This is a genomic window from Nonomuraea sp. NPDC026600, from assembly GCF_040638335.1.
Classification (GTDB): domain Bacteria; phylum Actinomycetota; class Actinomycetes; order Streptosporangiales; family Streptosporangiaceae; genus Nonomuraea.
Genome location: NZ_JBEZYD010000004.1, coordinates 280,835 through 502,195, shown reverse-complemented (window position 1 = coordinate 502,195; position 221,361 = coordinate 280,835). Strand labels below are relative to the sequence as shown.

Annotated in this window: 224 protein-coding genes, 2 pseudogenes and 1 riboswitch (2 of these 227 only partly in view); of the genes and pseudogenes, 115 read left to right on the top strand and 111 right to left on the bottom strand. The window is 69.8% G+C overall.

Translation table 11 applies throughout. From position 1 onward, the window contains the following. A protein-coding gene (locus tag AB0F17_RS12605) for an L-aspartate oxidase (protein ID WP_358020655.1) crosses the window boundary here: on the top strand, positions 1 to 1,685 show its 3' portion. It extends 916 nt beyond the left edge of the window; 1,685 of the gene's 2,601 nt are visible here — the last part of the coding sequence; its start codon lies off the left edge, out of view; its stop codon occupies positions 1,683 to 1,685. Between the two features lie 3 nt (positions 1,686 to 1,688). Beyond that, positions 1,689 to 2,471, top strand: a complete 783-nt coding sequence (locus tag AB0F17_RS12600) for a type III pantothenate kinase (protein WP_358020652.1) — start codon at positions 1,689 to 1,691, stop codon at positions 2,469 to 2,471. Between the two features lie 51 nt (positions 2,472 to 2,522). On the opposite strand, the gene AB0F17_RS12595 is transcribed toward AB0F17_RS12600, so the two are convergent. Then, entirely contained in the window at positions 2,523 to 2,996 is a 474-nt protein-coding gene (locus AB0F17_RS12595) for a hypothetical protein (protein ID WP_358020649.1), read from the bottom strand. A gap of 146 nt (positions 2,997 to 3,142) precedes the next feature. Between AB0F17_RS12595 and lysX the strand changes: the two genes are divergently transcribed. Continuing rightward, positions 3,143 to 4,624 carry a bifunctional lysylphosphatidylglycerol synthetase/lysine--tRNA ligase LysX gene (lysX, locus tag AB0F17_RS12590; RefSeq protein ID WP_358020646.1) on the top strand — a complete coding sequence of 494 codons (1,482 nt, stop codon included), beginning with the start codon at positions 3,143 to 3,145 and terminating at the stop codon, positions 4,622 to 4,624. A 70-nt stretch (positions 4,625 to 4,694) separates the two neighbouring features. On the opposite strand, the gene AB0F17_RS12585 is transcribed toward lysX, so the two are convergent. Next, positions 4,695 to 5,303, bottom strand: a complete 609-nt coding sequence (locus tag AB0F17_RS12585) for a zinc-binding dehydrogenase (protein WP_358020643.1) — start codon at positions 5,301 to 5,303, stop codon at positions 4,695 to 4,697. A 79-nt stretch (positions 5,304 to 5,382) separates the two neighbouring features. Between AB0F17_RS12585 and AB0F17_RS12580 the strand changes: the two genes are divergently transcribed. Both AB0F17_RS12580 and AB0F17_RS12575 read left to right on the top strand, forming a co-directional pair. After that, positions 5,383 to 5,781, top strand: coding sequence for a helix-turn-helix domain-containing protein (locus AB0F17_RS12580; protein WP_358020640.1), 399 nt, complete (start codon positions 5,383 to 5,385; stop codon positions 5,779 to 5,781). 669 nt (positions 5,782 to 6,450) lie between these two features. Next, positions 6,451 to 6,663: a LuxR C-terminal-related transcriptional regulator gene (locus AB0F17_RS12575; RefSeq protein WP_214641953.1), complete on the top strand. Its 213-nt coding sequence runs from the start codon at positions 6,451 to 6,453 to the stop codon at positions 6,661 to 6,663. A 138-nt stretch (positions 6,664 to 6,801) separates the two neighbouring features. On the opposite strand, the gene AB0F17_RS12570 is transcribed toward AB0F17_RS12575, so the two are convergent. Continuing rightward, positions 6,802 to 7,764: an NlpC/P60 family protein gene (locus tag AB0F17_RS12570; protein WP_358020636.1), complete on the bottom strand. Its 963-nt coding sequence runs from the start codon at positions 7,762 to 7,764 to the stop codon at positions 6,802 to 6,804. Positions 7,765 to 7,850: 86 nt separating this feature from the next. After that, positions 7,851 to 8,007: riboswitch (cyclic di-AMP (ydaO/yuaA leader) on the bottom strand. A gap of 289 nt (positions 8,008 to 8,296) precedes the next feature. Between AB0F17_RS12570 and AB0F17_RS12565 the strand changes: the two genes are divergently transcribed. Next, positions 8,297 to 8,854 (top strand): amino-acid N-acetyltransferase, encoded by a 558-nt coding sequence (locus AB0F17_RS12565; RefSeq protein WP_358020633.1) that lies wholly within the window; start codon positions 8,297 to 8,299, stop codon positions 8,852 to 8,854. 22 nt (positions 8,855 to 8,876) lie between these two features. On the opposite strand, the gene AB0F17_RS12560 is transcribed toward AB0F17_RS12565, so the two are convergent. Further along, entirely contained in the window at positions 8,877 to 9,755 is an 879-nt protein-coding gene (locus AB0F17_RS12560) for a hypothetical protein (RefSeq protein ID WP_358020630.1), read from the bottom strand. 3 nt (positions 9,756 to 9,758) lie between these two features. Between AB0F17_RS12560 and AB0F17_RS12555 the strand changes: the two genes are divergently transcribed. The 5 genes from AB0F17_RS12555 to AB0F17_RS12535 all read left to right on the top strand — a co-directional run bounded on the left by AB0F17_RS12555 (position 9,759) and on the right by AB0F17_RS12535 (position 16,152). Then, complete coding sequence (locus AB0F17_RS12555; protein ID WP_358020628.1) at positions 9,759 to 10,280, top strand: RDD family protein; 522 nt, start codon at positions 9,759 to 9,761, stop codon at positions 10,278 to 10,280. 136 nt (positions 10,281 to 10,416) lie between these two features. Further along, a complete protein-coding gene (locus AB0F17_RS12550; protein WP_358020625.1) occupies positions 10,417 to 10,878 on the top strand; it encodes an RDD family protein in 462 nt (153 codons plus the stop codon). A gap of 511 nt (positions 10,879 to 11,389) precedes the next feature. Then, positions 11,390 to 11,722 carry an Lsr2 family protein gene (locus AB0F17_RS12545; protein WP_214641947.1) on the top strand — a complete coding sequence of 111 codons (333 nt, stop codon included), beginning with the start codon at positions 11,390 to 11,392 and terminating at the stop codon, positions 11,720 to 11,722. Between the two features lie 665 nt (positions 11,723 to 12,387). Next, positions 12,388 to 14,895, top strand: coding sequence for an ATP-dependent Clp protease ATP-binding subunit (locus tag AB0F17_RS12540; RefSeq protein ID WP_358020622.1), 2,508 nt, complete (start codon positions 12,388 to 12,390; stop codon positions 14,893 to 14,895). Between the two features lie 318 nt (positions 14,896 to 15,213). Continuing rightward, positions 15,214 to 16,152 carry a TIM barrel protein gene (locus AB0F17_RS12535; RefSeq protein ID WP_358020619.1) on the top strand — a complete coding sequence of 313 codons (939 nt, stop codon included), beginning with the start codon at positions 15,214 to 15,216 and terminating at the stop codon, positions 16,150 to 16,152. Positions 16,153 to 16,161: 9 nt separating this feature from the next. Here AB0F17_RS12535 and AB0F17_RS12530 read toward each other — a convergent pair whose 3' ends face one another. Then, positions 16,162 to 16,632, bottom strand: a complete 471-nt coding sequence (locus AB0F17_RS12530; protein ID WP_358020616.1) for a MarR family winged helix-turn-helix transcriptional regulator — start codon at positions 16,630 to 16,632, stop codon at positions 16,162 to 16,164. Positions 16,633 to 16,745: 113 nt separating this feature from the next. Here AB0F17_RS12530 and AB0F17_RS12525 point away from each other — a divergent pair, with 113 nt between their 5' ends. Beyond that, entirely contained in the window at positions 16,746 to 17,072 is a 327-nt protein-coding gene (locus AB0F17_RS12525; protein WP_358020613.1) for a cupin domain-containing protein, read from the top strand. A 125-nt stretch (positions 17,073 to 17,197) separates the two neighbouring features. Further along, on the top strand, positions 17,198 to 17,614 hold the full coding sequence (locus AB0F17_RS12520; RefSeq protein WP_358020610.1) for a cupin: 417 nt from the start codon (positions 17,198 to 17,200) through the stop codon (positions 17,612 to 17,614). Positions 17,615 to 17,620: 6 nt separating this feature from the next. On the opposite strand, the gene AB0F17_RS12515 is transcribed toward AB0F17_RS12520, so the two are convergent. Continuing rightward, complete coding sequence (locus tag AB0F17_RS12515) at positions 17,621 to 18,496, bottom strand: A/G-specific adenine glycosylase (RefSeq protein ID WP_358020607.1); 876 nt, start codon at positions 18,494 to 18,496, stop codon at positions 17,621 to 17,623. Positions 18,497 to 18,574: 78 nt separating this feature from the next. On the opposite strand from AB0F17_RS12515, the gene AB0F17_RS12510 reads away from it, so the two are divergent. Then, positions 18,575 to 19,255 (top strand): hypothetical protein, encoded by a 681-nt coding sequence (locus tag AB0F17_RS12510; RefSeq protein ID WP_358020604.1) that lies wholly within the window; start codon positions 18,575 to 18,577, stop codon positions 19,253 to 19,255. 17 nt (positions 19,256 to 19,272) lie between these two features. Here AB0F17_RS12510 and disA read toward each other — a convergent pair whose 3' ends face one another. Genes disA through AB0F17_RS12485 form a run of 5 tightly spaced genes read right to left on the bottom strand, consistent with a single transcriptional unit; the run spans position 19,273 to position 23,270 of the window. Beyond that, complete coding sequence (gene disA / locus AB0F17_RS12505; protein WP_358020601.1) at positions 19,273 to 20,355, bottom strand: DNA integrity scanning diadenylate cyclase DisA; 1,083 nt, start codon at positions 20,353 to 20,355, stop codon at positions 19,273 to 19,275. Positions 20,356 to 20,396: 41 nt separating this feature from the next. Then, positions 20,397 to 21,803, bottom strand: a complete 1,407-nt coding sequence (gene radA, locus AB0F17_RS12500; protein ID WP_358020598.1) for a DNA repair protein RadA — start codon at positions 21,801 to 21,803, stop codon at positions 20,397 to 20,399. A gap of 48 nt (positions 21,804 to 21,851) precedes the next feature. Beyond that, positions 21,852 to 22,157 carry a thioredoxin gene (gene trxA / locus AB0F17_RS12495; RefSeq protein ID WP_358020595.1) on the bottom strand — a complete coding sequence of 102 codons (306 nt, stop codon included), beginning with the start codon at positions 22,155 to 22,157 and terminating at the stop codon, positions 21,852 to 21,854. Further along, positions 22,150 to 22,527, bottom strand: coding sequence for a MerR family transcriptional regulator (locus AB0F17_RS12490; protein WP_358020592.1), 378 nt, complete (start codon positions 22,525 to 22,527; stop codon positions 22,150 to 22,152). The genes trxA and AB0F17_RS12490 overlap by 8 nt, the downstream gene beginning before the upstream one ends. 44 nt (positions 22,528 to 22,571) lie before the next feature. Beyond that, positions 22,572 to 23,270 (bottom strand): class I SAM-dependent methyltransferase, encoded by a 699-nt coding sequence (locus tag AB0F17_RS12485; RefSeq protein WP_358020589.1) that lies wholly within the window; start codon positions 23,268 to 23,270, stop codon positions 22,572 to 22,574. Positions 23,271 to 23,325: 55 nt separating this feature from the next. Between AB0F17_RS12485 and AB0F17_RS12480 the strand changes: the two genes are divergently transcribed. From AB0F17_RS12480 to AB0F17_RS12450, 7 genes are all read left to right on the top strand, one after another. After that, on the top strand, positions 23,326 to 24,135 hold the full coding sequence (locus AB0F17_RS12480; RefSeq protein ID WP_358020585.1) for a sugar phosphate isomerase/epimerase: 810 nt from the start codon (positions 23,326 to 23,328) through the stop codon (positions 24,133 to 24,135). Between the two features lie 11 nt (positions 24,136 to 24,146). Continuing rightward, entirely contained in the window at positions 24,147 to 24,896 is a 750-nt protein-coding gene (locus AB0F17_RS12475; protein WP_358020580.1) for a class I SAM-dependent methyltransferase, read from the top strand. Next, positions 24,893 to 25,474: a TetR family transcriptional regulator gene (locus AB0F17_RS12470; protein ID WP_358020577.1), complete on the top strand. Its 582-nt coding sequence runs from the start codon at positions 24,893 to 24,895 to the stop codon at positions 25,472 to 25,474. Before AB0F17_RS12475 ends, AB0F17_RS12470 begins: the two co-directional genes overlap by 4 nt. A gap of 115 nt (positions 25,475 to 25,589) precedes the next feature. Beyond that, entirely contained in the window at positions 25,590 to 27,689 is a 2,100-nt protein-coding gene (locus AB0F17_RS12465) for a (Fe-S)-binding protein (protein WP_358020574.1), read from the top strand. 148 nt (positions 27,690 to 27,837) lie between these two features. Continuing rightward, positions 27,838 to 28,635 carry a hypothetical protein gene (locus AB0F17_RS12460; protein WP_358020571.1) on the top strand — a complete coding sequence of 266 codons (798 nt, stop codon included), beginning with the start codon at positions 27,838 to 27,840 and terminating at the stop codon, positions 28,633 to 28,635. Continuing rightward, positions 28,632 to 29,699: a glycosyltransferase gene (locus AB0F17_RS12455; protein WP_358020568.1), complete on the top strand. Its 1,068-nt coding sequence runs from the start codon at positions 28,632 to 28,634 to the stop codon at positions 29,697 to 29,699. The genes AB0F17_RS12460 and AB0F17_RS12455 overlap by 4 nt, the downstream gene beginning before the upstream one ends. Positions 29,700 to 29,728: 29 nt before the next feature. Further along, the gene (locus AB0F17_RS12450; RefSeq protein WP_080044376.1) at positions 29,729 to 30,010 is read left to right on the top strand and encodes a metal-sensitive transcriptional regulator; all 282 of its coding nucleotides are present in this window, start codon (positions 29,729 to 29,731) and stop codon (positions 30,008 to 30,010) included. Between the two features lie 131 nt (positions 30,011 to 30,141). Here the strand turns inward: AB0F17_RS12450 and AB0F17_RS12445 are convergent, their stop codons facing one another. Further along, positions 30,142 to 30,303 carry a hypothetical protein gene (locus tag AB0F17_RS12445; RefSeq protein WP_175589978.1) on the bottom strand — a complete coding sequence of 54 codons (162 nt, stop codon included), beginning with the start codon at positions 30,301 to 30,303 and terminating at the stop codon, positions 30,142 to 30,144. Positions 30,304 to 30,517: 214 nt separating this feature from the next. Beyond that, positions 30,518 to 32,146 carry a hypothetical protein gene (locus tag AB0F17_RS12440; protein ID WP_358020565.1) on the bottom strand — a complete coding sequence of 543 codons (1,629 nt, stop codon included), beginning with the start codon at positions 32,144 to 32,146 and terminating at the stop codon, positions 30,518 to 30,520. 62 nt (positions 32,147 to 32,208) lie between these two features. On the opposite strand from AB0F17_RS12440, the gene AB0F17_RS12435 reads away from it, so the two are divergent. Next, positions 32,209 to 33,111, top strand: a complete 903-nt coding sequence (locus AB0F17_RS12435; RefSeq protein ID WP_358020562.1) for a hypothetical protein — start codon at positions 32,209 to 32,211, stop codon at positions 33,109 to 33,111. On the opposite strand, the gene AB0F17_RS12430 is transcribed toward AB0F17_RS12435, so the two are convergent. Next, a complete protein-coding gene (locus tag AB0F17_RS12430) occupies positions 33,083 to 33,604 on the bottom strand; it encodes a gamma carbonic anhydrase family protein (protein WP_358020559.1) in 522 nt (173 codons plus the stop codon). The two genes, AB0F17_RS12435 and AB0F17_RS12430, sit on opposite strands and share 29 nt — an antisense overlap. Positions 33,605 to 33,751: 147 nt before the next feature. Between AB0F17_RS12430 and AB0F17_RS12425 the strand changes: the two genes are divergently transcribed. Continuing rightward, positions 33,752 to 34,831, top strand: a complete 1,080-nt coding sequence (locus AB0F17_RS12425) for a hypothetical protein (protein WP_358020556.1) — start codon at positions 33,752 to 33,754, stop codon at positions 34,829 to 34,831. A gap of 259 nt (positions 34,832 to 35,090) precedes the next feature. Here the strand turns inward: AB0F17_RS12425 and AB0F17_RS12420 are convergent, their stop codons facing one another. The 4 genes from AB0F17_RS12420 to AB0F17_RS12405 all read right to left on the bottom strand — a co-directional run bounded on the left by AB0F17_RS12420 (position 35,091) and on the right by AB0F17_RS12405 (position 37,805). Further along, positions 35,091 to 35,330 carry a hypothetical protein gene (locus tag AB0F17_RS12420; RefSeq protein WP_358020553.1) on the bottom strand — a complete coding sequence of 80 codons (240 nt, stop codon included), beginning with the start codon at positions 35,328 to 35,330 and terminating at the stop codon, positions 35,091 to 35,093. A gap of 119 nt (positions 35,331 to 35,449) precedes the next feature. Continuing rightward, entirely contained in the window at positions 35,450 to 36,202 is a 753-nt protein-coding gene (locus tag AB0F17_RS12415; protein WP_358020550.1) for a GntR family transcriptional regulator, read from the bottom strand. Positions 36,203 to 36,353: 151 nt separating this feature from the next. Continuing rightward, positions 36,354 to 36,830 (bottom strand): VanZ family protein, encoded by a 477-nt coding sequence (locus AB0F17_RS12410; RefSeq protein ID WP_358020547.1) that lies wholly within the window; start codon positions 36,828 to 36,830, stop codon positions 36,354 to 36,356. Between the two features lie 174 nt (positions 36,831 to 37,004). Beyond that, positions 37,005 to 37,805, bottom strand: coding sequence for a dienelactone hydrolase family protein (locus AB0F17_RS12405; RefSeq protein WP_358020544.1), 801 nt, complete (start codon positions 37,803 to 37,805; stop codon positions 37,005 to 37,007). Positions 37,806 to 37,879: 74 nt separating this feature from the next. On the opposite strand from AB0F17_RS12405, the gene AB0F17_RS12400 reads away from it, so the two are divergent. From AB0F17_RS12400 to AB0F17_RS12385, 4 genes are all read left to right on the top strand, one after another. After that, the gene (locus AB0F17_RS12400) at positions 37,880 to 38,677 is read left to right on the top strand and encodes a fumarylacetoacetate hydrolase family protein (protein ID WP_358020541.1); all 798 of its coding nucleotides are present in this window, start codon (positions 37,880 to 37,882) and stop codon (positions 38,675 to 38,677) included. Between the two features lie 13 nt (positions 38,678 to 38,690). Continuing rightward, positions 38,691 to 39,845, top strand: coding sequence for an ABC transporter substrate-binding protein (locus AB0F17_RS12395; RefSeq protein WP_358020538.1), 1,155 nt, complete (start codon positions 38,691 to 38,693; stop codon positions 39,843 to 39,845). A gap of 4 nt (positions 39,846 to 39,849) precedes the next feature. Further along, positions 39,850 to 41,046 (top strand): kynureninase, encoded by a 1,197-nt coding sequence (kynU, locus tag AB0F17_RS12390; RefSeq protein ID WP_358020535.1) that lies wholly within the window; start codon positions 39,850 to 39,852, stop codon positions 41,044 to 41,046. A 116-nt stretch (positions 41,047 to 41,162) separates the two neighbouring features. Beyond that, positions 41,163 to 42,362 carry a serine hydrolase domain-containing protein gene (locus AB0F17_RS12385; protein ID WP_358020533.1) on the top strand — a complete coding sequence of 400 codons (1,200 nt, stop codon included), beginning with the start codon at positions 41,163 to 41,165 and terminating at the stop codon, positions 42,360 to 42,362. 6 nt (positions 42,363 to 42,368) lie between these two features. Here AB0F17_RS12385 and AB0F17_RS12380 read toward each other — a convergent pair whose 3' ends face one another. From AB0F17_RS12380 to AB0F17_RS12365, 4 genes are all read right to left on the bottom strand, one after another. Beyond that, a complete protein-coding gene (locus tag AB0F17_RS12380) occupies positions 42,369 to 42,743 on the bottom strand; it encodes an MmcQ/YjbR family DNA-binding protein (protein ID WP_358020531.1) in 375 nt (124 codons plus the stop codon). Positions 42,744 to 42,754: 11 nt separating this feature from the next. Beyond that, positions 42,755 to 43,798: a DUF2293 domain-containing protein gene (locus AB0F17_RS12375; protein ID WP_358020528.1), complete on the bottom strand. Its 1,044-nt coding sequence runs from the start codon at positions 43,796 to 43,798 to the stop codon at positions 42,755 to 42,757. A gap of 182 nt (positions 43,799 to 43,980) precedes the next feature. Further along, positions 43,981 to 45,384 carry an N-acetylmuramoyl-L-alanine amidase gene (locus AB0F17_RS12370; protein WP_358020525.1) on the bottom strand — a complete coding sequence of 468 codons (1,404 nt, stop codon included), beginning with the start codon at positions 45,382 to 45,384 and terminating at the stop codon, positions 43,981 to 43,983. A gap of 2 nt (positions 45,385 to 45,386) precedes the next feature. Further along, entirely contained in the window at positions 45,387 to 45,788 is a 402-nt protein-coding gene (locus AB0F17_RS12365; protein WP_358020522.1) for a M23 family metallopeptidase, read from the bottom strand. A 144-nt stretch (positions 45,789 to 45,932) separates the two neighbouring features. Here AB0F17_RS12365 and AB0F17_RS12360 point away from each other — a divergent pair, with 144 nt between their 5' ends. Beyond that, positions 45,933 to 48,572: a BTAD domain-containing putative transcriptional regulator gene (locus AB0F17_RS12360; protein WP_358020519.1), complete on the top strand. Its 2,640-nt coding sequence runs from the start codon at positions 45,933 to 45,935 to the stop codon at positions 48,570 to 48,572. A 10-nt stretch (positions 48,573 to 48,582) separates the two neighbouring features. Here AB0F17_RS12360 and AB0F17_RS12355 read toward each other — a convergent pair whose 3' ends face one another. Together AB0F17_RS12355 and AB0F17_RS12350 are read right to left on the bottom strand one after the other, a co-directional pair. Next, positions 48,583 to 49,101, bottom strand: a complete 519-nt coding sequence (locus tag AB0F17_RS12355) for a GNAT family protein (protein ID WP_358020516.1) — start codon at positions 49,099 to 49,101, stop codon at positions 48,583 to 48,585. Beyond that, positions 49,098 to 50,438, bottom strand: coding sequence for an NERD domain-containing protein kinase family protein (locus AB0F17_RS12350; RefSeq protein WP_358020513.1), 1,341 nt, complete (start codon positions 50,436 to 50,438; stop codon positions 49,098 to 49,100). Before AB0F17_RS12350 ends, AB0F17_RS12355 begins: the two co-directional genes overlap by 4 nt. 556 nt (positions 50,439 to 50,994) lie before the next feature. On the opposite strand from AB0F17_RS12350, the gene AB0F17_RS12345 reads away from it, so the two are divergent. Next, on the top strand, positions 50,995 to 51,246 hold the full coding sequence (locus tag AB0F17_RS12345; protein ID WP_358020511.1) for a hypothetical protein: 252 nt from the start codon (positions 50,995 to 50,997) through the stop codon (positions 51,244 to 51,246). A gap of 392 nt (positions 51,247 to 51,638) precedes the next feature. Here the strand turns inward: AB0F17_RS12345 and AB0F17_RS12340 are convergent, their stop codons facing one another. Further along, entirely contained in the window at positions 51,639 to 51,941 is a 303-nt protein-coding gene (locus AB0F17_RS12340) for a helix-turn-helix domain-containing protein (RefSeq protein WP_358020508.1), read from the bottom strand. Between the two features lie 136 nt (positions 51,942 to 52,077). Here AB0F17_RS12340 and AB0F17_RS12335 point away from each other — a divergent pair, with 136 nt between their 5' ends. Then, entirely contained in the window at positions 52,078 to 52,413 is a 336-nt protein-coding gene (locus tag AB0F17_RS12335) for an STAS domain-containing protein (RefSeq protein ID WP_358020505.1), read from the top strand. A 7-nt stretch (positions 52,414 to 52,420) separates the two neighbouring features. Here AB0F17_RS12335 and AB0F17_RS12330 read toward each other — a convergent pair whose 3' ends face one another. From AB0F17_RS12330 to AB0F17_RS12310, 5 genes are read right to left on the bottom strand one after another with little or no spacing between them, the layout of a single operon-like run. Continuing rightward, complete coding sequence (locus AB0F17_RS12330; RefSeq protein WP_358020502.1) at positions 52,421 to 54,583, bottom strand: terpene synthase family protein; 2,163 nt, start codon at positions 54,581 to 54,583, stop codon at positions 52,421 to 52,423. A gap of 53 nt (positions 54,584 to 54,636) precedes the next feature. Further along, positions 54,637 to 56,019 (bottom strand): family 2B encapsulin nanocompartment shell protein, encoded by a 1,383-nt coding sequence (locus tag AB0F17_RS12325; RefSeq protein WP_358020499.1) that lies wholly within the window; start codon positions 56,017 to 56,019, stop codon positions 54,637 to 54,639. Between the two features lie 43 nt (positions 56,020 to 56,062). Beyond that, entirely contained in the window at positions 56,063 to 57,460 is a 1,398-nt protein-coding gene (locus AB0F17_RS12320; protein WP_358020496.1) for a family 2B encapsulin nanocompartment shell protein, read from the bottom strand. Between the two features lie 28 nt (positions 57,461 to 57,488). Continuing rightward, a complete protein-coding gene (locus tag AB0F17_RS12315) occupies positions 57,489 to 58,430 on the bottom strand; it encodes a 4-hydroxy-3-methylbut-2-enyl diphosphate reductase (RefSeq protein ID WP_358020493.1) in 942 nt (313 codons plus the stop codon). Between the two features lie 11 nt (positions 58,431 to 58,441). Next, positions 58,442 to 59,491 carry a polyprenyl synthetase family protein gene (locus AB0F17_RS12310; protein ID WP_358020490.1) on the bottom strand — a complete coding sequence of 350 codons (1,050 nt, stop codon included), beginning with the start codon at positions 59,489 to 59,491 and terminating at the stop codon, positions 58,442 to 58,444. A gap of 202 nt (positions 59,492 to 59,693) precedes the next feature. On the opposite strand from AB0F17_RS12310, the gene AB0F17_RS12305 reads away from it, so the two are divergent. Continuing rightward, positions 59,694 to 60,173, top strand: coding sequence for an ATP-binding protein (locus AB0F17_RS12305; RefSeq protein ID WP_358020487.1), 480 nt, complete (start codon positions 59,694 to 59,696; stop codon positions 60,171 to 60,173). A 144-nt stretch (positions 60,174 to 60,317) separates the two neighbouring features. After that, positions 60,318 to 61,142 carry a hypothetical protein gene (locus AB0F17_RS12300; protein ID WP_358020483.1) on the top strand — a complete coding sequence of 275 codons (825 nt, stop codon included), beginning with the start codon at positions 60,318 to 60,320 and terminating at the stop codon, positions 61,140 to 61,142. 14 nt (positions 61,143 to 61,156) lie between these two features. Here the strand turns inward: AB0F17_RS12300 and AB0F17_RS12295 are convergent, their stop codons facing one another. Next, positions 61,157 to 61,561: an STAS domain-containing protein gene (locus AB0F17_RS12295; RefSeq protein WP_358020480.1), complete on the bottom strand. Its 405-nt coding sequence runs from the start codon at positions 61,559 to 61,561 to the stop codon at positions 61,157 to 61,159. A 304-nt stretch (positions 61,562 to 61,865) separates the two neighbouring features. Here AB0F17_RS12295 and AB0F17_RS12290 point away from each other — a divergent pair, with 304 nt between their 5' ends. Beyond that, positions 61,866 to 62,483: a PRC-barrel domain-containing protein gene (locus AB0F17_RS12290; protein WP_358020868.1), complete on the top strand. Its 618-nt coding sequence runs from the start codon at positions 61,866 to 61,868 to the stop codon at positions 62,481 to 62,483. A 103-nt stretch (positions 62,484 to 62,586) separates the two neighbouring features. Here the strand turns inward: AB0F17_RS12290 and AB0F17_RS12285 are convergent, their stop codons facing one another. After that, positions 62,587 to 64,935, bottom strand: a complete 2,349-nt coding sequence (locus AB0F17_RS12285; protein WP_358020477.1) for a glycoside hydrolase family 6 protein — start codon at positions 64,933 to 64,935, stop codon at positions 62,587 to 62,589. Positions 64,936 to 65,211: 276 nt separating this feature from the next. Here AB0F17_RS12285 and AB0F17_RS12280 point away from each other — a divergent pair, with 276 nt between their 5' ends. Together AB0F17_RS12280 and AB0F17_RS12275 are read left to right on the top strand one after the other, a co-directional pair. Continuing rightward, the gene (locus AB0F17_RS12280; RefSeq protein WP_358020474.1) at positions 65,212 to 68,133 is read left to right on the top strand and encodes a glycoside hydrolase family 48 protein; all 2,922 of its coding nucleotides are present in this window, start codon (positions 65,212 to 65,214) and stop codon (positions 68,131 to 68,133) included. A gap of 75 nt (positions 68,134 to 68,208) precedes the next feature. Then, on the top strand, positions 68,209 to 69,807 hold the full coding sequence (locus AB0F17_RS12275; RefSeq protein ID WP_358020471.1) for a cellulase family glycosylhydrolase: 1,599 nt from the start codon (positions 68,209 to 68,211) through the stop codon (positions 69,805 to 69,807). A 240-nt stretch (positions 69,808 to 70,047) separates the two neighbouring features. Here the strand turns inward: AB0F17_RS12275 and AB0F17_RS12270 are convergent, their stop codons facing one another. Both AB0F17_RS12270 and AB0F17_RS12265 read right to left on the bottom strand, forming a co-directional pair. Then, complete coding sequence (locus AB0F17_RS12270) at positions 70,048 to 70,584, bottom strand: hypothetical protein (protein ID WP_358020468.1); 537 nt, start codon at positions 70,582 to 70,584, stop codon at positions 70,048 to 70,050. Positions 70,585 to 70,593: 9 nt separating this feature from the next. After that, the gene (locus AB0F17_RS12265; RefSeq protein ID WP_358020465.1) at positions 70,594 to 71,655 is read right to left on the bottom strand and encodes a lytic polysaccharide monooxygenase; all 1,062 of its coding nucleotides are present in this window, start codon (positions 71,653 to 71,655) and stop codon (positions 70,594 to 70,596) included. A 260-nt stretch (positions 71,656 to 71,915) separates the two neighbouring features. On the opposite strand from AB0F17_RS12265, the gene AB0F17_RS12260 reads away from it, so the two are divergent. Further along, entirely contained in the window at positions 71,916 to 73,298 is a 1,383-nt protein-coding gene (locus AB0F17_RS12260) for a cellulose binding domain-containing protein (RefSeq protein ID WP_358020462.1), read from the top strand. Positions 73,299 to 73,367: 69 nt separating this feature from the next. On the opposite strand, the gene AB0F17_RS12255 is transcribed toward AB0F17_RS12260, so the two are convergent. The 3 genes from AB0F17_RS12255 to AB0F17_RS12245 form a co-directional block, all read right to left on the bottom strand. Continuing rightward, complete coding sequence (locus tag AB0F17_RS12255; protein WP_358020459.1) at positions 73,368 to 74,693, bottom strand: serine/threonine-protein kinase; 1,326 nt, start codon at positions 74,691 to 74,693, stop codon at positions 73,368 to 73,370. Further along, a complete protein-coding gene (locus AB0F17_RS12250; RefSeq protein WP_358020456.1) occupies positions 74,680 to 75,651 on the bottom strand; it encodes a LacI family DNA-binding transcriptional regulator in 972 nt (323 codons plus the stop codon). Before AB0F17_RS12250 ends, AB0F17_RS12255 begins: the two co-directional genes overlap by 14 nt. Positions 75,652 to 75,789: 138 nt before the next feature. Beyond that, a complete protein-coding gene (locus AB0F17_RS12245; protein ID WP_358020453.1) occupies positions 75,790 to 77,928 on the bottom strand; it encodes a transglycosylase domain-containing protein in 2,139 nt (712 codons plus the stop codon). Between the two features lie 59 nt (positions 77,929 to 77,987). Between AB0F17_RS12245 and AB0F17_RS12240 the strand changes: the two genes are divergently transcribed. The 3 genes from AB0F17_RS12240 to AB0F17_RS12230 all read left to right on the top strand — a co-directional run bounded on the left by AB0F17_RS12240 (position 77,988) and on the right by AB0F17_RS12230 (position 80,165). Beyond that, positions 77,988 to 78,605 carry a WHG domain-containing protein gene (locus AB0F17_RS12240; protein WP_358020450.1) on the top strand — a complete coding sequence of 206 codons (618 nt, stop codon included), beginning with the start codon at positions 77,988 to 77,990 and terminating at the stop codon, positions 78,603 to 78,605. 260 nt (positions 78,606 to 78,865) lie between these two features. After that, positions 78,866 to 79,744: a dihydropteroate synthase gene (gene folP, locus AB0F17_RS12235; RefSeq protein WP_358020447.1), complete on the top strand. Its 879-nt coding sequence runs from the start codon at positions 78,866 to 78,868 to the stop codon at positions 79,742 to 79,744. A gap of 16 nt (positions 79,745 to 79,760) precedes the next feature. Continuing rightward, positions 79,761 to 80,165: a DUF1992 domain-containing protein gene (locus tag AB0F17_RS12230; RefSeq protein ID WP_358020444.1), complete on the top strand. Its 405-nt coding sequence runs from the start codon at positions 79,761 to 79,763 to the stop codon at positions 80,163 to 80,165. Here the strand turns inward: AB0F17_RS12230 and AB0F17_RS12225 are convergent. Beyond that, on the bottom strand, positions 80,162 to 81,334 hold the full coding sequence (locus AB0F17_RS12225) for a glycosyltransferase family 4 protein (RefSeq protein ID WP_358020441.1): 1,173 nt from the start codon (positions 81,332 to 81,334) through the stop codon (positions 80,162 to 80,164). The two genes, AB0F17_RS12230 and AB0F17_RS12225, sit on opposite strands and share 4 nt — an antisense overlap. Further along, on the bottom strand, positions 81,331 to 82,161 hold the full coding sequence (locus AB0F17_RS12220) for a sulfotransferase (protein WP_358020438.1): 831 nt from the start codon (positions 82,159 to 82,161) through the stop codon (positions 81,331 to 81,333). Before AB0F17_RS12220 ends, AB0F17_RS12225 begins: the two co-directional genes overlap by 4 nt. Positions 82,162 to 82,555: 394 nt before the next feature. On the opposite strand from AB0F17_RS12220, the gene AB0F17_RS12215 reads away from it, so the two are divergent. After that, entirely contained in the window at positions 82,556 to 83,659 is a 1,104-nt protein-coding gene (locus AB0F17_RS12215; RefSeq protein ID WP_358020435.1) for a sialidase family protein, read from the top strand. Here the strand turns inward: AB0F17_RS12215 and AB0F17_RS12210 are convergent. Next, entirely contained in the window at positions 83,646 to 84,494 is an 849-nt protein-coding gene (locus AB0F17_RS12210; RefSeq protein ID WP_358020432.1) for an alpha/beta hydrolase, read from the bottom strand. The two genes, AB0F17_RS12215 and AB0F17_RS12210, sit on opposite strands and share 14 nt — an antisense overlap. Before the next feature lie 151 nt (positions 84,495 to 84,645). On the opposite strand from AB0F17_RS12210, the gene AB0F17_RS12205 reads away from it, so the two are divergent. Further along, on the top strand, positions 84,646 to 85,404 hold the full coding sequence (locus AB0F17_RS12205) for an IclR family transcriptional regulator (protein ID WP_358020429.1): 759 nt from the start codon (positions 84,646 to 84,648) through the stop codon (positions 85,402 to 85,404). Between the two features lie 79 nt (positions 85,405 to 85,483). Beyond that, on the top strand, positions 85,484 to 86,311 hold the full coding sequence (locus AB0F17_RS12200) for an SMP-30/gluconolactonase/LRE family protein (protein WP_358020426.1): 828 nt from the start codon (positions 85,484 to 85,486) through the stop codon (positions 86,309 to 86,311). Here the strand turns inward: AB0F17_RS12200 and AB0F17_RS12195 are convergent. The 3 genes from AB0F17_RS12195 to AB0F17_RS12185 are packed head-to-tail and all read right to left on the bottom strand — an operon-like array spanning position 86,301 to position 89,370. After that, positions 86,301 to 87,119 carry a carbohydrate ABC transporter permease gene (locus tag AB0F17_RS12195; RefSeq protein WP_358020423.1) on the bottom strand — a complete coding sequence of 273 codons (819 nt, stop codon included), beginning with the start codon at positions 87,117 to 87,119 and terminating at the stop codon, positions 86,301 to 86,303. The genes AB0F17_RS12200 and AB0F17_RS12195 overlap by 11 nt on opposite strands. Then, positions 87,116 to 88,048, bottom strand: a complete 933-nt coding sequence (locus AB0F17_RS12190; RefSeq protein WP_358020420.1) for a sugar ABC transporter permease — start codon at positions 88,046 to 88,048, stop codon at positions 87,116 to 87,118. The genes AB0F17_RS12195 and AB0F17_RS12190 overlap by 4 nt, the downstream gene beginning before the upstream one ends. Then, a complete protein-coding gene (locus tag AB0F17_RS12185) occupies positions 88,045 to 89,370 on the bottom strand; it encodes an ABC transporter substrate-binding protein (protein WP_358020417.1) in 1,326 nt (441 codons plus the stop codon). Before AB0F17_RS12185 ends, AB0F17_RS12190 begins: the two co-directional genes overlap by 4 nt. 245 nt (positions 89,371 to 89,615) lie before the next feature. Between AB0F17_RS12185 and AB0F17_RS12180 the strand changes: the two genes are divergently transcribed. Beyond that, positions 89,616 to 90,593, top strand: coding sequence for an endo alpha-1,4 polygalactosaminidase (locus tag AB0F17_RS12180; RefSeq protein ID WP_358020414.1), 978 nt, complete (start codon positions 89,616 to 89,618; stop codon positions 90,591 to 90,593). Positions 90,594 to 90,631: 38 nt separating this feature from the next. Here AB0F17_RS12180 and AB0F17_RS12175 read toward each other — a convergent pair whose 3' ends face one another. Further along, positions 90,632 to 91,456, bottom strand: coding sequence for a fumarylacetoacetate hydrolase family protein (locus AB0F17_RS12175; protein WP_358020411.1), 825 nt, complete (start codon positions 91,454 to 91,456; stop codon positions 90,632 to 90,634). A 200-nt stretch (positions 91,457 to 91,656) separates the two neighbouring features. Between AB0F17_RS12175 and AB0F17_RS12170 the strand changes: the two genes are divergently transcribed. The 3 genes from AB0F17_RS12170 to AB0F17_RS12160 all read left to right on the top strand — a co-directional run bounded on the left by AB0F17_RS12170 (position 91,657) and on the right by AB0F17_RS12160 (position 94,388). After that, positions 91,657 to 92,421, top strand: coding sequence for an SDR family oxidoreductase (locus AB0F17_RS12170; protein ID WP_358020408.1), 765 nt, complete (start codon positions 91,657 to 91,659; stop codon positions 92,419 to 92,421). A 100-nt stretch (positions 92,422 to 92,521) separates the two neighbouring features. Further along, positions 92,522 to 93,667, top strand: a complete 1,146-nt coding sequence (locus AB0F17_RS12165) for an esterase-like activity of phytase family protein (RefSeq protein ID WP_358020405.1) — start codon at positions 92,522 to 92,524, stop codon at positions 93,665 to 93,667. Positions 93,668 to 93,731: 64 nt separating this feature from the next. Further along, a complete protein-coding gene (locus AB0F17_RS12160) occupies positions 93,732 to 94,388 on the top strand; it encodes a hypothetical protein (RefSeq protein WP_358020403.1) in 657 nt (218 codons plus the stop codon). Here the strand turns inward: AB0F17_RS12160 and AB0F17_RS12155 are convergent. The 7 genes from AB0F17_RS12155 to AB0F17_RS12125 form a co-directional block, all read right to left on the bottom strand. Next, on the bottom strand, positions 94,385 to 95,203 hold the full coding sequence (locus tag AB0F17_RS12155; RefSeq protein WP_358020401.1) for an ABC transporter permease: 819 nt from the start codon (positions 95,201 to 95,203) through the stop codon (positions 94,385 to 94,387). The two genes, AB0F17_RS12160 and AB0F17_RS12155, sit on opposite strands and share 4 nt — an antisense overlap. Continuing rightward, positions 95,200 to 96,147, bottom strand: coding sequence for an ABC transporter ATP-binding protein (locus tag AB0F17_RS12150; protein ID WP_358020398.1), 948 nt, complete (start codon positions 96,145 to 96,147; stop codon positions 95,200 to 95,202). The genes AB0F17_RS12155 and AB0F17_RS12150 overlap by 4 nt, the downstream gene beginning before the upstream one ends. After that, positions 96,144 to 96,569 (bottom strand): lasso peptide biosynthesis B2 protein, encoded by a 426-nt coding sequence (locus AB0F17_RS12145; RefSeq protein ID WP_358020395.1) that lies wholly within the window; start codon positions 96,567 to 96,569, stop codon positions 96,144 to 96,146. Before AB0F17_RS12145 ends, AB0F17_RS12150 begins: the two co-directional genes overlap by 4 nt. Continuing rightward, the gene (locus AB0F17_RS12140; protein ID WP_358020392.1) at positions 96,566 to 96,826 is read right to left on the bottom strand and encodes a lasso peptide biosynthesis PqqD family chaperone; all 261 of its coding nucleotides are present in this window, start codon (positions 96,824 to 96,826) and stop codon (positions 96,566 to 96,568) included. Before AB0F17_RS12140 ends, AB0F17_RS12145 begins: the two co-directional genes overlap by 4 nt. Continuing rightward, a complete protein-coding gene (locus AB0F17_RS12135; RefSeq protein WP_358020389.1) occupies positions 96,826 to 98,658 on the bottom strand; it encodes an asparagine synthase-related protein in 1,833 nt (610 codons plus the stop codon). The genes AB0F17_RS12140 and AB0F17_RS12135 overlap by 1 nt, the downstream gene beginning before the upstream one ends. Before the next feature lie 15 nt (positions 98,659 to 98,673). Next, positions 98,674 to 98,805 carry a lasso RiPP family leader peptide-containing protein gene (locus tag AB0F17_RS12130; RefSeq protein WP_358020386.1) on the bottom strand — a complete coding sequence of 44 codons (132 nt, stop codon included), beginning with the start codon at positions 98,803 to 98,805 and terminating at the stop codon, positions 98,674 to 98,676. Between the two features lie 82 nt (positions 98,806 to 98,887). Then, complete coding sequence (locus tag AB0F17_RS12125; RefSeq protein ID WP_358020383.1) at positions 98,888 to 100,558, bottom strand: IucA/IucC family protein; 1,671 nt, start codon at positions 100,556 to 100,558, stop codon at positions 98,888 to 98,890. A 54-nt stretch (positions 100,559 to 100,612) separates the two neighbouring features. Between AB0F17_RS12125 and AB0F17_RS12120 the strand changes: the two genes are divergently transcribed. Next, positions 100,613 to 102,247, top strand: coding sequence for an IucA/IucC family protein (locus AB0F17_RS12120; RefSeq protein WP_358020380.1), 1,635 nt, complete (start codon positions 100,613 to 100,615; stop codon positions 102,245 to 102,247). Between the two features lie 15 nt (positions 102,248 to 102,262). Here the strand turns inward: AB0F17_RS12120 and AB0F17_RS12115 are convergent, their stop codons facing one another. From AB0F17_RS12115 to AB0F17_RS12105, 3 genes are all read right to left on the bottom strand, one after another. Then, on the bottom strand, positions 102,263 to 103,303 hold the full coding sequence (locus AB0F17_RS12115; protein WP_358020377.1) for a Gfo/Idh/MocA family oxidoreductase: 1,041 nt from the start codon (positions 103,301 to 103,303) through the stop codon (positions 102,263 to 102,265). A gap of 7 nt (positions 103,304 to 103,310) precedes the next feature. After that, entirely contained in the window at positions 103,311 to 104,036 is a 726-nt protein-coding gene (locus tag AB0F17_RS12110; RefSeq protein ID WP_358020374.1) for a ThuA domain-containing protein, read from the bottom strand. A gap of 96 nt (positions 104,037 to 104,132) precedes the next feature. After that, on the bottom strand, positions 104,133 to 104,402 hold the full coding sequence (locus tag AB0F17_RS12105) for a hypothetical protein (RefSeq protein ID WP_358020371.1): 270 nt from the start codon (positions 104,400 to 104,402) through the stop codon (positions 104,133 to 104,135). Positions 104,403 to 104,614: 212 nt separating this feature from the next. On the opposite strand from AB0F17_RS12105, the gene AB0F17_RS12100 reads away from it, so the two are divergent. The 3 genes from AB0F17_RS12100 (at position 104,615) to AB0F17_RS12090 (ending at position 106,242) form a co-directional block, all read left to right on the top strand. Further along, positions 104,615 to 105,268: a hypothetical protein gene (locus tag AB0F17_RS12100; protein ID WP_358020368.1), complete on the top strand. Its 654-nt coding sequence runs from the start codon at positions 104,615 to 104,617 to the stop codon at positions 105,266 to 105,268. Positions 105,269 to 105,376: 108 nt separating this feature from the next. Beyond that, positions 105,377 to 105,769, top strand: a complete 393-nt coding sequence (locus AB0F17_RS12095; RefSeq protein WP_358020365.1) for a hypothetical protein — start codon at positions 105,377 to 105,379, stop codon at positions 105,767 to 105,769. 41 nt (positions 105,770 to 105,810) lie between these two features. Next, positions 105,811 to 106,242 (top strand): nuclear transport factor 2 family protein, encoded by a 432-nt coding sequence (locus AB0F17_RS12090; protein ID WP_358020362.1) that lies wholly within the window; start codon positions 105,811 to 105,813, stop codon positions 106,240 to 106,242. Positions 106,243 to 106,259: 17 nt separating this feature from the next. On the opposite strand, the gene AB0F17_RS12085 is transcribed toward AB0F17_RS12090, so the two are convergent. Then, on the bottom strand, positions 106,260 to 107,279 hold the full coding sequence (locus AB0F17_RS12085) for a LacI family DNA-binding transcriptional regulator (RefSeq protein ID WP_358020359.1): 1,020 nt from the start codon (positions 107,277 to 107,279) through the stop codon (positions 106,260 to 106,262). Positions 107,280 to 107,472: 193 nt separating this feature from the next. On the opposite strand from AB0F17_RS12085, the gene AB0F17_RS12080 reads away from it, so the two are divergent. Both AB0F17_RS12080 and AB0F17_RS12075 read left to right on the top strand, forming a co-directional pair. Next, on the top strand, positions 107,473 to 107,982 hold the full coding sequence (locus AB0F17_RS12080) for a SigE family RNA polymerase sigma factor (RefSeq protein ID WP_358020356.1): 510 nt from the start codon (positions 107,473 to 107,475) through the stop codon (positions 107,980 to 107,982). Beyond that, complete coding sequence (locus tag AB0F17_RS12075) at positions 107,979 to 109,163, top strand: hypothetical protein (protein ID WP_358020353.1); 1,185 nt, start codon at positions 107,979 to 107,981, stop codon at positions 109,161 to 109,163. Before AB0F17_RS12080 ends, AB0F17_RS12075 begins: the two co-directional genes overlap by 4 nt. Positions 109,164 to 109,177: 14 nt before the next feature. On the opposite strand, the pseudogene AB0F17_RS12070 reads toward AB0F17_RS12075, so the two are convergent. The 5 genes and pseudogenes from AB0F17_RS12070 to AB0F17_RS12050 form a co-directional block, all read right to left on the bottom strand. Continuing rightward, positions 109,178 to 111,096 (bottom strand): annotated as a pseudogene (locus tag AB0F17_RS12070) (substrate-binding domain-containing protein). Beyond that, a complete protein-coding gene (locus AB0F17_RS12065; protein ID WP_358020350.1) occupies positions 111,086 to 112,582 on the bottom strand; it encodes a sugar ABC transporter ATP-binding protein in 1,497 nt (498 codons plus the stop codon). Before AB0F17_RS12065 ends, AB0F17_RS12070 begins: the two are co-directional and overlap by 11 nt. Before the next feature lie 113 nt (positions 112,583 to 112,695). Further along, on the bottom strand, positions 112,696 to 113,748 hold the full coding sequence (locus AB0F17_RS12060) for an amidohydrolase family protein (protein WP_358020347.1): 1,053 nt from the start codon (positions 113,746 to 113,748) through the stop codon (positions 112,696 to 112,698). Positions 113,749 to 113,761: 13 nt separating this feature from the next. Next, positions 113,762 to 115,054, bottom strand: a complete 1,293-nt coding sequence (locus AB0F17_RS12055) for an alpha-glucosidase/alpha-galactosidase (RefSeq protein WP_358020344.1) — start codon at positions 115,052 to 115,054, stop codon at positions 113,762 to 113,764. A gap of 6 nt (positions 115,055 to 115,060) precedes the next feature. After that, the gene (locus tag AB0F17_RS12050; RefSeq protein WP_358020341.1) at positions 115,061 to 116,035 is read right to left on the bottom strand and encodes an alcohol dehydrogenase catalytic domain-containing protein; all 975 of its coding nucleotides are present in this window, start codon (positions 116,033 to 116,035) and stop codon (positions 115,061 to 115,063) included. 334 nt (positions 116,036 to 116,369) lie between these two features. Between AB0F17_RS12050 and AB0F17_RS12045 the strand changes: the two genes are divergently transcribed. Continuing rightward, positions 116,370 to 118,028, top strand: a complete 1,659-nt coding sequence (locus tag AB0F17_RS12045) for an endo-1,4-beta-xylanase (protein ID WP_358020338.1) — start codon at positions 116,370 to 116,372, stop codon at positions 118,026 to 118,028. Between the two features lie 130 nt (positions 118,029 to 118,158). Then, the gene (locus tag AB0F17_RS12040; RefSeq protein WP_358020335.1) at positions 118,159 to 119,190 is read left to right on the top strand and encodes a LacI family DNA-binding transcriptional regulator; all 1,032 of its coding nucleotides are present in this window, start codon (positions 118,159 to 118,161) and stop codon (positions 119,188 to 119,190) included. Here the strand turns inward: AB0F17_RS12040 and AB0F17_RS12035 are convergent, their stop codons facing one another. After that, the gene (locus AB0F17_RS12035) at positions 119,191 to 120,681 is read right to left on the bottom strand and encodes an alpha-N-arabinofuranosidase (protein WP_358020332.1); all 1,491 of its coding nucleotides are present in this window, start codon (positions 120,679 to 120,681) and stop codon (positions 119,191 to 119,193) included. A 118-nt stretch (positions 120,682 to 120,799) separates the two neighbouring features. Here AB0F17_RS12035 and AB0F17_RS12030 point away from each other — a divergent pair, with 118 nt between their 5' ends. The 4 genes from AB0F17_RS12030 to AB0F17_RS12015 are packed head-to-tail and all read left to right on the top strand — an operon-like array spanning position 120,800 to position 124,597. Continuing rightward, positions 120,800 to 122,131 carry an extracellular solute-binding protein gene (locus tag AB0F17_RS12030; protein WP_358020329.1) on the top strand — a complete coding sequence of 444 codons (1,332 nt, stop codon included), beginning with the start codon at positions 120,800 to 120,802 and terminating at the stop codon, positions 122,129 to 122,131. Continuing rightward, complete coding sequence (locus tag AB0F17_RS12025) at positions 122,131 to 123,051, top strand: sugar ABC transporter permease (RefSeq protein WP_358020326.1); 921 nt, start codon at positions 122,131 to 122,133, stop codon at positions 123,049 to 123,051. The genes AB0F17_RS12030 and AB0F17_RS12025 overlap by 1 nt, the downstream gene beginning before the upstream one ends. Beyond that, positions 123,048 to 123,881, top strand: a complete 834-nt coding sequence (locus tag AB0F17_RS12020; RefSeq protein ID WP_358020323.1) for a carbohydrate ABC transporter permease — start codon at positions 123,048 to 123,050, stop codon at positions 123,879 to 123,881. Before AB0F17_RS12025 ends, AB0F17_RS12020 begins: the two co-directional genes overlap by 4 nt. A gap of 14 nt (positions 123,882 to 123,895) precedes the next feature. Next, positions 123,896 to 124,597: a phenylalanine--tRNA ligase beta subunit-related protein gene (locus AB0F17_RS12015; RefSeq protein WP_358020320.1), complete on the top strand. Its 702-nt coding sequence runs from the start codon at positions 123,896 to 123,898 to the stop codon at positions 124,595 to 124,597. A 4-nt stretch (positions 124,598 to 124,601) separates the two neighbouring features. On the opposite strand, the gene AB0F17_RS12010 is transcribed toward AB0F17_RS12015, so the two are convergent. From AB0F17_RS12010 to AB0F17_RS12000, 3 genes are read right to left on the bottom strand one after another with little or no spacing between them, the layout of a single operon-like run. Further along, entirely contained in the window at positions 124,602 to 126,902 is a 2,301-nt protein-coding gene (locus AB0F17_RS12010) for a xanthine dehydrogenase family protein molybdopterin-binding subunit (protein ID WP_358020317.1), read from the bottom strand. Next, a complete protein-coding gene (locus AB0F17_RS12005) occupies positions 126,899 to 127,885 on the bottom strand; it encodes a xanthine dehydrogenase family protein subunit M (protein WP_358020314.1) in 987 nt (328 codons plus the stop codon). Before AB0F17_RS12005 ends, AB0F17_RS12010 begins: the two co-directional genes overlap by 4 nt. Beyond that, complete coding sequence (locus tag AB0F17_RS12000) at positions 127,882 to 128,388, bottom strand: 2Fe-2S iron-sulfur cluster-binding protein (RefSeq protein ID WP_250907429.1); 507 nt, start codon at positions 128,386 to 128,388, stop codon at positions 127,882 to 127,884. Before AB0F17_RS12000 ends, AB0F17_RS12005 begins: the two co-directional genes overlap by 4 nt. A gap of 80 nt (positions 128,389 to 128,468) precedes the next feature. Here AB0F17_RS12000 and AB0F17_RS11995 point away from each other — a divergent pair, with 80 nt between their 5' ends. Continuing rightward, complete coding sequence (locus AB0F17_RS11995) at positions 128,469 to 129,122, top strand: TetR family transcriptional regulator (RefSeq protein WP_358020311.1); 654 nt, start codon at positions 128,469 to 128,471, stop codon at positions 129,120 to 129,122. Positions 129,123 to 129,157: 35 nt separating this feature from the next. Here the strand turns inward: AB0F17_RS11995 and AB0F17_RS11990 are convergent, their stop codons facing one another. From AB0F17_RS11990 to AB0F17_RS11975, 4 genes are read right to left on the bottom strand one after another with little or no spacing between them, the layout of a single operon-like run. Continuing rightward, complete coding sequence (locus tag AB0F17_RS11990; RefSeq protein WP_358020308.1) at positions 129,158 to 130,384, bottom strand: ABC transporter permease; 1,227 nt, start codon at positions 130,382 to 130,384, stop codon at positions 129,158 to 129,160. Beyond that, entirely contained in the window at positions 130,384 to 131,064 is a 681-nt protein-coding gene (locus AB0F17_RS11985) for an ABC transporter ATP-binding protein (RefSeq protein WP_358020305.1), read from the bottom strand. Before AB0F17_RS11985 ends, AB0F17_RS11990 begins: the two co-directional genes overlap by 1 nt. Then, positions 131,061 to 132,188 carry a peptidoglycan-binding domain-containing protein gene (locus AB0F17_RS11980; RefSeq protein ID WP_358020303.1) on the bottom strand — a complete coding sequence of 376 codons (1,128 nt, stop codon included), beginning with the start codon at positions 132,186 to 132,188 and terminating at the stop codon, positions 131,061 to 131,063. The genes AB0F17_RS11985 and AB0F17_RS11980 overlap by 4 nt, the downstream gene beginning before the upstream one ends. Further along, entirely contained in the window at positions 132,188 to 132,712 is a 525-nt protein-coding gene (locus tag AB0F17_RS11975; protein WP_358020301.1) for a hypothetical protein, read from the bottom strand. The genes AB0F17_RS11980 and AB0F17_RS11975 overlap by 1 nt, the downstream gene beginning before the upstream one ends. Before the next feature lie 160 nt (positions 132,713 to 132,872). On the opposite strand from AB0F17_RS11975, the gene AB0F17_RS11970 reads away from it, so the two are divergent. From AB0F17_RS11970 to AB0F17_RS11955, 4 genes are all read left to right on the top strand, one after another. Continuing rightward, positions 132,873 to 133,529 (top strand): response regulator transcription factor, encoded by a 657-nt coding sequence (locus AB0F17_RS11970; protein WP_358020298.1) that lies wholly within the window; start codon positions 132,873 to 132,875, stop codon positions 133,527 to 133,529. Beyond that, positions 133,526 to 134,692 carry a HAMP domain-containing sensor histidine kinase gene (locus AB0F17_RS11965; RefSeq protein ID WP_358020295.1) on the top strand — a complete coding sequence of 389 codons (1,167 nt, stop codon included), beginning with the start codon at positions 133,526 to 133,528 and terminating at the stop codon, positions 134,690 to 134,692. The genes AB0F17_RS11970 and AB0F17_RS11965 overlap by 4 nt, the downstream gene beginning before the upstream one ends. A gap of 139 nt (positions 134,693 to 134,831) precedes the next feature. Further along, on the top strand, positions 134,832 to 136,034 hold the full coding sequence (locus AB0F17_RS11960) for a hypothetical protein (RefSeq protein WP_358020292.1): 1,203 nt from the start codon (positions 134,832 to 134,834) through the stop codon (positions 136,032 to 136,034). A 126-nt stretch (positions 136,035 to 136,160) separates the two neighbouring features. After that, positions 136,161 to 137,594 carry an ATP-binding protein gene (locus AB0F17_RS11955; protein WP_358020289.1) on the top strand — a complete coding sequence of 478 codons (1,434 nt, stop codon included), beginning with the start codon at positions 136,161 to 136,163 and terminating at the stop codon, positions 137,592 to 137,594. On the opposite strand, the gene AB0F17_RS11950 is transcribed toward AB0F17_RS11955, so the two are convergent. Further along, a complete protein-coding gene (locus AB0F17_RS11950) occupies positions 137,585 to 138,364 on the bottom strand; it encodes an alpha/beta hydrolase (protein ID WP_358020286.1) in 780 nt (259 codons plus the stop codon). The two genes, AB0F17_RS11955 and AB0F17_RS11950, sit on opposite strands and share 10 nt — an antisense overlap. A gap of 86 nt (positions 138,365 to 138,450) precedes the next feature. Between AB0F17_RS11950 and AB0F17_RS11945 the strand changes: the two genes are divergently transcribed. The 8 genes from AB0F17_RS11945 to AB0F17_RS11910 all read left to right on the top strand — a co-directional run bounded on the left by AB0F17_RS11945 (position 138,451) and on the right by AB0F17_RS11910 (position 147,506). Further along, positions 138,451 to 139,602, top strand: a complete 1,152-nt coding sequence (locus AB0F17_RS11945) for an alginate lyase family protein (RefSeq protein WP_358020283.1) — start codon at positions 138,451 to 138,453, stop codon at positions 139,600 to 139,602. Between the two features lie 79 nt (positions 139,603 to 139,681). Further along, complete coding sequence (locus AB0F17_RS11940; RefSeq protein WP_358020280.1) at positions 139,682 to 140,557, top strand: xanthine dehydrogenase family protein subunit M; 876 nt, start codon at positions 139,682 to 139,684, stop codon at positions 140,555 to 140,557. A gap of 1 nt (position 140,558) precedes the next feature. Further along, positions 140,559 to 141,035 (top strand): (2Fe-2S)-binding protein, encoded by a 477-nt coding sequence (locus tag AB0F17_RS11935; RefSeq protein WP_358020277.1) that lies wholly within the window; start codon positions 140,559 to 140,561, stop codon positions 141,033 to 141,035. After that, positions 141,032 to 143,422: an aerobic carbon-monoxide dehydrogenase large subunit gene (locus AB0F17_RS11930; RefSeq protein ID WP_358020274.1), complete on the top strand. Its 2,391-nt coding sequence runs from the start codon at positions 141,032 to 141,034 to the stop codon at positions 143,420 to 143,422. The genes AB0F17_RS11935 and AB0F17_RS11930 overlap by 4 nt, the downstream gene beginning before the upstream one ends. A gap of 16 nt (positions 143,423 to 143,438) precedes the next feature. Continuing rightward, on the top strand, positions 143,439 to 144,389 hold the full coding sequence (locus tag AB0F17_RS11925) for an XdhC family protein (protein WP_358020271.1): 951 nt from the start codon (positions 143,439 to 143,441) through the stop codon (positions 144,387 to 144,389). 4 nt (positions 144,390 to 144,393) lie between these two features. Continuing rightward, a complete protein-coding gene (locus tag AB0F17_RS11920; RefSeq protein WP_358020268.1) occupies positions 144,394 to 145,377 on the top strand; it encodes a MoxR family ATPase in 984 nt (327 codons plus the stop codon). A 22-nt stretch (positions 145,378 to 145,399) separates the two neighbouring features. Beyond that, a complete protein-coding gene (locus AB0F17_RS11915) occupies positions 145,400 to 146,239 on the top strand; it encodes an SRPBCC family protein (protein ID WP_358020265.1) in 840 nt (279 codons plus the stop codon). Positions 146,240 to 146,282: 43 nt separating this feature from the next. Then, entirely contained in the window at positions 146,283 to 147,506 is a 1,224-nt protein-coding gene (locus AB0F17_RS11910) for a VWA domain-containing protein (protein ID WP_358020262.1), read from the top strand. A 113-nt stretch (positions 147,507 to 147,619) separates the two neighbouring features. On the opposite strand, the gene AB0F17_RS11905 is transcribed toward AB0F17_RS11910, so the two are convergent. After that, positions 147,620 to 147,799 (bottom strand): hypothetical protein, encoded by a 180-nt coding sequence (locus tag AB0F17_RS11905; protein WP_358020259.1) that lies wholly within the window; start codon positions 147,797 to 147,799, stop codon positions 147,620 to 147,622. 23 nt (positions 147,800 to 147,822) lie between these two features. Further along, entirely contained in the window at positions 147,823 to 148,188 is a 366-nt protein-coding gene (locus tag AB0F17_RS11900) for a helix-turn-helix domain-containing protein (RefSeq protein ID WP_358020256.1), read from the bottom strand. Positions 148,189 to 148,266: 78 nt separating this feature from the next. On the opposite strand from AB0F17_RS11900, the gene AB0F17_RS11895 reads away from it, so the two are divergent. Further along, on the top strand, positions 148,267 to 149,148 hold the full coding sequence (locus tag AB0F17_RS11895; protein WP_358020253.1) for an NAD(P)H-binding protein: 882 nt from the start codon (positions 148,267 to 148,269) through the stop codon (positions 149,146 to 149,148). A 56-nt stretch (positions 149,149 to 149,204) separates the two neighbouring features. Here the strand turns inward: AB0F17_RS11895 and AB0F17_RS11890 are convergent, their stop codons facing one another. After that, positions 149,205 to 150,041, bottom strand: coding sequence for a hypothetical protein (locus tag AB0F17_RS11890; RefSeq protein WP_358020251.1), 837 nt, complete (start codon positions 150,039 to 150,041; stop codon positions 149,205 to 149,207). Positions 150,042 to 150,085: 44 nt separating this feature from the next. Next, positions 150,086 to 151,045, bottom strand: a complete 960-nt coding sequence (locus AB0F17_RS11885; protein ID WP_358020248.1) for a LysR family transcriptional regulator — start codon at positions 151,043 to 151,045, stop codon at positions 150,086 to 150,088. A 116-nt stretch (positions 151,046 to 151,161) separates the two neighbouring features. Between AB0F17_RS11885 and AB0F17_RS11880 the strand changes: the two genes are divergently transcribed. Both AB0F17_RS11880 and AB0F17_RS11875 read left to right on the top strand, forming a co-directional pair. Continuing rightward, a complete protein-coding gene (locus AB0F17_RS11880) occupies positions 151,162 to 151,539 on the top strand; it encodes a type II toxin-antitoxin system RelE/ParE family toxin (protein ID WP_358020245.1) in 378 nt (125 codons plus the stop codon). Further along, entirely contained in the window at positions 151,536 to 151,868 is a 333-nt protein-coding gene (locus AB0F17_RS11875) for a helix-turn-helix domain-containing protein (protein WP_358020242.1), read from the top strand. Before AB0F17_RS11880 ends, AB0F17_RS11875 begins: the two co-directional genes overlap by 4 nt. A gap of 47 nt (positions 151,869 to 151,915) precedes the next feature. Here the strand turns inward: AB0F17_RS11875 and AB0F17_RS11870 are convergent, their stop codons facing one another. From AB0F17_RS11870 to AB0F17_RS11850, 5 genes are all read right to left on the bottom strand, one after another. Continuing rightward, positions 151,916 to 152,932, bottom strand: a complete 1,017-nt coding sequence (locus AB0F17_RS11870) for a hypothetical protein (RefSeq protein ID WP_358020239.1) — start codon at positions 152,930 to 152,932, stop codon at positions 151,916 to 151,918. Positions 152,933 to 153,031: 99 nt separating this feature from the next. Continuing rightward, positions 153,032 to 153,697 carry a sensor domain-containing protein gene (locus tag AB0F17_RS11865; protein ID WP_358020236.1) on the bottom strand — a complete coding sequence of 222 codons (666 nt, stop codon included), beginning with the start codon at positions 153,695 to 153,697 and terminating at the stop codon, positions 153,032 to 153,034. A gap of 140 nt (positions 153,698 to 153,837) precedes the next feature. Next, positions 153,838 to 154,659 (bottom strand): SAM-dependent methyltransferase, encoded by an 822-nt coding sequence (locus AB0F17_RS11860; protein WP_358020233.1) that lies wholly within the window; start codon positions 154,657 to 154,659, stop codon positions 153,838 to 153,840. A 63-nt stretch (positions 154,660 to 154,722) separates the two neighbouring features. After that, entirely contained in the window at positions 154,723 to 155,145 is a 423-nt protein-coding gene (locus AB0F17_RS11855) for a hypothetical protein (protein ID WP_358020230.1), read from the bottom strand. 39 nt (positions 155,146 to 155,184) lie between these two features. After that, on the bottom strand, positions 155,185 to 156,003 hold the full coding sequence (locus AB0F17_RS11850) for an SDR family NAD(P)-dependent oxidoreductase (RefSeq protein ID WP_358020227.1): 819 nt from the start codon (positions 156,001 to 156,003) through the stop codon (positions 155,185 to 155,187). A gap of 93 nt (positions 156,004 to 156,096) precedes the next feature. Between AB0F17_RS11850 and AB0F17_RS11845 the strand changes: the two genes are divergently transcribed. The 3 genes from AB0F17_RS11845 (at position 156,097) to AB0F17_RS11835 (ending at position 158,209) form a co-directional block, all read left to right on the top strand. Beyond that, on the top strand, positions 156,097 to 156,675 hold the full coding sequence (locus AB0F17_RS11845) for a TetR family transcriptional regulator (RefSeq protein WP_358020224.1): 579 nt from the start codon (positions 156,097 to 156,099) through the stop codon (positions 156,673 to 156,675). A gap of 116 nt (positions 156,676 to 156,791) precedes the next feature. Further along, positions 156,792 to 157,091: a hypothetical protein gene (locus AB0F17_RS11840; protein ID WP_358020221.1), complete on the top strand. Its 300-nt coding sequence runs from the start codon at positions 156,792 to 156,794 to the stop codon at positions 157,089 to 157,091. After that, complete coding sequence (locus AB0F17_RS11835; RefSeq protein ID WP_358020218.1) at positions 157,088 to 158,209, top strand: NlpC/P60 family protein; 1,122 nt, start codon at positions 157,088 to 157,090, stop codon at positions 158,207 to 158,209. Before AB0F17_RS11840 ends, AB0F17_RS11835 begins: the two co-directional genes overlap by 4 nt. A gap of 100 nt (positions 158,210 to 158,309) precedes the next feature. On the opposite strand, the gene AB0F17_RS11830 is transcribed toward AB0F17_RS11835, so the two are convergent. Further along, entirely contained in the window at positions 158,310 to 158,513 is a 204-nt protein-coding gene (locus tag AB0F17_RS11830) for a cold-shock protein (protein WP_214640926.1), read from the bottom strand. 500 nt (positions 158,514 to 159,013) lie between these two features. Here AB0F17_RS11830 and AB0F17_RS11825 point away from each other — a divergent pair, with 500 nt between their 5' ends. Beyond that, a complete protein-coding gene (locus tag AB0F17_RS11825; RefSeq protein WP_358020215.1) occupies positions 159,014 to 159,613 on the top strand; it encodes a hypothetical protein in 600 nt (199 codons plus the stop codon). A gap of 538 nt (positions 159,614 to 160,151) precedes the next feature. Here the strand turns inward: AB0F17_RS11825 and AB0F17_RS11820 are convergent. Genes AB0F17_RS11820 through AB0F17_RS11790 form a run of 7 tightly spaced genes read right to left on the bottom strand, consistent with a single transcriptional unit; the run spans position 160,152 to position 167,274 of the window. Continuing rightward, complete coding sequence (locus AB0F17_RS11820; RefSeq protein WP_358020212.1) at positions 160,152 to 160,910, bottom strand: FadR/GntR family transcriptional regulator; 759 nt, start codon at positions 160,908 to 160,910, stop codon at positions 160,152 to 160,154. Positions 160,911 to 160,943: 33 nt separating this feature from the next. Continuing rightward, a complete protein-coding gene (locus AB0F17_RS11815) occupies positions 160,944 to 162,194 on the bottom strand; it encodes a four-carbon acid sugar kinase family protein (RefSeq protein ID WP_358020209.1) in 1,251 nt (416 codons plus the stop codon). A 49-nt stretch (positions 162,195 to 162,243) separates the two neighbouring features. Then, positions 162,244 to 162,642: a VOC family protein gene (locus AB0F17_RS11810; protein ID WP_358020206.1), complete on the bottom strand. Its 399-nt coding sequence runs from the start codon at positions 162,640 to 162,642 to the stop codon at positions 162,244 to 162,246. Then, the gene (locus AB0F17_RS11805) at positions 162,635 to 163,405 is read right to left on the bottom strand and encodes an aldolase/citrate lyase family protein (RefSeq protein WP_358020203.1); all 771 of its coding nucleotides are present in this window, start codon (positions 163,403 to 163,405) and stop codon (positions 162,635 to 162,637) included. The genes AB0F17_RS11810 and AB0F17_RS11805 overlap by 8 nt, the downstream gene beginning before the upstream one ends. Beyond that, entirely contained in the window at positions 163,402 to 164,421 is a 1,020-nt protein-coding gene (locus tag AB0F17_RS11800; protein WP_358020200.1) for a hydroxyacid dehydrogenase, read from the bottom strand. The genes AB0F17_RS11805 and AB0F17_RS11800 overlap by 4 nt, the downstream gene beginning before the upstream one ends. Next, the gene (locus AB0F17_RS11795; RefSeq protein ID WP_358020197.1) at positions 164,421 to 166,253 is read right to left on the bottom strand and encodes a hypothetical protein; all 1,833 of its coding nucleotides are present in this window, start codon (positions 166,251 to 166,253) and stop codon (positions 164,421 to 164,423) included. Before AB0F17_RS11795 ends, AB0F17_RS11800 begins: the two co-directional genes overlap by 1 nt. Positions 166,254 to 166,269: 16 nt before the next feature. Beyond that, positions 166,270 to 167,274 carry an aldo/keto reductase gene (locus tag AB0F17_RS11790; protein WP_358020194.1) on the bottom strand — a complete coding sequence of 335 codons (1,005 nt, stop codon included), beginning with the start codon at positions 167,272 to 167,274 and terminating at the stop codon, positions 166,270 to 166,272. A gap of 140 nt (positions 167,275 to 167,414) precedes the next feature. On the opposite strand from AB0F17_RS11790, the gene AB0F17_RS11785 reads away from it, so the two are divergent. From AB0F17_RS11785 to AB0F17_RS11745, 9 genes are read left to right on the top strand one after another with little or no spacing between them, the layout of a single operon-like run. Continuing rightward, positions 167,415 to 170,057: a family 78 glycoside hydrolase catalytic domain gene (locus AB0F17_RS11785; RefSeq protein ID WP_358020191.1), complete on the top strand. Its 2,643-nt coding sequence runs from the start codon at positions 167,415 to 167,417 to the stop codon at positions 170,055 to 170,057. Further along, complete coding sequence (locus AB0F17_RS11780) at positions 170,054 to 171,367, top strand: substrate-binding domain-containing protein (RefSeq protein ID WP_358020188.1); 1,314 nt, start codon at positions 170,054 to 170,056, stop codon at positions 171,365 to 171,367. Before AB0F17_RS11785 ends, AB0F17_RS11780 begins: the two co-directional genes overlap by 4 nt. After that, positions 171,364 to 172,281 (top strand): sugar ABC transporter permease, encoded by a 918-nt coding sequence (locus tag AB0F17_RS11775; RefSeq protein ID WP_358020185.1) that lies wholly within the window; start codon positions 171,364 to 171,366, stop codon positions 172,279 to 172,281. Before AB0F17_RS11780 ends, AB0F17_RS11775 begins: the two co-directional genes overlap by 4 nt. Continuing rightward, entirely contained in the window at positions 172,278 to 173,096 is an 819-nt protein-coding gene (locus AB0F17_RS11770) for a carbohydrate ABC transporter permease (protein ID WP_358020182.1), read from the top strand. The genes AB0F17_RS11775 and AB0F17_RS11770 overlap by 4 nt, the downstream gene beginning before the upstream one ends. Before the next feature lie 11 nt (positions 173,097 to 173,107). Beyond that, a complete protein-coding gene (locus AB0F17_RS11765) occupies positions 173,108 to 173,857 on the top strand; it encodes an SDR family NAD(P)-dependent oxidoreductase (protein WP_358020179.1) in 750 nt (249 codons plus the stop codon). Then, on the top strand, positions 173,857 to 174,231 hold the full coding sequence (locus tag AB0F17_RS11760) for a carboxymuconolactone decarboxylase family protein (RefSeq protein WP_358020176.1): 375 nt from the start codon (positions 173,857 to 173,859) through the stop codon (positions 174,229 to 174,231). The genes AB0F17_RS11765 and AB0F17_RS11760 overlap by 1 nt, the downstream gene beginning before the upstream one ends. 1 nt (position 174,232) lies before the next feature. Further along, a complete protein-coding gene (locus tag AB0F17_RS11755; RefSeq protein WP_358020173.1) occupies positions 174,233 to 175,462 on the top strand; it encodes a Tm-1-like ATP-binding domain-containing protein in 1,230 nt (409 codons plus the stop codon). Beyond that, positions 175,459 to 176,280 carry a phosphoenolpyruvate hydrolase family protein gene (locus tag AB0F17_RS11750; protein WP_358020170.1) on the top strand — a complete coding sequence of 274 codons (822 nt, stop codon included), beginning with the start codon at positions 175,459 to 175,461 and terminating at the stop codon, positions 176,278 to 176,280. Before AB0F17_RS11755 ends, AB0F17_RS11750 begins: the two co-directional genes overlap by 4 nt. Before the next feature lie 9 nt (positions 176,281 to 176,289). Further along, positions 176,290 to 176,697 carry a cupin domain-containing protein gene (locus tag AB0F17_RS11745; protein ID WP_358020167.1) on the top strand — a complete coding sequence of 136 codons (408 nt, stop codon included), beginning with the start codon at positions 176,290 to 176,292 and terminating at the stop codon, positions 176,695 to 176,697. Positions 176,698 to 176,754: 57 nt separating this feature from the next. On the opposite strand, the gene AB0F17_RS11740 is transcribed toward AB0F17_RS11745, so the two are convergent. Continuing rightward, positions 176,755 to 177,630 (bottom strand): CAP domain-containing protein, encoded by an 876-nt coding sequence (locus AB0F17_RS11740; RefSeq protein WP_358020164.1) that lies wholly within the window; start codon positions 177,628 to 177,630, stop codon positions 176,755 to 176,757. A 507-nt stretch (positions 177,631 to 178,137) separates the two neighbouring features. Here AB0F17_RS11740 and AB0F17_RS11735 point away from each other — a divergent pair. Then, a complete protein-coding gene (locus tag AB0F17_RS11735; protein ID WP_214640918.1) occupies positions 178,138 to 178,503 on the top strand; it encodes an ArsC/Spx/MgsR family protein in 366 nt (121 codons plus the stop codon). 4 nt (positions 178,504 to 178,507) lie between these two features. Here AB0F17_RS11735 and AB0F17_RS11730 read toward each other — a convergent pair whose 3' ends face one another. The 5 genes from AB0F17_RS11730 to AB0F17_RS11710 all read right to left on the bottom strand — a co-directional run bounded on the left by AB0F17_RS11730 (position 178,508) and on the right by AB0F17_RS11710 (position 181,983). Then, a complete protein-coding gene (locus AB0F17_RS11730) occupies positions 178,508 to 179,059 on the bottom strand; it encodes a hypothetical protein (RefSeq protein WP_358020161.1) in 552 nt (183 codons plus the stop codon). Positions 179,060 to 179,062: 3 nt separating this feature from the next. Next, entirely contained in the window at positions 179,063 to 179,965 is a 903-nt protein-coding gene (locus AB0F17_RS11725; RefSeq protein WP_358020158.1) for a hypothetical protein, read from the bottom strand. Between the two features lie 6 nt (positions 179,966 to 179,971). Continuing rightward, positions 179,972 to 180,346, bottom strand: coding sequence for a YbaB/EbfC family nucleoid-associated protein (locus tag AB0F17_RS11720; RefSeq protein ID WP_358020155.1), 375 nt, complete (start codon positions 180,344 to 180,346; stop codon positions 179,972 to 179,974). 105 nt (positions 180,347 to 180,451) lie between these two features. Beyond that, entirely contained in the window at positions 180,452 to 181,117 is a 666-nt protein-coding gene (locus AB0F17_RS11715; protein ID WP_358020152.1) for a CAP domain-containing protein, read from the bottom strand. 83 nt (positions 181,118 to 181,200) lie between these two features. Then, the gene (locus AB0F17_RS11710) at positions 181,201 to 181,983 is read right to left on the bottom strand and encodes a CPBP family intramembrane glutamic endopeptidase (RefSeq protein ID WP_358020149.1); all 783 of its coding nucleotides are present in this window, start codon (positions 181,981 to 181,983) and stop codon (positions 181,201 to 181,203) included. Between the two features lie 277 nt (positions 181,984 to 182,260). Here AB0F17_RS11710 and chvE point away from each other — a divergent pair, with 277 nt between their 5' ends. The 3 genes from chvE to mmsB are packed head-to-tail and all read left to right on the top strand — an operon-like array spanning position 182,261 to position 186,196. Then, positions 182,261 to 183,397: a multiple monosaccharide ABC transporter substrate-binding protein gene (gene chvE / locus AB0F17_RS11705; RefSeq protein ID WP_358020146.1), complete on the top strand. Its 1,137-nt coding sequence runs from the start codon at positions 182,261 to 182,263 to the stop codon at positions 183,395 to 183,397. A 4-nt stretch (positions 183,398 to 183,401) separates the two neighbouring features. Further along, positions 183,402 to 184,940, top strand: a complete 1,539-nt coding sequence (gene mmsA, locus AB0F17_RS11700) for a multiple monosaccharide ABC transporter ATP-binding protein (protein ID WP_358020143.1) — start codon at positions 183,402 to 183,404, stop codon at positions 184,938 to 184,940. Next, positions 184,937 to 186,196, top strand: a complete 1,260-nt coding sequence (gene mmsB, locus AB0F17_RS11695) for a multiple monosaccharide ABC transporter permease (protein WP_358020140.1) — start codon at positions 184,937 to 184,939, stop codon at positions 186,194 to 186,196. The genes mmsA and mmsB overlap by 4 nt, the downstream gene beginning before the upstream one ends. Positions 186,197 to 186,230: 34 nt before the next feature. On the opposite strand, the gene AB0F17_RS11690 is transcribed toward mmsB, so the two are convergent. Further along, the gene (locus AB0F17_RS11690) at positions 186,231 to 187,067 is read right to left on the bottom strand and encodes a PaaX family transcriptional regulator C-terminal domain-containing protein (protein ID WP_358020865.1); all 837 of its coding nucleotides are present in this window, start codon (positions 187,065 to 187,067) and stop codon (positions 186,231 to 186,233) included. Positions 187,068 to 187,196: 129 nt separating this feature from the next. Between AB0F17_RS11690 and AB0F17_RS11685 the strand changes: the two genes are divergently transcribed. From AB0F17_RS11685 to AB0F17_RS11670, 4 genes are all read left to right on the top strand, one after another. Further along, positions 187,197 to 188,687, top strand: coding sequence for a long-chain fatty acid--CoA ligase (locus AB0F17_RS11685; protein ID WP_358020137.1), 1,491 nt, complete (start codon positions 187,197 to 187,199; stop codon positions 188,685 to 188,687). A 124-nt stretch (positions 188,688 to 188,811) separates the two neighbouring features. After that, positions 188,812 to 189,666, top strand: a complete 855-nt coding sequence (locus AB0F17_RS11680) for an NAD(P)H-binding protein (protein WP_358020135.1) — start codon at positions 188,812 to 188,814, stop codon at positions 189,664 to 189,666. Positions 189,667 to 189,690: 24 nt separating this feature from the next. Then, entirely contained in the window at positions 189,691 to 190,107 is a 417-nt protein-coding gene (locus AB0F17_RS11675; RefSeq protein ID WP_358020132.1) for a hypothetical protein, read from the top strand. Between the two features lie 49 nt (positions 190,108 to 190,156). After that, the gene (locus AB0F17_RS11670; protein ID WP_225293086.1) at positions 190,157 to 190,459 is read left to right on the top strand and encodes a winged helix-turn-helix domain-containing protein; all 303 of its coding nucleotides are present in this window, start codon (positions 190,157 to 190,159) and stop codon (positions 190,457 to 190,459) included. Here AB0F17_RS11670 and AB0F17_RS11665 read toward each other — a convergent pair. Then, positions 190,399 to 191,424, bottom strand: coding sequence for a helix-turn-helix domain-containing protein (locus tag AB0F17_RS11665; protein ID WP_358020128.1), 1,026 nt, complete (start codon positions 191,422 to 191,424; stop codon positions 190,399 to 190,401). The genes AB0F17_RS11670 and AB0F17_RS11665 overlap by 61 nt on opposite strands. A gap of 72 nt (positions 191,425 to 191,496) precedes the next feature. Here AB0F17_RS11665 and AB0F17_RS11660 point away from each other — a divergent pair, with 72 nt between their 5' ends. The 3 genes from AB0F17_RS11660 to AB0F17_RS11650 all read left to right on the top strand — a co-directional run bounded on the left by AB0F17_RS11660 (position 191,497) and on the right by AB0F17_RS11650 (position 192,943). Continuing rightward, a complete protein-coding gene (locus tag AB0F17_RS11660) occupies positions 191,497 to 191,811 on the top strand; it encodes a cupin domain-containing protein (protein ID WP_358020125.1) in 315 nt (104 codons plus the stop codon). Between the two features lie 16 nt (positions 191,812 to 191,827). Beyond that, positions 191,828 to 192,271, top strand: coding sequence for a protein-tyrosine phosphatase family protein (locus tag AB0F17_RS11655; protein ID WP_358020122.1), 444 nt, complete (start codon positions 191,828 to 191,830; stop codon positions 192,269 to 192,271). A 69-nt stretch (positions 192,272 to 192,340) separates the two neighbouring features. Beyond that, positions 192,341 to 192,943, top strand: coding sequence for a TetR family transcriptional regulator (locus AB0F17_RS11650; protein ID WP_358020119.1), 603 nt, complete (start codon positions 192,341 to 192,343; stop codon positions 192,941 to 192,943). A gap of 18 nt (positions 192,944 to 192,961) precedes the next feature. On the opposite strand, the gene AB0F17_RS11645 is transcribed toward AB0F17_RS11650, so the two are convergent. From AB0F17_RS11645 to AB0F17_RS11635, 3 genes are all read right to left on the bottom strand, one after another. Then, positions 192,962 to 193,582: a DUF305 domain-containing protein gene (locus AB0F17_RS11645; RefSeq protein WP_358020116.1), complete on the bottom strand. Its 621-nt coding sequence runs from the start codon at positions 193,580 to 193,582 to the stop codon at positions 192,962 to 192,964. Positions 193,583 to 193,695: 113 nt separating this feature from the next. After that, positions 193,696 to 194,859 (bottom strand): histidinol-phosphate transaminase, encoded by a 1,164-nt coding sequence (locus AB0F17_RS11640; protein ID WP_358020113.1) that lies wholly within the window; start codon positions 194,857 to 194,859, stop codon positions 193,696 to 193,698. Positions 194,860 to 194,974: 115 nt separating this feature from the next. Further along, the gene (locus AB0F17_RS11635) at positions 194,975 to 196,387 is read right to left on the bottom strand and encodes an FG-GAP-like repeat-containing protein (RefSeq protein WP_358020111.1); all 1,413 of its coding nucleotides are present in this window, start codon (positions 196,385 to 196,387) and stop codon (positions 194,975 to 194,977) included. 109 nt (positions 196,388 to 196,496) lie between these two features. Between AB0F17_RS11635 and AB0F17_RS11630 the strand changes: the two genes are divergently transcribed. The 10 genes from AB0F17_RS11630 to AB0F17_RS11585 all read left to right on the top strand — a co-directional run bounded on the left by AB0F17_RS11630 (position 196,497) and on the right by AB0F17_RS11585 (position 206,837). After that, entirely contained in the window at positions 196,497 to 197,264 is a 768-nt protein-coding gene (locus AB0F17_RS11630) for a GntR family transcriptional regulator (protein WP_358020108.1), read from the top strand. Between the two features lie 77 nt (positions 197,265 to 197,341). Beyond that, on the top strand, positions 197,342 to 198,628 hold the full coding sequence (locus AB0F17_RS11625; protein WP_358020105.1) for an ABC transporter substrate-binding protein: 1,287 nt from the start codon (positions 197,342 to 197,344) through the stop codon (positions 198,626 to 198,628). Next, the gene (locus AB0F17_RS11620; RefSeq protein WP_358020102.1) at positions 198,625 to 199,542 is read left to right on the top strand and encodes a sugar ABC transporter permease; all 918 of its coding nucleotides are present in this window, start codon (positions 198,625 to 198,627) and stop codon (positions 199,540 to 199,542) included. The genes AB0F17_RS11625 and AB0F17_RS11620 overlap by 4 nt, the downstream gene beginning before the upstream one ends. After that, positions 199,539 to 200,339 (top strand): carbohydrate ABC transporter permease, encoded by an 801-nt coding sequence (locus AB0F17_RS11615; protein WP_358020099.1) that lies wholly within the window; start codon positions 199,539 to 199,541, stop codon positions 200,337 to 200,339. The genes AB0F17_RS11620 and AB0F17_RS11615 overlap by 4 nt, the downstream gene beginning before the upstream one ends. Then, positions 200,336 to 202,381 (top strand): hypothetical protein, encoded by a 2,046-nt coding sequence (locus AB0F17_RS11610; protein ID WP_358020096.1) that lies wholly within the window; start codon positions 200,336 to 200,338, stop codon positions 202,379 to 202,381. The genes AB0F17_RS11615 and AB0F17_RS11610 overlap by 4 nt, the downstream gene beginning before the upstream one ends. After that, a complete protein-coding gene (locus AB0F17_RS11605) occupies positions 202,378 to 203,232 on the top strand; it encodes an ROK family protein (protein WP_358020093.1) in 855 nt (284 codons plus the stop codon). The genes AB0F17_RS11610 and AB0F17_RS11605 overlap by 4 nt, the downstream gene beginning before the upstream one ends. Further along, positions 203,229 to 203,993 carry a sugar isomerase domain-containing protein gene (locus tag AB0F17_RS11600; protein WP_358020090.1) on the top strand — a complete coding sequence of 255 codons (765 nt, stop codon included), beginning with the start codon at positions 203,229 to 203,231 and terminating at the stop codon, positions 203,991 to 203,993. Before AB0F17_RS11605 ends, AB0F17_RS11600 begins: the two co-directional genes overlap by 4 nt. Further along, a complete protein-coding gene (locus tag AB0F17_RS11595) occupies positions 203,990 to 204,682 on the top strand; it encodes an SDR family oxidoreductase (RefSeq protein ID WP_358020087.1) in 693 nt (230 codons plus the stop codon). Before AB0F17_RS11600 ends, AB0F17_RS11595 begins: the two co-directional genes overlap by 4 nt. Continuing rightward, a complete protein-coding gene (locus AB0F17_RS11590) occupies positions 204,679 to 205,896 on the top strand; it encodes an FAD-dependent oxidoreductase (RefSeq protein WP_358020084.1) in 1,218 nt (405 codons plus the stop codon). Before AB0F17_RS11595 ends, AB0F17_RS11590 begins: the two co-directional genes overlap by 4 nt. Next, positions 205,893 to 206,837, top strand: coding sequence for a hypothetical protein (locus AB0F17_RS11585; RefSeq protein ID WP_358020081.1), 945 nt, complete (start codon positions 205,893 to 205,895; stop codon positions 206,835 to 206,837). The genes AB0F17_RS11590 and AB0F17_RS11585 overlap by 4 nt, the downstream gene beginning before the upstream one ends. On the opposite strand, the gene AB0F17_RS11580 is transcribed toward AB0F17_RS11585, so the two are convergent. Next, positions 206,834 to 207,661: an alpha/beta hydrolase gene (locus AB0F17_RS11580; protein ID WP_358020078.1), complete on the bottom strand. Its 828-nt coding sequence runs from the start codon at positions 207,659 to 207,661 to the stop codon at positions 206,834 to 206,836. The two genes, AB0F17_RS11585 and AB0F17_RS11580, sit on opposite strands and share 4 nt — an antisense overlap. Before the next feature lie 76 nt (positions 207,662 to 207,737). On the opposite strand from AB0F17_RS11580, the gene AB0F17_RS11575 reads away from it, so the two are divergent. After that, positions 207,738 to 209,033: a M28 family peptidase gene (locus tag AB0F17_RS11575; RefSeq protein WP_358020075.1), complete on the top strand. Its 1,296-nt coding sequence runs from the start codon at positions 207,738 to 207,740 to the stop codon at positions 209,031 to 209,033. Here the strand turns inward: AB0F17_RS11575 and AB0F17_RS11570 are convergent. Beyond that, positions 209,024 to 209,650, bottom strand: a complete 627-nt coding sequence (locus tag AB0F17_RS11570) for a helix-turn-helix domain-containing protein (protein WP_358020072.1) — start codon at positions 209,648 to 209,650, stop codon at positions 209,024 to 209,026. The genes AB0F17_RS11575 and AB0F17_RS11570 overlap by 10 nt on opposite strands. A gap of 273 nt (positions 209,651 to 209,923) precedes the next feature. Between AB0F17_RS11570 and AB0F17_RS11565 the strand changes: the two genes are divergently transcribed. Next, complete coding sequence (locus tag AB0F17_RS11565) at positions 209,924 to 210,421, top strand: SRPBCC family protein (RefSeq protein ID WP_358020069.1); 498 nt, start codon at positions 209,924 to 209,926, stop codon at positions 210,419 to 210,421. Then, on the top strand, positions 210,418 to 210,927 hold the full coding sequence (locus tag AB0F17_RS11560) for a DinB family protein (protein WP_358020067.1): 510 nt from the start codon (positions 210,418 to 210,420) through the stop codon (positions 210,925 to 210,927). The genes AB0F17_RS11565 and AB0F17_RS11560 overlap by 4 nt, the downstream gene beginning before the upstream one ends. On the opposite strand, the gene AB0F17_RS11555 is transcribed toward AB0F17_RS11560, so the two are convergent. The 3 genes and pseudogenes from AB0F17_RS11555 to AB0F17_RS11545 form a co-directional block, all read right to left on the bottom strand. Further along, complete coding sequence (locus tag AB0F17_RS11555) at positions 210,924 to 211,097, bottom strand: hypothetical protein (protein ID WP_358020064.1); 174 nt, start codon at positions 211,095 to 211,097, stop codon at positions 210,924 to 210,926. The two genes, AB0F17_RS11560 and AB0F17_RS11555, sit on opposite strands and share 4 nt — an antisense overlap. A 17-nt stretch (positions 211,098 to 211,114) precedes the next feature. Next, on the bottom strand, positions 211,115 to 211,870 hold the full coding sequence (locus AB0F17_RS11550; protein ID WP_358020061.1) for a metallophosphoesterase: 756 nt from the start codon (positions 211,868 to 211,870) through the stop codon (positions 211,115 to 211,117). A gap of 112 nt (positions 211,871 to 211,982) precedes the next feature. Continuing rightward, positions 211,983 to 212,570, bottom strand: a pseudogene (locus tag AB0F17_RS11545) (NAD(P)-dependent oxidoreductase); the annotation flags it as partial. Positions 212,571 to 212,626: 56 nt separating this feature from the next. Here AB0F17_RS11545 and AB0F17_RS11540 point away from each other — a divergent pair. Next, positions 212,627 to 214,066 (top strand): PLP-dependent aminotransferase family protein, encoded by a 1,440-nt coding sequence (locus AB0F17_RS11540; protein WP_358020058.1) that lies wholly within the window; start codon positions 212,627 to 212,629, stop codon positions 214,064 to 214,066. Between the two features lie 128 nt (positions 214,067 to 214,194). Here AB0F17_RS11540 and AB0F17_RS11535 read toward each other — a convergent pair whose 3' ends face one another. Beyond that, complete coding sequence (locus AB0F17_RS11535) at positions 214,195 to 214,431, bottom strand: hypothetical protein (protein WP_358020055.1); 237 nt, start codon at positions 214,429 to 214,431, stop codon at positions 214,195 to 214,197. Continuing rightward, positions 214,428 to 214,655: a hypothetical protein gene (locus tag AB0F17_RS11530; protein ID WP_358020052.1), complete on the bottom strand. Its 228-nt coding sequence runs from the start codon at positions 214,653 to 214,655 to the stop codon at positions 214,428 to 214,430. Before AB0F17_RS11530 ends, AB0F17_RS11535 begins: the two co-directional genes overlap by 4 nt. A 124-nt stretch (positions 214,656 to 214,779) precedes the next feature. On the opposite strand from AB0F17_RS11530, the gene AB0F17_RS11525 reads away from it, so the two are divergent. Both AB0F17_RS11525 and AB0F17_RS11520 read left to right on the top strand, forming a co-directional pair. After that, positions 214,780 to 215,034, top strand: a complete 255-nt coding sequence (locus AB0F17_RS11525; protein WP_358020049.1) for a winged helix-turn-helix domain-containing protein — start codon at positions 214,780 to 214,782, stop codon at positions 215,032 to 215,034. 486 nt (positions 215,035 to 215,520) lie between these two features. After that, positions 215,521 to 215,844, top strand: a complete 324-nt coding sequence (locus tag AB0F17_RS11520; protein ID WP_358020046.1) for a hypothetical protein — start codon at positions 215,521 to 215,523, stop codon at positions 215,842 to 215,844. Here AB0F17_RS11520 and AB0F17_RS11515 read toward each other — a convergent pair. Then, positions 215,837 to 216,301, bottom strand: a complete 465-nt coding sequence (locus tag AB0F17_RS11515) for a hypothetical protein (RefSeq protein ID WP_214640872.1) — start codon at positions 216,299 to 216,301, stop codon at positions 215,837 to 215,839. The two genes, AB0F17_RS11520 and AB0F17_RS11515, sit on opposite strands and share 8 nt — an antisense overlap. 248 nt (positions 216,302 to 216,549) lie before the next feature. Between AB0F17_RS11515 and AB0F17_RS11510 the strand changes: the two genes are divergently transcribed. Then, a complete protein-coding gene (locus tag AB0F17_RS11510) occupies positions 216,550 to 216,708 on the top strand; it encodes a hypothetical protein (protein WP_358020043.1) in 159 nt (52 codons plus the stop codon). Here the strand turns inward: AB0F17_RS11510 and AB0F17_RS11505 are convergent, their stop codons facing one another. From AB0F17_RS11505 to AB0F17_RS11480, 6 genes are all read right to left on the bottom strand, one after another. After that, positions 216,709 to 217,656: an NBR1-Ig-like domain-containing protein gene (locus tag AB0F17_RS11505; protein WP_358020040.1), complete on the bottom strand. Its 948-nt coding sequence runs from the start codon at positions 217,654 to 217,656 to the stop codon at positions 216,709 to 216,711. It abuts the gene before it with no gap. 144 nt (positions 217,657 to 217,800) lie between these two features. Next, positions 217,801 to 218,316, bottom strand: coding sequence for a hypothetical protein (locus AB0F17_RS11500; RefSeq protein ID WP_358020037.1), 516 nt, complete (start codon positions 218,314 to 218,316; stop codon positions 217,801 to 217,803). Positions 218,317 to 218,423: 107 nt separating this feature from the next. Beyond that, positions 218,424 to 218,954 (bottom strand): hypothetical protein, encoded by a 531-nt coding sequence (locus AB0F17_RS11495; protein WP_358020035.1) that lies wholly within the window; start codon positions 218,952 to 218,954, stop codon positions 218,424 to 218,426. A 494-nt stretch (positions 218,955 to 219,448) separates the two neighbouring features. Beyond that, the gene (locus AB0F17_RS11490; protein ID WP_358020032.1) at positions 219,449 to 220,612 is read right to left on the bottom strand and encodes a CU044_5270 family protein; all 1,164 of its coding nucleotides are present in this window, start codon (positions 220,610 to 220,612) and stop codon (positions 219,449 to 219,451) included. Continuing rightward, positions 220,609 to 221,151, bottom strand: a complete 543-nt coding sequence (locus AB0F17_RS11485; protein WP_358020029.1) for a sigma-70 family RNA polymerase sigma factor — start codon at positions 221,149 to 221,151, stop codon at positions 220,609 to 220,611. The genes AB0F17_RS11490 and AB0F17_RS11485 overlap by 4 nt, the downstream gene beginning before the upstream one ends. Positions 221,152 to 221,240: 89 nt before the next feature. Continuing rightward, positions 221,241 to 221,361: the 3' end of a DUF1963 domain-containing protein gene (locus AB0F17_RS11480; RefSeq protein WP_358020024.1), read on the bottom strand. 806 nt of this gene lie beyond the right edge of the window; only the last 121 of its 927 coding nucleotides appear in the window; its start codon lies off the right edge, out of view; it ends in the stop codon at positions 221,241 to 221,243.

The following is a 221,361-nucleotide window of genomic DNA, read 5'->3' as shown; positions in this document are numbered from 1 at the left end:
AGGCCATCATGCGGACCATCCGCGAAAGCGGACAAAGTCACGTCTTCCTCGACGGCCGCCACTTCGGCGAGGACCGGTGGAAGACCCGCTTCCCCACGATCTACGCGGTCTGCCGCGAGCACGGCATCGACCCGGCCACCGAGCCCATCCCCGTCGCCCCCGCCGCCCACTACGCGAGCGGCGGGGTCAGGACCGATCTGCACGGCCGTACCTCCATCGAGGGCCTGTACGCGTGCGGCGAGGTCGCGTGCACGGGCGTGCACGGCGCGAACAGGCTCGCCTCCAACTCGCTGCTGGAGGGCCTGGTCTTCGCCGAGCGCATCGCCGCGGACATCCACACGGAACGCGGCGCCGAGGAGCCCGCGACGGTACGGGCGGGATCGGGCGCGGTGGCCGTGAGCCCGGCGGCGCCGGGCGTGGCGGCCGCGGGGCGGTTGGGATCGGGCGAGGTGGTCGCGGGCCGGGCGGTGACGGGTCTGGCCGACCCGCGGATCCGGGCCAGGGTCCAGGCCCGGATGAGCGGGGGCGCGAGCGTGCTGCGTAGCCGCGAGTCGCTCGCGGAGACGGCGCGGGCGCTCCGCGACGCCCGCTGGACCCCGGTCCAGGTGCCCCCGTGCACCGAGTCGTGGGAGGCCACGAACCTGCTGACCGTCGCCACCGTGCTGGTGGGCGCGGCCCGGGCCCGGCTGGAGACCCGCGGCTCGCACTGGCGCGAGGACTTCCCCGAGCGGGACGACAATGAATGGCTGGGCCACCTGGACGTGACCCTGACCGAAGAGGGGCCGCAGATGACGTACACGCCGCACGGCGACACCACGCCGCCGCGACTGGCGCAGGAGCTCGCCGCCGCCGGGCTGGACCCGGCGGAGATCGACGCGCTGATCGACCGGGCCCTCGACGAGGACCTCCAGGAGGCGGGCGACGTGACGAGCCTGGCCACCATCCCGGCGGAGCAGCGCGCGATCGCGGACGTGGTGGCGCGCAAGGACGGCATCGTCGCCGGGCTGGCCGTCGCCGAGGCCGTGTTCGTCCGGCTGGGCGCCGCCCGTACCGAGCGAAAGGCCAAGGACGGCGAGCACGTCCGGGCGGGCGACGTGCTGATGACCGTGGAGGGGCCGATCAGGGGCCTGCTGACGGCGGAACGCACCGCGCTCAACCTGCTCACGCATCTGTCGGGCATCGCCACGCTGACCGGCAGATGGGTCGAGGCGGTCAGCGGCACCCGGGCCAGGGTGCGCGACAGCCGCAAGACGCTGCCGGGGCTGCGGGCGCTGGAGAAGTACGCGGTGCGCTGCGGCGGCGGCGTCAACCACCGGATGTCCCTGTCGGACGCCGCATTGATCAAGGACAACCACGTGGTGGCCGCCGGAGGCGTGGCCGAGGCGTTCCGCGCGGTGAGAGAGCGCTATCCGGAGCTGCCGATCGAGGTGGAGGTGGACCGGATCGACCAGCTCGGTCCGGTGCTCGAAGAAGGCGCCGAGGAGATCCTGCTCGACAACTTCACGGTCGAGGAGACCGCCCAGGCCGTCCACATGGTGAGAAATCGGGCGAAGCTTGAGGCGAGTGGGGGGTTGACCTTGGAATCGGCCCGTGATGTAGCCGAAACTGGCGTGGACTACCTTGCGGTGGGAGCGCTCACGCACTCGGCGCCGGCCCTCGACATCGCACTGGATCTACGGGGGTAATCGATGCTGCTAACGATCGACGTCGGCAACACGCACACGGTGCTCGGCCTGTTCGAGGGCGAGGAGGTCATCGAGCACTGGCGGCTGGCCACGGACGCCCGCCGCACAGCCGACGAGATCGCGGTCGTGCTCCAGGGACTGCTCGGCCAGTCGCCGTTGCTCAAGGGAGCCGATGTCAGCGGCATCGCGATCTGCTCGACCGTGCCGAGCGTGCTCAACGAGATGCGCGAGATGTGCCGCCGCTACTACGGCGACGTGACCGCGGTGATCGTGGAGCCGGGCATCCGCACGGGCGTGCCCGTCCGCATGGACAACCCGAAGGAGGTCGGCAGCGACCGCATCGTCAACGCGCTGGCGGCCATCGACCAGTACGGCGGCCCCTGCATCATCGTCGACTTCGGCACCGCGACCTCGTTCGACGCGGTGTCGGCCAAGGGCGAGTACATCGGCGCGGTCACCGCGCCCGGCATCGAGATCTCCGTCGACGCCCTGGCGGCGGCGGGCGCCCAGCTGCACAAGGTGGAGCTGGTCAGGCCGCGCTCGGTCATCGCCAAGAACACGGTCGAAGCGCTCCAGGCCGGCATCATCTACGGCTTCGCGGGCCAGGTCGACGGCATCGTCGAGCGGATGACGGCCGAGCTGGCCGACGACCCCGACGAGGTGACCGTGGTGGCCACCGGCGGTCACGCGGCGCTGGTGGTGGGCGAGTCGCGCTCGATCGACGTGCACGAGCCGTGGCTGACGCTGATCGGCCTGCGCCTGATCTACAACCGGAACACGACATGAACAAGCGGCCCCCCGCTCGGGTGAGGGGGCCGCTTGCGTTCGTGGACCGTCTTACTCGGATTCGTTGGTGTACAGGTACTCCCAGCTGCCGCAGTTCTTCGGGTAGCTGCCGTGGAGGTCGATCTGGCAGACCTTCACCCGGATGCTGGAGGCGTCGTCGGTGTTGAAGGAGAAGCGCTTGTAGGCGGGGTAGCCGCAGTACTTCTTGGTGTAGACCGTCGACCAGTCCTCGTCGAAGTCGCTGGCCTGGAACTTCACGTACGCGCACTTGCCGCCCTCGTCGTAGCTGCGGTTGTCCAGGTCCCAGAGCTTGCCCTTGACGCTGACCGTGTTCGACTCCTGGTCGTCATCCCACTCCACGCCGATCCAACCGGAGGCCTTGGCCTGGTAGTGCTGCGAGTAGACCGGGCCCCAGGACTCGGAGTAGTCGTCGGTGGTGCTGGCGCTGGCGGCCGTGGGCAGCGCTAAGGCCAGCGCGCTCGTGGCGGCGACGGCGGCGAGGCCGGTGGCGAGCTTCTTCATCATGATTTCTCCTTGAGCTCCCCTGGGCCGGCACCCTGCCGGTCCCCCCCTGAGCTCGATGTGTCATTAGTAAGGGGGAGCTCTTGCAAGCACCCTGCAGAGAGGTGACGAGCCCTTGCAGTTCGCCATATCCCCTACTCTTTGATGCTGTGAGCGACGAACTTCCCGAGCAGATGCGCATCCGGAGGGAGAAGCTCGACCGCCTTCGCAGTGAAGGCGTCGATCCTTACCCGGTGACCTTTCCCCGCACGGCGACCAACGCCGAGGTCAGGGAGAAATACCAGGGCCTCGACCCGGACACCGCGACCGGCGACAAGGTCGGCGTGGCGGGCCGCGTCATGCTCAACCGCGTGGGCGGCAAGCTCTGCTTCGCCACGCTCCGCGACGGCGGCGGCGACCTACAGGTGATGATCTCGCTCGACAAGGTCGGCGAGGAGTCGCTGGCGGCCTGGAAGCGCGACGTCGACCTGGGCGACCACGTGGGCGTGGAGGGCGAGGTGATCACCTCCCGCCGCGGCGAGCTGTCGATCCTGGCCGATCGCTGGCAGATCACCGCCAAGTGCCTGCGCCCGCTGCCGGAGAAGCACGTCGGCCTCACCGACCCCGAGGCCCGGGTCCGCCAGCGCTACGTCGACCTCATCGTCAACGACGAGGCGAGGGAGATGGCCCGGATCCGCAGCGCCACCGTGCGCGCGGTGCGTGACTTCTGGCACGAGGAGGGCTACCTCGAGGTCGAGACGCCCATGCTGCAGCCGATTCACGGCGGCGCGACGGCCCGGCCGTTCAAGACCCACATCAACGCCTACGACATGGAGCTCTACCTTCGCATCGCGATCGAGCTCTACCTGAAGCGGCTCGTGGTCGGCGGCATCGAGAAGGTCTTCGAGATCAGCCGCAACTTCCGCAACGAGGGCGCGGACTCCACGCACAACCCCGAGTTCACCATGATCGAGGCGTACGGCACCTACCTCGACTACAACGACATGGCCGACCTGACCCAGCGGATGTACCAGAAGGCCGTCGTGGCCGCGCTGGGCACCTCGGTGGTCGTCCACGACGGCGTCGAGGTGGACCTGGGCATCCCGGAGTGGCCGCGCGTCACGCTGTACGGGACGGTGTCCGAGGCGCTCGGCGAAGAGGTCACTACCGACACCCCGATCGAGCAGGTCCGGAAATTTGCTGACAAGCGGGATGTCCACTGGGACCCGAAGTGGGGCCAGGGCAAGCTCGTCCAGGAGATCTTCGAGGCCCTCGTCGAGCACACGCTCATCCAGCCGACGTTCGTCATGGACTACCCGCTGGAGACCTCGCCGCTGACCCGCCAGCACCGCGACAACCCGCTGCTGACCGAGAAGTGGGACCTCATCGGGTTCGGCACCGAGCTGGGCACCGCCTATTCCGAGCTCGTCGACCCGATCGAGCAGCGCCGCCGCCTGGTCGAGCAGTCCCTGCTGGCCGCCGGGGGCGACCCGGAGGCCATGCAGCTCGACGAGGACTTCCTCCAGGCCCTGGAGTACGCCATGCCGCCCACGGGTGGCATGGGCGCCGGCATCGACCGGATGGTCATGGCCTTCACCGGCAAGAACATCCGGGAGACGATCCTGTTCCCGCTGGTCAAGCCGACCAACTGACCCGCACGGCCACGTCGTACGGCGCTCGGCCGGTGAGCATAGCGATTCACCGGCCGATGTGTCGCGCGGCTCACGGCACCAGCACGAGCCGGCCACGCACGCCGCCTGCCGCGAGGCGGGCGTGCGCGTCGGCGGCCTTCTCCAGCGGGTACGTGCCCGCGACGCGCAGCGTGACCCGGCCCGCCTCGACCAGGCGCACCACCTCGGCGAGCTGGGCCGCGTCCGCCCTGAAGAACACCGACGCGACGTCCGTGCCGCGCAGCGGGATGACCACCACACCGGTCAACGCGTTGAGCGGGATCGTCGCCGCCGCCACGGCCGACGCGCCCCGGGGCGCCTTCGCCACCGCCGAGGCGTCGACCACCACGTACTCGGCCTGCGCCTTGACCGGCAGCTCCAGCCTGCCCACCAGCGCGATCACCTCGTCTCCGACCAGGTAGGCGACCCCTTCGCCCACCTGGTCGACCGTCCCGGCCACATCGAAGCCGAGCCCGTAGGAATCCAGCTTCCTGGCCACGCCGTGGTCGGCCAGTGTCCCCGCGGCCACCGCCAGGTCGAAGGGGTTCACCCCGGCCGCCGCCATTCTGATCCGCACCTGGCCCGGTCCCGCCTCCGGCACCGGCACCTCCACGAGCCGTGGGGAGCCGGTACCACCGATGAGCGCGCGCATGTTCGTCATGCCTACGACCCTAGGAAGAGTTACTCTCTTCTGGTAAGTAGACACCTGTGAGTGCGTAACTCACCTGGAGGGACGAGGGATGGCGACGACCACGGCGGCCGACCGGCGCGAGGAGGCCAAGCAGGCGTTCGACGCCTACTTCGCGGAGTGCCCGTCGAGGAAGCTGCTCGACCGGCTCAGCGACAAATGGGTGACGCTGGTGCTCACCGGCCTGGCGAGCGGGCCTCGCCGCTACAGCGACCTGTCCAGGCGCATCGCGGGCGTCAGCCAGAAGATGCTCACCCAGACGCTGCGCGGGCTGGAGCGCGACGGCCTGGTGCGGCGCACGGTCACGCCCTCGGTGCCGGTCCGGGTCGACTACGAGCTCACATCGCTCGGCGAGAGCCTGATGCCGCTGGTGGCCGCGATCAAGGGCTGGGCCGAGGCCAACATCCAGATCGTCGAAGCGGCCAGGAAGACGTACGACGCCACCGCCTGACCGTCTGCGGGCAGGATCTCCGGGCCGCAGCGGCCACGTGCCGCGTAACGTTCAGGCCGCCGACGGCGGTTAGGTTGACAGCGGTCCCGCGTCCGGCGGCGAGTAGGAGAACAGTGATCAGTTCGGCCTCGTTCGGCAGCGTCCGGATCAGCTCGGTCGCGATCGCCTCGGCACCCGCCCGCGGGCGCTCTCTTTTGACCAGCCCGCGCGGGCGGCTGTGGTCGGTCCGTGGAGTTCATGAGCAGGAACGATTCCACCGGCTCTGTCGGATCGCCTTTGCCGAGCGGGTCGGAGCCGTGTCCGAAACGGGGATCGCGCGGCAGGGCTCGTACGTACAGCCCGGCCAGGTACGAAAGAGTGGCCCACACCGCTGTATTTCCCGATATTTCGTATATGGAGCGCGGCGGAAAATCGGCGTCCCAGGGATCGAAGCCCAGCATGTCCGTGGTGCTCGGCGGTGGTGGGTCGGAGCCCTTGTAAGGACGGCTGTGCTCGCTCATCAGGCCCCGAAGTGTGCCGACATATGGCGAGTACTTCACATATAGAGGATCATGTCAATGTCGATCGTCAAATGTGAGGATTGGCTTGCTTGACGACCTTTCCAGAATGCGTTTACCTTCTGCTCGGACAGAGACGTCTCGAGTTCTGCTGTTGGGGGGAGGGCTCCCGATGTATGTGCTCACTGAAGGCGTTGAGCTCAGCCATGCGGATCTGGCGTTGCTGGCGGAGCTTGCCAAGGGAGTCACGGTTGACCGGGTGGGCAGACGATTGGATATCAGCGGGCGCACGGTACGCCGGAGATTGCGGGGTATCTGCGACCGCATCGGAGTCGCCACCGCGATCGAGGCCGTGGCTTGGGCCGCCCGCCGTCAGCTCATCTGACCGCGCCGGCGGGCCCGCCGCCGGAGCCCCTGCCGCCAGACCCCGGCTGTCAGAGCGTTCGCCGCCGGCGCTTGCTGCTCGGGCGCCTGTCGCCAGGGCGCCTGCTGCCGGGACGCCTGCTGTCAGAGCGCCGGAAGTTCAGTCGGCGATGCGTACGGCACCCGCGAACGGACGGCGAGCGATGGACGCGATGCGCACGACGTCGCCGGTCTGCGGTGCGTGGACCATCATGCCGCCACCAATGTAGATGCCGACGTGGTGCAGGTCGCCGTAGAAGAAGACCAGGTCGCCGGCGCGCAGCTCCTCCTTGGAGATGTGCCGGCCGGCCGTCCACTGATCGCCGGTGTAGTGCGGCAGTGAGATGCCCACCCGCTGGTAGGCCGCCATCACCAGGCCGGAGCAGTCGTACGAGCTCGGGCCCTCGGCGCCCCAGACGTAGGGCTTGAGCTGCTGCGTGAGCGCCCACCTGGCGGCTATGGCGGCCTTGCCGGCGCCGATGACCGGCAGGTTCACCTTCACGGCGCGCGAGCCGGGGCGGCCCGCCTCGCCGATCGCGCGCTTGAAGAGGCTGCTCTCGACCTTGGCGACCAGCTTGGTGATCTTGTCGCGCTTGGTGCCGAGGCCGTCGACGATCTCCTGGACCTCGTCGATGCGCGTCTTGGCGCTGGTCCTGGCCCGCTCGGCGGCCTCCCTGGCCGCGGTCACCAGGTTGACCTCGGCGCCCTGCTGCTGCTCCAGCGCGTAGGTGGTGGCCGCCCGGTCGAGGAAGCTCTCGGGGTCGTCGGAGGTGGTGAACGCCAGGGACTGGCCGAGGCCGCCGTTGATGTAGGCGTTCTGGGCCAGCAGCGAGGCCTTGGCGCGCTTGACGGCCAGATCGGACTCGCTGGTGGCCAGCGTCTTCTGGGCCGCCTCGACCGCCTTCTTGGCGGTCTTGAGCTTCTCCCGCTGGCCGTTGTACTGCTCGCTGAGCGTCTCGATCTGGGTGTGGAGCTCCTCGGCCTGCTTGGACAGGGCCTTCAGCGAGGGCTTGGGATCGGCGACGGCGGAGCCGACGGGGATGGCGAACAGGAGGGTGGCGACGGTAGCCGCGATGACACCCAAGCGGGTGGAGGCTCTCCGGGATCCCGGAGGGCGGGCGTGAGCGCCCGCCGGCTTCCCCTCGCGATTGCGGGTGTACTTCACCAACCAGCTCCTCTCATCGGCGCCTACCGGGTTAGCTGACGGGTTCGGGCCGGAGCAGCCCTACCGAACGAACCGCTCGGATTCACCCCAGGGTGGCGTCAGGATGAGCTCGCCACCGGCGGGTCCCCGGTTCTCCTCGCGGAGATTGGGCGCGTCTCCACGCTTGGCTCGCGCGGGTGACATCGTCGCTGGACACTAGTGCACTCGGCGTTCGTGCTCAACCAGAACTGCCAAGTCAGTAGAGGTTTCGCAACCGAAGGGTCACGAGAGGGTCTCGTGCTTGGCCGTACAGAACAGACTTTATGTCCTTTTTCCACCAAGTTCGCCAAGACATGGAAGCCTAGGAGTCAAGGGATCCCCCATCGTGTTCGATCAACCACCAGATGTCATGAGATGGGGGAGAGGTCGCAGTTAGGGGTGAGCCGTAATCGGATCTGTACTCTGGAGACCCATGGAGCAGGTCGCCGAAGTGACAGTCCCGGACACGGAAATCGTCGTCCGGCGTGCCCGCACGCCGGATGTCAGGACGATTAGGCGCCTGGTCGACACCTACGCGGGCGCCGGACCGCGGCTTCTGGAGAAGGCCACGGTCACCCTGTACGAGGACGTGCAGGAGTTCTGGATCGCCGAGCGCGGTGGCCTGGTGGTCGGCTGCGGCGCGCTGCATGTGCTTTGGGAGGATCTCGCGGAGATTCGTACGGTGGCCGTCAACCCGGAGTTCCGCGGCCTCGGAATCGGGCACCGGATCGTCTCTTCCTTGATCATTACCGCTCGAGAGCTCGGCCTGCGCCGGGTATTCTGTCTGACTTTTGAGGTCGATTTCTTCGCGAGGCATGGATTCCGCCCGGTTCAGGGCACTCCGGTCTCGCCAGAGGTCTACGCGGAGCTGCTGGCCTCGTACGACGAGGGTGTCGCCGAGTTCCTCGACTTGGAACACGTCAAGCCCAACACTCTGGGGAACACCCGCATGCTGCTCCACCTGACATCGGGTGACGCGGACCTTGACTAATGCGAAAGGTGATTGTTGATACCTATGTCGATACGTTGGGCAGCACAGGCATGTGTCCTGACACGTGCCACATGCGCACTCGAAGCGAGGTGACACGGTGAGCACCGGACAGCCGCCGTATCCACAGGATGATTCCGGCGAGCACTCTGCGCCTGGCGGGACTCCCGAATACGGACATCACAACGCGGGCCGTCCCTATGGCGAGCCCGACCCGGATGTAACGGTCGTTGGCTACCGGGCGGACGACGCCTATGGTCAGCAACCCAACTATGGCCAGCAGCAACCGCCGCAGTACGGCCAGCAGCCCCAGTACGGGCAGCAGCAGCAGCCGGGCTACGGCCAGCAGCCGCAATATGGCCAGCAGCAGCCGTCGCAGTACGGTCAGCAGCCGCAGTACGGGCAGCAGCCCGGCTATGGCCAGCAACCCGAGTACGGCCAGCAGCCCGGCTACGGGCAGCAGCAGGCTTCGGGCCAGCAGCCCGAGTACGGCCAGCCTGGTTATGGCCAGCAGCAGCCGCAACCGCAGCCCGGTTACGGCCAGCAGCCCGGCTATGGTCAGCAGCAGCCGTCCCAGCCGGGATATGGCCAGCAGCCTGGGTACGGTCAGCAGCCTGGTTATGGCCAGCAGCCCGCGTCGGGCCAGCAGCCCGGCTATGGTCAGCAGCCTGATTACGGTCAGCAGCCGCAATCGCAGCCCGGTTACGGTCAGCAGCCTGGTTATGGCCAGCAGCCCGCGTCGGGCCAGCAGCCCGGCTATGGTCAGCAACCCCAGTACGGGCAGCAGCAGCAGTCCCAGCCGGGTTACGGTCAGCAGCAGCCGCAGTACGGCGGCCAGCCCGGATACGGGCAGCCGCAGCAACCCCAGTACGGCCAGCAGCCCGGTTACGGCGCCCAGCCGCACGGGATGCAGCCGCCCGGAGCCCCGGCCCCGCTCGCCGAGTGGTGGCAGCGGCTCGTGGCGAGGATCATCGACGGTGTCATCTTCGGCATCGTGTCCGGGGTGCTGGGCCTCATTCTCGCGGCCATCCTGCTCAGCAGCTACAACTCCGTGACCGGTACGTCGAGCGGCCTGCTGGGCCCGCTCGCCTACGGGATCGTGCAGACCATCCTGATGACGGCGATTTATGTCGCCTACGAGTACTTCATGACCAAGATGAGCGGCCAGACGGTCGGCAAGCTGGTCATGGGTATCAAGATCGTGCCCATGGGCAACATGCTGCCGCCCGGCGGCCTGCCCAACGAGGTGGCGCTCAAGCGGGCGGCCATCACCTGGGGCGGATACCTCCTCGGCATCATCCCGTTCGTCGGGACGCTGCTCGGCGGGATCGCCGTCGCGCTGAACGGTGCCTCCCAGCTCTGGGACAAGCCGCTGCAGCAGACGTTCGCCGACAAGTTCAGCAACACCGTGGTCGTGAAGATCAAGTAGTCCTCGCGAGCGCGAAACAGAGGTCGGCCGGTTGGCCGGCCTCTGTTTTGTGTGTGCGGGCCGTACCAAAATGGGTAGCGGTCGGTTCGCCGAAGGGTCGAGGTGGGTTATGGCCGGGTCGCCGCCGTGGAGTGACGTGGTCCCAGCGGAATGGTGGGAACGGCTGGCCGCCCGCCTCATTGAAGCCCTCGTCTTCGGTGTCTTCTATTACATTCTGTTCGTCGCGCTCTGGGCGGCCTTTCGAACTGTCGGGTTGCTGGAGGCGTTCGACGGCCGGCTGCCCGGCGTGTTCGCGTGGCTGCTCGCCGGGCTGGGATATACGGTCTATGACTGGACCGCGCTTTCCATGGGCGGCCGCACCTTCGGCAAAGCGATCATGAAGATTCGCCTGGCACCTGGTGGCCTTCGGCGAGGTGCGCTGCTGAAACGGTCCCTGATCTATCCCGGAGCCGTCATGGTGATGGGCATTCCGGTGGTCAATGTGCTGGCCGGAATCTTCGTCTTCGGGGTCGGGATCCTCATCTTGATCGACAAGCCGCTGCAGCGCGGTCCGCACGACAGGCTCGCCGGAACACTGGTGTCCAAAGATCTTCGCTGAGCCTTCGGTACCTGGGCTGATGCCTTTCCGTAAAATTTTCACTTGATCCGGTAAGGAGTCTGGAGAGACTGGCATTAGGCTGTGAGACGTCCGGGTTGCCGGATGTTGACGCCCTTGGCACACGGACGGCATCCGTGTACCACTATGGTCAGGTGCGGGCGGTTGTCCACCTCATGTGGCATGAGGGGCGCTCATGCCGGGGCCGCTTGTGGATAAAGCGCCCATCGAAACCCCCGGTCCGCTGTGGAGACGAGGACGAATGCAGGCCCTTACCGACGTATTGTCAGCCCTCATCCCACCCGTGGTCGTGGGCGGCGCCTTCATCTTTGGCGTAGTGAAGTTGGTCCGATCCGAGGCCGCCGGACGCCGGCCAAACCGCCAGGATCAGGCCGAGAACTCCAACTGATCGGTGACTCAGCGGAATCCCTGTAGCGCTGAATTGTCTCCACGCCTTTCCGGGTATATGTTTGCCCTGGCGAATGAAACAATGCTCCGCGAAAGGATTGCGTAGATGGCCAAGCAGATCCAGGAGATTCTCATCGATGACCTCGATGGGGGCGAGGCCAATGAGACGGTCAGCTTCGCTATTGACGGCTCCTCCTATGAGATTGACCTGAGCGACCTTAACGCCAAGAAGCTGAGGGACGCGCTCACGCCTTTCGTACAGCACGCTCGTCGGTCCGGTGCCGTGACCACGCGTCGGCGCGGTCGCGGCGGACAGCGTGCGATGAGCCGCGAGAAGAGCTCGGAGATCCGGCAGTGGGCCAAGGCTCACGGTCTGCCGGTGAGCGAGCGCGGCCGAATCGCCTCCACCGTGGTGGAGAAGTACGAAGCAGCTCACTGAGAGAGTCATCTCCCGACCATGCGCTTATGCCGCTCGCCTAAGGACCCCGGCGAACGCCATAAGCGCATGATCATTTTATCGGCTCTTCTCAAATGCTGGACAGTTCGCGTGGCGATCTTCTAATCGCCCATATGTGATCATTTTGGGCTGGCCGCTCGGTGGATTCCGGGCGGTTTTCTGTTCTGGTGCGTTCCAGCGCCGGGCGTGGACTCCCCGGTGGCGCGACGGTCCGGGTCGGTAGCCCGGCTGACCAGACAGGCGATTTCGCGGCCTCCGGGCGCCGTAGCACGATCGATTGGCGTGAGGTGCGCTTCCTTACATAGGATGTTTGCGTATGGCTCACTGATGTGGGCGTGGACGATGCGCGGGCGAGCCGTCTCACCGGCGGCGGCCGGAAGCCGCTCCATGTTGATCTGCCGGCGCCGTGGCGACCAATTCCAGGTGCTTCACCGAAGCCTCCCAAACATCGTTCGCTTGCGGCGTATCGGGAACACGTGACCCCCGATCGGTAGTTGGATAGAGGGTGAACGCCCTGCTCCCGGGGAACGTCTCTGCTATAGAGCGTGTCAGTGGCAGTGGGCATGGTTCGCCGAGCCAGGGCTAGCATGCGGGATGACGGGACCGGATTTACCGGCCTGACTGACCGCTCTGTGAGGAGCGACGAGATGTTCGAGAGGTTCACCGACCGAGCAAGGCGGGTTGTCGTCCTGGCCCAAGAAGAGGCCAGGATGCTCAACCACAACTACATCGGCACTGAGCACATTCTTCTTGGTTTGATCCATGAAGGTGAGGGCGTAGCCGCCAAGGCTCTGGAGAGCCTCGGCATCAGCCTTGAAGGAGTGCGTCAGCAGGTCGAGGAGATCATCGGCCAAGGCCAGTCGGCTCCGTCGGGGCACATTCCGTTCACCCCGCGGGCCAAGAAGGTTCTTGAGCTGTCGCTCCGTGAGGCTTTGCAGCTGGGTCACAACTACATCGGCACCGAGCACATCCTGCTCGGGCTCATCCGTGAGGGTGAGGGTGTGGCCGCCCAGGTGCTGGTCAAGCTTGGAGCCGATCTCAACCGTGTCAGGCAGCAGGTCATCCAGTTGCTCCACGGCTACCAGGGCAAGGAGCCGGCCGCCGCGGGCGGTCCGCAGGAGTCGGCCCCGTCGACCTCCCTGGTGCTCGATCAGTTCGGCCGCAACCTGACCCAGGCCGCCCGCGAGGGCAAGCTGGATCCGGTCATCGGCCGTGAGAAGGAGATCGAGCGGGTCATGCAGGTCCTCTCCCGGAGGACCAAGAACAACCCGGTGCTGATCGGCGAGCCCGGCGTCGGCAAGACCGCCGTCGTCGAGGGCCTGTCGCAGAAGATCGTCAGGGGCGAGGTGCCCGAGACGCTGAAGGACAAGCAGCTCTACACGCTTGACCTCGGCGCTCTGGTGGCGGGCTCCCGCTACCGCGGTGACTTCGAAGAGCGCCTGAAGAAGGTGCTCAAGGAGATTCGCACGCGCGGCGACATCATCCTGTTCATCGACGAGCTGCACACGCTCGTCGGCGCGGGCGCGGCCGAGGGCGCGATCGACGCGGCCAGCATCCTCAAGCCGATGCTGGCTCGTGGCGAGCTGCAGACCATCGGCGCCACGACGCTCGACGAATACCGCAAATACCTGGAGAAGGACGCCGCTCTGGAGCGGCGCTTCCAGCCGATCCAGGTGGCCGAGCCCTCGCTCAGCCACACGATCGAGATCCTCAAGGGTCTGCGCGACCGCTATGAGGCGCACCACCGGGTGTCCATCACCGATGGCGCGCTGGTCGCCGCCGCGCAGCTGGCCGATCGCTACATCAGCGACCGTTACCTTCCCGACAAGGCGATCGACCTCATCGACGAGGCCGGTTCGCGGATGCGCATCCGCCGGATGACCGCTCCGCCGGACCTGCGCGAGTACGACGAGAAGATCGCCAACGTCCGCCGGGACAAGGAGTCCGCGATCGACGCGCAGGACTTCGAGAAGGCGGCCGCCCTCCGCGATCAGGAGAAGCAGCTCCAGCTCAAGCGCGAGCGGCGCGAGAAGGAGTGGAAGGCCGGCGACATGGACGTCGTGGCCGAGGTCACCGAGGAGCTCATCGCCGAGGTCCTGGCGACGGCCACCGGCATCCCGGTCTTCAAGCTGACCGAGGAGGAGTCGCAGCGCCTGCTCCGCATGGAGGACGAGCTGCACAAGCGGATCATCGGCCAGGACGACGCCATCAAGGGCCTGTCCAGGTCGATCCGGCGCACCCGCGCCGGGCTGAAGGACCCGCGCCGTCCCGGTGGCTCGTTCATCTTCGCCGGCCCGTCCGGCGTCGGTAAGACCGAGCTGTCCAAGGCGCTGGCGGAGTTCCTCTTCGGTGACGAAGACGCTCTGATCAGCCTGGACATGTCGGAGTTCATGGAGAAGCACACCGTCTCCAGGCTGTTCGGTTCGCCTCCCGGCTACGTCGGCTACGAGGAGGGCGGCCAGCTCACCGAGAAGGTGCGGCGCAAGCCGTTCTCCGTGGTCCTGTTCGACGAGATCGAGAAGGCCCACCCCGACATCTTCAACTCACTGCTGCAGATCCTGGAAGACGGTCGCCTGACCGACGCCCAGGGCCGGGTGGTGGACTTCAAGAACACGGTCATCATCATGACCACCAACCTCGGCACCCGCGACATCTCCAAGGGCATCGGGGTCGGGTTCGCCAAGTCCAACGACGCCGACTCCAACTACGAGCGGATGAAGTCCAAGGTCCAGGAGGAGCTCAAGCAGCACTTCCGGCCCGAGTTCCTCAACCGTGTCGATGACATCGTGGTCTTCCACCAGCTGACGCCGGCGGAGATCATCCTGATCGTGGACCTGATGCTCGCTCAGGTCGACTCCCGGATGAAGGACCGCGACATGGGGCTCGACGTCTCGCAACCCGCCAAGCAGCTGCTCGCCGACCGCGGTTACGACCCGGTCATGGGTGCCCGGCCGCTGCGCCGGACCATCCAGCGCGAGCTCGAGGACTCGCTGTCGGAGAAGATCCTGTACGGCGAGCTCCGTCCGGGGCAGGTCGTCAAGGTCACGATCGAGGGCGAAGGCGACGAGGCGAAGTTCATCTTCACCGGTGAGGACGTGGCGTCCAGCAAGGTTCCCGACTCGGCCGCCGCGATCGCGGCGCCGATCAAGAACTGACGGCGCCCAGGTTCGACCCAGGGACCCCCGTGTGAGAGATCACACGGGGGTTTCGCCGTTTCACAGGTCCGTTGCCTAATTTGTTGGAAACCTGGGTGTACCGCCACCGGTAGTAGTACTACACTGCGTAGAGCATCGCCGGCCTCTCCATGCCGTCCGCGGACGGCGTTTCCAGGGTGAGGGCTGCTCCCTGGGGAGTACACGGGAATCAACTCAGGGCGGACGCGTGCGCCACCCGGCAGCAGGCATGCTCGACAAAGTCCGCATCATCCCCAGAGCGGGCGACGGGAACGACCAGTGCAAGCCGTGGAGGATTCAATGCGTCTGCGTCACGATGACGGAACGCTGGTTCACCTCGCCTACAACGCAGGCGTACACCCCGCGGAAGACCTGGAGAACCTGATCGCCCACCTGACCCGCTACACGGTGCCGGTGCGCAAGCGGCTCGGGGTCGAGCGGATGGGCGTCGGCCTGTGGCTCTCGCCCGCCGTGGCCGACCACCTCACGGCCGACCGCATCGAGCTCGTACGGCTGCGCAGGTCGCTGGAGGAGCGCGGCCTGGAGGTGGTGAGCCTCAACGGCACCGGCGGGCGCAACCTGGAGGTGCCCGGTCCCGACTGGGCCAAGCCGGAGCGCTACCGCTACACGATGGCGCTGGCCAAGATCCTGGCGTTCCTGCTGCCCGACGACGTACGGTTCGGCAGCATCTCCACCATCCCGATCGGCTGGCGCCACGACTGGCCCGCCGACCTGCACGCCATCGCCACCCGGCGGCTCGAACGGCTGGCCAGAGAGCTGCGTGGCATCTACAGCGTCACCGGCAAGACCATCCGTGTCGGCTTCGAGCCGTGGCCCGGCTGCGTGCTGGAGACGACCGAGCAGGCGCTGGAGCGGGTGTGCGGGATCGACTCCGAGCACCTGGGCGTCTGCCTCGACGCCTGCCACCTGGCCTGCGGCAACGAGGAGCCCGGTGCGGCACTGCGCGGGCTGGCCGCCGCGGGCGCTCCGGTGGTCAAGCTGGGGCACGTGCACAACCACACGGGCGACACGCCCAGCACCGGCGCGGTGCTGTACGACACGATGGCGGCGATGCTGTCGGGCGCGGTCAGTGGCAGCGCGCACATCGAGGTCGAGACGCACAACCTGGTGGTGCCGGGGCGCGCCAAGGGGCCTGGAGCGCTGGTGTCCCTGCTGGCCGAGCAGCTCGACTGGGCCCGCAACAGCCTGACCGGGCTGGGCCTGCAACTGGCCGCGTAACTCCGACCCCTACAGGGTGCCGAACCAGCCTGGCGTGTCCAGGCGGAAGAGGTCGGGCGGGGTGACCTTGCGAAGATCGGCCACCAGGGCCTGTACGCGCTCTTCGCCCAGCTCCGCGGCCCAGCGGTCGCGGAGGGTTTCGAAGATCCGGCCCGAGCGCACGAGGGCGTCGACGCCGTAGGGCGTCAGGCCGACGATCTTACGTCTCGTGTCGTGGGGGTCCACGGTGCGCTCCACATAGCCGATGCGTTCCAGCGCGTCGATCGTCTTGCCGGCCGCCTGCTTGGAGACGCCCAGCATACGGCCGAGGTCCACGGCGGTCGTGCCGCCCCGGCCGATGGCCTGCATGACGAAGCCGTGCATCGGCCGCATGTCGGGATGGCCCTGGCGGCCCAGCTCCGCGTGGAGTTCGTCGATGAGCACGCGGAAGCCGAGAAGGAGGCGGAGCGGAAGCTCGAAGCCGGGGATGTCGCTTGACACGATAGACAACCTGGTTCACTATATAGACAACTTTGTTGTCCATCTTAGGGGTTGCCGGGATGACTGTCATCCGTGATGCCGATGCGCGTCGATCAGAGACCGCCGGCGGGGTCATGACCACGTTCGCCTCGCCGAGCCAGGGGGGTGCGTCGCGGTCCCTGTGGCGGGTCGACGCCAAGCCCGGTGTGGCGGGGCCGTCGCACGACTTCGACAGCGAACAGGTGTGGACGTGGCTGGCTGGGACGGCCACCGTCGAGCTGGGCGAGGAGACGTTCGGCGTCGGGCCGGGCGACACCGTCGTCATGCCCGCCCGCACTGTCCGGCGCGTGACGGCCGGCGCCGAGACCGGCTACACGGCCGTGGTGACGGCACCGGCCGGAGCCAGGGCGCTCGCGGCGGACGGCACCGACGCCTTCGGCACGCCACCGTGGATCGCTTGACCCACCGCCCATGCACCCGGCCACGGGCCGGTCGCAAACCGCAGGGCGTCCGGCGCCCGCACTGCCGGGGAGCCGCGCCGTTCGCGAACCCGCAAGCCGATCACCCACCGACTGAGGAGAAATTGATGCCTGTTGTCCTTTCCGCCGGCTCCCGCCGGACCGAGACGCCGAACGCCGTCATGACCACCCTCGCCTCACCGACCCAGGGCGAGGCGGGGGCGGCGGTGTGGCGGGTGGATGCCGTGCCCGGGATGGTGGGACCGGTTCACGCCTTCGACGCCGAGTCGGTGTGGACGTGGCTGGCCGGGACGGCCACCGTCGAGCTGGGCGGCGAGCTGTTCACCGTGGGGCCCGGCGACACCATGGTGCTGCCCGCCGACGTGACCCGGCAGATGACGGCCGATCCACGCGACGGCTTCGCGGCGATCGTGGTCGCGTCGCCGGGAGTCGAGGCCTACAACCCGGACGGCGTGTCGGCCCCGGACGCCTGCGATGTGGCGCCCAAGGGCTCGGAACGGATTGTCCCGCTCTGGGTCCGGTGAACCAGGTCAGGAGTGGGGCAGGCGGTAGGTGCCGTCGTCGAGGTGTTCGGCCAGGCCGTCCGTGATCAGGCCGTCCAGGGCGCGCTCTCGTTGCACCGGATCGTCCCAGACCACGTCGAGCGCGGCCTTGGGCACCGGCCCGTGGGCCGCCCGCAGCACCGCCAGCAGGCGGCCCCGGCACTGGCGGTCGGTCCCCGCGTACGTCTGGCCCTTGCGTGCGGGCCCGGCATGCGGCGGTTTGCCGGCCAGGCGCCACGCGCACATCTGGGCGATCGGGCAGTCGGCGCAGCGTGGCGTGCGAGCCGTGCAGACCAGGGCGCCCAGCTCCATGACGGCCACGCCCCAGCGGGCGGCGCCGAGCTCGGGCAGGAGCGTCTCGGCCAGGCGGCGTTCGGCGGCGGAGGTGGCCGTCGGCGGATACTCCTCGGCCCGTATCGCCCTGGCGAACACCCGCCGGACGTTGGTGTCGAGGATCGCGTGCCGCCCGCCGTACGCGAAGCTGGCGACCGCGGCGGCGGTGTACTCGCCGATGCCGGGCAGGGCCAGCAGGGTCGCGTGGTCCGACGGCACCTCGCCGCCGTGCTCCTCGCTGATGGCCTTCGCGCACGCGTGCAGCCGCAACGCTCGGCGCGGGTAGCCGAGCCTGCCCCAGTGGCGTACGGCCTCGCCGGGGAGCTCGGCCGCCAGGGCCTTGGGGGTGGGCCAGCGGCCCATCCACTCGTGCCAGATGGGCAGGACGCGGACGACCGGGGTCTGCTGCAGCATGATCTCGCTGACCAGCACGCCCCACGGCGTCGCGTCGACGGTACGCCACGGGAGGTCTCGGGCGTTGTCCTCGTACCACTCCAGAACGGGGACGTGTAGGAGGTTCGGCTCAACCACGCGCCCTAGGCTATGCCGAGATTGCTACCAGCGGCGTGTCGTCACACTCCGTGGCCAATGGATTACCATGCTGTGTGTATGGATCCGGATACGATGGGTGACGGCAGCGGAGACATCTACTGGCGACGGCGTATGAGCGTCCTGGTGGCTGTTCTCGTTGTGGTGGCGGTTGTCGCTTGGGCGTGTTCCAGCGGGGGGAGCGGGCCGCAGCGGCCCTCCAGCACGCAGAGCTCCGCGAGTGTCTCCCCGACGGCGGCGGATCCGCTGCTCGCCGGCCTGCACACCCTGACCATGGACACGGCCACCCCCTCGCCCTCGCCCACGCCGAGCCCCGGCAAGGTCACTCCGGCGGCCCTGCCCAAGCGGCCCGGCGATCCCTGCAGCGAGGGCGACCTGGTGCTCAGCATGCAGGGCAAGCAGGACGTCTACACGCCGGGCGTCCAGCCCAACTTCCTCATCAGCCTGGTCAACACCGGCCCCGTCATGTGCGCCGCCGACGTGGGCCCGCGGTCGATGGAGGTCCGCATCACCTCCGGGGAAGATCGGATCTGGTCGACCTCCGACTGCGTCAGCGGTGAGGCCGCCGAGGTCAAGCAGTTGCAGCGCGGGGTGCCCTTCGTGCGCTCGCTCGACTGGGACCGGCGCCGCTCCAGCAGCGACTGCCGCACCGACCCGCCGGCCGCCCTGCCCGGCACTTACGTGGCCGTGGCGCGCATGGGCAAGCTCAGAAGCCCGATGGGCGTCTTCCAGCTTCGCTGACGATGGCCGCGGTGGGCTCAGACGTACCGCTCCAGGATGGAGGACTCCGCGAGCCGGGAGAGCCCCTCGCGGACGCTGCGCGCGCGGCCTTCGCCGACGCCCCCCACGGCCTGGAGGTCGTCGATGCTGGCCGCCAGCAGCTTCTGCAGCCCGCCGAAGTGGTTGACCAGCCGATCGACCACGGTCGCGGGCAGGCGGGGCACCTTGGCCAGCAGGCGGAACCCGCGCGGGCTGACCGGGCCGTCGAGCGTCTCGTCCTCGGTGTGTCCCAGCACGTGGGCGACCGTCGCGAGGTTGAGCAGCTCCTCGCCCGAGAGCACGTCGAGATCGTGCATGGCCTCCGTGAGGCGCCGGTGACGGCGGCCGGCGGGGGTCGGGAGGTAGTCGCGCACGACCAGCTCACGCTCCGACTCGACGCCCGCCACCAGCTCGTCGAGCTGCAGCGACAGGAGCCTGCCGTCGGTGCCGAGCTCGACCACGTAGCCCTTGATCTCGTCGGAGATGCGCCTGACCATCTCCAGCCGCTGGGCGACCGCGGCCACGTCACGGACCGTCACCAGGTCTTCGATCTCCAGGGCCGACAGCGTGCCGGAGACCTCGTCGAGGCGGTGTTTGTAGCGTTCGAGCGTGGCCAGGGCCTGGTTGGCCTTGGACAGGATGGCCGCCGACTCCTCCAGCACGTAGCGGATGCCGTCGAGGTAGAGGGCGATGATCCGCATCGACTTGCTGATCGCGATGATCGGCAGGCCGGTCTGGCGGGCGACCCGCTGCGCGGTGCGGTGACGGGTGCCCGACTCGTCGGTGGGGATGCCCGGGTCCGGCACCAGGTGCACAGCGGCGCGGATGATCCGCTGGTCGTCGCCGACCACGATCGCGCCGTCCATCTTGGCCAGCTCGCGCAGGCGCGTGGCCGAGAACTCGACATCGAGCTCGAACCCGCCGCTGGACACCTCTTCGACCACGTTGTTGTGGCCGAGCACGATCAGGCCGCCGGTCTGACCGCGCAGGATCCGCTCCAAGCCGTCGCGTAGCGGTGTGCCCGGGGCCACGGAGGCCAGGGCTTCGCGACGGCGGTCGTCGAGACTCCTGTCGTTTGGCACCTGACCCCCGAGTCGAAATAGTCAGGTCAAGCTTAGCCGCGCTATGTGACGTGTGTGAGTGCGTCCCAGACGTTCTCCACCTCGACCACTTCGAAGCCCGCCGCGAAGGCCACCGGTCCCACGGGCACCAGGGAACGCTGTCCGTCACGTCGGCTGCCGCCTTGGTCGAGGGATCCGGTGGGCACCAGCCCGCGCTTGAAGCCCAGCCTCGCGGCCTCGCTCAGCCGCCGCCGCACGTCCTTCACCGGGCGCAACTCGCCTGCCAGCCCCACCTCGCCCATGGCCACCAGACCGGCCGGCAGCGGCTTGTCGCCCGCCGCGCTGGCCACCGCCAGCATCACCGACAGGTCGATGGCCGGGTCGGACAGCTTGATGCCGCCCACGGTCGCGGTGAACACGTCGCAGCCGCCCAGCTTGGCGTTGAGCCGGCGTTCGAGGACGGCGAGGATCATCTGCACCCGGAAGGTGTCGAGGCCCGAGGAGGTGCGCCGGGGCTGCTGCGCCTCGGTGCGGGCGACCAGGGCCTGCACCTCGGCGGGCAGCGGCCGGGTGCCCTCGACCGTGACGGTCACGCAGGTGCCCGGCACCGGCTCGCTGCGCCGCGAGACGAACAGCCCGCTCGGGTCGGTGATGCCCTCGATGCCGCGCTCGTGCAGGTCGAAGCAGCCGACCTCTTCCGTGGGGCCGTACCTGTTCTTGATCGCGCGGACCATCCGCAGCCGGGAGTGGCGGTCGCCCTCGAAGCTGAGCACGACGTCCACCAGGTGCTCCAGGGTGCGCGGCCCGGCGATCGAACCTTCCTTGGTGACGTGGCCGACGAGCACGGTGGCCATGTTGCGCTCCTTGGCCAGCCGTACGAGATTGGCGGCCACCTCCCGCACCTGCGTCACGCCGCCCGGCACGCCGGTGGTCTGCGCGGAGCCGACCGTCTGCACCGAGTCGACGACGAGCATCCTGGGCTGGACCTTGTCGACATGCGCGACCAGCGCCGACAGCTCGGTCTCCGCCGCGAGGTAGAGGTTGTCGCGGATGGCGCCGATGCGGTCGGCCCGCAACCGCACCTGGGCCGCCGACTCCTCGCCTGTGATGTAGAGCACGGTGTCGCGCTCGGACATGCGGGCGGCCGCTTCGAGCAGCAGCGTCGACTTGCCGATGCCGGGCTCGCCGGCCAGCAGCACCACCGCACCGGGCACCAGCCCGCCGCCGAGAACCCGGTCGAGCTCGCTCACCCCGGTCGTGCGCGCGGCCGCCGTCTCGGCCTTGACCTGGCCGATCGGCATCGCGGGCGCGGTCGTCGCGCCGGCCTGGACGACGTGCACCCCGGCGCGCGCGCCCTCCTCGTCGACCGTGCCCCAGGCCTGGCACTCGCCGCACCGGCCCACCCACTTCGTGGTGCGCCACCCGCACTCGGCGCAGCGGTAACCGGGCTTCTGCGCAGACTTGACCATGCGGAGCAGGCTAGCGGCCCGCGCCGACATTCTTCACGAGGTACGGGCCTACTTCAGGCCCAGTTCGGCCTCGATCAGGCGCTTGGGCTTGGCGCCGACGACCTGCTTGACCGGCTCCCCGTTCTCGAACAGCAGCATCGTGGGCAGCCCCATGACGCCGTAGCGGGCCGAGATCTCCGGGTGTTCGTCGCTGTTGAGCTTGCCGATGGTCAGGCCGTGCTCGGCCTCGATCTCCGCGAGCACGGGGGCGACCATGCGGCACGGCCCGCACCATTCGGCCCAGAAGTCGACCAGCACCGGCTTGGTGCTCTTGAGTACCTGCTCCTCGAAGTTCGAGGCGGTCAGCTCAATCATTTCTCTCCTTCAGCACGCAACCAGGGCACGCCGCGCCGAGCTGGGCGGCGACTTCGGCGCGCCGGGTGAGCAGGACGCGGATCTCGTCGTCGATCTCGGCCAGCTTGCGCTGGTAGACGGCGACCGACTCGCGGCAGGAGCCGCCCGTACTGTGGCCGGAGCGCAGGCAGTCGACGAACGGCCGCGTGTCCTCCAGCGTGAACCCCACGGACAGCAGCGCCCGGATCTCGGACACCAGCTTGATGTCCTCCTCCGCGTAGTCGCGATAGCCGTTGGACCCGCGCCTGGCCGAGAGCAGCCCATGCTGCTCGTAGTAGCGGAGTGATCGGGTGCTCACCCCGGTCCGTTCGGCCAGCTCTCCGATGCGCATGCCTCCACGGTAAACGTTGACACTGACGTCAATGTCAACCCCCCCTAGAACGAGCGCCAGCGCAGCACGTTCGGGTAGGGCAGCTCCAGGCCGGGCGTCTCGGCGATCGCCTGCGCGGCCACCTCGGGCGTGAACTCGATGCGCAGCACCGCCTCCAGCTCGGCCCGGCGGGAGAAGGCCATCCGCAGGTCGAGCCGCTGCCGCTGCCACCCATGGAGGTCCCAGAAGGCCTCCACCGCCTTGGCCGAGTAGGTGGGCACCGTGCGCTGGAACCAGCCGCCGAAGGCCCCGCGGGTGGCGTCCAGATCGATGACGAAGGCCGCGCCACCCCGCCGTACGACCCGGGAGAGCTCGCGTAAGCCGGGCTCGCAGCCGGGGCCGAAGAAGTAGGCCCAGCGCGCCACCGCGACGTCCACGGACGCGTCGGGCAGCGGCAGGTCCTGCGCGGTGGCGGCGTGGATCTCGACGGAGGGCAGCCCGGCGCAACGGCGGCGGGCGAGCGTGACCAGATCGCCGTGGGGCTCGACGCCGATCACCTTCGCCGCGTCGGCCGCGAAGATCGGCAGGTGGTATCCGGTGCCGCAGCCGATGTCGAGCACGGTGGCGCCGTTCCAGGAGCGCAGAGCGCGCATCGCCGCGTTGGCGGCGCCGTCAGGGTCGACGGCGCGATTCTCCAGCTCGTAGACCTGGGGGGTGTTCCAGATGTTGGGGCTGGGGATGGCGCCTTTGGCGATCCGTGGCATGGGCCAACCGTATGGGGCGCGCGCCAGAACGTCGTCACCGGCTTAGGCTGGCAGCGTGGCTGATGTCATCCGCGTGCCCAATGCGAAGATCGCATTGTCCACCGCCTCGGTATATCCGGAACGCACTCCTGACGCGTTCGAGCTGGCCGCGCGCCTGGGCTACGACGGGGTCGAGATCATGGTCGGCGCCGATCCCGTGAGCCAGGACATCGACGTGATCGAGCGGCTCTCCGAGCACTACGAGATCCCCGTGCTGGCCATCCACGCGCCGTGCCTGCTCGTCACGCAGCGCGTCTGGGGCCGCGACCCCTGGGCCAAGCTGGTCAAGGCACAGAAGGCGGCCGAACGGCTGGGCGCCTCGACGGTCGTGGTGCATCCACCGTTCCGCTGGCAGCGCGAATACGCGCGCGACTTCGAGACCGGCCTGGCCAGGATGCGTGAGGAGACCGGCGTCACGTTCGCGGTGGAGAACATGTTCCCGCTCAAGGCCAGGAGCAACGACGTGGTCCCCTACTCGCCCAGCTGGGACCCGACCGACTACGACTTCCCGCACGTCACGCTCGACCTGTCGCACACGGCCGTCTCGGGCACCGACGCCATGGAGATGGCCGCCAAGCTCGGCGACCGGCTCGCGCACCTGCACCTGGCCGACGGCCTCGGCGTGACGAACAAGGACGAGCACCTCGTACCCGGCAGGGGCAACCAACCGTGCGCGCCCATGCTGGAGCGACTGGCCAACTCCGGCTACGGCGGGCTGGTCGTGCTGGAGATCAACACCCGCAAGGCGGCCAGCCGTACGGAGCGGATCGACGACCTGGCGGAGGCCCTCGCCTTCGCCCGCCTCTACCTGGCGGCCGCCAGATGAGCGTGGGACCGATGAGGGAGCTCGGCAGGGTGTTCGACAGCGTCGCCGACGCCTACGACGCGGGCCGGCCGACGTACCCCGACGAGATGTACCACGCGCTGTCGGAAGCGTCCGGCATCCAGCTCGCCGGCGCGACGGCGGTCGACGTGGGCGCCGGCACCGGCATCCTGACGCGTGCCCTGCGCGCCCGCGGCTCGCGGGTGATCGCGGTGGACGCGGGCTCGGAGATGCTCGCCCGCCTGCTCTCGAAGGCCACGGACGACGGCATCGCCGCGCTGCTCGCGGACGGCAACGCCCTGCCGCTGACCGACGGGGTGGCCGACCTGGTGACGTACGCCCAGTCCTGGCACTGGCTCGACCCGGTGGTCTCGATCACCGAGGCCAGGCGGGTGCTGCGGCCCGACGGGGCCATCGTGGGCTGCTGGAACCTGGCCCACGCCGCCCAGGCCGACTGGCTGGCCGCCCACGAGGCCCGGCTGGCGGCGGAGTGCCCGACCTACTGGGGCCCGGCGCTGGAGGAGTGGTCCGTGCCGCCCATCGCCGCCGCCATGGAGGTGGTCGAGGAGCGCTGGATCGCCTGGACCAGGCTGGTCGGCATCGAGGACTTCCTGCTCAACCTACGGTCGCATTCCTACATGGCGGCGCTGTCTCCTGAGGTCGCCGACGATCTCGTCGCCCGGCAGCGGGTGGAGCTCAGGCAGGTCTTCCCCGAGGGAGTCCTGTACGTGCCCATGCGTGTCTATCTGGCGGTGGGCAGATGACCATTAGTCGTCGTCCGGGGCGTCGGCCGGGGTCGGCGGACACACGGGGTGAGATTCTCTCCGCGGCTCGTCGTGTCTTCGCCGAGAAGGGCTTCGACAAGGCGACGGTACGCGGCATCGCCAGGGAGGCGAACGTCGATCCCGCCCTGGTGCACCACTACTTCGACACCAAGGAGGGCATGTTCGCGGCGGCGATGCGGCTGCCGGTCAGCCCTGACCAGATCGTGCCGCTGCTGCTCGAAGGGCCGCGCGAGGAGATCGGGGAGCGGCTCGTCCGGCTGATCCTGACGGTGACGGGCGAGCCCGAGACGCGTGAGCCGATGGTCGCGCTGATCCGGTCGGCCATGACGAACGAGCAGGCCGAGACGATGTTCCGGGAGTTCGTCACGAACGCCTTGCTCTTCAGGGTCGCCGACCGGCTCGAGGTGCCGCCCCTGCGGATCGAGGCCGCCTTCGCGCAGATGTTCGGCATCGTCATGGGCCGTTACGTGCTCCGGCTGGAGCCGCTGGCGAGCGCCGATCCCGAAGATCTGGTCCAACTGCTGGCCCCGACGGTACAGCGCTACTTGACGGGGTAGAGCATTATTCTGGATGCGCCGCCGACCGTTAGGTTACTACTCGGTAGGATTCCGGGAGTGTCTGGCCGGTGACGTGACCGTACGCTGGCAGCCAACATCGTCAGTGGGAGGACCCGTGCTCTGGGTGGCCATCATCGGGCTAATCATGACCGTCCTGGCGGTCGCCGTGGCGGGCCGCAGGACGCTGTTCCTGTTCAGGCTCGCGACAGTGGGCCCGCCCGCGCCCGAACGCATCGAATACGCGAAGACGCACGCGGGCAGCGAGCTCAAGGCGCAGCTCGTCGAGGTGTTCGGGCAGAAGAAACTGCTCAAGTGGACACCGTCGGGCATCGCGCACTTCTTTGTGATGTGGGCGTTCTTCATCTTGCTGACCGTCTACATCGAGGCGTACGGCGCCATCGTCCAGGGCGCGATCACCGGTGAGCCCGACTTCCACATCCCGCTCATCGGCACCTGGGCGGCGCTCGGCTTCCTGCAGGACTTCATCGCGGTCGCCTGTCTGCTCGGCCTGCTCGCCTTCGCCGTCATCCGGATCAAGAACTCCCCCAAGACGCTCGGCCGCAAGTCCCGCTTCTCCGGCTCCCACCTCGGCGGCGCCTGGCTCGTCCTGTTCATGATCTTCAACATCATCTGGACGCTCTTCCTGGCCCGTGGCGCGGCGGCGGCGAACGGCAACTTCCCCTACTCGTCGGGCGCCTTCGTGTCGCTGGCCCTGGGCAAGATCCTTCCGGCCAGCTCGGTGCTGGAGGAGATCGCGCTGCTGCTGCACATCGGCTTCATGCTGGTGTTCCTGGTCATCGTGGTGCACAGCAAGCACCTGCACATCTTCACCGCGCCGCTGAACGTGCTCTTCTCCCGCCGCCCCGACGGTCTGGGCGGCGCGTCCGAGCTGCGCGTCGACGGCAAGCTCGTCGACTTCGAGGACGAGGACCTGGACCCCGAGCGGCTCGGCCGGGGCAAGATCGGCGACACCACCTGGAAGGGCTTCCTCGACTTCTACAGCTGCACCGAGTGCGGCCGCTGCCAGTCGCAGTGCCCCGCGTGGAACACCGACAAGCCGCTGTCGCCGAAGATGCTCATCCTCGACCAGCGTGACCACGCCTTCAAGGTGGCCCCCTACCTGATGGCCGCCTCCACCGAGCACGCGGACACCGACGTGCTCGCGCTGCTCAACAAGCCGCTGGTCGGCGAGGAGGGCGTGATCCACCCGGACGTCCTGTGGTCCTGTACGAACTGCGGCGCCTGCGTCGAGCAGTGCCCGGTCGACATCGAGCACATCGACCACATCCTCGACATGCGCCGCTACCAGGTGATGGTGGAGTCGTCGTTCCCGTCGGAGGCGGGAGTGATGGTCAAGAACCTGGAGAACAAGGGCAACCCGTGGGGCATGTCCGAGATGAAGCGCGCGGACTGGATCTCCGAGCTCGATTTCGAGGTCGAGCTGGTCGAGGACAAGATGCCCGAGGACGCCGAATACCTCTTCTGGGTCGGCTGCGCGGGCGCCCTCGAGGACCGGGCCAAGAAGACCACCAAGGCCGTCGCCGAGCTGCTGCACATCGCGGGCGTCAAGTTCGCCGTGCTCGGCCCGATGGAGGCGTGCACCGGTGACCCGGCCCGCCGCCTGGGCATGGAATACCTGTTCAACATGCTCGCCCAGCAGAACATCGAGACGCTGAACGAGGCGGGCGTCAAGAAGATCGTCGCCACCTGCCCTCACTGCTTCAACACACTGGCCAACGAGTACCCGCAGCTCGGCGGCACCTACGAGGTCGTACACCACACGCAGTTGCTGGCCAAGCTGGTCGACGAGGGACTGCTCACCCCGATCACGCCGATCGAGGAGAAGATCACCTACCACGACCCGTGCTTCCTCGGCCGCCACAACAAGGTCTACTCCCAGCCCCGCGACATCATGTCGAAGGTGCCCGGCGTGCAGACGCAGGAGATGCACCGGCACAAGGACCGCGGTTTCTGCTGCGGCGCCGGCGGCGCCCGGATGTGGATGGAAGAGCGCATCGGTAAGCGCATCAACACCGAGCGCGTCGACGAGGCCCTGACCACCAATCCTGACACTGTTTCCACGGCCTGTCCGTTCTGCATGGTGATGCTCGGCGACGCCATCAACGAGAAGAAGAACAGCGGCGAGGCGAAGGAGTCACTGGAGGTCGTGGACGTGGCCCAGCTCCTGATCAAATCGGTCAAAAGCGCTTCCTGACCGGGCAAAGTCGGACTCCTCTACAGGGCTTGTAGAGGAGTTCCGCACGTCAGGAGGGCCGAGGGCAGGAAAACTGCCATCCACATAACGGGAAAATCACGGTAACCTCAACGTCGCATGGCTTCATTCGACGGGGAGGGGGCTCGTGATGCGCGTCGTCGTCACAGACGCGGAAGTCACGCTCGCCGACGTGCTCTCCCTGCGACTCGCGATCGAGGAACCGCTGCGGGAAGGTACCGAGCTCGTGCTCAGGCACCGGACGACGGGGGTCGAGCGTGACGTGCTGCTCGGCACGCCGGGCGCCAGGACGCGAGAGGCCAGCCTGGCGGTGTCGCTGGCGCCGCTGATGCTCAGCCCCGGCCGCTGGGACGCCTATCTGCGCCGCGAGGGCAAACGTTCGCGGCTGCGCAGCATCGACCCGGGCTTCTCACTCGACCACCTCGACGCCTACGCCCTGTGCAAGCGGACCCTCGCCTATCGCTCCTATCGCACGCGCAACGGTTTCCTGGCGCTGAAGATAGCCGACGCCGAGCCGGCGGCGGAGGTGCGCTCGATCTGGTTCAGGGAGGGCCGGTTCGAGGTGATGGGTCTGCTCGCCTACACCGGCCTCGAGGACGACGACTCGCGTCACGAGGCCAGGCTGGCGCTCCAGCGCGAGCAGCCCACCGGGACGACCATCCGCACGGTGGCCACCGTGCAGGGGGTGCGCTTCCACGCCGCGTTCTCCTTGGTCGACGTGGTCGAGGCCGATCCGGAGTCCTCGGGCGTCTGGGAGCCGTCGTTGGAGGTCGAGGGCGTGCCGACGCCCATGATCCTGGGCGCCCGGCTCGACGACATAGACGGCAAGCGCCGCCGGCTGCACTACCCGTCGGCCCGGGTCGACGGGGTGGCCGTCCGTCCCGCCTACACCGCCGACGACGAGCTGCGGATCGAGGTGGGCAGGTGAAGGTCAGCATCCTCGTCTCGTCCGCGTACGCCATGCGGGGCGACGTGCGCTCCACCCTGAACTTCGCCACCGCCCTTTCCGAGCGCCACGACGTCGAGGTGATCAGCCTCCGGCGGCAGAAGGACAAGCCCTTCTTCCCCGTGGGCCCGAAAGTGACCATGCGCTCCGTTGTCGACCTCCGGCCCGGGGTCAGGCACCTGTTGCCCAGGGGACAGGTACGCACCGAGGTGGCGCTGTGGCGGGTGCTGCGCAACCTCAAGACCGACGTCCTCATCACCACCAGGCCGGGGTTGAGCGTCCAGGCGGCCAGGCACGCGCCACGGGAGACGCTCAAGCTCGCCAGGGAGTGGGCGCGTCCGGCGATACTCGGGCCCGTCCAGCGCTTCTATCCGCGTCTCGACGCCGTCGTCACGGCCACCGACAGCGCGCAGGAGGAGTGGCGCGGGCTGCTGGGCGAGGGGTCGCCCGTACACGTCGTGCCGGACGCGCTGCCCGGCGGGCCGTGGCCGCGCTCGCGGATGGACAACCGCATCGTCGCGGCGGGCGGCAGGTGGGAGCCCATCAAGGCGTACGACAGGCTGATCAGGGCGTTCGCCACCGTCGCCGACAAGCGGCCGGACTGGCGGCTGAGACTGTACGGCGGGGGCCCCGAGGAACGGCGGCTGCGTGCGCTCGTCCGGGAGCTCGACCTGCACAACCACGTCTACTTCATGGGCGTCACCCCGGACCTGGCGGGGGAGTTCGCCAAGGCGTCGATCGTGGCCAACACCTCGAGCACCGCCGATCTGGGCATGTCCGTGCTGGAGGCCATGGGCTGCGGGGTGCCGGTGGTGGCCTTCGACGGGGCCAGGGGGCCGAACGAGTTCGTGGCCACCGGCTACAACGGGGTGCTGGTGCCGGAGGGCGACGGCGGGCTGGAGCTGTTCGCGGGCGCGCTGCTCGCGCTGATCGACGACGAGCGCCGGCGCCGCTCGCTGGCCGCGGGCGCGCTGGAGACGGCCATCCGGCACGAGGCGGCTGAAGTGGGCGAGCAGTGGGAGAAGCTGCTCAGCGACCTCCGCTGACTGATACGGGTTACGGGTACCGTAGGAGCATGCATGGGTACAGCGGAGACAAGCAGGCATATCTGACGCGGCTCAGGCGGATCGAGGGGCAGATCAGAGGTCTGCAGCGGATGGTCGACGACGACGCCTACTGCATCGACGTGCTGACCCAGGTGTCCGCGGCGACGCGGGCGCTGCAGGCGGTGGCTCTCGGGCTGCTCGAGGAGCACATCTCACACTGCGTGGCCGACGCCATCAACACCGGCGGACCCGAGGCGGAGGCGAAAGTAAAAGAAGCGTCGGCGGCGATCGCGCGTCTCGTCCGTTCGTAGGAGCGTCTCGTCCGCTCGTAGGAGATGGCGCGCGCAGCTAACTAGTTATGTTGTGCGGCAGTGAACCATCCCCGGAAACCACCGTCCCGGACCCCTTGGGGATCCGGGACTAGGTCATTTAGTGATGGTCTTCAGCGGCTCGCCGAAGTCCGCAATCCGAGCGCGTCGTCGAGCTCGTCCAAGGTCAGCCGCCGCTCACTGATAGCGACGGCGGTGAGCACCTCAGCGTAGAGCGCAATCTCGTCCAACGCGACACGGTCGTGGACCCGAGAGTCCAGGTCATCGTGCCCCACCGCGTCGTCCTTCCTTCCGCAGCCCACACCCTCTACGAGGTTACGGCGGGGGCCCTTCGGGCGACATGGCCCATCGGAGTCATTCCTTTGAACGCCACCTGGGCCCCACGGGGATCATTTCCCGAATCCGAGATCACAATTCAGCTAATGGTGTGTTGTCTCAAGTGTTAGAAGGCTATAGGCGGGGTTAGGGTGAAATAGCGATATTAGTGGTTTAGGAGTGCAAGTCATCGCGTTCGGGGATCAAGCGGTGGACGAGCGCCGCCGCTCCCGCGAACCCGCGCTCCGGCACCCGCGCCCCCGTGAGCCGCCCCCACGCCAGCCCCACGGCGTACGCGGCGCCCAGCACGGCCGCCGCTGCCGCCCGATCGGGCGGCTCGACACCGGATCCTGACGCCCGCGGCTCCTCCCGCACGGACGCCGCCGCCCTCCCCGCCCCCGGCACGCCAGAGCCCCGCGCCCCCGGCCCGTCGTGAACGCCCGTCCCCGGCACCAAGTGAGCGCCTGTCTCCGGTACGGCGTGCGCGCCCGTTTCCGGCGCGCCAGAGGCGCCCGGCTGCCGTGCACTGTGGGAGCCCGTTCCTGGCATGGCGTAAGCGCCTGTTCCTGGTACGGCGTGGGCGCCCGTTTCCGGCATGGCGTGAGCGCTTCCCCGGTCGCCGGTCCCGGTCCACGAAGAGGGCACCGCGTAGGCTCCCGTTTCCGGTGCGCGCCACGGGTAGGGCGGTGGCGTCTGCGTGGAGAAGCCCTCCGGCTGCGTGGTCTCCGCCGCCGAGGTGCTGGTCAGCCCCGCCTTGGCGAGCTCGTCGTACGCCCGCCGCAACCGGTGGTCCAGGTACCGGGGAAGCAGCCCCCGCGAGTCGGAGAGGTCCGCCAGGAAGGCGGCCGCCGCCCGGGACGGCTCGGTGGTGAAGTCCAGTGCCTCGACCAGGTCGTACACGGTGTGGCGGAAGTGCGCCTCGGGATCGGTCTCCACCAGCACCGCCCTGCCCAGCCGCTCCGGCAGCCGGTCGAGCCACGCCTGCCGTGCCGTGTGGTCGTCGCGCAGGGCCGCGCGGTCGTCCAGGTGGGGCTGTCTGAGCGTGGGCTCCACCATGGTGAGCAGCGCCAGCGCGCGCGGCCTGAACCGGGGGTCCGACAGCAGGACCTGGGCCGTGTCGGCCATCATCGCGGCCAGCCGGAGGGCGGCGCGGGACTGGCCGGCGCGCAGCCGCTCGGAGACGAGCGTGACGAGGTCGAGCAGCGGCGGCGCGGGCAGCCAGCGCACCCACTCGTCACCGGGAAGCGGCCGCCGCAGATATTCGCCGAAGGCCGTGATGAGCAGCTCGTTGCCGTCGAAGGCGGGCGCGTACGCGCACCACATGATCGTCCCCCAGATCGCGGCGACCGTGCTCGGCACGTCTCTGGCGAAGATCTCACCGAAGGCGGTCATCGGGTAGTCGAGCTCGGAGCGGCGTTCCTCGCCCCGCAGCAGCAGCCGGATGCGGTCGGTGAGCGCGTGGGGCACGTCGGGGCCGACGAACGCCTGGGTGGAGCCGGGCTCGGCGGCGAAGTCGGGCCCGCGCGGTATCACCCGGACGGGCAGCACCGCGGCGGGATGTCCCGCGTTGCGGGTAAGAGCGGCTCTGGGCGGCGGTGAGAGGTGCCAGCGGCCGTCGGCGGGGTCGTGCAGATACCAGCGCGCGTGCGTCCCGAACAGCCATCTGTCGCCCTCGGGCGTCACCAGGGCCTTGGCCGCGATCACCTGGGCGCGCACGGGCACGGGAAGCCCCTGCCAGCCCGGGTCCGCGACCATCGCGCGGACGTCCGCCTCGACGGCGGTGAACGCATTCCAGGAGCGCACGGCGGCCATCGTACTGGTCCGATCGGAATCGACAATGGGCTTTACACGGCAGAATGTCCAGCATGAGGGCAACAATGGCTGGAGTTGTGGCGGTCGCAGGCGTGCTCGCCGGGTGCGGGACCGCGACCTCGGCGCAGCCGACCCCCACCGGCCCCGGCGTCCTGACCCTGAAGGACGCGGCACCGCCCGCGCCCGGTGGAGAGGTGGGTTCGGCGTCGGACGAGTTCGCCGCCGCCACCGGTCTGTCGGTGTGGAGCAAGCTGAGCGACACCGAAAAGGATCTCGATCGGATCGCCAAACTCGACGTGAACACGACCGCGAAGGGCTCGTTATACCTGGAGCCCAAGGTTTCCGCCTGGTTCGACGGCTTCCGCGGCCCGTTCGTCTACCAGGAACTCGCCGGGAACATCGTCATGCACGCGCGGCTCAAGGTCGAGGGCAAGAAGGGCGGCAAACCCACGCGGAAGTTCTCGCTCGGCGGCCTGATGGCCAGGGTGCCCAATTCGTCGGCGAAGGCGAACTGGATGTCGGTCACCACCGGCACGGCCGACGAGAGCGGCCGGCTGGAGATGACGTACACCAAGGACGGCAGTTCCGGGCCGCACGAAGTCAAGATCAAGAGTGGCTGGGTGGAGTTCGTCCTGGCCAGGGTCGGGCGCCTCGCGGTGGCCCTGTACAAGGAGGACGGCGGCACCTGGAAGGTCGGCGGGCGCTGGCCGTCGGAGCTGCCCGAGGTGCTGCAGTGGGGCATGGCCGCCTACACCGACTGGGACAGTTACGGCGCGCTCAAGAAAGACCCCTCCAAGGGCAACGCCAAACAGGTCAAGGGCACGCCCGACGTCAAGATGACCGTCGACTTCGTCCGGTTTCTCCGGCCCGAGCTGCCCGACTACGCGGACCCGCTCAACACCGCGTCGGTGCCGGACGACGTCCTGATCAAAGTGGTGACGCCGTCCGGTGCCTGAGCGCCTTGGCCATGTAGTTGTCCGGCGTGCTCGCGAAGCCCGCCCGGTCGTCGTCGGTGAGCTCGCGCACGATCTTCCCGGGCACTCCGGCGACCAGCACCCCGGCCGGGATCTTCTTGCCCGGCCCGACCAGGGCGCCCGCCGCGACCAGAGTGCCCGCGCCGATGCGGGCGCCACCGAGCACGATCGCGCCGATGCCGATCAGCGCTCCGGACTCCACATGGGCGCCGTGCACCATGGCCTTGTGGCCGAGACTGACCCGGTGCTCCAAGATCGCCGGCTCGCCCGGGTCGGAATGGAGGCAGCACAGATCCTGTACGTTGCACTCCTCGCCGATCTCTATTCGTTCGTCGTCACCCCGGAGAACGGAGCCGTACCAGATGCTGGACGCCCGGCCCACACGCACCCTGCCCACCACGACGGCGCCTGGCGCGATGTACGCCTCGGGATGAATGTCCGGGACTGCCCCGTTGTCCAATGCAGCGATGTACACCCGTCACATCGTAATTCCCAGCCCAGGTCTGGTGTTCCGGTTGCGGACGTGGGCAGATGGCAGGAAAGTCGATTCCTGACGTCTCGACGCCAGACCCTTACAAGCTGCCGGTTTCCCCCGCCTCACGCAAACCCTTAGGTAACCCCCATGACAAACCAGCACGAGAGCATTCCCGATCTGATGCAAGAGGACACCTTCGAGGTCGTGATGCGCGGCTACAACCGCCGTCAGGTACACGACTACATGATCCGTACCCGTAACCAGGTCCGAGATCTGGAAGAGCGGCTGGCGCGGGCGATCGACCAGGCCGAGCAGGGCCGGGTCGAGCTGGCGGAGGCCAGGCGGCGCATGGTGGAGGCGCCGCAGAGCTACGAGGACCTCAGCCCCAGGCTGGCGCAGATTCTCCGGCTGGGGGAAGAGGAAGCCGCCGCCAAGAAGGAAGACGCCGAGGCCGAGGCCGTCAGTGTGCGTGACGCCGCCAAGTCGGAGGCCGACCGGCTGGTCACCTCCGCGCGTGAGACGGCGGACAACATGCTGACCTCCGCTCAGTCGGAGGCCGAGCGGCGCGTGGGCGAGGCGACGGGGGCTGCCGAGCGCATGCTGGCCCAGGCGGGCGCCGATGCCGAGGAGAAGCTGACCAGCTCGCGCACGGAGGCGGAGGACACCCTGCGCGAGGCGCGGGCCGAGGCCGACAGCGTGCTCACCTCCGCCAAGCAGGAGGCCGAGCAGCTCCTGGAGTCCACCGGCTCGGAGGCCGAGCGGACCCTCACGAGCGCTCGCGCCGAGGCCGAGTCGACGCTGGAGTCGGCGCGGCAGCGGGTCGAGTCGCTCGACGAGCACGCGGGCCGGCGCGTCGAATACCTGAGCAACACGCACACGGAGGTCGTGCGCAGGCTGACCGAGATCAGCTCCGTGCTCGGCGACCTCATGCAGACCGAGAGCAAGGCGGGCCCGCTCGTCATCGAACCGGCTCCCACGCCCGCCTCCCTGGAGCCCGCTTCCCAGGACACCGTCGTTCAGGAAGCCGTCGTCCGGGAGCCCGCTCCCCAGGACACCGTTGTCCAGGAGGCTGTTGTCGAGGAGCCGGAGCACCTGCCGACTCCGCAGGACGACGTGCGGGTCATCGTCGAGGACAGCCCGGCCGAGCGGACGGCGGAGGTCGCGCGCCCCGTCTCCGACGACACGGACATCGACATCATCGGCCGCCTGTCGGACGTCCGACGCTGACCGTCGAACGCCGCCGATAGACGCCGATAGACAGGCCGCCGAGAGGCAGGCCCCGACAAGCAGGTAGGGCCCCGCCCGATGTGGCGGGGCCCTTTTCACGTCCCACGGGCGGAAGCCCCCGCCCCCGATCGGGTCGGGGGCTTCCGCGATCGCGGCCCCTATGGGGGCCCGGTACCGGAGCCGCCGAGACGCTGGACCCGGCACCGGGCTGCTCGCGAGCGTCCACGGCGTCCCGCTGGAACGGTCCGCCGCGACGCGATCACGGAGGCGCCGGACCGGCTCGCGGCTCGTGCTCGCCGGCCCTGCTCTCCTGGTCCCGGAGTTGCTCGCGCAGGCCCTCCGGGTCGTCGGCGTCGATGGTCATCGCACACCCGGCATCGCGCTGCGCCGCGCTGAGCGGGTGATGTCGCGTGGCCCACCAACGGCCGGCGTCGCTCCGCCAGATGGTCCACTGCGCGAACTCCCGGGCGATGTCGGCTAGATGCCGGTCAAAGGACATCTGATCATCCCTCCGGGACCCACGCGAGGTTCCATCTCCTTGAAGGGTCCGTCACATCTCTAGAGAAGACAATGATCGCAAGGGACAGGTCAACCTATCGCTTGACATTTCTGCTTGACCTAAGCGTCGAAGTCGTACTGAAGTACGTACGCCGCCGAGTCCAGGACCATCTCGTTGAGCTCGACGGGCACGCCCGCCGAGGTGTAGGCGGTCCGGGTGATCACGATCACCGGAGTGCCGCCGGGCAGGTCGAGCAGCCCGGTCTCGCGCGGTCCCGGCATCCTGGCCCGTACCTCCTCGGTGAAGTGGGTGGGCGGCAGGCCGAGGTCGCGCAGCCTCGCGTACACGCCGCCCGGCCCCGTGTCGAGGGAGGTGATGGCGCTGCCCTCGACCAGGAGGGCGGGGAAGTAGGACGTGGCGAGCTGCACGGGCCGGGAGTCGACCGAGTAGCGGCGCCGCCGTATCCATACCTCGCCGCTGTCGAGGACGCCCGCGACCTCCTCGGCCGCCCGTTCGTGCGCCACCTCAACCTCGTCCACGGTGAAAGGGCGACCGCGGGTGTCGGCGTCCCAGATGGTGCGCCCCTGACCCCACTGCTCGCGTGAGAGCCGGCGTGAGCCGTGCCGCCGGATTGGTTTGAACAGTCGCACGTAGACCCCCGAGCCTCGCTTCGGTACCGCCAGCCCCTCGTTGATCACTACGGCGAGTGCCTGCCTGGCGGTGGCGCGGGCGATCCCGTAGTCGGCCATGAGCGTGTTCTCGCCCGGTAGCCGATCCCCGTCGCGCAGTTCGCCGGACAGAATCCGGGAGCGGAGACCGTCGGCGATGCGTCGATAGATCGGGGGCTCGTGGGGAACCGGGACTTCAGACACGTTCGACCACCCTCTGTCACCAACCGGGTTTGGCGTCTCCAGAGAACTTGCCCCGTCTTGTCCACGATCGCACAGATACGGGGGATGGTTGCGAGCTTCTTTTGAGCGCATCATGCCTGTGTGATGAAGTCGGCCGAGTTTCAGCGGACCGTTATCGTGGAACGGTCCCGGCCACTACTCGGCTCGCCCACCAGCGGCGAGTAATCAGCGCGGCGAGCACGGCGCCCGATGTGTTGACGATCACGTCGTCGATCGACGAGAGGCGGCCCAGCCGCAGGCCGTACTGAAGCGCCTCCACGGTGATCGAGGCGGCCGCCGCGACGGCGGCGACGCGGGCCGTCGAGGCCATCCGCGCGGTGCGTACGGGCAGCAGCGCGCCGAGCGCCGCGAAGACCAGCAGATTGCCCCCCACCTGCACCAACACGGTCTCCCAAGGGGCGTTGACCACGTCGATGAGGTCGCTGAACGGCACGAGGCTGACCCCGGCCGGACCCCCGGCCGGAGTGAGGATCATCCACACCCACGGCGCGGTGCCGACGGCGATTCCGACGTCGGCCAGGGCGGTGCGGGTGGGCGCCGGATGGCGGGCTCGGGCGCGGTGACGGGCGAGGAGCAAGATTGCCAGCACGGCCAGCGGCAGCGCAAAGGTACCAGCAATAATGACGTTTCCCCACAAATCCCACGTCCGAGCCATCGGACCATGATGGCGGCCGTCCAGTGGTACGGGAAGCTGTCCCTCCGGACAGGTGCCTACGGGCCGGCGCGCGGGCGGGGCGATCGGCTACGCGGGCGCGTGGGTCGGCTATGGGCGCGCGGGCAGGTGTTCGGCGAGGAAGTCGCGCGCGACCCGCCAGGCCCGCGCGGCGGGCTCCGGCTGGTGGAACATCGGCGACTCGCTGTTGTGGAAGGCGTGCCCGGCCTCCTCCTCGACGTGCATGAGCACGTTGTCCCGGCCCGCCGCGGCCTGCTCGACCGTGGCCACCTGGTCACGCGGGATGTACGGATCGCTGCCGCCGAACACCAGCAGCAGGGGCGAGCCGATGCGCTCCATCAGCCCGGCCGCCTCGGGCACGGCCGAGCCGTAGAAGGACAGCACGGCGCCGAGCTCGGTCTGGGTGGCCAGCAGGTACGCCAGCGAGCCGCCCAGGCAGAACCCGAGCGCCCCGACGCCACCGGTCACCTCGGGCAGCTCGCCCAGGTGGGCCAGGGTGAGCGCGCAGTCGGCCACGGCCTGCGGGACGTCGAAACGGCCGGCCAGCTCGATCGAGGCGGCCGTGCCCTCGGGAGTGTGCTCGCCGATCCAGTTGGGCTGGAGCCGCCAGAACAGGTCGGGCGAGGCCACGACGTAGCCGAGTGCGGCCAGCTCTTCCGCCACCTTCGCGATGTACGGCCCGACGCCGTAGATCTCCTGGATGAGCAGGATGCCGGGGCCGGTGCCGGGGCCGGGGAGCCAGACATGGACGTCGAAGGAGCCGTCGTGGGCCGCGATGCGGTCGATGCGCTTCTGCATGTAGTCAAGGATGGCGATCGGCGGCCGTCGGCGCATCGATGGCGTGGCCGGGAGGCACAGATCGGGTACGTACGGCATGGCGCGTGAAGCCATCGGAAGGGACGATGTCAAGGACGTTCCCGGTCCACTCCCACCCACGACGATCACGATGAAGCTGGAGCAGCCTGATGCATGACGAATGGTCAGAGGCGGTAGACGCCCGCGTCCACGCCGCGGACCGGTTGGCCGAGGCCGTGCGCCTGGGCAAGCCGTGCGCTCCCGTCAGGGACATGATCAGCACCGCCGCCGAGGGCTACGCCGTACAGGAGATCCACACGCGGCGGGCGCTGGACGAGAGGCGACGGCTGGTCGGCAGGAAGATCGGCGTCACCAACCCGCTGATGCAGAAGCAGTTCGGGATCGACGAACCCGACTACGGCATGCTTTTCGCGGATATGTCGTACCTCGATGGGCTTCCTGTGCCGGTGGAGCGGTTCCTGCAGCCGCGGGCCGAGGCGGAGGTCGCGCTGGTACTCGGCCGCGACCTGATCGGCGGCCCTTTCACCGTGGCGGACGTGATCAGGGCGGTGGAGTTCGCGCTGCCCGCCATCGAGATCGCGGACTCGCGCATCGCCGACTGGGACATCACGCTGGCCGACACGATCGCCGACAACGCCTCCGCGGGCGCGTTCGTGCTGGGCAGCACGCCTGCCTCGCTGATGGATCTGGACCTGCGGCGGGCCGCCATGACGATGACGCGGCGCGACCAGGAGGTCTCGACCGGCTCGGGCGCCGCCTGCCTGGGCCAGCCGCTCAACGCGGCCGTGTGGCTGGCGGGCCGGCTCGGCCGTACCGACTACCCGCTGCGGGCGGGAGACGTGGTCCTGACCGGCTCGCTCGGGCCCGTGGTGCCGGTCGAGCCGGGTGACGACTTCGAGGCGCACATCGACGGGCTGGGGTCGGTGCGGGCGGTGTTCTCGCCGTGAAGCCGCGCGGGGCGTGCCGGCCGAGACCCACCCCTCGATCATCGCGATGATCCCCATGCGCGGGCCGGTGCTCGGACTGGTGGTGGCGCTGATGGCCGCGGGCTGTGGTGTCTCGCCCGCGCTGGAGACGGAGCCGGACCCCACGCTCAGGGTCGGCGCGATCATCTCGCAGACCGGAGTCTACGCCACGCTCGGCGACGACATGGAGGCGGCCATGCACCTCTACCTGGAGGAGCACGGCGGCAGGCTGGGCGGCAGACCGGCCGAGCTCATCGTCGCCGACGACGCGGGCAACCCGGAGAAGGGGCAGCAGCAGGCCAGGTGGCTCATCGCGCGCGAGGGGGCGAACGTGATCACCGGCCTGATCTCCTCGCCGGTCGCCGTGTCGGTGGTCAAGGAGGCGGCCGGCACGCCGGTGGTGATCGCGAACGCCGGCGCCGACGAGCTGGGCGGGCCCGGCGTCTTCCGGGTGTCGTTCACCAACCATGAGCACGGTTACGCGGCGGGCAGGTACGCCGCCAAGCGGTACGGCAAGGCGGGGGTCGTGCTGATGGCCTCCGACTACTCGGGGGGCACCGAGACGCTCGACGGCTTCACCGAGGGGTACGGGGTCAAGCCGCTCAAGCGCATCCTGACCCCGTACGGCAAGTCCGAGGACCTGGAGCCCTACCTCAGGCGCATCCCGCCGGACGCCAAGCTCCTGTACGCCTTCTACGCGGGCGGCGAGGCGGTCACGTTCGCCAAGGCCTTCAAGCAGCTCGGCTACGACACCAAGGTCAACCTGCTGACCTGCCAGAACCTCACCGACGAAGACGTGCTCGAAGCCATCGGGACCGACGCCGAGGGGATCACCAGCGTCGGCCTCTACTCACCGGCGCTCACCACCCCCGAGAACGCCGCGTTCGTGGCCAGGTGGAAGGCCAAGACGGGCCGGAACCCGTCGGCCGTGGCGCTGCAGAGCTGGGACGCCATGCAGCTCATCGACCGGGCGGCCGGGCTGGGCGGCGATCTGTCCACGGCGCTCGGCCGGGTGGGCGACCTGGCCAGCCCGCGCGGCACGTTCCGGCTCGACGCCACGACGCACAACCCGGTGCAGAACTGGTACGCCCGTCAGTATCAGAATGGCGTGAACCGGGTAATCGCCACGATGCCCCCAGAAAGGAAGTAGCCGCATGCTCGATCGCGACCACTGCCTCGCCCTGGACGCCGAGGATCCGCTGAGGGACTTCCGGGACGAGTTCGTGCTGCCCGAGGGCGTCGTCTACCTGGTGGGCAACTCGCTCGGCGCGCTGCCCCGCCGTACCTCCGAACGGGTGCGGCAGGCGGTCGAGGACGAGTGGGGCGGGCAGCTCGTCGGCGGGTGGAACCACGCGGGGTGGTACGCCCAGCCGCTGACCACGGGTGACCGGCTGGCTCCGCTCATCGGCGCGGGCCCCGGCCAGGTCGTGGTGGGCAACACCACGTCGATCGCCGTCTACCAGACGGTCGCGGCCGCGGCGCGGCTGCGACCCGACCGGCGGGTGATCGTCTCCGACGTGCGGAACTTCCCCACCGACCACTACATGATCCAGGGGCTGGCCGGGACGCTGGGCGGCTATGAGGTCCGCGACTTCGCCGAGGGGCGGTTCGACGACGCGGCCGTGGTGCTGCTGTCCGAGGTCGACTACCGCACCGGCGCCCGCCATGACGTGCCGGCGGTGACCGCGCGGGTGCAGGCGGCGGGGGCGCTGATGGTCTGGGACGTGTGCCACAGCGTCGGCGCCATGGAGGTGGACGTCTCGATGGCCGACTTCGCGGTCGGCTGCACCTACAAGTACCTCAACGCGGGTCCCGGCGCGCCCGCGTTCCTCTACGTCAACCCGCGCCACCTGGCCGCCGCCGAGAACGTCCTGCCCGGCTGGCACGGCCACGCGGAGCCGTTCGCGTTCGAGCCCGGATTCCGGCCGGCCGAGGGGATCCGGCGGTTCGCGGTCGGCACCCCGCACGTGCTGTCGTTCGCGGCGCTGGAGGCGGCGCTCGACGTGTGGGAGCGGGTGCCGATGCGCCAGGTTCGGGCCAAGAGCGTCGCGCTGACCTCGCTCTTCGTCGATCTGGTCGGTGACGCCCTGGAGCTCGCCTCACCGCGCGACGCCGCCCGGCGGGGCAGCCAGGTGAGCCTCTACCACCCCGACGGCTACCCGGTGATGCGCGCGCTCATCGACCGCGGCGTGCACGGCGACTTCCGCGCGCCGGACATCCTCCGCTTCGGCTTCGCGCCGCTGTACACGCGGTTCGTGGACGTGTACGACGCCGCCGCCGTCCTGACCGAGGTGCTGGAGAAGGAGCTCTGGCGGGAGGAGAGGTACGCCCAGCGGCTCGCGGTCACCTGAGCGACCGAGTGACTCCCTCTTGGGAGGGAGACGGAAGATCGCCTGCGTCGGCGATCCGGGCGGAACGCGTGATCGACAGGATTGAGGCAGTTGACCGCCTCTCACCTGGAGTTTCCATGAAGCGCAGCCATGTCGCCGGTCTCGTTCTCGCCCTCTCGGCCGCCGCCACGACACAGGCCGCGACCGCACAGGCCGCCACCGCGCACACCTTGACGGCAACGCATCGCGTCGCTCAGGTCGAGGTGCCGCCGATCAATCCGGCGGCACTGGCGAAGAGCATCGAGGGCCTGCCCGTCGCCGACGCCACCGCGGCGGACGTGCGGGTGAGCGGCTCGGCGGGCTCGTGGCAGGGCGTGTCCGGCGTGACCGACCTGCGGACGAAGAAGGCCGCCAAGGCCGGAGCCCGGTTCCGGGCGGGCAGCGTCACCAAGGTCTTCACCGTGTCGGTGGTGCTCCAACTCGTCGCCGAGGGCGAGCTGTCGCTCGACGGCACGGTCCAGGAGTACCTGCCCGGCCTGCTGCCGGCCGACTACCCGGCCGTCAAGGTCGGCCAGCTGCTCAACCACACCAGCGGGCTGCCCGCGCCCCAGGTGAGCGATGACTTCGCCGACATCTACGCCACCCGGTTCCAGAAGTGGACGCCCGAGGAGTACGTCGCCAAGGCCGTGGAGAACCCGATCGAGTTCACCCCCGGCACGCGGCAGCACTACCTCAACACCAACACGTTCGTCGCCGGCCTGCTCATCGAGAAGGTCACCGGGCGTTCCTACGAGCACGAGGTGACGACCAGGATCCTGCGGCCCGTCGGCATGACCGGCAGTTACCTGCCGGAGACCTCGGTCCGCATCCGCGGCCGGCACAACCAGGGCTACCAGAGCGTGCCCCAGGGCTTCCCCGACGCGGTCAAGTACGGCGAGGGCTACGTGGTGAACATGACCGAGACGAGCGTCACCTCGACCTGGGCCTCGGGCGACCTCATCTCGACCACCGCCGATCTGGAGAAGTTCGTCAAGGCGCTGTTCGGCGGCAAGATCGTGCCTCCCGCGCAGTTGGAGCCGATGTTCACGGTGCCGCCGGTGCCGATGTTCGGCGGTAAGGGGGACGCCGTCTACACCTCGGGCCTGGCCAGGATGGTGCTGCCCGGCGGCCTCGTGGCGTACGGCAAGACCGGCGCCAGGTGGGGCAGCGCGGCCGGCATCGGGGCCACCCGCGACCTGAGCCGCACGCTCGCCTACTCGGTCAACTCCACCGACGCCAAGAGCTCCGGCCAGAACCAGCGGACCCTCGCCATCGCCCTGGCCGCCTTCGCGAAGTGAGCCCGGCTACGGCTCGCCGTCCAGCAGCTTGATCGCCCGTTTCGGCGCGATCGTCCGGTAGCTCTCCTCCACCCAGTCGATCAGCACCTCGGTCTCGGGCAACTCGGCCAGGAACGGCACCGTCACCCACCCGGCCTTGCCCAGCCCGTGGCTGGTGGGGGCGGCGCCTTCGACGGTCAGCGCATGGCCGCGGGCCTCGGACAGCAGCTTCATGGAGAAGGACGGGGCCCACTTCTCGGTCTGCTCGTCGATGCCGAGGAAGACGAACACCTTCTTGTTCACCTTGACGACCGTCTCGCCCCACGGGTGGTCCTCGTGAGACTCCGGCAGCCCGAGGGCGAAGACCCGCAGTCGCTCTCGTACGTCGTGCCAGTCATCCATGCCTTCGGACGCTATCGAACGCGCCGGAACTCGGCCAGTTTGGCGTCGATCCGGTCCCTGATCAGGTCGCGGGCCTCCATGCGCGGCACCCCCGACATGAGCAGCCGGTCGTAGTCGGTGTCGAGGTGGCGGATCGAGGCCACCACGGCCAGCGTGATCGCGTTCTCGTCGAGCGCCCTGGCCGCCGCCGAGCGCCCGACCCGGCCGCTGCCGCGCTGGCCGGCGTGCGCGGCCACCTCCTGGGCCCGCTCGGCCGGGCAGCCGGGGAAGAGTCTGGCGATCTCGGCCGCCATCCGCGCCTGGTAGTCGACGTCCTGGTCGGCCCGGCGCTCCCGGTCGCGCTCGCGGCGGCGCAGCCGCACCTCCTCGTCGGCCAGGCACCGCTCCTCCGCCGCCGCCATCGCGTGCTCCTCGACCAGCAGTCCCTGGCGCTGGTAGACCTTGCGCCGCCGGTTGAACTGGACGACCACCGCCGACAGGCCGCTCTCCTGCTTCGCCCGGCGGCTGAGCGCCGCGTTGCCCGCCGGCAGGAAGACCAGGTGGTCCATGTCGGCGCAGGTCAGGCAGTGGGGCACATCCTCTTCCATGATCAGGTAAGGGCCCGTGTCGCCGCAGGTCGCGCATGTCCAGGCGTTGAGCGGGGCCACTGCCACCAGGTCGGGTGCCTTGCTCTGCCGCTCGGTGAGCTGCCGCACCCGGGCCTCGCTGAGGTCGGGGGACAGCCAGTGGACGCGGAACGCCTCCTGCGCATGGTCGGCGGTGAAGCGCAGCTCGCGGCGGTCGCGGCTGCCGGCGACATAGGGGGTCTCCACCGGCCGCAGCCCCTTGGCGGTCGCCCAGTCCTTCAGCAGCGCAGCGGCCGTGAGCAACCGGTCCTCGTCGACGGGCGCCAGCTCGGCCAGCGTGGCGGCGCGGCCCTGCCGCCAGGTGTCGACGTGCCGCGAGTGCACCCAGCGCAGGCCGGTCACCACGTCGATGAACGTCACGTACTTGCGGTGGGCCAGCGCGATCTCGGCGGCGTCCGCGACCCTGCGGGCCAGATTCGGCTTGCTCATCGCCCCAGTCTCTCGTGCCTTTGCCGGGAGATGACGCGGTCGGACGTATTCGTTGCGCCGGTCGCGGTTAGTAATCCGGCTGATCAGGATATTGGGGGAATCGTGGACCTGCTCTGACCCACGAAAAACGGCCCTGACACCGGGAGGGTGGTGTCAGGGCCGCGCACTTCAGCTGAGGGGGATCAGCCGCAGTGCTCGGGGGGGCTCGTGTAGGTCGACGTGCCGACCGAGCCGCCCCACGTCACGCACTTGTTGTCCGCGGCCGCCCTGACGGGACCCGCGTAGTAGGTGAAGCTGCCCGAGTCGGTGACCTTCGTCTTGCCGGCCACCTGGAGGAACGCGCTGGTCGCGCTGGCCTTGCCGAGCGACGTCTTCTTGATCGTGGCGACGCAGTTGTTGGCGTTGTCGCTGTTGTAGAGCAGGTAGACCGTGCCCGCGGTGCCGAGGGCCTGCGAGTCGATCACCTTGTAGCCGTCGCCGCAGACCTTCTCGGCCGTGTACGGGTTGGTGCCGCCGCCGGAGCCGCCGCCGACGTAGCTCATGTACTTGGTCCAGTCCCAGTGCGACCCGGGGTCGGTGTGGTCGGAGCCGGGCACCTCGACGTGGCCGATGATGTGGCTGCGGTCCTTCGGAATGCCGTACCGGTCGGCGATGTTCTTGGTCAGCGCCGCCGACGAGCGGTACATCTGGTCGGTGAACCACGAGGCGTCGTTGATGAAGCCCTCGTGCTCGATGCCGACCGAGCGGTGGTTGTAGGAGCTGACGCCCGCGTGGAAGGCGCGGTTCTTCTCACGCACCATCTGCGTGATCTGCCCGTCGGACGAGCGCACCACGTAGTGGGCCGACACCTTGGCCGCGGGGTTCTGGAACCACGAGATCGAGCCCGCGTACGAGCCCTGGGTCACGTGGATGATGATCCGGTCGATCTTCTCGTCGGTCGGCCGGTTGGACACGGCGTAGTTCGACGAGCTGGCCGCCGCCCACAGGGCGCCGGGGTAGTCGGTGGTCGCCGCGAGCGTGCGCGGGTCCGAGTCGTACTTGCCGCGGTCCGGCTCCACGACCTTCGCGGCGGCCTTGACGCCCGCGGTGTTGACGCCGTCGGCCAGCACCTCGTAGACGGCGTCGGCGTAGACCCGCGCGGTGGTCTCGTTGGCCGCGCCGCCGTACGCGGCGACCGCCTCGTACCACTTGGCGGGGTCCTTGCGCTCGGCCGCGGTCAGGCCGAGCTTGTCGGCCTTGGCGCGCAGCACGGCGGCGCCGCCGAGCACGTTGGACGCGTCGTCGGTCTTGAGCTTCGCCGCGGTCAGGGAGGTGATCTTGGCCGCTTCCTCCAGGGTGTGCGAGGAGGGGTTGCTGACCAGGTGCATCACGCCGAAGCCGTTCATGGCGCTGGGCTGGCCGTCGTGGTCGTCGAGGTGCGTCTCCGCGTAGCCGAGCGCGACCAGCAGGTCACGCGGCACCTCGTAGGTGGTGGCGGCCTTGTCGAAGGCGGCCGGAAGGGGGGCGGCGGTCGCCTGCGCGGCGCCCGCCAGGGCGGCCTGCTGGGCGCCCACGATGAGCACCCCGGCCAACAGAAGCTTCTTCATCATCATGACCCGCAATGTTCGGAGGGAGAGAGGCTGTTCAAGTGGGCATAGTCGGTGGCGTGGCCGCCACCATGGTCGATCTGCACAAGGTTGCCGAAGCCGTTGGCCGAACCCTGATTCGCCGGGGCGGCCACGGTGCCTGATGCCGCGGCGACGACGCTGTCGCCGAGATCGGCATCGGCGGCGCTCCCGCGGTTGAAATCGATCTCATTCGACTGGTGCGCGGCGCTGTTAGTGGAACTGCTGTTCCAGGTCTGACCACAAGGAAAGGGCGGCTGGAAGCCGGGCGAGGCCGGCACCTGCGCCTGCTCTGCCTCGGGAGTCGGGTCGGCCACTGCCGCCGACGCCGTCCCGAGGCTGAATAACAGTGTGTTGCCCGCGACCGCGAGCCCACTGAGCTTCATGAGGTGAACCTTTCAGATGTGATCTGTGGGACCAGGGTGTGCATTCGGCGCACAAGAATCGTCCAGAACCGATACAAAAGGTGGTCAGGCCTCCAAAGAGGAGCTGATGCGGTCATGTCGGTCACCTTTCATGTTCTTGGGCCGTTGGAAGTCCGATCGTCGGGACGGTCCGTCCGGATCTCCGGCAAGAAGCCGAGGATCCTGCTCGCCACGTTGTTGCTGGACACAGGCCGGATCGTCGGCGCGGACCAGCTGGTCGAGGTGCTCTGGCCCGACCGGCCACCACGCTCCGCACAGGCGAACTTACGCACCTATGTCAGCTCGCTGCGGACGGACCTCGGCGCCGAGCATCTGCGTGGCGACGGTTCCGGCTACGCCATCGACGTGCCCGACGGCGCGCTGGACCTGCTGACGTTCGAGGAACTGGTCGCGCAGGCCCGCTTCGCCGACGCGCTGGCGCTCTGGCGCGGCGCCCCGCTGGCCGACCTGCCGGGCAGCCCGTTCTGGGATCGCCGCCTCGAACCGCTCAACGAGGTACGCCTGCGCGCCGCCGAAGAGCTGATCGGCCAGCGGATCGAGTGCGGTGACCACGCCGGGGCGATCACCCAGCTACGCGGGCTGCTGGTGGAGCATCCCTACCGGGAGGACCTGTGGAGCCGTCTCGTCCTGGCGCTGAACCGGGCCGGTAGGAAGGCCGAGGCGCTGCGGGCCTACGCCACGATCCGGGCCCAGCTCGTCGACGAGCTGGGCGTGGAGCCGGGGGCCGACCTGCGCCGCGCCCACGAGTCGATCCTGGCCGACGAGGCCCCGCCGGCCGCGCCCCGGCAGCTCCCGCCGCACCTGCCCGACTTCACCGGCCGGGCCGACGAGCTGGCCCTGCTGGCCAAGCCGTTCTCCATCGCGGTCATCTCCGGTTCGCCGGGGGCGGGGAAGTCGGCGCTGGCCGTACACGCCGCCCATGCCCTGCGGAACGACTTCCCCGGCGGGCAGCTCTACCTCGATCTCGACGGCAGGGAGCCGGCCGACCTGCTGGCGGAGGCGCTGCGGGCGCTCGGCGTCGAGACGGCGCCGCCGACGATCCACGAGCGGTCCGCGTTGTTCCGGTCGATGCTCGCCGAGCAGCCGATGCTCGTGCTGCTCGACGACGCGCTCGACGCGGCCCAGATACGGCCGCTGCTACCCGGCAATGACAGCGCCGTCATCGTGACCAGCCGGCGCCGGATCACGCAGTTACCCGGCGCGGTCCAGGTCGACCTCGGCGAGCTGTCCGCGTGCGACGCGCTGACGCTGCTCGGCAGGATCATCGGCACGGACCGTGTGTCCCGCGAGTATGACGCGGCCCTGGCGATCGTGGAGGCGTGCGGGCGCCTGCCGGTGGCCGTGCGGAGCGCCGGATCGCGGCTGGCCGGCCGGCCGGGCTGGTCGCTCTCGGTGCTCAGGGAGCGGCTGGAGGACGACCGGCTGAGCGAGCTGAAAGAGGTGCGGGTCTGCCTCGACCGCAGTTACCGCCACCTGCCCGACGAAGCCGCCCGTACGCTGGGCACGCTCGGCCTCCTGGGCGCCCTGGCCCAGCCCGGCTGGGTGGTCGACGCAGCGCTCGGCAGGCACCGCGCCGACGACGTCACCGACCTGCTGGTGGACGTCAACCTGCTGGAGCTGGTCGGCACCGACCCGGTGGGTCAGCCGCGCTACCGGGTGCCGGATCTGATCCGCCGCCACGCGCTCGAACGCGGCTCCGACCGTACGGGCCTGACCAGGGTGCTGGCCGCCTGGACCGCGACCACCGAGCACGCCATGGCCCGGCTGCCCACCACCGTCTTCAGCCTCACCGCCGCCAGGGCCCCGCGCTGGCGGCTGCCCGAGCAGACGCTCGACCGCCTGACCTCGGACCCGCTGGGGTGGTTCGAGGCCGAGCACGAGACGCTGGTCGGCGCTGTGAGCGTGGCGGCGCAGGCGGGGCTGGCCGAGTCCGCCTGGGGACTGGCCGCCGCGATGGTCCCCTATCTGGACCTGCACTGCCATCTCGACACATGGGAGCGTACCCACACCGTCGCTCTCGGTGCCGCCCGCGCGTCGGGCGACACCTACGGCGAGGCCGCCATGCTGCGCGGCCTGGCCCAGGTCTCCCTGTACCAGGACCGCTACGAGGAGTCCATCGACGGCTTCACCCGATCCCGCCGGCTCTTCCACGACCTGGGCGATCTGCGGGCGGAGGCGACCTCGATCTGCGGGCTCGGCGCGGTGAGCCAGTTCCGGGGCAGGCACGCCCAGTCGCTCGGGCACTTCAAGCGCGCCCTGGCCATGTTCCTGGCGGCGGACGACCCGCACGGCGAGGCGTTCGCCAGGCAGGCCATCGGCCGGGTCTGCCTCAAGTCGGGCGACCTGGCCCTGGCGTCGGAGTCGCTGGGCCAGGCCATGCGGCTGGCGCAGGAGCTCGGCGACTCCCACCGCGAGGGCTGCGTCTGCCTGCAGATGGGCAACCTGCACAAGGCCATGTCCTTCCACCGGCACGCGCTCGAAATCTTCGAGTCGCTCGGGGACCGGCACTGCGGCGCCTACGCCCTCCAGAGCCTGGCCGGGCTGCAGGCCGCCCGCGGGGAGTGGGCGCCGGCCTCCGCCGGGCTGGAGCGGTCGCTGGAGATCTTCCAGGCCCTCGGAGACCGGAGCGGGGCGGCGTCGAGCACGCAGATGCTGGGCGAGGTGCACCACTCGGCCGGGCGCACCGGGCTGGCCCTGGACTATCTCAACCACGCCAACGTGCTGCGGCGCAGCCTGTCGGCCTAGACTCGTAGGGTCAGATCCGGGTGTCCAGGTCCGCGCGGGTCACGCCGTACATCACGCCGTCATGCCACTCGCCTGCGCGGAAGCCGACTCCGCGCAGGACGCCCTCCCGGGTGAACCCGGCCTTCTCCAGCGCCCGCTGCTCGCCCAGGTTGCTGATCTCGGTCGTCGCCTGGACCCGGTTGACCGGCGAATGGTCGAACAGGTAGCGCACCAGGAGCCGCTGGGCCCGCGTGCCGTGGCCCTTGCCGCGGAACTCCGGCGCCACGATGATCCCCATCTCCCAGCAGAAGGCGACCCTGGAGCTCACCTGCTTGCGCCAGGACATGAAGCCCACACGGTCGTCGCCATCAGCGACCAGCAGCAGGCCGTCGTCGTCGCTGAGCATCCCGTTCTCCTCCCACCACTTGCGGGTGCGGTGGGGGTCCTGCCAGCCGTACCACTGATGGAGGCCCGTGCTCTCCGGATCGTTGATCAGCCGGTTGAGGAAGGGCAGATCGTCCTCGGCGGCGGGACGAAGCTTGATCGTCATGATCCCGACACTATGCGACGGACGAATCGCTTGAGGCGTGACCGCTGCGGCGTTCCAGACAGTGCCTCGAGCGACTCCGCCGCGGTCGGGCGCTTGGCGGGAGAGTGGTCGAGCATCCGGCGCACCACGTCGGGAACGGCGGGACCGTGGGTGTCGGGGCTGGTCGGCAGCTCACCGGTGAGCAACTGGTAGGCGATCACCCCGGCCGCGTAGACGTCGGAGGCGGCCGTCATCATGTCGGGCCGCTCATTGCACTCCGGGGCCACGTAGTGGGCGTCGAGCACGTTGCCCAGCTCGTGGGCGACCGTGTAGTTGCGCGGTCCGGGCTTGGCGTAGTCGAACCCGGTCAGCACCGCGTGCCCGTCGGTCACCAGCACGCACGCCGGGCTCAGCGCCCGGTGGATGACGCCGTTGGCGTGCGCGTGGGCCAGTCCGCGCAGCAGGTCCTGGATCACGCCGAGCCGCACGCCGGTGCCCAGGCGCCGGTGCAGCGCCTCGCCGTGCACGTCGTCGAGCACCAGCACGAACCGGCTCTCGTCGTCGATGGCGAAGAAGTCGCGCGAGCGCACCACGCACGGGTGCGGCGGGATGCGGGCCAGCGACTGGTAGGCGTTGGCGATCCGCTGCCGCTCGGCCACCCGCGACGCCTGGTCGGCCAGCGGGTCGGCCTGGTAGACCCGGAGCAGCACGGTCTCGCTGCCCGGCAGCGTGACGTTGAAGGCCCGGTATTCGGTCACCTTCGCGTCGCCGCCGAGCTGCTCCTCGACCTCCCAGTTACCGAACCTGGGCGGCGCGGTGCTCCGGCGTACCGTCTGGTTGAGGGCGTCGAGTATCGAGGCGAGATACGGCTTGATGCGGGGACTGCACCCGCGCCTGACCCGCGAGACGTCGCTCAGCGTGGCGAGCAGCCCGTCCAGGGTGGTGACGTTGACCGCGTCGCGCCCGGCCGGGTCGACCAGCTCCGCGTCGGGCGAGGTGAGGACCACGAGGCTGTCGACGTAGACGCGCTCGAGCTGCGTGTTCTTGGAGACCAGCAGTCCCTTCAGCGCCTTCGCGATGCCCCGCAGCTTCGTCGCGGGAGAGCCGAACGCCTCCCTGCGCGGCGGGAACCAGCGCGTGCCCGACACCTCGATCCGGCCGCGGGTGCCCTTGACGTCGACGACGATCAGCGAGTGGCCGGTCAGGACGAGCAGATCCACCTCGAAGACGTCGTCGCCGCGCGGCAGCTCGACGTTGTGCAGCAGCAGCCAGTCGGCGGGCGCGTGGTCGCGCAGGTAGGAGATCACCCGACGCTCGGCGTCGTTGACCGGGTGCCCGCCGCCGACGATCTCTGCCATGGGCCAATCCTCCCACGTTGACGCGTTGACAACATGCTGCCGCGAAGGGCTGCTCGACGACCGTGATCACACCAGCGCCGTCCGGCCGCCCTCCGGCACGCGCGCGGTCAGTACAGCGAGTAGCCGGCCGACCTCCGGGTCACCGGAGTAGTCGAACCCGGTCACCCGCGCCCTCTCATGGGCCGACCGGACGAGCTCCGGCAGATCAGCATTTACGGTCGTCTTTCTACCGGATCCACCCACGCGATTCGCGGACGGACCCCAAGCCCGGGGTGATCCTTGCTCAACCGGCTCGTTCGATCTGCCAATCATTCTCGATGCCCGGATAAATGAAACTCAGTTGACCGTGTACGGCGCACGCATATATGCCCTTCACCGTCAGGTGGCAGTGGAAAGTCGAATGCCAAGAAAATCAGATGCCCCCTTGACCCCGGCCAGGCGTTCTTGGGTTGCGATATCGACGGCCTGCCACGATGGTTATTGGCGGCACCTCACAGCCCTGCACAAACGACTAAGGCGCCGAGAATTCCGCGCCCATCCAATGGAGGAAACAAACATGATCCGTCGCATTCTCGCCGGTGCAGCCATCGCGGGCGTCGCTTTCGGCTTCTGCGTCTCCGCGGCTTCGGCCGACGTCGACCCCAGCCCCGGCAACAGCGGCCAGTCCGTCATGGGCCAGGCCACCCTCCTCGACGACGTCACCGCGCTGAACGACTCGGCCAAGTACACGAACATCCCGGCCACCGCGAACATCCCCGCCACCGCGAACGTGGGGGACGTCAACCTCAACCTGCTGAACAACCACTGACGCCGGTCGTCGCCTAGGCGGGAAGGTCCGCGCCCAGCTCAGCGGGCACATGCCGGAGAGCTGTCGGCCATACCTCCCGCCGGATCGACGCCTGTGCGATCCGCATGAACCATCTCCGTGGATACTCGCGAGGCCACGGAATCCGCTCGGGTGGCGCACCGAGCAGGAACGCCGGGCGGCCCGGGTCGCGATCACGACCCGGGCCGCGAGGTGATCACTTCACACCACCCGCGCTCTTCTCACAAGGCGTGCGAGGCGCACATATGGCCATAAGCTGAAAATTTTCAGAGCGGGCCATGTGCAAAGAGTTCGACCATGCGCTTGCTCTCATCGGCGCCGGAAATTCGCGACGCGATTATTGCGCGCCCACTTGGCGGCGCCATTCTCGCCGATTATCGCGTGAACAAGTCGATCAAACTCCCGATGCGTACCCCCGCTTCGGCGGGATGCCGGAACCACTCGTCGGCTCCGATGCTGTAATGATTACGCCGGCCCACCCGGACGCGGGTGAGATAGCCGGCCGCTTCCAGGTCGGCCACGATGCCCTGGGCGGTCCGCTCGGTGATCCCAGCGGTGACGGCCACGTCCCGCAGTCGCTGGCGCGGGTCTCTGGCCAGTTCCAGCAGCACCCTCGCGTGGTTGGTGAGGAACGTCCAGCGGACGGCGGGGGAAGACGCGGCGTCGGGGCGGTTCATGACTTCACTGTAATACGCCTATTTTTTCGTGAATATCAGATGATGAAACATATTTCGTGTAATGTGAGACCGGGTTACAGCCACATGCGGTGATGGTCATGACAACCCCCAAGCGTGCGGTCTGATTGGGGGTGCGATGACAGCGAACGGCGAGACGGCCGACACGACGGAGCGCCTGCTGTATGAGGACGGCCAGCTGCGGGTCTTCCTGCGAGCCAGGTGCGAGGTTCCGGCGCTGGCGCTCCGCGGCGAGATCGACATCACCAACAGCTGGGCCCTCGCCCAGACCCTGGCCGCCGCCCGCGAGAGCGGCACGCATATCGTCGTCGACACGAGCGAGCTCACCTTCATCGATCTGTCGGGCCTGCGCGTGCTGGCCATGCCCATGCTCGACCCCGCCGAACGCTGGATCCGCCTGCGCAACCTCACACCCTTCCAGCGGCGGCTCCTGAGCCTGCTGGGCTGGTGCTGACGCCGGGTCAGACGATCATCGCCGCCGAGGTGCCCAGACCCCTCGGCCCGCCCAGCCGCCACTCGGGCGGCGGGTGGTGGCGGCGCACCGACGCCTCGTCGTAGCGGCGGCAGCCGCGATGCCAGGCGAGGATGCCCGACATCCAGTCGCGCAGCTCCCTCACGTAGTCGTTCAGGGCCGCGCGCGCCTCGTCGTCCAGGTCGTAGTCGTCGTACATGACCGGGAACTCGTGCGCGAAGACGTGCTCGAACTCCTTCATCCGGGACGTCATCAGGTCGGCGACGATGTCGAGCGCCGCCGGGTAGTCGCAGCCGAAGAAGTTCTGGACGACCAGCACGCAGTTGTGCACCTCGCCCTCGAACTCGATCTCCTTCTGGTACGAGAAGACGTCGTTGATCAGAGTGGCGTAGTCGGAGGCCGCGTGCTCCAGCGAGATCATCGGCCCGGCCCGGTAGACCTCCTCCGGGATCGCCTTCTCGCGGGCCAGGCGGCACAGGCTCATGGTCAGGTCGGAGCCGAAGGTCAGCCGCCGCATCTCGATGTAGTCGACGGGGTCGGGCACGTGGTTCAGCAGGTGGTTGTCCAGCTCCCAGAGCCAGGACGCGCACATGTCCTCGATGGCCAGGCGGAACTTGCGGCGCGTGGTCATGCTCATCGGCCCCGCCGTACGGGCCCACAGCTCGGACAGGCCGCGCTCCAGGGCGGTCGTCGGCGGCGGAGAGGCCGAGTCGTCGAGCGGCATGAAGGCGTTGAACCGGTCGACGGTGGCCCGGGCGGCGGCCAGGTTGCGGGTCCTGCCGAAGACGACAGGGAAGTAGTCGTCACCGTAGGTCCCCCAAGCCAGCCAGGCCGAGGCCAGATCCAGCTCCTCCAGCGTGCCGTCGGGATGGAGCCCGGAGGCGCACAGCGGGAGGTCGTAGTCGACCAACTTCTCCTCATCCCAGACGGCCGAGCCGGTGACGCCCGGCTGCGCGTCGAGTATCCCCATCTGGTGCGCCCAGACGACCAGGTTCCGGCGGGCGTCCTCCAGGTGGGGCGAGCTCCTGGCCTCGAAGGGCATGTAGAAATCGGGGATCCGCGACGGGCCGACCGGCGTATGAGGCACGTGCGTGTAGCCGCGGATCCGCTTCGCGCCCAGCAGGTCGATGATCGACGTCGTGCCCAGCGGCCTGCTGGTCGCGCGGTCGTTCATGTAGCGGCTGGAGCGCAGGTGCCAGGCGTGGCCGCCCGACTGCCAGTCCTGCAGCCCCTTGACGTAGGCCAGCACGTCCGCGCAGGACAGCGGGTCCAGGCCACGCTCGACGAAGAGCGGGCCGAGCTCGGTGAACACGGTGTGCTCGAACTGCTGCAGCCGCGAGGTGAGCAGGTCGTTGACGGTGTCGGCGGCCTCCTGCGTGGAGCAGCCGAGGAACTTCTCCAGCACGAGCACGCAGTTGCTGAGCTCGCCCTCGTTCTGGATCTCCCGCTGGTAGGAGAACAGGTCGTTACGCAGGTGCACCGCGTCGGCGAAGGTGTCGCGCAGCACCCGCATCGGCCGGGAGCCGGCGACGCGGGCCGGGACCTCGGCTCCCACGGCGTGCTCGACCAGCCCGGCCGACCACGGCGCCCCGCCGACCTTGCGCCGCATCTCGATGTACTCGATGGGATTGGGCACCCGGCCCGCGTTGATGTTGGACAGCTCCCAGAGCGACTCGTTCAGCAGGTTCCTGGTGCTCTCGGCGAAGCGCGCCCGCCAGTCGAGTGACCTGGCGGGGACCGTACGGGCCCACAGGTCGGCCAGTCCCGCCTCCACCGGGTTGGTCGGCTCCGGCGTCGCGCACGACAGGTCCATCGGCATGAAGGCGGGCAGCCGGTCCAGGTACTGCTTGCCGCCCGCGCGGTCGTGCCCGCGCTTGAAGATCTCCAGGAAGTGGTCGTCGAAGAAGAAGACCCAGACGTACCAGTCGGTGATCAGCGAGAGCTCGGGGCCGTCGCAGTCGGGATGGGTGTAGCCGCACAGCAGCGCGTAGTCGTGGGCGTCGAGGTCGGCCTGCTCCCAGACGCCCGAGCCCTCCAGCATGCCCATGTCACGCGCCCACCGCCCGGAGTGCGTGCGCGCCTCCTCGACGTGCGGGTTGAGCCGGGCCGGATAAGGCACATAGAAGTCCGGCAACTCGAACGGCTGCGCCATGGATCAGCTCGTCCCTTCTCCATCGACGGAACGCCGGTTCTTGTCAAACAGCATCAGCTCATCACCTCGGCGTTCTCGAGCATGCCGAGCGCGTCGGGCACCAGGACCGCGGCCGAGTAATAGGTGCTGACCAGGTAGGACATGATCCCCTTCCCGTCGATGCCGGACAGCCGGACGCCGAGCCCCGGTTGGTACTCGTCCGGGATGCCGGTCTGATGCAGGCCGATGACGCCCGAGTCCTCCTCGCCGGTCCTGAACGCGAAGATCGAGCTGGTGCCCTGCCGGCTGATCGGGATCTTGTCGCAGGGCAGGATCGGCACGCCGCGCCAGGCCGTCAGCCTGCTGCCGTCGAGCTGGACGATGTCCGGGTAGACGCCTCTCGCGGTGCACTGCCGGCCGAAGGCGGCGATGGCGCGGGGATGGGCCAGGTAATAACGGGTCTTCTTCCTGCGGCTGAGCAGTTCGTCGAGATCGTCGGGGGTAGGCGGGCCGCCGCGCGTGGAGACCCGCTGCCGGGGATCGACGTTGTGCAGCAGCCCGAAGTCCCGGCTGTTGATCAGCTCGTGTTCCTGGCGTTCGCGTAGTGCCTCGACGGTCAGCCGGAGCTGCTGGTCGAGCTGGTTCATCGGCTGGTTGTACAGGTCGGAGACCCTGCTGTGCATCCGCAGGATCGTCTGGGCCACGCTCAGCTCGTACTCGCGCGGGCTGAGCTCGTAGTCGACGAACGTGCCAGGGAGCACAGGCTCCCCGCGGTGCCCGGCGGCCATATGGATCGCGGCCTCGCCGTACTTGTTCCGCGGCCGCGCCCGCCGGTGCAGATGGGAATCGACCTGCGCCCGGAAGGCCGGCGAGAACTCCATGACCGCGCGGAAAGCCGCCCTGGGCAGGACCAGCACCGTGCAGGCAGTGCCGGCCCTGAGCGTGTACGCCCACCGGTTCTCCAGCCCGGGGAGGTCGTTGCCCGTGTGGTCGCCGTCGGCCAGCGTCTCCCGCACGACGCTGGTGCCGTACGGGCCGGTCTGGAGCTTGTCGGCCTTGCCGTGCGCGATGAGAAGGAGGTCGGCCACCGGGTGGCCCTCCTCCACGATCGTCTCGCCCCGCGAGTACTCCCGCTGCTCGAACAGGCCCGCCAGCCTGGCGAGCAGCGGGTCGTCGTCGAAACCCTGCAGAAACGGCAGCTCGGTCAGGCTTGGCGGAAACACCTGAAACGCCGCACCCGCGCTGATGAAGCCGACCTGGCCGCCGCCGAGCTGGTAGGTGAGCCGGCGGTTCACCCGGTAGGTGCCGGCGGCGGTTCGTACCCACGGAAGCGCCCGCAGCAGCCAGCGTGAAGAGATCTCCTGCATCTGCGGAGCAGTCTTGGCCGTGGTGGCGAGCCGGCGTGCCGCCTCCGTGCCCAGGCTCTGCTTTGAGTCCCGCTGGTCCAATTCCGTCAACCGAAACACCGCCAATCATGGGGCCGGGCGAACCGATCCGCTCTCAGCTACCGAGCGCGACGTCTTCGAGGATGCCGAGCGCGTCGGGCACCAGCACGGCCGCGGAATAGTAGGCGCTGACCAGATAGGAAATGACGGCTTGTTCATTGATGCTCATGAAACGCACCGACAGGCTGGGCTGGTACTCGTCCGGGATACCGGTCTGGTGCAGGCCGACGACGCCCTGGTTCGCCTGCCCGGTGCGCATGAGCAGGATGGAGGTCGTCCGGGCGCCGGTGATCGGGATCTTGTTGCACGGGAAGATCGGCACGCCGCGCCAGGCCGGGATGCGGTGCCCGTTCACCTCGCTGGCCTGCGGGTAGATGCCACGCTTGCTGCACTCCCTGCCGATGGCCGCGATGGCCTGCGGATGCGCGAGGAAGAAGGCCGGCTCCTTCCAGACGGTGGCCAGCAGTTCGTCGAGATCGTCGGGCGTGGGCGCGCCGTCGCGGGTGCGGATGCGCTGGCCGAGGTCGGCGTTGTGCAGCAGCCCGAACTCGCGGCTGTTGATCAGCTCGTGTTCCTGGCGTTCGCGTAGTGCCTCGACGGTCAGCCGGAGCTGCTGGTCGAGCTGGTTCATCGGCTGGTTGTACAGGTCGGAGACCCTGCTGTGCACGCGCAGGATCGTCTGGGCCACGCTCAGCTCGTACTCGCGCGGGCTGAGCTCGTAGTCGACGAACGTGCCGGGGAGCACGGGCTCACCGTTGTGGCCGGCGGCCAGCTCGATCTCGGCCTCGCCGTAGGCGTTCTGGGCGTGCCCCTCTGCGGCCCGCGTGCTCTGCAGGTGGGCGCGTAGCGCGGGGGACCGGTCGAGAACCGTCTGCAGGTCCTGCTGTGACAGCGTGAGCACGGTGCAGGCGGTCTTGGCCTTCGCGGTGAACTTCCACTGGCCCGGCTCGCCCAGCAGCTCCTCGCCGAAATGGTCGCCGTCGGCCAGCACACCGAGGGTCTGGTCGTCGTCGTACGCGCCATGGCCGATCTTGACCACCCGGCCATGGGCGATCAGGATCAGCTGGTCGAGGGGGGTGCCTTCGTGGACGATCTCCTCGCCGGCCTCGCACTCGCGCTGGCTGAACCGGTCGGCCAGAGCCTGGAGGACTTCGCTGTCGTCGAAGCCGTGCAACTGCCGCAGCTCGGTGAGCTCCGCGGCGATGACGTTGACGTCCGCGCCGCTGGTGGTGAACGTGATGCGACCGTCGCCCAGCGTGTAGGTCAGCCGGCGGTTGACACGGAAGACGCCACCGGAGGTCTGCACCCAGGGCAACAGCTTGAGCAGCCAGCGGGAGGTGATCTCCTGCATCTGCGGGGCGGTCTTCGTGGTCGTCGCCAGGTTCTTGGCGGCATCGGTGCTGAGGCTGAGCTGATGGCCGTTGGCCTCGGTCGACTCGGTTGTTTCGGTCATGGTGCACCACCAATCTTCAGGGGGTTTGCTAGCCGGGGTGTCGAGCGGCTCGGAGTTCGTGCGGAAGGGAGAACGTGAGGGTCTCTTCGGTCAGCGTCACCGGCTCCACGTCGGCGTAGCCGCGGGTGGCGAGCCAGCCCAGCAGCTCGGTGACCAGCACCTCCGGGACTGACGCGCCCGAGGTGACGCCGACGGTCTCGACGCCGTCGAGCCACCGCTCGTCGGCGTCGCCGGACCGGTCGACCAGGTGGGCCGCCCGCGCGCCCGCGCTCAGGGCCACCTCGACGAGGCGCCGCGAGTTGGAGGAGTTGGCGGAGCCGACGACGATGACCAGGTCACACGTGGCGGCGATCCTGGTGATCGCCTCCTGGCGGTTCTGGCTGGCGTAGCAGATGTCGTCGCTCGGCGGGTCGATGAGCTGGGGGAAGCGCTCGCGCAGCCGGGCGACGGCGTCCATGGTCTCCTCGACCGCCAGCGTGGTCTGCGACAGCCAGCTCATCCTGGCCGAGCCGCCGGTCGTCAGCTCGTCGAGCCGGGCCGGGTCGACCACGTGGATGTGGTCGGGCGCCTCGCCGACGGTGCCCTCCACCTCCTCGTGCTCGGCGTGGCCGATGAGCACGATCTCGTAGCCCGCGCCGGCCAGCCGTGCGGCCTCCCTGTGCACCTTGGTGACCAGCGGGCAGGTCGCGTCGATCGTGCGCAGACCGCGATGGTCGGCCTCCCCTTTGACCGCGGGCGAGACGCCGTGCGCCGAGAAGACGACCAGCGCGCCGTCCGGGACCTCGTCGAGCTCGTCGACGAAGATCGCGCCGCGGCTGGTGAGGTCGTCGACCACGTGGGTGTTGTGCACGATCTGTTTGCGCACGTAGACGGGCCGGCCATAACGTCTGAGGGCCTCCTCGACGGTGATGATGGCACGTTCCACACCCGCGCAATAGCCGCGCGGAGCCGCCAGAAGTACTCGTCCCATGATCTTCGCCCCTACCGGTCGCGGTGCGCGAGCTGGTCGGCCAGCACGGTCAGCGCGTCGCGCGCCTCGGAAGTGATCGGTGCCGCGTCGAGCGCCTTGGCGGCTTCGCGCACCCGTTGGTCGATCATGTCCTCGACCTCGGCCAGCGCGCCGGTGCCGAGCAGGATGCCGCGTAGCTCGTCGGCCTGCTCCTCGGTCAGCTCCTGGTTGCCGTGCCAGCTGCGCAGGTACGCGAGCTGCGCGGGCGTCGCCCGTTGGATGGCATGCGCGAACAGAACCGTGTGCTTGCCCTCGCGCATGTCGTCCAGGGCCGACTTGCCGGTGTCGGACGAGGAACCGAACGTGCCGAGCACGTCGTCGCGGAGCTGGAACGCCTCGCCGAGCGGCAGGCCGAAGCTCGAGTACGCGTCGAGCAGCGCGGGACCCGCCCCGGCCAGGGCGCCGCCGATCTGCAAGGGGCGCTCGACGGTGTACTTGGCCGTCTTGTAGCGGATCACCGTCAGCGCCGCCGAGACCGTGGCCCCCGCTCGGATCTGGCCGAGGATGTCCAGGTATTGGCCGCTGATGACCTCGGTCCGCATGGCGTCGAACACGTGGTGGGCGCCGTGCAGCCGGGCCGGCTCCACGCCGCACGACGACAGCAGCGCGTCGGACCAGGCCAGGCTGAGCGCGCCGAGCAGGATCCCGCCAGCCTGGCCGAACGCCTCGGCACCTGGCCCCTCGTGCAGGTCGGCCAGGCTGCGGTGGATCGTGGAGCGGCCCCGGCGCAGGTCGCTTCCGTCCATGATGTCGTCGTGGATGAGCAGCCCGGCGTGGCAGAGCTCGAGCGCCGCCGCCGCGCTGATGATCTCGTCACAGTCGTCGCCGCCGGCTCCCCGCCAGCCCCAGTAGCACAACTGCGGGCGGATCCGTTTGCCGCCGCTGAGGATGAAGCTCGTCAGCAACTCATAGGCCGCCACCACATCGGGATCGGAGATGGGCGCGCGCCAGTCGTCCAGGAATCCATTGAGCCGTCTGTCGATGCGAGGTCCCACGGGGTCTTGCCATCCCTCGACCGCCATGCTGCTGGGCTCCTTCTGTAGAGCGTTCGCTACCAACAGTTAGTCATCGAATACGTAGGGTGTAAAGGGTCTTTTTGCTGGCTCCTGCCATCGCCTAACGGTGTAATGCGGGGCAGAGCGGGCAGGGCGAAGAGTTGTCATGGGTCCAGAAGCGCGGCCCGCGTGTCGACGTGGTCAAACCCGGCGAATGCGAGGAGTTGTGATGCGCACCCTGCTGGCCCAGTCCTTCACCCTCGATGAAGTGACCGCGCTACGAGGTTCCGTGGCGGAGCGGGCGGCTGACTGTGGACTGAGCGGCGCGCGGCTGGAGGACTACGTCCTCGCCGTACACGAGAGCGTCATCAACGCCGTGGAGCACGGCGGCGGGCGCGGCTACTTCACGTTGTGGACGAGCGACCAGATGCTCCGCTCGGAGACCAGCGACCAGGGCCCCGGCATCCCCGACGAGTACGTCGACGAGTGGCGGCGCCCCTCCGACGTCGCCTGCGCCGGCCGGGGCATCTACCTCATCCGCACCCTGTGCGACGGCGCCAGCTTCCACACCGGCCCTACGGGCACCACGGTCCAGCTCACCATGTGGCTGCCGCGACTGATCCACCGGGCGCCGCAGCGTGCGCCGCTGAGACGCATCAGGGTGACGGCCGCGAGCACGAGGAGCTGGCGCAACGGATTTCGGTCGTAACTATTTATCAAGCGTCAACCAAAATTCAACCGTGACCCTGCATGGTCATGCATCGTGACTACGCAACAACTCCCTCAAGAGTCAACCGATGTCCCGGCTCTCCCTCCAGAGGAGGAACCGGAGCCGTCCGGCAGTGTCGTGAGCATGCTGGAGCGCATCGGCTCCGTGGTCGTCCCCGTGGGCGTCGGGCTCTACGCGATGCTGTACCTGGGCATCCAGCAGATGTACTGGGTCTTCGACATCAATCCCGAACAGGCGGGCATCGACCAGTCTGTCCTGCTCGGGCGGCTCATGGGCACGCTGATCATGCTGCTGCTCATCCTGCTGCCCGTGCTGGGCATCCTGGTGGCGGTGGGCTGGCTGCTCGACAAGGTGACGCGCGGCACGGTGAACCGGGTCGTCCAGGGCGTCAGGCGGCGGCCGTGGATCGCGGCGGTCATCGCCGCCGCCTGGTCCGGGGTGACTTATCTGGGCGTCATCTACCTGTTCACGCTGGAGATCTCGCCGCAGTACGTGCTGGGCGCCCTGGTGTTCGGGATCCTGGCGTTCATGGTGCCGTTCCGGCTGCTGCGCCGCAAGCCGGTCGGGCGGGCCGGGATGAAGGTGCTCGTGGGCGCGTTCACCGGCATCGGGCTGGGCATGGCGCTCGTCGTCGGGCTCGTGCTGGGCGCGGGGGACGTGCGTAACACCGGCCAGGCCAACGACCTGCTGGGCTTGGTGGGGTTCCAGGACCAGTGGGTGGTGGTGAAGGACGGTGACGACAAGCCGCTGTACGACGGGCGCGACCTCATGCTGCTCGGCGAGAGCGACGGCGTGTACGTCTTCTACGACTGTGACTACATGACGACGTTCCGGCGGCCGGCGGAGTCGACGAACCTCGGGGACATCCGTCTCGATCCCGAGCGGGAGCCGGGCTACACCTGCGGGAGCCTGGTCAAGGACGAGGAGGCCAAGCCGAAGAAGGGCTGATCGGCGGGCTCGTTTCAGGCCGCGCCGGGGCCGCTGTTGCCCGTGAGGGGGCGGCGGTGGGGAGGTTCGGGCGGGGTCAGCGCGGCGGTGAGCGCGTCCTGGAGCGTGCGGTGCACCGGCAGGTGCTCACCGATCCGGGTGATCTCGACGAGCCTGGCCGGCATGGACTGCAGTGCCGCCAGGCGGACACTGCCGCTGTGCTGGCGGGAGTAGGTGTAGGTGTTGAGCAGCAGCCGGAGCCCCGAGCTGTCCATGAACTGCACTTCCGCGAGGTCGAACACGAGGTGGTCGCCGGGCCGCTGGCGGCACTCCCGGACGAATTCGTCGAGCCTGCTCACGTTGGTGGCGTCCAGCTCGCCGCCGACGGCGATCACCGTCACGCCGGGCAGGTGCTGGCAGGCGTACGTCAGCCAGGACATAAGGCGTTCCACCGGCGAGGTACGGCTGCGATCAGACGCGGCTGCAAGGAAGGATAGCTCGCCATGCCTGCACGATAGTCGTTTCGTCGCGGGATATCGCCGTGCAACGGATCGAACCCTGTCCTTTTTCCGAACAGTGATTCGCCGCTTGTTTAGCGATTTATCCGTTCAAAGCAGTGTCCAAGGCGGCCCCAAACCTCGCGCAGAAAGCGTGCTTTGGGGAGATGTGGGGTATTTGTCCACTTTGAGCCCGGTCGGCATGCCGACCGGGCGACGGACGAGACTCGGGGGGATCGCCGTGGCAATGCAAACAGAGATCCGCAGCCTGCTCGGCAGCCGCGTCATGGGCGCGGACGGTGAGGAGATCGGGAAGGTGGGGCAGGTCTATCTCAGCGACAGTACGGGCGAGCCCGAGTGGGTGACCGTACGCACGGGGCTCTTCGGGCTGAAGCAGACGTTCGTGCCGCTGATGAACGCCCGCCGGTCGGGGGCGGAGATCCGCGTTCCCTTCGACAAGGAGACGATCAAAGAAGCGCCGAACATCGACGTCGACGGCCGCCTCTCGCTGGAGGAGGAGGCCAGGCTCTACCGCCACTACGGCATCCGGGCGTCGGGCGTACCGTCCCAGCGCATGGCCGAGACGAGCGTCAGGACGGAGACGCGTCACGTACATCTGTACAAGTACGTGGAGCCCGAGACCGTCCAGGAGGCCATGCCGCTCGAAAGGGCCGGAACCGAGCCGACACCCGTCGACTACCTGCGCAGCCTCAAGGGGAAGAGACGGCCCGGCAAGGACCGCCGGGAGCGGGCCGACATGGAACGGGTCGAGGTGGAGAAGGAGCGCATGCCGCTCGACAGCGGCGCCGACATCAACGACCTCGACGACCTCGACGGCTTCGATGACCGGCCACCGCTACGGTGACGACACGAAGGCCCAGGCCGGAAGATCGGCCTGGGCCTTCGTCATGTCCGCCGGGGAGACGGACAGGCAGGCGTTCGTCAGGAGACCGGCGGAGGTTCGGCCGTCAGGAGACGGGCGGGTAGGCGTTCCGGACCAGCTCCTGGAACTGGGCGGAGAACCACTGGCCGGACAGCGGCGCGTTGGGCAGCGCGCCCGTCAGGTTGTTGCCGTTGAGGCTGTTGCCCGTGTAGGTGGGGTCGCACATCCGGTCGAACTTCTTGCCCTCGTCGTTCGGGATGTCCGTGCTGGCGCCGTCCGACTCGCCGGGCGGCTTGATCCACACGTAGGCGTCCAGACCGGCTTCGGGGCTGGCGGTCGGGCGCGCGCCGAGGCCCGCGCCGCTCTGGTTGCACCAGTTGCCGGCGTGGATGCGCCGGTCGATGCGTGACTGGTTGACGAAGGTGTCGAGGACCGTCGAGGTGCTCGGGCCGGTCGGGCGGGCGCTGCCGCCCCAGCCGTTGCGCGAGGTGTCGATCAGCATGCCGAGCCCCGACCTGAAGCCCTTGGCGATCAGCGCGGTGCGCAGGGCCTGGGCGAAGGACGACTCGTCCACGTACCAGTTCCAGTCGACCCACTTGGACTGCCGGACCGAGGTGCCGTTCACCGTGCTGTTGATGGTGAAGTACAGCTCCTTGGTCACGGAGGTGTTCGCGGTGTTGGTGATGAAACCGTCGACGCTGTCCACCCCGGCGCTGGCACCGGCGACGGTGGAGTAGAAGAGGTTGACCGACGGGTTGAAGTTCGAGTCCCAGCCGAGCCAGGCGTGGTGGGCGGCGTCGATGTAGGTGTAGACGTTCGACATCGCGTGCAGCTTGTTCAGCGCGTACTGGACGCCCTGGACGTAGGCGCCGGTGGAGTTGGCCTCCGCGCACTTGGCGAAGCTCAGGTTGGTGATCAGGTTGGGCAGCGAGTCGGGCTCGATGATCGTGACGATCCGCAGGTTCGCGTACTTCGAGTCGCTCATGATGGCGGCGATCGGGTCGATGTACTCGGTCTTGTAGCGGTTGAGCCCGTTCTCCGCGATGAGCAGCTCGCCGTTGGAGGCCAGCGCCGAGCAGTCGCGGTTGGGCAGGTCGTAGATGACGAACTGGATGGTCAGCGGCGCGGAGCCGTTGGCGGCGTCCTGGGTGACGGCCGCGTCCAGGTGCGCGCGCAGGCCCATGACGGACGAGCTGCCGGCGATGGCGGCGATGCGGTCCAGCCACACGGCGGTGGAGGTGTTGGACACTGCGGCACCGCCCGGCTCGGCGGCGGCCTTGGCCTTCCAGTTGGCGTTGACGTAGCCGGTGGCGCTCGCGTACGGGTTGTCCACGTGTCCGGCGGGCGGTGGGCCGTCGTCGTCGGCCTCGGTGGCGGTGACCGTCTTACTGGTCAGGCCGGTGGAGGCGACGGTGAAGGTACGCGTGCCGTTGGTGGTGTCGGAGTCCTGGGCCGCGGCGAGGGTCACGGTCTGGGCGGTGTTCCAGTTGGCGGAGGTGAAGGTGAGCGAGCCGCCCGAGGTCACCGTGAGGTCGGCGTCGCCGCTACCGGCCGTGGAGGTTACGGTCAGGTTCGCGGACGGCTGGATGGCCGGCTTGACCGTGTAGGTGGCGGTGCCGCCTTCCGGTACGGTCACCGCGGCCGGGGTCACGACCAGCGACTGCGTCTGCGTGGTGTCGTCGTCGACCTCGGTGGCGTTGACGGTGGCGGAGGTGACGCCGGTCCCGCCGACGGTGAAGGCGGCCGTGCCGGCCGTGGTGTCCGCGTCCTGGGCCGCGGCCAGGGTCACCGTCTGGGCGGTGTTCCAGTTGCTCGGGGTGAAGGTGAGCGAGCCGCCGGAGCTCACGGTCAGGTCGGTGTCGCCGCTGGACCGCGTGGTCGCGACGGTCACGTTGGCGGTGGGGGCGGACGACAGCCTGGCGGTGAAGGTCGCCGTGCCGCCCTCGTTGACGGACACCGAGGTGGCGGAGGTGACCACCGAGGGCGTCTGCCCGTTACCGCCGCCACAGGTGACGTTGTTGACGGTGAAGGCGGCCGGGTTCGGGTTGGTGCCGCTCCACGTGCCGTTGAAGCCGATGTTGGCCGAGGCGCCGGTGGCGAGGTTGCCGTTGTACGACAGGTTCTGGCCGGTGACGCGGGTGCCGGTCTGGCTCCAGTTGGCGCCCCAGCCGGTCGGGGTGTACTTCTGGGTGGTCGTGGGGAAGTCGAAGGCCAGCGTCCACGCGGTGAGCGGGTCGCCGAGGTTCTTGAGTGTGATGTTCGCGGTGAAGCCGCCCTGCCCCGGACTCGTCGTCCACGTGTTGGGCGTGTAGGCGACGTCGCAGGCGACCGCGGCTTGCGCGGCCGTGGTCTGGCCGGCGGCGAGCCCTAAGGCCGCCAGGCAGGCGGCGGTCGCGGTCACGGCCCATCTGCGCAGGCCGCGGTGGAGTTTCACGAGCAATCATCTCCAGGGAGCTAGGGCTGACATATGGGAGCGCTCCCATATTGAGCCGTGCTCACGGGTGTGTACAGGGTGTGGTGCGGCGCGGCCGGGCCGCCTACCCCGGCATGCTCGCCGAACGCCCCGGAACGTCCATGAAACTTTCATGCCACGGCGCCAGGTGAGAGGAAATATGCGGGTTACCGGGACGGCATTCCGTTGACATCTCCATGCCGCCACCCACAATCCATTTTGGGAGCGCTCCCATTCCACTACTCCCATGGAGACCTCGTGTCGTACACAATGCTCGCGCGCCTGAGAAGGCGGCTCGCACCGGCTTTCGTCCTTGTCCTCATCGCCGGGGTGACCACCGCGCTGACCGCCGCGCCCGCCAGCGCGGCCGTCGCCTGCGAGGTGACGTACACCACCAATGACTGGTCGGGCGGCTTCACCGCCAGCGTCACCCTCAAGAACGTCGGTGACCCGATCAACGGCTGGACGCTCGGCTTCAGCTTCCCCACGACCACCCAGAAGGTCAGTCAGGGCTGGAGCGCCACCTGGGCGCAGACCGGTCAGGCCGTCACCGCCAAGAACCTCGACTGGAACGGCAACCTGGCCACCGGCGCCTCCACCAACATCGGCTTCAACGGCACGTGGAGCGGCACCAACCCGAAGCCGACCGCGTTCACCGTCAACGGGATCACCTGCGCGGGCGCCAACCAGCCGCCGACCGTTGCGCTGACCTCGCCGACCGCCGGGCAGACGTTCGTGGCGCCCGCCACGGTGCCGCTCGCCGCGACCGCCGCGGACCCCGGCGGCTCGATCGCCAAGGTCGACTTCTACCAGGGCACCACGCTGCTGAACAGCGACACCGCCGCGCCGTACGCCTACAGCTGGACGAACGTGCCCGCGGGCAGCTACTCGATCACCGCCAGGGCCACCGACAACCTCGGTGCGACCACCACCTCCGCGCCCGTCGGGATCACCGTGACGGCCGACTCCACGCCGGCGCTCGTGGTGAGCCCGACGAGTCTGGCCGTGCCGGAGAGGGGCACCGCGGCGTTCGGCGTGCGGCTGTCGAGGGCGCCCACCGGCAACGTGACCGTCGCCACCGCGCGGACCAGCGGTGACACCGACCTCACGGTCTCCTCGGGCGGCAGCCTGACCTTCACCACCGCCAACTGGAACACCGCGCAGAACGTCACGCTGGCCGCGGCCGACGACACCGACACGACCGCCGGCTCCGCCACGTTCACGGTGAGCGCCACCGGCTACGCCTCGGTCGCGGTCGCCGCCACCGAGGCCGACGACGACCTGCCGGGCGGCGACAACGAGTACGTCAGACGGTTCACCGAGCTCTACAACGAGCTGCACGACCCGGCCAACGGCTACTTCTCGCCCGAGGGCGTGCCGTACCACTCGCTGGAGACCTTCATGGTCGAGGCGCCCGACCAGGGGCACGAGACCACGTCGGAGGCGTTCAGCTACTACCTGTGGCTGGAGGCGGTCTACGGGCAGATCACCGGTGACTGGGCCAAGTTCAACACCGCCTGGGCCACGATGGAGAGGTACATCATCCCGGCCACGGCCGACCAGCCGACCAACTCCTTCTACACCCCGTCGAAGCCGGCCACGTACATCCCCGAGTCCACCTCGATCAACAACTACCCCTCACCGCTGGACACCAGCGTGACCGTGGGCTCCGACCCGATCGCCAACGAGCTGAAGACCGCGTACGGCACCGGCGACATCTACGGCATGCACTGGCTGCTCGACGTCGACAACACCTACGGCTTCGGCCGCTGCGGCGACGGCACCACCAAGCCCGCCTACATCAACACCTACCAGCGCGGCCCCGAGGAGTCGGTCTTCGAGACGATCCCGCAGCCGTCCTGCGACATGTTCAAGCATGGCGGGCCCAACGGCTACCTCGACCTGTTCGTCAAGGACAGCTCGTACGCCAAGCAGTGGAAGTACACCAATGCCCCCGACGCCGACGCGCGGGCCGTCCAGGCGGCGTACTGGGCGCAGACCTGGGCCAAGGCGCAGGGCAAGGAGTCGCAGATCTCGGCGTCGGTCACCAAGGCCGCGAAGATGGGCGACTACCTGCGGTACTCGATGTACGACAAGTACTTCAAGAAGCCCGGCTGCACCAGCCCGTCCTGCGCGGCGGGCACCGGCAAGGACGCCTCCAACTACCTGCTGTCGTGGTACTACGCGTGGGGCGGCGCGACCGACGCTAGCGCCGGCTGGGCGTGGCGCATCGGCTCCAGCCACAACCACTCCGGCTACCAGAACCCGCTGGCCGCCTGGGCCCTGTCGAACGTCACCGAGCTCAAGCCCAAGAGCACGACCGGCGTCACCGACTGGAGCACCAGCCTGACCCGCCAGCTCCAGTTCTACACCTGGCTGCAGTCGGCCGAGGGCGCCATCGCCGGCGGTGCGACCAACAGCTGGGAAGGCCACTACGGGACGCCGCCGGCCGGTCTGCCCAAGTTCTTCGGCATGACCTATGACTGGCAGCCCGTCTACCACGACCCGCCGTCCAACCAGTGGTTCGGCTTCCAGGCGTGGACGATGGAGCGGGTGGCCGAGTACTACTACGCCACCGGCGACGCCAACGCCAAGGCGCTGCTCGACAAGTGGGTCACCTGGTCGCTGGCCAACACCACGATCAACGCGGACGGCACGTACCAGATCCCGTCCACGCTGCGCTGGACCGGTCAGCCCGCGGGCGACTTCAGCTCGGCGAGCGGCATGCCCGCCGCCAACCCGGGCCTGCACGTGAGCGTCGTGGACTACACGCAGGACGTCGGCGTGACCGGCGCCTACGCCAAGGCCCTCATGTACTACGCCGCCAAGGCCAACCACACGGCGGCCAGGACCACGGCCAAGGCGCTGCTCGACGGCGTCTGGAAGTACCGCGACGCCAAGGGCGTGTCGGTGCCGGAGACCAAGACGGACTACAGGCGCGTCGGTGACCCGGTGTACGTCCCGGCCGGGTGGAGCGGCACCATGCCGAACGGCGACCCGATCAACTCCAGTTCGACGTTCCTGTCGATCAGGTCCTTCTACAAGAACGACCCCGACTACGCGAGGGTCGACGCCTTCCTCAAGGGCACGGGGCCGGCCCCCGTCTTCAACTACCACCGGTTCTGGGCGCAGGTGGACGTGGCCGTGGCCCTGGCCGAGTACGGACGGCTCTTCCCCTGAGCCGTCGCCCGTGATCGCCCCGCCTCGCCGCGTCCTGCCACGTCGGCGGGGCGGGTCCCCATCGAAAGGCCGCCCATGAGAACACGACTCGCGGCGCTCGCCGCGGTGTGCCTGCCTCTGCTCTTCCTCCCCCCGCTCTTTCTCTCGGGGCCCGCGCACGCCGCCACCGGCATCCACGTCAGCGGCACGAAGATCCTCGAAGCGGGCGGCCAGGAGTTCGTCATGCGCGGCACCAGCCACGCGCACACCTGGTACCCCACGCAGACCAAGGCGTTCGCCGACATCAAGTCACTGGGCGCGAACACCGTCCGGGTGGTTCTCAGCGGCGGGCGCTGGACCGCCAACGGCGTCTCCGACGTGGCCGACGTGGTCTCCCGCTGCAAGGCCAACCGGCTGATCTGCGTACTGGAGAACCACGACACCACCGGGTACGGCGAGCAGAGCGGCGCCTACACCCTCGACCAGGCGGCCGACTACTGGATCAGCGTCAAGAGCGCCCTCGCCGGCCAGGAGAACTACATCATCGTCAACATCGGCAACGAACCGGTCGGCAACAACGCCGTCACCCCCGACTGGACCACCGCCACCGCCAACGCGGTCAAGAAGCTGCGCGCCAACGGCTTCGAGCACGCGCTCATGGTGGACGCGCCCTCCTGGGGCCAGGACTGGCAGAACGTCATGCGCAACACCGCCCGGACCGTCTTCGACGCCGACCCCAGCAAGAACACGATCTTCTCCGTGCACATGTACGGCGTGTACGACACCGCCGCGGAGATCACGTCCTACCTGGACGCCTTCAAGACCGCCGGGCTGCCGCTGGTGATCGGCGAGTTCGGCTTCAACCACTCCGACGGCGACCCGGACGAGGACACGATCATGGCCCAGTCCGTGAACCGGGGCCTCGGCTACCTGGGCTGGTCGTGGAGCGGCAACGGCGGCGGCGTCGAGTACCTCGACCAGGTCACCAACTTCGACGTCACCCAGCTCACCTCCTGGGGTCAGCGGCTGTTCAACGGCGCCAACGGCATCGCCGCCACCTCGCGCGAGGCGTCGGTGTACGGCGGCACCACCACCGACCCGACCCCGCCCAGCGCGCCCGGCACCCCGGTCGCCTCCGGCGTCACCTCGACCGGGGCCACGCTGAACTGGACCGCCGCCACCGACAACGTGCGGGTGACCGGGTACGACGTCTACCGGGCGCCGGGCACGCTGCTCGGCCAGTCGGCGACCAACTCGATCACGCTGACCGGGCTGACCCCCGCGACCGCCTACCAGGTCTACGTGCGGGCCAGGGACGCGGCGGGCAACGTGTCGGGCCAGTCGGGCCAGGTCACCTTCACCACCCTCACCGGTGGTGGTGGCGGCGGGGGCTGCACGGCCGCCGCGACCGTACAGAGCCAGTGGAGCAGCGGGTACGTGGTGCAGCCCGTGACCGTGACCAACACCAGCGGCGCGGCCAGGACGAGCTGGACGGTGACGTTCACACTGCCCGCCGGGCACGTGCTCACCGGCTCCTGGAACGCCGCGGTGACGGTGAGCGGGCAGACCGTGACGGCCAGGAACCTGAGCTACAACGGCGCCCTCGGGCCGAACGCGAGCACCGCCTTCGGCTTCCAGGCCGGCCGCCCGAACGGTCAGACGACCGTGCCGTCCGGCTACACCTGCGCGAACTGACCCCCGGACCGGCCGGTGCGGCGACCTCGCCACACCGGCCGGTCGACGCCGCGAATCGACCGGCAGACATCGACCGGTAGATGAGGAGGTGGTGCTCAACCGTCACTGACGCAACCGTTCCATGACACCATCCCGCCCGGATGGCGTGGACGCGGCCGGCCGCGAGACCAACTGCCCTGCCGGCCGCGTCCACATGTGAGGCGACACCACTCGTCAGGCCGCCACTCGTCAGGCCGCCACTCATCGCGCCGCCACCAGGGCGAACCTCCGGCGGGCCGCCTCGATCGCGTCGTCGTCGGCGAACTCGCCGAAGGCCTCGTCGTGATAGCGCGCGGGTATCACCTGCCGGACCCGCTCGGGGTAACCGGCGCCCGGCGTGGGCACCCGTACCAGAGGTGGATCGCCGAGCCGGACGGCGATCGGGCCCGAGGCGCGCACCGACATGGCCCACCCGGTCCCCGGACCGGTGATGGCGCACATGTGGCGGGCATAGACCCACTTCACCTGCGCCATCGTGGTCGCGTCCGCCGGGTCGTAGCCGAACGGGTCGACCGCGCACACGACGCGGCCCGCCTGCTCGCCGAACTCGTGCCCGTGTTCGTGGTGCTCGGTCGGTGTGGATTTCTCAAGTATGTCCGTCACCTGAGCACCGAGCTGAGCACGCAGCTCGGACCGCCCCGCCTGGTGCAGCCCCACGAACAGCGCCACGCCGGCGACGGGGATCAGGGCCACGACGGCGATCGCCGTGGCCCTTCTCGTCCTGACTTCTTCAAGCATGCGCATGACCTACGGGCTGGTGCAGGTCAGCGTGGGTGCGGGGTTGGGGGCGGTGCCCGTGGCGTTGAACCCGAACGAGGTGGTCGCGTTCGGCGCGAGCTGCCCGTTGTAGGAGGCGTTGGTGACCGCGACGTTGGGCGGTTGCCCGGTCAGCACGCCGTTCCATGGGGACCCGTCGAAGGCCTGTCCTCCGGTGTAGGTCCACTTGACGGTCCAGCCGTTGATCGTGCTGGTGGCGGTGTTCTTGACGGTCACGGTGGCCTGGAAGTGCCCCGGCCAGCCGGGGTTGTCGGCCGCGCTCCAGGTCGCCGAGCAGGCGCCGGGAACCGGGGTCGGGGTGATGGTCGGCGTGGGGGTGCCGCTCGAGCCGCCTGGGCCCACGCCGGTGACCTGGCCGTTGCCGCCGTCGAAGACGACGTCGGCGCAGCTGAAGAAGTTCTCGTTGCTGTCGGAGCGGACCCAGCGGGTGTAGATGATGTGCCGTCCGGTCTTGCCGGACGGGAGCTGGGCGTTCCAGTAGTAGTAGTTGAGCGCGCCGGGCCCGCCGGTCTTCGGCGGGTTGGTGACGCTGCCGAACGACTCCAGATCGGACCACTTGAGCGCGGCGTCCGGGTTCCAGCCGTTCTTGGTGACGTAGTAGTAGAACGTGCCGGGGTGCTCGGCCCAGTTGCTGTGGCGCATCGTGATGGACGCGCCCGAGGTCAGGTGGGTCTGCGGCCAGTCGGAGCGGACGGCGTTGTAGGCGGTGAAGTCGTACGGGCCGCCGGTGCCGCCGCTGCACAGTTGCCCATCGGGGATGTAGCCCGTGGTGCGGCCGGCGGCGTCGGAACGGAGCACGGCGAACCAGTTGTACAGAGGCGTGGCGCCGCTCTGCGCGACGGCCGCCCCGCAGGCCGGGTTGTAGGAGATGATCTGGCCGTTGTCCCTGAGCCCGTCCTGCCAGCACAGGAACGTACGGGCGCCGGGGAACATCGTGACACCGTGCGCCTGCGCCTGGGGAGCCATCAGGGCCGAGGCGAGCAGGGTCGCGACCAGAGCGGCGGCGAAGGCCGCCGATCGGATGAATCTCATGGGGAATCCCTTGTTCGGTGCGACAGAGACCCCGCCCACGACCTGCCCGCCCGGCAGCTAACCGGATTGAAGCACGCTGCCCCTGACCCGGCAACGCGGCGTGAAACTTTCACCGCCGCACGCCGGTGGCATGCCTGGTCGCCCGTACAGGGATGCCACTCGGCGTGTGCCTGTGCTTGCCGTGGGTCGGCCCGAGCCGTGATGCTGCGAGGTGGGAGCGCTCCCACCTCTCCTTGGTCAGAGAATGGGAGCAACATGCCATGAGGCGCGTCCACATCCACCTGATCATCGCGGCGATCGGCTCGATCATCGTCGCGGGACTGTTCGCCGTGCCGGCCCACGCCGCTCCGGTGATCTGCGAGAAGTGGGGGTCGGCCACCATCCAGAGCGGCCGGTACATCGTCATGAACAACCTCTGGGGCGCCGACACGGCCCAGTGCATCGACGTCAACCAGAACGGCGGCCTCACCGTCACCCAGGCGGCCCACAACAAACCCACCAACGGGGCGCCCGCCTCCTACCCGGCGATCTACGCCGGCTGCCACTACGCCGCCTGTACGACCGGGAGCGGTCTGCCCATGCAGGCCAGCGCGAGCGGCTTCGGCAACCTGCGGACCAGCGTCAGCATGAGCTACCCGAGCGCGGGCACCTGGGACGCGGCCTACGACCTCTGGTTCGACCCGACCCCGCGCACCGACGGGCAGAACACCGGGGCCGAGATCATGGTCTGGCTCAACAAGCAGGGCTCCATCCAGCCGGTCGGCTCGCCCGTCGGCACCGTGAGCCTGGCGGGCGGCACCTGGCAGGTCTGGTTCGGCAACACCGGCTGGAACGTGATCTCCTACGTCCGCACCTCGGCGACGTCCTCGCTCGACTTCGCCATCGACACCTTCTACGCCGACGCGGTCGGCCGGGGGTACGCCCAGCGGTCGTGGTACCTCACCAGCGTGCAGGCCGGGTTCGAGCCCTGGGTCGGCGGGGCGGGGCTGGCGGTCAACGCGTTCTCGTACACCACCTCGGGAGGCGGCACCGACACGACGCCGCCGACCGCGCCGTCCGGCCTGACGGCGTCGGGCACCACGTCGAGCAGCACGAACCTGTCGTGGACCGCCGCCACCGACTCCGGCGGCAGCGGGCTCGCCGGGTACGACATCATGCGGGCGACCGGCACCGGCGCCTTCGCCACGGTCGGTACGAGCACCACCACCTCCTACGCCGACAGCGGCCTGAGCGCGAGCACGACCTACCGCTACCAGGTGCGGGCCCGGGACGGCGCGAACAACCTGTCACAGGAGTCGGGCACGGTCAGCGTGACCACCCTGTCCGGTGGCGGTGGGGGCGGCTGCTCGGCCGTCGCGACCGTACAGAACGCCTGGGGGAGCGGCTACGTCGTGCAGCCCGTGACCGTGACCAACACCGGCACGGCCGCGAAGAGCGGCTGGACGGTCACGCTCACGCTGCCCGCCGGTCACACCGTCACGGGCTTCTGGAACGCGAGCCTCACGGTCAGCGGGCAGACCGTGACGGCCAGGAACCTGTCGCACAACGGCACACTGTCGCCCGGCGGGAGCACCGCCTTCGGCTTCCAGGCGAGCCGGCCCGACGGGAACACGCAGGTGCCGTCAGGGTACGGCTGCGCCTGACCGCACACGGGGGGTACAGCCCGGCCGTATCCCCCGCTCGGCCCGCGTGGGCCGCCGCGGGCGCTCGGGTCACTCCGGGCCGCGGGCGGTGGCGATCTCGTCCAGGCGGGCCTGGAGCTCCGTACGGCAGGCCGGTGTGAGGCGGCCTTCGCGCTCGCGGTCGGCGAGTTTGCGCTTCAGCTCCGCCATGCCCGGCCCGATGGGGCCGGGAGCGTCGAGCACGCCCCGCAGGACCTGCTGGAGGTCCAGTGTGACGTCCTGGTCAGTGGCGCGGCACGCCTCGCCGCCCGCCAGCGTTCCGTGGAACCCGTCCACCGCCTGCCGGATCGTGGCCGAGTGCCGGCCGGACGGTAGCTCGGTGGGGGCGGCGCTCGCGGACAGCCGGGGGGTGGCCGTGGTGCCGGGGGAGCGGCCGAGGGTGGCCGTGGCGTCGGTGGAGGAGCGGGGGGTGACCGGGATCCCGGCGGAGGGCGACGGTGGCGTGGGCAGCAAGCCGACCGGGCGGTTGAGCCACAGCAGCGAGGACAGCACGATCACGCCCGCCCCGGTGACGGCGAGGCCGCGCCGTACCTGCCGGCCGAGCGCGGCGCCCGCGAGTGCGGTGGCCAGGGAGTCCGCGATCGCCGCCGCCGTCGGCCGCCGCTCGGGGTCGTGCGCCAGGCAGTTCCGGCACAGCGTGGCGATGCCGTGCGGCGCGCCGGTCACCCGCGGTGGCGGCGACGTACGGCGGACGGCCTCGATCTGCTCCCAGGTGGTCTCCGGGTAGGGCGTGCGGCCGGTGAGCATGGCGAACAGCAGCACCCCGAGCGCGTACACGTCGACCGCCGGGTGGGTGGGGGCGCCGATCAGCCATTCCGGGGCGACGTACGGCGGGGTGCCCCGGTCGTCGTCGGGGTCGCCGGGCGAGGCCGCGATCCCGAAGTCGAGCAGCTTCGGCCCGGACGCGGTGAGCAGCACGTTGTCGGCGGTGACGTCCCGGTGGACCAGGCCGCGGGCGTGCCCGTCGCGCAGCGCCCGCGCCAGCCGCAGGGCGATGGCGGCTGCCTCGGTCCAGGGCAGCGGCCCCTCGTCGATGCGCTCACCGAGCGTGGTGCCGTCGAGCAGCGGCATCACCACGTACGCCGCCACCTCGCCGTCCTCCGTCACGGTCTCGCCGTAGTCGTAGATCTCGATCACGTCCGGGTGGAGGAACCGGGCGGCGGCGCGGGCCTCGCTGCGTACGCGGACGCGCTCGCCGAGCCCGGCCTGGAGCGAGGCGGTCAGCACCTTGACCGCGACCAGCCGATGCAGCGACTGGTCGAAGGACCGCCAGATCACCGACATGCCGCCGTAGGCGAGGGGGTCCAGCAGCAGGTATCTGCGGGCCAGGACGTCCCCCGGGTCAAGCCGACTCACGGATGACCAGTTCCGTGGGGAGGACGGGGTCGATGCCGGTCGTCCCGGCCAGCAGCAGCCGGGTGGCGACCATCGCGAGTTCCTCGACCGGCTGCCGGACGGTGGTCAGCGCCGGGACGGTACGCCGGGCCACGGGGGCGTCGTCGAAGCCGATCACCGCGACGTCCGCGGGGACCCGGCGACCGGCGCGGCGCAGGGCCTGGATCGCGCCGGCGGCCATCAGGTCGGAGGCGGCGAAGACGGCGTCGAGTCCGGGGGCGTGGCGCAGCAGCCACTGCATGGCGTGCGTGCCGGAGGCGGCGGTGAAGTCCCCGTAGGCGACGGGTACCTCCGTCGCCCCGGCGGCCCGCAGCGTACGCGCCAGCCCTTGGAGCCGATCTCGGGCCCCCGGCAGGGACGGCGGGCCGCCGATGGCGGCGATCGCCCGGCGGCCCGACAGCAGCAGGTGCTCGGCGGCCTGCCGGCCGCCGTCTAGGTTGTCCACGTCGACGTAGGGCAGCTTGAGGTCGTGCGGGGGGCGGCCGATGTTCCGCACCGGCACGCCCGACGTACAGAGTTTGATGGCCAGGGGATGGCGTTCCCTGGCGCCGATGAGGAGCACCGCGCCGCCCAGCTCGGGGAGCGTGGACGCGGTCGGGGTCACCGTCGTCACCATGAGCTGCGTGCCGTCCTCGGCAAGAACCGCACCGGCGGCAGAAAGCAGCCTGGCGTAGTAGGGCTCGGAGAACAGGCGGGGTAAGTGGTCGCAGACCACCGCCGTGACCCCGGCGGCCGGTCCCCTGGCCACCGATCCCCTGGGTGCGCGATGGCGCACGTATCCCATGCGGGACACCGCGTCGTAGACCTGCCGGCGGGTCGAGGTGCTGACCCGTACGGAGCCGGTGAGGACCCTGGAAGCCGTCGCGGGCGATACCCCCGCTTCGGCTGCTACCTGTGCCAGTGTGGGTTGCTCAGACATGGGAGCACCTCGCGGAAGATCCTGGGAGCGCTCCCACGTTACCAATGTTTCGCTGCCGTTAACAGGGCGATTTGACAGTGTTGTCAGCACGAGACCCGCGAGCACGGCGTGCGCGCGGGCCTCGGAACGCTGTATCGGCTAGTTGGGGAGGGTGTCGTCGATGATGGGTTCTTGCGGGCCCGTGTCGGTGTCGGTCTCGTCCGGCGTCGGCCGTACGGGAGCGCAGCCCTGACCGCAGCCGCCGAAGCGAGCGGAGTTGATCGGCGTGAACGGGGTGGGCTCGATGTCCTTCAGCGCCACCAGCATGGTGTCCTTCCAGATCGGCCCCGGCACGCTCGCGCCGAACACCTCGCCGAAGTATTGACCGCCGATGGTGACGTTGTTGAGCTTGTACTTCTGGGCGCCCCGGATGTCGCCGATGCTCACCGCGCCGGCCAGGTCGGGGGTGAACCCGGCGAACCACGCGGTGGCCTGGGCGTCGGTGGTGCCGGTCTTGCCCGCGGCGGGCCGGCCGATGCCGCCGACCCTCGACATCGTGCCCTTGGTGAACACCCCGCTCAGGACGTTCGCCGTGGCGTCCGCGACCTCGGGGTCGAGCGCCTGGCGGCACGTGGGGTCGTACTTCTTGACCTTGCCGTCGCGGTCGGTGATCTGGGTGATGGCCATCGGCGCGCAGTATTTGCCGCGGGCTCCGATGGCGGCGTAGGCGTTCGCGACCGTGATCGGGTCCATCTCGTTGATCCCGAGGGTGAAGGTCTCGTATTCCTGGAGCGGGTTGCCGTCTGCCCTCTTGATGCCCAGCGACTGGGCGGTCTTGATGGTGTCGCAGAGGCCGACGCGCTGCTCCAGCGTCAGGAAGAAGGTGTTGACCGAGCCCCAGGTGCCGGTCTGCAGCGACTTGAAGCCGGTGCCGCCCTCGTCGTTCGTGACGGTGTGCGACGGGTCGCCGATGTTCTCGCCCTTGCAGTTCTTGAACGAGGAGTAGTAGGGGGCCCGGTAGCCGCTGCCGACGGTGAAGCCGTCGTTGATCTTCATGCCCTTCTTGAGGGCGGTGATCAGCGTGAACGTCTTGAAGGTCGAGCCGGGCTGGAAGCCGGTGCCGCCGCCGTGGGCCACGTCGGCCACCACGTTGAGCGACAGCTGGTGCTTCCGCTTGGACGTGCCGTACTTCCTGCTGACCGCCATCGCCTTGATCGCTCCGGTGCCCGGCTGGATCAGGGCCTCGCTGGCGATCGGGTTGTCGGTGGCGAAGACGTGCTTCTTGATGGCCTTGTCGGCCGCCGCCTGCATCATGGGGTCGAGCGTGGTCTTGATCTTCAGGCCGCCCCGGCTGAGCAGCGCGGTGCGGATCTTCTGCGTCTTGCCGAAGATCTTGTTCTTGATGATCTCGTTGCGTACGTACACGCAGAAGTAGGGGTACTTGCTGGCCTCGCAGCCGCCGGGCAGCGGGGTGCCCTTGTAGCCGAGCTTCTTGGCCTTGGCCGCGGCGGCCTCCTCCGGGGTGATCTTGCCGAGTTCGGCCATCCGGTTGAGTACGGTGTCGCGGCGGACCACCAGGCGATCCCGGAACTTCTTGCCGAGGTTGGGGTCGGTCGAGTTGGGGTCCTGCACGGCGCCCGCCAGAGTGGCCGCCTGCGCCAGGCTGAGCTCGGAGGCATGGACGCCGAAGAACCGCAGGGCCGCGGCCTCCACCCCGTAGGCACTCGCGCCGAAGTAGGCGATGTTCAGGTATTTCTCGAGGATCTGGTCCTTGGTGTACTTCTCCTCGACGGCCATCGCATAGCGCAGCTCGTTGAGCTTGCGTGCGTAAGTGGCCTCCAGCGCCTTGTTCTTGTCCTCTTCGGTGGTGGCGTTGTTGAGCAGCACCTGCTTGACGTACTGCTGGGTGATGCTGGAGCCGCCCTGCGCCACCCGGCCCGTCCCGAGGTTCTTCGCCATCGCGCGGACCGTGCCCTCGATGTCGATCGGGCCGTGCTCGTAGAACCGGTAGTCCTCGATCGAGATGATCGACTTCTTCATGAGGTCGCCCATGTCGGCCAACGGGATGACCTTGCGGTACTGCTCGTAGAACTGCGCGATCTGGTTGCCCTTGGCGTCGAGGATCGCGGTCATCTCGGCCGGTGGCTGCTCAGGGAGATCCGTCGCCTTGAGATTGAGCTCGGCCGAAGCGGTCTTGAACAGCGCCCCCGCGCCGCCCACGGCGGGCAGGGCGATGGCGGCCACCAGCACACCCGCGGCCGCTCCCGCTCCAGCAAGACGCGCGATACTGGTAATCACGTCGATCCCCCTATTGGTATTAGGATTCATCCTATAGGCATTAGGTAGCGGGGCGGACGATGCGTAAGAGACTAACGCGGCAAACAACGATAGACGGCGCGATCGCCTATGCCGACGAGCACGGCATCGACGCGCTGTCCATCAGTGCCCTGGCCCGCCACCTGGGCGTGGCGGCGCCCAGCCTGTACGTCCACCTGCCCGGCGGGCTGCGTGACCTGCGGATCGCCCTGTCCGTCAAGGGCCACCGCGACCTCGCCGACCGCTGCCGCCGCGCCGCCACCGGCCGGTCGGGGGCCGATGCCTTGCGTGCTCTTGCCCACGCCCAGCGAGCATATGCACGCGAGCACCCGGCCCTGTACGCGGCCACCACTTTCGCGGTGGACGGCTACGACGACGATGAGGTACGCATCGCCGCCGACGAGGCCGCGGCCGTCACCACCGACATCCTGGCCGTCGGCTCGCTGACCGGAGCCGACCGGGTGCACGCCGCCCGGGGCATCGGCAGCGCGGTCCAGGGGTTCTGCGCGCTGGAGGCGGCCGGGCTGTTCGCGCTGCGGGTCCCGGCGGACGAGAGCTTCGCCTGGCTGGTGGACGCGCTGGTGACCAAGACCATGGAGGCCACCGCGCTGTCCACGGGGGCCACCGCCGTTTGGGAGAGTGGGCCTCGGCCGACCTGATGGGAGCGGCGGTGACGGCCCCCGTCGCGAGCTCCCCTGCCAGGTAAGTTTGGGGTGGTCAGGGGGTCTTTGTCGAGTATTTCGAAGATTCTGAAAGTGCCGCCACCCGCCCTGGCCGGTGTGTGACACCTGAGGCTTGATACTGGGGAGATGGCGATAGACGCGGCGCTCGTGGCCCGGCTCGCGGAGGCGGCCAAGGTGCTGCCCGTGATCGTACGGTCCACCGATCGCCGGGCGAATCTCCTGGAGAGTGCATCAACGTGAGCGACATCCTCATCCCGGTCCGGCGCATCGGCCGCCGCGAGTTCGACTTCGCGCGCCAGGTGGCCATCATGGCGATCGTGAACAGGACGCCCAACTCCTTCCACGACAAGGGCCGGACGTTCGAGCTCGCCAGAGCCGTCGAGGCGGCGCGGGCGGCGGTCGCGGCGGGTGCCGACTGGGTGGACGTCGGCGGGTTCGCGTTCAGCGCGGATCAGGACGGGATCGGCGTCGGCGAGGAGATCGACCGGGTGGTCCCCGTCATCGCCGGGATCCGGGGCGCGACGGACGCCGTCATCTCGGTCGACACCCACCGCGCCGAAGTGGCGGAGGCGGCCCTGGCGGCCGGGGCCGACGTCATCAACGACACCAACGGGCTGCGCGAGCCCGGCATGGCGCGGGTCGCGGCGGAGAGCGGCGCGACCGTGATCGTGACCCACAGCCTCGGCGGCCCGGGGAAGGCGGTCGCCAGGCCGTCGTACGGCGACGTCGTGGCGGAGGTCGCGGCCTTCCTGCGCGAGCGGGTCCGGTTCGCGCTCGACGCCGGCATCCACGCCGAGCGGATCATCATCGATCCCGGGCACGACCTGAACAAGAACACCTTCCAGTCACTGGAGCTCACGCGCAGGCTCGACGAGATCACCTCGATCGGCTACCCCACCGTGGTCGCCCTGTCGAACAAGGACTTCATCGGCGAGACCCTCGACCGCCCGCAGGACGAGCGGATGGAGGGCACGATCGCCGCGAACGTGATCGCGGTGCTGCGGGGCGCCCGGATCCTCCGCGTGCACGACGTGCCCGCCACGGTCGCGGCCGTGCGGATGACCGAGGCCATCCTCGGCTGGCGCGCGCCGATCGCGCCCCGTCATAACCTGTGAAAGTGGAGGGCCTCACATGACAGAGCGCAAACCGGGCGGGATGAGCTTCGAGTCGTGGATCGACCGGCAGATCCGCGAGGCGACCGAGCGCGGCGAGTTCGACAACCTGCCCGGTGCGGGCAAACCCCTTCCCGATCTCGACAAGCCGTACGACGAGATGTGGTGGATCAAGCAGAAGGTGCGCAGCGAGGGCCTGTCGATGCCGCTGCCCCCGACGCTCGCCCTGCGCAAGTCCGCGGAGGAGGCGCTCGCCGAAGCCGCGGGCGCCAGGTCGGAGACCGAGGCGCGGCGGATCGTCGAGGAGATCAACCTCAGGATCCGCGAGGCCATCAGGACCGGACTGCAGGGCCCGCCGCTCAACCTGATGCCCTACGACGTCGAGCGCGTCGTCTCCGAGTGGCGGGACCGTCAGGGCCGTTAGCGGGTCCAGTAGCTGTCGTTGATGGGCTCGCGGCTCAGCAACTCGGCGAACAGGTCCTCCCATAAGGGCATCACCGAGTCGGCCTCGTAGTTCCCGGCCGTCCGCTTGGCCGCCGCGCCCATCCGCAGCCGCAGCGCCTTGTCGGACATCAGCCGGTCGAGGGCGCGGGCCAGCCCGCCGACGTCCTCCGGCGGCACCAGCAGCCCGTTCTTGCCCGAGGTGAGCACATCGGCCGGACCGGTGGGGCAGTCGAACGCAGCGACCGGCAGCCCGTGCCCCATCGCCTCGATCATCACCATCGGCAGCCCCTCGAAGCGGGACGAGAGCGCGTAGATCGAGGCCCCGGCCAGCTCCTCCTCCAGGCGATCCGTCCGGCCCATCAGCTGCACCCGGTCCTGCAGACCGAGCTCGGAGATGAGCGCGACGAGCTCGGCCTTCCTGGGGCCGCCGCCGTAGACGCGCAGCCGCCAGTCGGGATGCCGCTCCGCCGCCTTCTGGAAGGCCGGGATGAGCAGGTCGAAGCCCTTCTGCTTGACCAGCCGCCCGGCCGCCACCACGACCGGGTTCACCTGCTTGGAGACCGGCCCTGTCGTGTGCACCGCGTTGGGGATGCGCACGATGGGCGTGCCGGGCAGCAGGATGCGGTACTCGACCTGGTTCGTCCTGGTCAGCACGACGATCGCGTCGAACCGGCCGTAGTAGCGGGCGATCTCCCGCTTGATCGTCTCGGGGTAGGCGCTCAGGTTCATGTGGTCCTGGGCGACGCATATGACGCTCTTGGGGGTACGGCGGGCGGAGATCAGGTTGAGCGCGGGCCGGGTCGTGACCAGGATGCCGCCTTCGAGGCCCGAGACGTAGTCGATGACCGCCTTCTCCACGCGTTCGGTGAAGTGGTCGGCGGCGAACTCCCCGAAGGGCACGATCTTGCCGCGCATCCTCCGCCACAGCTTGCGGCCCAGCGAGTCGGCCGGGACGCCGTCACGCTGGTCGGCCAGGGGCACCAGCGTCACCCGGGGATCGACGTGGAATCGCGGCTTGTCCTTCCGCCGCACGGCACTGGCGATCTCCACCTCGTGCCCGAGCGCGGCCATGGCGTTGGCCTGGGTGATCACGGTTCGGATCGTGCCGCCCTGACCGTAGGCATGCAGCAGCAGATAACGGATCTTCATGAATATCCCCAGCTCCGGCACATCGCCCGGAGCGTCTCGGGCACCTCCTCAGGTGCGGGAAGGTCGCGGCCCGGCTGCACGCTGCCGGAGCGGATCTTGTCCTGCCAGTCCCCGAGGCCCTTCTTGAGCACGCCGGGCCGGCCGTAGGCGAGCATCGCCTGCTCCCAGGGGAGGCTCAGGAACTCGCAGATGGATCTCGTCTCGCGCTCGGGGGCCGCGGTCAGGTCTTCGTAGCGCACGGTCAGGCCGGTGAGCCTCTTCCTGGCCCGCTGGACCGCCTTCATGTAGCGCAGGGCGTCGGCGGCGGCCTGTTCGCGGTCGCGTTTGCCCGGGTCGGCCTCGTGCCAGGAGGCGGCGATGGAGGCGGGATGGCGCAGCAGGAAGATGAAGCGCGCGTCGGGCCAGCAGGTGGCGATGCGCTGGTAGGCGAAGGCGTTGGCCGGGGTCTTGTCCACGATGTGCCGCTTGCCGCTGCGGACCAGCTCGCGGTGGAGCACCCGGTCCCAGAGCAGATGCTCAAGATCGCACCGGTTGTGACCGAGCGCCGTCATCGACCGCTCCGCCAGCGACGTCCCGAACTCGACCGCGAGCCGGCGCACGTGCGGCTCGTGCGGGGCGTGGATCAGGGAGTGAGCGTCGAGCATCGAGCGCAGCAGGGTGGAGCCCGATCTGACCGGCGACAGGATGAACACCGGCTCGCTCAGCAGCCTGTCGGCGGGGTCGGCGGGCGGCCTCGCCGGGCTCTCCGGAGCCGCCTTTCTGACCCGCGAGAACTGGACGCCGGCGTATTTGCCGAGCGCCTCGTTGAACTTGTGCTGCCAGGTCATGCGCTTGGAGGTTACCCAGCGTTCCTGGCAATTGGCTGGCAGCGGGCGCTCAGAGAGTTACGCGGGTATGGGCGTGGCGTTCCCTGACAGGGAATCGACTATTACTTAAAGTAATCAAGCAAGATCGCTGATGCGGCCCTAACCGCGGCGACGCCGGCGGGTCCCTCTGGGACGACTGAACGTCCGGCGGCCAATACCGGCCCGATGTCCGCACCGCGGGCACCGGGCCGGTGGTTTTGTGCGGTGGGCGGGGTGGTGAAGAGCGCGTTAACTCCGGTGCAGCAGCGGATGATCGCCTGTGGGCGGGCAGGTGAGCGGGCCCGGCGAACGTACGTACGCGCCATAGGGTCGCATCCGCGGGCGGGACCCGCGCAGGCGGACGAGGAGGAACCCGATGGCGCACGATTACCCCACATCGGTGCCCTACCGGGCGGGCAGCGACGGCTACCACACGTTCCGGATCCCGGCGGCGGTGGTGACCCGGGCAGGCACGATCCTGGCGTTCGCCGAGGGGCGGCACGGCTCGGCCGGCGATTCGGGCCACATCGACATCGTGCTCAAGAGGTCGGCCGACGGCGGTGCCACGTGGGACGGGCCGCGGGTGGTCGCCACGGAACCGCACCGGGGCACCGCGGGCAACCCCGCTCCCGTCGTGACCCGCGACGGACGGATCGTCCTGGTGTTCGTGCGCAACGGGCCCGCGGCCACCGAGGAGAAGATCAGGCGCGGGCAGGTCGCCGCCGCCGACGGCCGTCGCGTGTACGTCCAGTCGAGCGACGACGACGGCGTCACCTGGTCGGCGCCCCGCGAGATCACCTCCAGCGTGAAGCAGCCGAAGTGGCGCTGGTACGCCACCGGCCCCGGCCACGCGCTCGAGCTCGGGCGCGGGCCGCACGCGGGCCGCATCGTGGTCGCCGCCAACCACTCGCTGCCCCCGGCCGGCGCCGACAACGGCACGGAGGGCAAGTACAACGGCGGTCACGCCCTGCTGAGTGACGACGGCGGTGCCTCGTGGCGCATCGGGTACGTCGACGACAACCCCGACGGCTACCTCAACATCAACGAGTCCACGGCCACCGAGCTGCCGGACGGCCGGGTCTACGTCAACTCCCGCACCGACTCCACCGCTCCCGGCAACCGGGCCGACGCCTACTCGGCCGACGGCGGTCAGACGCTCGGCGTCCCGTTCCGCCCGCAGGCCGGGCTGGTCTGCCCGGTCGTGGAGGGCAGCGTGCTGCAATGGGACGCGCCGGATGTCCTGCTGTTCTCCGCCCCAGGGGCGCCCGACGCCAGGGCGGTGATGACGGTGCGGGCGAGCACGGACGGCGGCGTCACCTGGCGGGCCGTGCACACGGTGTCGGGTCTGCCCGCGGCCTACTCGGACCTGGTCAGGGTGGACGCGGCCACGGTCGGGCTGCTGTACGAGACGGGTGACACCAGCCCCTACTTCACCATCGCCTTCCGCCGCGTCCCCATCGGTGAGCTCACGACCCCGTGACCCGGCTCTCGAGCCAGGGCCGCAGGATCGGCAGGACGTTGGGGGCCTGCATCGCCTGCGTGTGGTCGAGGCCGTCGAGCACACGCACCTCCCAGCCGAGCGATTCGAGCTCGGCCCGCCGGTCGACGACCGGTCCGGCGATGTCCACGGTCACACCGCCCCACCGCTCGCTGTACTCGATCTTGTCGGCCGAGCCCGCGAAGCACAGGCGCGGGCAGTTCAGGCTCGCCTGCGCCGCCTGGTCGTCGAAACCCCGCAGCCCCTCGTAGAGCGTGACGAACTGCCGGGTCTGGGCCTCCGTCAGGGTGACCTCGACGGAGTCCCAGTCGTATGCCTCCGTCGGCTCCTTCTTCTGTTGCGGCGCGGGGCTCTGGCCGGACATCTCGTGGGTGACCATGGTCACGCGGAGCATCTCCGTGTACGGTCCGCCGAGCGGCGGGAAGCCGCCCATGACGAGCGCCGACAGCCGGTCGGTCCTGATCGCGAGCTGCAACCCGCTGAGCGCGAGCCACGAGTAGCCGTAGTAGGTGAACCGGGCCGCGTCCACGGCGTCGGCCACCGCGAGCAGGTCGGCGGCGATGTTGGCCGGGGTCAGGGTGTCCGGCTTGGGGGTGGACATGACGTGGCCCTCGTAGTCGAAGGCGACCACCCTGAAGGCGTCCGCCAGGCCGTCGATGAGGGACCGGCCGAGTGCGGGGTCGACGCCCCACTCGCGCATCGCGTCGGCCTGGGCGCCTTCGACCGGCACCGGGTTGACCGGCAGCAGCAGCGTCGGGCCCTGGCCGTGGACCGCCAGCTCGATGGTGCTTCCGTCGTGCAGTTTCGCCTCGGGCATCGGGGCTCTCCTTCTAACTCCATACGCCGTAAACCAATACGTCTCGTACAATAGCTTATGGCGTAAGGAGATGGCACGGCGGACTTGGACGATGGACTGATTCCGCAGTACGCTCAAGCATTCCATTATTCGGAATTTGCTAGGAGTGCTCATGGCCGAGACCCAGTCACCGGTGGGCAGCGTCGACCGCGCCCTGCTGATCCTCCAGGAGATCGGCAAGCACAGCCGGGGGGTGACGCTCGACGAGCTGGCCACCCGGCTCGGCCTGCCGAAGAGCTCGCTCCACCGGCTGCTCGGCGCGCTCAAGCACCGTGGGTTCGCCGCGCAGCCGGAGCCCAGCGGGCCGTACTTCCTCGGCACCGAGATGCTCGCCACGGCCTTCAGGTTCTACGAGAGCATGGACCTGCGCACGCTGGTGCGCCCGTTGCTGCTGCGCCTGAGCGAGGAGTTCACCGAGACGGTGCACATGGCCATGCTGGACGGCGGCGAGGTCGTCTACCTCGACAAGGTCGAGGCGGTGCGGTCGATCACGATGACCTCCGTGGTCGGCGGGCGCAACGCGGCCCACTGCACGGGCGTGGGCAAGGCGCTGCTGGCCTGGACATACCCGACCGACGAGGCGATCAAGGCGTGGGCGGAGCGCTACGGCCCGCTCGCGACCAGGACCCGCAACACGATCACGAACCCGGCCAAGCTGGCCACCCACCTCGACCAGGTCCGGCAGCGCGGCTACGCGCTCGACCTGGAGGAGAACGAGCCCGGCGTGCGCTGCGTGGCCGCCCCGCTCTTCCTGGGGCGGACGGCTCCGGTCGCGGCGGTGAGCGTGACCGCGATCAAGGACAGGATGTCACCGGCCCGGCTGGAAGAGGTGGGCCACACCCTGCGGCGGGCGGTGGACGAGCAGGTCTGACGGGTTGACAGCCCGATCTTCCTGATGATCTGCTGGGAGTTTGGAATGGCGTTCTGACATGCGGAACAAAGGAGTGGCGATGGAGGTCGTGCCCGTACCGCACGCGCGGCTGGGTGAGGGGCCGCGCTGGGACGAGCGGACGGGGACGCTGCTGTGGGTGGACATCCCGGCGGGCCTGGTGCACCGGCTCGACCCCGCCGACGGCTCGCACGAGTCGATCGACGTGGGGCAGCCGGTGGGCGTGGCGGTGCCGCGCGCCTCCGGTGGGCTGGCGCTCGCCGTCAGGGACGGCTTCGCCGTACACGATGGGGCGCTGACCGTCGTCGCGCCCGTGACGGCGGCCGAGCGGCCGGGGAACCGGATGAACGACGGCGCGTGCGACCGCGCGGGCCGGTTCTTCGCCGGGACCATGGCCCAGGACGACACCCCCGGCGCGGGCGCGCTCTACCGCCTCGGCCCCGACCGGCGCAGCGAGCGGGTCGTCGACGGCGTCTCGATCTCCAACGGCGTCGCGTGGAGCCCCGACGAACGGCTGCTCTACTACGTCGACACGGTCACCGACCGGGTGGACGTCTTCGACTACGACCCGGCGACCGGCCAGGTCGCGGACCGCCGGATGTTCGCGGTGCTCCCGCAGCCCGACGGCCTCACGGTCGACGCGTCGGGCCACGTGTGGGTGGCGCTGTGGGGCGGCGGCAAGGTCGTCCGCCTGCGGCCCGACGGCCGGCTCGACCTGACGGTCGAGGTGCCCGCCACCAACGTGACGAGCTGCGCCTTCGGCGGCCCCGACCTCGACATCCTGTACGTCACCACCGCGTGGGACGGCAGCACGGGCGGCGAGCTGTGGCGCCGGCGCACCTCGTTCACCGGCCTGCCCGCCAACCCGTACCGCGACCTCAGCCCTTGACCGCCCCGGTCAGCGCCTGGACGAACCGGCGCTGGCCGAACAGGAACACGCCCAGCACCGGCAGCGTCGTCAGCACCGTGCCCGCCATGATCGCCGGCCAGTCGGCCCGATGCTGGCCCTGGAACGACGTCAACCCCACCTGCACGGTGTAGTTGGCGTCCGAGTTGATCACCACCACCGGCCAGAAAAGATCGTTCCAGGCGGTGATGAACGTGATGACGGCCAGCGCGGCCAGCGCCGGCCTGGCCACCGGGAGCACCACCTTGAAGAACACCGCGAAGCGCGAGCAGCCGTCGATCCGCGCGGCCTCCTCCAGCTCCCTCGGGAACGACTGGAAGAACGACGTCATCAGGAAGATGCCCACCGCCGAGCTGAGCTGCGGCACGATGAGCGCGCCCAGCGTGTCGGTCAGCCCCACCTTGTTGAAGATCAGGAACGTCGGGATCACCGTGAGCTGGAAGGGGATCAGTGCGGTGGCGATGACCAGGACCAGCGTGATCCGGGAGCCGACGAACCTGATCCTGGCGAACGCGTAGCCCGCGAGGCTGCAGAGCGCGAGCTGGGCCAGCACGATGGCGCCCGACACGATCACGCTGTTGAGGAACCAGCGGGGGAAGTTCGAGCCGTTGAGCACCGTGCGGTAGCCACCCAGGTCGATGCCCTCCGGCCAGAACGGCGGCGGGAACCGGTTGAGCTCACCCTGGGTCATCACCGAGCTGAGGATCATCCAGACGAACGGCAGCACGGTCACCACGGACATCGGCAGCAGCACCAGATGCCACTTGCTGGGCAGACGCAGCTTCTTCACGCGATGGCCCCCCTTCTGCGGGCGATCAGGAAGCCGGCGACGATCAGCACGAGGGTGCCGACGAACAGCACGTACGCCACGGCCGCGCCGTACCCGGCGGTGAAGTAGGTGAAGGCGAGCTGCCAGATGTAGTAGACGATCGTCACGGTCGCGTTGGCCGGTCCGCCCTTGGTCGTGGTCATGACCAGGTCGAAGAACTGCAGCGCGTCGATCACACCCCAGATCGTGAGGAAGACCGTCATCGGCCGTACGGACGGCACGATGATGTGCCGGAACGTGGTCCACCGGCTCGCCCCGTCGATCGAGGCCGCCTCCAGGATCTCCTTGTTGATCTCCTGGATGGCGGCCAGATAGATCACCACCGCGAACCCGAACCGGGTCCAGAAGAAGATCAGCGTGAGCACGTACATGGCCTGCGAAGGGCTGCTCAGCAACCCCTGCATCGGCAGCCCGAGCTTGACCAACAGCCCGTTCATCATCCCGAAGTCGCGGTCGAAGATGTAGCCCATCAGCAGCCCGGCCGAGGTCGCCGAGGCGATGTAGGGCACCAGGAAGCAGGTCCGGTAGAACCCGATCCCGCGTACCTTCCGGTTCAGCAGCACCGCCACGAGCAGGCCCGCGATCAGCGACGCCGGGATGTAGAGCACGACGAGCAGCCCGGTGTTGCGCAGCGCCTGGAAGAAGACGGGGTCCGCGACCAGCGCCCGGTAGTTCGCCAGCCCCACGTTCTGTCCCGGGGACTGCAGGTCGGAGTCGGTGAAGGACAGCGCGAGCGCCCACACCATGGGGATCAGCGAGAAGCCGAGGATGATCAGCGAGGCGGGGCCCGCGAAGGACCAGCCGGCGACGTTGTCGGCGAGCCTGCGGCGGTCACGCGGCTGCCGGTGACCGGTGGCCGCCCGGCTCAGGGCCGGCGCGGTGCTGTTCATGACCCTGGTACGGCGAGCGCCGCATCGGCCTTGGCCGCCGCCTCGTCCAGGGCCGTCTTGGCGTCGGCCTTGCCGAGCAGGGTCTCCGCGATGGCCTCGGCCACGAAGGCCGACACCCGCGGATATCTGGTCGTCGGCGGCCTGACCCGCTTGGCGTTGGCCAGGTTCGCGGAGATCACCTCGATCCCCGGATATTTCTTGAGGTAGTCCTGGTAACCGGGCAGCTTGGCGATGGACTCGCGGATGGGCAGCGAGCCGGTGTCCTTCATCCATTCGAGTTGCTGGTCGGCCGCGGTCAGCCAGGTCAGGAACGTGGCGGCGGCCTTGACGCGCCGCTCGTCGTGCTTGAACACCACCCAGTTGTCGGGTCCCGAGACCGTCTCGTGGTTGCCGTTCGTGCCGGGGAGCTGGGCGACGCCATAGTCGACCTTGGCGGTCTGCAGGTCGGGCAGCACCCAAGGGCCGGACAGGAACATGCCGAGCCGTCCCGACTCGAACAGCTTCTGACCCTTCTCGGCCGGGCTGGAGTCGAGGTAGAGCGACTTGTCGTCGACCGCCATGCCGCGGAGCAGGCCGAGCGCCTGCTGCCCGGCGGCGGAGTTGAAGACGGCCTTCTTGCGGTCGGGGGAGAGCACGTCGCCGCCCGCCTGCCAGATCAGCGGCCACAGGCCCCAGACGGCCTCCTCGCCGCCGCTGATCGCCCAGGTGGTGCCGAAGGTGCCTGACGCGGCGTCGGTGGTCTTCTTGGCGATCGCCCGGAAGTCGTCCCAGGTCCAGTCGGGCCTCGGCGCCTCGACCCCGGCCTTGGCCAGCAGTTTCTTGTTGTACAGGACCACCATGTTGTCGACCACCGCCGGGAAGCCGACGACCTTGCCCTCGACGGTGGCCGCCGCCCGCTCGCTGGGCCAGAAGTCCGCCCAGCCGACGGCCGGGTCCTTCGTGTACTCCGTGAGGTCGGCCGTCTTCGGGTTCCTGGCGAGGTTGGGCGCCCAGGAGCCGTAGAGATAGGCGATGTCGGGATAGGCGTCGGAGGTGAGGGCGGCGGTGAGCTTGGGCAGCATGCCGTCGGCGGTCGCAGCCCCGGGCTCGATGTTCACCTTGATCTCGGGGTGGCCCTGGTTGAACCGGGTCACCAGCTTCTCGATCGACTTGGCGGCGGCGTCCGTCTGGCCGTGCCAGATGGTGAGCTGCACCGGACCGGTCGCCTGTTCCTCGGCGGCCGAGCCGCAGCCGGTCGCGATCAGGGCGACGGCCGCCAGGGCGGCCAGGACGTTTCTGCTGTTTCCGGCGCGGCCGGCGCCGATGAAGACGATGCGTGCCATGGGGCTCTTTCCCTCCACAGAGCACGGCGGGCATGAGGCCCACTGCGTGCGGTGAGTATAGCCACCTATCCACGATACAGACTAGCATTCCGCTATACGGAAAGTGCTGGTGGGGCAGCTTGCTCGACGTTGTATGCCTTTTATGCGGAAATCTCGATATCGAGACAAGATTGACAAGGTACGATCTTGCCCGATTTCCTTGGTGTCGGAATAACATTCCGCTATTCGGAATAGAAGGTGAATGTATGGCCAACATGCGATCGCTCTTCACCCGGTCCGCCGTGGCCGCGGCCCTGGTCGTCGCCCCGGTGATGGCCCTCGGCGCCGCCGCGTCGGCCGACGCCTCGGCCACCGCCTCCGGGACCGCCGCACGCGTGGCGGTCTGGCAGCCGCCGCTGCGGAGCCGCTGGCAGTACCAGCTCCAGGGCAACTCCGCGTACCCCTCGACCGGCGGCGTCAACGTCGACATCTGCCAGGTCCCGCAGACCGGCGGCGCCTGCGTGAAGCCGACCGTGTTCGACATCGACCTCTACGCGGACGCCGACGTGGTGGGCGACAACTCCACGCTCAACACCGCCGCCGTCACCGCCATCCACGCGAAGGGCGCCAAGGCGATCTGCTACGTCGACGCCGGGTCGATCGAGGACTTCCGGCCCGATTACCAGACGTTCGTCGACTGGGACAACGCCCACGGCAACTCCCTGCTGGGCAAGCCGTTCAGCGACGAGTTCCCGAACGAGCGCTGGGCCAACATCAACAACGACCAGGGCCAGCGCGACTTCCTGCTGTCGATGATGACGGCCCGGGTCGGCAAGTGCGTCCAGGCCGGGTTCGACGGCGTCGAGTTCGACGTGGTGAACGCCCACGAAGAAGGCAAGTCGGTCACCGGTTGGACGGTCACCCCGGCCACCCAGCTCGTCTTCAACCGGGCGCTGGCCGCCATCGGCCATGCCAAGGGCCTGTCGGTGGCGCTGAAGAACGACCTCACCCAGGTGTCCGACCTGGTGGGCGACTTCGACTACGCGGTCAACGAGCAGTGCTTCGAGTTCGACGAGTGCGGCGAGCTCACCCCGTTCATCCAGGCGGGCAAGCCGGTGTTCCAGGTGGAGTACCTGACCTCGCCGTCCAAGTTCTGCGGCAAGGCGGCCACGCTCAACGTCAACGCCATCAAGAAGGCGACGGACTACTCCCTCAAGGATCTGCCCTACAAGCCCTGTAGGTAGCAAGGCGCGGTGGCCCTGCCGAGGGTGGGGCCACCGTTTCACGCCACCGGGTTGGCCAGCGTGCCGATGCCCTCGACGCCCACCTCGACGGTGTCGCCGGAGCGGAGCGAGCGCCTCGGGTCCATGAACTCGCCGCAGCCCCACGGCGTGCCGGTCAGCACGACGTCGCCCGGATCGAGGGTGAAGGCGCGCGAGCAGTGGGCGAGCAGCTCGGCGATGCCGAAGAGCATCTCGGCGGTGCTGGAGTCCTGCACGGTCTCGCCGTTGACGGTCGTCCACAGCCGTAGCGACTGCGGGTCGTCGAGCTCGTCGGGCGTCACGATGGCCGGGCCCAGCGGGCAGAAGGTGTCCAGGCTCTTGCCGCGGGTCCACTGCCCGTCGGCGAACTGCAGGTCGCGGGCCGAGACGTCGTTGGCGACGGTGTAACCGGCCACGCCGGCCAGCGCCTCCCGCGGGCTCGCGCGGCGCAGCGGCGTCCCGATGACGGCGGCCAGCTCGACCTCCCAGTCCACCCGCTCGGTCAGGTCGCCGTCGATGACGATCGGCTCGCCGGGGCCGATCACGCTGGACGGGAACTTGGCGAACATCAGCGGCCGCGCCGGCTTGTCCATGCCGGCCTCGCGGATGTGGTCGAGGTAGTTGAGCCCGATCGCCACGATCTTGCCGGGCTGTACCGGCGCGTCGGGCACCGCGCCGGGCAGGGGCCGGGCCGCCGAAGCGGAAAGCCGCCGCATCTCGTCGGGCCCCTCGGCCAGTACCGCTCGCATCGGGGTGCCGGGTGGGACGTCGAGGGCGTACCAGAGCTCATCGCGCTGCACCGCGGCGAACCGGGTCTCGCCGACCCGTGCTGTGCCGAGTCTCATGTCTGCTCCAATTCCGCTATACAGAATGCAATTCCGAATCTATGAAAGGACATCAGCAACCCTGAGCACGTGTCAAGGGGTCTTTGGAACATTCCAGACCATCAGCCCGGGATCGGCTGAGTTTCCGAATGGCAGAATGCCCCTGCGTATGGCGGAACCAATGCTACCTTCGGAGCGGACTCGCGACAGAGGAGGGCATCATGCGCGGACTGGCCGGGAAGCGGGTGCTGATCAGTGGTGGCAGCAGCGGCATCGGCGCCGCCACCGCCCGCAGATTCCTGGAGGAAGGCGCCCGGGTCGTGCTCGGCGGCCTCCGCGAAGCCGAGGTGGGCCAGGCGGTGGCCGACCTCGCCCCGCTCGGCGAGGTGAGCGGGCTGGCGGGCGACGTCAGCTCGGCGGCCGACGTCACCCGGCTGGTGGACGGCGCGATCGCGACGATGGGCGGGATCGACGTCCTGATCAACAACGCGGGCATCGCGTGGCGCGAGCCGTTCCTGGAGATCACGCCCGATCATTGGGACCGGATCGTCTCGGTGAACCTGCGGGGGATGTTCCTGGTCGCCCAGGCCGTGGCCAGGCACCTGGTGGAGCGCGGCTCCGGCGGGGTGATCCTCAACATGTCGTCCACGAACGGGCTCGGCGGAGAGGCCGATTACGCACATTACAACGCGTCCAAGGGCGGCGTGCTTCTGCTTTCCAAGACAATGGCCGTGGAGCTCGGAAAGTATGGGATCCGGGTCAATTCCATTTGTCCTGGATATATCAAGACTCCATTGAATTCTGCGATCTCGTCCGGGCTGGCCGATGATTTCGTGTCGGCGTACGAGCGCGACCACATCCCCCTCGGCAGGGCCGGACTGGCCGAGGAGGTCGCGGCCGGATACGCCTTCCTGGCCTCGGATGACGCGTCCTTCATCCACGGCACCGAGCTGGTCATCGACGGCGGGCAACTCGCCATCATGTGAGGCATTTTCTCGGCAATCGCCGCCAATTACCTGCGCGTGGACTTCCCCGTGAATCCGCGATCTCATATCTCCGCTGGTATCACCGATCAGGGAGAGGTCGATGCGGAGAATATTGGGAATTGCCGTGGCTTTCGCGGTCACGATCGGCCTCGCCGCCGTGCCCGCAGCCACGGCGGCGAGTGCCCCACCGCGAGCCGTGGAGATCACCCGCTTCCTCGGCGAGCAGCGACTGCCGCACAAGATGCCCTACGCCGGCACCACGGTGGGCGGCCTGTCCGGCCTCGACCGCGACCCGCGCACCGGCACCTGGTACCTGATCTCCGACGACCGCGGCCGCTACGGCCCGGCCCGCTTCTACACCGGGCGTTTCGACATCGACCGTACGACCGGCGCCTTCACGGGGGTGCACCTCACCGCGGCCAACACCCTCCTGCGCCCCGACGGGAGCACCTACCCCCCGTACGGCAAGCCCGAGGCCGCCGACCCCGAGTCCATCCGCTACGACCCGTCGACCCGGCGGCTGCTGTGGGGCGACGAAGGCGACCGGCCGGACGCCGGCCACCCGGACATCCCGCTGTCCGGCCTGTACGTCCACCGGGCGGGCACCCAGGGGCGGCAGACCGACGACCTGCCGATGCCCGCCAACCTGCGCATGACCGGCACGGACAACGGGCCCAGGCGTAACTTCGGCATCGAGGGCCTGGCCATCACCCCGCGCGCGATCACGGCCATGACCGAGGGCCCGCGGTTCGAGGACGGGGAGCCGCCGACCGTCGAGCACGGCGCGGAGGCCCGCCTCACCGTGTGGGACCGTTTCGGCGGCTCGCCGCGCGCCCAGTACGTCTACCGCGTCGACCCGCTGCCCACCGCCCCCGTCCCGCCGACCGGGCATACCGACAGCGGGGTCTCGGAGATCCTCGCGATCGACGACCATCGGTTCCTGGCTCTGGAACGCTCCTGGCTCGAAGGCGTCGGCTACCGGGTGAAGCTGTACGAGATCGACCTGAGCGGCGCCACGAACGTGCTGGACAGGGACAGCCTGTTCACCGGCGCGCCGTACCGCGCGGTGTCCAAGCACCTGGTCGCCGACCTCGACGAGGTCCGGACGCCGGTACAGAACCTGGAGAGCCTCGCCTGGGGACCGCGGCTGCGTACCGGCGAGTGCACGCTGGTGATCGGGTCCGACGACAACTTCGACGCCGAGGAGACGACGCAGTTCCTGGCCTTCGCCACCCGGACCTGCTGAACACGCTTCTCAAAACGATGAAGCGTCAAGGGACGCCTGGTCACCCCAACTAGCCTGGCTTTTTATGACGTATGGGCCGCAACAGCCACAATTCCCGCCGCAGCAGTTCAACGCCCCTTATCCCCAGCAGCAGCCGCCTCCCGTGGTGATCGACGTCGGTGCGGACGCCAAGGTGAAGGCGCTGATCGGTGGCTCCGTGGCGGGGGTCATCGGGCTCTTCGCGATCGTGTCGGCGCTCACCGGCCAGGTGACGGGCGGCGGCGGGAGCACCGTCGTCGCCGGGCTGTTCGGGCTGCTCTTCCTGACCATCGGCGCCCTGCCGATCATCACGTGGCGCAAGCTCAGCCGCCCCCGCAAGCTGGTCTTCGACGGCTACGGCGTCCGCTGGGACGATCCCCAGGGCAAGCCGTGGGCCGCGCCATGGGCCGAGCTGGCGGGGGTGGGCATCTCGCGCACCCAGCAGCGCCGCGTCAAGCTCGCCGACTACATCATGCGCAAGGTGATGGTGCGCCTGGACCTCTTCCCGGCCGACCCCGGCTTCCGCGCCCGCCACCCGGAGCTGGAGCACCTGTGGGAGTTCCACACGGTCAAGAACGGCTACAGGCTCCCGCTCGGGTCCAACCCCAAGTACATCCCGGTCATCGAGCAGGCGATGCGGCAGTATCGTCCCGCCGCGTACCTGGGCATCCGCGACGAGGGTTTCATGGTCGGCCTGGTCTAGCGCGGACGGGAGAGGCGATGGGCGGCCAGGAGGAGGGAGAGCAGGCCGACCGCGGCGGTGACGGTGAGCTCCATGAGGACGGGCGAGTGACCGGCGGTGGGCTCCTGCGGCGCGAGGTAGGGGGCGATGGTCCGCCGGAGCAGGTCGACCACGTAGGTGAGCGGGTTGGCCACCATGAGAGCGGTCAGCCAGCCGGGCAGGCCCCCCATCGGGAACAGCGCGCCCGACAGGAACGTCATAGGCGTCAGCGTGAACCCTATGACCGCGTGGAAGGTCGGCGCCGGGGCGATGACCACGGCCAGCAGGGTGACGAACGCGGTCATGGCGAACGCGAGCAGCGCCATCTCGGCGACCAGCTGGATCATCAGCTCGGGCGCGTACGGGATGTGCGCCGGCCCCGCCAGGCCCAGGACGAGCACGCCCTGGAAGGTGGCGACCGTGGAGCCGCCCGCGCACCGACCGGCCAGCAGGCTCACCCGGTGGACGGGCGCGACCAGCATCTCTCTGAGGAAACCGGCCTCGCGGTCGACCGCGATGGAGGCGCCGATGGCGATCGCGGGCGCCTGGACGGTCATCATCAGCACGCCGGGGAACAGGTAGGTGAGATAACCGCCGTGGACCGGCAGCATGGCGGCGAACCCGGTGCCGAGGACCATCAGGTAGACGACCGGCTGGGCCAGCGCCATGAGCAGGCGGGCGGGGTTGCGGGCGGAGTGGAGCAGCTCCCGCCGCCACACCACATGGGCGGCCCGCGCCTCCCACAGGAGCCGGTGCAGGAGACGCGACGAGGTGGTGAGGCCGGCGCTCGCGGTCACGGCGACACCCCCGGACGCGCCGCGCCGTCCAAGGTCCGGCCGGTGTAGCGCAGGAACACCTCGTCCAGGCTGGGCCGGCGTACCTCGATCGAGTGCACGGGCACCCGCAGCACGGTGCACACCCAGGGGATGGCGGTGGCCGCGTCGGTCACCTGGACGTACAGGCCGTCCGGCCCCCACGCGCTGACCAGGCCCAGGTAGTCGGACAGCGTGGCGGCCGCGGCCTGGTCGTCGCCGGTGCGCAGGTGGATGCGGTCCGTGCCGATCAGCCGCTTGAGCGCGGCCGGCGAGTCGTCGGCGACCACGCGGCCCCGGTCGACCATGGCGATGTGGTCGCAGTATTCGGCCTCCTCCAGGTAATGGGTGGTGAGGAACACGGTGATGGCCCGGCGCTGGCGCAACTCGCGCAGGTGCTCCCAGATCTCCGCGCGGGCCTGCGGGTTCAGGCCCACCGTGGGTTCGTCGAGGAACAGCACCCCCGGCTCGTGCAGCAGCCCGCGGGCGATCTCCAGGAGGCGTCTCACGCTGTCGGACAGCGTGCGGACCAGCGAGTCGCCGAGGCCGGTCAGGCCCACGAGGTCCGCGGCCTCGGCCACCCGGCGGCGCGCGTCGTGCTTGCCCAGGCCGTACAGCGTGGCGTGGAAGGCGAGGTATTCGCGGACGGTCAGGTCGGTGTCGACGGTCGGCTCCTGGAAGACCAGGCCGATGCGGCGGCGTACCTCCTTCGGGTCGTCGCGTACGTCGATGCCCGCGACGAGCGCCCGGCCGCCGCTGGGGCGCAGCAGCGTGCACAGCATCGAGATCGTGGTGGACTTGCCCGCCCCGTTGGGTCCGAGGAAGCCGAACATCTCGCCGGCCTCGACGTCCAGGCTGATCCCGCACACCGCGCGCATGCCTTGGTAGGACTTGCGCAGCGCGCGGGTGTGGATCGTCCCCGGCCTCATGGCGCGGTGGTCGGGGCCGCGACGGTCATGATCGGCCGGTAGTAGCCGGCCGCGTAGGGCTCGCCGACCGGCTGCCCGTTCACCTGCACCCAGGCGTGCGCGCGGAACGGCTCGACGCGCACCCCCGCGCACCAGGTGGGCCAGGTGCCCCGCAGCCGGCACAGGATGGCCGTCGCCAGCGAGCGCTGCAGGCAGGCGGGCCCGGCGCAGCGCGCGCTGACCGCCACCACGTCGTCCCTGGCGGCCAGAGCCTGCGCGGCCGTCGCGGCGACGGCGCCGCGCCGGATCACCTGCAACACGCACCGGAGCCGGTACGGGGTGAGCGCGGTCAGCGCCCGCGCCGCGGCGACGGCCAGCAACGCCGCGGGGGTCCGGACGAGCGGCGGCCAGGCGCGTTGCTCGCGGGTCATCGGGTGGCTCATGACATCACCAGTCCCGCTCGGCGCAGGGCCGCCAGCAGGCCGGCGACATCGTGGTCCGCCTGCTCGGCGGAGAGCCCCGGGTGGTTGCCGGTCAGCCTCTTGGCCACCTCGCCCGGAGCGGCGCCGCAGAGCAGGGCGCGCAGGACCAGCGTGGCGGTGGCGTTGAGCTGCCAGTAGCGGCCGGTGCGCTCGTCGAGCAGCACCATGCCGTTGATGGAGTGCGCGGCGGACACGTCGCCGCGCAGGCTGAAGGGCATCACGAATCTCCCGTGGTCATGGCCGGCATCCGAAGGGGGGTCAGTGAGCGCAGCCATATCTCGCAGGCCAGCGTCTGCGACAGGGGTCCCATGACGTGTGGCAGCGGGTGCACGCCGAGCAGGGCGGCACGCAGGACGCCGGGGTCGATCAGACCGAGCCGGCCGAGCTCCGACGCGTCGAACAGCTCCAGCACGCCGTCACGATGGCGCCGCCATCCGGCATAGAAGTCGGCGCTGTATTCGCCCTTGGTCGAGCGCTCCAGCATCTCGTACGGCACGATGCCGGCCATCGACGCCGCCAGCAGCGGCTTGCAGCGCCCGAGACCGGCGCGCTGGTCCAGCCGCACCGAAAGCGCGGCCTCGATCACGGCGTCATCCAGGTAGGGCGCGGCGTACGGGAGTCCCAGCCGGGAGGTGGCCTGGTCGATCTGACGCAGCCCGGCCCCGCCGGTCCGCGCGTGGAGCAGGGCCTGGTGCTGGGCGCGCCGCGGCGACAGCGGCGCCGGCCGCGCGGCGGCGATCCCGGCCAGCACGTCGCGGGCCGCGTTGACGGCGCCGGGGGTGGCCCAGGGCGGCATGCGCAGCGGTGGTCCCCAGGCCATCGAGTGCGGGTCAGGGGTCGCGGGCGCGGTGCGCAGATCGGCGGCGCCGCGGCCCAGCCAAGCCGGGTGGTCGGTGCGGTCGGTCACCGCCCGCAGCATCCGCCACCAGGAGGTCCGCCAGCGGGCCTGGCGGGCGCGCAGGTGCGCGGGCGCGGTGAACGGGCGCTCTCTGACCAGGTCGTGGAGGTAGGGCGGAAGGGGCGAGAACAGCTCGTCGCCGCCGACCCCCATCAGGTGCAGCCGGGAGCCGGCGGTGCCCAGCCGCCAGGACAGGTCGGCCAGCCGCGCCGCGTCGCGGACCCAGCCCGACGGCTCCTCCATCGCCGGCTGGGACTCGGTCAGGCCGGCGAACCACAGCGGGAGCTCGTCGTTGCCGATGACGAGGTGCGTGGCCGCCGACAGGGCGGTGGCCGCGCGGAAGGCCCAGGCCGGGTCGTCGTTGCCCGGATCCATGCCCTCGCAGTGCACGGTGATCAGGCTTGCCGGGCCGCGGGCGGCCAGGAAGCAGAGGCTGGTGGAGTCGAGTCCGCCGGACAGGTCGGCGGAGATCGTGCCGCCGTCCGCGGTGCAGGTGTCCACGGCGCCGGTCAGCGCCTCTCGGAGGGTGGCCGCCCCCTCGGCCAGGGGGAGGGTTGGTTCGGGAGGGTGCCACCAGGTGCGGACGCGGGTCGTGCCGTCGGGTTCGATCAGCAGTGTCCGGTCGGGGGGCAGGCAGGTGACGTCGCGCCACACGGCGAGGTCCTGCAACGGGGCGACCGCCCCGCTCGGGAGCAGCCGGGTGGCCAGCGCCTGCTCGTTGATCCGCCCGCCGGTCGCCCACGCGAGCACGTCGGAGCGGCTGGCGGCCACCGTCACACCGCGTACGCGGGCATGGAAGACCCGCCGCACGGCCGAGGCGGTGCCGCGCACCGCCGTCCTGCCGTCGATCGAGGCGGCCAGGTGGAAGCTGCCCGCCAGCCCCGCGACGACATATTCGATCCGATCGACGTCGGATATCCGATCCAGCCGCCGGGCCAGGTCGGTGGCGGTGACCGGGCAGCGCCCGATCACCGCCACCCGCGCCGCTCCCACGGCCGCCAGACGGATCTGGTGGCCGGGCCAGTCGCCGATCAACCACGGCCGCCCGGAGGCGTGCTCGATCACCTGACCGGCCCTGGGGAGCAGCACGCCCGCCGCGGCAAGACCTGCTTCACCGTCAGGGAGTACGGCGAACCACATCTCACCCAGCACGGTCGCTCCCGCCCGTCAGCCGGAGAACCACTGAAACGGATTGGGGGGCCAGTCGATGACGAAGCCCGACGGGTACCCGCACGTGACCTCGGCGAAATCGCCGACCTCAACCAGGGCGGGCGGCTCGTACGCCGCTGGTGCGTGCATGACCCTTCTCCTTTCAGAGATGATGGCCGGACACGACCTGTCTACCTATCCGGCATCGCTACTGACAGTAGCTATTCGGTTACTAATAGCGATGACCATAGTCACGGTTTCTGTGCCGGTCCGCTACTGGTCGCAGCGGGTTGGGGACGGGCACGCAGCGCATCTCGCCGCCGTCGGCGCCGAGCCAGCGCAGCAGCAGGTTGGCCTTGGCGGGCACGTGGGAGGCCGCCAGCAGGGCACGGATCCGCGCATGGTCGCCCGCGTACCCGGTCAGCAGATCTCTTGCTCGCGCCCACAGCTCGCCGCCGAGGCCGGCGTGGCGCTCCTCGATCGCCCCGGCGATCTCCCACAGATTGTTGGTCACCAGGCAGGAGACCAGCCGCTCCCAGCCGTAGGCGGCGCCGACGCCCGGGACGGCGGGGTGCCGGTCGGTGACCAGCTTGACGCCCTCGTGGTCGCGGAAGATCGCCTGCGCCGGGGTGCCGGCGGCGTCCACGCCGATGAGCACGTTCTGCAGGTGGCACTCCAGGACCACGCCATGGTGCAGGTACGCGTGCAGGACCGGCGGTACGACGTGCTCGAGGTAGAGCTGCCACCAGGTGAGGGCGCGGTCCTCGTCGAGGCCGTCGAGCGGGTTGCCAGAGAAGCCCTCGCTGATCCCCGCCGCCAGCAGTGCCGTCAGACCGGGCCGCAGGTGCGCTCCCAGGCCGTCGCGGACGATCACCGCCAGCGCCTCGCCGCCGTCGCCGAGGTCCACGGTGCGGTAGCCCCGGTCGGACAGCACGGACGGGCTCGGCAAGTGCGCGGGCAGGTCGTCGAAGACCGCGCGCAGCAGGCCGTCGACGGTGGTCAGCCGGCGCAGGTCGCGGGACCAGAGGCGGCGGACGTCGTTGGTGATCCGGACGTCGAGGCTGAACTTGCAGAACAGGTCCGCGTCCGGCAGGTACACCGTGCGCAGCGATGAGGTCGGCACGGCCACGGCGGCGGTCTCGCCCAGGTACCGCAGCCGCCCGTCGCGCAGGGCGGGCGGGCCGCCCAGCAGCTCCAGTTGCCAGGGGTGGGCGGGCAGCAGGAGGCAGCCATCGGGCGGCGGCGGGCCGAGTCCGTCCAGTGCGGTGGGGTCGCCCTCCTCCAGTACGGCCTCGGGCGGCACACCGAGCAGGGTCAACGGGAAGCGGGCGCGGGCCTCGGGCGCGTAGGGCAGCCAGGAGTCCGGGCCGAGCCCGCCCCGGGCCTTGGGCGCCGGGTGGTAGCGGTGCCCGGCGACCAGGGCCTGCTCGGACCGCAGGAACAGCTCGGTGGGCGAGGTCTGGGCGGGCGCGAACAGGGCGGTCGCCGTGGGCGGGAAAGGCGCGGGGGTCGCCGTCGGCGCTCGGGTGGACAGCAGGGTGGCGACGACGTCCCTGCTCTGGCGGATCTCGCCGGCGAGAGTGCCGTTGGAGACGCCGGTGTACGCGGTCAGCTCCTCGGCGGTCAATGTCACCAGGAGGTCCAGGGACAGGGAGAGCCAGCCGCCTTCTGTGTACAGGGCTGGGTGGCCGGGGTAGCGTCCAGCGCGTACCCGCAGCAGGTGGCCGGTCGTCGGCAGGCGGTAGATCCGGTGGCCGTCGTCCTGGCCGCTCTCGGGCCGGGCCACTTCGCGGACCAGGCAGTTGAGGAGAGCCGTCACCGTGAGAGCGTCGGCGCGGTCGCCGTCCGGGCCGGACCGTAGGGTCGCCTGCGCCGCGTCCGGTCCCTCAGGATGGCGTGTCATCGCAGGCCCCCTCACCAGTCGTATCGGCGACCATACACGGGGTAACTACCCGTTATGAGTATTGAATTGGAGGATCCCCCCCAAGGTCGGGCAGAAGCCGAATTTGCCGCAGAGCTGGCGCGGATCCGGCCCGGCCTGGCCGCCGCCTACGCCGCGGCGCTGCCGGGGGCACGATCCACCGTGCTCGGACTGCTCTGGCGGGGGCTGCTGTACGAGCCGATGCCCGGGTTGGCCGGTCGGGAGTCGGCGCTCGGGCGGATCCGGTTGTCCGACGGGCGGCTGCTCACCGGGCCTCGCCGGTCGCCCTACGACGTGGAGGTGGGCGAGGATGCGGCGGTGCTGCTGGACGGGCGGGTGTACACGCGGCCGGGCGAGCTGGTGGCGGCGCTCGGCCTGCCCGGGGCGGTGCGCTTCGGCGCCGATCTGGAGCGCAGTGTCGCCTCGCTGGCCCTGGCCCGCGCCGGAGCGGGGACGGGAGCGGGGACGGGGGTGGATGAGGGGTCGCTGGAGTGGTTCGAGCAGAGTGTGGTGGACGGGCATCCGTACCATCCGTGCTGCCGTAACCGGCCCGGCGTGTCGGTGGCGGAGCAGTTGGCGTACATGCCCGAGCACCGGCCCGTGGTCGATCTGGACCTGATAGCGGTGCCGGTGTCGCGGTGCGTGGTCGTCGGGGCGTGGCCCGACTGGCTGCGCGACATCGACCGGCTGCTGCTGCCCGCCCACCCGTGGCAGAGCAGGCATGTGCTGCGGGAGCTCGGGCTGCGGCCGTTGGTGGCGGGTGGGATCCCGGCCCGGCCGCTGATCTGCGTACGCACGCTCGCGCCCGTCGGCGGCGGGCCGCATCTCAAGACGGCGTTCTCCACGCGGATGACGTCCAACGTGCGCGACATCTCGCCGGGCTCGGTACGGGACAGCGCGCCGCTCTCGGCCATGCTGGTGGACCTGGCGCGGCGGCTGGACGGGGGGCTGCGGATCACCCGCAACCTGGCCGCGGCCTGCGCGGTGGTGAACGGCGAGCCGAGCGCCGACCTGGCGGTCCTGGTGCGCGAGTCGCCGTCGGAGTACGCGGGCGCGGGGGAGACCGTACTCCCGGTGGCGGCCCTCATCGTCCGGCCCCCGAACGGTGGTCCGCCCCTGATCGGCGGCCTGCCGACCGCCGGGCTGGGGTGGTTGGCGGAGTTCGCCCGGCTGGCGTGGGGGGCGGGGCTGCGGCTGCTGGCGTACGGCGTGACGCTGGAGGCGCACGGGCAGAACCTGCTGGTCGTCCTGGACCGCCGTGGCCGCCCGCTGCGCCTGGTCTACCGGGACCTGGCCGACATCCGGGTCAGCCCCGCGCGCCTGCGCCGCAACGGCCTGACGCCGCCGCCGCTGAGCCCGCGGCTCATCACCGACGATCCGGACGAACTGCACGCCAAGCTGTTCGGCTCGCTCGTCGGCACCACGTTCAGCAGCCTCGTCTCCGCCCTCGGCCAGGGCGACCGGGAGGTGGAGGCGCGGCTGTGGGCGGCGGTGGCGGCGGCGGCCGTCCAGGTGTTCGACGACCTGCCCGCCACCGCCGACACCCGCGCCGACCGGGCGGCGCTGTTCGGCACGGAGCTCGCCGTCAAGGCGCACACGCTGATGCAGCTCGACGGCGGCCCCGCGGGCGATCGCTGGGCCCGGCTCCCCAACCCGCTGTCACAGACCTGACGTGGCACGAACGCTTCAGACGTCGAACGCCACCGGCACCCGGGTCCCCGTACGGGCCGACTCCAGGGCGGCCGTCACCATGGCCAGGCTTCGGATGTTGTCGTGGCACTCGCCCTGCGGCGCCCGCCCGGTGCGCAGCCCGGTCAGGAACTCCTCCAGCCCCTCCGCCAGCCCGCTGAACCGGGGCCGTCCCGGATATCGGTCCGGCTCGGGCGGGTGCCGGCGTGCCTTGTGCCCCTTGGCCGTCTCCACCGTCGGCCGGCCCTCGCCGTCCCAGCGTGCGGTGCCGTGCGATCCGGCGGCTCGCCAGCTTCCGGTCCAGGACGTCGCCTGGCCGGGCGCGGACCAGCTCCCCGTGAACGTGTAGCGCAGCCCGCCGGTCATCTCGAAGATCGCCGTGGCGGAGCAGGCACCGGAGTACCAGGTCCACGGCGGCCGGAACGACTCGCAGTAGGCGCTGACCGGATCGGCCCCCGACACCGCGCGGGCCGCGTCGAACAGGTGGATCGCCATGTCCTGTAACAGGGGGTGCTCCAGCGCGGAAAGGAACGGAGGCCCCTCGTACGGCATGAAGAACTCCGAGGTCAGCAGCCCGAGCGGCCCGAGCTCGGCCACCGTCCGGCGGAAGGCCACCAGGTTCGGCAGGAAGCGGCGGTTCTGGTTGACCGCGAACAGCCGCCGCGCCCGGTCCGCCGCGCTCACCATGGTGCGCGCCTCGTCCAGTGTGATCGACATCGGCTTCTCGCTGAGCACCGACACCCCGCGCTCCAGGGCGGTGACGGTCACCTCGCGATGAGCCTCGGGCACGGTGCAGTTGACGATGAAGTCGGGCTCCTCGCCGTCGAGCACGGCGGTGAGCGAGGCGCTGACGGGCAGCCCGTCCAGGCCGAGGGTCGCGGCGGCGGCGCGGGCGCGTTCCTCGGCCACGTCCACCCAGCCCACCAGTTCGGTGCCGGGATGGGCCAGCAGCTCCGGTGCCCATTGGCCGCCGATGAACCCGGCGCCGACCACCACGGCCCGCAGCGGACGGTCCTCGTCGAGGGTGATGAAGGTCATGCGGCTCCTACCAGGTGATGGGGGTGTGCGCGTTCCGCAGGGGCTCGCCGACGCCGGACGGGGGTGCGGCCCACAGCACCGCGTTGGCCAGCACGCGCCGTACGTCAGGGTGGTGGTAGACCGGGTGCCCCTGGTCGCCGGGACTGAAGTAGAAGATCCGGCCCAGGCCACGGCGGTAGCAGCAGCCGCTGCGGAACACCTCGCCGCCGCTGAAGTTGCTGATGAAGACCAGCTCGTCGGGGTCGGGGATGCCGAACGGCTCGCCGTACGTCTCCTGCTCGCCGATGACCAGCGGCTGGGGCACGCCCTGGGCGATGGGGTGGCCGGGGGCGGTCGTCCAGACCAGCTCGCGCTCGGCCGCGTCGCGCCAGGTCAGCGAGCAGGTGGTGCCCATCAGCTTGCGGAAGATCTTCGAGTAGTGGCCCGAGTGCAGCACCAGCAGGCCCATCCCGCCGAGCACGCGCTGATGCACCCGCTCCACGACCTCGTCGGACACCTCCTCGTGGGCCATGTGCCCCCACCAGGTGAGCACGTCGGTCTCGGCGAGGTCCTTCTCCGACAGCCCGTGCTCGGGGTCCTCCAGGATCGCGGTGCGCACCCGTACGCGGTCGCCGAGCCGCTCGGTCAGGCCGGCGGCGATCGCGCCGTGAATGCCGTCCGGGTAGCGCAGGCGTACGTCCTCCTCACGTGGCTCGTGGTAGTTCTCGCTCCAGACCGTGACCTTGACCGGCATCCGCTTGCCTCCCCGAGGGGCCGGGTGGCCCTCTGATGTCGGTTTAGTGCCCTGTGTGCTGCTCGGGCACACCGGCCCGCTGAGGCCGGGCGATGGTCAGGAGGGTTGCCCGTGCCAGTCGATGCCGTGCCTACGCAGCCACTCGACGTCGCGCTCCTGGATCTCCGGGTTGACCTTCCCGGTGGGCGTGCGGGTGCCGCCTCTGCCGCCGAAGTGGGTGGCGAGCTCATCGCCGACGTCGAGGACGACCTTCTCGTAGTCGGGCTGCCAGCGCATCAGCGTTCGCCTGCCGCATTCGGGGCACAACCATTCTTCGGTCCCTGAGTCGGAGACCCCGACCATGACCATCTCGTGCGTCGCAGTCACCGCGCACTCCTTGTCTTCATCGGGCGTTTACCCGGTGATTCGTCCGGTATTCGAGGCCCGCCGGACATAAATTCGTGGGGATTTCAGGGAGTGAATCCAGGTAGCGCCGCTGGCCGTAAAACACGGCCACTTCCGGCCTGTGGCGCGGGCGTCGTCGCCGACGGCCTTTCCCCGATGATGAGCGGAAAGCCGCATGTTGCCCAGGAGCGCCTATGTCCACGATTGAGACTCCGGAATCCCCGCAACGCCTCGACGAGCCGCCGGTCATCGCGGAGCCGGCCCGCCGCCGGTGGCTGACCGCGGGAGCCGGCTCGGCCGTCGCGCTCGTCGCCCTGGCCGCGGCCGGGTACGGCATCTTCCAGACCGTGTCGGCCAAGCCCGCCGAGCCGTACGGCGGGACGCCGCCCTGGTCCGTCCCCGACGACCCGGCCCCCGGGATGAAGGCCGCCGGTCTCACCGCCGGGCCGATGGGCACCGCCGAGCACTACCACGCCCATGTGAACATCTTCGTCGACGGCAAGGCGGTGGAGGTTCCGGCCAACATCGGGATCGACGGGGAGGACATGACCCCCGTGCACACCCATGATTCCCGCGGGGTGATCCACGTCGAGTCACGGGGCAAGGGCGAGGTCTACACCCTCGGCCAGATCTTCGAGCAATGGGGCGTCACCCTCTCGCCGAACCAGCTCGGCGCGCTGCGGACCGGCAACGGCAAGGTCCTCACGACCCAGGTCGACGGCAAGCCGTTCACCGGCGACCCGGCGTCCATCGTGATCAAGGCGCACGAGCAGATCTCACTCGTGTACGGCGTGCCGGACCCGTCCTTCACCCCGCCGAGCAGCTTCTCGTTCAAGCCGGACGAGTAGTCAGCCCGATCACCGGCGCCTATGTGGGACGGACCGGGATCCCAGGATTCCAGACCTACTGGTTTCCCTCCTTTGCCGGTGGAGGCGGAGGAGCGGCACAGTTGGCGCATGACACAGAGATCATGGGGCCGCTTCGTCGGGCACTACGTGGAAATGGTCATCGCGATGTTCGTCGGGATGTTCGCGCTCGGCTTCCTGCTGGACGCCGTCGGGCTCAGTCCGTCGTACGGGAAGGATCCCGAGCTCGCCTACCTGGTCATGGCCTTCGACATGTCCGTCGGCATGGCCGCCTGGATGCGCTTCCGCGGCCACGGCTGGGCCGGCACGCTGGAGATGTGCGCCGCCATGTTCGTCCCCGTCGTGCCGCTGTTCCCGCTGCTGTGGATGGGGGTCATCGACGGGATGGGGCTGATGATGGCCGCGCACGTGGCGATGTTCCCGCTCATGCTGCTGGCGATGCTGCGGCGGCGCGACGAGTACACCCACGCCCACGCGCACTGAACCGGCTGGCGCTTTGAGCAAGCGTTTGGTTTGATCACGGTATGGACGACCGTGAGATCGCCGACCGCCTCCAGATCGCCGACGTGCTGGCCCGGTACGCCCGCGCCGTCGACTCGGGCGAGTGGGACCTGCTCGACGAGGTGTTCACCCCTGACGCGGTGATCGACTACACCTCGGCGGGCGGCATCCGCGGCACGCGTGCCGAGATCAAGACCTGGCTGACCGACGTCCTGTCCGGCTGGCCCGGCCGGCTGCACCTGATCGGCGCCATCAGGATCGTCTTCGAGTCCGGCGAGGCCCGCGTGAGCGCGGCGTTCGCCGACACCCTCGCTCCCTCGCGCGAGCTGGTCTCCGCCGACAGCAAGGGGCTGATCCAGGGCGGCGGCTGGTACCACCACCGGATGGTGCGCACCGCCGGCGGCTGGGGGAGCCGCGAACTCGTGGAGGAGCAGTCCTGGCGCACCATCCGCTGACCCGGGTCCGGCGCCGCTCAATGCGTGTTGATCAGCACGGCGCCGGTGCTGCCGCGGGGGGTCAGCCTGGCCGCCTGGTCCTCGAACGGAGGCACGCTCTCGCCCGCGATCAGGGCCAGCAGCCGCTGGGCGGCGTGCGCGCCGTACGCCGGGATGTCGCGGGTGAGCGCGGTGAGCGGCGGGCGGACGACCTGGGACAGCGGGGAGTCGTCCCAGGCGACGATCGACAGGTCGCGCGGCACGTCGAGCCGCATCTCCTGGGCGACGGACAGGCCCGCCACCGCCATGATGTCGTTGTCGTAGACGATCGCGGTGGGCCGCTCCGCCGAGCTGAGCAGCCGCCTGGTCGCCCTGGCGCCCTCCTCGCCGGTGTAGTCGGTGTGCACGGTCACGTGCTGGGCCGCGCCCGCGCACGACTCCGCGAACGCCTGGTCGCGCACGGCCGTGTGGACCAGCTTGGACAGTCCGGCGACCCGGGCGATGCGGCGGTGCCCGAGCGCGACGAGGTAGGCGATGGTCTCGCGGATCGCCTCGCCGTCGTCGGACCAGACCGCGGGCAGCGAGCCCGCCGCGGCGGGGTGGCCGATCACCACGGCCGGCATGCCCAGCCGCTCCATGGCGGGCACCCGGGTATCGGAGTAACGCAGGTCGACGAGGAAGGCGCCGTCCGTCCGGCGCTCGCCCCACCAGCGCCGGTACACCTCTATCTCCTGCTGGTGGTCGGTGACGACCTGGAGCATCAGGGCGTAGGAGCGGTCCGCGAGCACGCCCTCGATACCGCTGATGAGCTCCATGAAGAACGGCTCGACGCCCAGGAAGCGCGCGGGACGGCACAGCGCGAGCCCCACGGTGTGGGCCCTGGCACCGTTCAGCGCGCGGGCGGCGCTGTTGGGCTGCCAGCCGATCTCCTCGGCGATGGCGACGATCCGCGCGCGAGTCGCCTCCGAAACCCCCGGCTGCCCGTTGAGCGCGTAGGAGACCGCCACCTTGGAGACTCCCGCACGGCTGGCGATGTCGGCGATCGTCGGTCGCTTCACGAGACCCCCTTGTGAACCGGTTATCTGACCACACTCTAGGACACCCACACCGTATGACCAGCGATGCTTTCCCAAGGCAGGATCCGCGGTCAGAACGACTTATCCGGTTCAGGAAAGTTGTTGTCAGGCACAGGCATAGCGGGACACGCCGCCCGGCGTCTGAGGGGTGATATCAACCCCTTTGGAGGTGGTCGTGGACCCCGCGGACGAGCAAGGCTTCCGCGAGTTCGTCTCTGCGCGCTCTCCCGCCCTGATGCGGCTCGGCTTCCTGCTCACCGGTGGTGACCAGCACGGGGCCGAGGACCTGGTGCAGAGCGCGCTGGCGAAGCTGGCGGCGAAATGGCAGCGGGTCGACGCGCCCGAGGCGTACGCCAGGCAGATCATGTACCGCCAGCAGGTGAGCTGGTGGCGCGCGGCCGGCCGGCGGGGCGAGGTCGTCCAGGCGAGCCCGCCCGACCTGCCGGGAGCGGACCGTACGCACCAGAGCGAGCTGCGCATGGTGCTGCGCGGCGCGCTGGCCAAGCTCACCGCGAAGCAGCGCACGGTGCTCGTGCTCCGCTACTTCGAGGACCTGCCCGACCACGAGGTCGCCCGCGAGCTCGGCTGCTCGGTCGGCACGGTCAGAAGCACCACACACCGATCGCTCGCCCGGCTCCGGCTGATCGCCCCCGAGCTGGCCGTGGAACTGGAGGCCGCGACATGACCCGACTGCTTCGCGACACCTTGGAGGAGTGGGCCTCGGAGGCCCGGGTCCCGCACGACCTGGCGGACCGGGCGCTACGGAGGCGTGCCTGGCTGCCCATCGGCGCGAGCGTGCTGGCCGCCGGGCTGGCGGTCGCCGCTGCGGTGTTCGTCATCGTCCCGCATGGCGAGAACACGACGGTACGGCCCGCGACCGGGGTGAGCGTCCCGGCCAGGCCGACGGCGACCTCGACCGAGCTGCTGGCCGACCCCGACAACGCGCCCCCGAAGAAGCTGGTCGCGGCTGGGAACGTCGCCGTCTCCGCGTACTGGACCACCAAGGTCGACAAGCTGCCCGACAAGATGGAGCTGGTCCGCCGGACCTGGTCGCTCTACGACCCGCGCACTGGAGGCTACGAGCAGACCTCGTGGGCCTGGGCCGACGTGGCGCCGGGACTCCAGCTCGCCGCGGTGGTCGAGGGCGACCTGATCGGCAAGCGGGTGGGCATCCTCGACATGAACACCCGGCAGGTGCTCGACTGGATCGATCTGGAACACGCCGTCGGGTCGGTCGTCTGGTCGCCCGACGGGACCAAGGTTCTGGCCACGGCCTATTCCGAGTTTCCGGATCGGCGCCAGGCGATGGGGAAGGACTCCTTTCAGGTGTTCCCCAGCCCGCGGATCGGCTACTACGTCATCGACGTCGCCACCGGCGAGGCGGACTACCACGCGCTCGGGCCGATGAGCAGGCACGGGTCTCCAGGCAACTCCAACGCGCGCCAGGATCTCGGCTGGAGTCTGGACGGGTCGCTGCTCTGGCAGCCCAGCAACACCAGGCCGGACAAGGTCTTCATCGACTTCGACGGCAAGCAGGTGGCGGCGCCGGCCGATGACCAGTACGTCTACTACACCGGCAGGTCGAGGGTCTCGCCCGACGGCAAGCTGGTTCTCGGCCCCGACGGCCTGCCGACCAGCATCACCGACCGGTCCGGAGCGGTCGTCGGCAAGCAGAAGGTGCTCCAGCTCCTGGCCTGGGCCGACGACGACAACGTGGTCGCGCTCGGTTGCGCGGGGGAGTGCGGGAACGAGTTCGACAACGGCCTGGTGCTGGTCAGCGTTGACGGCTCCCGGATGACTCAGCTCACCGCCAACCGTGACCGGAACAAGGACGACTGGGACTGGGTCCTCACGCCCAGGAACTGACGCGAGACAGCCGATCAGTCCATGAAATCCTCGACGTTCTCCTTGGTCGCGACCCTCACCGGCACGGCCACGGTCTTGTCGATCTCCTCACCCCTGGCGGCCTTGACCGCGGCGGTCACCGCCTGCTGACCGATCATCGCGGGCTGCTGGGCGACGGTGGCGTTCAGCGTGCCCGCCTGGACCGCCTTCAGGCCGTCAGGGGTGCCGTCGAAGCCGACGATCTTGACCTCCGTGCCGGCCTTGGCGCCCAGGGCCTTGATCGCGCCCAGGGCCATCTCGTCGTTCTGGGCGAACACGCCGTTGATGCCGGGGTGCGACTGGAGCAGGTTCGTCATGACGTCGAGGCCCTTGGCCCGGTCGAAGTCGGCCGGCTGCTGGGCCACGACCTGGATGTTCGGGAACCCCTTGATCCCTTCGGTGAAGCCCTGCCCGCGGTCGCGCGCGGCGGACGTGCCCGCCACGCCCTGCAGCACCACGACCTGGCCCTTCTCGCCGAGTTCCTTGGCCAGTTCCTGGGCCCCCAGCTTGCCGCCGGTCACGTTGTCGGAGGCCACGGTCTGCGTCACCTCGGCGCCGTTGACGCCGCGGTCGGCGGCGATGATCGGGATGTTGGCCCGCTGCGCCGCCTTGACCGCGGGCGCCGCCGCGTCGGAGTCGACCGGGTTCAGGATGATCGCCTTCATGGCCTGGCTGACGAAGTTCTGGACCTGGTTCACCTGCTGGGAGGCGTCGTTCTGGGCGTCGGTGACGGTGAGCGTGGCGCCGAGCTTCTGGGCCTCGGCCTGCGCCCCGTCACGGAACTGGACGAAGTACGGGTTGTTCAGCGTCGACACGGACATGCCGATCTTGATCTCGCCCGCCGCCGACGTGGCGGGGGAGCTGGTGGGGCCTGGCTGGCCGGACGAGCCGCAGGCGGTGAGGCCGAGTGCGAGAGCGGTGCCGGCTATGACGATGGCAGGAATCCGCATGATCTATCCCCTTCCTATTACATTCCCCTGCGCCGCAGCGTGTCGACGAGGACCGCGAGCGCGATGACCACGCCGATCACGACCTGCTGCCAGAACGCCGAGACGGAGAGCAGGTTCAGGCCGTTGCGCAGCACGGCCAGGATGAGCGCGCCGACGAAGGTGCCGAGCGCCCGGCCCTTGCCGCCGGACAGGCTGGCGCCACCGATGACCACGGCCGCGATGGCGTCCAGTTCGTAGCCGGCCGCGGCCTGCGGCTGGGCCGAGGCCAGGCGGCTGGCCAGCACGATGCCGGCGACCGTGGCGAACCCGCCGGACAGCGCGTACGTGATGAGCAGTTGCCGGCTGACCTTGATGCCCGACAGCCGGGCGGCCTCCTCGTTGCCGCCGATGGCGTACATCGCGCGGCCCGCGTAGGTCCTGTTGAGGATCACGGCCGCGATGACGCCCATGATCAGCATGACGACGACGGGGACCGGCAGGTAGGTGCCGATCGTGTCGCCCAGGTGGGTGACGGCGTCCGGCATCGCGATGGGGCTGCCCTGGGAGATGACGAGGGCCAGGCCGCGGGCGATGCCGAGCATGGCCAGCGTGGCGATGAACGGCGGCAGCTTGCCGTACGCGATGAGCACCGCGTTGACCAGCCCGCACGCGACGCCGACCGCCAGGGAGACCAAGGTGGCCAGCGGCCAGGGCAGGCCCGCGACACTGGCCGTCCACGCCAGGGCGATCGCGGAGAGCGCGGCGACGGAGCCGACCGACAGGTCGATGCCGCCGGTGACGATGACGAACGTCGAGCCGAAGGCGAGGATCGCGGTGACGGCCGCCTGGACGCCCACGTTGAGGAGGTTCGTCACGCTCAGGAAGTCGGACGACAGCAGCGACAGCGCTACGACCAGCACGACGAGCGCCGCCAGCGCGCCGTTCTCGGCCAGCCAGGATCGCCGGAGGAACACGTTACTTGGCACGGGGCCCCTCCACGTCGGTGACCGCCAGCGCCATCACGCCGTCCTGCGTGGCCTCGACCGCGGGCAGCTCACCGACCAGCCGGCCGCGCGCCATGACCAGGATCCGGTCGCTCATCCCGAGCACCTCGGGCAGATCGCTGGAGATCATGAGCACCGCGCGCCCCGACGCCGTGAGCTCGTTGATCAGCTGGTAGATCTCGACCTTCGCGCCCACGTCGATGCCGCGGGTCGGCTCGTCGAGTATCAGCACCCCCGCGTCGGCCTCCAGCCACTTGCCGATGACGACCTTCTGCTGGTTGCCGCCGGAGAGGGTGCGGACCTCCTGGCCCAGGCCGGTCATCCGGATGCCGAGCTGTTCCGCGACCTCCGCGGCGGCCCGGAGCTGGCCCTTGCGGTCGACGAACCCGGCGTGGGTGGCCTCGCGCAGGGTGACCAGCCCGAGGTTCTCGGCGATGTCCGCGCCCAGGACCAGCCCCTGGCCCTTGCGGTCCTCGGGGACCAGTCCGAGGCCGGCCTCCATGGCCGCGTGCACGTCCCCCGGCGCCGGCCGCTGCCCGCGCACGGTGACCTCGCCGGTGTCGTACCGGTCGGCGCCGAAGATCGCCCTGGCCACCTCGGTACGGCCGGCGCCCACCAGCCCGGCCAGCCCGACCACCTCGCCGGCGCGCACCTCGAAGGAGACGTCCTCGAACACGCCCTTGCGGCCGAGCCCGGTGACCTTGAGCAGCGGCTCGCCCGCCTGGCCGCGCTCGCGCGGGAACCGCTGGTCGATCGGGCGGCCCACCATGAGACGGACCAGTTCGTCCTGCGGGGTGTCGGCGGGCACCTCGGCGACGGACCGGCCGTCGCGCAGCACGGTCACGCGGTCGCCGATCGCCGCGATCTCTTCGAGGTGGTGGGTGATGAAGACGATCGCCACGCCCTCCTCGCGGAGCCGGCGGACGATCGAGAACAGCTTCTCGACCTCGCCGGTGGTGAGCACCGCCGTCGGCTCGTCCATGATCAGGACGCGGGCCTGGAGGGCGAGCGCCTTGGCGATCTCCACCATCTGCCTGCGCGCGATGCCCAGCCGGCTGACGGGCGTCCGCGGATCGACGTCCACGCCGACCCGCGCCAGCAGCTCCACGGCGCGCTCGTGCATCCGCTTGGTGTTGACGAAGCCGAACCTGCGCGGCGGCCGGCCCAGCGACAGGTTCTCGGCCACGCTGAGCTCGGGCACCAGGTTGAACTCCTGGTAGATGGTGGCGATGCCGAGCCGTTGGGCGTCGCCGGCCGTGCGGATCTGCACGGGGTGCCCGTCGAGCAGCACACGGCCCTCGTCGGGGTGGTAGGCGCCGGAGAGCATCTTGATCAGCGTGCTCTTGCCGGCGCCGTTCTCCCCCAGCAGGACGTGCACCTCACCGGAGCGTACGGTCAGGTCGACGCCATCGAGCGCCAGCACACCCGGGAAGCGTTTGCGCAGGCCCTCGGCCCTGAGAAGCTCCACCCTCCGATCGTGTCCGCCATCGTGGCGACGGACACTGAACGTGCGGGGGCCTTTACCAGGAAAGTACCAGTCTGGCGGGAACCGCCCCGGTCGTTAGCCCCGGGCCACGGCGTTCATGCCAGCCTCGGTACAAGCCTGAGCGCGTTCCCCGTGTAGACCTGCTCCAGCACGTCACGGGGCAGGTCGAGACCGGAGATCGTCCAGCGGCCCATCAGCGGCGGGTCGTCCGACGAGTGGGCGAACGCCTCGTCGTCGGTCTCCATGAACCGGAAGTGGGTCCGGTAGACCTCCCGGTCCGGCGGGATCTCGTCGGTGCCGAACAGCACCCGGTCCGGGTGGCGCAGCATCAGCGCCCGCGTCGCCCTGGGCTGGCGGCCCAGCTCGGCGATGCGGGCGGCGATGTCGATGTGGAAGTTCGGGTACGTGTCGAGCATCCGGCTCGCGAAGCCCAGGTTCTCCGGCCAGCAGCCCGCGTGCACGCCGATGACCGTGGTGGCCGGATGCCTGGCGATCATCGCCTCCATCGCGTCCATCAGCCGCTCGAACGGCGGGAACTCCGGCCCGGAGAAGTTCCAGTCCGGGCGGGCGGCCAGCAGTTCGAGCCGCTCGTTGCGCTCGTCCGCGGGCTCGAAGAAGGCCACCGGGTCGGCGGTGTGCAGCGCGATGGGGATGCCCACCTCGCCGGCGGCCGCCCACAGCGGGTCCAGCCTCGGGTCGTCGAGCATCACCAGCTCGCCGCGGTCGTCGCGGACCCGCAGGCCGACGTCCTTCCAGACCTTCAGCCCGGCCGCGCCCTCGGCCACCGAGCGGCGTAACCGGGCGGCCAGCCGCTCGCCGAAGCCCGGTTCGGCGGTCTGTGCCCAGTCGACGTGGCAGAAGGTGGCGAACCTGCCGGGGTGGGCCGCGTCGTAGCGCTCGATGTTCTCGGCCAGCTCGGCGCCCCAGCGGCCGTCGAGGTTGACCATGCCGCGCAGGTTGAGCTCGTCCATCAGGTCGATCAGCGCCGGGACGTCCTTGACCATCCAGCCGCCGTCGTCGCTGAGCCACCGGCCCAGGTGGATGTGGGCGTCCACGGCGGGCACGGCGGCGCGGTCGACCTGGTGGGCCGCGACCCGGAGTTGGGACACCGGCCGGTATCGGGACAGCGGTAGGTCGGCTGGGCACATGGCCACTCCTCGATCAGTCGCGGATGCCCGCGGGCAGCAGGTCGCCGTGCGCCGCGATCAGCTCGTCCACCAGCTCGCGGACCTTGCGGACCGGCAGCGTGGCGGCGGTGTTCGGGTCGAGCAGCGCGGCCTGGTAGACGTGGTCGCGCCGGCCTTCCAGCGCCGCCTTCACGGTCAGCTCGCTGACGTTCAGCATCGTCCGGTTGAGCGCGGCGACCTGGGCGGGCAGCTCGCCGATCCGCATCGGCTGCACGCCGGCCCGGTCGACGTAGCACGGCACCTCCACGCAGGCCTCCTGCGGCAGGTTGGAGATCAGGCCGCCGTTGCGCACATTGCCATGGATCATCCGGCCGGTGCCGGTCTCCATGGAGTGGATGGCCAGCGAGGCCAGCTCCTCGCCGCGCTCGATCGGGACGCCGGTCCCGGCCGCCAGCGAGCGCTTGTACGACTCGTACTCGTCGAAGCCCTCCGCCAGCCACTCCAGGTAGATGTTGACCGGGATGCGGTAGCGCTCGACCTCTTCCTCATGGGGCAGGAACCAGGGCAGGTACTCGGATCCATGCTCGCTCGACTCAGTCGGGAAGTAGCCGAAATTTCGGTATACCTCCACGCGGACGCGGCGGGCCAGCTCGGGATCTTTTTCGATCAGCGCGTCGAGCCGCGGGTACAGGTTCTCCCCGCCGCGCTCGAACCGCAGCACGAACGCCTGATGGTTCACCCCCGCGGTGAGGAACGAGATCTCCTCCTCCGGCACCCCGACCAGGCCCGCCAGCGTCCGCTGGGTGTCGCGCGCCGCGTGGCAGACGCCCACCACGTTGCGGAACGGCGTGCCCGCGTAGACCGCCCACGGGATCATCGACATGGGGTTCGTGTAGTTGAACAGGGTGGCGTCCGGTGCCAGCTCGGCCAGGTCGTCGCCGATGCCGACCATCACCGGGATCGTGCGCAGGGCACGGAAGATGCCGCCGATGCCGAGGGTGTCGGCGATGGTCTGCCGTACGCCGTACCGGGCGGGGATCGCGAAGTCACGCTCGACGGCGGCCAGGCCGCCGACGGCGATCTCGTTGATCACGTAGTCGGCGCCGTCGAGCGCGGCCCGGCGGTCGGCGTGCGCCTCGATCGTCGCGCCGACGCCCAGCTCACCGACCATCCACGTGGCCATGGCCTCGGCGGTGGACAGCCGGGCCTCGTCGATGTCGTGCAGCACGATCGTGGAGGCGGACAGCTCGGGGAAGGTCAGGAGGTCGGACAGCAGGTTCTTGGCGAACGTGATGCTGCCGGCGCCTACCAGGACGATGCGGGCCATGGGTTCTTACCTCGATTCCGGAGTGAGCTTTAGGGGAGTGAGCTTTAGGGGAGTGAGCAGGGCCTTGATGGGGAGGGCTTGGCCGTGCATGAGCTGGGTGAAGATGTCGGCGCCTTCGTCGAGGGGGTAGGAGTCGACCCAGGTCAGGTCCCATCCGCTGACCAGGTCGATGGCGGCGGCGAAGTCGGTGCCCGTGTAGGCGAAGGAGCCGAGGACGCGCTTCTCGGTGCGTACGAGGTCGGCGGCGTCGAAGGCGGCGGCAGGGTCGGCCAGGCCCAGCCACACCGTCACCCCGCCGGGGCGCAGGTGGGCCACGGACTGCTCGCGGGTGGCCGGCGCGCCGACGGCGTCGAAGATGACGTCGTACTCGCCGGTCAGCTCGGTGCCGGTGGTGGTGGCGCCGAGCCGGGCGGCGGCGGCCAGCCGCTCGGGTGAGCGGTCGGCGACGTGGATGGACGCGGCCTTGCCGGTGTGGGCGGTGTGCAGGCAGGTGAGCCCGATGGTGCCGGCGCCGATGATGGCGACGCGGGCACCGGCGGGATGGCCGGCCAGGCGCCAGGCGTGCACCGCGTTGGCCAGCGGTTCGATGACGGCGGCGGCGGTGGGGTCGACGCCGCCGGGCAGCGGGATGACCGAGGCGGTGGGGACGGCGACGCGTTCGGCGTAGCCGCCGGGCCGGTGGATGCCGATGATCTGCCGGTTCCGGCAGATGTTGGGTTGTCCCTGGGCGCACAGGTCGCAGGCGCCGCAGGACAGGATCGGGTTGACGACGACGGGTCGCCCGTCGTCCGTGTGGCCGGTGAACTCGTGCCCCATGATCAGCGGCGGTGTCCGGAAACCGGGTCTCTTGACCCCGTGCAGTTCGCTGCCGCAGATGCCGGAGGCGGCTACGTGGACGAGCACCTCGCCGGCGCCGACCTCGGGCTCGGGCGCCTCGCGCAGCTCCACCACGCCCGGACCGGTGAACACCAGGGCCTTCACGCGAGCCCACCGATGGTCGAATGCTGGCGTCTCATAGAGCTCCTGTCTTGATCGCATTCTGTATCGCGGAATAGCATTCCGAATAAGCGATAGCAGATCATTGCTGGAAAGGGGATGTCAAGGGGTCGGAGGAGTCAAGGGTGGCTTTTCGCCTGTTTTGGGCTATTCCGAACAATGGAACATCCCACCACAAAGCAGAATCATGAAACTTTCACTGATATGCCGATACTTTCATGCTGAAACACCTCCGAGGGGGAGCGGGTCTTGACCCTGAAGCTGCTGCTCCATAGCGTCCCGAGGGATCGAAACTTTCGGGATCGGAGGTTGGGCGCCTGTGTTTCTCTTCAGATCTCTCACCGCGGTGGCGGCGCTGCTCATCGTGTTCCTGCTGCCGACCACTCCGGCGGACGCGTCGGCGCCGCTGCGCGTGCACGCCGCCAGTCGCGGCAAGTTCATCGGCGCCGCGCTGGCCACCACCCCGCTGGCGAACGAGAGCCAGTACCGCACCATCGCGGCCACCGAGTTCAGCCAGGTCACCGCAGAGAACGCGATGAAGTGGGACTCGACGGAGCCGAGCCAGGGCCAGTTCAACTTCTCCGGCGCCGACCAGATCGTCACCTTCGCCACCCAGAACAACCAGCAGGTCCACGGGCACACGCTCGTCTGGCACAGCCAGACACCCGGCTGGGTGCAGAGCCTCGGCGCGACCGCGATGCGCTCGGCTATGCAGAACCACATCAGCCAGGTCGTCGGCCACTACGCGAACAACGCGACCGTGACCTCCTGGGACGTGGTGAACGAGGTCTTCGACGACAACGGCAACATGCGCACCTCGTTCTGGTACAACACGCTCGGCCAGAGCTACATCGCCGACGCCTTCCGCGCGGCCCGCGCCGCCGACTCCAACGCCCGGCTGTGCATCAACGACTACAACGTCGAGGGCATCAACGCCAAGAGCACCGCGATGTACAACCTGGTGTCGTCGCTGCGCCAGCAGGGCGTGCCGGTCGACTGCGTGGGCTTCCAGGGCCACCTCGCGATCCAGTACGGCTTCCCGGGCCAGGTCCAGCAGAACATGCAGCGCTTCGCCGACCTCGGCGTCCAGGTCAGGGTCACCGAGCTGGACATCCGGATGATCATGCCCCGCGACGCCACCAAGGACGCCACGCAGGCCACCTACTACCGCGACGTGGTCAACGCCTGCATCGCGGTCACCGCGTGCGCCGGGATCACGATCTGGGGCTTCACCGACAAGTACTCCTGGGTGCCCGACACCTTCTCCGGCCAGGGCGCCGCGCTGATCTACGATGCCTCCTACCAGCAGAAGCCCGCGTACACCGCCGTACACGACGCGCTGGCGGGCGGCACCAGCACCGACACCACGCCGCCGACCACACCCGGCACCCCGGCCGCGTCGAACATCACCGCGAACTCCGCCACCCTGACCTGGACGGCGTCCACCGACTCCGGCGGCAGCGGCCTGGCCGGCTACAACGTCTACCGCGAGCAGGGCACCACCGATCCACAGCTCGGGCAGAGCTCCACCGCCTCCATCACGCTGACCGGGCTGAGCGCCGCCACCCAGTACCAGGTGTACGTACGAGCGCGCGACGGCGCGGGCAACCTGTCCGGGAACTCCGCCCTGGCCACCTTCACCACCACCACCGGAGGAAGCGGCGGCGGGCCGTGCACGGCGACCGGCACCGTGCAGACCCAGTGGGCCGGCGGCTACGTGGTGCAGCCGGTGACCGTCACCAACACCGGCTCCTCGGCGATCAACGGCTGGACGGTCACCTTCACCCTGCCCGCCGGCCACACGCTGAGCGGGTCCTGGAACGCCACGCTGACCAGCAGCGGCCAGACCATCACCGCGAAGAGCCTGGGCTACAACGCCAACCTCGCCCCGGCCGCCAGCACCACCTTCGGTTTCCAGGTGAGCCGCCCGGCAGGCGACACCGCGACGCCGTCCGGCTACACCTGCGCGTCTCCCTGACCGCCTCGATCCAGTGACGGGGGAGCGGCCCATGAGGTGCCGCGCCCCCGTTCGGACTGTCCAGACTCCGGTCAGTGATCCACACCTCGGCTACCTGCCTGTTAGCGTTATCGCGGAGGTGGTGATCCGGATGGCTGGGGGATCGGACGGCAAGTCGCGCACCAGGCCCGCCGTGCTCGGCGACGTGGCCGCGCTGGCGGGCGTCTCGGCGATGACGGTCTCGCGGGTGCTCAACGCGCCCGACCGGGTCCGCGCCGAGACCCGGGAGCGCGTGCTGGCCGCCGTGCGCGAGCTCGACTACTGGCCCAACTCGGCTGCTCGCCAGCTGGTCACGGGCCGTTCGGGCGTGCTCGGCGTGGTCAGCATCGACACCACCCTGTACGGCCCGGCCTCCACCCTCTACTGCATAGAGCAGGCGGCCCGCCTGGCCGGCTACACCGTGAGCATCGCCAGTCTGAGCCTGCTCAACCGCAAGTCGATCGAGGAGGGCGTGCACCGCCTCCGGACCCAGTCCGTCGACGGCGTGGTCATCGTCGCGCCCCACGAGTCGGCGGTCGACGGCCTGCGTTACCTGCCGCCCGATCTGCCGGTGGTGGCCGTCGACGCGGGTAAGGACGCCCCGGTGCCGGTGGTCATGGTCGACCAGCGGGCGGGTGCCGCGCGGGCGACCCGCCACCTGCTGAGCCTCGGCCACGAGACGGTCTGGCACGTGAGCGGGCCGGTCGACTGGATCGACGCCAGCGGCCGGATCGAGGGCTGGCGGGGGGCGCTGGAAGCCGAGGGCCGGCCGGTGCCCGAGCTGTTACGCGGTGACTGGAGCCCCCGGTCGGGCTACCAGCACGGCCGGCGGCTGGCCGCCGACCCGTCGGTCACGGCCGTCTTCGTGGGCAACGACCAGATGGCGCTGGGCGTCCTCCGGGCGATGCGCGAGGCCGGGCGCCGGGTGCCGGAGGAGGTGAGCGTCATCGGCTTCGACGACATTCCCGAGGCGGCCTACTACTGGCCCCCGCTCACCACGGTCCGGCAGGACTTCCGCGAGGTCGGCAGGAGCGCTTTCCACCTGCTCCTCGACCGGATGGCGGGCGCGGAGAAGGAGACCCAGCGGCTGGTGGAGCCCGAGCTCGTGGTCAGGGAGAGCACGGGCGCCAGCCATACGAGGTGATCAGCCGAGGCGGATCACGTTCCATGACACAGGAGGCAGCAGCACGCGGAGCGGATCGTGCTGGACGTCCGGGTTCGGCCGGGGTGCGACGGTGTCCGGCGCCTCGGCCGTGTTGCGGGCGTAGACGTCGGGGCCCGCCAGCGTGGTGGCCTCGATGATGCGGGCGCCGCCCAGCGACCGCGCGTCGATCTCCAGGGAGAGCGGCTCGTCGGTCGAGCGGTTGACGGCGAAGATCACGGTCTCGTCGCCGGAGTGCGTGGCGACGGCGTGCAGCAGCGGCACCTCCCCGTACTCCTTGGTGTCGTGGCTCGGCGAGGTCGCCTCGACGCGGAGCACGTCGCCGGCGGCGTACCGGGACGCCTGCGCGAAGGGGTGGAAGGTGGTCTGCTTCCACGCGGACCCGCCGGGCGAGGTCATGATCGGCGCGATCACGTTGACCAACTGGGCCAGCGAGGCGGAGGTCACCCGGTCGCTGTTGCGCAGGAGGGTGATCAGCAGGCCGCCGAAGGCCACCGCGTCCGCCAGGTGGTAGTGGTCCTCCAGCAGCGGCGGCGCGACCGGCCAGTCGCGCGGCGGCTCGGCGGACTGGAAGCGGGACAGGTACCAGACGTTCCACTCGTCGAACGAGAGGTTGATCTTCTTTCGCGACTTCAGCCGGGCCCCGACGCTGTCGGCGGTGGACACGACCGAGGAGATGAAGTACTCCATGTCGGTCGAGGAGGCCAGGAAGCTGGCGAGATCGCCGTCCTTCTCCTCGTAGTAGGCGTGGCAGGAGACATAGTCGACCACGTCATAGGTCTCCTCCAGCACCGTGGCCTCCCACGCGCCGAAGGTCGGCATCGACGAGCCCGAACTGCCGCAGGCGACCAGCTCCAGTTCGCCGTCGACCATGCGCATGGCGCGGGCGGTCTCGGCGGCCAGCCGGCCGTACTCGCGGGCTGTCTTGTGGCCGGTCTGCCACGGGCCGTCCATCTCGTTGCCCAGGCACCACATCCGGATGCCGTGCGGCTCCTTGGCGCCGTTGGCGATCCGCAGGTCGGACAGCGCGGTGCCGGACGGGTGGTTGCAGTATTCGAGCAGGTCCAAAGCCTCGGCGATGCCACGGGTGCCGAGGTTGAGCGCCATCATCGGCTCCACCCCGGCCTTGCGGCACCAGCGGACGAACTCATCCACCCCGACCTCATTGGTCTCGGTGCTGTGCCAGGCCAGGTCCAGCCGCCGGGGCCGATCGGCGACCGGCCCGATGCCGTCCTCCCAGCGGTAGCCGGACACGAAGTTGCCGCCCGGATAGCGGACCGTGGACACGCCCAGCTCGCGGGTCAGGTCGAGAACGTCGCGACGGAAGCCGTCCGCGTCGGCGGTCGGGTGGCCCGGCTCGTAGATGCCGGTATAGACGCAACGGCCCAGGTGTTCGACGAACGTGCCGAAGGTACGGCGGCGTACCGGGGCCACGCGGAAGGCGGGGTCGATGGTGATATGCGCTTCGTGCACTGTACAAACTCCTCGGAAGTGATTCATAGATTGTTAGCGCTCCCATAGGGCGGGTCAAGGGCTCTTGACAGCTCTGGTGTTACCGCAAACACTCGGGTAACCCGAAAAGAGGCCACTCATGGAAGGTCCCTCACCCGTCTCCCGCCGCCATCTCCTCGGCGGCACCCTCGCCCTTCTCGGTGCCGGCGCGGCCGGCTGCGCGATCCCCGTCGGCCTGGGCTCGGCCCAGCGCCGGGTCCGCTACTGGCACTTCCTCGGCGCCAGCGACGGCATCATCATGAACCGGATGGTCGGCGCGTTCGCCAAGGCCAATCCTGACATCTTCGTCGAGGAGAACGTGCTCGCGTGGGGCGAGCCGTACTACACGAAGATCGCGATGGCCGGAGCGGGCGGGCGCTCGCCCGACCTGGCCACATTCCACCTGGCCCGCCTGTCCGGGATCGGCGCCGGCCGGATACTCGACCCGATCAACCTCGACCTGCTCGCCGAGAACGGTCTGCGGGCCGCCGACTTCAGCCCGCCCATCTGGGAACGCGCCCACATCGACGGCGAGCTGTACGCCGTGCCGTTCGACGCCCATCCCATGGTCCAGTACTACAACACCGACATCTCCCGCCGGGCCGGCCTGCTCGGCGCCGACGGCAGGCTGAAGCCGACCACCGGGACGGACGCGCTGCTGGCCATGCTGCGCACGGCCAAGGACACGCTCGGCGGCAAGCCGCCGCTGGTCTTCGACATGCTCGGCCTGGGCACGGTCGGGCCGTGGCGGGTGTGGGAGTCGCTGTACGCGCAGAGCGGCGGCACGCTGGTGTCGGACGACGGTGCCCGGGTCACCCTGGACGACGCCAAGGCGCTCGACACGCTGCGGTTCATGCAGTTGCTCGGCAAGGAAGGGCTGTGCGGCACGCGCACCGACTACGGCGCGTCCGTGGCCGCCTTCACCAACGGCGAGGCGGCCTTCCTGTGGAACGGCGACTGGGAGACCACCGGGTTGAAGGAACGCAAGACGCCGTTCAGCATGGCCCGCTTCCCCAGCGTCTTCGGCAGCGGCGCGGCCCAGGCCGACTGCCACTCGTTCGTGCTGCCGCACCAGCGCAGCCGGGACCCGGAGACCGAGGCGGCGACCTACCGGTTCATCGCCTACCTGGTCAAGCACAGTGCCGACTGGGCGGTGGCCGGGCATGTGCCCGCCTACCTGCCCGCGCTGGAGGAGCCCTCCTACCTCGCGCTGCAACCGCAGTCGGAGTACCGCTCGGTCATCACCGAGGTCGCGCTGGACCCGAAGGTGTGGTTCGCCGGATCCGCGTCTCGGTTGTGGATCGAGTTCGGCGACGCGTTCTCGCCGGTCATCAGCGGGTCGCGAACGCCCGAACAGGGCCTGGAGACGGCCAAGCAGGCGCTGCGCCGGCTCATGTCAGCCCCCAACCCCTTCCCTGTCAAGGAGGGATGATGGCCGCCACTGTCGCAGCCCCCGCCGCCACCGCTCCGGTCTCCCAGATCCAGGTACGGCGCCGCTGGACCCAGCACGGGCTGCTGTTCGTCGCGCCTTTTCTGCTGATCTACGTCGTCTTCCTGGTGTGGCCGACCGTGCTCGGCTTCCGCATGAGCCTGTCGAGCGTCAACATCGCGGGCGGCAACAACGAGCTCGTCGGGTTCGCCAACTACGCCGAGGCGTTCAGCGATCCCAGGATGTGGCACTCGCTGTGGAACACGCTGGTGTTCACCGTGCTGAGCACGATCCCGCTGGTGCTGCTCGGCCTGGCATTCGCCCTGCTGGTGCACAACCTGCGCTTCCTGCAGTGGCTGTGGCGGCTGTCGTTCTTCGGGCCGTTCCTGCTGCCGTCGGCCGTCATCGCGGTGCTCTGGCTGCAGATGATCTATCCGCCCGACTACGGCCTGCTCAACGGCACGCTGGGCACCCATGTCCTCTGGCTGGGCGACCCGGACGTGGCGATGTGGTCGATGGTGCTGACCACCGTCTGGTGGACGGTCGGCTTCAACTTCCTGCTCTACCTCGCCGCCCTGCAGTCGATCCCCCAGCACCTGTACGACGCCGCCGCGATCGACGGGGCGACGGCCTGGACCAAGCTGCGCTCGATCACGCTGCCGCTGCTCGGCCGGACGACCGTGCTCATCGTGGTGCTGCAACTCCTGGCGTCGCTGAAGGTCTTCGACCAGATCTACCTGATGACGAACGGCGGCCCCGAGGAGGCCACCCGGCCGATCATCGAGTACGCCTACGAGGTCGGCTTCTCCGGCTACCGCATCGGCTACGCGTCGGCCATCACCTACATCCTCTTCGTCCTGATCGTCATCGTGTCGCTGGGGCAGCTCCGGCTGCTCCGCAAGCGCGAGGAGGCCCTGTCATGACCAAGCGGTTCAGCCCCTCCCAGATCATCCTGCTGGTGATCGCGGCGGCGCTCGCCATCGTCTGGATCGCCCCCATCGCCTGGGCCGTCGCCACCTCGCTGAAGCCCGAGTCCGAGACCACCAAGCTCCCGCTCCAGTGGTTCGGCAGCGAGCTCACCCTGGACGCCTACCGGCTGGTGCTGGCGACCGGCGGCATCGTCAAGTGGGCGATCAACTCGACGGTCACCGCGGTCGTCGTCACCTTCATGACCGTGCTGTTCTCGGCGATGGCCGCGTACGGCTTCGCGCGCACCCAGTTCCGCGGCCAGCGGGTGCTGCTGGCGGTCATCCTGGCCGGGATCATGGTGCCGCCGCAGGTGCTCATCGCACCGCTGTTCGCCGAGATGGTGGCGTTCGGACTGGTCGACACCTGGTGGTCGATCATCCTGCCGCAGGTCGCGGCGCCGCTGATCGTGTACATCCTCTACAAGTTCTTCCAGGACGTGCCGGTGGAGCTGGAGCAGGCGGCCTTCGTGGACGGGGCCGGGCGCTGGCGGGTGTTCTTCACGATCGTCCTGCCGCTGTCGCGCCCGGTGCTCGCGGCCGTGTCGATCTTCACGTTCATCACGACGTGGAACAACTTCCTCTGGCCGTTCCTGGTCTCGACCGACCCCAACACGATGACGCTGCCGGTCGGCCTGGCCAACGTGGTGCAGGGCACGTTCGGTCTCCGGTACGCGCAGATCATGGCCAGCGTGGTGCTCGCCGGGTTGCCGCTGCTGGTGGTCTTCGTCCTCTTCCAGCGTCAGATCATCCGGGGAGTCGCCCATGCCGGCCTCGCCGGTCAGTGACATCATGCGTTCTTATGTACTTCCAGCACGCGGACCAGATGTGGACTGAGCATCCCGAACTCGCGGCCGGCGTGGTCTTCGCCACGGGCATCACGCCGGACGCCGACGCCGGTCCGCCGATCGCCCGCTTCGGCGCCACCGCCGAAGCCCGGCTCGCGACCGGCGCGGAGTCCGAGCTGCCGGAGATCCAGGCGTGGCGGCGGACCTTCTCGAAGATGGGGCTCAAGCCGACCCAGTACCGCTGCGCCTCGGAGTCGCTGCTGCGCCGCTTCAGGAAGGAGGGGGCGCTGCCCCGGATCCATCCCCTGATCGACCTCTGCAACGCGGTCTCGCTCGCGTACGCGATCCCGGTGGCCGTGTTCGACGTCGCGGAGGTCACCGGCAGCCTCGAGGTACGGCACGCGGCCGGCGACGAGAGCTACCTGACGTTCTCGGGCGAGACCGAGCGCCCCGAGCCCGGCGAGGTGATCTTCGCCGACGCCGCCGGTCGAGCGCATGCCCGGCGCTGGACGAACCGGCAGAGCGGCCGCTCGGCCGTACGGGACAAGACCGCCACCGTGCTGATCGTGGCGGAGGCGCTGCACGACACGGCGGCGGACGACGTCCGCGAGCTCACCGACGTGCTCGCGGACGAACTGGCCGCCCTCTGGCCGGCGAGGCCGGAGACCGCGCTGCTCAGCCCGGCGGCGGCGAGGTTCGAGTTCCCGGCGGGCTAGCCGGTCACAAGAGCTTGTCCAGGGTGATCGGCAGGTCGCGGACGCGCTTGCCGGTGGCGTGGTGCACGGCGTTCGCGATGGCCCCCGCGACGCCCGTGATGCTCACCTCGCCGATGCCGATCAGGCCCAGGGGCATGGTCGGGTCGGGCTCGTCCAGGTAGTGGATGTCGATCGGCGGGATGTCGGCGTGCACGGGGATGTGGTAGTCGCCCAGCCCCGGGTTCATCACGCGCCCGTTGCGCGGGTCGACCAGCGTCTCCTCCGACAGCGCCATGCCGATCCCCATCACGATGCCGCCCCGGAGCTGGCTGGCCGCCGTCTTCGCGTTGATCACCCGGCCCACGTCGAACACGCCGAGCCAGCGCGACACCCGCACCTCGCCGGTGTCCTGGTCGACGCGCACCTCGCAGAACTGGGCGCCGCACGCGGCCTTGACCCAGCGCCGCCGGTCGCCGAGGAACTTCGCCATGAACCTGACCTGCCCGGCCACCGCGCCGAGGCCCGATTCGGCCCCGACGGCGGCCTCGACGTACGGCCGGCCCGCCCTGGACAGGATGGCCTCGTAGCTCTCGCCGGAGTCCGGCCGGTCGAGCCGGTAGAGCCCGCCGTCCCTGGCCTCGACCGAGGCGAGCCGCTGCCCGCGCAGCGGCGAGTCGCCGGAGCGCTTGGCCAGGCCCAGCACTTCCCCCTTCAGCTTCGCGCAGGCCGCCAGCAGGCTGGCCGCGACGCTCGCGGTCTGCGCGGAACCGCCCGCCATCGGCCCGGTCGGCAGGTCCGTGTCGCCGTACTCCACCCGGACCGCCTCATAAGGCACGCCCAGCTCGTCGGCGGCGATCTGCGCCTGCGCGGTCGCGCCGCCCATGCCCATCTCCTGGAAGCCGCAGCGCACCACCACCGTGCCGTCGGCCGAGAGCCGCGCGGTGACGTTGGCCGTGAACTGCACCGACGGGTGGTAAGCCGTCGCCACCCCCATGCCGACGAGCCACCTGCCGTCGCGCATCGAGCCGGGCTCCGGCGTGCGCTCGGCCCAGCCGAACCGCTCGGCGCCCAGCGCGTACGCCTCGCGCAGCATCCGGTGCGCGAAACGCTTGCCGTCGAGCGGGTTGCGCGCGGGCTCGTTGCGCATCCGCAGCTCGATCGGGTCGACGCCGAGCTCGCCGGCCAGCTCGTCGATCGCCGCCTCCAGCCCGAACGTGCCGATGGACTCGCCGGGCGCGCGCATGAACGTGTTGGGGATCAGGTCCATCTCGACGAGGTTCTGCTGGACGAGGATGTTCTCGGCGTCGTAGAGGTGCCGGGCGGCGGTGGTGACTCCCTCGGGGCCGCCGCCCACCTTCCCGGACCTGGTCACGCTGGTGTGGATCAGCGCGGTCAGCCTGCCGTCCTGGCCGGCGCCGAGCGCGACGCGCTGGGTCGAGGGCGTGCGCCCGCCGACCGTACGGTAGACGCCCTCCCTGGTCAGCATCATCCGCACCGGCCTGCCGGTCGCCCGGGCGGCCAGTGCGGTCAGGATCGTGCCCGGCCAGATCAGGCCCTTGCCGCCGAAGCCGCCGCCGACGTACGGGGAGGTCATGCGGACGTTCCGCTCGGGGATGCCGAACCTGAGCGCGAGGTGCTTGCGCATCCACGCGATGGCCTGACTGCCCTCGTGGACGGTCAGCCGGTCGCCGTCCCAGACGGCCGTGGTCGCGTGTGGCTCGATCGCGTTGTGGTTGTGGGGCGGGGTGGTGAAGCGCAGGTCCACCGACACCGGTGCCGCCGCCAGCGCCGCCTCCGCGTCGCCCTTCTTGGCGCTGCCCGACCCCAGCATGCTGCTCTTCTGCGGCTTGGCGTTCGCCTCCTCCGCGGCGAAGTCCACCACGGCCGGGAACTCCTGGTAGGTCACCTCGACCAGGGCCGCGCCACGCCGCGCCGCCTCCAGGCTCTCCGCGACGACGACCGCCACCGGCTGGCCGTCCCAGTGCACCTCGTCGGTGTTGAGGTAGTTGACCGACGTCGCGGAGACCATCGTGCTCAGGTCGAGCATGCTCTGCGCGGGCGCCGGCTTCAGCACGGGCGCGTTCAGGTGGGTGATCACCGACAGGACGCCCGTCACCGCCTCGGCCGCCTTGACGTCGATGCCGGTGATCCGGCCGCGCGCGACCGTCGCGTGCACCAGGGCGGCGTACGCGAGGTCCGGGTACGGGAACTCGGCGGCGAACCGGGCCTTGCCCGTCGTCTTCTCCGGGCCGTCGACCCGGTCGATCCCCCGGCCCACGGCCCGCTCGCGCGGTGGGCTCTGCGTCTCGGTGGTGGTGGTGGTCATGCCGTCCTCCTGTCGCTGAGCCGCCGCAGTGTCGCCACGATCGTCCGCCGGGCCAGCTCGATCTTGAAGGTGTTGTCCGGCCTGCCGACCGCCGGCTCCAGCTCCGCCTCCGCCGCCCGGCCGAACGACTCCTCGGTGGCCGGGGCGCCGAGCAGCACCGCCTCGGCCTGGCGGGCCCGCCACGGCTTGGCCGCGACCCCGCCGAGCGCCAGCCGTACGTCCGTCACCACCCCGTCGGTGACCTCCAGCGCGGCGGCGACCGACACCAGGGCGAACGCGTACGAGGCCCGGTCGCGCACCTTGCGGTAACACGAGGGCGCCGTCAGCTCCGGCACCTCGATCGCGGTGATCAGCTCGTCCGGCTCCAGCGCCGTCTCCAGGTGCGGTGTGCCGCCGGGCAGCCGGTAGAAGTCGGCCAGCGGCACGCGCCGCAGGCCGCGTACACTCTGCACCTCGACGGTGGCGTCCAGCGCGGCGAGCGCGACGCACATGTCCGAGGGGTGCGTGGCGATGCAGTCGTCGCTCACACCGAGAACGGCGTGGTTGCGGTTGAAGCCGCCGATCGCGTCGCAGCCGCTGCCGGGCACGCGCTTGTTGCAGGCCGCCGCGCCGTCGTAGAAGTAGGGGCACCGGGTGCGCTGCAGCAGGTTGCCACCCACCGTGGCCATGTTGCGCAACTGCGCCGAGGCGCCCGCGAGTATCGCCTGCGACAGCAGCGGATAGCGGGTCCTGACCAGCCGGTGGGCGGCCAGGTGGCTGTTGCGCACCAGCGCTCCGACGCGCACGCCGCCGCCGGGCAGCTCCTCGATCTCGGTCAGCGGCAGCCGGGTGATGTCGACCACCGTGTCGGGCTGCTCGATGTCCTCGCGCATCAGGTCGACGAGGTTCGTCCCGCCGCCGAGGAACTTCGCGTTGGGCTCCGCCGCGATCACGCGGACGGCCGTCGCCACGTCGGGGGCGCTGACGTACGCGAACGGCTTCATCGCGCCACCTCCTTGATCGCGTCGACGATCCCGTTGTACGCGCCGCAGCGGCACAGGTTGCCGCTCATGCGCTCCCTGATCTCGGCCTCCGACAGCCCGGTGGCTCCCGGCTCGGTGACCGCGCTGGGCATCCCCGCCCCGTGCTCGGCCAGCATGCCGATCGCCGAGCAGATCTGGCCGGAGGTGCAGTAACCGCACTGGAAGCCGTCGTGCTCGATGAACGCCTGCTGGATCGGGTGCGTGATCCCCTCGATGGTGGTGATGTCGCGGTCCTCGTACTGCACCGCGAGAGCCAGACAGGAGTTGATCCGCTCGCCGTCGGCCAGCACCGTGCAGGCCCCGCAGGCGCCCTGGTCACAGCCCTTCTTCGTGCCGGTCAGGTCGAGCTGCTCGCGTAGCGCGTCGAGCAGGCTGACCCATGGTTCGATGTCGAGCGAGCGAGTTGTGCCGTTCACCCGCATACGCAGCGTGACCACATGTCCCTCCGGGTGGGTTCGCGTCATATGGGGTGACGTTAACAGGACGGTGTAATCTTAACAAGAGAACGGTGTTTCGTTATCATGCTCGTATGCTTGGCCCGGAGATGACACGATCGGTATTCCTTCGAGCCAGGCGCCCGGAGCACAAGCAGCAGCGGCGCGAGGCGATCCTCGCCGCCGCGCGGCAGCTTGCCATCGAGGTCGGGGTCCGCAACGTCAGCCTGGGCGGGGTCGCGACGGCGGTCGGGCTGGCGAAGTCCAACGTGGTGCGATATTTCGGGACCCGTGAGGAGATCTACCTCGAACTCGCCGTCGAGGAGTGGCTCGACTGGTCGGACGAGGTCGCCGCCCGGCTCGCCACGGCCGTCTCGCCCGACGACGTGATCGCCGCGCTGGTCGACACCTTGACCGAGCGGCCGCTCTTCTGCGACCTGCTGGGCCACGTCTCGATCACGCTGGAGCACAACATCTCGGTCTCGGCGGCCCGCGTCTTCAAGCGCGCGGTGATCAGTACGGTCGACGACCTCGGAGCGCGCGTCGCCCTGGCCTACCCCGGCCTGACCACCGGCGAGGGGATCGAGCTGGCCGGGGCGGCCGCCGCGCTGGCGGGCATGCTCTTCCCGATGGCGAACCCGCCGCCTGCCCTGCGGGAGCTCTACGCCCAGGATCCTGACATCGCGGCCCGCTGCCTGCCGTTCCAGCCCACGATGAGGCGCATGCTCGCCGCCCTCGCGGCCGGGCTTCCCGCCCAGCGCTGACCGCGCCGGGCCGGCTGCCCTTCGGCGATGGCCGGTCAGGCGGTGGCGAGTGCCTCGGTCGGGGAGAGGCGGGAGGCCCGGACCGCCGGGTACAGCCCGGCGACGGCGCCGATCGCGAGGGTCGCCGCGAGGCCGCCCGCCGTCGCCCACCCCGGGATCACCGCGGGCCAGCCCTGGTACAGCGCGTACCCCATCGTGACCCCGGTCCCGATGAGCACCCCGCCCGCCCCGCCGAGGGCCGAGAGCAGCAGCGACTCGGCGAGGAACTGCGTGCGGATCTGCCCGCGGGTCGCGCCGAGCGAGCGGCGCAGGCCGATCTCCGAGCGCCGTTCCAGCACCGAGATGACCATGGTGTTGGCCACCCCGACGCCGCCGACGAGCAGCGCGACCGCCCCGACGCCCAGCAGCAGCCCGGTGAACGCCTGGCTGGTCGCCTGCTTGGCGGCCAGCGCGTCGGACGGGCGTGAGACGTCGATCTCGTTGGGCGCCTCCGGATTGGCCGTGCCCGCCAGCACCGAGCGGACCGTCTCCAGGCTGGCCTCCTCCATGCGGGTGTAGAGGGTCGTCGGGTACCCGTCGAAGTCCAGCTCGGCCTCCGCGACGGGCCAGCCGACCAGTACCGCGGAGTCCAGCTCCTCGGCGAGCGGCACCGGGTCGAGTACGCCGACGACCGTGAACCGCTTGCCGCCCACGACCACCTGCGTGTCCGGCCCCGCCGCGCCCACCCCGAGCCGCTGGGCCGCGCTCGACCCGAGCACCGCGGCCGGGTACCGCTCGGTGGCCGCGTTGAGCCAGGTGCCGCTGCGCAGCGTCGCGCCCACCGTGGCGGGCAGGTCGAGCCGGGCGGCGTAGGTGTTGAGGCCGTTGGTCTGCGCCTTGGGCACCTCCTCCGACCGGTAGACCTTGGCGTCGCCCACCTTCCCGGCCGCCGAGACGGCCTGGACCGGCCCGATCCGCTCGATCATCGCCTCGGCCTCGACCGGCATCTTGGCCGGCTCGCCCATCAGCGTCTGCCCGGAGGAGACGGTGAGCAGGTTGGTGCCGAGAGCCGAGAGCGTACGGTCGAGCTCGGCGCCCGATGAGGACGAGATGCCGACCACACCGATCATCGCCGCGATGCCGATGGCGATGCCGAGCGCGGACAGGAACGCCCGCAGCGGGCGGGTCCGCAGGCCGACGGCGCCGACCCGCAGCACATCGCCCGGCTTCATCCTGGCCGGAGTCAGCTTCGGCAGTCTCGCGTGCTCGATGACGGCTGCCATCAGGCCACCTTCTCTTCGGCCGCGGAGTCGGAGACGATCTGGCCGTCGCGCATCCGTACCTGCCGGGGCAGGCTCGCGGCGATCTCCCGGTCGTGCGTGATGATCACGATGGTGGTGCCGGCCGCGTTCAGATCGTGCAGCAGGTCCATCACGCCGGTGCCCGAGACGGAGTCCAGGGCGCCGGTCGGCTCGTCGGCCAGGAGCAGCGGGGGATCTCCCGCCACGGCCCTGGCGATGGCCACGCGCTGCCGTTCGCCGCCGGACAGTTCGTGCGGCTCGTGGTCGAGGCGGTGGCCGAGTCCGACCCGCTCCAGCGCGGCCGCGGCTCGCCGCCGCCGCTCGGATCGCCCGATACCGGTGTAGACGAGGCCGTCGGCCACGTTGTCGACCGCCGCGACCTTGGCGGCGAGGTGGAAGTGCTGGAAGACGAAGCCGATGCGGGTCGCCCGCAGCGCGGAGAGCTGGCCGTCCGACAGTTTCGCCACGTCGTACCCGTCGATGCGCACGGTTCCTGAGGTCGGGCGGTCGAGCGTGCCGACGACGTTGAGCATCGTCGACTTGCCCGAGCCCGACGGGCCGACGATGGCGACGAGCTCGCCGCGCTCGATCTCCAGGGACACCTTGTCGAGTGCGGTGACCCCGCCGGGATAGGAGCGGGTGACGTCCGTGAGGGAGATCATCGGGGCATCCCGACGCTCATGCCCTCGGCCAGGCCGTCGCCGGAGATCTCGACCCGGCCGCCGGAGAACAGACCTGTCTTCACGCCGACATAGCGGGACTTGCCGCCTTCGACGACCTCCACGCCGTACCCGCCTTCTTTGAGCGCCACGAGCGCGGCGATCGGGACGGTCAGCACGTTCTTGCGCTTCGAAGCCGTGAAGGTGACGTCCACCGCGGCCTTGTCGAGGCCCTTGGCCGCCTTCTGGCTGCCGAGGGAGACGAGCGCCTCGACCCGCGTCTCGGGATCCGCGCCCTGCCCCTCGCCCGGCTCGATGATGGTGGCGACCTCGGTGACCTTGCCGGACACGGTCTTGTCGCCGGGCAGCGTGACCGACGCCTTGGCGCCCTTCTTCGCCACCCGCTGGTCCTCCGTCTCCAGTTTGACGGTGATCACCTTGTCGGTGCCGGTGTAGGAGAGCACCTTCTGGCCCGGCGCGGTGGGCTGGCCGGCCTCGGACTCCAGGCTGTCCACGCGGACCTTGCCGGCGGCGAAGACGACCCGGCCGAGCTCGACGACGCCCGTCTCGTCAAGGTTCCGGTCCTCCTGCCACTCTCTGATCGCGTCGGCGGTGGAGTCGGTGTACTCGTCGTCCACGGTGAAGCCGTCGTAGCCGAGGGCCTTGAGGTTGCGTTCGAGCTGCTCGACGTCCCTGCCCTCGGTGCCGATCCGCAGGTCGCGGTAGGCGGGCGTCTTGCCGTACATCAGCACCACCGGCTGGGTGTCGAGCCGGTACAGGGACTTGCCCCTGGTGATCGTGTCGCCGCTGTCCGGCAGCCAGGTGACCGTGCCCGGCTTCCTGCTCACCGCAGTGGTGGTCGGGCCGTAGCCGAGATCGCCGTCGGCCTCCAGCGTGTCGAGCAGCGTCTGCCTGGTCACCGTGGTGGTGGCCGGCGGCAGGGCACTGACCGTCTTGTCCGTCGTACGGTCGCCGCCCAGGAGGCCCAGGCCGTTCACGGCCACGCCGGCCGTACCGATGACGGCGACCGCGACGAGCAGGCCCGCGACCCGCCTGCCGCGACCGCGGCGGCGGCGCGGGTGATCCCCGCCCGCCGCCACCTTGTCATCGAGGGTGGCCGTGCCCATCAGGAGCCGCCCTGGCGCATCCCGGGCATGAACTCCTTGCACTTCTCCTGCGCGGCCTTGAAGTCCGGGTCCTCGCCGGCCGCGCTGTCCATGCGCAGCATGCCGCCGTCAGGGTCGGGGAAGGCCTCGACGCCGCTGTCCCGCATGCACTGGGAGTACTTGCGCATCTGCTCGGCCATCTTGGGGTCCACCTTCCCGCCCGGTCCACCGCCGCTCGGCGCGTACTCCTTGCAGGCCTCCTGGGCCTTCTGCGCCGTCTCCGGGGAGATGCTGTTGTCCATCTTGAGCAGAACCCCCTTGCCGGGCTCGGGGTCGTCCATGGGGACGCCGTGCTCGCGCATGCACTGGGCGAACTTGAGCCCCTTCGCCGCCCGGTCCTCGCCGGCCGAGGCGCTGGGGGCGGCGGCGGCCGGTTTGCCGCTGCTCACGGAGGCCACGTCGGCGCCGCCTCCCGCTTCCGCGCCGCACCCGGTCAGGGCAAGGGCCAGCGCCAGCGGGATCGCCGCCAGGATGCCTCGTCGCATGTTCTTCTCCTCGTACGGTGGCCGGTCCGTTTCGCCGGCCATGCGAGACGAATGCAATCGGGCGGCGCGTTTCCCCGGCGTTGCCACCGGTGCTAACGCCGAACAAACAGCGCACCCGGCACGATCACTCCTGTACATGACAGAAGAGACAGGGGCCGCGATGCGCGTGTTGGTGGTCGAGGACGAGCGCATGCTCGCCGACGCGATAGCCGAGTGGCTGCGTGACGAGACGCACGCGGTCGACACCGCGCACGACGGGGAAGCGGCACTGGAGCGGCTCGCGGTCAACGACTACGACGTGGTCGTCCTGGACCGTGACCTGCCGCGCGTGCACGGTGACGACGTCTGCAGGGAGCTGGTCGCGTCCGAGTCGACCGCGCGGGTGCTGATGCTCACCGCCGCCGCCGAGATCGGTGACCGGGTGACCGGGCTCTCTCTCGGCGCCGACGACTACCTGTCCAAGCCGTTCGCCTTCCCCGAGCTCGCGGCCCGCGTCCTGGCGCTCGGGCGGCGCTCGCGCCCCGCCGCGCCGCCGGTGCTGCGGCGGGCGGGGATCACCCTCGATCCCGCGCGCCGGGAGGTGTTCAGGGACGGCAGGTACGTGCCGCTGTCGAAGAAGGAGTTCGCCGTGCTGGCCGAGCTGCTGCTCGCCGACGGCGGTGTGGTGCCCGCCGAGCACCTGCTGGAGAAGGCGTGGGACGAGCACGCCGACCCGTTCACCAGCGCGGTGCGCCTGACCATACTCAAGCTGCGCCGCAAGCTGGGTGTGCCGTCGGTCGTGGAGACCGTGCCGGGAGTGGGGTACCAGATTCCATGACCGCTCCCACGCTGCGCGCCCGGCTCACCCTCGTGTACGGCACGCTGTTCTTCGCCGCGGGACTGACGCTGCTCGGCGTCACGTACTTGCTGTTCAACCAGCAGCTCCAGCAGAAGACGGTATCCATCATCGTCAGAGGCCAGGGCCCCGGCTCGCTGGAGCGCGACACGGCCATGAACTGGATGAAGCAGCAGGAGACCCTGCTGCGCGGCGCCGCGACCACCTCGCTGCTCACCCAGGGCGCGATCGCGCTGGTCGTGGTCGGTGGCGCGGCGTCAGGGGTGGGGTGGGTGGTCGCCGGACGGGTGCTCACGCCGCTGCGCCGGGTGACCGAGACCGCGCGGCGGATCGCGGCCGCGCCGGTCGCCGAGCGCGGCCTGCACGAGCGGATCGCGCTGAACGGCCCGCCCGACGAGGTGAAGGAGCTCGCCGACACCTTCGACACCATGGTCGAACGACTCGACCACTCCTTCGACGGGCAGCGCAGGTTCGTCGCCAACGCCTCGCACGAGCTGCGCACCCCGCTGACGCTGAACCGGGCGCTGGTCGAGCTGGCCATGCACCGCCGTACGGCCTCGGCCGACGTCAAGCAGCTCGGCGAGAGCCTGCTGGAGATCAACGCCCGGCACGAACGGCTCATCTCCGGGCTGTTGCTCCTGGCCCGCGCCGAGCACGAGATCGGTGACCGGTCGCCGGTGGACCTGGCCGATGTGGTGTCCCACGTGGTCGCGCAGGCCGCCGCCGAGGCCGCGGAGTCGAAGGTCACCCTGGAGGAGGCGGCCGGGCCCGCGCCGACCAGCGGGGACGCGATGCTGCTCGAACGGCTGGTGCACAACCTGGTCGAGAACGGCATCCGGCACAACATCGACGACGGCACCGGCTGGGTGCGGACCGTCAGCCGCATCGCGCATGACGGCCGCGTCGAGGTGGAGGTCAGCAACACCGGGGCCCCCGTGCCGCCGTACGAGATCCCGGCGCTGTTCCAGCCCTTCCGCCGGCTCGGGCCCGACCGTGTGGTCACGGCCAAGAGCGCGGGGCTGGGGCTGTCCATCGTGCGCTCGATCGCCCTGGCGCACGGCGGCGACGTCTCGGCCCGGCCCCGCGAAGGCGGCGGCCTGATCGTGACGGCCACCCTGCCGCGCCAGGGCTCGGCCCACCACTAGACCCGGGCCCGCTCACTGGGCACTGCCCGGCGTAGCAGCCAGTAGGGCACCCCCTGGGGCCCCTATGGTTTTCCTCCAGAGCCCCTATGCATTCCCTGGGCCATGTGCGCGGCTGACCAGCGATGGTACGAAAACGTTCGTGACCAAGCGAAAAATATTATCCCTGACATTCAGCAGAATTCTCGGCGCGGTCGCGCTCACCGCGAGCCTGGCGACCGCGGCCCCGGCGGGCGCGACAGTTGCGCCGGTCTGGGACCACCTGTCTTTTCCCTACGGGTACGTCGAATCCGTAAAGCAACTCAAGGAACTCAACGATGTCGCCGCGCTGAGCGGCACCCAAGCTTGGGCTGTGGGGCAGGTGCGGATGGAGGGCTGGCCGTACCCGCCGCCGGGTGTGGTCTGCCCCGACCTGTTCCGCTGGAACGGTCAGAATTGGGTGAACGACCGGCCGGATACCACCTGCCGGGGCGCGCTGACCTCGGTGTCGGCCGCCGCGGAGAACGACGTGTGGGCCACCGGTTCGACCATCGCCTACCACTGGAACGGTATGGCCTGGACCCTCACTCCGTACCCGACCGAACAGAACACCCCTTTCTACCTTGATGATGTCGCCGCGGTGGGCGGCACCGCCTTCGCGGTCGGCAGGTCCTACCAGTCGAGCGGTGAGGTTTCCACGGCGGGCGTGATCCGCTGGGACGGCACCGCCTGGCAGAGGATGAGCCTCCCGCCGCTCGCGGGCAACACCGACCTGAGCGCGGTGCATGCTCTGGCGCCGGACGACGTCTGGGCGGTCGGTACCACCAACCGCTACGGGCCGAGCACCGATGCGCACACCCTGGTGCTGCACTGGGACGGCCACACCTGGTCCCGGCTGCCGGATCCGCCGAAGGAAGCGCTGGTCGAGACCACCCTGGACGCGGTGGCCGCGCGGCCCGGCGAGGTGTGGGCGGCCGGTCAGCGGACCACCTACGAGGCCAACGGCATTTCGGTCAAGAAGCGCGAGGCGTTCGCCATGCGTTGGAACGGTAGCGGGTGGACGGTGACGCCGACCCCGGCGACCACCGGCTGGTACGGATCCTCCATCACCTCGCTGGCCTGGAAAGGCACCGAGGTGTGGGCCGGAGGCAGCGGGCAGGACGACGACACCGCGCGCAGCGTCGGTGTGCTGCTGCGCTGGGACGGCACCGCCTGGCAGCAGGCGCCGAAACCGCCGCTGCTCGACGACTACCGGATCAAGCAGCTCGGCGCTGTGCCGGGCGGCGGCCTGTGGGCCACCGGCTACGGCACTCGGGAGACCGACGAGCACGCCAAGGGCCAGTTCCTGGCCCGGGTCACCGGCTGAACCTTCCTCTTTTGCGATGGAGTGGGTGATGTGCGCGAGCTGACCGCTGCGCCGGACGCCGGGAGCCGTCTGCTTTTGTGAAGTACGGTTGAGTCAACTTTAGTTCGGTCAAGTATACTTCGACTTATGCGGAAGCCCCAGCATGTGTTCGACCGTGAGCGAGAGTGGGCGGGCCTGGTCTCGTTCGCTTCGGAAGTGGGCCCGGGAGCTCGGCTCGGTGTGGTGAGCGGCCGCCGCCGCCAAGGGAAGAGTTATCTCCTGCAGGCCTTGGCGAGCAGCATGGGCGGCATCTACTTCCCCGCGCTCGAGGTGACGGAGGCGGTGGCGTTGCGCCTCTTCGCGGACGAACTGATCAGATTCACCGGCGCGCCTGTTCCGGCCTTCCGCGATTGGATCGACGCCATCCCCTACCTCTTCAGTGTCGTGCGCGATCGGCCGGTGCCTGTCGTTTTTGACGAGTTTCCGTATCTTGTCAAGGCATCCCCAGAGCTTCCCTCGATCATCCAGCGGGAGTTGGGTCCTGGCGGCTCCGGAGCCGCCAGCACGGCCAGGGTGCTGCTCTGCGGTTCAGCGATGTCGGTGATGGGCGGTTTGTTGTCCGGTACGGCTCCGCTACGCGGACGCGCGGGACTGGAAATGGTCATCAGGCCCTTCGACTACCGCCAGGCCGCCCGCTTTTGGGGGATCAGCGACCCGCGTCTGGCGGCCCAGGTCCACGCGGTGGTGGGTGGGACACCGGCCTACCGGAAGGAGCTCGTCCGTGGCGATGTCCCGGCCGGGCCGGCGGATTTCGACGACTGGGTGATCAGATCTGTGTTGAACGCCGAGGTCCCGTTGTTCAGGGAGGCCCGCTACCTGTTGGCGGAAGAGATGGAGATCCGCGACCCGTCGCTCTACCACTCCGTCCTTGCCGCCGTCGCCGACGGCAACACGACGTCAGGGGGAATCGCCGGCTACGTGGGGCGGAAGTCCAACGAGATCGCGCACCCGCTCCGCGTCCTGGAAGACAGCCATCTCCTGGTCAAAGAGCGCGATCTCTTCCGGCCGAACCGCAGCTACTACCGGGTGGCCGAACCGCTCATCACGTTCTATCAGGCGATCATGGTCAGGGAGTGGGCGCGGTTGGAGCGCGGGGACGCGGCGACGGTGTGGCGGGGCAGCAGGGCACGCTTCCTGTCGCAGGTCGTCGGCCCCCATGTCGAGATGCTCTGCCGCGAGTACGCCCTGCATGCCGATACCGCGGCCGGTGAGGTGGGGAGTGGAGTCGTACCCGATCCCGCCAACCGCACGCAGATCCAGGTCGATGTCGCTGTTCTGGCGCCCGCGGATCACGGACGCCCGCGACGGGTTCTCTCACTGGGCGAGGTCAAGTGGGACAGGGCCATGGGAGCCGAGCATGTGGCCCGGCTCCGGCGCGCGCGCGATCTGCTCACGGCAAAGGGGTACGACACCCGTGACACGGTGCTCACGTGTTATTCGGGCGCCGGATTCACCCGGGGACTCGGCGCCGAACCAGGGAGCGACGTGCGCCTGATCACACTTGACGACCTCTACGCTTGATCGCTTGTCCTCCAGGTCGCCATCCGGTCGAAGCCCTGGTCGGCGAGCCAGGTGGCGCAGAGGTCCGGCCAGGCGGACGCGGCCAGGTCGCCCTGGGCGAGCCCGAGCCCGTGCTTGCCCTCGGGAAAGACATGCAGCTCGTACGCCGTGCCGGCGCGGGCGAGGGCGGCGGCGAAGAGCAGGCTGTTCTCGGCCGGGACTGTTTCGTCGGCCGCGGTGTGCCAGAGGAACGTCGGCGGCGTCTCGGCCGTCACGTTGAGGTGCGCGGACAGGGCCGTCGCCTGCTCCTCGGTGCCGTCGGAGCCGAGCAGCCGGAGGCGAGACCAGGAGTGCACGCGCGACCCGGTGAGGTCGATGACCGGGTACCCGAGGATGACGGCATCGGTGCGGTCCCCCTCCTTCGAGGTGGCGAGGGTGGCGGCGAGGTGGCCGCCCGCGGAGAACCCCATGACGGCGACCCGCCCGGCCCCGCGCTCCCGGACGACGCGCACCGCCTGGCGCAGGTCGTACAGCGGAGCCGGATGCAGCGGCTCGCGTCCCGGCTCGTCCCCGGCCACCCGATATCGGAGCACGTAGGCGTCGATGCCCAGCGTGACCAGCCAGCGCGCCACGTCCGCACCCTCGTGCTCGGCCAGCCTGGCGTAACCGCCGCCGGGACACACCACCACAGCGCCCGTGGCCGGGCCGTCCGCGGCGTACAGGGTCAGGCTCGGCGACTCAGCGGTGGCCGGGCCGGGCGGAGTCCCCGGCCAGAGGGGAACGTCGATCATGCCTGGGGACTCTACTCCCCGGAAAGGTTAGGAAACTTTCCTAAAGTGGTTGACCGGGACTCGTCAGGCTCGTTGGATGAGCGGTCATGACCCCCCGTATCATCGCGACCGCCGCACTCGTCGCCTCCCTGGCCCTGCCGCTGCCCGCGGCCGCCGCCCCGGCGACCTTCACCCACCCCGGAGTCCTGCTCGGCCGGGGTCAGCTCGACTTCATGCGTACCAAGGTCAACGCGGGTACGCAGCCGTGGAAGTCGGCCTACGACCAGATGATGGGCCACTCGCTGGCCTCGCTCACCCGCGCCGCCAAGCCCCGCGCCGTCGTCGAGTGCGGCCCCTACTCCAACCCCAACAACGGCTGCACCGACGAGCGCCAGGACGCGCTCGCCGCGTACACGATGGCTCTGGCCTGGTACGTCACCAGGGACGGCAAGTACGCCCAGAAGGCCATCGAGATCATGGACGCCTGGTCCGCGGTGATCAAGGATCACACGAACAGCAACGCGCCCCTGCAGACGGGCTGGGCCGGCTCGGTCTGGCCACGGGCCGCCGAGATCATCCGCTACACGTACACGAGCTGGCCGAACGTCAACCGGTTCGCCACGATGCTGCGCACGGTCTACTTGCCGAAGGTCATCAACGGCTCCAACAGCAACGGCAACTGGGAGCTGAGCATGATGGAGGCGGCCGTCGGCATCTCCGTCTTCCTGGAGGACCGGACGAGCTATGACAAGGCGATCACCAAGTTCCGCGGCCGGGTGCCGGCCTACGTCTATCTCAGCAGCGACGGCGCGCTGCCCAAGGGCGCGCCCGGCAGCGGCCTCGACACCCGCGACGAGCTCGTCAAGTACTGGCAGGGGCAGACGACCTTCGTCACCGGCCTCACTCAGGAGACCTGCCGCGACCTCACCCACACCGGCTACGGGATCTCGGCCATCTCCCACGTCGCCGAGACCACCAGGATCCAGGGCCAGGACCTCTACCCGGAGGTCGGCGAGCGGCTCAGGCAGGCGCTCGGCTTCCAGTCGAAGTACCAGCTCGGCGCGGCCGTGCCCTCCTCGTTGTGCGGCGGCAGCCTGAACCTGGGCCTCGGCCCGGTCACCGAGGTCGGCTTCAACCAGCTCCACAACCGCCAGGGCATCCCGATGACGAACACCCAGACGCTCACCGAGCAGCAGCGTCCCGCCGGCACCAACCAGCTCTTCGTCGCCTGGGAGACCCTCACCCACGCGGGTGATTAAGCCTTTCCTTAGGTGAGCGTTGACAACGCCGTCGAGCAGGAGTCGGCTGAGGGCCCACCACGAGCGAGGGGGTGTCCGGATGCAGGTTCCAGCGCCGTTGGAGTACGAGCGCGCCACCAGCGTCGACCACGCCATCGGGCTGCTGGAACGGCTCGGCGGCTCGGCGCGGCTCATCGCGGGTGGCCACAGCCTGCTTCCGATGATGAAGTTACGGCTCGCCACTCCCGAATATCTGATCGACATCAATGACCTGCACGCCGAGCTCGGCTACATCAAGGTCGAGCCCGGCCAGGTCCGTATCGGCGCGATGACCAGGCATCGCGAGCTGCTGGAGTCGGCCGAGCTCGCCACGACGTTCCCCATCTTCGGTGACGCCGAGCGGGTCATCGCCGATCCGGTCGTCCGCAACCGGGGCACGCTGGGCGGCTCGCTCTGCCAGGCCGACCCGTCGGAGGACCTGTCGGCGGTGTGCACCACGCTGGACGCCAGTTGCGTGATCCGCAACCGCGCGGGCGAACGGGTCGTGAGCATGGAGGAGTTCTACCGGGGTCCGTACGAGACCGCGGTCGAGGACGCCGAGATGCTGGTCGAGATCCGCATCCCGATCCGGCCCAACGGGTCCAGCGCGTACGAGAAGGTCGAGCGGCGCGCCGGCGACTGGGCGATCGTGTCGGCGGGCGCGGCCGTGTGGCTGGACGGCGGCGTGATCTCCGACGCCCGCGTCGGGCTCGCCGCGGTCGGCCCGAACACGACGGGCATGCCGGCCGTCTCCGACGCCCTGCGCGGCAGCGAACCGTCCGAGGCGGTCTACGAGCAGGCCGGAGAGCTCGCCGCGCAGCACTGCGACCCGGTCACGGACATGCGCGGCAGCGCCCTGTACAAGCGCCACCTCGCCAAGGAGCTCACCAGGAGGGCCCTGCGCCGCTCCGTCGCCCGGCTCAGAGAAGGGGTCTGACGTGCGCGTATCGATGATCGTGAACGGCGAGGAGGTCACCAGGGAGATCGAGGGGCGCCTGCTCCTGATCCACTTCCTGCGTGACCACCTCGCGCTGACCGGCACCCACTGGGGCTGCGACACCAGCAACTGCGGCACCTGCGTCGTCTGGCTCGACGGCGAGCCGGTCAAGTCGTGCACCGTGCTCGCGGCCATGGCCGGCGGCCACGAGGTGCGTACGGTCGAGGACCTCGAACAGGACGGCAAGCTCGACCCCGTCCAGCAGGGCTTCATGGAGTGCCACGGCCTGCAGTGCGGGTTCTGCACCCCGGGGATGATGATGACGGCCAGGGCGCTGCTCGATCGCAACCCCGACCCCTCCGAGGGCGAGATCCGCGAGGCGATCTCCGGGCAGATCTGCCGCTGCACCGGCTACGCCACCATCGTCCGCTCGGTGCGCTGGGCCGCCGCCCAGGAAGCCCAGGAGGCGACATCGTGACCAGCACCGAACACCGGCCCGCCGGATTCGTGGACAACGACCAGAAACCGCTCGGCCACGGCCGGATGCTCCGCAAGGAGGACCCGCGCTTCATCCGCGGCCGGGGCCGTTACGTCGACGACGTGCAGTTGCCCTCGATGCTGCACCTGGCGATCCTGCGCTCTCCCGTCGCGCATGCGCGGATCGTGAGCATCGACGTCAGCGCGGCGCAGGCGCACCCGAAGGTCAAGGCGGTCGTCACCGGCGCCGACCTGGCCGCCCAGGGCCTGGCCTGGATGCCGACGCTCTCCAACGACGTGCAGGCCGTCCTGGCCACGGACAAGGTCCGGTTCCAGGGCCAGGAGGTCGCGTTCGTGGTGGCCGAGGACCGCTACTCCGCCCGCGACGCCCTGGAGTTGATCGACGTCGAGTACGACGTGCTCGACCCGGTGATCGACGCCCGCAGGGCCCTCGACCCCGGCGCGCCGGTCATCCGCGACGACCTCGACGGCAAGACGGACAACCACTGCTTCGACTGGGAGACGGGTGACGCGGCGGAGACGGACGCGATGTTCGCCGCGGCCGACGTCGTGGTGAGCCAGGACATCGTCTACCCGCGCGTACACCCCGCGCCGATGGAGACCTGCGGCTGCGTGGCCGACTTCGACCGGGTCGAGAGCAGGCTGACCCTGTGGTCGACGACCCAGGCGCCGCACGCCCACCGCACGCTGTACGCGCTGGTCGCCGGGCTGCCCGAGCACAAGATCCGGATCATCTCGCCCGACCTCGGCGGCGGCTTCGGGGGCAAGGTTCCGATCTATCCCGGTTACGTCTGCTCGATCGTCGCCTCGATCGTGACCGGCAAACCGGTGAAGTGGATGGAGGACCGCGCCGAGAACCTCACCAGCACCGGCTTCGCCCGCGACTACATCATGCGCGGCGAGATCGCGGCGACCCGCGAGGGCAAGATCCTGGCCATCCGCACGAACGTGCTGGCCGACCACGGCGCGTTCAACGGCGTCGCCGCGCCGACGAAGTACCCGGCGGGCTTCTTCGGCGTGTTCACCGGCAGCTACGACCTGCGGGCCGCCTACTGCAAGATGACCGCCGTCTTCACGAACAAGGCGCCGGGCGGGGTCGCGTACGCCTGCTCGTTCCGCATCACCGAGGCGGTCTACCTGGTCGAGCGGATCGTCGACTGCCTGGCGTACGAGCTGCGGATGGACCCGATCGAGCTGCGGATGAAGAACTTCATCCAGCCCGACCAGTTCCCCTACACGACCAAGACCGGCTGGGTGTACGACTCGGGCGACTACGAGCCCACCATGCGCAAGGCGATGGAGATCGCCGGATACGAGGACCTGCGCAAGGAACAGATCGAGCGGCGGGCCCGCGGCGAACTCATGGGCATCGGCATCTCCTTCTTCACCGAGGCCGTCGGCGCGGGCCCGCGCAAGGACATGGACATCCTCGGCCTCGGCATGGCCGACGGCTGCGAGCTGCGCGTCCACCCGACGGGCAAGGCGGTCGTCCGGCTGTCGGTACAGAGCCAGGGACAGGGCCACGAGACCACGTTCGCGCAGATCGTGGCCGAGGAGATCGGCATCCCGCCCGCCGACATCGACGTGGTGCACGGCGACACGGACCAGACGCCGTTCGGCCTCGGCACGTACGGCAGCCGCTCGACCCCGGTGTCCGGCGCGGCGGCGGCCCTGGTCGCCCGCAAGGTACGCGACAAGGCGCGCATCATCGCCTCCGGCATGCTGGAGGTGTCGGTCGCGGACCTCGACTGGGAGAAGGGCGCCTTCCACGTCAAGGGCGACCCGGCCAAGTCCGTCACGATCCAGGACATCGCGCTCCGCGCGCACGGCGCCGGAGACCTGCCCGAAGGCATCGAGGGCGGCCTGGAGGCGCAGATCTGCTACAACCCCGAGAACCTCACCTACCCGCACGGCGCCTACATCTGCGTCGTCGACATCGACCCGGGCACCGCCCAGGTCAAGGTGCGGCGGTTCATCGCGGTGGACGACTGCGGCACCAGGATCAACCCGATGATCATCGAGGGCCAGATCCACGGCGGCCTCACCGACGGGGTCGGCATGGCGCTGATGGAGATGATCGCGTTCGACGAGGACGGCAACTGCCTCGGCGGCTCGCTCATGGACTACCTCATCCCGACCTCGCTGGAGGTGCCCGACTGGGAGACGGGCTTCACGGTGACCCCCTCACCGCACCACCCGATCGGCGCCAAAGGCGTCGGCGAATCGGCCACCGTCGGCTCCCCGCCCGCGATCGTCAACGCGGTCGTCGACGCGCTCAAGCCGTACGGCATCCGCCACGCCGACATGCCGCTCACCCCCTCGCGGGTGTGGGACGCCATGCGCGGCGTGCCCACGCCGCCGATCTGACCCCCCGGAGCCGTACATGCCGCACACCAAACGCATGGAGGAACTGGTCGCCGGGCGCGTCCCGTTCGTCCACGCGGTCGTCGTCCGGGCGCAACTGCCCACGGCGGTCAGCCCGGGCGACGACGCCATCATCCTGCCCGACGGGTCCATCGAGGGGTTCGTCGGCGGGCAGTGCGCCGAGAGCTCGGTGCGTACGGCGGCGCTCGGGGCGCTGTCGGACGGGCGGACGGTGCTGCTGCGGGTGCTGCCGGAGGGCGAGCAGGGCTTTCCCGACTCGCCCGGCGCGCAGGTCGTGGTGAACCCCTGCCTGTCCGGGGGCGCACTGGAGATCTTCCTGCAGCCGCTGCTGCCGCCCCCCGTGCTCTGGATCGCCGGCACCTCACCGATCGCCACGGCCCTCGCCGCCCTGGCCGGGCCCCTGGACTTCACCGTACGACTCGCAGCGGACGCACCGGGTCCGGCTGGTGCGACCGCGGCCGTCGTGTGTAGTCACGGGCGCGGCGAGCAGGAGGCGATTCGGGCCGCGCTGGACGCCGGTGTCGGCTATGTCGGACTGGTGGCCAGCCATCGGCGTGGGGCGGCGGTGCTGGGGGAGATGGAGCTGAGCGACGACGAGCGCCGCCGGGTCCACTCGCCGGCCGGCCTCAGGCTCGGCGCCCGCACGGCGCCGGAGATCGCGCTGTCGATCCTCGCCGAGATCGTGGCCGCCATCCGCGCCGGCGACCTCGCGGAGATGGCGCCCTCCGTCCGTACCGGCGACCTCACTGAGATCGCGGACGCCATCCGTACCCGTACCGGTGACCTCGCGGAGTCCGAACGTCCGCGTCCCGAGGTCTCGGTCGATCCCGTGTGCGGGATGAACGTGGCGGTGTCCGCCGAAACCCCGCACCTGGTCGCCGACGGCGAGGACGTGTGGTTCTGCGGCCCGGGATGCCGAGACCGCTTCGCGCGGACGGGCGGGCGGTAGGGACGTGGCGGAAAACGGCGCACCCCGACCTGACCACACGGCGCCCCCCGAACCCCCCGCGTCCGCTGCGCCGCCCTTCGCGTCTTCCCCGCCTCCCGCACCGTCCGCTTTCGGCGGTGCTGACGACATCCGCCGCCGTCTCGACGAGCTCGACTACCTGGTGGACGACGGTACGGCGGCGGCGCTGTTCTTCGCTCTCAGTCTCGGCCAGCCGCTGCTGCTGGAGGGCGAGCCCGGAGTCGGCAAGACCACGGCCGCCAAGGCCCTGGCCCGCGCCCTGGCCACCCCGCTGATCAGGCTCCAGTGCTACGAGGGCCTGACCGCCGGCGAGGCCCTCTACGAGTGGAACTACCAGCGCCAGATGCTGGCCATCCGCCTGGCCGAATCCCACCACGACAGGCTGAACGACGCCGATCTGTTCACCGAGGCATTCCTCCAGGAGCGCCCGATCCTCCAAGCGATCAGGCACCGCGGGCCGCAGCCACCCGTACTCCTGATCGACGAGATCGACCGCGCGGACGACGAGTTCGAGGCGCTGCTGTTCGAGTTCCTCGGGGAGGCCGCGATCACCATCCCCGAGCTGGGCACCTTCACCGCCGAACGCCGCCCGGTCGTCATCCTGACCTCCAACCGCAGCCGCGACCTGCACGACGCGCTACGCAGGCGCTGCCTGTACCACTGGATCGACTTCCCCGCCCCGGAGCGGGTGGCGGAGATCCTCCGGCGTACGGTCCCCACCGCGAACGAGGCGCTGATCCGCTCCGCCACCGACTTCGTCGGCCGGGTGCGCCGCATCGACCTGGACAAGGCGCCGGGCATGGCGGAGACGATCGACTGGGTCTCGGCCCTGTCGTCCTTGGGTGCGACGCGGCTGGTCAGAGACGATGTCGTACGGACGCTGAGCACCATCGCGAAGACGCTGGACGACCGCGACGCCATCACCGAGGCACTCGACCGGCTGGGCTGCGGCCAAGGGGCGAGCGCTTGATCCTCAGCCCTTAGGAGAGCACATGAAGATCGACAACGAGTTCACGGTCAGCGTGACCATCGAACGGGCCTGGGAAGTACTCACGGACCTGGAGGGCATCGCCCCGTGCATGCCGGGCGCCAGCCTCACGGGCGTGGAGGGCGACGTCTACTCGGGCAAGGTACGGGTGAAGGTGGGGCCGGTCGTCTCCGAGTACGCCGGGACGGTCAGGTTCCTGGAGAAGGACGATGCGGCCCACCGGGCCGTCATCGACGCCAAGGGCCGTGACTCGCGCGGCGCGGGCAACGCCTCGGCGGCCATCACCGCCCACCTGCGCGCCGACGGGGAGCGCACGGTCGTCTCGGTGGACACGGACCTGAAGATCTCCGGCAAGGTCGCGCAGCTCGGTAGCGGCATGATCAAGGAGGTCTCCGGCAAACTGCTGGGCCAGTTCGTGAACTGCCTCGAAGCCAAACTCACCGCAGAACCGGTCGCCCCAACCCCAACGCAGTCCACCCCCGCGACCACGCCTGACTCCACCTCAACACCCGACCTCACCGCTGCCTCCGCCGCCCCTGACTCTGCGCCCGCCCCTGGCCCGGAGCCCGGGTCCGCCTCTACGCCCGCGCCCGCGCCCGCCCCCGCGTCCGCGGCTGAGGGTGAGTCAGTCGTGCAGGGACCGGAAGCGGAGCGAGCCGAAGTCGGCGAGCGGGCGGGCGACGAGGCACCAGCCCCACGTGTCATCACGCCCGACGTCGAGCCGGAGCCGCTGGACATCCTGGGTGTCGCCGGTGGGGCCGTCTACAAGCGCCTGATACCCCTCGTCGTTGGGATCGTCGTGGTCGTCGTGGCCGTGATCGTCATCTGGGCCGTTGTCTCGTAGCCGGTCCGAGCCACCCACCCCGCCGACGCGACGCACTCCGCCGATGCCACGCACCGCGCCGCCGCCAAGCACCCCGCCGCCGGGCACCCTGCTGGCGGGCGTCGACCGGGCCGCGTTCGCCGCGGCGCTGGCCGTACGGCTGAGGCGGCATGGCGTGTCCGTGGGCTTCACCGGCGTCGAGGACTTCACTCGCGCCCTCACGATCGCGCCCCCAGGCTCGCTGTCAGAGCTGTACTGGGCCGCGCGCATCAGCCTGGTGCGGCGGCAGTCGGAGATCGAGCCGTTCGACGAGGTGTTCGCGGCCGTGTTCCACGCGACGGGGCCTGCGTTCGACCCGCACGCCCGACGCCGCCCCCTCAGCCCGGCGAACGGCACCGCCGACGAGGCGTTCGCACCCCTGCCGGCCGCTCCCCACGGTGGCGACGACCCGGGCGGGCTGCCCTGGATGACGTTGCCGACGGTGGTGGCGACCGCAGAGGGTTCGGATGGCCCGGCCGTGCCGGAGCGCCTGCCGAGCGACGCCGAAGGGCTGGCCGACGTGCCGTTCGAGCAGCTCGGCGACCGGGAGTGCGAGCTGCTCGGCGCCTGGCTCGCGGCGACCGTGGCCGCCTGGCCGGTACGGCGCAGCCGCAGGCTGGCGGTGTCGCCGAGAGGGCGCGCGATCGCGGTACGTGCCACGCTGGCGCGTGCTCGCCGCACCGGCTGGGAGCCGCTCCGGCTGGCCAGGCAGCGGCCCGTCGACCGGCCCCGGCGGGTGGTCATGCTCTGTGATGTCAGCCAGTCGATGCAGGCCCAGGCGTCGGCGTACCTCCATCTGATGCGGGTGCTCGCGGTGGTGGCGGACGCGGAGGTGTTCGCGTTCGCTACGACGCTGACCCGGCTGACGCCGGTGCTCGCGCACCGCTCGACGGCCGCCGCGATCGAGCTGGCCTCCGAGCGGGTGAGCGACAGGTTCGGGGGTACGCGGATCGCGACCAACGTACGGGCACTGCTGGCATCGCACCACGGCGCGAAGGTGCGGGGCGCCATCGTGCTCGTCGGCTCCGACGGCTGGGACGCCGACCCACCGGAGGAACTGGCCACCGCGATGGCCCGGCTGCGCCGCCGAGCGCACCGGGTGATCTGGATGAACCCCCGAGCCGCCGCCCCCGGCTTCGAACCGCGCGTGGCCGGGATGGTGGCCGCCCTCCCGTACTGCGACCTGCTGCTACCCGCCGACACATTCGGCTCGCTCCGCACCGTGCTCACAGAGGTCGCCCGCGCCTGACACGTTGCCTACCAGGGCCGACCTTCACGGCAGGCGCGACAGCGCGACGGACCTTGCACCCTCTGGTCACGGGGGCAGACCTTGTGGGCGTTCGCGCGCTGCCGCGCCGTCCGTCAGACACGGCGTACGGCAAATGCGTCACCTTCCGGCACCTGGAGAGGTGAGTTGCCGCCGCCATGCATCAGAATGATCATCGACCACAGCACCATGGCTTCGTGATGCTCGGATAACCGCTCATAGTCGCGTACACCTTCATCCGCCGCCGGACCTGCGATCAGTTTGGTCGCGGGCACGAGCCCCGAGCTCGCGGAGGGGACTACCTGCTGTGGGCGGCTTCGAGGTCGGACTGGTGTGCGACGGCCCAGAGGCCCAGGGCGCGTACCGGCCCCAAGAAGGAGCGGCCCAGGTCGGTGAGTGCGTAGTCGACGCGCGGCGGGACCCTCGGATGGACCGTGCGGCTGATCAGACCATCCTCTTCGAGGGCGCGCAGCGTACGGGTGAGCATGCGGCGGCTGAGCCCCTCCACGGACCTGTCCAGCTCGTTGAAGCCGTGCGCGCCGCGCTCCAGGATCGACAGGATCACGACGCTCCACTTGTCACCCACCCGACGCAGCACGCTGGTCGCGGGGCAGTTCTCGTGCTCGGCCACCGTGACAGGGACGGTGATGGATGCAGTGGACATGAATGTGCCTTCTTTCGGACCTTTCGCCAGTTGGCCAAAGATCAGGGTACGCACATCGACCTCCAAGGAGGATTTATCGTGATCGTGGTCAGCGGAGCGTCCGGGCAGCTCGGACGCCTCACCGTCGGGCACCTTCTCCAGCGGGTGGAAGCCGCCCGCGTCGTGGCGTTGTCCCGTACCCCTGATGCCATCGCCGACCTCGGGGTGGCCACCAGGTACGCCGACTTCGACGATCCGGCCAGTCTGCGCGGCGCGCTGGAGGGCGCGGAGCGGCTGTTGATGATCAGCATCGGGTCGCTCAGCGGGGCGCCTCGCGGGCACGTCAACGCCATCGAGGCGGCGGTCGAGGCGGGGGTGGGCCAGGTGATTTACACGTCGTTCGCCAGGGCGGGCGAGCCGGGCCAGCCCCAGGCGCTCATCCAGAACCACGGGGAGACCGAGCGGCTGCTGGCCGAGTCAGGGCTGACGTTCACGGCGCTGCGGTTCAACCAGTGGCCGGAGATGTGGAACCTCGTCGGCCTGCCCGCCATCGCGGTCGCCACCGGGGTGCTGCCCAGCAATTCGGGTGACGGCCGGGTGGGACACATCACCCGCGACGACAGCGCCGCCGTCGCCGCGGCCGTGCTGGCCGAGGGCGGCTACGAGGGGCAACTCCTCGAGGTCACAGGCCCGGAGGCGGTCACGGATGCGGACGTCGCCGACGCGCTCGCCCAGGTCACCGGCCGCCCCATCCGCTGCGAACAGGTCTCGGACACCGACCTGGCCGCAGCGCTGTCCGGGCATGGGCTCCCCGAGATGTACGTTCAGGGATGGACGGGCCTGGGGACGTACAAGCGCGACGGCTGGTTCGACGTGACCACACACGCGGTCGAACACCTCACCGGCCGTAAGCCCACCCCGATCGCCGACTACTTCGCCGCTCACCCCGAAGCCCTGCGATCCCCGGCTCTTCGACGTTAGGCGGGGTCGAGGTATCCGTGGCCTCGTCGACAACGGCTGCAAATGGCGTGCCCTGCCTAAGGATTTTGCCGCAGCCAAGCCTCCGCGCGTTCGACGTGAAGCGTCCGTCCAAGTGCCTGATATGCGTCTCGCATGGTCTCCACGACCTCACGCTCGGGGTAGGTCGCCTTGAGAACGCACAATGCCGATGCGGGGTACCCGGCGGCAAGAAGTTCCCGTGCGTGAGCGACGTCCCACGAAGGGAAAACCTTCACCGCTGTGGGCGCGAAGGCTGCCGCTTCGGCGAGAACGCCGATGCCGTCGTCAGTTGGCTCGTACCGCCAGCCGGGGGGAACCGTGGGGTGGATCGCCCGTTTCGAACGTGCGCCGGCCGTGATGTCCGCTGAGCCGATGTCGGGATGCAGGCCGAGGGCGCGGCATAGCTCTGTCCATCGCGGATCGTCGGCCGGGGACGTCTGCCCTTGTGCACGTCCCCACGCCTTCCAACTGGCCATGCTTCCGACCAGGAGATTCTCCAGCGCTTGTTTCGTGTTGTCGCCGAGCCAGACCGCGTGGTCGTCGACCGGAGCGAACGACACGCACGGATGGTCGTCGAGGTCCAGCTCGGGGGCGAGCACGGCCCACCCGTAGTGGAGCCCGTCGCCGCCGTTATAGACGAAGGGAACGATCTCCATCGGCTGGTTCTGATAGCCGAGCTCAGATGGATCGCTGATGTCTGGCGATGAATCGAGGAGGACCGTGTCGAGATCGCCGCATAACAAGGACCCGCATTTCCCCCACGCGACCTCATAGACCTCCAGGCCAGTCTCGGGATCGTAACCGTCGAGAACGAAGGCCCGCAGCGCGTCGAATACCGCGGGAAGCCGGAACGACTCGTGCAGGGGGTGACGCATGGCCCGCAGAGTATCAATTGCCCTGGACGGACGGTCTGAGACGCTCAGCTCCACAACGTGATGTGGATGGACGGGCGGAAGCGGCCCACGTTCACGCCGGGGCCCCGCAGCATGGCCTGGGTGGCGCGGGGTGTGGTCACGAACCGGACCAGCTCGGCCGCCGCCGGGGCCACGCCGCCCTCGGCCAGGGTCATCGTGAACCAGCCGCCGTCGAACCGCAGTGACGGCCCGGCGACGCGGACCAGCCGGCCGTGGGCGAGGTCCTGTGCCACCGCGAACGAGATCGCCGGGGCCACGCCGCTGTTGCGCTGCGCCTGTTCCAGGGCCGCGGCGTGGCTCTGGTAGATCTGCTGGTGGTGTTCGGGCACGTTGAGCTTGCGCAGCATCGTCGGTACGGCGCCGAGGTCGGTCGCGGCCGAGGGGCCGAGCAGCCACACCTGGTCGCGTAGCTGGTGCGCGCCGACGTCGCGCCCGGCGAGCGGGTGCTCGGGCCCGCAGACGACGACGAGCTGGTAGTTCAGGAACGGTTTGCAGGCCAGCGTCTCGTCCATGCTGCCGCCCGGATGGGGGCCGATCGCCACGTCCACGGTCCGCGAGCGCAGCAGTGACCCGAACCGCCGCGGGTCGTGCACGCTCAGCTCCACGTCGAGGTCGGCGGCCCGCCCGGCGAACAGCCCGATCAGCCCGGGCGCCGCGTACTCGGCGAACAGGCTCGACGCGGCGACGCGCAGCAGCCTGCGCCCGCGCCCTGCCTGGCCCACCTCGATGATCGTGCGCTCCTGCAGGCTGAGCAGCTCCGCCGCCCTGCTCGCCAGCCGTAACCCGCCGGGCGTGAACGCGAGCCCGGAAGCGGTCCTGGTGAACAGCCGGTCACCGAGCTCTTTACGCAGCTGACCGACGTGCAGGGAGACGGCCGCCTCCGACACGTCGAGCTCCGCGGCCGCCTGCTTGACCGACCCGAGCCGCACCACGGCCGCGAACGCGCGAAGCTGGGTGGGCGTCATGAGCAAAAGCTACTGGCCCGACTTCAAAGATCATAGAGATCAGGCTGCCGAGCCGCCGATCGCGAGTTGCCTGAGATAACCTTCAGAGAGATATAAGGATCTATTATATTGGCAGTATGGCCTGGGAGATCACGCTGCACGCTGAAGTGAACGCCTGGTTTCTCGATGTCTGCAAGAACGCCCCCGCCATCGCGGAGAAGATCGAAGAAGCGCTGGACGAGCTCGCGCTGCAGGGACCGAAACTCGGGCGTCCGCTGGTCGATCGCATCCACCACTCGCGCATCTTGCACAATCTCAAAGAGCTACGGCCTCGGGTACCAGGTGAGGCGGAGATCCGCTTGCTGTTCGTCTTCGACCCCACCCGCGAGGCGATCGTGCTGGTCGGCGGCGACAAGGCGGGGGAGCGGAACCGGTGGTACCGCACTGCGATTCCCCTGGCAGAGGAGCGCTACGCCGCGTATCGCGCCGAGAAGGACAAGGAGGAACGACGATGAGCGAGTTCGTGAAGTGGTCTGACACCAAGGCCAAAATCCGCGAGATCGACCCCGACTGGGATTCCGCCGAGAGGGTCGCTGCCCGAGAGGCCAGCCGGGAGCAACTGCGGGCGGATTTGCGCGGCGCCCAACTGGCCGAGATGCGCAAGCGCCTGGGCGTCTCCCAGAGGCTCCTTGCCGACCGCATGGGCATCTCGCAGGCGCGGGTGTCTCAGATCGAGCACGGCCAGATCGGTGGCCTTGACGTTTTGCGGTCCTATGTCGTCGCGCTGGGCGGGACCCTGGACGTGGTGGCCGACTTCGGTGACCACTCCATAAAGGTCGCCTGAGGCGAAATCTGCAGCCATTGCCACACGGAGTTGAGCCAGAAGCGAGATCAGTCGCCGGTGACGCTGATCTGGGCGGTCCAGTCGGCGACGATCCGCGTTTTCTTCGCCGCTGAAGCAGGCACGACGGCCGCGAACCAGCTCGCCTGGACCAGGATGACCCGGCTGCGGAACTCCTTCTTGCCGCTCAGCGCGGCGGGTTCCGGCCGGGTGAAGGAGAGTGTCGCGGCTTTGGGGCGGGCGGCGAAGACCTGTTGCTCCCGTACGCCGTACCAGACGACGGCCCCTCCTCCCGAGGCGCGCAGCGCGAAGATGGACGGGACCACCTGGGTGCGGTCGCGTACGTCCCACTGGCCGCGCAGGAGGCGCAGGTCGGCGAGGCGGGCGATGGCGGACTGGGTGGTGTAGGGGCCCGCGCTCAGGAGGCGGTTGGCCCGGGCGTCCTGGCCGTTGGTGGCCAGGGAACGCGCGTGCGCGGCGGCCATCACGCGAGGGGAGATGGCGAGCTTCGTGGTGGAGTCGGCGGCCACCGCGGTCGCGCGGCCCTCGTTGTCGACGGCGATGGGCAGGGCGGCTGCCTGGAGCCGTGTGCTCGACCGGGCGACCAGGCGCCAGCCGTCGGAGGTCTCCTGGAGGATGAGCTGGGTCCGGTCATCCGAGCCCTGCTCGGTGATCTCGGCCAGGAACCAGCGGCCTCCGGTGGAGTTCTTCGGGATGATGAAACGCGTGCTGGTGAGGGGGGGAAGGGTGCCGGGCCGGTCGCCGCGCAGCTTGGCGAGCCGGAGGACGGCCCGGTCGAGCTCCAGCGCCAGGCCGGTGCTCGCCGCCTCCAGTCCGGCTCCGTCCTGCAGCCTGGCCTGTTGTACCTGCTCCCGGTAGCGGTCGAGGACGAGTGCGGCCTCGGCCTGCGTCAGTTCGCCCTGTGCCGGTGCGGCCGGTGCGGCGCTCGCCTTTGGCAGGGAACCCACCGACCAGGCGCCGACCTGGGATGGTGTCCCGGAGGTGCTGCACGAGGTGACCATGGCCAAGGCCAGGCCACTCACGAACAGCAGGCGATTCACCGGCACGGATACCTCCGCGACATGCCCGTGGGACCGTCCTGAGCTGTCTTGATGGTGTACGGCCCGCACTTGGTCCAGGTTCAATCAGCGGGTGCGGGGATGATCTCACACTCCGGCGGCGAACCGGTGCGCCGGGATGGTCGCGGGGCGCTCGTCGTACGCGGGACGGGTCAGCATCGCCTGGGCGAGGCTGGCCTTGACGAGGGCGGCGCCGCGTACGACCGGCAGCAGGGTCAGCGCGAACAGGACGCCGAGCACGGTGTTGAAGACCACGAGGGTGGTGAGGTCACTGCCGAGGCCGAGCAGGCCCGGCAGGTCGCCCTGGTAGCCGGGGATGCGGGCGATGATCCAGCCGTAGAGCGGGAACGTCAGCCCGGCGATCGCCGCCGCCCACCAGACCACGGTGACGACGAAGGTGACGATGGCGATGGGGAAGGCGACGATGGCGTGCAGGATGTCCAGCGCCGACTGCCCGCTGGCCAGCGGGTTCATGGTGCGGCGGAACCAGCCGGCGTCCGAAGGCGCCTGACGGTAGCGGGGGCGCGCGAGCCGGCGGCCGAGTACGTCGGGCAGCAGCACGCGCTCGACGTCGGCGAAGTTCCGTGCCATGGCGGCGGACGCGGCCAGGATGGGCAGGCCGACGAACGCGACGGCACTGCCCACTCCGGCCGCCACGCCGGTCAGGACCAGGACGAAGGACATCACGGCGGGGGGAAAGCCGAGCAGCACGTAGCGGGTGTCGGTGGCGATGCGGTGCCGGAGGGTCGTCATGCCAAGAACGTTACGAGCCGCGGCCTTCCAGATCGCTCCCGCTCACTGCCCTATCGGGGTAGTGCTGGCCCTACCGGGCGCGTCACGGCCGGGCCGCGAACATAAGCGGGCGTCTCGGGTGGTCGGCGCGGACCAGAACGTTACGGGACGCGCCCGACGCCGCCCAGGACGCCGCCCTTCTCCAGGCCGGGCGGGATGAACTGCTCGTCGTTGCGCCAGTCCTGCGCGGGTACGACGCCCGGTTCGAGCAGTTCGAGGCCGTCGAAGTAGCCGCGCACGGTGTCGCGGTCGCGCCAGATCATCGCGCCCGAGCTGGACCGCCGGTAGACGCCCTGGGCCTCGGCGAGCCTTTCCGGGATGCCCTCGTTCTCCTCGATGTACCCGTGCGAGATGATCAGGTAGCTGCCGGGGACCAGCGGCTCGCGCAGGGTCCGGACGATGCGGGCCACTTCCTCGTCGTCGGCCAGGAAGTGGAACACCGCGACGACGAGCACGGCGACCGGCTGGCTGAAGTCGAGGTGCGCGGCGGCGGCCTCCAGGATGGCCTTCGGGTCGCGCGTGTCGCCGTCGACGATCACCGTGTCGGGGTTGTCGGCGAGCAGGGCGCGGGCGTGGACCAGGACGATCGGGTCGTTGTCCGTGTAGACGACCTTGGCGTTCGGGATGATGCGGTGCGCGACCTGGTGCACGTTGTTCTGGGTGGGCAGGCCGGTGCCGATGTCGAGGAACTGCCGTACGCCCGATTTGGCGGCTTCCTTCACGGCCCGGATGAGGAACCCGCGGTTGGCCCGGGCGATCTCGCGGATGTCCGAGCCGGTCTCCAGACTGATCCGGATGATGTGCTCGGCCGCCTCGCGATCGGCGGAGAAATTGTCCTTCCCACCCAGGAAGTAGTCGTACATCCGAGCGACGCTGGGGACGGTCGGGTCAACCTTCCCGGCGGGCTGCTCATCCTCGGGCACACCTACCCCCTTCATCACGTATGCCCGCATCCTACGGTGATTGGGGATATCTGTGGTGGTGTGTCAGTCCGGGGCCCAGTACTTCACGAGGAACCTCTCCAGCCGATGTACCACCGGAGTCCAGGTACGGGTCAGGGTGTAGCGGCTGACGCGGTGGCCCTTGTAGGTGAGCGTGTACTTGAGGAAGTCGGCTCCCTGCGGCTGGGCCTCGGAGTGGCCGAGGCGCAGCTTCTTCAGCTCGCCGTGCAGTTTGCGCTTCTCGCCGCTGGTGAGGCACTTGTCGACGGTCGGGCCCGTACGACGGCTCAGCCGTACGCAGCCATTGGTGTAGACGATCACCCGGTTGTCGAAGCCCGCGAAGCCGCCCTGCTCGCGCAGCTCGACCAGCACCTTCTTGGCAGTGGGCGCGGCCAGCGCGGCGGGCGTCATGGTGGCGCTCAGGAGGGTGCTCACCATCAGGGCGAGCGCGATCCGCCAGATTCTCATACCTATAGGACGTCCGGGAGAGGTGAAACGGCTCATGATCTACAGCAGGTGGCTGGTCAGCTCGTACAGGCGGCGCGCGTCACCCAGGTCCAGGGTCGGCAGGCCCGGATCGACGGGCTTGCGGCGGTCGTAGGCGAGGAGCCCCTGGCCGGACGGGTCGTCCATCAGCTCGACGATCGGCTGGATGCTCTTTCCGACCGGCTGGGCGAAGACCTTGGCCAGGGTCTGGACGATCGTCTTCGCGGGCTGCTTCAGCGAGGCGGTGCCGCTGTCGGTGAAGCCGGGGTGGTGCAGGAGGTATCGTGTCCGGCCGCCCCGGTGCACGTCCGCGTAGGCGACGCCGAGCAGGTCGGTCGCGCGGCCGCCCTGGAGCATGGCCGCCATGCTGCCGAATCCCCGCTTCAGCGACAGGTCGTCCCAGTGGATCCGGCCCTTGGTCATCCCGACGCCGCAGATGTTGACGATGACCGGGTTCTCGCCCTTCTCCAGTAACCCGGTCAGGCCGTGGCCGAGGAGGAAGCGGCTGACGTAGTACAGCGCGAACGTGCCCTCGAAGCCGTCGGGGGTCTCCACCCGCTGGGAGAAGTGCCGCAGAGCGGTGTTGACCAGGCCGTCGAGCGAGTCGTGCGTCGCCTTGACCGTCTCGATCACGCGCCGGTTCTCGGCCACGGAGGTCAGGTCGGCCTGGATGAACGCGGCCCGGTCCCGGGCGCCGAGCCGCCCGGCCTCGTCGAGGAACTGCCGCCCCCTCTCCGGGTCGCTGCCCACGATCGTCACCTGGTCGCCTTGCCCGAGGTAGTGCAGGGCCAGCCCCCGCCCCATTCCGGACGTGCCCCCCGCCACCACAAATTTCCTCATTTGTCCTCCTTCAAGTCATCGAACGGTGACTTGTGTGGACAGTAGTGGTGCGCTGCCTACAATGTCAACGGTCGATGACTCAGGAGGGGCGGCATGACCGAGACGCGTAAGAGGGACCGGGAGGCCACCAGGGCGAAGCTGCTGGAGGTCGCCAGACTGCGGTTCGCCCGGGAGGGGTACGACGGGACGAGCGTGCGCGACATAGCCCGCGACTCGGGCGTGGACCCCACACTGATCTTCCGCTACTTCGGCTCCAAGAAACGGCTCTTCGACGAGGCCACGGCCACCGGCGAGGTGCCCGCCGACCTGCTCGACGGGCCGCCGGAGGAGCTGGTCGCCCGGATGGTGCGCTCGGTCGTCTTCCAGGACTGGTCGCGGTACGGCGGCGAGCATCCCCTTGTCGCCATGCTGCGCTCGTCGGCGCACGAGGACACCAGGCAGCGCATCCGCGAGGAGGTGTGCGGCACCTACGTCCGGGCCCTGGAGGAGCTGGTCGACGGGCCGGACAAGGAGCTGCGGGCGGAGCTGCTCAGTGCCTGGCTGGTCGGCATCGGCATCCTGCGCTCCGTCGTCGCCACTCCGGCCCTGGCCACGGCCACGGCCGATGACGTCGCCCCCTACCTGGCGGCCGTGGCCACCAGCCTGCTGGGCCGCCCGATGTCGGGAAGCTGAGAGATCGGCGCGATAAGTGCGGCTTTTATGCCTGAATAAGGGCCATTCCGATACGATCAGCTACTTGTGGTGAATGCTCAATTTGATCAGTGTGCCGTGCCCCTGGAGGATCGCTGATGGCGAAGGTCGACCTTCACCGCCAAGCGCTCGAAGACTGCCAGTCGTCGGCGAACCGGCTGTCCAAGGAGTTCGCCGACCTCGCGGGCCAGTATCCGGCCAAGGGCGCCGACTCCAAGATCTTCGGTGACCTGACCGGCTCCGCCTCGCTGGCCGCCGTCCTCGACAAGATCGAGAAGGGCGTTTCGGGCGAGCTCGGGCAGGCCCAGCACAAGCTCCAGGGCGTCGAGCGGGCTCTGGAGAAGGTGGTCGACAACGTCCGTGCGGCCAACAAGTCCTCGGGCGCGGACGAGGGGTGAGTGTGGAGCTCGGCGATCTGCCCGGCGGCGACGTGCTGGCGCGCATCCTGGAGCGGGTCAGCGGTGATCCCGGCGCGGTCCGCGACGTGGCCAAGCGATGGCGCGGCGCGGGCGGCAAGACCGGCGAGTACGTCGGCCGGCTCGGCACTGCCGTCAAGGGCGTCAACACGTCCTGGCAGGGCGATTCCGCCGACGCCTTCGACAAGTACATGAGCCGCTACTCCACGGCCGGCGGCGCGCTCTACGACGCCACGAACGACAGCGCGACCGTCCTCGACAACGTCGCCCAAACGCTGGAGACGTCCGCCTCGAAGGTACGCGGGATCTGCGGTGACGTTCTCGACAAGGCCGTCGCCTACAAGACCGCCCACCCCAAGGCCACGCAGGCGGAGTTCGACAAGGCGCTCTCGTCGCACGTCTCCGACGCGGTCGAGGACGCGACGGTGCACCTCAACTCCGCCAACAAGGTCGTGAACGAGGCCGTGAAGACGATCGGCGGCCATTGGGACGACCGGGAGTCCACGTTCGAGGCCATCAAGGCGCCCGGCGACCAGACGTTCGTGCCCGCGCCCGGCCACACCGTCCACTGGGACCGGACGCCGCTCCCCGACTGGCAGACGACGTCGCTGGCGAGTGCGGACGGCAACGGCTCCAGCCCCGTCTCCGCGTCGAGTCCGGGTGGTGGGTCCCCGACGGCCGCGTCTTCCGGGGGCGGGGGCGGGGGTGGAGGAGGGACCGCTCAGGCCGTGCCGTACGTGCCGGGCGGCGGCACCGGCGCGGACATCGTCAACGCCACGCGGCAGCACCTCGGCAAGCCGTACGTCTGGGGCGCCAACGGCCCGAGCGCCTTCGACTGCAGCGGGCTCGTCTACTACTCGCTGAACCAGGCGGGCATCAAGATCGGTGACACCACGGCGGCCGGATACCAGGCGAGCGGGCAGCCGATCTCAGGGGCGCCGCAGCCCGGTGACATCGTCTTCTTCGGTGCCCCGCCCGATCACGTGGGGGTCTACATCGGCAACGGCCAGATGATCCACGCGCCGCACCCGGGAGCGAACGTCAGGGTGGGAGAGGTGGCGGTCCAGCACGGGCCGATCACCTACCGGCGCTTCTCCTGATCCACGCTTCTTGGGCTGTTCTTGGGCCATTTTTTGCCTGACACACGCGAACCGGGGCCCGCACCTGCGGACCCCGGCTCGTCGAGATGATGCGTGGTGATCAGACCGGAACGATGTTCTCGGCCTGCGGGCCCTTCTGGCCCTGCGTGATGTCGAAGCTCACCTTCTGGCCTTCCTGCAGCTCGCGGAAGCCCTGGGCGGCGATGTTCGAGTAGTGGGCGAAGACGTCGGCGCCGCCGCCGTCCTGCTGGATGAAGCCGAAGCCCTTTTCCGAGTTGAACCACTTCACGGTGCCAGTCGCCATGTCGATCTCCCTTGATAGGCGCAGAGCTGGGACCCGCAGGTCACGAATCCCATGTCGCCGCAATGACCCATCCGGAAATGACCGGGTGAAAACAACACGCCTTCGGGGGGCAAACCCCGTCGGGCGCGCACAGAGTTCGTGGGTACCAAAACTGCAACACCTGCCACGCTAGCACGTGGCCTCTCGTACTCCCTCATGGAAAATGGCAGATCTTGGGACCTGCCTGGTGGAACGGAAAATCACCGGCGCTTCCCCTGGCCGGGCCCTGTGTTTGGGTCAGGAGGCAACTGCCGTTCCGCCCGGATCAGAACTCCGCCCGCGCCGCGGGGAGCGTCTCGACCGCCGTTGTTCCGCCTTCGGCCGTCACCTCGTCATCCGGGCGACAGGATCGCCCGGCGCGGGTAGCCCCGCGCTTGGCCGTCTCTTTATGTTAACCCGACATAGATAAATCAAAGCGGCATATCAGACAGCTCTAATGTTGCGTCGGCAGAGTTCAAGGCGTGCGGATGACCTCCATGGGCCGAATTCATCGGGGGTTCGGCCGGGTCATCCACGATTGGACGTTGATCTCAGTGCGCTTCATCAAGCCCCTCGCCGTGACCGCTGCCGCCACCGCCCTCATCGCCCTGCCGTTCGCGGGCGGCGCCTTCGCCGACACCGCCAAGCCGCAGCCCACCACGACGGTCACGCCGGGCCCGAGGACCACTCCGACCACGCTGCCGACCGCACCGGTGAAGACCGGCCGCCCCACCACCAAGGCCGACACCCTCTACGTGCAGGAGACCAAGCGGCGCGACCACACCTCCATCGACGTGTCCGTCAACCCGACCCGCGTCAAGCAGGGCGCCTCCTACGGGGTGACCATCGTCGTCAAGGGCGCGTCGGCGGGCAGCGCGGCCACGATCACGAGCCCCGAGGGCAAGAGCTACCGCGTGTCTCTCGACCAGCGGAAGGTCACCAAGACCCTGACCGTGCCGGCCCACGCCAAGCCCGGCACCAAGACCGTGTCCGTCAAGGTCGGCAACCGGGTCACCACCGCCACGTTCACCGTCGTGAGCAGCGGCGGCCACCGCGATGACCACCGCAACGAGGGCAAGTAGACCCTCGTCGCGGAATCGACCCGCGCCGCGGACCGGCCGTGTCCCCGTGACCGGTCCCGCGTGGGCGCCGCGCCGCCGTTCCAGGACAACTGGTATGGCGGCGCGGCGCGGGATCATACGCCGAACGGCGGCGCGTACCTGATGGTGCCCGCCGGCAGCGGGCTCCCTGCCGCTGTACGGCCCGCGACACGGCCACCGGCCCGAGGGCCAGCGCGGACGCCTGCCCGATGTGGCAGCGGGTGAGCAGGGCATAGGCGACGACGTCACTCTCAGGGGTGACCCCCACCCAGGACAGACCCGGGATCCAGGCCGGGTCGAGGCGCAGCGCCTCGACGAGGTCGGCTTCCAGCGGGGTGGGGAAGGCCGACAGGTTCACCGCGCGGATGGCGGCGACGTCTTCGAGCGTTTCCGCCCGCGGTGTGATGGTCGACGGTGTGATGTTCAACGGAACCCTTCATCGGAAGAGAGGGCTCCCGCGGAGAACGGCCGAGCTCAGCGGGCGTTGACCGGCTCCCGGGCAGAGCGCCCGCGTAGCTGGTCAGGTTTCGTCGTCCTGGAGGGAGCGGTGCAGGCGGCCGCTGGCGGCGTTCATGTGGCCGCGCATGGCCGTGACGGCCGCGGACGGCGAGCGCTGTTCGATCGCGGCCAGCACCGCCGCGTGTTCGGCGATGGTGGTCTGGGTCTCTCCAGCCTCGTGGATCGCCCGGCGGATCCAGACCCGCAGGAGCGAGCGGATGCTGCCGAGGATGTCGTCGAGGACCGAGTTGCCCGCCGCGTGCGCCAGCGTGAGGTGGAAGGCGACGTCCGCTTCCACGAAGGCCGTGCTGTCCTTGGCGGCGCGCATGTCGGCCAGGTGCGCGCGCAGCTCCTCCAGGGCCGTGGCGTCGGCGCGTTCGGCGGCCAGCTCGGCGATCACCACCTCGATGTGCTTGCGGGCCTCGATGAGGTCGAGCACCTGGGGCTGGCCCAGCATGAGACCCCACTCGATGGCGCTGGGCAGCAGGTCGGACGTGCTCTGTCTGAGGTAGGTCCCGTCTCCCTGGCGTACCTCGATGATGCCGAGCACGTCCAGGGCCTTCAGCGCCTCCCTGACCGTGGAGCGTCCGACGCCGAGCGTTTCGGAGAGCTGGCGTTCGGACGGCAGCCGGGTGCCCGGCACGAGGTGGCCCGAGAGCAACTGCGACAGCAGTTGCCTGGCGATGTCGACCACCGTGCTCTCGCGCTGGGGCGCGGCGAGGGAGATGGACGCCGTCTCCGCTCTCCCCGCGCGCCTGGGCTTGCCTTCGGATTCCGCCACGATCTTCCCTTCCCCATCAGCCCGAAGGCATTGTCAGCCCTGAGGCGTCGTCGGCCCGCGGGGCTCATCGACCAGCAGCCCGAACGCGTCCGCCACGTCCACCAGGGTTCGCGCGTCGCCCACGTTCCCCGGTACGACGGCGTAGGAGAGCGTAGCCCCGCCGGATACGCCTATCTCCCAAACGGCCACGCCGGGCCGCAGCGGTCCCAGCACCCGCGCGCGGTCCGCCCCCAGCCCGTCGCGCGCCACCTGCGCCGAGGTGATGCCACCTTTGGCGATCACCGCGGTGAGGTGCGGACGGAGCGAGGTCACCGTAGCGCACAGAGCGGTCATGACCTTGGCGCCGTGCCCGAGCGTACTGTGCCGGGAGTGCCTGACCCGCTCGCTGGCGACGAGGGCGACACCCCGTTCGGCGAGATCGAAGCGGGCGAGTCCGGCGACCCGGTGGCCCTCCGCCTCGGGCTCCGACAGGGCGGCCTGGGTGGACACCGTGCGCACGGGAACGCGGAGTTCGGCGGCGAGCGCGGCGAGTTGCGCGCCGCTGGCCTCGGTGTGGGATCCGCAGACGACCAGCGTGCTGCCGGGACGGCGGCGCGGCGGCCGGTCGAGCAGGCAGTCGGCGAGGCGTCCCGCGCGCATGGCCGCGAGGGGCGCGGAGCAGCGCAGGACGACGGGAACGCCCCCGGACCGGGCGGCGTCGATCGAGGTGGAGATGGCCACCAGGTCGGCGTCCGTCTCCACGTCGGGGACGACGACCGCGCCCGGTGCGGCCCGGCGCAGCACCAGGTCCAGGCCGCCGCAGCGGACCGTCTCAAGAGGGACCGTCGTCGCCTCGCGCCCGCCGGCCTCCTTGACCCACTCCGCCATCGTCCTGGCCGAGTAGCCGAAGACCGGGTCGGCGGCGAACTCGGTGTCGGCGGCCACCATCCAGCGGCCGTCCACCATGACCTGGTGAACCCCGCCGATCGTCGCCCGCCCGATGGCCGGATAGGCCGGGACGAACACCAGCACCCCGTCGGCCGCCCCCAGCGCGTCGGCCTCGGCGAACACGTGCCCGCGCAGGGTGGAGTCCCCGCGCAGCACGTACTCGGCGTCGTCGCCGCACCTGTCGCGGAGGCGGCGTACCAGGCTCACGGCCTGGCTCTCCTCCATGGCCCGGGTGTTGGTGAGGATGTAGTACGACTCGTCGGCGGGGAGCTCGGCTTCGGGGTCGAGCAGCACCGGGACACCGGCCGCCGCCTGGGTGCCGGTCGGATCGTCGTCCAGGACGATGACCCGGCTCATCGGACCGGGTCCGCTCTGTCAGCACCAGGCGGGCAGACGGTGGTCCGGCTCATCGGATCGGGTCCCGCTCTGTCAGCTCCACGCGGACGCCGTTCGGCTCCGCCAGCAGGAAGCAGGCCCGCCGGCCCCGGCCGCCCATGAAGATCGGAGCGCTCCGCTGCCCCGGCAGGGTCGCGAGCGTCGTCTCGATGTCGGGAACGCTGAAGCAGACGTGGTGCAGCCCCTCGCCGCGCTCCCGCAGGAAGCGGGCGACGGGCCCGTCCCTGAACGGCTGCACGAGCTGGAGCATGACGTTGCCCGCGTCGAGGTAGGTGAGCCGGACCCCGGGATCGTCCGCCTGCTCGTCGCCGATGACCTTCATGCCCAGCCGTTCCACATAGAAGGGCAGGGCCTGGTCGGCGTCGTGGACGGCGATCCCGAGGTGGTCGACGTGGTCGAAGTCAGCCAAGTTCCCTGACCTCGCGCAACCCGGTCCGCAGCGCCGCCTGGTAGATCCACAGGTCGCCGCCGTACGCGAGGATCCTGAACCCGCGGTCGACCAGCATCGCGGCCTCCTCCTTGCTCCCGGCCATGAACCCGGCGAACTTCCCGGCGGCCCGCGCCGCCTTGGCCACCCGGTCGAGCGCCCCCAGGTAGTCGGGATGGTCGAACTGTCCGGGAATGCCCATGCTGTTGGTCAGGTCGAAGTGGCCGACCCAGAGCACGTCCACCCCGTCCACCCCGGCGATCTCCTCCACCGACTCCAGGCCGGCGACGGTCTCGATCTGGGTGATCACCATGGTCCGGGCGTTCGTGTCGCGCATGTAGGCCACGTTGTCGGTGGCGGCGTAGTCGTCGTGCGCGACGCCGAAGGCCGCCCCGCGTACCCCGTCGGGCGGGTACTTCGCCCAGCGGACCACGTCCCGCGCCTGCTCGGCCGAGTCCACCATCGGGACCATGATCCCGCGCGCGCCGGCGTCCAGCGCGCGGGAGATCTGGGTGCGCTCGGCGGTGGGGACGCGGATGTACGGCTCGACGCCGGTCGGCCGGGTGGTGGCCACGACCCTGCCGAGCGTCTCCCACCCCCAGCCGGTGTGCTCCGCGTCATAGATGACGAACTGCGCCCCCGCCCCCGCCACGAGCCGGCCGATGCCCGTGGTCGCGAACTCGAAGACGAAGGTGCCGAGGACGAGCTCTCCGCTGTGGAGTGCCTGCTTGATGGGACCGGTCAACGGAGGACCTTTCTGGAGAGACGGGGATGATCGAGCGCCGCCGGGTTGACCGGGTACGCCGGTGCGCGCCCGGCGGCGACGTCGAGCGCGGCCTGGATGGCGCCGCGCCCGTTGCCCAGCGCGAGCTCGTCGGTCCAGGCGACGGCATGCGGGCTGAGCAGCACGTTGTCCAGGGCCAGCAGTGGGTCGGCCGCATCGGGCGGCTCGACCTCGAACACGTCCAGCGCCGCCCCCGCGATCCGCCCCTGGGTGAGCGCCTCGGTGAGCGCGGCCTGATCGACGATCGGGCCCCTGGCCACGTTCACCAGGTACGCGGTCGGCTTCATCGCGGCCAGCCGCCCGGCGTCGATGAGGTGGTGGGTCTCAGGGGTGAGCGCGCAGGTGATCACCACGAAGTCGGCCTCGGCGAGCAGCGTTTCGAGATCGACGAGCGTGACACCGGCCGCCGCCGCCTTCTCGGGATCGGCGTAGGGGTCGGCGGCGAGCTGCCGCATGCCCAGCGGCGCGCACAGCCGCGACAGCTCGCGGCCGATGTTGCCCCAGCCGACCAGGCCGAGCACCCGGCCGGTGACGCCGGTCCCCATGTAGTCCAGCTTGTCGTGCCACCGTCCCGCGCGGACCAGACGGTCCTTCTCGCCGAGCCGGTGGGCGGCGGCGAGCAGCATCGTCAGCGCCGACACCGCCACCGGGCCGCGCACGCCGTCGGGTGTGATGGTGACCAGCACGCCGTGCCGGGTACACGCCTCGACGTCCACGTTGTCGTAGCCGACGCCGAACCGGGCCACCAGGACCAGCCGGTCGGCGCCCTTGAGCGTGTCTTCGGTGACTCTGGGGGTCAGGACGATCAGGGCGTCGTACCCGCGTACCGCGTCTGGCGGGATGTCGCCGTCCACGGCCTCGATGAAGTCCCATGCGACGCCATCGGCCTCGTCGAGCGCGGACAGGCCGATGTCGCCCCAGCCGATCCGCCCGTCATCGGTCAGGAAGTCGCGGGTCAGGCCGATCCTGAAGGGCATCAGTTGGTTCCTCCTGAGGGTGGGCGGGGTCCGGCGGGGATGCCGGGTGGCGGTGCGTGTCCTCGCGGTGGGAGTCCTGCGGGCGAGGTGAGGATCGCGACGGACGGCGCGGTCAGGGCCGTGGTCTCGGTGCCGGGCGGATGCTCTTGTACGACCGTGCCGCCCGCCGCGCCGTCGCCGGTGATCGTCGTGATGGTGTGGCCACGGGTGTCGATGCGGACTGGTCCGCCGCCCTCCAGTGCCACCGCCAGGACGAGCTGTCGTCCGTCTTGGTGTACGGCCAGGCCGACCAGCCCAGCCGGGAGCCCGGCGTCGACGAGCCGGCCTCCGGCGAAGGGGCGCAGTGCGGCGAGCACATGCCACATGCCGGTGTGGTGGTTGCTCGCGGAGGTCTCGGCGGGGTCGCGGGAGGTGCCGGCGGTCGCGGTGGTGTCGTGGCCGCACGGCGATGGGCTGGTGGCATCGCAGGCGTCGACGGAGATCGTGGTGGCTCCGGCGGTGGCGAGGGTGGCCAGGGCGGCGGCCGTCCACGCCGTACGGAAGATGGCGGACGGCGCGGGGTCGTGGGGGCCGCGCGGGGCGGCGAAGCCGAACACGGGGAGCAGGCCGATCGGGCCCACGTGCACGGGCAGGCCGTGTTCGGCGGCCTGCCGTACGAGCAGTGGGTGGACCGCGAGGGATTCCCGCGCGCTCGCCTCGTCGTCGTGGTGGGTCTGGGCCGCGATGGGGAAGCAGACCAGGTCGAGCAGGTCGGACGGTAGGGACTCGGCCCGGTTCAACTCGGCGAAGTGGGCTCGGCTGCCGCCGCCGATCCGGATCGGGGTGCCGTGGCAGGCTCGGCGGGCGGCTGCGGCGAGTTCGCGAGGCGTGCCGTACCTACGGTCGAACACCAGGAGCGTGCCGAGGCCCGGGACGTCACGCAGCGCGGCCACCTGGGCGGGGGAGGAGCAGACGGCGCTCAGCGTGAGCGTCGCCCCGGCCGCCTCGGCGGCGGCGGAGAACCGGCCGGCCACCTCGCGCCAGCCGGGCTCGTCCAGGTCCACGGTCCCGTGCAGGAACGAGGCCACGGCGAGCTCGCGCCCGTCCACCGGAGGCCGCCTCAGATACAGCCCGACCGGCGGGAGTATGCCTTCGGGAGGCTGCTCCCGTTGGGAGTGCGGCTCGGCGAAAAGGAGGGGGCCTCCGGGAGGTGGTTGTGGTGATGGGAGCCGGGCCATCGCGCCATTGCGACCCCGAACCAGGCGCGGCAGGGTGACCGTCAGGTGGAGGTGCTGTTGGACGCGGTCGCCGCGCCGTACCGCCACCGGTAGCCCCGGCCCGAGCGGTGTCCCATAGGTCTTGTAGCCGGCGTCGCTCCAGTTCCGGTGGTCCTCGGTCTCGAAGGTCTCGCCGGCCAGTTCGATCGTGACGAGCGCCGCGCCGTCCCGGTACCGCATCGTCCGGACGCCGGTGAAGACCTGGTGCGGGCTGACCCGCTGCGGGAACTCCCCGGCGGCCAGGCCGTTGACCTCCACCGGGGTCCCCGCCAGGTGCGAGGGGTGGATGAGGCACAGGCCGATCCGGGCGCGCTCGAAGTCGCGCTCCGCCCGTCCGTCGAAGGTGAACGTGAGTGAGTCGCCCGCGACGGTCGCCGTGCCCCGCCAGCCGAAGTCCGAGCCGTGCCGGACCCAGAGCGAGGTGCCGCCCGCGCGGGAGTCGGCCCGCAGCAGCCGCCCCGGCACGGTCATCCACCGGCTGTCCCTGACCATCACGCCCACCCGGCGCAGCAGGAGCAGACCGCCGAGCCGTACCCGGTCCAGATACGGACCGGCGAGATCGAACGAGACGGTCATCGCTCGCCTTCCCGAGTCATCGCTCGCTCTTCCGCAGGGTGAGCAGGCTTTGGGCGGTGCGTGGATAGAAAGGAATGGCGCTCAGTGCGGTGAGCTGGGCGGGTTCCAGGCGCAGGCCGGAGGCGGACACGCTGGTCGCGAGCTCGGCGGGGTCCTCCGGTCCGATGACCGCGCTGGCCACGGCGGGGCGGGACAGCAGCCAGGCCAGGGCCAGGTGAGCGGGCGGGTGACCCCATTCGGTGGCCAGCGCCTCCAGCCGCTCGGCCGTGGCCAGGTGTTCGGGCGAGAAGCCGCCACCGCCCCAGCGCCGCTCCCCGCTGTACTCCCGGCCGCCGGTCCCGGCCAGCAGGCCGCCGTTCAGCGGGCTGAACGCGACCACGGACAGCCCGAGGCGCAGGCAGGCGGGGACCAGCTCGGCCTCCGGCGTGCGGTCGAACAGGTTGTAGCGGACCTGGGCGCAGACCGGGCCGTGCAGGTTACGGGCCGAGCAGATCCACAGGGCCTGGACGGTCTCCCACGCGGGATAGGTGGACAGTGCGGCATAACGCGCCTTGCCCTGTCTGACCAGGTCGTCGAGCGTGGTGAGGGTCTGTTCGAGCGGCGTGTCGGGGTCGGGGTGATGGGCGTAGTAGAGGTCCACGTGGTCGGTGCGGAGCCGTCGCAGGCTCCGTTCGAGCTGCAGGATCAGGTGCCGCCGCGACAGGCCCCGGTCGTTGACGCCGGGCCCGACGCTCTCGCGGGCCTTGGTCGCCAGCACGACCTCGTCCCGCCGCCCGCCCAGCGCCCGGCCGAGTATCTCCTCGGCGGACTCGCGCTCGGTCCAGGGCGGCACGCCGGGGCGGTCGAACTGCGGGCGGTTGCCGTAGGCGTTGGCGGTGTCGAAGAAGTTGATGCCATGGTCCAGCGCGCCGTGCACGAGTCCGGCGGCGTCGGCGGCCCGAGGGGCCACCCCGAACGTCGCCGTTCCGAGGCAGAGCCGCGACACCCTGATGCCCGTCGGGCCGAGCAGCGCGTAGTCCATGACATGGGACGGTACGTCCCAAAAGCGGCATTGGTCAACCGGTTGACCAATCGCGCAACACCGATGTAACGTGCGCCACACCGGCCCTCTTAAAACGATTCAGATCGGCTGTGGGCCTGCGAAGGGAAGTGGTCAGGACCATGCCCAGCCTGTCTCCGTACGGCCTCACCTGCGAGTTCCTCGATCAGCCACTCGGCGTCGACGAGACCGCGCCCCGTCTGTCGTGGAAGCTCCGCTCCGACGATCACGGCGACCGCCAGACCGCCTACCGGCTGATCGTGCGTGCCGGGGAGCAGGTCGTGTGGGACACCGAAGGCTCCGCCGCGCTCCAGGTCGACTACGACGGAGCGCCTCTCCTGCCTTCGACCCGTTACGACTGGTCGGTGGAGGTGCGGGACGCGTGGGGAGCCGCGGCGGGCCGTACGGAAGCGTGGTTCGAGACAGGGCTCATGGGCGGCTGGAGCGCGGCCTGGATCGCCAGGGACGATCGCGCGCAGCCGGTCTTCGAGCCCCCGGTCGAGGACGACCGCTCGTTGAACGCCCGCAAGCTGACCTCGTGCGCCCACCTCCGGCGGGCCTTCGACCTGGCGGAACGCCCCGTGCGGGCGCGGCTGCACGCCAGCGCCCGCGGCCTGCACCGGTTCTCGCTGAACGGTGCGCGCGTCTCCGACGACGAGCTCGAACCGGGCTGGACCGACTACCACCACCGGATCAGGTACCGGTCCTACGACGTCACCGCGCAGGTGCAGGCCGGCCCGAACGTCCTGGGAGCGCTGCTCGCCGACGGCTGGTGGAGCGGTTTCGTCGGCATGGACCCGCGCAAGGCCGGCAAGCTGTACGGCGACGCGCCCGCCCTCATCGCCCAGCTCGTGCTGGACTTCGCCGACGGCTCCCGGCGCGTGATCACCACGGATGAGACCTGGCGCGAGTCGCCGGGACCGCTGCGCCACTCCGACCTGCTGATGGGCGAGTACTACGACGCCCGCGAGCGGCTGGACGGCTGGAACGCTCCCGGCTACGACGACACTGCCTGGGCGCCCGCACAAGTCACCGGCACGGACACCTCCGAGCTGGTCTGGTCACGCAGCGCCCCCGTACGGGTGGTCGAAGACCTCACGACCGTGCGCGTCCTCAGGGGCCCCGGCGGCGAGACCATCGCCGACCTGGGACAGAACATGGTCGGCCGGGTCCGGCTCACCGTCCACGGCGCCGAGCGCGGGCGGCGGATCCAGCTCCGCCACGCCGAGATCCTGGAGGAGGACGGCGGCCTGCACCTGGCGAACCTGCGCCGCGCCGAGGCCACCGACGTCTACGTCTGCGGCGGCGACGCGGTCGAGGTGTACGAGCCCGCCTTCACCGTCCACGGCTTCCGCTACGTCGAGATCACCGGGTTCGACGGGCGGATCGAGGTCACCGGGCGGGTGCTGCAGAGCGAGCTGCCGTGGACCGGCGAGTTCGCCTGCGACGACCCGCTGGTCAACCGGCTGCACGAGAACATCCGCTGGGGCCAGCGCGGCAACTTCGTCTCGGTGCCCACCGACTGTCCCCAGCGTGACGAGCGGCTCGGCTGGCTGGCGGACGCGCAGGTCTTCCTGCCCACGGCGGCCCGCGGCGCCGACGTCTCGGCCTTCTTCGCCGACTGGATGGAGGACGTGCTGACCGGGCAGGACGCCGAGGGGTCCTTCCCCGACGTGGCGCCGAAGGTCTGCCTGACGAGGGAGGGGGCGCCGGGCTGGGGAGACGCGGGCGTGATCGTCCCCTGGACGCTCCACCGCCTGTACGGCGACCGCCGCGTGCTGGAGCGCTGCCTGCCCGCGATGGCCGCCTGGGTGGACCAGATCGAACGGCACAACCCTGACCTGATCTGGCGCCGCCGTACCGGAAGGAACTACGGCGACTGGCTCCAGATCGGCGTGGACACCCCGCGCGACGTGCTGGCCACGGCCTACTTCGCGCAGTCGGCCACGCTCGTCGCCGAGGCGGCGCGGATCCTGGGCCGGCCCCATGAGCGGTACGAGAAGCTGGCCGCCGCGATCAGAAGGGCCTTCAACCAGGAGTTCGTCGCGCCGGACGGCCGCATCCACGGCGACACGCAGACCTGCTACCTGCTCGCCCTGGAATTCGACCTGACCCCCGCCGAAGCGGCCGCCGAGCACCTGGTCCGCGACATCACCGAGCACGACGGCCATCTCACCACCGGCTTCCTCGGCGTCGCGCTGCTCTGCCCGGTGCTCACCAGGATCGGCCGCGCCGACCTGGCCTACGACCTTCTCCACCAGGAGACCTTTCCGAGCTGGTTGTTCTCCGTCAAGCACGGCGCCACGACCATCTGGGAACGGTGGGACGGCTGGACCCCGGAACGGGGCTTCCAGGCGGCCACCATGAACTCCTTCAACCACTACAGCCTGGGCGCCATCGGCGACTGGCTCTACGGAGGAGTAGCCGGGATCGGCCAGACGGCGGACTCGTCCGCGTACGCCGGTCTGGTGATCCGCCCGCGGCCGGGGGGCAAGCTCACCTGGGCCCGGGCCGTGCAGGAGACCGCTCGGGGGCGAGTCGAGTCCGCATGGTCGGTGACGGACGGCGTGCTCACCGTGGACGTGCTGATCCCTCCGGGGACGGACGCCACACTGCACGTTCCCACCGGCGATCCCGAGGCGATCGAGTCCACCGCCCACGTCACCGTCCTCGAACGGCGTGACGGGACGGTCGTGTGCTCGGTGGCCTCCGGACACCACCGTTTCTCGGCCCCCTGGGCCGCACACGAGAGGACAACGCCTTGAACACCCCCACGCGCCGTGACTTCCTCCGCACCGGCGGCCTGGCCGCCGCGGCGGTGACGCTCAGCTCCTGCGGCTGGGGCCGGACGGACCCCGCACCGGCGAGCGGAGGTACGGCCGGCGCGAGCCTGAAGGTGTGGGACCAGTTCACCACCTCCCCGCAGAACGAGACCGTCAAGAAGGTCTACGACCTGTTCAAGGGTGCGACGATCACCCGTACCTCGCAGAGCGGCGACCAGCTCACCACGGTCGGCAAGACCGCACTGGCCTCGGGCACCGGGCCCGACGTCATCTACTACCAGGTCGGCGCGGGCAACGCCGGAGTGCTGGCCAAAGCAGGACTGATCAAGCCGCTCGACGACGTCGCCGCCAAGTACGGCTGGCTGGACCGGCTGACGCCGTTCGCGATCAGGGAGGCGTCGCTCGGCGGCAAGCTCTACGGCCTGCCCGACGAGTCGGAGAACACCGTGCTGTTCTACAACAAGACCCTCATCGAGAAAGCGGGCCTGACCGTCCCCGAGACCTTCGAGGACCTGCTGACCTTCGCCTCGGCCGCCGCCAAGAAGGGCTACACGCCGATCGCGTACGGCCAGTCGGACGTCTACCCGAGCTGGTGGGCCTTCTCGATGATGGCGAACAACCTGGCCGGCGCCCAGCCGATGGGCGAGCTGATCTTCGACAACAAGGGCACCTGGAACACCCCGCAACTGGTCGAGGCGATCAAGCTCTTCTTCGTCGACCTGGTCAAGGCCGGCGGGTTCATCAAGGACCTCAACTCGCTCGGCGGCCCGGACGCCCAGTCGCTCTTCCTGGCCGGCAAGGCGCTGATGAACCTCAACGGCACCTGGGCGGTCGGCACGATCGAGAAGGAGATGCCGGGCCAGGAGATCGGCATCATGGCCATGCCCTCGGTCAACGGCGGCCCCCGCGTCTATCCAGGCGGCATCGGCTCGGCCTACTACATCTCGGCCAAGAGCAAGAACGCGGACGTGGCCGCCCAGTTCCTCGACTCGCTCTACCAGCCGGAGGCGGTCCGGCTCTGGGTCGAGGGCGCCAAGATCTTCCCGCCGGTGCCGTTCGACTCCACGGGCTGGAACCTCAGCCCGCTGCAGAAGCTCGCCATGCAGGCGGCGCAGACCGGCGGCGGGGACGCCAAGACCAACATCGGGTACGCCGTCAACCACGGCCTGGCCTCGCCCGGCTTCCTCAGCGCGATGACCAGCGGCTTCCAGGCCGTGGTCGCCGGGGACAAGACCCCGGCCAAGCAGGCGGAGGAGCTGCAGAAGGCGTGGGAGGCGGGAGTGACCTCATGACGCTCACGCTGCCGGACACCCGCCTGGTCAAGCGGGCCCATCCCACCGCCCGGCCGCAGGGCCGGACGCTCGGCTATCTCTTCCTGGTGCCGGCCGGGCTGCTGTACGCCGGGTTCATCCTGTGGCCGCTGGTCCAGTCGGTCTACCTGAGCCTCACCGACTGGGACGGCGCCAGCCCCGAGAAGCGGTTCGTCGGCCTGGCCAACTTCCAGCGGATGCTGGGAGACGGGCTGTTCTGGCGGGCGCTCGGGCACAACCTCGTCTGGGTCGTCGTGGGCACCGCGCTGACGATGGGCGTGGCGCTCCTGCTGGCCATGTTCGTGTGGAACCGGCCGCGCGGCTTCACCGCGCTGCGCACGATCTACTTCATGCCGCAGGTGCTGCCCGCGATCATCGTCGGCATCGTCTGGAGCTGGATCTACAACCCCGCCTTCGGCATCCTCAACCGGGCGCTGGAGGTGGTGGGGCTCGACTCGTGGACGAGGGGCTGGCTCGGCGACCCGGCGTTCGCCCTGTACGCGGTGATGGCGGCCTCGGTCTGGGCGACCGTCGGGCTGGCATTCGTGATCTTCACCGCGGCGCTGCACAACGTGGACACCGACCTGCTCGACGCGGCCCGGATGGACGGCGCGAACGGCTGGCAGCGCTTCCGGCACGTGGTGATCCCGCAACTGTCCAACGCGATCACGCTCGTCACCGTGCTGCTGCTCGTCCACGGCTTCCAGGCGTTCGACCACGTCTGGATCATGACCAAGGGCGGGCCGGACAACGCCACCCAGCTCATCGCCACCTATACCTACCAGAAGGCGTTCATGGAGAACGAGGTCGGCTACGGCTCGACGCTGTCCCTGGTGCTCACCGTGATCTCGCTGCTGGTGTCGATCGCGGTGGTCCGGGTCAGGGAGCGCGCATGACGATCACCGTGAAGACGGCTCGGTATCTGATACTCCTGCTGTTCGCGCTGCTGTTCATCATGCCGTTCCTGTGGATCTGGTTCTCGGCGCTGAAGAGCACGTCGGAGATCAACCAGGACCCGTTCGGCCTCCCGTCCACGCTGCACTGGGAGAACCTCGCCGAGGCGTGGACGACCGGCCGGTTCGGCTCCTACATCGGCAACTCGGTGCTGTACGCCGCTTTCGTGGTGCCGCTGGTGACCGCGTTCTCCTGCCTGGCGGGGTACGCCCTGGGCACGCGCCGGCTGCCCGGCGAGCGGCTCATCTTCGGCGCCTTCCTGCTCGGCATCATGATCCCGTTTCAGTCGATCATGATTCCGCAGTACTACCTGGTCAGGGACCTGGGCATCCTCGGGACGTACTGGGGGGTGATCGTGCCGAGCGTCGCGCTCGGCCTTGCCTTCGGGGTGTTCCTGATGCGCGCGTTCTTCCGCGGGCTGCCCGAGGAGATCTCGAACGCCGCCCGGATCGACGGCGCCACCGAGTGGCGGGTCTTCACCCGCATCATCCTGCCGCTGGCCAGGCCCGGCATCATCACTCTCGTCGTGCTGCAGTTCATGTTCACCTGGAACATGTTCCTGATCCCGCTGCTGTACGGCCAGGACGAGGGGCTGCGCCCGATCTCCACCGGGATCATGTTCTTCGTCGGTGAGTACAGCGTGGACCGGTCGATGATCGCGGCCGGGGTGACGCTGGCGAGCATCCCCATCATCGCCCTCTATCTCCTCCTCCAGCGGCACTTCATCCAGGGCATGACCGCCGGAGCGCTCAAGTGAAAGGTTCCGATATGAGGTTGGCAGGCAGGAAGGCCGTCGTCACCGGCGCGGGCGGCGCCATGGGCAAGGTGTTCGCCCAGGTGCTGGCGAGGGAAGGCTGCGACGTCGCCGGGCTGGACCTGACGGCCGAGGGGCTGGAGCTGTTCGGCGCCGCCGTACGTGAGGCCGGGCGCGAGGCGCTGGAGCTCAAGGCCGACATCACCGACCTCGACGCGACGCTGAGCGCGGTCGACGAGGTGACCCGGGCCTGGGGCGGGGTCGACATCCTGGTCAACAACGCGGGCGGCGGCATGGTGCGGCCCTTCCACGAGATGACCGCCGACGAGTGGCGGCGGATGGTCGACGTCAACCTGACCAGCGTCTTCAACGTGACCCGCGCGGTCGTACCGTCGATGCTGGCGCGCGGCGGCGGGCGGATCGTGAACATCGCCTCCATCGCCGCCCTGCGCGGCGGGCGCCTGGTCCGGCACGCGAGCGGATACGCCGCCGCCAAGGCGGGCGTCGTCGGCCTGACCAAGGCCCTGGCCATCGAGTACGCCACCGACGGCATCACGGTCAACTGCATCGCCCCCGGCGCCCAGCAGACGCCGGGCCGCGACCGGGACACCCCCGAGCAGCGGGAGGCCCTGCTGAGCCAGATCCCCACCAGGACGCTCGGCAGCCCGGAGGACCTGGCGGAGAGCATCGTGCACTTCTGCCTGCCGTCCGCCGCGTACCTGACCGGCGTCATCCTGCCCCAGGACGGAGGTCACGCGATCTGATGTCCATGGAACAGGGCAAGGCGAAGTACGACGAGGTGTACGGCGAGGGCGCCGCCGACCGGCTGCTGGACATGCTGTACGGGCCTGGCGCCGACCTCGGGCGCTACGGCGTGGAGTTCAACTTCGGCGAGATCTACTCACGCCCCGGGCTGGACCTCAAGCAGCGGCAGATCGCCTCGATCGCCTCACTGGTCAACATCGGTGGCGTTGAACCTCAGCTCACCGGGCACATCAACGCGGGGCTCAACGTGGGCCTCACGCCCGGGGAGATCGTCGAAGTGATCATCCACTGCGTTCAGTACGCGGGGTTCCCAAGGGCGATCAACGCGATCAATGTGGCGAAGAAGGTCTTCGAACAGAGGGGTGTGGCGTGAGATGCCGACCGTCGTACTGATCGGGACGCTCGACACCAAGGGCGAGGAGTACGCCTGGCTGCGCAACCGGCTGGTGGAGCTGGGCAGCGACGTGCTCGTGGTCGACACGGGAGTGCACGAACCCGGCGGGAACCTGCCGGCCGACGTCTCCAACGAGCGGGTGGCCGAGGCGGCCGGAGGTGACCTGCGGGCACTCCAGGAGGGGGGCGACCGCGGGGCCGCCGTCACCGCGATGGGCGAGGGCGCGGCGGTGATCATGGCCGAGCTGCATGGCGCGGGCCGGGTCGACGCGGTGCTGGCCGTGGGCGGCAGCGGCGGGTCGTCGATCGCCGCGCGGGCGGTCCGCGACCTGCCCATCGGCCTGCCCAAGCTGATCGTGTCCACGATGGCGTCGGGTGATGTGTCGCCTTACGTCGGAGCCAGGGACGTCACGCTGATGTACAGCGTGGTCGACATCGCGGGCATCAACCGGGTCTCGCGGGCGATTCTCGGCAACGCGGCGGCCGCCGCATCGGGCATGGCCAAGGCGCACCAGTTGGCCAGGGCGGTGCGGACCGCGCCGAGCGAGGATCGGCCGCTGATCGGCGCGTCGATGTTCGGCGTGACCACGCCCGCCGTGGACGCGGCGCGCGAGCGGCTGGACGAGCTCGGTTACGAGGTGCTGGTCTTCCACGCGACCGGGTCGGGCGGCCGGGCGCTGGAGGGGCTGGCGGCGAGCGGGCTGCTGGCCGGGGTGCTGGACCTGACCACCACCGAGCTGGCCGACGACCTGGTCGGCGGGGTCCTGTCGGCGGGTCCCGAGCGGCTCACGGCGGCGGGCGCGAACGGCGTGCCGCAGGTGGTCGCCCCCGGCGCCCTGGACATGGTCAACTTCGGCCCGCGCGACACGGTGCCCGCGCGGTTCGCGGACCGGCTGCTGTACGTGCACAACCCGACCGTCACGCTGATGCGCACCACGCCGGAGGAGATGGCCGAGCTGGGCGCTCGGATGGCCGCCAAGCTCAGCGCGGCGACCGGCCCGACGGAGCTGTTCATCCCGCAGCGGGGCGTGTCCGCCCTGGACGCGCCGGGGATGGACTTCCACGACCCCAAGGCCGACGAGGCCTGCTTCGAGGCGCTGGCCGTCTTCCCCGCGACCGAGCCGCTCGACCTGCACATCAACGATCCGGAGTTCGGCCGGGCGATGGCCGAGCGGCTGCACAGCCTCATCTCGGGAGGGGAGTCCGCGTGACCAGGCAGGAGGTGCTGGCCAGGCTGCGCCGTACCGTCGCGGAGGGGCGGCCGGTAATCGGCGCGGGCGCGGGCACGGGCCTGTCGGCCAAGTGCGCCGAGGCCGGCGGCGTCGATCTGATCATCATCTACAACTCCGGCCGCTACCGGATGGCCGGGCGCGGCTCGCTGGCCGGGCTGCTGCCCTACGGCGACGCGAACCAGATCGTCGTCGAGATGGCGTCCGAGGTGCTGCCCGTCGTCGCCGACACCCCGGTGCTCGCGGGCGTCTGCGGCACCGACCCGTTCCGGGTCATGCCGCGCTTCCTCGACCAGCTCGCCGCGATGGGCTTCGCGGGCGTGCAGAACTTCCCCACCGTCGGTCTGTACGACGGGGTCTTCCGGCAGAACCTGGAAGAGACCGGCATGGGTTACGAGCTGGAAGTGGAGATGGTCCGGCTGGCCCACGAGCGCGACCTGGTCACCGCCCCGTACGTCTTCGACGAGGACCAGGCCCGCGCCATGGCCGAGGCCGGCGCCGACGTGCTGGTACCGCACGTCGGGCTGACCACCAAGGGCAGCATCGGCGCGGGCACCGCCCTGACCCTGGACGAGGCCGTGACCCGGGTGCAGGCCATGCGCGACGCGGCGGCGGCGGTCCGGCCCGACATCCTCGTGCTCTGCCACGGCGGCCCGATCGCCGAGCCGGACGACGCCGCTTATGTCCTGTCGCGCACCCAGGGCGTGGTGGGCTTCTTCGGCGCCTCGTCCGTCGAGCGGCTGCCCACGGAGCGGGCCATCACCGAGCAGGTACGAGCCTTCAAAGCACTGAACTTCTGAGGAGACGCCATGCACGTCAGTCCGGACACCGTGCCCACGATGGCCTTCGACTGGGGGTCCATCAAGTGGTTCGTCACCCCGTCGGCGATCGAGGGGGCGAGCAGCACGCTGGGCGAGGTCATCGTCAACCCCGGTCAGGGGCATGCCCGGCACAACCACCCGAACGCCGAGGAGATCATCTACGTCATCTCCGGCGAGGCGTCGCAGATGGTCGACGACGGTGAGCCGTTCCCGATCAAGGAGGGTGACACCGTGCACATCCCGGCGGGCGCCTACCACTCGACGTTCAACTCGACCTGGCGGCCGTTGCGCCTGATCGTCACGTACACGCCCGGTGGGGAGGAGAAGGCGCTGGAAGGTGCGCCCGACCTGCACCTGCACGAGCCCGGCAGTGTCGCGGAGTGGCGTCAGGCCTGAGGTGATGCCCCGCGGCCGGGCGGCCGGCCGCGGGGCATCGTTCTTCTCGGGCGGCCGCTACTTGGCGGCGAAGTCCTGGGTCCAGTAGATCTGGCCCTTGGAGTTCTTGGCCGCGCCGACACCGATGAGGTTGTACTTGCAGTTCATGATGTTGGCCTTGTGGCCCGCGCTGTTCATCCAGCCGGTGACCACGGACGCCGGGGTCGGCTGGCCCATGGCGATGTTCTCGGCCCAGCCCGTTCCGCCGGTGAAGCCCGCCGCGCGGATGCGGTCCAGGAAGCTGCGGCCGTCCTGCGAGGTGTGGTCGAAGTAGTTCTTGGCCGCCATGTCGGAGGAGTGGCCGAAGGCGGCCGTGCGCAGCTGGGCGTCATGCTTGAGCGGCTTGCAGCCACCCTTCGCCCGCTCCGCGTTGGTCAGCCGCACGACCTCGTTCTCGTCGGTCGTTCCGACCGTGTCCGTCGACGGCGGGCTGGTGGTCGTGGGCGTGGGCGTCGGCGTCGACGTGGGAGAACCCGTGGGCGACGGTGTGCCCGTCGGGGTGGGCGTAGGCGTGGTCGGCGCGCAGGACGGCAGCCGGACCGGCCGGGACTTGCCGGTGTTGCCGCGGTAGTCGGTGACGAAGGCGTAGTAGACACCGGGGGTGCACGGCAGCGCGACGGTGACCGTCGGGCTGACGCCTCTGCCCGACGCGCTCTTGACGGTCCGGTCGGGGCCGGGCACCGCGCGCTTGATGCGGACGCGGACCAGGGCGGTGTCTTCGCAGCCGCGCCGGGTGGCGGAAGCCTGGATCTTGCCGGTGGTGGTGACCTGCGGCTTGGCCACGGTCACGCGACATGCGGGTTGGGGCACCGTCGCGGCGTCGGCCGTGGCGATCGGCGCACTGAGGGCGGCCAGGCTCACGAAGCCCGCGAGTACCCCTAGGCGTCTACGCATATGGGTGTCCTCCGTATGGAGTGGACGGTGGGTGGGCGTTCCGCATTCTGTCGGTGCCAGGTGCCCTCTGTCATGAAATTTCGGACATCAATCTGTGATGTGGGTAAACCAGAGTGAGTCCTGAGGCGTCGCGAACCCCTGCTGACACTGGCGTTTCCGGCCAGAACCCGGGTCGGGGATTTTTTTCGCGGAAACGGCCGCTCGATCACGCTCGGTAACCGGAGTGCTCTGTGCCGTGGCATGCGTAACGGCTCGACAGGGCGGGCTCGGGCCCCGGAGCGGATCAAGCTCGGGGGAGTTGACGGCGGTTCTCTCAGCCGTCTCGCCCCTGGTCACAGGGCCATCCGAGCGCCGGATGGCTATTTAGCAGCGCTTGACGTGGTTATCCGTATGGCTAACACTTGCTAGTGAAATAGGAGGCGGGTCACGTTCAGTGCGCCTCCTGTTTCGCCATGGGACGCCTTGCCGGACGGCTCCGCGCTCCTCGCATCCCCAAAGGAAGTCAGCATGGAGATCTGGATCAACCCCGACTGCTCCAAGTGCCACTCCGCGCTGCAACTCCTGGACACCGAGAACGCCGAATACACCATTCGCCGCTACCTCGATGATCCGCCCAACGAGCTCGAACTCCGCGAGGTGCTCACCAGGCTCCGCCTCGAGCCCTGGGACATCACCCGGTTCGGCGAGACCACGGCCGCCGATCTCGGCATCGCCGACTGGCCCCGCGACGCCGCGAACCGCAATCGCTGGATCAAGGCGCTGGCCAGCCACCCCATCCTCATCCAGCGCCCGATCATCACCGCCGGGGACGGCGCGGCCGTCGTCGGCCGTACGACGGAGGCCGTCCGCTCCGTGCTCTCCCGCTCCTCTTAGCGGCTCAGCCCGCACCCCAGATCCGCCGGTCAGGGTCCGGGGCGGGGAGTGCGGACAGCGCGGTGGTCACGCTGTCCCAGTCGGCGACCTGGACCCGGTCGGCCATGAGCCGCAGGCGCTCGGGGATCTCGTGATGGGCGTCCTGTAGAACGTCGATGCCCTCGATGATCTGGCCCGTGACGGCCTCGTATCCCATGCCGCCGCCTTCACCCTTGAAGAACATCGTCCCTTCCTTGCCATCGCCCCAGAAATTCCCGATGGCGTTCAGCTCCGCCGCCACCGCGTTGACGAATTCGCCGAGGTCGTGTTTCTCGGTGTCGAAACCACCGGCGGCGGACCTGATATGGCCCGGATAGATCTCCATCGGCAGGCGCAGCCGCATTCCCGGACGTAGTGCGCCGGGGTCGCCGAGGAGAGCGCGGTTCGCCTGGTAGATGCTCTCCCAGAGGGCGCCGTTCTCGAAGAGCTGCTCGGCGATATCCCAGAGCAATTCGTCAGGAGCGACGGTAACCGTTTCCGGCCGCTCCGGCGGCTTCGGGTCAGGGTCGGGAGCCATGCGTCACCCCGCGGGTTTGTGGGCCATCGTGAAATAGAGCAGCATTCTGCCGAGCGTCTGTTTCCAGGTGGGGATGAGGTCCGTGCCGCTCTCCCCGTTCATGGAGTCGTACGAGACGCCGTACACGGATCCGCCGGCCATGCGGCTGATGAAGTACTGGACGTCGGCGTTCTTGCTCGCCGCCCTGGCCACCGGCATGGCGGCGTCGAACGCACCGTAGAACGCGACCGAGGCGGCGAATTCCTTGAGCGCCTGCTTCGCGTTGTCGCCGAACGAGCCCGGATCCTCGCCGCGCAGCGCTTTGACCCCGGCCACCACGCCCACATCTCCGACCGCGAAGAAAGCGCTGCCGATGCTGTATTCGGTGAGCTTGCTGAGCAGAATCCGGGCGATGTTGTGCTCGAGCAGTTTCGAGAGCAGCTTCGCCTTGGCCCGGTTCATGATGATCTCGGTGATCTTGTAGGCGGCTCCGGCCTGCCAGGGAAAGGTGGTGATGAAGATGAAACTGGCGAAATTCGCGAGGGCGAGGGTCCAGTACGCGTGCTGCGCCGTTTCGATGACCTCCGCGAAATCCTCGCACGCCTTGGCATTCTCCCGGCAGCGGTGGGCGAGCTTGTCGGCGTAGCCCACTTGTGGTGGGTTCGGATAGAGCCCGGCGGTCACCGCCGTCTTGAACGCCTCGACGCCTTCGCCGCCGTTCCGTTTCCACACCGCTTCGGCGAACGGATAGGTCCGGTCCGGACTCTGCTCGATCCGGTCCGCGAGCCGCGCCCAGACGGCGGCGGCCTGGCGCGCCTTGGCCGGATCGCCGTCCGGGTAGTCGACGGCGAGCATCTTGAACACGAAGGCGGCGATGCCGACCGTGCCGAAGCCATAGATCGCCGCGCGAGTGGGATTGATGCCCACCGGAGGTCAGCGCTCGTTCCGGGGCCGGCGCCCCGGAGTCTGCCCCATGTCCAGCATGGTGTCCGCGATGAAGGGGTCGACCAGGTCGGTCATCCCCTCAGCCGTGTTCCGCGCCGCCGCGCCGGCCGCCTCGAGGACCGCGGCGGCCAGTTCGTCGGAGCCGAGTCGCATGGCACGCGGATCGATCGTGAGGCCGACGAGCTCTCCGGTGGACGAGGTCTCGGCGACCACCCGCCCGTCTGCCGCCTCGCCGCGGCCGCGCACCTCGGTGATCTGGTCCCTGAGCCGCTCCACCTGCGCGACGTCCGCGTCGAACTGGTCCAGCAGCCTCTCGATCTCCGGGTCGCCGCTCCCCCGGAGCGCGTCGGCGGGCGAGGTCATGCGGTCTCCTGGCCTGACATAGGTTCGTCCCTCCCCGTAGGGCGTGTTTCGCGTAGATCGTAAACCTATAGGCCATATTATCTATAGGAAATAGGGGATTTGCCGTCATCGGCAGAAGCCGAACACCTCCGTCGTCACCAGGGTGACGTTGGAGGTGACACCCGGGCGCGCGCTCCCGTTGCGTACCGAGATGCCGGTCTGCTTCATCTGCGGGTTGAGGATGTTCTGCCGGTGGGAGGCGCTGTTCATCCACCAGCGCACCGCCGCCCGGGGCGTCGCGTACGCGGTGCCCCAGCCGGCGTAGACGTTCTCCAGCGCCTGCCAGGTGCCCGAGGGGCAGTAGCCCGCCGCGCGGATCCTGCTGCCCACGGTGGATCCGGTGCTCGGGTTGACGTGCCAGTTGGCGCCGTCCACCCACCACTTCTGCTGGATGGCCGCCTTCACGTGGGCGTCGGCCGCGTTGTACAGGCGCAGGCTGTCCTCCACCGGGGCGAGCCCGGCCTTCGTCCGCTCGGCGTTCACCAGGCAGCGGATGCTGCCGGAGGCGAACCCCTCGTTGAGCACGACCGCGGCCTTGATCCGGCTGTCGGTCCAGTCCGGATACTGCTGCCGGTACCACTGGGGCGTCCGGACGGTGTCGTCGGCGCCGCTGCACGCGGCCGCCGCCGATCCCGCCGACGCCGCCGAGGCGGGTGCTGTGGCCGTGACCAGCAGGCCCAGCGACAGTAGTGACGACGCGGCCGCCGCGGCGGCGAGCCTCTGCATGCCCATGGTCGTTTCTCTCCTCATGTCGGGATTTCTCGTCAGTCCCGACTGTGCGATCCATGGGCGCGGACCGCATGAGTAAGCCGTACTCAGGGCAGCCAGCTCACCCGGCCGTGCAGGGCGGCGTAACCGGCGAAGGCGACGGCGTCGATGAGCGTGTGCGCGATGACGAGCGGCATGGCCCGGCCCCAGCGCTGGTACAGGCGGCCGAACACCAGCCCCATCACCACGTTGCCGACGAAGCCGCCGAACCCCTGGTAGAGGTGGTACGAGCCGCGCAGCAGCGCCGCCACCACCACGGAGCGCCAGGGCGCCCATCCCGCCTGCTCCAGCCGGCGCAGCAGGTAGCCGCTGACGAGCACCTCTTCGAGCACGCCGTTCTGCGCGGCGGCCAGCAGCAGGACCGGGATCCGCCACCACACCTCGGGCAGCCCTCCGGCCACGACGTTGAGGTTGATCCCGGCGGCGTACACGGCCAGGTAGAAGGCCAGCCCCGTCCCGCCGATCGCGGCCGCGAGCAGGGCGCCGCGCACCAGGTCGCGCCGTGGCTCGCGGAGGTCGACGCCGATGGTCCGCATCGACTCGCCGGAGCGGACCAGCAGGTAGGCGACGAGCCCGACCGGGGCCACGTTGATCGCGATGCCGACGAGCTGCAACGTCAGGTCCAGCCAGGGGCGTCCGGGAGCCAGTGATCCGACGAGTACGGCCTGCTGCCCCTTCAGCTCCCGGGGCGCCGTGAGCGCGCCGATCAGCCGGACGAGCGCCACGAGGGCACTGGCCCCCAGCGAGACGGAGAACACCACGATGATCTCGGCCCGGATCAGCCTCGGTCCGAGGGTCAGGGGCAGCGCGGCGGGGGACTGCGTGGTCATGGGCGCAGAGTAGCCGCAAGCCGGTAAAAGGAGCCTCAGCGCGGGCGGCCTTCCGGCCGGCGTGCGCGGGTGATCTCCAGGTGCGGGAGCTCGCCGGATCGACCGGTCATCCGCGGAAGGTAGCCTCGCACCGCAGGCCCAGGGCACTTGAACTGTGAAGCTTGTGTTACGTCTACGTTATCCCCTCCGCTTGACACCGGAAATGTTAGCGATAACACTCGCGGGATCGGCTGTCTCCCGCGACGCGCGGGCAGCCCCCATTTCCGCAAGGAGAAATATGAGATTTCCACGATTCGCGGCCGTGGTCTCCGTCCTGGCGCTAGCCACGGTCGCGACCGCATGTGGCTCGGCCGAGAAGACGGTTGACCAGCAGGCCGCCTCCAGCGCCTCCGCAGGCAGTGCCGGCGCGCTGGTGGGCGTCACCATGCCGACCAAGTCATCGGAGCGCTGGATCCACGACGGCGACAACGTCAAGGCCGGGCTGGAGAAGCTCGGCTACAAGGTGGACCTGCAGTACGCCGAGAACGACATCCCGACCCAGGTCAACCAGATCGAGAACCAGATCACCAAGGGCGCCAAGCTCCTGATCATCGCCTCGATCGACGGCACGGCCATCACCACGCAGCTCCAAGAGGCCGCTGACAAGAAGATCCCGGTCGTCGCCTACGACCGGCTGATCCGCAACAGCCCGAACGTCGACTACTACGCCACCTTCGACAACTTCAAGGTCGGCGTGCAGCAGGCCACGTCGCTGCTGGTCGGGCTGAAGCTGCTGAACGCCGACGGCTCCGCGGGCAGCGCCAAGGGCCCGCTCAACGTCGAGCTGTTCGCCGGTTCGCCCGACGACAACAACGCGACGTTCTTCTTCAACGGCGCCATGTCGGTGCTCAAGCCGTTCATCGACAAGGGCACGATCGTCGTCAAGAGCGGCCAGACGGACTTCAAGACGGTCGCCATCCTGCGCTGGGACCCGGCCACCGCGCAGAAGCGCATGGAAGACCTGCTGACCAAGACCTACAGCGGCGGCACCAAGGTCGACGGCGTCCTGTCGCCGTACGACGGCCTGTCCATCGGCATCCTGTCGGCGCTCAAGAGCAACGGCTACGGGACCTCCGGCCAGCCGTACCCGACCGTGACCGGCCAGGACGCCGAGCTGGCGTCGGTGAAGTCGATCATCGCGGGTGAGCAGTACTCCACCATCTACAAGGACACCCGGCAGCTCGCCGACGTGACGATCAAGATCGCCGACACCGTCCTCAAGGGTGGCAAGCCCGAGGTCAACAACACCAAGGACTACGACAACGGCAACAAGGTCGTGCCGTCGTACCTGCTCCAGCCGCTGATCGTCGACAAGACGAACTACGAGAAGGAACTCGTCGACACCGGCTACTACACCAAGTCCCAGCTGGGCTGACGACATGACTGATGACATCCTGCGGATGCGCGGGATCACCAAGACCTTTCCCGGAGTCAAGGCGCTGCAAGACGTCAACCTGTCCGTACGGCAGGGCGAGATCCACGCGATCTGCGGCGAGAACGGTGCCGGCAAGTCCACGCTCATGAAGGTGCTGTCGGGCGTCTACCCGCACGGCTCCTACGAGGGCGAGATCTTGTTCGAGGGAGAGCCGTGCCGGTTCGCCGACATCCGTGACAGCGAGCACCGCGGGATCGTCATCATCCACCAGGAGCTGGCCCTGTGCCAGCAACTGTCGATCGCCGAGAACATCTTCCTCGGCAACGAGCAGGCCACCCGCGGCCTGATCGACTGGAACCGGACCAACCACGAGGCGGCCGAGCTGCTGAACCGGGTCGGGCTGCGGGAGAACCCGGTGACGCTCATCTCCGACATCGGGGTCGGCAAGCAGCAGCTCGTGGAGATCGCCAAGGCGCTGTCCAAGCGGGTGCGCCTGCTCATCCTCGACGAGCCGACGGCCGCGCTCAACGACGAGGACTCGGCGCACCTGCTCGACCTGCTGCGTGGCCTGCGTGACGAGGGCATCACCTGCGTGATCATCTCGCACAAGCTCAACGAGGTCATCGACATCGCCGACTCGATCACCATCCTGCGCGACGGCCGGACGATCGAGCGCCTCGACATGGTCACCGACCACGTCACGGAGGGCCGGATCATCTCCGGCATGGTCGGCCGCGACCTGGAGAACCGCTTCCCGCCGCACGAGCCGAACATCGGCGAGGAGGTGCTGCGCATCGAGGACTGGACGGTGCACAGCCCGGCCCATCGCGGCCGGGTCGTGGTCTCCAACGCCAGCCTCCACCTGCGCAAGGGCGAGATCGTCGGCCTGGCGGGGCTCATGGGCGCCGGCCGGACCGAGCTGGCCATGAGCGTCTTCGGCCGCGCCTACGGCACCGACATCTCCGGTCGCATCTACAAAGACGGCCGGCAGATAGAGATCCGGTCGGTGCAGGACGCGATCCGCCACGGCATCGCGTACGCCACCGAGGACCGCAAGAAGTACGGCCTCAACCTGATCGAGGACATCAAGCGGAACGTCTCCGCCGCCGCGCTGCCGAAGCTGGCCCGCCGCGGCTGGGTCAACGACAACGAGGAGTACCGGGTCGCCGACGAGTTCCGCGAGAGCATGAACATCAAGGCGCCCAGCGTGCTGAGCGTCACCGGCAAGCTCAGCGGTGGCAACCAGCAGAAGGTCGTCCTGTCGAAGTGGATCTTCGCGGACCCCGACGTGCTCATCCTTGACGAGCCGACCCGGGGCATCGACGTCGGGGCCAAGTACGAGATCTACTCGATCATCAACCGGCTCGCCGACGAGGGCAAGGCCATCCTGGTCATCTCTTCGGAGCTGCCCGAACTCCTGGGCCTGTGCGACCGGATCTACGCGCTGTCGGCCGGCCGGATCACCGGCGAGGTCCCGCGCGAGGAGGCCACGCAGGAGGGCCTCATGCAGTACATGACGAAAGGACTGGACGAGATCCGATGAGCAGCACCTCATCCACCGACGCCGGGCTGGCGCCCGCCGGCCAGGAACCGCCCCCGCCACGGGGACAGGGCAGGTCGTCGTGGCTGTCGTTCAACGTACGGCAGAGCGGCATCTATGTCGCGTTCGCGCTGATCGTCGTGCTGTTCGCGTTCCTCACCAAGGGGGCGCTGCTCCAGCCGCAGAACATCTCCAACATCATCGTCCAGAACTCGTACATCCTGATTCTGGCCATCGGGATGATCCTGATCATCATCGCCGGGCACATCGACCTGTCCGTGGGGTCGGTCGTGGCCGTCACCGGCGCCATCGCCGCCGTGCTCATGGTGAACTACGGTGTGCCATGGCCGCTGGCGCTGGTCATCACGCTGATCGCGGGCGCGCTCATCGGCGCGTGGCAGGGGTTCTGGATCGCCTACTACGGCATCCCGGCGTTCATCGTGACGCTGGCCGGCATGCTGCTGTTCCGCGCGCTCACGCTGACCGTGCTGGGCAACCAGGGCATCGGCCCGTTCCCTGACGCCGTCCGTACGCTGTCCAACGGCTTCACCGACGGTTATCTCGGCAACATCGGGCTCGGCCCGCTGGGCGGCGCCGACCTGTTCAGCATCCTGCTCGGCGTGGTGGCGGTGGCCGGCATGGCCGTCACCCAGTGGCGGAGCCGGATGGCGCGGCTGGGCTACGGCCAGAGCGTCGACCCGCTGCCGATCTTCCTGCTCCGCATCGCCGCGGCCGCCGCGGTCATTCTCGCGGTGGTGGTGCAGCTTGCCAGGTTCAAGAACCTGCCCTGGGTGCTGGTCCTGCTCGCGCTGCTGGTGCTGGGCTATTCGCTGGTGACCAACCGGGCCGTGTTCGGCCGGCGGATCTACGCCATCGGCGGCAACCTCCAGGCGGCGCTGCTGTCCGGCATCAAGGTCAAGTCGGTCGTCTTCTGGATCTTCGTGAACATGGGCGTCCTGTCCGCGCTCGCCGGGGTCATCTTCGCCGGGCGGCTGAACCAGGCGGGGCCCACGGCGGGCAACTCCTTCGAGCTGGACGCGATCGCCGCGGCGTTCATCGGCGGTGCGGCCGTGCAGGGCGGCGTCGGCAAGGTGGTCGGGGCGGTCACCGGCGGTCTGATCATGGGCGTCATCAACAACGGCATGTCGCTGATCGGCGCGCCGAGCGAGCGGGTCATGTTCGTCAAGGGCGCCGTCCTGCTCGCGGCAGTGGCCTTCGACGTGTGGACCAAGCGCCGCGCGGCGGTCGGCGGCCGCTGATCGACGCGGTCGACGGCGAGGCGGGCTTGGGCGGTCAGCCGGCCGGTGAAGTGATGGCCAGTTCGTCCAGGACGGTGTCGGCCAGCACCCTGGCGCTCGGCTCGTAGTCGCGGGCCAGGGTGCGGAACACCTGCTCGGCCCGGATCGCCGGCCAGTCCGCCGGCAGGTGTTCGGCTGGCAGGTGCGGGTCCTGGCGGACCAGTTGCAGCCAGTCGGTGTGCAGGAGAAGCTGCCGGGCCAGGTCGTCGGCCGCCGAGGGGAGCGGGTCCGGGGTGTCCCAGCGGTCGAGGAAGGCCCGGTAGCGCGCGGCGATCCGCTCGGTGCTGAACGCCTTCCGCACCAGGTCGGCCGACTCGGTCGGCTTGAACGCCCGGGCCGTCATCACGGTGACGTGATCGCCGAGTTCGAGCGGGGCGAGGATGCCCGCGACGTCCTTGACGCCCGGCGCGATCCACAGCCCGCTCTGCAGCAGGCCGAACCCGGCCCAGATGAGCTGCGAGCGGAGGTCGTGCCGGGTGCTGCGCAGGCCGTCGGGGATCGAGAAGCCCACCAGGGTCCAGGCGCCGTCCCAGTCGCGGTTGACCGCGCCGGTCTCCCAGACCCGGCGGCGCCCGTCGTCGAGCACCTCCACCGCGTGCTCGGTCAGCCCGAAGTACATCCTGCGCCCCTGACGGTGCCGGGCCAGCAGGCCCCGCTTGACCATGCGGGTGAGCGTCGAGCGCACCGCCTCCTCGGTGACGCCGAGCCGGGCGAAGACGTCGATGACGCTGCCCGAATAGACGGCGGTGCCGCGCCCCAGCACGTAGACGCCGAGAAAGCTGAACATCAGGGACTGCGGACGGGCCGTCAGAGCGTCTCCATCGCCGAGCATCACAGCACAGAGGGTAGACGGATCCGTCACAGTCGGCAAAACTCTGACTCAGGTTGAGAAACTGCCCCATGTATGCGGGGTAGGTGGAACGTATGGATCGGACTCACCGATGCGAGAGGCCGTACGCCCATGGAGAACGCGGGAGTGGGAGGGTGGCCGGCTCGCCGGGCCCAGATGACGCCGGACCGTACGGCGTTCGTCTTCGAAGGCCGGGCGGTCACCTACGCCGAGGTGCACACGCGGACGACGAAGCTGGCCGCGCGCCTGCGTGAGGCCGGGGCGGGAGCCGGAGACCGGGTCGCCTACCTCGGCCCGAACCACACTGCTCTCGCGGAGACCATGTTCGCCACGCACCTGCTCGGCGGGATCTTCGTGCCGCTGAACTTCCGGCTGACCGCGCCCGAGATCGGCTACATGCTGGACGACTGCGGACCGGCCGTCCTGATCTACGCGCCCGAGTGCGCCGAGGTGGTCCAGGCACTCTCCGGCACCGCCGCCCTGCTCGTGCCGGATCATGAGAGCTGGCTGGCCGGGGGTGATTCCGCGCCGATCGACGTACGTGTCGGGCTGGACGACCTCGCGCTCATCCTCTACACCTCCGGCACCACCGGGCGGCCCAAAGGCGCCCTGCTCAGCCACGCCAACCTGGTGTGGAACACCTTCAACATGCTGATCGGCGTCGACGTCACGAGCGACGAGATGACGCTGATCAGCGCGCCGCTCTTCCACGTCGCGGCGCTGAACCAGACGCTGCTGCCGACGTTCGCCAAGGGTGGCTGCTCGGTGATCATGCCGTCCTGGGACGTGGACGGGTGTTATGACCTCATCGAGAAGCACGGCATCACCTGGATGTTCGGCGTCACCACGATGTTCGCCGCGTTCGCCCGGTCGCCGAGGTGGGCCACGGCCGACCTGTCGTCGCTGCGCAACCTGATGTCTGGCGGCGCGCCGATCCCGGCCGCGCTCATCCGGACCTACCAGGAGCGGGGTCTGGTGTTCTGCCAGGGCTACGGGCTCACCGAGACGGCGCCGGGCGCGACCTTCCTGGGGGCCGGGCAGAGCGTGCGCAAGGTGGGCTCGGCCGGGGTTCCCGTGTTCTTCACCAACGTACGCGTGGTCCGGCCCGACCTCTCCGGCGCGGCCATCGGCGAGCCGGGCGAGGTGCTGGTCCAGGGGCCGAACGTGACCCCCGGCTACTGGCAGAACCCCGAGGCGACCGCCGCGGCGTTCGAGGCGGGCGGCTGGCTCCGTACGGGCGACGTCGGCGCGTTCGACGGCGAGGGGCACCTGTACCTCGTGGACCGGGTCAAGGACATGTACATCTCGGGCGGCGAGAACGTCTATCCGGCGGAGGTAGAGGGCGTGCTCTTCGAGCACCCGGCCGTCGCGGAGGTCGCCATCGTGGGGGTGCCGGACGCCACCTGGGGCGAGGTCGGGCGGGCGTTCGTGGTCTGCCGGGCGGCCGTCACCGTCGAGGAACTGCGGGAGTTCCTCGACGGGCGGCTGGCCAGATACAAGATCCCGCGCTACTTCGACCTGGTGGACGACCTGCCCCGGACCGGCTCGGGAAAGACCCAGAAGGCCGAGCTGCGGGGCCGCCCGCTCAACCGGCCAGGCTGACGAGGCCCAGGGCCTTCGTGGGCCGGCCGGGAATGTCATCGCAGGACGGATGTCACACCTGGCATGCCCACCCGGCTCTATGGGGTGATCGCACATAGATGGGCCCCCAGTGAAAGGCCGGGCAATGTTCCTCGTAACCGGAGCCACGGGCGTCGTCGGACGCCCCCTCGTTCAGTTGCTCGTCAGCCAGGGCGCCAAGGTCCGCGCGGTCACCCGTGATCCGCAGGCGGCCGGCCTGCCCGACGGGGTCGAAGTCGTGACGGCCGACCCGGCACGGCCCGGCACGCTGGCCGACTGCCTGGAAGGCGTCACCGGTCTCTTCCTCCACCCGCGCGCCGTGGGACTCGCCGCCCCCGAACTGCTGGCACTCGCCAAGGACCGCGGGGTGACCCGGGTGGCGGTGCTGTCCGCGGTCAACGTCGACGAAGACCTCGATCACCAGCCGTCCCGGTTCAACGGGGACCGGAACAAGGAGGTCGAGGCCGCCGCCGTCGCCAGTGGCCTGGAATGGGTGAGCCTGCGGGCCAGTTCCTTCGCGATCAACACTCTCGTGGCGTGGGGCGCTCAGATCCGCGCCGGTGACGTCGTCCGGGGGCCGTACGCGAACTTCTCCGAAGCGCCGATCCACGAGCGGGATCTGGCCGAGGTCGGTGTCCGCGCGCTGCTGTCCGATGACCTGGTGGGCCGGAAGCTCCAGCTGACCGGACCGCAGTCCCTGACCCACGAGGAACTGCTCGCCACCATCGGTGAGGTGCTCGGCAGGCCGCTGCGGTTCCAGGAGCTGCCGCCGGAGGCCGTCCGGCAGGGCATGGTCGGGATGGGCATGGACGAGGCGTTCGTGGTGGCCCTGCTCGCCAGGTACGCCCGTGGCGCCGGCCAGCCTGCCTCCGTCACCGACGAGGTGGACAAGGCCCTCGGCCGTCCCGCACGCACCTGGGCGGAATGGGTCACCGACCACGCCGCCGCCTTCCGCGACTGACACACCAATTCGAAGGAGTACGTCATGGCAGACGAACACGTGCTCGACAGGAGCCGCACCGCGGTCGGGCCGAACACGACGCCGCGCTTCTTTCCCACCATGCGGATAACCGTGACCTTGCAGGCGGCCGCCATGTTGACGCAGGCCATAACGGCCGGCCTGCTGATGTCCTCGCCCGATGGCCGGGCGCTGCACGGCGGCACGGCCGTGGTGGCCGTGTTCGCGGGAGCGATGCAGCTCCTCGTCGCGATCCTGGTGTGGCGTCCGGGCGGCGGCTCGCCGCGCTACGTCGTCAACAGCACGTTCTTGCTGGTTCTGACGCTGGCGGAGGCGGCGCTCGGCGACACACATGTCCCGGCGGTGCACGTGCCTCTCGGCGTGCTGCTGTTCGGCGGGAGCGTCGTCCTGCTGTCGCAGGTCTGGTCGCGCGCCAAGTCGTAGCAGCGGGACCACCATGGACAGGTAGTTAGCTAATTGCCACAATGCCTTCGTGGTGGATGTGGATCTGGTCAAAGCGCTGGCCAACGACAAGCGGCTGCTGATCCTCGAATGGCTGCGTGAGCCCGAGCGGCACTTCCCGCCGCAGCGTGACGGTGACCTGGTCAGTGACGGGGTCTGCTCGCTGTTCATCGCGGAGAAGCTCGGTGTGAGCCAGCCGACCTGCGGCGGGCATCTGAAAGTGCTCAGCGCGGCGGGGCTGGTGCGCGGCAAGAAGATCAAACAGTGGGTGTTCTACCAGCGGGACGAGGGGCGGATCGCGGCGGCCAAGGAGTCGCTGGGCGGCGATTGGTGATCCATGGACGCGGGCCGGGTGCGCAGGTGGAAGGCGCGCCGGTAGGCGGCGGGGGTGGTGCGCAGGACGTCGTGGAAGCGGCGGCGGAGGTTCGTGGCCGAGGAGAGGCCCACCCGGCCGGCGATCGCGTCCACGGACAGGTCCGTCTCCTCCAGCAGCGCTCGCGCCCCGGCGATGCGCTGCGTGAGCACCCACTGACCGGGACTGGTACCGAGCTGGGCGGCGAACATCCGGGCCAGCGTCCGGGCCGACACACCGGCGCGGGCCGCCAGGTCGTCGACGGTCAGTGGTTCGCCGAGCCGCTCCGTGGCCCAGCCCAGCAAAGGAGCAAGGGAGTCGGGCACCCGGGCCCGCGATGGCGCGATGGCGTACTGGAGCTGCCCGCCCTCCCGGTGCGGCGGCATGACCATGTGGCGGGCCACCTTCGCGGCGTACGCGGCGCCGTGGTCGGCCCGGACGAGATGCAGGCACAGGTCGATCCCCGCGCTGGTGCCGGCGCTGGTGGCGACGTCGCCGTGGTCCACGTACAGCACGTCGGAATCGACGGTGACGGCGGGGAAGCGTTCGGCGAGCTCGGCCGCCAGCCGCCAGTGGGTGGTGGCCCGCCGTCCGTCGAGCAGCCCGGCCTGCGCCAGGACGAACGCGCCCGAGCAGATGGCGGCGATCCGCGCGCCGCGCGTGTACGCCCGGCGGAGCGCGGAGAGCACGGCCGCCGGGGCCGTGCGGGTCTGCCAGCCCGGGATGACGACCGTGTCGGCGTTCTCCAGCGCGGTCAGGCCCTCGGTGACCGTGATCGAATAACCGGCCAGGGTGGGCACCGGTCCCGGTGTCTCGGCGCAGACGCGGAAGTCGTAGTGGCGGGCGAGCCCCGGCCGCACGGTGGCGAACACCTCGGCGGCGCAGCTCAGCTCGAACGTCGCCAGCGGCGGGCTGGCCAGCGCGACGACACGATGCTCTGACGACATGGCAGAAAAGTACTCCATGACGTCTTTTCTGGCACTGGGTGGGTGCCGGTCGAGCTCGCCAGGATGGCGGGCATGGAACCAGAAGCGCAGGCAGTGCACATCGATGACATCGAGCCGGTGGAGGTGGCGCCCGGCATCGTCAGGAGGCGCCTCACCGCGACCGAGGGGGCTCGGGGCTGGCTCATCGACTTCGCCCCCGGCACGCAGTGGCCCGAGGTCGACGTACACGAGGGGGAGGAGCGCTACTACGTGCTCAGCGGTGAGGTGATCGAGGGCGAGACGCGGTATCAAGCGGGGACCTATGTGGTGTTCGCCGCGGGCAGCCGGCACCAGCCGCGGACCGAGACGGGAGCGCGCATGCTGGGCATCAACCTCCTGGCCAACTGAGCGTCAGAATGGGGACATGACCGACTTACAGTTGACGGGTGCGATCTCTCTCCCCGATGGGACCTGGGTCCGCGGCCGCGGCCTGCTGAACGCGCCCCCTACGGGGCCCGCTCCTGATTACGGCCTCTACCTGGGTTCGTCGGGGTTACGCCGGCGGGGTGGGGCCGGGCTGTCCTGGCCGCACGACTGGATCGACTGGCCGGACTTCCTCCTGCCCCGCGATCGTGACGACGCCGTCCGGCGGATCCGCGCGCTGTACGAGCAGGCCCGTGCCGGTGAGCGGGTCGAGGTGGCCTGCGGCCATGGGGTCGGCCGCACCGGCACCGTCCTCGCCTGCCTGGCCGTGCTCTCCGGGCTGTCCCCTGCCGAGGCGATCACCTGGACGAGGCAGAACCATCATCGGCGCTCGGTCGAGACCCCGTGGCAACGCGGCTGGGTCGCCCGCTTCCCCGTGGACTGAGATGATGTTGGCGCCTATTGAGGATAGTAGCGAGTCGGCTTTGCCCGGCCCGTAGGTAGGCTGGACGGCATGGTGAAGAGCGCGGCCCGGCAGCCCGTTCCAGCGCGTCGCGCCGACGCCGAGCGCAACATCGCGGCGATCCTCGACGCGGGCATGCGGCTGCTCAGCACCGACCCGGCCGCCAGCGTCGCCGACGTGGCCAAGGCCGCGGGAGTGGGCAGGGTGACGCTCTACGGCCACTTCCCGTCTCGGGAGGCCCTGGTCGACGCCGTGCTCGATCACGCGATCAGCATCGCCGACCTGGCGCTGGGGGGCGTCGACATCGACGGGCCGCCGGCGCCCGAGGCCGTGGCGGCGCTGCTGCGATCCTCCTGGGAGGTGCTCGACCGGCATCGGCGGCTGTTCGTGGCCGCCGACCGGGTGCTGCCCATGGAGCGGATCCGCGAGCACCACGACGTTCCCCTGCGGCGGATCGAGCGTCTGATCGCCCGTGGGCGGGACGACGGCGACTTCCGTACCGACCTGCCGTTGTCGTGGCTGGTGACCACGTTCTTCGGCGTTCTGCACAGCGCCGCCCAGGAGGTGGAGGCCGGACGGCTGGAGCGGGCGGACGTCGAGCGGGTGCTCGTTACGACGATGCTCTCGCTGCTGTGCCCCAGGGAGACCGCATGACGCCTTGGGCGGTCCTGTTCAGAGCCGCTGGCCGATCTCTTGGAGGAGTGCGACCTCGCCCCGCTGGTGGATCACCATGTGCGCGGCCATCTTCTTGACCTCGGGGTCGGCCCCATCGGTCTGTTCGGTGCGGGCCATCTCGACCGCGCCGTTGTGATGCGCGATCATCCCCTGGACGAACAGCTTGTCGAACTCCTGGCCCTTGGCCGACTCGAGCTGCTTCATCACCTTCTCGGACAGGAGGCCGGGCATCTCATGCCCCATGTGGCCGGCCATCTCGGGCTTGCCCCATGCGGTCAGCCAGCCCTTCATGATGCCGATCTCCCGCTCCTGGTCGGTCTTGATCTTCGCCGCGAGCTCCTTGATCTGGACGTCCCGCACGCGGGACGCCGCCAGGCCGGCCATCTCCACCGCCTGCTCGTGGTGCGGGATCATCATCTGCGTGAACATCACGTCGGCGCCGTTGGCCGACGGTGACCTGGCCGCCGTCGCGGCGACGGGCGCGGCGCTCGACATGCCCTCGTGGCCGGTCATGCCGGTGCCCCCGCACGCGGTGAGCAGGGCGAGCGCGCCCGTGGCGGCGGTGTACGAGGCCGTGCGGTTGATGAGCGTTCTGACCCGCAACGCGATCCTTCCCACTTGGTGGTCCCCTCTCCATCCAGCCAGGTCGGCTCAGCCCCCCGCCGCCGCTTCTGTGGTGCCGCGCCCGGGTGGACGAGCGCGGCACCACAGAAGCAGCGACGGGGGCCGGGTCAAGCCGACAACGGGTTCACCGCTCGATGGTGCAGGCCGGTGACGGGCACCTCGTGCAGGTTGCCGGAGTACAGGTACTGGGTCATGCCGACCAGTAATCGCCGTACGTCCTCCTGGGGGCGGACCACCAGCCGGAGGAACTGGCTCGTCGTGCCCAGCTTGTTGCCGCACTCGCGTACGTACACGCCGTGCTCGGAGAGCAGGTGGTCGCGCAGCGGCACCCCGTCATGCCCAGGTGGCAGCTTCACCAGCAGGAAGTTGCCCTGCGAGGCGTAGACGGTGAGCTCCGGCATCGCGCTGAGCTGGTGGTACATCGTCCTTCTGTCCTGGGTGAGCCGCCTGAGGCTCTCCTGGTACTCGGGCACGCACTGCTTCATCATGAACACCACGACCTCGGCGAACGAGTTGAGGTTCCACTTGGGCAGCGCGTCGCGTATCTTCCCGGCCAGCGCCGGGTTGGCGACCATGTAGCCGAACCGGATGCCGTGCAGCCCGAAGTTCTTGCCCAGGCTGCGGAGCACGATCACGTTGGGCCGGACCGCGGCCTCGGCGGCTATGCCCGGGTACGGCTCGGCGTCCACGAAGTCGCCGAACGACTCGTCGACGATCACCAGATCCAGATCGATGAGCTGGTCGAGCAGCCACAGCACCTCGTGTTTGGGCAGGTAGCCACCGTCGGGGTTGTTGGGGTTGCAGATCACCGCCACCCGGGAGCCGCGCATGCGGATGAAGCGGACATAGTCATTGACGTCGAGGGCGAAGCCGCGGCTCTCCGTCAGCGGGAACATGTCGACCCGCTTCCCGGTCTCCATCGGCTGGTCGGTCCAGCGGCCGAAGGTGGGGATCGGCACCGCCAGGCTCTCCTTCACCAGCAGGTGGTCGATCCAGGTGATCAGCTCGGTGGAGCCGTTGCCCATGGCGACCGTCTGGGGATGAAGCCCCAGCGTGGAGCAGAGCTCCGCGGTGATCGTGCCCGCGTCGCTCGGATAGAACTTAAGGATCGTCTCCAGGTTCCTCCCGAGATGCTCGAATATTTCCGGGGTCGGGAAGTAAGGGTTACACGGGATGCAGAAGTCCACCGGGGCACGTTGACCCGATGAGCCGCGCAGCAGTGAGAAGTACGAAGGGCTGTGCGCCTGCGCTCGCAAAAGGCTGAGCTCCACGACACCTCCTGGGGCACGTGTCCGGACGTGAGTAGGTACGCGTGGCTTTGGGAGTCGGTTCAGCCGATAACGACCTTTCGGCCCGCGCACTCGCCGGACGATCCCGTCCACGGCCCTACTTGGCGGACCACATTCCCAGGTGGGAGCCCGTGTCGGACGCCTGGAGAGCGGCCGGGTCGAACGAGCGGGCGCCATCGGTGGTCAGACCGCCGGTCGAGCCGGGCAGCACCCAGGCCGCGCCGGTGCCGGCGGCCGTGCCGTTCTCTCCGGGGGCGCCGATGCCGAGGTCGGCCTTGCCGTCGCCGTTGAGGTCGCGCAGGCTGACGGAGGCGCCGAACCGGTCCCCGTCCTCGGCGGTCCCGGGCACGCCCGGACTGGCCTGCGTGAACAGCCGCGCCCCGGCCGGGCCGCCCTTGCCGCCGCTGAACAGCAGCACGGCGCCGCCACCGGCCTTGCCGGGCAGACCGGCGGCGAGGTCGGCGTACCCGTCGCCGTCCACGTCCCCGGCGGCCAGATCGAAGCCGAACTGGTCGCCTCGCTCTCCCGTCCCCGGCACGCCGGGGCTGTCCTGGGTGAGGGTACGGGTGCGACGGCCGGGGCCGTCCGCCGAGCCGTACAGGACCTTGATGGTGCCCTTGTCGCTCTTGAGCGTGTCGACGAAGCCACCGGGGATGACGCGCATCGCCAGGTCGCCGTAGTGGTCGCCGTCGATGTCGCCCACCGTGGCGGTGGTGGCCGCGTCCAGCCGCGCCGGCCGCCCGGCGAGGCCCTGCGGGCCGCCCTTCCAGAACAGGGACGGCTCGGCCGTCTCCTCCCAGGCGTGCATGGTGACCAGGTCGTCCTTGCCGTCGCCGGTCAGGTCGCCCGCGACCAGCCTGGTCGGCTGCTCGTAGGACCCGTCCAGGGTGACCTTGCGGGCGGGGCGGCCGTCACGCTGGAACGGGCCGTGAAAGATGTTCACGGTCCCCCTCTCTCCGGTGGCGACCAGGTCGTCACTGCCGTCGCCGTCGAAGTCCCCGGCGGCCAGTTCCCGGCCCTCGGCCCGGTCGACCAGGTCCGGCGGGACCCCGGCGCGCGGGGGGTCGATCAGCGGGGTGCCCAGCGCCAGCCCGTCCTTGCCACCCCACAGCAGGGTGACGAACCGCCGGTCCAGATCGAAGGGGTTGTACGAGCCGACGGCCAGATCGGTGTAGCCGTCGGCGTTGAAGTCGCCGGCGGCCGTGCGGGCCCCGAACGCGTCCGCGGCCACGGGGTCGTTCGGCACGTTGGCGCTGTCGAGGTGGAGGATCCGGCGCCGGGCGGGATCGACACCACTGGCCGCGCCATACAAGATGGCGATATATCCGGCTTTAAGGGTGTGGCCGACCGTGCCCGCCGGTGCTGAGATGGCGTAGTCCTCGAAGCCGTCACCGTTGAAGTCGACAGTGGCGAGCCCGGAGGGGGGCTTGGCGGTGGGCCCGGTGGTGCCGCCTCCATGAGGCGCCAGCACCATGGACGCGCAGATCACCGCACTCGCGACACCCCACACAGATCCTCCACCTAGCCCTCGATCTCAGCACGATACACAACGAGTGGTTGACACCATCCAGGTCGAGCAGAAAAGATACGGTCGTCCGTACAACTTGGGACGTGAGCGTATGACCGACTGGGAACGCCGGCTGGGTCTCGACCCGTCAGCCGCTGTGCCGCTCTACTACCAGCTACGCGAGCGCCTGCGGGCGGTCATCCGCGACTGCGAGCCCGACACGCTGATCCCCGCAGAGAAGGACCTCATGGTCTACGCGGGCGTGAGCCGGGCGACGGCCCGCCGGGCGATCGGCGACCTGGTGCAGGAGGGCCTGCTGGTGGCCAGGCAGGGCAGCGGCACCTACACCGCGCCGCTGGCCGTGGCCCCCGAGCTGGGGGCGCGCCCGGTCGGCTTCACCGAGACGATGGCGCGGCTCGGCCGCAAGCCGACGACGCGCGTGCTCAAGGCCCATCTGCAGCCGGCGGGCGCCGAGGTCGCCGTGGCGCTCGGCCTGCGCGAGGAGCAGCAGGTCGTCTTCGTCGAGCGGCTGCGGCTGATCGAAGGCGCGCCCTGCATGCTGGAGAGCGCCCACCTGCCCGTCGAGCTGGTGCCCGGCATCCTCGACGAGGACCTGACCGGTTCGCTGTACGACCTGCTGCGCATGAAGTACGGACTGACTCCCGCGAGCGGCAGGGAGACCATCGGGGCGGTCAACGCCGACTACCGGCTCGCCGAGCTGCTGCACGTCCCCATCGCCGCCGCCCTGCTGGCCACCGCCCGCAACACGTGCACCGAGAGCGGCGTCGCGCTCGAATACACCATCCGCCACGCGCGCGGCGACTTCGCCGTGTTCTCCGTGGAGCTCAACGACGCCAAGAACGCCCTGATGGGCCAGTAACCCTCCCACCACCACCCCCCCCAACACCTCGCCACCCCGCGGTCCGGTGGCGGAGCCCTGCCTTCCGGAGGTTGAGCATGACCATGTTGACCCGGCGCAACCTGCTCAGAACCGCCGCGCTGGCCACGGCGTCCGGCGTGCTCGCCGCCTGCGGCTCGGACCCGGTGCCCACCGTGCCCACCGACGGGGTGCCGCGGGGGAAGATCTCCGTCTGGCTGCACCAGACCAAGTCGTACGACGCGGTCTTCACCCCGCTGCTGCGCAAATACATGCAGGAGTTCGGCGGGGTCGACATCACCCCGCTCTACGTGCCGGTGGCCCAGCTCGACGCCAAGCTGCTGACCGCCTTCGCCGGTGACGTGCCGCCCGACCTGTTCAAGATCGGTGGCTGGACCATCCCCGGCCACGCGCGCAAGGGCCGGCTCGCCCCGATCATCCCCAAGGCCATGGGGGTGGCCGACGAGAAGGCGCTGATCCAGGACTACGACCCGCACGCGATCGGCTCGCTGTCGTACGAGGGCAAGGTCTACGGCGTCCCCATCGACTACACGATCTGCTACCTCTACTACCGCCGGGACAGGTTCGTAGAAGCCGGGCTCGATCCGGACAAGCCGCCCACGACCTGGGAGGAGGTCGCCGAGTACAGCAAGAGGCTGACCTCGGCCGACGGCAAGAAGGTGGGCCTGCAGTGGATCCTGGGCAACCCGCAGTGGACGCTGATGCAACTGCTCGCCCTGGTCAAGGGGAAGGGCGGCGGGATACTCAGCGACGACGCGAGCAAGGCGACGCTGGCCACTGACGCGGGGGTCGAGGCGCTGCGTTACTACGGGAGCCTGGGCAACGCGAAGCTGTCGAACCCGCTGTCCGGCTTCGGGCTGTTCGCCACCGGGGAGGCGGCCATGCTGGTCTCCGGGCTGTTCGCGATGGACCTGTTCCCCACGCTGAACCCCAAGCTGACGTTCGGCAAGGTCTTCGACATCGCCCCGATGCCGCGCTGGGACGCGGGGCAGCCCGTCGCCCCCGCCTACACCTGGGGCTGGGCGGTGGCCAAGCAGTCGAAGCTGCCGTACACCGCCTGGCACTTCGTCGACTACCTCCAGCGCGAGGACGTCGCGGCCAAGCAGCTCAAGGACGCCAGCCTGCTCACGCCGGTCAAGGGCTGGGAGAAGCTGCCGGGTGCCGACCCGAAGGCGCTGGAGATCATGGCGGCCGCCGCCCCGCACGCCGACTTCGGCCCGCAGACGCCGGTGTGGAACGAGATGGCCAAGTCGCTGACCGACGCCGCCGACGCGGTCGCCTTCGGCAAGAAGACGCCCGAGCAGGCGGCCGCGGACTTCGACCAGGCGATGCGGATCACGTTGTGACGGTTTCCTTACGGCTGGTGCCGCCCATCGCCCGGGTCTCGGGCAAGGGCCAGCGATGGGCGGAGGCCCGTACCGGCGGTCTGCTGGCCCTGCCGGCGGCGGTCTACTTCCTGGTCTTCTGGCTCGTGCCGTTCGTCGTGGCCGTGTATCTCAGCTTCACCAGCTACGACCTGGCCGGGACGCCCGAATGGACCGGCCTTGCCAACTACCGCAGGATGCTCGGCGACCCCGGCTTCTGGAACTCGGCCCGCGTCACCGCCGCCTACACGGTCGGGTCGGTGGTCCCGTCGATCGTGCTCGGCCTGGCGATCGCGGTGCCGCTGAGCAAGCCGGGCAGGTACAACGCCTTCCTCCGCGGGCTGGTCATGATCCCGGCGGCGATGCCGCTGGTGGCCACCTCGATGGTGTGGTCGGTGATCTTCGCCGAGAAGGGCCTGGCGAACGCGCTGATCGGGCTGGTCGGGGCGGAGCCGAAGCCGTGGCTGACCGACGAGGGGCTCGCGCTCTGGGCCCTGGTGATCATGACGACGTGGAAGCATCTCGGACTGTTCGTGATCATCCTGACCGCGGGGTTGCAGGGGCTGCCGCTGAGCGTCTTCGAGGCGGCCGAGCTCGACGGCGCCGGTCCGGTGCGGATCTTCTACCGCATCACGCTTCCGCTGCTGCGCCGCACGCTGCTGTTCGTGCTGGTCATCGCGGTGGTCGGAGCGATGCAGTCGTTCGTGCCCGCCTTCCTGCTGACCAAGGGCGGGCCGGCGGGCGCCACCGAGGTGCTGCCGCTCTATCTGTGGGCGACCGGCTTCGGGTTCGAGCGCATGGGCTACGCCTCGGCGATCGCGATGGTGCTGCTGGTGGCCATGCTGGCGCTCTCGCTGGTGCAGTTCAGGGTGCTCAGGGGAGGTGAGGACGGGTGAAGGTGGTCCGTGGCACGCTGCTGACGCTGGTCGTGGCCGTCCTGCTGCTGCCGGTGTACGCGATGTTCGCGGTCTCGTCGGCGTCGGACGCGACCGATCTCGGCGGGTTCGGCTTCGACGCGTCCCAACTGGGCGCGCACGTCTCCCAGCTGTTCAACCAGGGTGACTTCCCCGTCTATCTGCGCAACAGCCTGATCCTCGCGCTCAGCATCGGCGTACTCGAAGTGATCTTCTCCTCGGCCGCCGGCTACGCGCTCGCGCAGCTCCGATTTCCGGGCAGCGGGGTGCTGTTCGCGCTCATCGTGGGGACGCTCTCGCTGTCGCCGATCGTGGTGCTCGTGCCGATGTACCTCATCGTCAAGGAGCTGGGCTGGATCAACTCCTACCAGGGCATGATCGTGCCGTTCATGATGAGCGCGTTCGGGGTGTTCCTGGTCCGTCAGTTCGCTCTGGCCATCCCGCATGAGCTGCTGCTGTCGGCGCGGGTGGACGGCGCGACCGAGTTGCGGATCTTCCTCCGCATAGGGGCGCCGCTGCTGCGGCCCGCGCTGCTCACGCTCTTCCTGCTGCAGTTCCTCGCGCAGTGGGACAACCTGCTGTGGCCGCTCATCGTGGCCAACGATCCCGGTCTCTGGCCGCTGCCGGTGGGGCTTTCGCAGATCCAGACGGAGTACGACTTCAGCATCGGCCTGGTCAGCACCGCGGCCCTGATCACGGCGGTGCCGCCGCTGGTGCTGATGTTCCTGCTGCAGCGCTACTACGTCGCGGGGCTGACCCTGGGAGGGGTACGGAAATGAGCGCGTTCGGCGAATGGACCACGGCGTACGGACTGCCTGCCTTCGCGTACACGATGGACCAGGAGAGTGACCCGCGCGCGGAGTGGAATCCGGTCCTGGATCCGCTCACCCGGCGGCACTTCGTCCATGTCGGGAACCGGCGCATCACCCTGGTCGCGGACAACTACGGGCTCAGCGACCTCTTCGACGAGCACACCGGGCTGCTGTGGCTCACGCGGGGCACGGGCGTCACCCGTGCCGGGACCCTTTCTACCGATATTTCGGGATCGGAGCGGATCTTCGGGCCGACGTTCGCGATCGTCCGGGTCGCCGATGACCGGATGACGCTGGAGCGTACGGTGCTGTGCCCCGAGGGCGAGCAGCCGTGGGTGCTGATCCGGCTGCGCGTGCGCAACCTGCTGGACGAGCCGGTACGGCTGGAGCTGACCGAGGAGTGGACGCCCGGAGCCGCCCGGGTCGAGCTCATCACCGGTGCGAAGCCGGCCGAGGATCCCGGGCTGGAGCTCGAACTCATCGGCGGGGCCAGGACCGGGTCCGGCCACCTGACTGTACCTCTGGATCTGGCGGCGGGCGAAGAGCGGCTGCTGGAGCTGAGGTACGGCCTGCTGGACGACGGGACCGCAGCCCCGTCATCCAGAAGGTACGGCCTGCTGGACGGCGGGACCGCAGCCCCGTCGTCCAGCGGCGCGGGGGAGTTCGACGGCAGCATCGCCGCGCTGCGTGACCGGCTGCCGAGGGCGGTCGCCGCGCGGGCGCCCGAGGCCGAGCGGGAGGTCCCGTGGCACGCGGCGCTGCTGACCGGCGCGGCCTGCGCCGACGGCGTGCTCGGCGGGCACACCCTCGACCAGGGCTCGTGCTACTCCTTCCGGCACGGCTTCAACGGCGCCGCGCGCGACCCGCTCCAGCACGCGCTGCCGCTGGTGTACATCGAGCCGGACCTGGCGCTGTCCGTGCTGCGCAACACGTGCGCCTGGGGCGGCCCCGACGGTGACCTGCCTTATGCGCTCGGACCGGACAAGCGGCCATGGACCGACCTGTTCCGCCCCTCGGACCAGAACCTGTGGGCCCTGTGGCTGGCAGCCGAATACCTGAGCGCGACGGGCGACGTGGCGGCTTTCGCCGAGGCCGTGCCGTACCACCCGGTCCACGGGGCCGCGCCGGTGCCGCTCGGCGAGAACCTGCGCCGGCAGTTCAGGTTCCTCACCGACGTGGTGGGCCGGGGAGAGCACGGCCACCTGCGGATACTGAACGCCGACTGGAACGACATGGCCATCACCGAGAGCGGCGTGGCCCGCGAGGTGATGATCTCGCACGGCGAATCGGTCCTGAACTCGGCCATGGCCGCCTGGGTCCTGCCGCGCTACGCGATCCTGGCCGAGCGGCTCGGCGACCACGCGACCGCGGCCGAGGCCCGCAAGCTCGGCGAGGAGCTGCGCGACCTGGTGGCGGGCGAGTGGAACGGGCGGTGGTACCGCCGCGCGTACGGCCCCGGAGCGGTCGTCGGGGAGTCCGACCTGTGGCTGGAAGTGCAGCCTTGGGCCATTCTGAGCGGTGCCGCGTCACCTGAGCGGGCTGTGGAGCTGTTGCACACTATCGAGCGGACCTCCGCCGCGGACTCGCCGCTGGGCGCTCGGCTGCGCTGGCCCGACCGGGGCGGGTACGGTCCCGGCGGGGTCGGCACGATCTGGTACGCGATCAACATGACGCTGATCTGGGCCGCCGCCGAGCACGTTCCCGAGCTGGGCTGGAAGTGGTGGCGCCGGATGTCCCTGGCCGCCCATACGGCTGCCTATCCGGACGTATGGGAGGGCACGCTGTCCGGCCCCGACGCCTATCTGGCGCCCGAGACCGAGCGGCCGGGCCGCACATGGGACCTGGCCGAGGTCGGCGTCGCCATGCAGGCGTACCCCGTCGCCAACCTGCACAGCCACTCCCAGCCGTTGCTGGCCTACCTGCGGCTGCTCGGCGTCGAGCCGTTCCGCCCGGCCAAGGCGCACGATGACGCCGGCTTCGAGTCGCGCGTCCTGAGGATCGGGCCGTGACCCGGCTCGGGGTCGACGTCGGCGGAACGTACATCAAATGGGTGCTGCTCGACGCGGACGAGGTGGTCAGCATGGGCACCGTCCCCACACCGCCGAACCCCGACGAGACGATGGCGTTCGTGGCCTCGCTGGCCGCCCAGCGCGTGGAGAGCATCGGGATCGGGCTGCCCGGCCATGTGGACAGGGAGACCGGGACCGCGCTGTTCGTACCGAACCCGCCCGGGGACTGGGACGGCTATCCGGTCGGCCCGCGACTGGGCGCCCTGACCGGGACACCGGTGACCGTGGTCAACGACGCCCGCGCGTTCGGGCTCGCGGAGCTGCTCCTCGGGGCGGCTCGCGGGCTGCCCGACGTGCTGTTCGCGGTGCTCGGAACCGGGGTGGGCGGGGCGGTGGCGCTGCGCGGCGGGATACTCGTCGGCCCTCGCGACAATCTCGGCGAGATCGGGCACGTCACGGTCGCCCCCTGGGGGCCGGTGTGCTGCTGCGGCAACCGGGGTTGCGTGGAGACGTTCGCCGGCGCGTCCGGCATCGTGCGGGCCTTCGGTTCCGGCCCGCCCGAAGTCGTCGCCGAGGCCGCCAGGGCGGGTGACGGGCGGGCGCAGGGCGTGCTCTCCAGAGCCGGTTGGGCGCTCGGCATCGCCTTGGGCGACGCGGCGGCGTTCTTCGGCGTCGGCACGGTGGTCGTGGGCGGCGGGGTCGCTGGCGCGCTCGATCTCATGCGATCCGCCCTGAACACAGAACTTGAGCGGCGACGTCCGCTTATTGGGGACATCGCGGTGCTACCTGCCGTACTCGGCCCGATGGCAGGGGCGATCGGCGCCGCGCTCTATGGGAGGAGATCTGGATGAAATGGATACGGCGCGCGATGGAGTTGCTCGGCGAGATCGAGCGGACACAGGAGGAGACCCTTGCCGCGGCCGCGCGGATCGCTGCGGCGGCCATCGGCGGCGGGGGCGTGGTGCACACGTTCGGCACCGGGCATTCGCGGATGGGGGTGGAGGAGATGTTCCCCCGCTATGGCTCCTATCCCGGCTTCCATCCCATCGTGGACCTGTCGACGACGTTCTACACCCAGGTGGCCGGGTCGAACGGGATGCGGCAGGCGATGTTCATCGAGCGGGTCGAAGGGCTCGCCGACGCCATCCTGGCCAACTTCGAGCTGCGGCCGACCGACGCGGCCATCGTGTTCAGCGTCAGCGGGCTGAACGCCGTGCCGATCGAGATGGCGATGGGACTGCGCAAGGCGGGACTGCCCGTGGTGGCCGTGACGTCGATGCGGGAGACCACGGCCGTCGAGCCCGGCCATCCCAGCGGGACCCGGCTCGCCGACCACGCCGACGTGGTGATCGACCTGTGCACCCCGGTCGGTGACGCGATGTGCTCCGTCGACGGGCTGGCCGAGCCGGTGGGCCCGGGCAGCACGGTGGCCGCGGTCTCCGTGGTCAACGAGATCAAGGTCCGTACGGCCGAGCTGCTCGTCGCGGGCGGCTGGATCCCGCCGGTCATCTCCAGCGCCAAGCTCGTCGGCGGCCCGCGCTCCGAGGAGCTGTTCGAGGCCGCCTATCTCGAGCACGCCCGCCGCGCCGCCGCCGTCCTCAGGAAAGCATGAGCGCCGTACTGGTGGCCGGCTCGGACGGCGGCATCGGCCGCGCCTGCCTGGAGGCGGTCGAGGCCACCGGCGGGGCCGCCTTCGGCGTGGACCTGGCCGGCGGCATCGACATCACCGCGCCGGGGCACGCGGAGAAGGCCCTGGCCCAGGCGACGGCCGTACACGGGCAGATCTCCGGCGTCGTGCACGCGGTCGGCATGTCGGGCCGCTCGCTCGGCGACGGCGGCGTGGTCGAGTGCACCGACACGGCGTGGCACGAGGTGCACCGGGTCAACCACGAGTCGGTGTTCCGGCTGCTGCGCGCGGCGATCCCGGCGATGCGGGAGGGCGGCTCGATCGTGGTGATCGGCTCGGCGCTGGGCTCGTCGCTCGACGACGACTTCCGCACCGTGGCCTACGCCTCGGCCAAGGGCGCGCTGATCCCGCTGATCAGGACCGCGGCCCGCGAGGCGGCGCCGCACGGCGTACGCGTCAACCTGATCTCGGCCGGGCTGGTGGCCACGCCGATGAGCCGCCGCGCCCGGACCTCCGAGTCCGTCAAGGCCAAGCTGCCCTCGCTGATGCCGCTCGGCGCCGGGCCGTGCCAGCCGGAGGAGGTCGCGCAGGCCGTGCTGTGGCTGCTGTCGCCGTCGTCCGGGCGGACCACGGGCGCGGTCATCCCCGTCGACGGAGGGTGGCACCTGCGATGAACGTGCTGTGGGAAGGCGACGTGGTGGTCGCGGGCGGGGGCAGCGCCGGGTGCGCGGCCGCCGTCGCGGCGGTGCGTTCCGGGGCGTCGTGCCTGCTGGTGGAGTCGGCGGGCTTCCTCGGCGGTACGGGCGCCGCGGTGCTCGACACCTTCTACGGCTTCTACGCCCCCGGCCCCGTCTCGCGGCGGGTCGTCGGCGGCGTCGGCTGGGAGGTGTGCGAGCGGCTGTTCGAGGCCGGAGCCGCCTTCGAGCGGCCCAACACCTATGGCGCGGGCACCGGGGTGACCTACGAGCCCGAGGAGCTCAAGCTGGTCTGGGACGCGCTCGTCCCGGACGCGCTGCTGCACGCCAGGGTCTGCGACTTCGTGCCCGGCACCGGCGTCGTCGTGGAGACCGTGGCGGGCCGCTTCCTGGTCAAGGCCCAGGTGGTGATCGACGCCACCGGGGACGCCGAGGTGGCCTGGCGGGCCGGCGCCACCCTCGAACGCCCAGGGATGCGGCTGCAGCCGATGACGGCCACGTTCCGGCTCGGCGGGGTCGATCTGTCCGCCACCAGCACGGCGGAGCTGCACGCGCTGATGGCCGATGCCGACCTGCCGAGGCGCGAGGGGTCCGTGCACAGGACGGTGAACGACGGGATCGTGCACACCAACCTCACGCGGGTGACCGGCCTCGATCCGACCGATCCGGTCCAGTTGGCGGAGGCCGAGCGGGTGGGGCGGCGGCAGGTCCGCGACTACGTCGGCTTCCTGCGGGCGAAGGTGCCGGGGTACGGCTCGGCCGTGCTGCTGAGCACGTCCGTACGTATCGGCGTACGGGAGTCACGACGCCTGGTCGGACGATATGTCCTGACTTCTGATGATGTGTTGGCGGGAAGGGATTTTCCCGACACGATCGCGCGGTGCGGCGCGCCCATCGAGGACCATGCCTCGGGGGACGCCACGCGCTGGGAGTACGTCCACGATTTCGGCACCTACGGCATCCCGTACCGGTGCCTGCTCCCCGTCGAGGTCGGCGGGTTGATCGTGGCCGGGCGCTCTTTGTCGGCCACGCACGACGCCCACGCCTCCGCCCGGTCCATGGGGCAGTGCATGGCGATGGGGCAGGCGGCGGGGACGGCGGCGGCGCTGGCCGTACAGGCGGGGGTGGAGCCCGCGGCGGTGGACGTCGAGCTGCTGCGTACGCGGCTGCGAGAAGGAGGAGCGCTGCTGTGACGGTCCGGACCGTGCTGGGGGATGTCGAGGAGATCGGCATCACCTACGCGCACGAGCACCTGTTCATGACCGGTGACTGGCCGGTGCGCAACGAGCCGGACTACCGGCTCGACTCCCTCGACGCCGCCGTCGTGGAGGTGACGGAGGCGCAGCGGCTCGGCCTGTCCGCGGTGGTGGAGATGACGCCGCTCGGCTTCGGCCGCAGCCCGTCGCTGATGAAGGAGCTGGCGGAGCGGACCGGGCTGCACGTGATCGCGGTGACCGGGTTCCACAAGAGCGGGTACTACAGCGACGCGCACTGGCTGCACCACTACTCGGTCGACGAGATCACCGAGCTTCTCGTGACGGAGATCGAGCTGGGCATGGACGAGTACGGGCTGGTGGGGCCGCTGGTGCGGCGGTCGTCGGCCCGCGCGGGGGCCATCAAGATCGCCACTGGGTACCACGCGTTCGGGCGCGGTGTGGCGCGGCTGATCAGCGCGGTGGCCGGCGCCGCGCGGCGGAGCGGGGTGCCGGTCGTCACGCACTGCGACAAGGGCACGATGGGGCACGAACTGCTCGACGCGCTGGCCGCCGAAGGGGTGGCGGCCGATCGGGTGGTGCTCGGGCACATCGACCACAATCCCGACGCCGGATATCTCATCTCCTTGGCGGAGAGAGGGGCTTATCTGGCCTTCGATCGGCCCGGACGGATCAAGTACGGCCCGGACAGTGACGTCGTCGCGCTCGTCGCCGAGCTCGCCGGGCACGGGCTGGGGGATCGGGTGCTGTTCGGGATGGACCTGGCGCGCAGATCGTACTGGCCGAGTCTGGGTGGTGGGCCCGGCCTGCCGTACCTCTTGGAGCGGTTCGTGCCGCGGCTGGAGGCCGCGGGTCTGGGTGAGGTGGCCAAGGCGGCGCTGACCGGCAACCCGCGCGCCGCCTTCGCACTGCGCCGTTAGGGCAGGTTCTTCTCCACCTGGTTCTGCCAGTTCGTGTTGGTGTTGAGCTCCGGGGTGCTGCCGACGAAGGCGCCCCTGGCGTAGGTGTCGCCCTGGAGCTGGTACATCAGCCAGGCCGTCACGTAACCGAGGAAGCCGCCGCCGGTGCCCTGGATCGTGTTGTGGCCGGCGCCCTTGAGCTGCGCCTTCGCCGCCGCTCCTGGGACCTGGCCGTAGTACGTCTGGAGGGCCGAGTTGGGAGAGATGAGGGTGTCGTTGGCGCCGCTGACGAACAGCACCGGACAGGTGAGCTGGTTGACGTAGAACTCGTCCCCCGAACTCACCCAGATGGAGGCGGGCAGTGCGATGGGGATGACGGTGTCGATCAGGCCACCGGACTTGGTGGCCGTGTTCACCGCGCCGCCGGCGCCCTGGGAGTGGCCGACCGCGCCGACCTTCGTCACGTCGAGCTTGTCGTAGAAGACGCTGGAGCTGTCGGTGTTCCTGGCGATCAGGTACTGGGCGGCGGCGATCATCTCGGATCCGGTGCCGGTCGTGGTGTCGGTCGAGGCGACCACGGCGAAGCCCCAGGAGGCGAGCTGGTTGAGCAGCCCGGGATACTGCGTGGGCACGGCGTTCGTGCCGTTGCCCCAGGTGATGATCGGATGCTTGACGCCCCCGGCGCCGAGGTCGGCCGGGTAATAGAGCTTGTAGCCCGGGGCGTCGACGGTCGCGACCGTCCAGGGGCCGGCGACCTTGTAATGCGCCTCGATGGTGTCCGCGGCCTGGGCCGGTCTGGCCACAACCCCCAGCATGAGCACGACGACGGCCAAGAGAAGCTTCATACGGCCTCCACAAGTTGTACGGATGACCGAAACTGTCGCTTCACAAAGGACCGCTGTCAATGGTTGGATCAGGCTCATGGAGCACGTGCCTACCGCCGCCGAGATGCTCGGCTGGATCGAGACCGTCGTGTCGCGGGGCATCCGCCGGCCGGGTTACCCGGCCGACGTATGGACCGAGCGATGGCTGGCCGAGCGGCTGACCGAATTCGGGCTGGAGGTCGCGCTGGAGCCGGTGGAGGTGCCGCGCTGGCAGCCCGGCACCGGGGTGCTGCGGCTCGACGACGGCACGGAGCTGGCCGGGTTCCCGCTCCCGCACACCGCGCCGACCGACGGCCTGCGCGCCAGGATCGTGCCGCTCGCCGACGCGCGGCCCGGCGACATCGCGGTGGACGAGCTGGCCTTCACCGAGCTGCCGCAGTCGTACGTCAGCACGCTCGCGACCTCGGCCTACGACCCGGAGGGCGTCTTCGACACGCTCGTCCAGACCATCCCGTTCGGCCCCCGGATGATGGACGTCGTCGAGCCCGCGCTGGAGGCGGGCGCGGCCGGCTTCATCGGGGCGCTGACCGGGCTGCCGTGGGAGACGCGCGACTACTACGTGCCCTATGACGCGATCGAACGGCCGATTCCCGGTCTGTGGTTGTCCGGGGCCGACGGCCGGCGGCTCCTGGACCGGCTGCCCTGCACGGGCGAGCTGGTCGCCCAGTCGGTCACCGACACCGTGACCACGTACAACGTGGTCGCCACGCTGCCCGCCGACTCGCCGCACACGGTCATCGTCGCCTCCCACCACGACGGGCCGTGGGCGTCGGCCGTCGAGGACGCCTCCGGCATCGCGCTGGTCCTGGCCGCCGCGCGTTACTGGTCCCAGGTGCCCGTCTCGGCCCGGCCGCACAACCTGATGTTCCTGTTCACCTCCGGGCACATGGCGCACGCGGCGGGCACGAGGGCGTTCATCGAACGCCACCGCCCGCTGCTGGCAGACGTGGTGCTCCAAATGCATCTCGAACACGCGGCGCTGCGCTGCGACGGCGTGGACGGTGAGCTCGTCCCCACCGCGGACCCCGAGGTCAGGTGGTGGTTCACCAGCCGGATGCCGCGGCTGGAGAAGCTGGTCGCCGAGACGCTGGAGACGGAGGGCCTGCGCCGGTCCTTCGTGCTGCCGCCCGACGCGTTCTCGCCCATGCCGCCCACCGACGGGGCGTTCTTCCACCCTGAAGGCGTCCCGCTCGTGCACTTCCTGTCGGCGCCGATGTACCTGTTCGACTCGGCCGACACCCTCGACAAGATCGACGTGGCCGGGCTGGAACCGCTGGTCCGCGCGGCCGTACGCATCGTGGCCGGAACCGCCGGGTGGTCGCCTCAGCCCTGATCGAGGGCTTCCTGGTACTTCGCGGCGTCCTCCAGGCTGAGCATGGGGTGCGAGTAGATGTCGATCAGCGTCCGGGCGAGCAGGCGGTCGCCTTCCGGACTGAACACCTCGACGTCCACGGCCCGCGAGATGTGCTGGTGGAGGACGGATACCGACAGCGCCATCGCGGTGACCACCGCTGCCCGGGCCTTGCGGGACACCGGCGGGGGATCGGGCCGGCTCCTGTCGTACTCCTCGATCCACCCCTCGCTCAGCCGTACGAGCTCGTCGAAGACGACCTCGGCCCGACCCTCGGCCAGGGCCCGCGCCACATACCGTTGATACGGCCCCAGGGCGGCCCTGGCGACGGCCACATAGTTGACGTCACTCGGCAGGGTGTCGGCCAGGACCTGGTCGTTGAGCCGGCGGACCAGCTTGGCCAGGTAGTCGTCGCAGGCCTCGCGCAGCGCCTCTTTGGAGCCGAAGTGGTGGCGTACCAGCCCGGAGGACACGCCGGCGGTCTCGGCGATGCCCCGGATCGTGGCCCGCTCGAACCCGTGCTCACCGAAGTGCCGCAGGGCCGCGTCTCTGATCCGGGCGCGGGCGGTGAGGTCTTCTCGATCCGGTTCGATCGCCACGCTGTCACCGCCGTTTGTATAGCCCGCTACTTGATCAGCAAGCTTACTATACGTATGTATAGCATTGACCGCGGACTTCGTTCAGCTTTCACGGTGTACTGCTGGAGGAGTTCGCCGCCCACCCGACGGCATGCGGTGCCGGCGACAGAGCTGTTTCGGTGGGAGTGCGCGTAGGGCGGGGCTCGCACGTGCTCGGCCAGGCGTTGTCGTACCCCCGGTGTAGCGTCCAGGCCGGAGTCAGGTTCATGCTCTGCGGTTGACGGAGGCGCGCGCATGACGAGTACGACAGGCGAGCCCGTGGTGGTGGTGTCCCGGCGCATCGGCGCCCCGGCGGGGGACATCTTCCGGATCCTGGCCGACCCCGGACGGCACCCGGACCTCGACGGCTCGGGGATGCTGCGCGGTGGCGTCTCCGACGCCGTGGTCTCGGGCGCCGGGGACGTCTTCGTGATGCGGATGCACTACGAGCGCTACGGCGACTACGAGATGAACAACCACGTCGTCGAGTACGAGCCGGACCGCCGCATCGGCTGGGAGCCGAGGCCCGGTCGCGGGCACCCGGACGCCATCGCGCCCGGGGCCGCGTGGGGCCACCGGTGGATCTTCGACCTGCTCCCGGATGGGGCCGGGGTGACGGTGGTGACCGAGATCTTCGACGGTTCGCGCATGCCGGAGGACAAACGCGCGGAAGTGGACAGCGGGCGCGCCTGGTGGCAGGCGCAGATGGCGAGCACCCTCGAACGCCTCGCCGAGCTGTGCGCCGCCCGGTGAACGCCGAACTCGACGCCCTCAAGGGCGCCCTGGACCGCCAGCGCGAGCACGTCCTCGGGATCCTCGAAGGGCTCTCGGAGGAGGATCTGCGGCGGCCGGTGCTGCCCAGCGGCTGGAGCTGCCTGGCATTGCTGCGCCACCTCACCCTGGATGTCGAACGCTTCTGGTTCCCCGGGGTGATCGCAGGCGAGCCGGATGTGGCCGGACAGCTCACGGCGGGCGCGGAGGCGCACTGGTACGTACCCGAGGGGATGAGCGCCGAGGAGGTCTTCGTCGACTACCGGGCGGCCATCGCGCGCGCGGACGCCGTGCTCGCCGCTGCCGCGCCCGAACAGGAGCCCGCCGCCTGGCCCGTGGAGATCTGGCCGACCTGGCGGCTGCCTGAGGTGCGGCACATCCTGATCCACGTGCTCACCGAAGTCGCCTGCCACAGCGGCCACTTGGACGCGGTGCGCGAACTGATCGACGGCACCACCTGGCTCGGCGGCAACCCCTACGCCAGCTAGTTCTGTGGCCGGATCAGGTTCGCCGGGTTCTTCAGGCCGCGGTGGCAAGGGGGTGCGCTCCAGCGGATGCGGGCGCGTTCGCGGCGCTGGGCGGCGAGGACGTCGGGGTGGCGGGGATAGGTCGCGGGATGCCGCTCGGGCCGGCCCTGCTCGACCCAGCAGGGTCTCAATGTCTGTCGCCACGTGATCAGTCGTTGACGCACCGGTAATGGGTGGTCAGCCGTCCCTCGTCGTCCAGGATGTGGAAGGCGAGTGCGGGCGGTTGGTCGAGATGGACGTAGTCCTCGGGGTGGGCGTGGTGCTCCCATGGGAGCCGGAGCGTGGATACCACCCCCGGAGCTACCAGCAGCGGGCGTCCCGCGAAGGTGGTCGTCGCCGCTGTGTGCGCGTGGCCGGACAGGAAGGCTGTGAGGTTGGGGTGGCGGTCCGCGAGCGCGGAGAGCCGCTCTGCTCCGAACTGACGGATGCCGTCGACGAAGGGGATGTGCAGCGGGGCCGGCGGGTGGTGGAACCCGACCAGTACGGGCACCTCGTCCGGGGCCTGGGCCAGGATGTCCGCCAGCCACGCCAGCGTCTCGTCCTCGAGGAAGCCCTCGTCCTTGCCCGGAACCGAGGAATCGCACAGTGCGATGACGACTCCGGCGGCGTGGTGCACCTGGTTGATCGGTGCCACCGATCCCGGCTGCTTCAGCAGGTACTGCCGGAATGCGGCGCGCTCGTCGTGGTTACCGGGGCAGACCACGACCGGGTGTCGGGACGTCAGGAGGTGTCGAGCCTGCTCGTACTCGGCGGGCAGAGCGTGGTCGGTGATGTCTCCGGTGACCAGGATCGCGTCCAGGTCGTACGGGAGTTCTTCGAGGTAATGCATGACGGCCCGGGTGCGCTGCGCGCTGCGCCGGCCGTCGTCGAGGTGGGTGTCGCTGAGGTGGGCGATCACGATCATCGCTGGAATCCCTTCGTCGTGGTGTGCAGGATGTGGGCGAGGACGGCCGAGTAGTCCTGGTGGGCGCGGCCGGCGCGTTCGGCGTCGGTGAGCCAGTCCCAGGCCGCTGCGGTCAGGCCGAGCCGGAGCTCGTGGTCATCGACTGCGACGGCGATGAGGTCAGCGTCCTTGCGGGCCAGGGCGAGCGCGAAGCGCGCCGGACCTCCCCGACGTGCAGCGGCGAGCCCAGTTGCTCCAGCAATGGTGCGCATCGTTCGACCAGGGCTTTCGGGCCGCCCACCAGGATCCGCAAGCGTCCTGACGCGGCCTCGGCCACGCTGCCGAGCACCGGCGCGTCGAGCAGTCCCGTACTCGTGGGCAGCGCCTTCATGAGACGGGTCACCGACGCGGGCGAGACCGTCGACATCTGCACGACCACCGATCCGGGGCCGATTCCGGCGCCGATCCCGTGCTCGCCTTCGGTCACCGCCAGCAGTGCCTGCGGGTCGGTGACCATCACGATCACCGTCTCTGCCCCGCGTACCGCGTCCGCCGGGCTCGCCCCGACAGCGGCGCCCGCCTCCTGCAACGCCGCCACCCGCTGCGGCGAGCGATTCCAGACGATGATCCGGTATCCAGCGCCCAGCAATCGGCGGGCGATCGGCGCCCCCATCGCGCCGAGTCCGATGACAGCTACCCGTTTCACGCTCATGTCCCCTCGATCAGCCTTGGCCTCGAACGTAGGGGACTACCGGACCAGGATTAAGATCCAGTTCTATGCTGAATTCTTGGTCCAGTTCCCAGCTCGACCTGCATATCGAGCTCGGTGCCACAGGCGGGCGGCGATCCGGCCTGGAGTCCGCGCTGCGGGCGGCGATCCGCCAGGGGCGGCTGGCCGCGGGGACGCTGCTGCCGTCCACCCGTGGGCTGGCTCAGGAACTCGGACTCTCGCGCGGCACGGTCAGCGCCGCCTACGACCAGCTTGTCGAGGAGGGCTACCTGACCACACGGCCGGGATCGGGCACCACCGTGGTCGAGGTACCGCCATGCGACCCCGTCCCCGCACGCCCCGCACCGGCACCGACGATTCCCCGCCACGACCTTCGCCCCGGGCTCCCCGACGTCAGTGCCTTCCCCACCCGAGCCTGGCTCGCCTCCACCCGCCAGGTTCTCACCCACGCCCGCCCCGAGGTCTTCGGCGCCGGAGACCCGCAGGGCCGGATCGAGCTGCGCAGCGCGCTCGCCGACTACCTGGGCCGCACCCGCGGCGTGATGACGACCCCCGACCGAATCGTGATCACCTCCGGCTACTACCAGGGTCTGGGCCTGCTCTGCGGCGTGCTGGCCGCCGGCGGCACCAGCACCGCGGCCGTTGAGGACCCGGGCCACAACGTCTTTCGCGACGTCGTCCAACGCGCCGGGTTCACCACCCTCGCCCTGCCCGTTGATTCCCACGGCGCCCGCGTGGAGGCCCTGACCCAGGAGGTGGGAGCCGTGTTCCTCACCCCCTCGCACCAGTACCCGACCGGCGTTCCGCTGCATCCAAGCCGCCGTCAGACCCTGTGCGCATGGGCGCGCTCCACGGGCGGCCTGATCGTCGAAGACGACTACGACGGCGAGTACCGCTACGACCGCCAACCCGTCGGCGCCCTCCAGAGCATCGCTCCCGACCAGGTCGTCTACTGTGGCACCGCGTCCAAGACCCTCGGCCCCGCCCTCCGCCTGGCCTGGATGGTCCTACCGCACCACTTGGTGCCACCGGTGGTGCAGGCCAAACAGAAAGCAGACCTGTACACCGAGACCCTGGGCCAACTCATCCTCGCCAACCTGATCACCACCCACGCGTACGACCGCCACACCCGTGCCGCCCGCCTGCGCTACCGCCGCCGTCGCGAACTCCTCCTTGACCGCATAGCCGCCATCCCCCGCCTTACCCCCCACGGGGTCCCCGCCGGCCTGCACACCCTCATCACCCTCCCTTCCGACGGCCCCACCGAACAGCAACTCCTGACCAGTTGCGCTCGCCACGGCCTCGCCCTACGCGGCCTCACCGAACTCCACCACGACCCTGCCGACCGCCCCCAGGGCCTGTTGATCGGCTTCGCCGCCTCGTCAGAACACGCCTACCCGGCCGCCCTCGACGCCTTGTTCACAACCTTGACCTCCGACAGAGCTGGTGCACCTGCCAGTGAAGGGGCCTACGTCAGCGCGACTTGATCCCAACCGCATGAGGACCTACTCGTCTCGCGGACGGCTCCATCCAGCAACGCGGAAGGGCGCGCGCCCGCGCGTGCGCGAGAAGATGCACCTAAGCGACTCGAAGCGACAGGACCGGCCGTGAGCGGTCAGCCCCAGAGCTGGACCGTTCGCCAAACTTCTTGAACGTCGCGCGGCCGTCCCCGGCTCGACTCCGTGACGACGGTCTGGCCGTTCGTCCGGTTGGTGCGCCGGATGACCCACTGTCCGCCTTCGCCGCACAGCTCGTACTCGACTCTGCCCATCGTGACGAACTCCAGCACGCGGGAGCGCTCGACGCGCTCGATGTACGGGGTCCACTCCAGGCCGACGTGAGCGGCGGTCATTTGGATTCGCCGGCGTCTGGAGTGACTCGCTTGAGAAGATCATTAACATTCGTGATCGCTACGAACATGACCGTTTCGCGAGCTCTCCAGATGAGAAGTTCCCAGTGTTCCGCGCTGATCTCCCGGCCGCTGTCCGTGTGCTGACCGCGCCACGTCCCGCCATCCTCCCGCCAGACCTCGAAGCCGACGATCGAGGTCTGGGTTTCATACTCGGGCTGATCCATTACGCCTCGCCTCGCTCACCTGCTCTTGTCGTGGTGTCAAGAGTATGCCTAGTGCGCCACGTGCGCTAGGTGTACTACGTGCGCCGCTATCGCCACGTGAGGCAGATGTCCCTAGCGTGATCACGTGGCACAGATCGAGACCGAACAGCCTCGTTGGCGGCAGGTGTACGCGGTGATCAGCGGACGGATCCGCTCAGGGGAAATCGAAGTCGGGGAACGCGTCCCGTCGCTCGTGGACCTGACGGCAGAGTTCGGCATCGCGAACGCCACAGCACAGAAGGTCGTCCGGCAGCTTCGCGCGGACGGCTTGATCCGGACAGAACCAGGCATCGGCTCGAAGGTCGCAGACCGCGAATACTGGGAATCGGAGACCGCTTAGTGCGGCTAGAGCGCCCTGCGAGGCTCGGATCCAAGCCGCTGCCGCGCCTGGGTGATCGCCTGTGGAAGCAGTCTCGGCTCCCCGGCGAGGAGCGGTAAGTGGTCCGCACCGAGTACTACGACGACCCTGACGCCCCCGAGCCTGGTACCGTCGAGGCATAAGCCCCGGTTTTGCCTCTGCATCGCACGCAGCCGGGGCATAGCTATGCCCCGGCCCCCGGGCGCCATTCGTTCAGCCCGCAGCCCGCCGACGTCGACGTAGCTCGCGTGCGGCCTGGGCGCGCAGTTCGTCGAGCAGCATTTCACTCCTTGGCTGCGGTGCTGCCTGTGCTGGCTGCGGCCGTGTCCGCCGCCTTGAGAAGGGACTGCGACTGGTCGAGGACGAGCGCCTTTGAAGATCCCGCGCCGTCACCTGGACAGCGCCTGACATGCCGTCCGCTGTTCGACAAATACTGCACGCCGCTAGTTCTCGTGCGACGCTAGGTGCATGTTCGGTCACAAACGCCAGGGCTTCTACTTCCGGCCGAGCCGACGGCGCTGGTTCTGGCACCGGCCCATCCATGCGTTCGCTGATGACCCGCTGGCGGAACGGGACGAGCAGGTGTGGCGGGTCGCCTGGTGGCAGGGCGGCTGGGGCGTCTGGCCGGCCGACGCTGATCCGATGGCGGCCGAGCCCATCTACACGACAGAGAACATTCCGCAGGCCGACTCGGACGCGGCCTGCTGCTGGGCGGCAGGCGTTGTGCCCGCGCACCCCCGCCTGCACATCTCGTGCTCGCACAGGGGCGACCCAGCAGCGCCGTTCATGTGAGCGGCTCGGAGTTGTCGCAGTCCACGCTGGTACTGCTGCTCTCGTCGGTGACTTTGTAGGGGCTGCCGTCGATAAATGTGCCGGAGATCGACGCTCGGGCGCGGTACCAGCCATCCCGACACGGCCGCGACAGCAACGGGTAGGAGTAAGCGAGTCCGGGCAGTTCGTTGTAATAGTCGTAGTTGACCTCGTACCAGTCGGCGAAACGACCGTCCTTGTGGTCGATGGCGATCCTGGCCATGAACGTGGTGATCACCTCCTGGTCGCACCTGACGCGGAGGCTCGCTCGGACACGGGGTTCGGCGGTGCCGACCCGGACGACGGTGAGCTGTCCCCACGAGTTGACGCAGCCGTGGCGGCCTGCGGGGTGGGTGGTGCTGCTACCGCTGCCGCAGTTAGCTGGTGTGGTGGCCAGGGTTATTGCTGTGGCGATGACGGCGGCGTGTTTGGTCCACACGGCGGGTCTCCATGGATGGTGGGTGGTCCGTCGTCTGGAACGGTAGTCGCATCAGACACGTTGTGTATTTGATAATTTACTCTCCGCATGCGGGTTTGTGTTCGAATGCGGGCGTCGCGGCGGCCTGACCGGCATCACCACCACGGGCGTCGGCCAGGAGGCGGCCGCGATGCTCGGACGTCCCCTCTCTACAGGGATTGTGGTCCGGAGCCGGACTGGCTTTGTCGGGGATCTGCTGGTCCGCCTCGATGAGGCGATCTACTCGCGCGACCTACCTGGTCGAGGGCACTCCTATCGCGACCGAGCGCAAGGTTCAGGGCGGCATCTATGCCACGCTGACCAAGGCTGGCCATTTCCCCTGCGACTGCCGGTCCTGCGACCCGGCCAAGACGAGCCTCGAGAGCTGATCAGCCGACGACCACGTCCAGGAAGATCGGCCTCTTGGTGGACAGCAGTTGGGTCCCGGTCCCGTCGGTCATCTTCCAGTAGATCTTGCATCTGCCGGGGGAGTCCGACGCACGGACGCGTACCGCGATGTCGACGGGCTCGCCCGGTTGGACCGCGCGGATCTCGACCCGTTTGGGGGCGCGGCACGGGGTGTCGTTCAACCGGGTGAGATAGCGTCCCCGCCACGGGACGGTGCCGGTGTTCCTGATCCGCCAGATCTTCGTGAACTCCGTCCCCGTCTTCACCACCGTGCCGTCCGGATGGGTGACGTCCTGCTCGAAGGCGGAATCGTCGTAGGGGGTGGCGGCCCGAGCCGGGGTGGCCTGCGCGGTGGGCTTGTTCTTTCCGGAGAGCGGGGCGAGCCAGGTGAAGAGGGCGGCACCGGCGGCGATCGCGACCGCCGCGATCATGGCTGCCCTCCTGGCAAGAGGACGCCGGGCTCGGCGTTCGGGGTGCTCCGCCATACGGACGCCTGTCTCGATGTGCCCGGTACGGGTCTCGTCGAGAAGAGGGTCCGCATGGCCCTCGGCGGTCTCGCTAAGTACGGCGGCGCTCGCGGCCCGCTCCCAGTGGGCTCGCCACTCGCGCCTGGCCTCCTCGGTGTCCTGTCCCAGCCGGTCGACGGCGAGGACCCGGACGAACTCCCACGTCGTCTCCCAGGTCGGCAGCACCAGCCCCCGGGCGGCGGCCGCCAGCGAGGACTTCGAGGCCGCCGCGCCCATACGGGTCGACATCTCCGCGAAGGACGGGTCGCCCGCCTCCGCCTTGAGCTCCCACAGCCGGTACGCCAGAGCCGCCACCGGGCCCGCGGCCGGTTCCGGCCGGACCGGCTTTCGCCCAGGCCGCGCTACCCTGCCCGTCCACTGCGGGCCAGGCTCGTCCCCCTCCGAGCCTGATGTCCCCGGCATTTCCGGCATCTTCACCTGCCCTGTCCGGCACCGTCATCCGGCCGTGCCGACGACCCGGCATGGCCTGTGCCACTTGAGAGCAAATGAGATTACCTGGATTGTCCGAATACGTCCTGAATTCTGCGGTTTACTCGGGTGCCTTGGTCATTCACCTGCGCATGCTCGGAAGCCGTACTCCGCCGCGAAGGACCGCAGCGCCTTCTCGTTCTTGTCCGGTTCCAAGGACTGCTCCACCACCTTCTTCGCCTCGCCCTCCCTGCCCGCGCGCATCGCCGACTCCGCGCGTCCGCTGAGTTCGCGCAGGCTCGCGGTCAGCGCCCTGGCGGGCACGACGAACCTCTCCCGCACCCGCGGGACGTCACCGCCGGGCGGTGCGATCGCTTCTATCGCGGCGATGGTGCTGGTCATCGACTCCGATGCGCGGCGCAGTTCGTCCACCTCCTCGCGCAGGTTCGCGGGTGGCTCCTCGCGGAGATCCGACTGCCGGGAGGCTGCTTCACACACCGCGTCCACGGCGGCGATGTACTGCTTTTTTACGTCCGCGTACGGTTGCTCCTCCGCCATCGAGACCGTCGCCCACAGCACCAGAGCCAGGGCCGGCACCACCCCGCCGACGATCACGAGCCACGCAGGGACATGCCTTCTCTCACGCGATCCCATTCGCCGCTCACTCCTTCGGAAGAAGACTTCTGAAGAAAACGCCCTTGGCGCTCGCGAGCGCCAAGGGGCGAAGTCCGGCCGAGCTATGTCCCAGTCTCAGCCCGGGATCAACACTCGATCCGGCGCTCCTGCGTCCGCTTGTACAGGGTGGCCACTTCGCTGCCACGCAGGAGGGAGTAGAGATGCACCTTCGTCTGGTTGCGGTAGAGCTGGCTACCGCCGGAGCACTTCCACGAAGGGGTCGTCGTCACGGTGAACGCCTCCCTTCCCTTTTTCACCTCCGAGGTGGCCTTCGTCCGCCAGATACCGAGCCCGCGATACTGCTGGAGGCTCGTCTTGACCACCGCCCGGCGACCCCACTCGCCCTTCTCGCAGTGGACCTGCCTGCTGGTGGTGATGCGGTCGCCGCTCTTGTACGGGGTTATTATCCGCTGCCAGCCCTTGCAGCGGTCGTGATAACTGATTCCCAGGAAGGACTTCGCCGACCAGCCCGGCGCCAGGACAGCCGAGCTGTCCGCGACGGCGGTGACGCCCAACCCTGCCGACGCCGACGCCGACGCGGACGACCCCGCCATAAGCGCGGTCGCCGTCAGCCCGACGACGAGAGCCGCTCCGGTAATCCCTTTTCGTCCGATCATCGGATCTCCTTTCAAAGAAATCCTCTGTACTTTCCGACTCGGGAGTCCCCGATCAGCCGCGTACGGCGATTCAGTGGAATATCCGTAAGCCTGCCGATGGCGCCGATGCCGAACACCGGCGCTGGGAACGGCGCTACTCTGACCGTCAATGCCCGACAATGGCAAGCGATCTGCCACGTCCAATCATCCAAGCATTGTCCAGAGATATTAGGACAATCAAATTAGCAGGTCAGGAACCTGGGACGGGGACTCAACGCGGCAACGGAATCTTTCCCGGCCTCGCACGATCAGTGCCCACGCCGAGCCCCCTTGAGTGTCGCAGCAATTGTGGCATTCCCACGATTCGGAGTCGACGGGAAAATCGGGCGGGTATGGCCATGGCCTGGTGTTTCGCTAATTGGTCGAGCCGCCGCCGGCCCCCGCAAGCGTCGGCGGCGGGTGATCACTGAGCAGGCGGGCCCCTCCGCCGGCTCGCGCGCGGATCGGTGAGCGACTCAGTCCCGACGCGTGGGCAGTTCTGGGCGTTCGTCGGTCCAGCCGATCGCCTGGTACGAAGTGGAGAGACGCAGCTCCGCCTGCCGCCCGTTCGCGAGCTTGGTGGTGTTCGTCCTCACCTCGGCAAGAAGCAGGCCGGTGCTGGGATCGACCACGAGCTGAACCTTGGAGAACAGGCCCGGCTCTATCTCCTCCTGATAGGTGAGCATTTGCCCGCGCCTGCCCAGCGGATCTGTCATCTCCCCCTCGGCCCGTATACCGGGCAGAGACGCAAGGATCCGGTACGAGGATGCTCGAGTCTCGGGCGAGGCGGGCAGGGTACTGATGATGTCTACACAGTTTCGGAGAAGGATGTACGCCCTCGCCTCCTCCATGTCCATCCCGGATCCGGCCAGCTCCAGTCGGCCGATGCGCTCTTCCAGGTAGCTCCGGAGCGTCTCGGGCTCGCCCGGGATCGCGCGTATCTCCTTCCAGGTCAACGATTTCCCTGCCAGGTCACCGACCGTCTTCCAGTAAAGCCGTTCGGCGGTTCGTTCACCTGCCGCCGCCTCCAGCGGCTTGGATGGGACGGAGAACAGGTTCTCCGTCTTCATGTTCTTGGGGTATCGCCAGCTGGTGGGTGCCCCAGCGGCCCGCCAGGCCGCCTCGTCTCGCGGTGTCGCGGGCTTGACGCCGAGATCCTGCCAGATGCGCCAGCTCCGCAGATCCGACCGCTTCGCCAGCCATACCTCTGCGGAGCGTTCTCCCTCGAGCACATAGCTGCGCATGGGGTCGGTCAGCATCCACCGGGTGACGTGCGCGGTGCGCCAGTAGCCGCCGCTCGCAGGGGCCTTCTCCATGGCGACGGCAGCAGCGAGCAGGATCTGCCGGGCGGTCGGTTCGGCCGTCGCGGACACCGACGCGTTGGGCTGAGGTGCGACGGAGATCGTGCTGTCGGACCACATCGCGGGGGCGATGACCGCTACCGAGGCGGCTGTGGCAAGGCTCAGTCCGGCGGCGAAGCTCACCGCGAGCCGCCGTCGTACCTTCAGGCGGGGCCGCGCCGCGGCCACCGGTTCCCGTTCCTCGGACATGATCGCGTGCATGAGCGTCCGCGCCTCTGGTGCGGACGCCTCTCCGGCGAGGTCCTTGTCGTGCACGCGGGCGAGATCGGTGAGGTTCACAGTGAGCTCCCTTCCAGAGCGACGGCACGAGGATGGTCGATCCCGGCTTTCGCCAGCTCCCGGGCGAAACGCTTGCGGGCGCGATACAGCCTGATCCGCACGGCGTTGCGGGAGACGCCGAGCATGCGGGCGATCTGCCCATGGTCGAGCCTCTCCCAGGCGACCAGGGAGAGCAGTTCCCTGTCGTCGTCGGTCAGGTCGCGGAAGACCCGTCCCATCTGCGAGATCTCGTCCTCCGGCGGGCGGGCCAGCGCGGGGGAGGCGGCGAGCCGATCACGCAGGGCCGCCGTACGCTGCTCGTGGCGCCGCTCGCCGCGCCGGTGGTTGGCGAGCACCCGGCGCGCCACGCCGTACAGCCACAACCTTGCCTCGTCGCCCTCGGGCAACTCCTCGATGCGACGCCACGCCGTGGTGAACGCCTCGGCCACCACGTCGGCGGCGTCCTCCGGCTGCGGGCAGCGACGCAGGACATAGCCGAGTATGGGCTCGTAGGCGGATTCGTAGATCTCCACGAACCGGGTATCGGGATCGACTCCCATCCGGTCTCCTTAACTGGATCATCGGTCATCTATGTCCATGTCCGGAATCCTGGAGGCATTTCTGGAAGGTGGAATCCCGTTCGTCTTGCTCAGTTGAGATAGAAGAGGTGCTCGACTGGGCGATCGGGGCAGGAACGGCACTCGAAGAGGTACACACTGCCTCCGCCCGACACCATCAGGCCGGGCGGGTTCTCCGCGGCCGCGGCTCGT

Bases quoted from the DNA above. Each gene is read 5' to 3' on its own strand.
- AB0F17_RS12600 (WP_358020652.1), top strand. From the start codon at position 1,689: ATGCTGCTAACGATCGACGTCGGCAACACGCACACGGTGCTCGGCCTG.
- AB0F17_RS12595 (WP_358020649.1), bottom strand. From the start codon at position 2,996: ATGATGAAGAAGCTCGCCACCGGCCTCGCCGCCGTCGCCGCCACGAGC.
- AB0F17_RS12585 (WP_358020643.1), bottom strand. From the start codon at position 5,303: ATGACGAACATGCGCGCGCTCATCGGTGGTACCGGCTCCCCACGGCTC.
- AB0F17_RS12580 (WP_358020640.1), top strand. From the start codon at position 5,383: ATGGCGACGACCACGGCGGCCGACCGGCGCGAGGAGGCCAAGCAGGCG.
- AB0F17_RS12575 (WP_214641953.1), top strand. From the start codon at position 6,451: ATGTATGTGCTCACTGAAGGCGTTGAGCTCAGCCATGCGGATCTGGCG.
- AB0F17_RS12565 (WP_358020633.1), top strand. From the start codon at position 8,297: ATGGAGCAGGTCGCCGAAGTGACAGTCCCGGACACGGAAATCGTCGTC.
- AB0F17_RS12555 (WP_358020628.1), top strand. From the start codon at position 9,759: ATGCAGCCGCCCGGAGCCCCGGCCCCGCTCGCCGAGTGGTGGCAGCGG.
- AB0F17_RS12545 (WP_214641947.1), top strand. From the start codon at position 11,390: ATGGCCAAGCAGATCCAGGAGATTCTCATCGATGACCTCGATGGGGGC.
- AB0F17_RS12540 (WP_358020622.1), top strand. From the start codon at position 12,388: ATGTTCGAGAGGTTCACCGACCGAGCAAGGCGGGTTGTCGTCCTGGCC.
- AB0F17_RS12535 (WP_358020619.1), top strand. From the start codon at position 15,214: ATGCGTCTGCGTCACGATGACGGAACGCTGGTTCACCTCGCCTACAAC.
- AB0F17_RS12525 (WP_358020613.1), top strand. From the start codon at position 16,746: ATGACCACGTTCGCCTCGCCGAGCCAGGGGGGTGCGTCGCGGTCCCTG.
- AB0F17_RS12520 (WP_358020610.1), top strand. From the start codon at position 17,198: ATGCCTGTTGTCCTTTCCGCCGGCTCCCGCCGGACCGAGACGCCGAAC.
- AB0F17_RS12510 (WP_358020604.1), top strand. From the start codon at position 18,575: ATGGATCCGGATACGATGGGTGACGGCAGCGGAGACATCTACTGGCGA.
- radA (WP_358020598.1), bottom strand. From the start codon at position 21,803: ATGGTCAAGTCTGCGCAGAAGCCCGGTTACCGCTGCGCCGAGTGCGGG.
- trxA (WP_358020595.1), bottom strand. From the start codon at position 22,157: ATGATTGAGCTGACCGCCTCGAACTTCGAGGAGCAGGTACTCAAGAGC.
- AB0F17_RS12490 (WP_358020592.1), bottom strand. From the start codon at position 22,527: ATGCGCATCGGAGAGCTGGCCGAACGGACCGGGGTGAGCACCCGATCA.
- AB0F17_RS12485 (WP_358020589.1), bottom strand. From the start codon at position 23,270: ATGCCACGGATCGCCAAAGGCGCCATCCCCAGCCCCAACATCTGGAAC.
- AB0F17_RS12475 (WP_358020580.1), top strand. From the start codon at position 24,147: ATGAGGGAGCTCGGCAGGGTGTTCGACAGCGTCGCCGACGCCTACGAC.
- AB0F17_RS12470 (WP_358020577.1), top strand. From the start codon at position 24,893: ATGACCATTAGTCGTCGTCCGGGGCGTCGGCCGGGGTCGGCGGACACA.
- AB0F17_RS12460 (WP_358020571.1), top strand. From the start codon at position 27,838: ATGCGCGTCGTCGTCACAGACGCGGAAGTCACGCTCGCCGACGTGCTC.
- AB0F17_RS12450 (WP_080044376.1), top strand. From the start codon at position 29,729: ATGCATGGGTACAGCGGAGACAAGCAGGCATATCTGACGCGGCTCAGG.
- AB0F17_RS12435 (WP_358020562.1), top strand. From the start codon at position 32,209: ATGAGGGCAACAATGGCTGGAGTTGTGGCGGTCGCAGGCGTGCTCGCC.
- AB0F17_RS12425 (WP_358020556.1), top strand. From the start codon at position 33,752: ATGACAAACCAGCACGAGAGCATTCCCGATCTGATGCAAGAGGACACC.
- AB0F17_RS12420 (WP_358020553.1), bottom strand. From the start codon at position 35,330: ATGTCCTTTGACCGGCATCTAGCCGACATCGCCCGGGAGTTCGCGCAG.
- AB0F17_RS12405 (WP_358020544.1), bottom strand. From the start codon at position 37,805: ATGGCTTCACGCGCCATGCCGTACGTACCCGATCTGTGCCTCCCGGCC.
- AB0F17_RS12400 (WP_358020541.1), top strand. From the start codon at position 37,880: ATGCATGACGAATGGTCAGAGGCGGTAGACGCCCGCGTCCACGCCGCG.
- kynU (WP_358020535.1), top strand. From the start codon at position 39,850: ATGCTCGATCGCGACCACTGCCTCGCCCTGGACGCCGAGGATCCGCTG.
- AB0F17_RS12385 (WP_358020533.1), top strand. From the start codon at position 41,163: ATGAAGCGCAGCCATGTCGCCGGTCTCGTTCTCGCCCTCTCGGCCGCC.
- AB0F17_RS12380 (WP_358020531.1), bottom strand. From the start codon at position 42,743: ATGGATGACTGGCACGACGTACGAGAGCGACTGCGGGTCTTCGCCCTC.
- AB0F17_RS12375 (WP_358020528.1), bottom strand. From the start codon at position 43,798: ATGAGCAAGCCGAATCTGGCCCGCAGGGTCGCGGACGCCGCCGAGATC.
- AB0F17_RS12370 (WP_358020525.1), bottom strand. From the start codon at position 45,384: ATGAAGAAGCTTCTGTTGGCCGGGGTGCTCATCGTGGGCGCCCAGCAG.
- AB0F17_RS12365 (WP_358020522.1), bottom strand. From the start codon at position 45,788: ATGAAGCTCAGTGGGCTCGCGGTCGCGGGCAACACACTGTTATTCAGC.
- AB0F17_RS12355 (WP_358020516.1), bottom strand. From the start codon at position 49,101: ATGACGATCAAGCTTCGTCCCGCCGCCGAGGACGATCTGCCCTTCCTC.
- AB0F17_RS12350 (WP_358020513.1), bottom strand. From the start codon at position 50,438: ATGGCAGAGATCGTCGGCGGCGGGCACCCGGTCAACGACGCCGAGCGT.
- AB0F17_RS12345 (WP_358020511.1), top strand. From the start codon at position 50,995: ATGATCCGTCGCATTCTCGCCGGTGCAGCCATCGCGGGCGTCGCTTTC.
- AB0F17_RS12340 (WP_358020508.1), bottom strand. From the start codon at position 51,941: ATGAACCGCCCCGACGCCGCGTCTTCCCCCGCCGTCCGCTGGACGTTC.
- AB0F17_RS12335 (WP_358020505.1), top strand. From the start codon at position 52,078: ATGACAGCGAACGGCGAGACGGCCGACACGACGGAGCGCCTGCTGTAT.
- AB0F17_RS12330 (WP_358020502.1), bottom strand. From the start codon at position 54,583: ATGGCGCAGCCGTTCGAGTTGCCGGACTTCTATGTGCCTTATCCGGCC.
- AB0F17_RS12320 (WP_358020496.1), bottom strand. From the start codon at position 57,460: ATGACCGAAACAACCGAGTCGACCGAGGCCAACGGCCATCAGCTCAGC.
- AB0F17_RS12315 (WP_358020493.1), bottom strand. From the start codon at position 58,430: ATGGGACGAGTACTTCTGGCGGCTCCGCGCGGCTATTGCGCGGGTGTG.
- AB0F17_RS12310 (WP_358020490.1), bottom strand. From the start codon at position 59,491: ATGGCGGTCGAGGGATGGCAAGACCCCGTGGGACCTCGCATCGACAGA.
- AB0F17_RS12305 (WP_358020487.1), top strand. From the start codon at position 59,694: ATGCGCACCCTGCTGGCCCAGTCCTTCACCCTCGATGAAGTGACCGCG.
- AB0F17_RS12300 (WP_358020483.1), top strand. From the start codon at position 60,318: ATGCTGGAGCGCATCGGCTCCGTGGTCGTCCCCGTGGGCGTCGGGCTC.
- AB0F17_RS12295 (WP_358020480.1), bottom strand. From the start codon at position 61,561: ATGTCCTGGCTGACGTACGCCTGCCAGCACCTGCCCGGCGTGACGGTG.
- AB0F17_RS12290 (WP_358020868.1), top strand. From the start codon at position 61,866: ATGCAAACAGAGATCCGCAGCCTGCTCGGCAGCCGCGTCATGGGCGCG.
- AB0F17_RS12275 (WP_358020471.1), top strand. From the start codon at position 68,209: ATGAGAACACGACTCGCGGCGCTCGCCGCGGTGTGCCTGCCTCTGCTC.
- AB0F17_RS12270 (WP_358020468.1), bottom strand. From the start codon at position 70,584: ATGCTTGAAGAAGTCAGGACGAGAAGGGCCACGGCGATCGCCGTCGTG.
- AB0F17_RS12265 (WP_358020465.1), bottom strand. From the start codon at position 71,655: ATGAGATTCATCCGATCGGCGGCCTTCGCCGCCGCTCTGGTCGCGACC.
- AB0F17_RS12260 (WP_358020462.1), top strand. From the start codon at position 71,916: ATGAGGCGCGTCCACATCCACCTGATCATCGCGGCGATCGGCTCGATC.
- AB0F17_RS12250 (WP_358020456.1), bottom strand. From the start codon at position 75,651: ATGTCTGAGCAACCCACACTGGCACAGGTAGCAGCCGAAGCGGGGGTA.
- AB0F17_RS12240 (WP_358020450.1), top strand. From the start codon at position 77,988: ATGCGTAAGAGACTAACGCGGCAAACAACGATAGACGGCGCGATCGCC.
- AB0F17_RS12230 (WP_358020444.1), top strand. From the start codon at position 79,761: ATGACAGAGCGCAAACCGGGCGGGATGAGCTTCGAGTCGTGGATCGAC.
- AB0F17_RS12225 (WP_358020441.1), bottom strand. From the start codon at position 81,334: ATGAAGATCCGTTATCTGCTGCTGCATGCCTACGGTCAGGGCGGCACG.
- AB0F17_RS12220 (WP_358020438.1), bottom strand. From the start codon at position 82,161: ATGACCTGGCAGCACAAGTTCAACGAGGCGCTCGGCAAATACGCCGGC.
- AB0F17_RS12215 (WP_358020435.1), top strand. From the start codon at position 82,556: ATGGCGCACGATTACCCCACATCGGTGCCCTACCGGGCGGGCAGCGAC.
- AB0F17_RS12210 (WP_358020432.1), bottom strand. From the start codon at position 84,494: ATGCCCGAGGCGAAACTGCACGACGGAAGCACCATCGAGCTGGCGGTC.
- AB0F17_RS12205 (WP_358020429.1), top strand. From the start codon at position 84,646: ATGGCCGAGACCCAGTCACCGGTGGGCAGCGTCGACCGCGCCCTGCTG.
- AB0F17_RS12200 (WP_358020426.1), top strand. From the start codon at position 85,484: ATGGAGGTCGTGCCCGTACCGCACGCGCGGCTGGGTGAGGGGCCGCGC.
- AB0F17_RS12190 (WP_358020420.1), bottom strand. From the start codon at position 88,048: ATGAACAGCACCGCGCCGGCCCTGAGCCGGGCGGCCACCGGTCACCGG.
- AB0F17_RS12185 (WP_358020417.1), bottom strand. From the start codon at position 89,370: ATGGCACGCATCGTCTTCATCGGCGCCGGCCGCGCCGGAAACAGCAGA.
- AB0F17_RS12180 (WP_358020414.1), top strand. From the start codon at position 89,616: ATGGCCAACATGCGATCGCTCTTCACCCGGTCCGCCGTGGCCGCGGCC.
- AB0F17_RS12175 (WP_358020411.1), bottom strand. From the start codon at position 91,456: ATGAGACTCGGCACAGCACGGGTCGGCGAGACCCGGTTCGCCGCGGTG.
- AB0F17_RS12170 (WP_358020408.1), top strand. From the start codon at position 91,657: ATGCGCGGACTGGCCGGGAAGCGGGTGCTGATCAGTGGTGGCAGCAGC.
- AB0F17_RS12165 (WP_358020405.1), top strand. From the start codon at position 92,522: ATGCGGAGAATATTGGGAATTGCCGTGGCTTTCGCGGTCACGATCGGC.
- AB0F17_RS12160 (WP_358020403.1), top strand. From the start codon at position 93,732: ATGACGTATGGGCCGCAACAGCCACAATTCCCGCCGCAGCAGTTCAAC.
- AB0F17_RS12150 (WP_358020398.1), bottom strand. From the start codon at position 96,147: ATGAGGCCGGGGACGATCCACACCCGCGCGCTGCGCAAGTCCTACCAA.
- AB0F17_RS12145 (WP_358020395.1), bottom strand. From the start codon at position 96,569: ATGAGCCACCCGATGACCCGCGAGCAACGCGCCTGGCCGCCGCTCGTC.
- AB0F17_RS12140 (WP_358020392.1), bottom strand. From the start codon at position 96,826: ATGCCCTTCAGCCTGCGCGGCGACGTGTCCGCCGCGCACTCCATCAAC.
- AB0F17_RS12130 (WP_358020386.1), bottom strand. From the start codon at position 98,805: ATGCACGCACCAGCGGCGTACGAGCCGCCCGCCCTGGTTGAGGTCGGC.
- AB0F17_RS12125 (WP_358020383.1), bottom strand. From the start codon at position 100,558: ATGACACGCCATCCTGAGGGACCGGACGCGGCGCAGGCGACCCTACGG.
- AB0F17_RS12120 (WP_358020380.1), top strand. From the start codon at position 100,613: ATGAGTATTGAATTGGAGGATCCCCCCCAAGGTCGGGCAGAAGCCGAA.
- AB0F17_RS12115 (WP_358020377.1), bottom strand. From the start codon at position 103,303: ATGACCTTCATCACCCTCGACGAGGACCGTCCGCTGCGGGCCGTGGTG.
- AB0F17_RS12110 (WP_358020374.1), bottom strand. From the start codon at position 104,036: ATGCCGGTCAAGGTCACGGTCTGGAGCGAGAACTACCACGAGCCACGT.
- AB0F17_RS12100 (WP_358020368.1), top strand. From the start codon at position 104,615: ATGTCCACGATTGAGACTCCGGAATCCCCGCAACGCCTCGACGAGCCG.
- AB0F17_RS12095 (WP_358020365.1), top strand. From the start codon at position 105,377: ATGACACAGAGATCATGGGGCCGCTTCGTCGGGCACTACGTGGAAATG.
- AB0F17_RS12090 (WP_358020362.1), top strand. From the start codon at position 105,811: ATGGACGACCGTGAGATCGCCGACCGCCTCCAGATCGCCGACGTGCTG.
- AB0F17_RS12075 (WP_358020353.1), top strand. From the start codon at position 107,979: ATGACCCGACTGCTTCGCGACACCTTGGAGGAGTGGGCCTCGGAGGCC.
- AB0F17_RS12060 (WP_358020347.1), bottom strand. From the start codon at position 113,748: ATGTGCCCAGCCGACCTACCGCTGTCCCGATACCGGCCGGTGTCCCAA.
- AB0F17_RS12055 (WP_358020344.1), bottom strand. From the start codon at position 115,054: ATGGCCCGCATCGTCCTGGTAGGCGCCGGCAGCATCACGTTCGCCAAG.
- AB0F17_RS12040 (WP_358020335.1), top strand. From the start codon at position 118,159: ATGGCTGGGGGATCGGACGGCAAGTCGCGCACCAGGCCCGCCGTGCTC.
- AB0F17_RS12030 (WP_358020329.1), top strand. From the start codon at position 120,800: ATGGAAGGTCCCTCACCCGTCTCCCGCCGCCATCTCCTCGGCGGCACC.
- AB0F17_RS12025 (WP_358020326.1), top strand. From the start codon at position 122,131: ATGGCCGCCACTGTCGCAGCCCCCGCCGCCACCGCTCCGGTCTCCCAG.
- AB0F17_RS12020 (WP_358020323.1), top strand. From the start codon at position 123,048: ATGACCAAGCGGTTCAGCCCCTCCCAGATCATCCTGCTGGTGATCGCG.
- AB0F17_RS12015 (WP_358020320.1), top strand. From the start codon at position 123,896: ATGTACTTCCAGCACGCGGACCAGATGTGGACTGAGCATCCCGAACTC.
- AB0F17_RS12010 (WP_358020317.1), bottom strand. From the start codon at position 126,902: ATGACCACCACCACCACCGAGACGCAGAGCCCACCGCGCGAGCGGGCC.
- AB0F17_RS12005 (WP_358020314.1), bottom strand. From the start codon at position 127,885: ATGAAGCCGTTCGCGTACGTCAGCGCCCCCGACGTGGCGACGGCCGTC.
- AB0F17_RS12000 (WP_250907429.1), bottom strand. From the start codon at position 128,388: ATGACGCGAACCCACCCGGAGGGACATGTGGTCACGCTGCGTATGCGG.
- AB0F17_RS11995 (WP_358020311.1), top strand. From the start codon at position 128,469: ATGACACGATCGGTATTCCTTCGAGCCAGGCGCCCGGAGCACAAGCAG.
- AB0F17_RS11990 (WP_358020308.1), bottom strand. From the start codon at position 130,384: ATGGCAGCCGTCATCGAGCACGCGAGACTGCCGAAGCTGACTCCGGCC.
- AB0F17_RS11985 (WP_358020305.1), bottom strand. From the start codon at position 131,064: ATGATCTCCCTCACGGACGTCACCCGCTCCTATCCCGGCGGGGTCACC.
- AB0F17_RS11980 (WP_358020303.1), bottom strand. From the start codon at position 132,188: ATGGGCACGGCCACCCTCGATGACAAGGTGGCGGCGGGCGGGGATCAC.
- AB0F17_RS11975 (WP_358020301.1), bottom strand. From the start codon at position 132,712: ATGCGACGAGGCATCCTGGCGGCGATCCCGCTGGCGCTGGCCCTTGCC.
- AB0F17_RS11970 (WP_358020298.1), top strand. From the start codon at position 132,873: ATGCGCGTGTTGGTGGTCGAGGACGAGCGCATGCTCGCCGACGCGATA.
- AB0F17_RS11965 (WP_358020295.1), top strand. From the start codon at position 133,526: ATGACCGCTCCCACGCTGCGCGCCCGGCTCACCCTCGTGTACGGCACG.
- AB0F17_RS11955 (WP_358020289.1), top strand. From the start codon at position 136,161: ATGCGGAAGCCCCAGCATGTGTTCGACCGTGAGCGAGAGTGGGCGGGC.
- AB0F17_RS11950 (WP_358020286.1), bottom strand. From the start codon at position 138,364: ATGATCGACGTTCCCCTCTGGCCGGGGACTCCGCCCGGCCCGGCCACC.
- AB0F17_RS11945 (WP_358020283.1), top strand. From the start codon at position 138,451: ATGACCCCCCGTATCATCGCGACCGCCGCACTCGTCGCCTCCCTGGCC.
- AB0F17_RS11940 (WP_358020280.1), top strand. From the start codon at position 139,682: ATGCAGGTTCCAGCGCCGTTGGAGTACGAGCGCGCCACCAGCGTCGAC.
- AB0F17_RS11925 (WP_358020271.1), top strand. From the start codon at position 143,439: ATGCCGCACACCAAACGCATGGAGGAACTGGTCGCCGGGCGCGTCCCG.
- AB0F17_RS11915 (WP_358020265.1), top strand. From the start codon at position 145,400: ATGAAGATCGACAACGAGTTCACGGTCAGCGTGACCATCGAACGGGCC.
- AB0F17_RS11910 (WP_358020262.1), top strand. From the start codon at position 146,283: ATGCCACGCACCGCGCCGCCGCCAAGCACCCCGCCGCCGGGCACCCTG.
- AB0F17_RS11900 (WP_358020256.1), bottom strand. From the start codon at position 148,188: ATGTCCACTGCATCCATCACCGTCCCTGTCACGGTGGCCGAGCACGAG.
- AB0F17_RS11890 (WP_358020251.1), bottom strand. From the start codon at position 150,041: ATGCGTCACCCCCTGCACGAGTCGTTCCGGCTTCCCGCGGTATTCGAC.
- AB0F17_RS11885 (WP_358020248.1), bottom strand. From the start codon at position 151,045: ATGACGCCCACCCAGCTTCGCGCGTTCGCGGCCGTGGTGCGGCTCGGG.
- AB0F17_RS11880 (WP_358020245.1), top strand. From the start codon at position 151,162: ATGGCCTGGGAGATCACGCTGCACGCTGAAGTGAACGCCTGGTTTCTC.
- AB0F17_RS11875 (WP_358020242.1), top strand. From the start codon at position 151,536: ATGAGCGAGTTCGTGAAGTGGTCTGACACCAAGGCCAAAATCCGCGAG.
- AB0F17_RS11865 (WP_358020236.1), bottom strand. From the start codon at position 153,697: ATGACGACCCTCCGGCACCGCATCGCCACCGACACCCGCTACGTGCTG.
- AB0F17_RS11855 (WP_358020230.1), bottom strand. From the start codon at position 155,145: ATGAGAATCTGGCGGATCGCGCTCGCCCTGATGGTGAGCACCCTCCTG.
- AB0F17_RS11850 (WP_358020227.1), bottom strand. From the start codon at position 156,003: ATGAGGAAATTTGTGGTGGCGGGGGGCACGTCCGGAATGGGGCGGGGG.
- AB0F17_RS11845 (WP_358020224.1), top strand. From the start codon at position 156,097: ATGACCGAGACGCGTAAGAGGGACCGGGAGGCCACCAGGGCGAAGCTG.
- AB0F17_RS11840 (WP_358020221.1), top strand. From the start codon at position 156,792: ATGGCGAAGGTCGACCTTCACCGCCAAGCGCTCGAAGACTGCCAGTCG.
- AB0F17_RS11830 (WP_214640926.1), bottom strand. From the start codon at position 158,513: ATGGCGACTGGCACCGTGAAGTGGTTCAACTCGGAAAAGGGCTTCGGC.
- AB0F17_RS11815 (WP_358020209.1), bottom strand. From the start codon at position 162,194: ATGAGCCGGGTCATCGTCCTGGACGACGATCCGACCGGCACCCAGGCG.
- AB0F17_RS11800 (WP_358020200.1), bottom strand. From the start codon at position 164,421: ATGCCCTTCAGGATCGGCCTGACCCGCGACTTCCTGACCGATGACGGG.
- AB0F17_RS11795 (WP_358020197.1), bottom strand. From the start codon at position 166,253: ATGACCGTCTCGTTCGATCTCGCCGGTCCGTATCTGGACCGGGTACGG.
- AB0F17_RS11790 (WP_358020194.1), bottom strand. From the start codon at position 167,274: ATGGACTACGCGCTGCTCGGCCCGACGGGCATCAGGGTGTCGCGGCTC.
- AB0F17_RS11785 (WP_358020191.1), top strand. From the start codon at position 167,415: ATGCCCAGCCTGTCTCCGTACGGCCTCACCTGCGAGTTCCTCGATCAG.
- AB0F17_RS11775 (WP_358020185.1), top strand. From the start codon at position 171,364: ATGACGCTCACGCTGCCGGACACCCGCCTGGTCAAGCGGGCCCATCCC.
- AB0F17_RS11770 (WP_358020182.1), top strand. From the start codon at position 172,278: ATGACGATCACCGTGAAGACGGCTCGGTATCTGATACTCCTGCTGTTC.
- AB0F17_RS11765 (WP_358020179.1), top strand. From the start codon at position 173,108: ATGAGGTTGGCAGGCAGGAAGGCCGTCGTCACCGGCGCGGGCGGCGCC.
- AB0F17_RS11760 (WP_358020176.1), top strand. From the start codon at position 173,857: ATGTCCATGGAACAGGGCAAGGCGAAGTACGACGAGGTGTACGGCGAG.
- AB0F17_RS11755 (WP_358020173.1), top strand. From the start codon at position 174,233: ATGCCGACCGTCGTACTGATCGGGACGCTCGACACCAAGGGCGAGGAG.
- AB0F17_RS11745 (WP_358020167.1), top strand. From the start codon at position 176,290: ATGCACGTCAGTCCGGACACCGTGCCCACGATGGCCTTCGACTGGGGG.
- AB0F17_RS11740 (WP_358020164.1), bottom strand. From the start codon at position 177,630: ATGCGTAGACGCCTAGGGGTACTCGCGGGCTTCGTGAGCCTGGCCGCC.
- AB0F17_RS11735 (WP_214640918.1), top strand. From the start codon at position 178,138: ATGGAGATCTGGATCAACCCCGACTGCTCCAAGTGCCACTCCGCGCTG.
- AB0F17_RS11730 (WP_358020161.1), bottom strand. From the start codon at position 179,059: ATGGCTCCCGACCCTGACCCGAAGCCGCCGGAGCGGCCGGAAACGGTT.
- AB0F17_RS11720 (WP_358020155.1), bottom strand. From the start codon at position 180,346: ATGACCTCGCCCGCCGACGCGCTCCGGGGGAGCGGCGACCCGGAGATC.
- AB0F17_RS11715 (WP_358020152.1), bottom strand. From the start codon at position 181,117: ATGGGCATGCAGAGGCTCGCCGCCGCGGCGGCCGCGTCGTCACTACTG.
- AB0F17_RS11710 (WP_358020149.1), bottom strand. From the start codon at position 181,983: ATGACCACGCAGTCCCCCGCCGCGCTGCCCCTGACCCTCGGACCGAGG.
- chvE (WP_358020146.1), top strand. From the start codon at position 182,261: ATGAGATTTCCACGATTCGCGGCCGTGGTCTCCGTCCTGGCGCTAGCC.
- mmsA (WP_358020143.1), top strand. From the start codon at position 183,402: ATGACTGATGACATCCTGCGGATGCGCGGGATCACCAAGACCTTTCCC.
- mmsB (WP_358020140.1), top strand. From the start codon at position 184,937: ATGAGCAGCACCTCATCCACCGACGCCGGGCTGGCGCCCGCCGGCCAG.
- AB0F17_RS11690 (WP_358020865.1), bottom strand. From the start codon at position 187,067: ATGCTCGGCGATGGAGACGCTCTGACGGCCCGTCCGCAGTCCCTGATG.
- AB0F17_RS11685 (WP_358020137.1), top strand. From the start codon at position 187,197: ATGGAGAACGCGGGAGTGGGAGGGTGGCCGGCTCGCCGGGCCCAGATG.
- AB0F17_RS11680 (WP_358020135.1), top strand. From the start codon at position 188,812: ATGTTCCTCGTAACCGGAGCCACGGGCGTCGTCGGACGCCCCCTCGTT.
- AB0F17_RS11675 (WP_358020132.1), top strand. From the start codon at position 189,691: ATGGCAGACGAACACGTGCTCGACAGGAGCCGCACCGCGGTCGGGCCG.
- AB0F17_RS11665 (WP_358020128.1), bottom strand. From the start codon at position 191,424: ATGTCGTCAGAGCATCGTGTCGTCGCGCTGGCCAGCCCGCCGCTGGCG.
- AB0F17_RS11660 (WP_358020125.1), top strand. From the start codon at position 191,497: ATGGAACCAGAAGCGCAGGCAGTGCACATCGATGACATCGAGCCGGTG.
- AB0F17_RS11655 (WP_358020122.1), top strand. From the start codon at position 191,828: ATGACCGACTTACAGTTGACGGGTGCGATCTCTCTCCCCGATGGGACC.
- AB0F17_RS11650 (WP_358020119.1), top strand. From the start codon at position 192,341: ATGGTGAAGAGCGCGGCCCGGCAGCCCGTTCCAGCGCGTCGCGCCGAC.
- AB0F17_RS11630 (WP_358020108.1), top strand. From the start codon at position 196,497: ATGACCGACTGGGAACGCCGGCTGGGTCTCGACCCGTCAGCCGCTGTG.
- AB0F17_RS11625 (WP_358020105.1), top strand. From the start codon at position 197,342: ATGACCATGTTGACCCGGCGCAACCTGCTCAGAACCGCCGCGCTGGCC.
- AB0F17_RS11610 (WP_358020096.1), top strand. From the start codon at position 200,336: ATGAGCGCGTTCGGCGAATGGACCACGGCGTACGGACTGCCTGCCTTC.
- AB0F17_RS11600 (WP_358020090.1), top strand. From the start codon at position 203,229: ATGAAATGGATACGGCGCGCGATGGAGTTGCTCGGCGAGATCGAGCGG.
- AB0F17_RS11595 (WP_358020087.1), top strand. From the start codon at position 203,990: ATGAGCGCCGTACTGGTGGCCGGCTCGGACGGCGGCATCGGCCGCGCC.
- AB0F17_RS11590 (WP_358020084.1), top strand. From the start codon at position 204,679: ATGAACGTGCTGTGGGAAGGCGACGTGGTGGTCGCGGGCGGGGGCAGC.
- AB0F17_RS11580 (WP_358020078.1), bottom strand. From the start codon at position 207,661: ATGAAGCTTCTCTTGGCCGTCGTCGTGCTCATGCTGGGGGTTGTGGCC.
- AB0F17_RS11575 (WP_358020075.1), top strand. From the start codon at position 207,738: ATGGAGCACGTGCCTACCGCCGCCGAGATGCTCGGCTGGATCGAGACC.
- AB0F17_RS11565 (WP_358020069.1), top strand. From the start codon at position 209,924: ATGACGAGTACGACAGGCGAGCCCGTGGTGGTGGTGTCCCGGCGCATC.
- AB0F17_RS11550 (WP_358020061.1), bottom strand. From the start codon at position 211,870: ATGATCGTGATCGCCCACCTCAGCGACACCCACCTCGACGACGGCCGG.
- AB0F17_RS11540 (WP_358020058.1), top strand. From the start codon at position 212,627: ATGCTGAATTCTTGGTCCAGTTCCCAGCTCGACCTGCATATCGAGCTC.
- AB0F17_RS11535 (WP_358020055.1), bottom strand. From the start codon at position 214,431: ATGACCGCCGCTCACGTCGGCCTGGAGTGGACCCCGTACATCGAGCGC.
- AB0F17_RS11530 (WP_358020052.1), bottom strand. From the start codon at position 214,655: ATGGATCAGCCCGAGTATGAAACCCAGACCTCGATCGTCGGCTTCGAG.
- AB0F17_RS11520 (WP_358020046.1), top strand. From the start codon at position 215,521: ATGTTCGGTCACAAACGCCAGGGCTTCTACTTCCGGCCGAGCCGACGG.
- AB0F17_RS11510 (WP_358020043.1), top strand. From the start codon at position 216,550: ATGAGGCGATCTACTCGCGCGACCTACCTGGTCGAGGGCACTCCTATC.
- AB0F17_RS11505 (WP_358020040.1), bottom strand. From the start codon at position 217,656: ATGCCGGGGACATCAGGCTCGGAGGGGGACGAGCCTGGCCCGCAGTGG.
- AB0F17_RS11500 (WP_358020037.1), bottom strand. From the start codon at position 218,316: ATGGGATCGCGTGAGAGAAGGCATGTCCCTGCGTGGCTCGTGATCGTC.
- AB0F17_RS11495 (WP_358020035.1), bottom strand. From the start codon at position 218,954: ATGATCGGACGAAAAGGGATTACCGGAGCGGCTCTCGTCGTCGGGCTG.
- AB0F17_RS11485 (WP_358020029.1), bottom strand. From the start codon at position 221,151: ATGGGAGTCGATCCCGATACCCGGTTCGTGGAGATCTACGAATCCGCC.